This window comes from Antrihabitans auranticaus (genome assembly GCF_016481275.1).
GTDB lineage: Bacteria > Actinomycetota > Actinomycetes > Mycobacteriales > Mycobacteriaceae > Antrihabitans.
The window spans coordinates 1-230,686 of record NZ_JAEMNW010000006.1 but is presented as its reverse complement, the minus strand read 5'-3'; the positions used below and the strand labels follow the sequence as shown (position 1 = coordinate 230,686).

Here is a 230,686-nt window from a genome sequence, read left to right as displayed (position 1 = left end):
TCGTCCTACACATGGCCCAACGCCCCGATGTACCTCTGGAGTGGCTGGACCGACTGCGCGCCATCGTCGAGCGGTTTCCCGATTGCCACGAGGAGACGGCGTGGGTTGGGACCCGCTGGCGGGTCGGCAGTTCGACGGTGGCCCACGTGTTCGGCGGCGAGGATCAGCAGTTCCGGATCATCTTTCGTGCCGAACCCGCGGAGGTACCGGCGTTCGAGAATCTCGGCGCGCCCTACTTCAAGACCGAGTGGGGCAGCACCACCGTGGGCATGATCATCGACGACGAGACGGATTGGGACGAGCTGACCGAGTTGCTGACCGACTCGTACTGCGTCCAGGCCCCGGCCAAGTTGGCCGAGCAGGTCGAACGCCCGGGCGATTCCTAGCTGGACACCTTCTGGCTGGCCAACCAGGTCGCGAGGTTCTGCTCGGCGATCCATGCATCGACGCCGGGAGTGGGCACGAGGGTGTCGTCCTCGATCACCGACCCGAAGTAGCCGGCGGCGTGGTCGGCAACGACGGTCCGCGGATCGCCGTCCGCCTCGAGCACGGTTCGGACCAGGTCGGCGAGACCCACGGCTTCGGGACCCGCGATCTCGACAACGCCCGCCGGACCACCGATTACGGCCTCGACCACACGATCGGCGACGTCGTCCGCCGCGATCGGCTGCAACGTGGCTTCGGTGACCCGCACCTGGCCGTCGCTGGTGGCTTGGTCTGCGATACCACGCAGGAACTCGAAGAACTGGGTCGCCTTGACGATGGTCCATGGCACCGCGCCGTCTTGAATCAATTGCTCCTGAACGAGTTTGGCGGCCATGTAGAAGTTGTCCGGCGCTCGCTCTGCGCCAACGATCGACACCGCGATGTGGTGCGCGACGCCGGCCTCCTGCTCCGCGCGCAGTTGATTGCCCGTCGACGTCGCGAAGAAGTCGATCAGTTCCTGCGGTTCCCAGATCGGTGCATTGCTGACATCGACGACGACGTCGGCGCCGCTGACCGCCTCGGCGAGACCTTCACCCGTTGCCGCGTTCACGCCGGTGCTCGGGGTAGCTACCACGACAGCGTGTCCAGCAGCCTCGAGCCGTTCGCGCACCTTCGTGCCGATCAGTCCCGTTCCGCCGACGATGACGACCTTCATCTCTGCTCCTTAACTCGGACAATTTATATCCGGAACTATACTCGGACATGTAGTATCCACGTCAAGAGGGAAAGGGAAGCGATAGTGCGATTGTCCGACGGAGTCGAGTGGGCGCTCCACTGCTGTGTCGTGCTGCGCATCGCCGACGCGCCGACACCGGCTTCGCGACTAGCGGAGTTCCACGACGTCTCGCCCAGTTATCTGGCCAAGCACCTGCAGGGCCTCTCGCGAGCCGGGATCATCCGGTCGGTCCAAGGGAAAGGCGGCGGCTACGTGCTCGGCCGCCCAGCCGAAGAGATCAGCGTGCTCGACGTGGTCGAGGCCGTGAACGGTGCGGCTCCATCGTTCGTCTGCACCGAGATCCGCCAACGCGGACCGTGCCGCACACCGCCCGAAAAGTGCGTTGCCCCTTGCGGAATCAATGCTGTGATGCTGAGCGCCGACGCAGCATGGCGCAACTCCCTGCGCGGTGTCACCATCAGCGACCTCGCCTCGCGAGCAGACAAAACCGCACCGGGCGACGGCACGGGTCTGCTCGCGCCGGCGCGGAAGTGGCTGGCGGCTAGCTCGTAGCGGCCGCAGCGAAGGGGACCGAACTTACGGACCGAACCGGTCCGCCCGGCCGGCGCCACAACTTCCGCCGTTCGAGAATCGGGAGCACACCCTCGCCGAACCAGTACGCCTCTTCGATGTGCGGATATCCCGACAGGATGAAGTGGCCGATACCGAGCCGCGCGTATTCGGCGATCCGGTCGGCGACCTCCTCGTGAGACCCGACCAACGCGGTGCCCGCTCCGCCGCGGACCAGTCCCACGCCCGCCCAGAGGTTCGGCGCGATGGTCAGGTTGTCTGTCCGTCCACCGTGCAGTTCGAGCATCCGACGCTGCCCTTCGGACTCACTGCGCGCCAGGTTCGCCTGAACTCGCTCGACGGCTGCAGGATCGACCGCCGCGAGTAGCCGATCGGCTTCGGCCCAAGCCTGCTCGGACGTGTCCCGACTGATGACGTGGATCCGCAGTCCGTAGCTCAGCACCCGGCCCCGGTCGACGGCCAAACCGCGAATCCAGTCCAGCTTCTTTGCGACGGCAGCCGGCGGCTCACCCCACGTCAGGTACGTATCGGCATGCGCCGCGGCAACAGTTCCCGCCGGACCCGACGACCCACCGAAGAACACCGGCGGCACCGGATCCGGTTGCCGCTGCAGGGTTGCACCCTGCACGTGCACGTGCTTGCCTTCGAACGTGACCGGACCGTCCGAGGTCCACAGATCACGCACTACCTGCAAGAACTCCCCACATCGCTCGTAGCGCTCCTCCTTGTTCAGGAAGTCGCCGTACGCCTGCTGCTCGTGCGCCTCGCCACCCGTGACCACGTTGAGCAGCAACCTGCCCTGCGATTGCCACTGGAACGTCGACGCCATCTGCGCGGCAAGCGTCGGGCTGATCAGCCCGGGCCGGAAGGCAACCAGAAACTTCAGTTTCTCCGTGGTCTCGACCATCATCGCCGTGGTGAGCCACGCGTCTTCGCACCACGCACCGGTCGGCGTGAGAACCGCCTCGAACCCGTTCGCTTCCGCCGCGGCGCCGATCTGATTGAGGTAGCGAAGTGTCGCAGGCCGGTCGCCCGACATCGACGTGCCATGCCCACCCGCGACGAGATTGCGCGAATCGCCGTACGTCGGGAGGAACCAGTGAAATGCCAAACTCATGCGTCGAGACTCCTAGATAAGTCCGTGCCGGGGCGGTGCTTCGCCGCGCAGCACGGCACGACCGATGTGCTGGTACTTCCAGCGAACCGGATCGTGAAGGGTGTGGGTACGGGCATTGCGCCAATGCCGGTCTAAATCGAGTTCGCTTGCTGCCGAACGTGTTCCGCTCACTTCGAACAGGGCCGACGAGACCTCCAGCGCGCTGCGCTCGCCGACGATCTTGGCAACCGCCACCGCTACGGACGCCTTGGCGGAGGCGCTGTCCGACTGCTCCGCAAACGCGGCATCCACGGCAACGCCGGCCGCCGCCAACGACGCTTCGGCCGTGGCGACCGATACGGCCAATTCCCCGAATCGTTGTACCAGCAACGGATCGTCGGACGCGTTCTCGACACCGGCTTCGAACCAGGGGCGGCTCTTTGTTCGCACGAAGTCGACAGCGTCGTCCAAGGCGCCGCGCGCGATTCCGACATCGATTGCCGTATGCAGCAGCTGCGCGAAGGCACCGTAGGATGTCGGACCCTCGAACGCGGGCGCTCGCGGAACAACCCAATCCGGCTGCACTGCAACATCATCCAGCCGCACGGTTCCGCTACCGGTCAACCGCTGACCGACGCCGTCCCAATCGTCGACGATCCGAACGCCTTCGGAATCGGCCGGGATCCACGCGACGACGTCGACTCCGTCGCGTCGCGCCAAAACCGGAATCCAGTGCGCGAAAAGCGTTCCGGTGCAGTAATACTTGGTTCCGTTCAACCGGTGGTCGGCGGTGAGGACAGTCGTGATATCGGCAATGGTCTTCGTCCCACGTTCGGACTGCGCGTTCGCGAACCGCCTGCCCGCCAGTACCTCCCCGAAGAAGAACCGCTGTTGGTCCGGCGTTCCGGCCAGCTTCAGCAACTGCACGTACACGAAGTGACTTTGGGGAATCTGCGCGATGTTCGGGTCCGCCGTGGCGATCACGCGCAAGACCTCGGCCACCTCCGATGGCGGTGCGTCTGCGCCTCCGAACTCGGCCGGAACGGTAATGGCATAGAGCCCGGCGTCCGACAGCTCGTCGACCTCCGGGCCGGGCAGCAGCCGACCGCGATCACGATCGGCTGCGCCTACCCGAAATTTCTCCGCCAACTCCCCCGCTACGCGGATCGCCGACGTCACGCGAGCAACGGTTCCAGCTCGCGTTCCTGCTGCGCCTCGAGCTCACGAACCAGCGGCAGCACACGCGCGCCGAAGTACTCGATCTCCTCCTGGAAGTGCAGGAAGCCACCGAGGATCAGGTCGACGCCGCGACGGCGATACTCGACGATGCGCTCGGCGATCTGCTCGGGTGTACCGATCAATTGCGTGCGGAAGCCGTCGTTGTATTGGACGAGGTCCTCGAATTTGGAGTCTGCCCACATGCCCTTCTTGTCGTGGGTCGACGCACCGGCCTGCTGGACTGCGCCCCGGAAGCCTTCCACCGCAGGCTTGTTGGCCTTGGCGATGATTTCGCGCAGCGTCTCGCGCGCTTCCTTCTCGGTATCGCGGGCGATGATGAAACCGTTGAGCCCGAACTTCACTTCGCGCTCGTTCTCGCGGGCGACCTCGCGAACGTCGAGCAGCTGCTCGGTGACGCCGTCGAAATCCTTGCCGTTGCTGAAGTACCAGTCCGAGTAGCGGCCGGCATTGCGCCGGGCCGCGGCCGAGTTGCCACCTTGGAACAGCTCCGGGTTGGGGCGCGCAGCGGTGTTGAGCGGCTTCGGCTTCAGGGTGAAGTCGTGAATACGGTAGAAATCGCCGCGGAAGTCGACGTCGTCTTCGGTCCAGATCTTGCGTAGAACCTGCAGGAATTCAGCGCTGCGCCGGTAGCGCTCGTCGTGCTCGAGCCACGGCTCACCGAGGTGTGTGAACTCGTCCTTGAACCAGCCGCTGACCACGTTGACGGCGAAGCGGCCGTTGGACAGATGATCTGCGGTGGCACCGAGCTTCGCGAGTACCGCCGGCTGCCACAAACCGGGATGGACAGCGGCGATGACCTTCAAACGCTCGGTCGCCAGCAGCAGTGCGAGGCTGAAGCTGGTCGACTCGTGCTGAAACTCCGCGCCGTAGCTTGCCTCGTACCTGACCTGACTGAGGGCGTACTCGAAACCGTTGTTCTCGGCGGTCTGCGCGAGCTTCTTGTTGTACTCGTAGTCCCAGCTCGTGCGCTGTTCGATGTCCGACGTGACAAGTCCACCACTGACGTTGGGAACCCAGTAGGCGAACTTGATCTCGTCGGTTATCCGTTCGGTACTCATGGTTAGCGAGTCTCACCAAGTCCGTCTTGCGGAAACACCCATCACTCGAGCGTGAACACAAGGGTTGACAGCAGCACACTGTCATGCGATGACGGACAGGGCCTTTCGCTCGATTCCGAGGTCGAGCTCGGTGAAGTCGCCGATGTAGTCGCCATCGACCTGCACGGCGAAGGGCAGGAGCCCGGTCGACACGATCCGCGCCGACGTGATGTCGCGCAGCTCGTCGACATGCCGGTGACTGCGTGCACCACCCAGCCGATCGACGAGGACTCGGCCCATCAGGAACGGGACATCGACCGGGCTCGCCCGCCGCAGCACGATGACAGCCAAGCTTCCGTCGTCCAGGGCAACGTCTTTGGACAGTTGCACCGGAACGCCTTGGAAGTACGTGAACGGGCTGCTGTTCTGGACGACGGCGGTCACGCCGTCGATCTCCCTTCCACCGGCCATGATCCGGAGGCGGACCTTGTCGCCCATGTACTCGCCGAGGAATCCGGTGATCGCCGCGTAGGTGAAGAAGAAGGGACCGAAGCGCGACTTCAGCTCCGGCCGCGCCTCGACCCGCCGTGCGGTCGTCGCGTCCAGCCCTGCGCCGCAGGCAAATACGAACCTCCGGCCGTTCACCGTTCCCAGATCGATTGGGCGAGGGGCGAAGTCATCGGCGCGGCGGAGGAGGTGCTGCGTCGCGGGTCCGATCTGCCGCGGAATCCCGAGCGTACGACAGATCACGTTCGTCGATCCGCCGGGTAATGCCGACAGCGGAATGCCGAGTCCGACAATCCCGTTCACGATCTCGTTGACGGTGCCGTCGCCGCCCAGTGCGACAACGAGGTCGATACCCGTTGCGGCACGGCCGAGTTCGATCGCGTGACCACGGGCTTCGGTCGTCACGACCTGGACGTCGTAGCCGGCCCGCAGCCTGTGGACGACATCCGCCGTGATCGTGTCGGACACGTTGGTGGCATAGGGGTTGACCACCAACAACAGCCGCTTGCGGTCCGACGCACTCACGGCGTCGAACTTAGCTCACCGCACAGTCGGTTATACGCACTTCACGATCGGGACCGGGTCGTACTTGACGGTACGGGTGTGTCGGTAGACCTCCGCGCCGGTGATGTGGTCGGTGATGATGCGCGTATTGCTCGTCGTGAATCCTGGTGCACCGCGCGATGCCACACAGTCGCCGCCTTCGGGCAGCGTGATCGTGTCTGGCGCAGTGTCCGCGTACCGATCACCGGTCACCGATTGCACGTCGACCGCCTTGGTTCCCCAAATCCGCACCGTCACATCGGAACTGCTTCCGACCGCTTCGATGTAGATGCCGTTCTGAGTGTTGTTACGGAAGGCGAGGTCGATCGCGCCTTCGAACACCGTTGCCTCGCGCGCCTCGGGGTAGCGCGAAATGTAATAGCTGTGTTCGGTGTGGGTGACGTCCTCGAGGCCGGCGAAGTACGTCGCGTTGTAGAGCGTCGTGGCGAACTGGCTGATGCCGCCACCGACCGCCTTGGCAGGTCGGCCGTGGTCGATGATGCCCGACTCGACGTAGCCCTGTTCGATTCCGCGCGGACCGGTGAATCCGTTCAGCGAGAACGTGTCACCCGGTTTCACGATGGCGCCGTTCACGACCTCTGCGACCTTACGGATGTTCACTCCCGAGGCGGGCTCGAATCCACCCGTCGTGTACTCGGCGATGACTTCTCTGATCCCGAGTCCGTTCACAGCCTCGGTCGTGAGCGCGGGCTGCGCCGGCTCGTACACTGCGGCCGCCGTTCGGGCGTTCGGTGCCGACATCAACCCGGGCAAGCCGTCGAGCGTCTTCTGCCACGCCACCATGTCGCCGACGACTGCGGGCGTGACGACCGGGGCACCGCTCGTCACCGAGATCACGGCGTCGCGCGGCCGGACTTCGGTTACCGCCAGTTGCGGCGCGAGCAGCGCGGCCGCCGCGTCGCGGTTGTACTGCGGGGTGAGGCCACCGCTGTCGTTCGGGGTGAAAGTCAGAACCGCACCGACCTGGTCGGGCTTCAAGGTCGCTACCTTGCCGTCACGCCCGGTAAACACGACGTCCGCGGCAACAGCCGGCTCGGCGATCTTGTCGACCGCGTCCTGCACAGCTGCGTCGTCGACTACGACGTCGGTCACGTCGACCGGCAGTTCGATCGGCGTTGCGTCTGCCCAGTCGGCCACCAGCGCCTCCCGGGCCCCGGCGGCATCCAGCGCCTGACCGGCGACCGGCAGTACAGGAATCGGCTGCGCGCCGTCGAATCGCACGCCACCCTCTACCGGTGCCCGGTCGGTGACCGGACGCAGGCCCTCGACCTGGGCAGACAATGCAGCTTCGTCGACAGTGGACGCAATCTGCACGTGTCGATCGGTGAACAGCGACACGATCCTCGTGAACGGATCGAGCGGTTGCGAACCGACACGGTCCAGCGTCTGCGCCCAGTCCACGTCCAGAACGTCGGCCGACACGGTGATATCGCCTGTCACGTCGCCGGCTTCGAAGGCCAGCGGTTTCTCGATGCGCTCACTGATCCGCGCCCGCAGCAGCGCCTCCGCGTCGTCGATGTCCCGACCGCCGAGATCGACCCCGGCGACGACGACCCCACGCGGGACAGCACCCGAGGACGCCACGAGATCGATCACGTAGACGACCGCGAGCAGCGCAAACACGGCGGCACCGAGGAGTCCGTACCGCAGCCACTGCGGATTCGTGGACTCTTTTCTGTGCCGCGACCCCGTCTGCTTGGGCGGAGACCGATGATCGGCGCCGACCTCGGCAGTCGATCCGTCGGGACTTGTCATTGCCTCGAGTCTAGGCCGCGCGCGTGGAACGGGCATTTTCGAAGACCCCCAGGAAATAGTGAGGCCTCGCGCGGCTGCCGGGTCGGGGGTCGGGCAGCAGCGCGAGGCCGACTATGACATCGCTGCACTTCGAAAGGCGTTACACACCTTCCGAAAATAAGTTGACTTAGCGTTCGATGATCGCCGTGACGCCCTGACCACCCGCGGCACAGATGGAGATCAGGCCGCGGCCCGAACCCTTCTCCGCGAGCATCTTCGCGAGCGAAGCCACGATGCGGCCGCCGGTTGCGGCGAACGGGTGACCGGCCGCGAGCGAGGAGCCGTTGACGTTGAGCTTGCTGCGATCGATCGAGCCGAGCGCACCGTCGAGGCCGAGGCGCTCCTTGCAGTACGCGTCGCTTTCCCAAGCCTGCAGGGTGGCGAGCACGACCGACGCGAATGCCTCGTGGATTTCGTAGTAGTCGAAGTCCTGCAAGGTCAGGCCGTTGCGGGCAAGCAGGCGCGGCACCGCGTAGGTCGGCGCCATGAGCAATCCGTCCTTGCCGTGAACGTAGTCGACAGCAGCCGTCTCGGAGTCGACGAGGCGGGCAAGGACGGGCAGGTTGCGCTCCGCGGCCCATTCCTCGGTCGAGAGCAGTGCGGCCGACGCACCGTCGGTCAGCGGGGTGGAGTTGCCTGCCGTCATCGTCGCGTCGCCGAGCTTGACACCGAAGACGGGGTTGAGGGTCGCAAGCTTTTCGACCTTGGAGCCCGGACGCAGGTTGTCGTCGCGGGTCAGGCCGAGGAACGGAGTGATGAGGTCGTCGAAGAAGCCACGGTCATAGGCAGCGGCCATGTTCTGGTGGCTCGCGGCAGCGAGCTCGTCCTGATCTTCGCGGCGGATGCCGAATTCCTTCGAGGTGATCGCAGCGTGCTCACCCATCGACTTACCGGTGCGCGGCTCGCCGTTCTTCGGGATCTCCAGTCCGAGCATGCTCGGCCGGACGTGGCCGAGCAGCTTGACGCGATCACCGGTGGTCTTCGCGCGATTCACCGAGAGCAGGAACTCACGCAGGTCGTCGCTGACGCCGATAGGCGCATCGGAGGTGGTATCGACGCCGCCGCCGACGCCCGCGTCGATTCGGCCTGCGGCGATCGCGTCGCCGACCGCAATGATCGACTGCAGCCCGGTTCCGCACGCCTGGCCCAGGTCGTAGGCGGGCGTGTACGGGCTCAGTGCGCTGCCGAGAACCGACTCACGCATGAGGTTGAAGTCCCGGCTGTGCTTGAGGACCGCACCGCCGACGACCATGCCGAGTCGCTCGCCCTGCAGGTTGAAGCGGCTGACGAGCCCGTCCAGCGTCGCGGTGAACATGTCCTGATTGGACGCTCGGGCGTATGCCTTGTCCGACCGGGCGAACGGAATTCGATTGCCGCCGAGGATGGCGACAGGGCGCAGCTGCTTGCTTGTCACGTGACTACTCCAAGATGTGTTGGGGTCTGCTCGACAACTAACTTACTCCGGAGTAAGTTCAATGTCGACATCGCACCCATAATTGTGCGTACATCACAGGGTTATCCGGCAGAAAAGGTAGGAAAGTGGCAGCAACCAAGGCAGCTCCCGACTTGTACTCGTCGTTCCTCAACAACAAGGTGGGCGCACTCATTGCCAAGCAGGCTGGGCTTCCCCAGCCTGAGAACCTCCGCCGCTACAAGGCCGGCGAACCGCCGCTCGCCGGTCCGGTCCTGATCGGCGGCAGCGGTCGCCTGGTCGAGCCGTTGCGAGAACTGTTGTCCGACTACGACATTGCAGATCCCACGGCCGAGGGCACGAAGTTCGGGGGCCTCGTGTTCGACGCGACCGGCATCGGCAGCATCACCGAACTCGACCAGCTGTACAAGTTCTTCCAGCCCGTCATGCGGCAGCTGGCACCGTCCTCGCGCATCGTCGTCATCGGCACGACGCCCGAGGAGACCGACTCTGTCGACGAGCACATCGCCCAGCGCGCGCTCGAAGGCTTCACCCGCAGCGTTGCCAAGGAACTGCAGCGTGGCGGCACCGGACAGCTCGTCTACGTGTCCCCGAAGGCAAGCACGGGCCTGACCGGTCTGGCATCGACGTTGCGCTTCCTGCTGTCGGCCAAGTCCGCGTTCGTCGACGGCCAGGTCATCCGCGTCGGCGCCGAGGACTCCACAGCGCCCGCGAACTGGGACCGCCCGCTCGAAGGCAAGGTCGCCGTCGTGACCGGTGCCGCGCGCGGTATCGGCGCCACCATCGCCGAGGTTCTGTCCCGCGACGGCGCACACGTCGTGTGCGCTGATATCCCCGCGGCAGGCGAGGCTCTGTCGGCGACCGCGAACAAGGTCGGCGGCACATCGCTCGCGCTCGACGTCACCGCAGCCGATGCGCCCGACGTTCTTGCCAAGCACCTCATCGATCGGCACGGCGGCGCGGACATCATCGTCCACAACGCCGGCATCACACGCGACAAGCTGCTCGCCAACATGGACGACGGCCGCTGGAACGCCGTCATCAACGTCAATCTGCTTGCGCCGCAGCGCATCACCGACACACTTGTCGAGCAGGGTGCACTGAAGGAGGGCGGCCGGGTCATCGACGTCTCCTCTATCGCAGGCATCGCAGGCAACCGCGGCCAGACCAACTACGGCACCTCGAAGGCCGGCGTCATCGGCCTCGTCCAGGCCAGCGCTCCGGTGCTCGCGAAGAAGAAGATCACCACGAACGCAGTCGCGCCCGGCTTCATCGAGACCGCGATGACGGCGGCAATCCCGTTCGCAACCCGCGAGGCCGGCCGTCGCATGAGCTCGCTGCTGCAGGGCGGCCAGACCGTCGACGTCGCAGAGGCCATCGCATACTTCGCGAGCCCCGCCTCGAACGCCGTCACGGGCCAGGTCATCCGCGTGTGCGGTCAAAGCCTCATCGGCGCATAAAGAAGGCGGCAAGCAACATGACGAAAACCGAGAAGCTCACCGAGCAGCCGAAGATCCGCGATCTGTATTTCAAGGCTGCCCTCGGTGCGATTCCGCTGCCCGGCGTCGGCGGTCGGCCGAGCACGCTGCCCGAGCAGACGCTCGAGCTCAAGGGCGTGAAGGTCGACCCCGATCACCTGGCCGCGTACGCGAAGGTCTGCGGCCTGCGGTTCGGTGACTCTCTGCCGCTGACCTACCCGTTCGTGCTGCTGTTCCCGACGGTCATGAAGCTCGTGATCAGCAAGGAGTTCCCGTTCCCGGCAATCGGAGCGGTCCACGCAGAGAACGTGATCGAGCAGTTGCGACCGATTTCGGTCAGCGAGCCGCTCGATTTCCGGGTACACGCGGACAACCTGCGCGAGCACCCCAAAGGCCTGCTTGTCGACATGGTGAGTTCGGTCAGCGTCGGCCGGGAAGAGGTCTGGAAGCAGACGACGACGTTCCTGCGCCAGCAGAAGACGTCGTTGTCGGGTGGCCCGAAGCCGGAACCGAAACCCGAAGAGGCCCCGCCGACTCCGATGAGCACGTTGCGTGTCGATCAGAAGACGATCAACAAGTACGCGGCGGTCTCCGGGGACCGGAACCCGATTCATATTTCAGGTCTGGGCGCCAAGGCATTCGGCTTCCCGACCACGATCGCGCACGGCATGTACACGGCGGCAGCAACGTTGCAGACCGTCGAAGGCCGGATTCCGGATGCCGTGACCTACAGCGTGAAGTTCGGCAAACCGGTGCTCATCCCGTCGACGGTGAACGTCTACGCCGACGAAACCGAGGGTGGCTGGGATTTGTCTCTCAAGCACCCGAAGAAGGGCTACCCGCACCTGACGGCGACACTTCGCTGAAGCCGCTGTGCGCCTGTGCGCGGTTAGGGAGTCCCTGGACTCGCTAACCGCGCACGGGCCTAGTCTTTTTTCTTTCCCGCGAGACCACGCCAGGCGAGGTTCTCGAGCAGTTCGGCGGCCTCGTCGACGAGGATTTCGCCGCCTGCGATCCGGTCGGCAACGGCTTCTCCGGCGCCGATCAGCGCGACGGCCATGATGCCGAAGTTGGTTCCCGGCTCGGGATTCTTGGTACTCGACTCGAGTAGCTTCGCGACCAGTTCGATGAGCTGATTACGGCTGTTCTGCACCTGCGATGCAAAGGCCGCCTGATTGGTCGCCGTGCGGTAGAGAACCATCCACGATTGGCGATTGTTGTCGACGAATTCGAGAAACGAGATGAGTGCTTTCTGCACCTGCTCGCGCGGGGTCAGCTTCGGATCGCCGGCCGGTGCGAGCGACTCGACGAAGCGGGCGCCCTCGCGCTGGATACACGCCGCGAAGAGCTCGTCCTTCGACCCGTAATATAGGTAGAGCATCGGCTTCGAGATAGCGGCTTCGGCAGCGATCGCATCCATCGAAGTATCGTGAAAGCCGTTGCGCGCGAAGACTTCCACCGCAGCGTCGAGCATCTGTTGTTCACGGACTGCGCGCGGCAACCGCTTCGTTCCGCCAGCCATACGCGCGTCCTCCCACATGTCGAGGTTGCTATCTTACTCTACAGTAAGAACGCGCTCCAGCAGCAGGATTTCGACGCCCGACTCAGCAACCCTGGGGTAGCTGCACGCCCTTGTACTTCGCGACGCGGACGACGGATTTGTCGACCTGGTCGAGCGGAAGCCTGTTCGCCTCGACGGCGGACTCGAGCTGTGTCAGGACACTCGGCACGGAATCGGTACTGATCCACAACGCGACGTCCGCACCGGCTTCGAGGGCCTTCTCGACCGCGTCTTCGATGCTGTACTGCGACGTGATCGCTGCCATGCCGCTGAGGTCGTCGGTGAAGATCACGCCGTCGAACGGCGCACCGCCGTAACCACTTCCGGCACGCAGGAACTGCATCGCTTCCGGACTGATGCTGGCAGGTTTGCCGTCGGTCAGTCCCGGTACGACGAGGTGGCCGACCATCACAGCCCCGGTCAGGTCTGCCAGCTTCGCGTACGGCACGAGGTCGCCGGTGAGCTGATCGAGCGGAGGCGTCGTCACCACTCCGGTGTGCGAATCACCCGAAGCCCGACCATGCCCCGGAAAATGCTTGATCACGGCTCCGACCTGGGCGGCTTGCATTGCGCGGATGTACTGCTCGGCGTAGGTGACCACGACTTGCGGGTCGTCCGAATACGAGCGGTCGCCGATCGCGGCGTTGTCGGTACCGACGTCGACGACGGGAGCGAAGTTCACCGTGATCCCGAGACTCTTCAACGTGTTCGCCCTCGCCAGTGCGGCCTCGTAGGACTGCTGCGGGTTGCCTGCAGCGGCGATGTCCTGCGCCGACGGTCCGGGCTGGAGAAGATCCGGGAAACGCGAGACGCGGCCGCCCTCTTCGTCGATGGTGACCATCAGCGGGACATTCGACTTCTCCAGTGCGGCCGCCTTGACCTGCTGCATGTTGGCCGGAACGCTCAGCAACGACTCTTCGGTTCCGCTGCCGATAAAGATTCCGCCGACCTGGTACTGGTCGACGACGTTCAGCGCATCCGCCGTACCCGTCACCCCGACGGTCAGTAGTTGCGCGAGTTTCTGCTCGATCGTCAGCTTGTCGAGAAACGGTTGACATGCCCCGCCCGCGGGCAGTGGCGTCTCGCTGGCCGGCGGAAGCGTAATCGAACTGGAGACCGCCGAACTGGCCGCCGGAGCCGACGTGGACTCTGCTGCGTTATCGGTGCCTGCAGCGCATCCCGTCGCGACGGCTGCACACAGCGCGAGGCCCAGTCCCAATGGTTTCCGCATGCGGCCGACGTTATCGGACCGTGCGGATACCGCACACTCGGTCGCCGTTTGTGCGATCTTATCGAGGGTAAACTGGAAGCCATACGCAGCAACGGGAGCAAACAGTGCCTTGCGACGTAATGCTCATCGCCTACGACGGCTCGGATAACGCCAAGCGCGCTATCGAATACGCCGGCCGCTTCCTTTCCGCGCGCCGAGCAGTCGTGCTGACGGCCTGGGAGCCGATGGTCCGGCAGGCCGCGCGCATGTCAGGTCTGTCCGGAGTCATGCAGCCCGACTGGGTGCCGGACGAAGACCTCGAGGACGTCGCCTTCACCGACGCCAAAGCGACCAACAGCGAAGGCCTGGACCTCGCGCTCGCGGCCGGCATCAACGCCGAGGCGCGTACAGAGGAATGCACGAGCACGATCTGGAACACGATCGTCGACACAGCTGACGACCTGAACGTAGACATCATCGTCGCCGGCACCCGCGGGGCGACCGGGATCCGGGCCCTTCTGCACAGCAGCGTCGCCGACCACGTCCTCAAGCACTGCCACAGGCCAGTACTCCTCGTGCCGCCGGGCAAGAAGCCTGCAGTCGTTCGGCGGTGAATGCGCACGCCGCCGCGTGACCAAAGGCACCCTCTCGCCGCAGCGCGGCCCGACTATCGTCGGAACCACTATGGACGGCTTCTTGCTCGCACGGCCCGACGGTGTGCTCCGCACCCGTGGCGCTCGCGCGCGCTACAGCACTGTGGAGCACGCCGTCGCGGCCCTGCGGTCCGGAACTACGGACCTCGTCGTGGGCGCCCTCCCGTTCGATCCCAGTCGCCCGACCGCTCTGCTGGCCCCGCTCGAATCCCACACCGCGGCCGACCTCGCAATGCCGCTGACCGGCCTGCCCGGCCTCACGCTCGTCACCGAACTGCCTGCCCCGGCCGAACACGTCGAACGAGTTACCAGGCTGATCAAGCTGATTCGTGAGGGCACGCTCGGGAAAGTGGTCGCGGCGCGATCCGTCGTTCTCGCTGCGGAAACCCCGGTCGATCCGGAGCTGCTCGTCGCCCACCTCGTGGGCCTGCACCCGACGGCGAACGGTTTCGCGGTCGACCTCGGCAACTCGACACTCGTCGGCGCGAGTCCCGAACTCCTCGTGCAGCGTCGCGGGCGCACTGTCTCGCTGTCACCGCTCGCCGGCACGTTGCCGCGCCGCAGCGACCCCGCCGCTGACCTCGCGCAGCGACAGGCACTGCTCGACTCGGCCAAGGACCACGCCGAGCACGCGTACGTCGTCGAGTGGATCAGGCAGCAGCTGTCGCCGATCTGCACCGAGCTGACGATCCCCGACGAGCCGATCATCATCAGCACACCCGAGGTCTGGCATCTGGCGACCCCGATCGTGGGGACGCTGAACGACTCGGCGCCGAGCGCACTCGAGATCGCTGCTCTACTGCATCCCACACCCGCGGTCTGCGGCACGCCGACGGACCTCGCCCTGACCACGATCGCCGAGACCGAAGAGGATCGCGGCTTCTACGGCGGTGCTGTCGGTTGGTGCGATGCGAGCGGCGACGGCGAGTGGATCGTCGCAATCCGGTGCGCCGAACTCGACGCCGACCGGACAACATTGCGCGCGTTCGCGGGTGGCGGGATCGTCGCGACCTCGGATGCACAGTCCGAACTCGACGAGACCACCGCGAAACTGCGGACCGTCTTGCGCCCCTTCGGGATGTCGCTGTGAGGGCTGCCTCCCCGGTGTGGGCGGCGGCGAGTGATACCGTGTCCGGAGTTGTCCGCCGAATGACGGGAGTGTGGCTTTGTCCTGGCCCATAGTGATCGGCGCAGTTGTGTTGGCGCTCGTCGGGATTGCTCTCGCTGTTGTCGGCTTCAAGCGTCAGGCATTCGTGCAGAGCGGTGGCGCGGCGGTCGCCGGCGGTCTCCTCGTAGGCATTGCTGCGATCCTTGCGCTCACCCAGATCGTGCAAGACAACGAGCGGCCCGAGCCGACCAAGCAGGATCCGCAATCGTCGCTGCTCGACCGGGTTGAGTACGGCAGTCGCTGACGATCCAGGCCTGAGAACCGAACCACTCGATCGCCGCTGGTTTTTCGCTGCGGCGATCGCGTGCTTTGTTCTGGCTTTTGCCCAGTCGCCCGGCCTGATCGTCGCCGACACCAAATACGACCTCACCCAGAACCCACTCGGCTTCCTCGCCCGCGCTTCACATCTGTGGACGAGCCAGGCACCGTTCGGTCAGGTCCAGAATCAGGCGTACGGATACTTCTTCCCACACGGTGCGTTCTTTTCCGGTGGCCAACTGCTCGGCATTCCGCCGTGGATCACTCAGCGGATCTGGTGGGCGCTGCTGATTCTCGCGGGCTTCTGGGGCATCGTCCGGCTCGCCGAGGTGCTCGGCATCGGCTCCCGTGGTTCCCGGATCGTCGCGGGTATCGCCTTCGCGCTGTCGCCACGGGTCATCACGACCCTGGGCTCGATCTCGTCGGAGACCCTCCCGATGATGCTCGCGCCGTGGGTGCTGCTGCCAGTGGTGCTCGCGCTACGGGGCGACGGCAGTCCCCGGCGGCTCGCGGCACAGTCCGCTGTCGCTGTCGCTTTGATGGGTTCGGTCAACGCAGTCGCGACCGCGGCCGCCTGTCTGGTGGCCGTGCTGTGGTGGGCCGCGCACAAACCCAATCGGTGCTGGCTGACGTTCACCGGGTGGTGGGTCCCGTCGGTTTTCCTCGCGACACTGTGGTGGCTGGTCCCGCTGTTGCTGCTCGGCAGGGTGAGTCCGCCGTTCCTGGACTACATCGAGTCCGCCGGTGTCACGACGCAGTGGACGTCGCTCGCAGAAGTTTTGCGCGGCACCGATAGTTGGAGCGCATTCGTTTCGCCCGAACGCATCGCCGGCGCGGTACTCGTGACCCAACCGGCGGCCGTACTCGCGACCGGCGTCGTCGCGGCGGCCGGCATCGCAGGGCTCGCCATGCGGTCGATGCCTGCGAAGGGCCGCCTGACGCTGATCCTGTTCGTCGGACTGGCGGGGCTCACGGCCGGTTACATCGGCGACCTCGGCTCGCCGTTCGCCGACGGAGTTCGCCACTTCCTCGACTCCTCCGGTGCGCCGCTGCGCAACGTCCACAAGCTCGAACCGCTGATCCGACTGCCGCTCGTGCTCGGTTTGGCGCACCTGCTGGGTCGCGTACCGCTGCCGGCAAGTGTCCCGTTCCGGCGGTCGAGACACGCATTTGCGCACCCGGAGCGAAACCCGCTCGTCGGCTTGACGAGCCTCGTCCTCGTTGCTCTGGTGCTCGCCACGTCGCTGGCATGGACCGGGAAGCTGGCGCCGCGCGGTGTGTACTCCGCGGTGCCCGAATACTGGCACGAAACTGCGGACTGGCTCGAGGCCAACTCCGGTGGCGCACGAGCCCTGATTCTCCCCGGTGCACCCTTCGGCAGCCAGGTGTGGGGGCTGACCCGCGACGAGCCGATACAACCCCTCGCACGCACGCCGTGGGTCTCACGCGATGCGGTCCCGTTGAACCCGCCGGGCGCGATCCGGGCCCTCGATTCGGTGCAACGTCTGATTGCCGACGGCAGTCCATCGGCCGAACTCGCGCCGGCCCTGCTCGCCCAGGGAATCGGTTTCGTGGTCGTCCGCAACGATCTGGACCCCGAGACGTCTCGCTCCACGCGACCGTTGCTCGTGCACCGATCCATCGACGGCTCGCCGGGTTTCGCGAAGGTGGCACAGTTCGGCGAGCCGATCGGTCCGCCGCAGGTCGACGACCTCGTTTCCGACGGGGATCTGCGCCCGGAATATCCCGCGATCGAGATCTTTCGCGTCGGACCTCCTGGATCACCGTCACCGACGGACCCGTACACGGTCGATCTCGCCGACGTCCCCATCGTGCAGGGCGGTCCCGAGTCGCTGCTGCGCCTCGCCCGAACCGACGCTCCCGCGCTGCTCGCCAGCGACGCGACCCGCGCGGGGCTACCGATCCCGGCTGTCACCGTCACGGACTCGCCGATGGACAGGGAGACCGACTTCGGCCAGGTCGACAACCATAGTTCCGCGCTGCGCACGCCCGACGACGCGCGGCGCACGCACAACCTGGTCCCCGACTATCCCGTCTACGGCGCCGACCTCGTGCAGGGCGACTGGACCGGCGCAACGATCAGCACCTCGAGTTCCGCGTCGGACGCCACACAACTCGGCGGCAGCGCACCCGGGAGCGGTCCGGCTGCGGCGGTCGACGGCGATCCGGCGACGAGTTGGGTCAGCAACGGCCTGGAAAGCGCTGTCGGCCAATGGCTTCGACTCGACTTGCACACACCGATCACGAGCGGCGTGCTACGGGTGACGACCAGCCCGGCAGCCGTCGGCGCACCCGTGAAGTGGCTGGAAGTAGAAACTCCTATCGGCACCACCGCTGCGCGTATCGCCGAGCCCGGCGAGCCGCTCAGCATCGCACTGCCACCCGGCCGCACGCCGTGGATCCGAATTCTCGCGCAGCGCACCGACGATGGCTCGCAGGGCAATCAGTTCGGGATCAGCGAACTTTCGCTGGAAGACTACAGCGATCCCGCGACGTCCAAGCCCGTCGAAATCAGGTTTCGGACGGTCCTCCCACCGACCCCGCCGGGCGCGGCGGTCCAGGGCTGGGATCTCGGCCAGGAACTGCCCGGCCGGACCGGTTGCGTCGACGGACCCGAGCGCGTCTACTGCAGCAAAGGGCTGGCTCTCGCGCCCGAGGAGTTCGGCAAGTTTCAACGCACACTGCAGGTTCCAGCTCCCACGACCGTCGCACCGAGCCTGACCCTGAGATCGCGGCAAGGCCCGGCGCTCGAAACGCTGCTGACAGATCCGGCGCTTCCGATTGCTCGCGGGCAAGCCGATATCGGCGATATTCGCGGGTCCGCGTACGCGGCGACGGACGGCGATCCCCGCACGACGTGGACCGCGCCGGAAGACACGGTCCGCAACCCAGCGGGTCCGAAGCCGACGCTGACAATCGAGTTGCCGCGGCCCACACTGGTGACCGGGCTGACGGTGGATCCGAGCCTCGGCGGACTCCCCGCCCAGCCCACGTCCGTCGCGGTGAATCTCGGCGACGGTCCACAGGTTCGCGAGGTCAGCGCCGACAGCCGCACGATCGAACTCCACCCGCGGGTGACCGACCGGATCGAACTGTCGATCGACACCTGGAAATCCGTACTCGACTTGACCGCAATCGGTTTCGCCGTCCTGCAACCACCTGGAATCGCCGAGGTCACCGTGCTGGGGCCGGGGCTGACGCCCGCTTTCCGGGCCGCCGACGACGCCGACCGCCGAGTCGTGATCGACTGCGCCGACGGACCGGTCATCTCGGTCAGCGGGCAGCTCGTTCGAACATCGGTGTCGGCGACCGTCGACCAATTGCGCACCGGCGCACCGCTTTCAGCACAGGTGTGTGGCGACAGCACGTCGGTCGCGCTCGCGCCCGGCGCCCAGGACGTAGTCGTCGACCCGGGCCCGCTGTTCAACGTCGACCGCCTGGGCCTGCAGGCCACGCCCCCACCAGTACCACCCGCGAAAACGCCACTCACGCCTGCAGACTGGACCGAGAACCACCGAACCGTAGACGTCGCATCGGCTGCGGTGGAACGACTCCTGGTCGTGCCACAGAGCAACAACGTGGGCTGGATCGCGACCGGACCCGACGGCACGCAACTGCGTCCGGTCGTCGTCAACGGCTGGCAGCAGGGCTGGATCGTTCCGGCGGGCGAAAGCGGCACCGTCACAATGACTTTCCCCGACGATCGGTGGTACCGCATCGGGATCTTCGGCGGACTGCTGTTGCTCGTTCCACTCGCACTGCTTGCCACGATTCCGGCCAGGCGACGCAACACGGCACCGGCTCCACGACCGTGGCGCAGCCGCATTGCCGCAGGGATCGGGCTGCTCGGGTTGACCTTCGTCATCGCCGGACCCGTCGGCGCCATCGTGACCGCCGCGGTGGCTGCGGGTACCGCATACGTCGCAAGGAAACGCGGATCGATCACGGCGCGGCAAGCGCTCGTCGGGCTTGCCGGCACCGCATGCGCAGTGTCTATCGCAGCGCTCTCCACCGGACCATGGCGATCACCCGATGGCTACGTCGGCCATTCCTGGTGGGTGCAGGCACCGGCATTGCTCGCAGTCATTGCGCTCGGGCTGTCCGCGCTGCCCCGTCGAGCGGACTGACCGCTTCGCTGGCACCCGTGTTCGGTCCGCCGACCGCACGGGCGCTCTCCCAATGTCTGACCGCGCGCCGAACCGGTTCTTCCACGAGTGCATAACTCGCGGACGCGATAGGGATCGACAGCGCGACCGTCACGATCAGCACATAGACGAAACGACCCGAGAACGGGACCACACCGAACACCGGAAACACGATCGACAGCACTGCAACATGCCAGATGAAGATTCCGTACGACCATCGCCCGACGGCCAGCATCGGCGGGCTCTCGAGGAATCGATGCTTACCGCTCCCGAGCACCAGTGGTGCGAGCAATGCGAAGCCCAAAATTCCGCCCAACCCCATCTTGAGGGCGTGCTGCCAAGGCTCGGCGCGAGTCAGCCCCTCGGGTCCGGCGAGATTCGTCGTCGACAGGAAAAACGCAATGGCCGCGATTGCCGCCATCAACCCACGGTTGCTGCACCAGCGGACAACGACCGACTCCGGCCCACACGCCGCAGCCAGCTCGCCGAGCAACATCCCCGCCGCGAACCACGGGAAGTAGCCCGGCAGCCAGTTGTCCGCGTGCACGCCGTCCGGGGTCGCGATGTCGACGAACGACCAGCCAAAGCTGAGCGCAGTGAGCCCGAGCAGTACCGGTATACGCCAGCCGGCACGCGCTCCCCGCAACCACACCAGGGCGAATGCAAACGCCGGAAGTACCAGGTAGAAGGCGACTTCGACGGACAGGCTCCACATCTGGGTCATTCCGTCGGTCAGCGTCAGCGGTACGAACACCTGCACCAGGCCGAGGTTCGCGAGCCAGACACGCAGGCCACCGCCGGCCTGTGGCAGGAGCAGCAGTACGGCGCAGACGACAACCCAGTAGGCGGGCAGGATCCGAGCCGCACGATTGATCAGGTACCGGATCGTCGACGGCGCCGGTGCGAGTCCGCGCGCTGCGGCAGCATGCGAACGCCACAGCAGAAATCCCGACAGCCCGAAGAAGACAGCGACGGCCATGTCGAAGCGGCCCCAGATCCGGCCGAAGACCGGCGTGCCCGTCGCACCGGTCTGAAACGCGACGTGCGTCAGCAGAACGCCGAGCGCGGCAAGACCGCGCATGCCTTCGAGAGCGGGTACGAAACCCAGCACATGCGACCCGGGTCGGGGCGGCGCGATCGTGGCGGTCATCGCCCACAAGTGTGCCCTGACGCGAACCGGTTGCCTGCGCGCTACCCGGGGTAACAATAATGTCGGCATGCACACCGAGCCTCTCGCCCCAGTCCCCGAGACCGGCCACATCTTCGAAACATCGTGGCGCATGGGCACCGCGGATATGGACGACAACTACCACCTGCGGCTCGACTCCACTGCGCGCTACCTGCAGGAAGCCGGCGTCGAGCACCTCGACCACACCGAGATGCACGACGAGCACCCGCACTGGATCGTTCGCCGGACGGTCGTCGATGTGATCCGGCCGATCGAATGGCCCGAGCAGGTCCGCTTGCGTCGCTGGTGCTCCGGGCTGTCACCGCGCTGGTGCAACATGCGGGTCCGGATCGACGGCGCCAAGGGCGGACTGATCGAGACCGAGGGTTTCTGGATCCACATGAACAAGGCGACGATGGGACCGTCGCGGATGTCCGACGACTTCTTCGCGACGATGGCCACGACGGCGACCGATCAGCGACTCCGGTGGCGCTCGTGGTTCAGCGAGCCGCTCGATCCGGACGCCGCCATCCTCGAGTTTCCGCTGCGCCGAACCGATGTCGACCATTTCCAGCACGTCACCAACGCCTCGTACTGGCACGGGATCCATGAGGTTGCCGACCGTTTCGCCGACCTCTTCGCGAAACCACACCGGCTGGTGATCGAGTACGCGAAGCCGATCACCTACGGCGAAAACGTGCAGATTCACACAGTGCGCAGCGGCGACACGGTGCACATCTGGTTCGCGGTGGACGGTGACGTCCGGTCGCACGCGGGTGTGGTGGTGCTGCCCGATCCGCCGCGCGAGGGCACCGAATAGGGCGCTCTGCCAGCCGAATACCCTACAATTCGCGGCGCGGTCGACCGCGCCGCCGCAATGGCCCACGTCAGGGCTGTTACTGTCGGCTGACACGTTTTCGTCCGACCGCGCATACCGGCGTTGCACGCGAGTCCTAAGGAGCTTCAGGATGGCAGAAGGTTCGGATACCCGCAGGCCATGGGCATTTCTGCTGCTGTTCTTCGGTGCGCTTCTCCTCGTCGCAGCTGTGCTGCTGCCGACCTATGCGCTCGGCCAGCTGAAGAAAACCCCGCTCGACCTGCGGATAACGACAATTGCGGAGACTCAGGGCAAAACGGGCACCGTCGCCGATGCGAAGTCGCTGCTGAATACCGCGGCCAAGCTGAAGGTCGACGAGCAGGTCCCGATCATCTCCCAGCGCTTCCTGACCGTCGAAGAGCCGTCGAACGCGGACGAGTTCACCGTGCAGGCCGGCTCCACCCTGCGGCGCACGGATGTCACAGGCAACACGGGCCTGCTCACCGCGAGCGTCGATCTGGTGACCCTCGATCGCAAGACAGGTGAGGCGCTCGCCGAGCCGATCGGCTCGATCCAGACCGATTTCGAGGGACCGTTCGTTCCCGTCGAACACAAGGGTCTGCTGTGGCGCTTCCCGTTCGACACGGAGAAGAAGTCCTACGACTACTTCGATCTGAATACTCGCGAGACGAACCCGATCGACTACATCGAAGAGACCGAGATCAACGGCACCAAGGTCTACAAGTTCCAGCAGACGATCGCGCCGACCAAGATGGCCGATCACGTCCAGTCGCCGGTCAACTCCGTCACGAAGTCGGCAGAGAATTGGGGCGTCGAACCGAATCCGGGTCAAGCACCCGACGCGCCGATCACGATGGACCGGTACTACACGAACATTCGGACGATCTGGGTGGAACCCGAGACCGGCACCGTCATCAAGGGTTCGGAAGAGCCGCATCAGTACTTCGCGCGCGACGCAAACCGCGAACCCGAGAAGTCGCTCCTGAAGGCCGCTCTGACCTACAACGAGGAGACGATCGAGAGCCAGATCGAGCGGGCCAAGGACGGAACAGACCAGCTGTCGCTGATCGGCCGCACCATCCCGATCGTGCTCGGTATCGTCGGCATCCTGCTGTTGATCGCCGGATTGGTGCTCGGTCTGCGCGGCGGCTCAAACACGGTCGGTCGTCGGCGTGCGAACGGCGGACCGTCGGGATACCAACCCGCAGGCGGCGCAGCTCCTGACTACTCCACCGACCGCACCGAAGAGATCCCCCGTCAGAATCTCGACGGCCAGACCGACGTGATCCGCAGGCCGAACCTGGAGAAGTAGTCGCTACTCGTAAGCGACAGGATGCTTGGGCTGGTAGATCAAGATCTGGCCGGCACCAGGCACCTTCAGGTATGCGATCGAACCCCACCGTTCCTCGTCGACCTCGCCGGTGAACTCCGCACCCCGTGACTCGAGATCACTCATGGTGGCCGCGAGGTCGTCGCACATCAGCGCGATCTCGTGGTGCTGGGTGCCTGGTCCAGCGGCGGGATGCAGTGCCAGCTCGCTCGGACCCGTCCGGAAAATGAGCCACCCACCCCCGGCATCGACGTTCGGCCATTGCAGGACGTCCCGAAAGAACTCGCGAGCAGCGTCTGCGTCGTCGGCGTAGATCAGGGTGTGGACGGCGGTAATCATGAGACGACGATAGATCTGGAATTCTCCAGGGCAACAGCGCACGCCACGATTGCCGTCGCCGATGCGCACGCAACGGCGATCCCGATCAGCTGCGCGACCGAATGCCCGAGCGCGAACATCAGCGACACCTCGATGACGAGGCCGGCCCAGGCGATCAGCGCGACCCGTGTGCGATCGCCCGCGATGGCAGACAGCAACGCACACTGGACGATTGCCAGGCATGCACCGTGCAGCGCGAACGCCCACAGCAAACCCTGCACCGGCGAATATTTGTCGCCGACGACGAGCGGGGCGAGCGGGGAGGCGACGAGCACGCCGAGCACCGTCACCGCACCCAGAACGGCCAAGACCGCGAGCGCCGTACGCAGCGCGCGCGCCGAGTGCTCCGGGTGTGCCATGCGCGGATAGAGCACGACACCGACGGCCTGCGGTAGCCAGAAAGCGGCCTTCGTCGCGACCGCACCGAGCGCATACAGGCCGGCGTTGTCTTCGCTCAACACGATTCGGGCAATGAGGAGGTCGAGCGACGAGAGTGCAATGACTGCGAGCTGCACCTGCGACGCCTTCAGCACCGCCGCTACGCCGGCACTCGGCCGCCCTGCGCGCTCGGACCTACCCGCGACCGCGCGCGCTCCCGCAGTCGTCACGGCGATACCGCACGCGCTGGCAACGAGAGCAGCCGCCGTGCCACCGCCGACAGCGAGTACGACGACAGCGGGCGCAACGCGAAAGACACCTGCCGCACCCAGCACGATCGCGAGTTCCCGGAACCGGCCGGCGCCCTGCAGCAGACCTTGCTCGCCGGAAAGCAACACGAGGACCGGCGCGACGATCAGGGCCGCGACCGTCGGCAGCACACCGATATCGAGGATCGCTGCCAACGGCACCACTGCGACCAACGCCAGCGCGGCGACCAGCGCGGCGCAGCGCTGTTGCAGCGCACGCAGTTCGCCGGGCGACGCGCCGCGGACCAGTTCGCGCGCGACCACGGTCTGCAAGGCCAGTGCAGGCACGGCCAATACCAGTTGCGCGGTCAGCAGTGCAGCGAACTCGCTGTAACCAGCGGGACCGAGCCACCGGCTCGCCGGCACATGCAGGACGTAACCGGCGATGTTGGCGACCATCGATCCTGCGGTCACAAGCGTCATTCCCGCGACGACCGACCCGGTTCGGTCGGTCTTGGGACGTGAGGTCACCAACCCATGATGTCAGGACCGTCCGGTCGGGCACGTATCGTGCGGCCATGTCCTGGCGCGTGCGAATCCTGCCTGCGCTCTACAGCATGGTGCTCACGCTCGCGATCCTCGGCCCGCTGCTCGGGCCCGGCTATCTCCTGCTGCGCGATGCAGTCAGCACACCGCGGTCGTACCTGACCGACTCCGCGCTCGGTCTGGGCGACGCTGCCCCGCGGGCCGTTCCGCAGGATGCCTTGCTCGCGGTCGTCTCGACTGTCGTCGACGGCGGACTCGTTGTGAAACTGCTGCTGCTCGTTTCCCTGTGGCTCGCGGGCTGGGGTGCGGCGGAACTGGTGAAGACCCTCCTTCCGCAGTTCGGGACCGGTCCGCAGTTGATTGCGGTCACGGTGACGCTGTGGAATCCGTACGTCGCCGAACGGCTGCTGCAAGGTCATTGGAGTCTGTTCGCGGGTTACGCCGCATTGCCGTGGACCGTGCGCGCGGCCGCAGAGATTCGGTCCGAGGGCAGCCGCCGCGGTTGGTTCGCATTGGCTGTGTGCGTTGCTGCCGCGGGATTGACCCCGACGGGGGCAATCGTCGCGACGCTGACCGCGGTAGTGCTCGTCGGCCGCCGCAATATCCTCGGCGTGCTTGCGATAGCCGCCGTCTCGTCGGCACCGTGGCTGCTGGCGACCGCTTTCTCCGGGGCAGGCGCAGAAGCCGATCCGACGGGTGTTGCCGCGTTCGCGGCGCGGTCGGAGCCCTGGCTCGGCACCTTCGACACCCTCGCGGGGCTCGGCGGAATCTGGAACTCGCAGGCAGTGCCCGGTAGCCGCTCGGGTCCGTTCGCGTTGGTCGGCACCGCGCTGTTGATCGGGTTGGTCGCTTTCGGCGTTCCGCACCTGCTGACGTTGCGGAAGGACAGCATCGTGATCAGGTTGCTGGTGCTCGCTTTCGGAGTCGTCCTCTTCGGCGCTCTCGCCGCGACCGCACCGGGAATCGACGCCGGTGAATGGGCCGCCGTTCACCTGCCAGGCGCCGGGTTACTGCGTGACACACAGAAATTGGTCGCGCTGGCGGTCCCGTTCTACGCGCTTGCTGCGGCGTCGACCTGCCACGCACTGTCCGCGAAGTGGGACGTCCGGATGGTGACGCCGGCACTGGGCTTAGCGCTGATGTTGGCCTTACCGGACCTGATCTGGGGCGTCGGCGGTGCATTGCGTCCGGTTGCGTACCCGGCATCGTGGGTCCGCGTTGCCGCAGAACTACACGAGCCGGGCGACGTTGCCGTGCTGCCTGCGGGCATGTTCCGGATCTTCCCCTACAGCGGCGCTGCGCCGGTCCTCGATCCTGCGCCGCGGATGTTGCCGCGCGACGTCCTGCAGACCGGTCAGCTGGTCGTGGGCGGCGAGGCCGTGTCCGGGGAAGGCACCAGAGCCGCGGAGGTCGAGGCGCTGCTGCTGGCCGGAGCGCCGCCGGACTCTCTTGCCGAACACGGTGTCCGCTGGGTCCTCGTCGAGAAGACGACACCCGGACCGCTCGGCTCGGCCCAACGCACACTCGACGGACTCGTCATGCGCTACTCGGACTCGGAATTGGCGCTCTACGAAGTGCAGGACAACTTCGACGACGAGCTCACACCGCGGGCGCTGCTGATCGCTGCGCACCTCATGTGGGTCGCGGTGTTAGCCGGTGGCGTACTCGGGACTCGTCGCCGGCGTGCGTCGAGCCGACCAGACCTGAAACCCGCTCGCCGCGCGCGGTGGCGGCGAGTACGTCTAACACTCCGGAAGCTGTTTGCTCCCAAGAAAATTCGCGGGCCCGGATGCGGGCCTTCTCGCCGAGCACGATTCGGCTCTCTTCGTCGAGGAGCAACGATTCGACCGCGGCGGACAGTTCGTCGAAGTCGCCGACCAGCAGACCGCTGACGCCGTCGATGATCGAGTCCGTCAACCCGCGGGAACTGCGATAACCGACCGTCGGCACACCGTGCTGGGCGGCTTCGATGACGGCGAGGCCCCAGCCTTCTTTCCGCGAGGGCAGCACGTGCACCCACGCACGGGACAGCAGTTCGTGTTTGCGTTCCTCCGACACGTGTCCGTGGAACGTCACCGAGCGCTCGATCCCGAGCTCGTGCGCGCGTTCGCGCAGCGGTTCCTCCCACCAGCCACCGCCGATGACGTCGAGATGCACCCCGTCGATCGAACGACGCAAGCGCGCAACCGTCGCGAGAGCGTCTTCGATCTGCTTGTGCGGGACGAGGCGGGAGAGCACGACCAGCGAGGGGTGTGCGGTCCGCGTCGCCTGCGATCCCGCGTCAACGCCTGCCGGGAGTGCTCCCGCACCGTTGCGGACGACGGCAATCCGCTCACGCTCGACACCGAGGGCCGCCAGCTCTTCGGCGGACGGCAGCGACACTGTGAGGTACTGATTGCGGCGGTGCGCCCGCGGCGACAATCGCGACTCCACCCACCAGCCGACGCGCCCGACCAGGGCACCGGCCACCGGCCACTGCTCACGGTGACAGTGGTGGACCAGCACGGTCACAGGGGCACCGGCGACGGCGCTCGCGAAGAAGGGGATGCCGTTCTGCGTGTCGATGACGGCGTCGGGCCGCAGACCGCGCATTGGACCGATCCCGAGGCGACCGAGCGCGATCGCCGCCAGCGCACGTGGATAGACGCTGAACCTGCCACCACCGCGGCTGATATCGATGCCGTCGACGTGCTCACGCTTGGGAGCGCCGCCGTAGCGAGCGGTCCGCAGGGTGACCTTGACGCCACTCGCTGCCAGCGCCCGGCCGACCTCCTCGAGGTAGCGCTCGCTGCCGCCACCCTGCGGGTGCCCGGTGTCACGCCAGCAGAGCAGCACAACTTCGCGCACGAGCTACCCTTTCGGCATCAGAGGGGTGTTGCAGAGCTTCTGCCACAGTAACGGTTGCCGTCCCGACGACTGCGTCACGCCGCCGCCCGAGTCCCCGGTTGTGACCACAGCGCTATCGTTGGCACCCGTGTCACGAGCCGCCGCACGCCGACGTCAGGTCGTCGCATCGTTCGCGCGCCGCGCCACCCTGCGGCGTTCACTGCGACTGCTGAGCGACTTCCGGCACGAACAGACCGACCCCGCGCTGTTCTACGGCGCACTCGCACGCGACTCGGCCGAGCTGATCGCCGACCTCTACAGCGGAACCACCGGGCGGACCCTGCTGGGCGCGACCGTCGTGGACGTCGGCGGCGGACCCGGCTACTTCGCTGAAGAATTCGCGGCCGCGGGTGCCCGCTACATTCCCGTCGAGCCCGATCCTTCCGAGATGCACGCCGCGGGGCTCACCGTCCACGGCGCGGTCCGCGGGTCGGGGATGGCGTTGCCGATTCGCACCGGTTCGGTCGATGTGTGCTTCTCGTCGAACGTCGCCGAACATGTCCGCGAGCCGTGGTCGATGGCCGCCGAAATGCTGCGGGTCACCAAGCCCGGCGGGTTGATGGTGCTCTCCTACACGGTGTGGCTCGGCCCGTTCGGCGGTCACGAGACCGGCCCCTGGCATTACCTCGGCGGCGAGCGCGCGGCGCGTCGCTATATCCGCAAGCACGGCCGGGATCCGAAGAACCGTTTCGGCGAATCGCTGTTCGCGGTGCAAGCAGCAGATGGATTGCGCTGGGCCAGAACTGTTTCCGACGCGGAGATTCTTGCGACGTTTCCGCGTTACCACCCGCGCTGGGCATGGTGGGTGGTCCGGATTCCGTGGCTGCGGGAGCTTCTGGTGAGCAATCTGGTGATCGCCGCAACGCCGTCCAGATAAGCCCCTTTTGAAACGTGTTCTAGTTATGTAGCGTGGGGATCGCAACGGTCGAACGCTGCGGAGGGACGCACTCATGACTGATTACGACAAGCTTTTCATCGGCGGGCACTGGACCGCACCGGCCACAGCCGAGCGCCTGGAGGTCTACTCACCGGCGACGGAAGAACGCGTGGGCAGCACGCCGCTCGCCACGCCGGCCGACATCGATGCCGCAGTCGCAGCCGCCCGCCGCGCGTTCGAAGACGGACCGTGGCCGCGGACCACGCCGGCCGAGCGCGCCGCGGTGCTCACCAAAGCAGCCGCCCTCATCGAGGAGCGCGCCGGAACGCTCACGTCGACCCTGACGGCCGAGATGGGCGCGCCGCCCGCAATGGGCGACATGATGCAGAAGACGCCTGCAATCGCGACGCTGAACTACTATGCCGGGCTGGCCGATTCGTTCCCATGGTCGGAGACCCGGCACGGCGTGTTCGGCCAGAGCCTCGTACGCCGGGAGTCGGTCGGCGTCGTGGCTGCCGTGATCGCCTGGAACGTCCCACTCTTCCTTGCGGTCAACAAGATTGCGCCCGCGATCCTCGCCGGCTGCTCTGTGATCTTGAAGCCCGCACCCGAAACACCCTTGGCGACAAATCTTCTCGCCGATATCTTCACCGAGGCAGGACTGCCCGAGGGCGTGCTCTCGATCGTGCCCGGCGGAACCGAGACCGGCGAATATCTGGTCACCCACCCCGGCGTCGACAAGGTCACCTTCACCGGGAGCACCGCTGTCGGTCGCAAGATCGGCGCAGGCGCCGCCCAGCAACTCAAGCGTTGTTCGCTCGAACTCGGCGGGAAGTCCGCTGCAATTCTGTTGGCGGACATGGATGTCCAGTCGACGATGCCGATGCTCATGTTCGCCGGACTGATGAACAGCGGCCAGGCGTGTGTCGCCCAGTCCCGAATCCTTGCACCGCGCAGCAGATACGACGAAATGCTCGAAGCCATGGTCACGTTCGCCGGATACATGCCGGTCGGCGATCCGACGAACCCCGCAATTCAACTCGGACCGCTTATTTCGTCGAAGCAGCGCGACCGCGTCGAGGGCTATATCGAATCCGGTAAAGCCGAGGGTGCGCGACTGGTGCTCGGTGGCGGCCGGCCCGCCGGCCTGGACAAAGGCTGGTTCGTCGAGCCGACAATCTTTGCGGACGTGGACAACTCGATGAAGATCGCGCGGGAGGAGATCTTCGGCCCGGTCCTGTCGGTGATTCCGTACGACTCCGAGGACGAGGCCATCAAGATCGCCAACGACTCCGACTACGGTCTCGCAGGCTCGGTCTGGACGACCGATGTCGACCATGGCATCGAGGTCGCATCGAAGGTGCGCACCGGCACCTACGCGATCAACTGGTATGCCTTCGACCCCGGCTCACCGTTCGGCGGCTACAAGAACTCGGGTATCGGCCGTGAAAGCGGGCCCGAGGGCTTGGACGCCTACTGCGAGCAGAAGTCGATCCTGATGCCACCCGGCTTCACGTCCTAGGGACGCATTCCGCGATACCATTCGGCGTGCTGGTATTCCTCGCCCGCCTCAGCCGCCTCGTCCGGCCGCTGCTCACCGGCTGGGCGCTGCCGCTGACGATCGCGCTGTTCGTGTTCCTGTCGAGCTGGCTTGCGATGTGGCTCGTCGAGCCGGCGGACAATCCGATCACGATGCCGCAGAACTATCCGTGGTACTTCGTTGTCACCGCCGCGACGGTCGGCTACGGGGATATGTACCCGGCCTCTGCCGCGGGACACGTGGTCGGCGCATACGTGATCATCGGCGGCATCGTCGCGCTCACGATGCTCTTCACACATCTGGTCGAGACGATCTCGGCCGCGAAGGGACAGCGAATGCGAGGACTCGCCGACATCGAGATCCAGGGCCACATCGTCCTCATCGGCTACGCCGAGGGGCGCACGGAACGGCTGATTTCCGAGCTCATAGCCGAACCCCACGTTCAGCTGGTCCTCTGCGCCTGGGACAACGTCCACGAACACCCGATGCCGGATTGCGACAGGGTGTACTTCGTTCGTGGCGATCTCACCGACGACGCGGTACTGGCGCGGGCCGGAGTAGCCCGTGCCGCAACGGTTCTCGTCGACGGCCGCGACGACAACGAGTCGCTCGCACTCGCCGTCGCCGTGGCCCATGCCAGCCGCCCGTCGGGCCAGCGGGGCGCAGCAGAGAACCGGGCTCATCTCATCGTCGCGCTGCGAGACATGAATCGGGCGAGCCAGTTTCACTACGTGAGCACGCGCATCCAATGCGTGCAGTGGCACGTTCCGAACCTGCTCGTCGAAGAAGCGCACGACCCGGGCATCAGCCAGGTCTACACCGAGCTGATGACCTCCGGTGGCAGCGGCAACACGTACTCGCTGCGGCTGTCGCGTGACTACAAGGGTTTCGGCGACGTCCAGACCGACCTCGGCCGCAGGTTCTCGGCGACGGCGCTGGGCGTTCGGCGCGGCGGCGATCTCGTCGTCAGTCCGCCGTGGGACGAACCCGTAGCCGCCGGGACAACCGTGTACTACGTCGCGAAGGATCGGCTGGATCCCCGCCAGCTCTGACCGTCAGATTTTGCAGGGACTGTCCGGTCCGCGCAGGTAGGCCTCGACGTCTGCCTTCGTTGGGTTGTCCTTCATGATTCCGACCGCCGGCTCGGCGTTGTTGACCTCGTCCAGGTAGTACCGCGTCTCGCCCTTGCCCTGCTCGAACTCGACGACGCACTGGCCGTTCGCACCGAACTTGACCTCTGCTTCGTAGAGCTTGGTTTTGGAGCTTCGCTTCGCGCGCTTCGTCGACTTCGAGGTCGATTTCGTCTTCACCTCGTGTACCGAAGACACGCTCATGCCGTTGGACTCGAGTTGCTTACGGAAGTCCTTCTCCTGGCTCGAGCAGCCGCTCAGCACCAGCGCGACGCCGACCGTTCCGACCAGCGCCGCGATTGCCTTGTTCCTCATCCGATTCCCATCTTTGTCGAGTCCGATTGTCACGATCACATGTCCAACGGCCGCAAGAATTCCAGGATGCGCCGAACGAACGCTTAACGTTTGCTTATGGCCGACTCCGAACAGGAAAGCACGCTCACCGTCGTATTGGCGTTCGGCGCGAACCTTCTGATCGCGATTGCGAAGACCGTTGCGGCCGTCGTCACCGGGTCGGCGTCCATGGTGGCGGAGGCGTCGCACTCGTGGGCAGACGCCGGCAACGAGGTGCTGCTGCTGATCGCCAATAGACGTGCGTCCGTACCTCCCGACGACGCCCATCCCCTCGGCTACGGCCGCGAGTCCTACGTCTGGTCGATGTTCGCAGCGCTGGGCCTCTTCGCTCTCGGCGCCGGCGTCTCGATTACGCACGGCATCCAGGAACTGTTTCACGCGGAACCGTCATCCGATTTCGCGGTCGCCTACATCGTGCTGGGGATTGCCTTCCTGCTCGAAGCTGTCTCGTTCCAGCAGGCGTATCGCCAATTGCGTTCGGAGGCAGCCGAAATCGACCGGACCGTGCTCGAACACGCTCTACACACATCGGACCCGACGGTCCGCGCGGTGTTCGCCGAAGACGCCGCGGCATTGATCGGCCTCGTCATCGCGTTTCTCGGCGTGCTGCTTCATCAGCTGACGGGTTCACCGGTCCCCGACGCTGTCGGGTCCATAGCGGTCGGCGTGCTGCTCGCCGTCGTCGCGGTTCTTCTCATCGACCGCAACCGCCGCTTTCTCGTCGGCGAACAAGCGTCGCCCCAGTTGCGCTCTGCCGCAATCACAACGCTGCTCGGACTCCCCGACGTCGAACGAGTCACGTTCTTGCGCATGGAATTCCTGGGACCGCGCCAGGTCTACCTCGTCGCCAGTGTCGACCTGGTCGGCGATTTCGCCGAGTCGCACATCGCATACACCCTCCGCGATCTCGCGGCCCGACTCGAGGAACAGGACTACGTCGTCAAAGCGATCCTGAGCCTCTCGACCGCCGAGGAACGCAGCCTCGAGAGCGCTACTTGACGCTGGTCAGGCCTACGGTCGGGAAGAAGAAGCAGGAGTTCTCACCGTTCTGGACGGTCCCGAAGATCGCTGCGAGCACCGTGCCCTTGCCGGTTTCGACCGGTACCGCGCGGACGCCGCCCAACGGGATCGCGGCGGTGAGGAACTGCGCGACAGCCGCTTCTGCGATTGCTTTGGCCTCGACGGGGAGTCCCGCCGGAATCGCCTTGCTCGCGACCTCGGAAATGCTGCCCATCGGCACGAAGCCGCCCTTGAGGGTGTTGATGTTGAACCAGGCAACCTGCATACCGCTCGAATCGGTACCGCCCGGCGCGACACCGGCGGGTACGAACGCGAACATGGTCTCACCTGGTTTCACGGCATTGAAATCCTGCCCGAGGATGTTCACACCGGGCCATGGTCCCGGCACCGTTCCGGCGACGGCAGGAGCAAGACCGAGCGGTGCGCCGCCCTCGCTGCAGAATGGCGCCGCTGTCGGGTAGAAGAACGGGTTCACTCCCAGCGCCCGTAGCGCACCTACCGCGGTCTGATACGCCCCGAGAAGGTCGGCAGGCGAAGCGACGTCGACGGGCGACGAGAGGCCGTCCAAGGGCGACGCAGCTGCGTCGACGGTTCCCAGTCGGATGAGGTCTCTTGCCGCAGCAGTCGCCGCCGGGCGAATTTGCGCGATGAGCCGCGCCGCCGTGATGGCAACCGCGTCCGGAACCGGCGACGCCGCAAGCTTTTCGATCGCGTGAATCAGCGGCGTCGGAACCGTCGGCTCTGCGACTGCGCCACCGGGAAAAGCGACCGCCACTGTTGCAGCGGCGGCGACCGCACAGGTAACGATGCGCAGGCGGCGAGACGTCGGCATGTGGGCTCCTGGGTGACTGAAAGCCAGCAACATTGATCCCACTTCCCCGTGGGACCACTGTTACTGGTGTGAATGTTGTGACGATTGTTAATTACGTCAGGCTGTTCACACAATCACCGGCCAGGTCTTGTTACTGAACCGGAACCGGAGGACTAACTTGCCGCGATGAGCGCACGAACGCGATCGGCCGCCGCCTTGCCGTCAACCCTGCCCGCATCGAAGTACGGGATTCGCTGCGAATCGTCGAACGCACCCAACGGACTGATCGAGTCTTCCGGGACGAGCAGTTCCGCCCCGACACCCTCGGCCTTCAGCCCTGCGAGTTCGCGCTGGACCGCTTCGTCGAACACCATCCCGATCGGATCCTCGCCACCCAACGGCGATATGACGACCACACCGCCCAGCCCCTGACCGGACAACAGGTCAGCGCTGATCGGGGACCACAGTCCGCCGTCGAGGTAGTGCCCGCCGCCGACCTCTACCGGCGGGAACATCCCCGGCACAGCACACGACGAGGCGACAGCACGCGCAAGCGGAACACCGTCGTCCGCCGACCACAGCCTGCGTTCGCCCGACTCGACGCCGATCGACACCATTCGCAGTGCGGGCGCCCAGGTGAGCGCGCCGAGCGCTTCCTCGAACGCACCGACCCACGCGTCCTCGGTCATCGTGAGCGCACCCGCCGCAAGGGCACCGATCGCGGCAGCCTTGGCCGCGGTCATCTGCCCAGCGGACATCCACTCGGTGAACACCTGCAGATTCAGGGCCGAGTTGCCGTCGTTCTTCGGCTTGCCGGCAAGCACGAGCGGCGGGTTACCCGGATCGGCAACCAGCGCCGAGATCTCGTCGATCGTCACACCGCCGAGCAGCAAGCTACCGACGATCGATCCCGCCGACGTGCCGACGACGATATCGGCGGTCGTCAGATCGATATCGGACTCGTGCAGGCCGACGATGACCCCGGCTTCCCACGCCAAGCCGGTGACGCCGCCACCGGCCAGCACAAGTCCCCAGCTCATGAGTGCAGACGTTCTTTCAGAGCCTCGAACTCGTCGCGCACAGCGGTCGGCAACTTGTCACCGATGAATTCGAACCATTCCTCGATGAGCGGTATTTCCTTCTTCCACTCTTCGACATCCACCTTCAGTGCTTCGTCGACGTCCGCAGCGTTGGCGTCGAGACCATCGAGGTCCAGTTGCGCCGCCGACGGGACGGTGCCGATCGGCGTGACCGCACCTTCGGCTGTGCCCTCGATCCGGCCGACGATCCACTCCAGCACGCGAGAGTTCTCGCCGAATCCTGGCCACAGGAAACGACCGTCGGCACCGCGACGGAACCAGTTGACATAGAAGATCTTCGGCAGCTTCTGGGCGTCGGCGTTCTTACCGAGATTGACCCAGTGGCCGATGTAGTCGCCGACGTGGTAGCCCATGAACGGGAGCATGGCCATCGGATCGCGGCGCACCGTGCCGACTTTGCCTTCCGCGGCAGCGGTCTGCTCCGAGCTCATCGTCGCGCCCATGAAGACGCCGTGCTGCCAGTCGAGCGATTCGGTCACGAGGGGAACCGTCGTCTTGCGTCGACCACCGAAGAGGATCGCGGAGATCGGCACACCCTGCGGGTCGTCCCACTCGGGAGCGAGAGTCGGGCACTGTGACATCGGGGTGCAGTAGCGCGAGTTCGGGTGCGCTGCCTTGGTGTCGGACTCCCGCAGAACCCAGTCGTTGCCCTTCCAGTCGATCAGGTGATCGGGCTCGCCCTCGAGGCCCTCCCACCACACGTCGCCGTCGTCGGTGAGCGCAACGTTCGTGTAGACGGTGTTGCCCGCTTCGATGGTCGCCATCGCGTTGGGGTTCGAGCTGTAGTTCGTACCCGGCGCGACGCCGAAGAACCCGAACTCGGGGTTCACCGCGTACAGCTGGCCGTCCTTGCCGAAACGCATCCACGCGATGTCGTCACCGAGGGTCTCGGCACGCCAACCCGGGACGGTCGGCTGGATCATCGCAAGGTTGGTCTTGCCGCACGCACTCGGGAACGCGGCCGCGACGTAGTAGTTCTTGTTCTCCGGCGAGATGAGTTTGAGGATCAGCATGTGCTCCGCGAGCCAGCCCTCGTCGTGGGCCATCGCCGAAGCGATGCGCAGCGAGTAGCACTTCTTGCCCAGCAGCGCATTGCCGCCGTAACCCGACCCGTAGCTCCAGATCTCACGATCTTCGGGGAAGTGCGTGATGTACTTCGTGTCGCTGCACGGCCACGGAACGTCGGCCTGGCCCTCTTCGAGCGGCGCGCCGACCGAGTGCAGCGCCTTCACGAACGGGCGATCTGTACCCAGCTTCTCGAGCGCGGCGGCACCCATGCGCGTCATCACCTTCATGGACACGACGACGTACTCGGAGTCCGTGAGCTCGACGCCCAGCTTCGGGTCTTCGGCACCGAGCGGTCCCATGCAGAACGGGACGACCCACATCGTGCGGCCACGCATGCAACCGCGGTAGAGCGCAGTCATGGTCTCGCGCATCTCGGTGGGATCGACCCAGTTGTTGGTCGGGCCGGCTCCCTCGGGCGTCTTGGAACAGATATAGGTGCGCGACTCGACGCGCGCGACGTCGGAAGGATCGGAGAGCGCCAGGAACGAGTTCGGCTTCTTGTCCGGGTTGAGCTGGCGGAAGGTCCCCGCTTCGATCAGCTGCGCCGTCAGGCGGTCCCACTCTTCCTCGGAACCATCGGCGAAGACCACCCGGTCCGGCTGCGTGAGTTCTGCGACTTCGGCGACCCAGGCCAGAAGCTCAGCGTGCTGAGTCGGAGGCGTGCCGTCTGTGCCGGTGAGACCTGGAATGGTCGCTGAGGTCATCTAACTCTCCTGAGGTGCTGGCCGGACCGGACCCAGCGCCGGCCAGCGCTGACTCCGATTTTCCCCTGTCGTTTGGGGGCTACCCGTTATATCCACAACTGAATAGTTATGTGCGAATTTCGGGGAGCAGGGTTCCTAGCCCTAGAGGTTAACGCCGTTGGCAACCAACGGCGGAATCGGGTCGGACGACAGGCTCTACCGGGTTTTGTGTCAGTCCAGCTTACCGTGATCAGTACGTTCCCAGCGGGCCTCATCTCCGCCGAAGTGACGAAACTCCCAGGCAGAGAAGTCGCCATCGCGGTCGACGATCGTAAGGTGGTCGATCGCGCCGTCGAGGTCGGCATCCGTCGCGACGAGTAACGCGTCGTCGTTGCTCAGCGTCACCGTGTCGAGCACACCGTCACCGTCCAGGTCGTGCTGCGGACTCGCCAACTCGACGGTGCCGAGGTCGCCGAGATCGGCTGCCGCATCGAGGTCAGCGAGCACCGGATCGATGAACTCGTGTGATGCGTTCAATGGTTCTCCTCGGTCATGTCACAGCTCGAAGGTTATGACGCAGCGGCACGCGGAACGGTTCCAGTTTCGCGAGATCTCGTTCGCAGGCCGCAAGTTGACCGGCGTTTCGTCCGCTCGCCTGCCGCAGTTCCGCGTCTAAACGCGCGATCTCCTGATCCACAGCCGCAGTTCGCGCGGCGCTCTCGCGCACGATTCGGTCGGCCAGGTCGCCTTCCGTCGCTACGACAGCTCCCGCGGCCCGCTGCTCGAGCTGCGCCTTCACGTTCACCAGCGTGTCGTTGACCCATTGCCGCATGTGCGCCTTGTCAGCGACATGACCACGCGACCGCGTCAACCACCATGCGGCAAGACCGCCGAGCAGCAGCGTGATCGGCACCGTCGCAATATCGAGCGCCGGAACCAGCGACAGCGGCGCGACGGCCAGCCGACCGAGGCCGACGCCCGCGGAAGCACCGAGGACGACCATCATCCGGTCTTCGAGACCGCGCGTCCGGCGTTGCGGTCCTGCACCGAGGTCGAGCGGCGCCGGGTTGACCCGGATCGGCACTGAAGTACCGAGCACTGTCGTCTGCACCTGGCCGAGTCGTTGTCGACTGCTCGCATCTATCTCAGCGGTGAGTGCGGCAACCGCCTGTTCGAGCCGACCGGGAATCGCGCGCAATTGGTCTTTGCTGGCGGCCTCGACCTCGGACCGGACCGCGTGGTTGACGGCACGGACCCGGCTACCCACATCGTGCAGCAACTCGACCCGCGCAAGCTGGATCTGACTGCGCAACGCGGCGACCGACTCCGCACGACCGCCGTCCCGGCGCGTCACCAGCCGCGTCCGCTCGGCACGCAGCTCTGCCACGTCCGTCGCCGGGCGCAACGACTCGGCCTTCGCCACGATCCTGTTCCGGGCTAGGTCGGCCACCGCAGCTGTGGCGCGCACCCGCTGCGCACGGCGCGCTACGGCGAGGTCGGCGTCGAGAACGGCTCCGATTTCTCGTCTGAGTTCGGCGACACCCGAGTCGTCCTTCCCGACGCGGGCGGACAGCGGCAAGATCCGAATCGCCGCAAACCGTGGCACGCGGGCGGCAATCAGTTGCGTGTTCCTGTCGCGCACTGACCGCCACTCCCGGTGAACGTCGATCTTGTTCAATACGAATAGGACGTCGTTCGCGCCGTGCGCCAGCTCCTCGATGATTCCGAGCAACTCGCGCCCGACCGGGGCGGATGCGTCGAGCACGACGACGACCAATGCCGCTGCCGCAGGCGAGGCGGTGAACGTCACGTCCCCGGCAAGAGCGCGCTCGATCGTCGACTTTCCAGCCTGGGCCTGGCCTACGAGAGCGACACTGCGCTCGGCGGGGCTTTCCGCGAGCACGCGGAGGAGGTCGCTGCCCTCCGGATGCCAGCGCGCGACGACAGCCGCGACGTCGGCTGGGAGCAACGAGTCGCTATGCACTGGCCGCCAGTTTCGACCATGTGCTGACGTACCCGCGATGAATCCGCAGCGCGGCACGCCTACCGGCGCTGCCGATGTCGCCGCGTGCGTATCCACGCCACCACTGTGCGATCTGCTGAGCCTGCTCGGCGGAGGTCGGGACGACAAGGCGATGGTCCGCGATCACAGGCGTGAGGCTGGGACTCGCCCAGGCAGCGACCAGTCCGATCTCAGCAGCGGAGTCGGTGAGCAGGAAGTTCTCGATCTCGGCACGTGCCGGATCCGAACCGGCGCGCGCGGCGAGAAGCTCGAGCGTGTCGAGAAGTGTCGCGCCCCGCAATGCTGCAGCGCGGGTCGTCAAAGCTTCGACTGCAGCCCGTGCCTGCTCCACACCACACACTGCGTTCAAAACCTGTGTCAGCGTTCGTGTGGTGGCAGCGGGATTTCTTTGAACTGTGGAGAACGCAGCCGATATCCCCCAGCGCTCCCAGCGCTGGAGCAGGTCATCGGGGACTGACTGCAGTTCTTCGGTCAGATTTCGAATTTCGACGAGTTCGACCGTCGTCACCGGCTTGTGGGCAAGGCTTGCCGCGATCGTCGCAACCAGCGGCACGGTGGCAATGCCCAGAGCGGCCGCATATTCATTGGCACGGGCCACCGCGCTCGCCCACGAACCATCGACGGCGTCGGCCTTGTTGAGGATCACGATCGCCCGACCAGCCGCAATGCGCGATACCGCCGACCTGTCAGCGGGCTGCAGCGAATCCAGGACATATACGACCGCGTCGCCGTCGAGCGTGGGCTCCGGAATATCGGGGTGGTCGACCGGGTCCGTCTCGACCGACCCCGCGATCGCGAGCGCTGCGGCGACCGTCGAACGTCCGACACCCGACCGACCGGCAATCTGGATGCGCGCGGGGCGGCGAAACTCTTCGACCGCAGCCAGGAGGTCCGCCGCGACCGGCGCCGAACGCGGGACGCGCTCGATCAGCCTGAGGAGCTCGGGATAGTCCGCCACGTGGGGATTCTCGCAGACCTGCAGACTGGGCGACGTCCGGACATCAAACGGGGCTCTGACGTGACAAACCTCAATCTCAACATCAGACTCATGTGTCACACGACGGGGTTATGCGTGACAATGGTCGGGTGAACGAAGCCGATCAGGTCGCCGAGGAGGCGCGTAACCAGGGCTCGCGCCTGTACCCGCGCGTGACGAGCTTCCGGTCCCGCCGGGGCGCGTTGACCGCTGCCCAACAGGAGAGTTGGGACCGGACCTGGCCCACGATCGGTCGCGACGTCGACGACGAGCCGCTCGATGCGGTCGCGTGGTTCGGCAGGGACGCACCGCTCATCATCGAGATCGGTTCCGGAACCGGAACGGCGACCGCGGCGATGGCCACCGCGGAGCCGCACATCAATCTGGTTGCGATCGAGGTCTACCGTCCAGGTTTGGCACAGCTCGTCGGACAGGTCGAGCGCGAGCAGATCCCCAACATCCGCCTGTTGCGAGGCGACGCGGTCGACGTGCTCGAAAGCATGGTTGCCACCGAGTCCTTGACCGGCGTTCGCGTCTTCTTCCCGGACCCGTGGCCCAAGGCACGGCATCACAAACGACGGCTGCTGAAGCCGGAAACCGTCGCTCTCATTGCAGATCGGCTACTACCCGGCGGTGTGTTGCACGTCGCAACCGACCATGCCGACTATGCGGAGTACATTGCGGCAGTCGGCAATGCAGAACCCCAGCTCACAGCGCTCGATTGGGACTCCCCGATGACTCATGAGCGGCCGGTCACGAAGTTCGAGAGCAAGGCTCATCGGGTCGGAAGCGCCGTGACGGAGCTGATATGGGGGAAGATCAGGCTATGAGCATCAGTGAGGCGCCGCCAGATCACGTGCTGGGTGTCGCGGAACTACTCGAGCAAGGCAGCAGCGCCGATCTGCGACGCGTGCTCCTCGTCTGGGATGCCCCGAACCTCGATATGGGGCTCGGCGCGATACTCGGCGGGCGGCCGACGGCTGCCTACCGCCCGCGTTTCGACGCTCTGGGCCGCTGGCTGCTGGGCCGGACGGCCGAACTGTCGGTCGGCGCATCGAACGGCCTCGAACCCGAAGCAACCGTCTTCACCAACATCGCTCCCGGCAGTGCCGATGTGGTGCGCCCCTGGGTCGAGGCCCTGCGCAACGTCGGCTTCGCCGTGTTCGCGAAGCCGAAGATCGACGAAGACAGCGACGTCGATGCCGACATGCTCGCCCACATCGCACTACGTGCGCGCGAAGGCGGCCTCGCCGGGATCATGGTGGCGTCCGCAGACGGCCAGGCGTTCCGCGAGCCGCTCGAGAAGCTGGCCGCCGAAGGCGTCGCCGTTTCGGTGCTCGGATTCCGCGAGCACGCAAGCTGGGCCGTCGCATCGGCCTCGCTCGAGTTCGTCGATCTCGAAGACATCCCCGGGGTCTTCCGGGAACCGCTCCCCCGCGTCAGCCTCGATTCGCTTCCGGACGAGGGCGCGTGGTTGCAGCCGTTCCGTCCGCTGTCCGCATTACTCGTCTCACGCTCGGGCGACGCGGCCCGCCAAGGGGTCTCATAGTGTTCGCCCGTTGGGGAAACATCGTCTACCGCCTCCGCTACACCGTCATCGGTGTGATGGTCGCGGGGCTGCTCGCACTCGGCGTCTACGGACTCGGTCTCGCAGATCATCTGAGCCAGAGCGGTTTCGACGATCCCGGGTCCGACTCGGCGAAAGCCGCACAGCTCAACGACAGGGTCTACGGTCGTGATCACACCGTCGACGTCATCGCGCTGTACACCGCACCAGCGGGCAAAACCGTCGACGATCCGACATTCAAGAAGGAAATTCTCGACAACCTGAACAGTCTGCCGACCGAGTACCCGAACCAGATCGACAAGATCAACGCGGCATACTGGAACTTCTCGGGCGACATTGCCGACCGGTTCGCCGACAAGGATCGACAGCACGCCATCGCGAGCATCGCGATCAAGGGCGACAACGATACCGAGGTCGCGCGCAACTACCGCGAAGTCCGTGACGTCTTCTACATCCCCGGCGTCAACGTCCAACTGTCCGGTCTGCAGCCGGTATTCGGAACGGTCAACGACACGCTCGAAAACGACGTGCACCGCATGGAACTGCTGGCAATTCCAGCGGTCGGCGTGCTGTTGTTCTTCATCTTCGGCGGCGTGATCGCAGCCGCCCTCCCGTTGATCGTCGGCGGCCTCACCGTTGTCGGCGCATGGGGAATCGTCCGGATCATCACCAACTTCACCGAGGTCAACTCCTTCGTCTCCCCCGTGGTCTCGCTGATCGGGCTCGGTTTGGCGATCGACTACGGGCTGTTCATAGTCAGCAGATTCCGAGAAGAGTTAGCCGAAGGCCACGACACCGCCAACGCGGTCCGGCGCGCGGTCATGACTGCCGGCCGAACGGTCGTGTTCTCCGCGACGATGATCGTGGCCAGCCTCGGCGGCCTGCTGCTCTTCCCGCAGGGCTTCCTCAAATCCGTCGCCTACGGCGCGATCGCGACAGTCACTCTCGCCGCGCTCAGCGCGATCACGGTGCTCCCGGCAATTCTCGGCATCCTCGGCCCGCGCGTCGATGCGCTCGGTCTCAAGTTCTTCCGCAAGACCAAGACTGCCGAGGAAGTCGAAAACAGCGTCTGGGGCAGGCTGACGAAGTGGGTCATGAAGCACCCGCTGAAGGTGACGATCCCGATCGTCGTCGGTCTGCTGCTTCTGATCATTCCGGTCAACGCCATTCAATTCGGCGGCATCACCGAGAAGTATCTGCCGCCCGACAACTCGACCCGCCTCGCCCAGGAGGAACTCGATTCGCTGTTCCCAGGCCAGCGGACCGAACCCGTCAAACTGGTCATCCAGGGTGCGAGTTCGAGCCAGGTGCAGACGATCGCGGCCGAGGCCCGCCAGGCACCAAACCTCGTGCAGCCCGCGTTCTCGATGCCGTTCACGGGCATCAAGGAGAACACCTACGTGCTCTCCGCAGGCTTGGTGAATCGCAACGACGCCGCACCCACCGTCGATTTCCTGCGCGACATCGCTGTCCCGGAAGGGGTCTACGTCGGCGTCACCGGCACGCCCGCGATCGAGCAGGACAGCATCAACGCACTCCTCGATCGCATGCCGCTGATGATCATTCTCGTCGTGCTGTCGACGACGTTGCTGATGTTTTTGACGTTCGGTTCGCTGGTGCTGCCGATCAAGGCAGCGCTGATGAGTGCGCTGGGCCTCGGATCGACATTGGGCATCCTGACCTGGATATTCATCGACGGCCACGGGGCAAGTCTGCTCAATTTCACCCCGAGTCCGATCTCGTCGCCGGTCCTGGTGCTGATCATCGCGATCATTTACGGCCTATCCACCGACTACGAGGTCTTCCTGCTGTCGCGAATGGTCGAAGCACGCGCCCGCGGTGCGAGTACGACCGAGGCGGTGCGGGTCGGTACCGCGCACACCGGGCGAATCATCACCGCAGCGGCCCTGATCCTGATCGTGGTCACCGGTGCGTTCGGCTTCTCCGATCTCGTGATGATGCAGTACATCGCCTACGGGATGATCGCCGCATTGATCATCGACGCGACCCTCATCCGCATGTTCCTCGTTCCCGCGACGATGAAATTGCTCGGTGACGACTGCTGGTGGGCACCCGCGTGGATGAAGCGAATTCAGGAACGGCTGGGGCTCGGCGAACCCATTCTCGACGAGGAAAGAATTCCGCACGACGTCCCCGATTTGGTCACCGCCGGTGCTCCTGCCCCAGCGAGGGTGGTGAAACCTGTTGCACAGGTGCGGGTTCCGGAGCCGCTGACCGAGCCGATTCCGAAGGTCTCGCCGGCCCCCAGGGCTCGTAGAGAGCCCCCGCCCCCACTGCCGCCGCTGCCCGCGCCGCCGGTCCAGCCACCGGCCGAAAACGTTGCGCCCCAGCAAAATCGCGATTCGAACCGAATCGAGAGCTGGCTACAGGACCTGAAGGGTCCGGCCAAGTCGGCACCCAAGCCCGATGCCCCTGCCGAAGCAGAGGCACCGGACACCGGCGACGACGCTGACCTGGACGAGGACTCGGGGCGGCATCGGCGCGGTGCGGACCACGTCAGCGTGTTCGACCTGCTGAAGCGGGAGAAGCGTCGCTAGCTGCGGGATCCTCGCGCTGCGCGAACACCTGCGCATACTTCGTTCCGGCGACAAGGAGCAGTAGCCCAACGACGACGAAGGCGGTCACGCGGATCAATCCGTCGAGCGTCGCAAGGTCGAACAGGAACAGCTTTGCGAGCGCCGCGGCAGTGAGCGACAGCCCGCCGCCGAGCGCGAGATGAACCTGAGTTTCGCCCCGAAGACCGCGGAGCAGCAGCGCTGTTGCGGCGATCATCCACAGGATCGTCGCGACGCAGTGTCCCGCCGTGAAACCGTCCCGTCCGGCAACCACAACGCCGGCGGCAACAGTGGCAGCCGTCGTCGCATACAACCCCGCGATGCCGGCAACGACGAGGGCCGGGCCGCTGTCGGCGAGGGAACGCACGGACAGCTTCGCACCCTGCCAAACCAGCAACACCACGAGCGCGACACCGAGCACGCCGCCGACCACCACGGCTGACCCCAGATTGTCCTGGGCAGCAACCGATTCGGCGAGGCTGATCGGCGATGCAACCGCGATGAAGGCAAGTCCGCCGAGAACCGCGAAACCTGCGCCGACCGCGTAACCGACCTTCGACCGTTCTTGGCCGGACACCGCGACGAACGCCGCTGCCACGACAAACGCTGCGATCGGGAAGGTTTCGTCCGATGTACCGTAGAAGCAGGCCTGCAGGAGTGCGAGAACTGCGACGGTCAACGCGGCAATTCTGTTGTGCGCCGGGAGGATTCGAATCACAGCGACGATCAGCATCGTGACGGCGAGCGCGCCCTCGATCAGCACGGCCGCCTGCCGGTCGAACAGCACGCTCGACAACAGTAGTGGCACCGAAGCCACGGCGAGCAGCACGCTCGCGACCACGTCACTCGCGCGCTGTCGGACCGCCACAAGCCCAGTCACCAGCCCCACCACTGCGACGATGATCGCCGACACCAGCAACCAGTTCACCGAGTCGGCATGGTCGTCACGGATTCCGGCGTCGGTGACCGCAGCGATCAGGGCCAGCACAACCGGAACCGTCCGCGCCGCATGCAAACGCGGCCAATCACGCAGCAACTGAACGGGGAAACACGTGATCTGCAAGACCAGCAGGAAAGCGACAAGCGTCAGGGACAACCCGTCCGTGACCACCGGCGCCAGAACCGCGACGCCCACAACGACGAGCAGCGCGAGGGGCTGGGAATCCCACTTCGTGGCCAGTGCGATACCGAACGCGCAGATACCCAGGGCCACAAACATCCCGAGCGGTGGCACTATCCATCCATAGATCGCTACAACCGCGATGACGTCGAGATACGCGCCGGCAATTCCTGTCGCGGCCAAAGCAATTCCGCCGACCTTGCCGCCCGGCCTGTCGTAGACCTTCATCCCGACACCTACCAGCAATGCGGAGAAGACCGCACCCGCAACAACCCGCGCAACGGGCCCGAAGAATCCCGCCTGCGCCGCGAGGACAAGCAGCATCACAACGCCGAGCAAAGTCACACCGGCGCCCGCAAACGCGAGAACCCGGCTGATCACCCCGTCGCGCTGCCACCACGGCTCCCTGACCCGACGCGGGGGCGGGGTCGGAAATGGTGGCTGATAGCGCGGCGGGGGCTGAAATACCGGCTGTTGATAGACGGGCTGTTGATAAACCGGCGGCGCTGCGATTTGCGAGCGCAGAGCTATTTGCGAGCGCAGAGCTCCCAGATCCGCACCGACGCGGCCCATGAGCTGACTGAGTGCGGCGAACTCGTCCGAGAGCCGCTGCACGAGCAGTGGATCCACAGAACTCGAGGGTGAAGTAGACATGCTCCTACGATCCCGGGCGAACCGGTCGCTCGGATGAGTAGCTCTACTCAGTGACCGTGGGGACTTGCCCTCGGTTGTCGACAAATATCACTAGTTACACGCCAGGAAATCGACGAGTATTTGCTCCGTTGGTGTATAGATCTCGATTCCCAACGGATAGGGCTTCGGTAACGGTGGTGCTGTCGACGTGAAGTTGTGCCCGGTCGGGGTGGTGAACGAATACCGGTGCCGGGCGGCAGGTGTCCGATGTTCGGGGCGGCTCGACCATCCGGGAGCCTGTTTGGCGTGATTGCACGCTTCACATAGCCCTGCCCCGTTGTCGACCGCGGTGGCTCCGCCGGCCTCGTGCGGTTCTATGTGGTCGCGGTGGCGGATCGGAGCACCGCACCATGGTGTTCGACAGACCCGGTCGCGAATGTCGATCAAGCGGGCCAACGGTTTCGGGAAGCACCGGGATTTCGATTCCATCGCGGTCAGCGCACCACTTCCCGGGTGGGCGTAAACCCGGCGCAGTTGCACCGTTTCCGGTGAATCCTCTTCGGCTGCTGCGTTCTTGATCCAGTCCCGCGCGATCGCGGCAGGAATGGGTCCGTATCCGACGACGTGGGCGGGTTCGTCGCCATCGCCGAACAATGCGTGATCGGAGATCACCACGTTGACCGCTGTCGGGGCTGAAGTGGCACTGGCCTGTCCGGTCACGCGCTCGACGAGAAGATCGGCCATGATCTGCGCGCGGGACCGCTCGTCCCCGGCGGCGATGACGGTGTCCGCGTCTCGGCGCAGGGCGGCGTAGACCGAGACTCCCTCTTTGACCGGCAGTAGCGCGGACACGTAACTCATGGTGTCCGGCGCCGGCCGCACGCTGACGTGCCGGTCAGCGACTGCTCTTGCGTTGCGCCGCACGACGGCTGCAACGTCGAGTTCGGCTGCGGCTGCTCGTGCCGCGGCGATGATTTTCGCGTCGCCCATGCCCTCGAGTCGCTCAGGGCGCCCACACAGATCCCGGTCGACGCGGGCCCGATCTGCCTTACTCAGGCAGGCAGTTTCGCGGACAAGGAGCATGGCGCGCCATTCATTCAAATGCCCGGATCGCAGCAACGCGAGCGTGTGAGGCATTTCGTGGACCAGGACGTTTGCCAGCCCGAGGAACTGGCTTCCGCGTTTCGGCGATTCGCGCCGCGCCAGACCGATTTCGGCGGCGACGCCGCGGCCGCGTTGAGCGGTGGGGACTCCAGCGGCCGCATGTTCGGCACGTCGGTCGGTGCTCAAATCGGCCGTCAAAACCGCCTGAGCTGCCGCACAGCTCGATTTCAGCTCTACCAACGCGCGGATCAAGTCGATCCGCGTGGCATTTCCCAGTTCCCGACCCAACCTCGCGAACGCGTCTCGGGCAGCTGTGATTGCCGCGCTGGCCTGCGTCGATTCCCCCGACTCGAACATGCGTTCTAGCCTACCTACTTACCCCTGACTCAGCAACCGCTTCCACCCCGACGGGTGTTTCGCCGTGACTGACCCGAAGCGGAGCCGGCCGCGAACGACGATGTGCAGGCTTCCCGGCGGCGCAGTACGGACCTTGTTCTTGATGCTCGCACCGACCAGTTGGACACCGTTGAGATCCACCGTCGACCCGACGGGGACGATCAGGGTGACGCTGCTGCAGAAGTCGTCGAGCTCGATCTCGACAACATTCGATGAGATCACCGCTTCGGTGAAATCCAATGCGACGCTGGACATTCGCGTCGAGACCCGAATTCGCTCGGCGACGTGCCACGGCCCCTTGCGGACGACGCTCGACATCTGGCCACCGATGACATCGACTGCGCCGGAACCTGGTTCGACGTGCACGGGACCTCGTACCGGACTCGGCACACCGGTGTGATCCCCACGGATCCGCATTCCAGGCAGGTCCGCGAGGACGACGTTCAGTTCGCCACGCGTCTTTGCCGACAGCGCTGTGTCCATTCGCTCGGTGAACTCACCGAGTGACAGCATCCCCTGGCCGACCGCTCGTTGCAGCAGTTGGCCCACATGTTCCCGTTCGGCGTCCGAGACGCGCAGGTCCCTTGCATCCACAGCACCCATGATAGGTGCGTTATTCGAGACCCTGCTCGATCGCGTACCGCGTCAGTTCGACACGGTTGGCGAGTTGCAGTTTGCGCAGGGTTGCTTGAACGTGATTTTCGACGGTTCGGTGACTCAGGGCCAATCGAGTCGCAATCTGCTTGGCCGACAACCCTTTTGCGACCATTCGGAGCACTTCGGTCTCACGTTCGGTCAGGGCGGGCACTGCCGGTGCTTGATCGTCGACCGGTGCCGTTGCCATTCGCCGGTACTCGCCGAGGACGAGTCCGGCCAGACCCGGCGTGAAGACCGGCTGCCCAGCGGCTGTAGCCCGGACCGCCTCGATCAGCTCTGCCGCAGACGCGCTCTTCACCAGGTAACCCGACGCACCAGCCTTGATCGCTTCGAGCACGTCCTCTCGCTCGGCGGACGCCGAGAGCACAAGGACGCGACTGTTCGCAGAAACGTCCAGCACACGTGCCGTGGCCTCTGCGCCATTGCCGTCGACAAGCTGCATATCCATCAGGACCACGTCCGGCTGGACCGCCGCCGCCCGGCGCGCGGCCGACTTGACACCGTCCGCGGTCGCCGACACCTCGAACCCGGCGGCCGCCAAGTCCCGCGATACACCGTCGCGCCACATCGGATGGTCGTCGACGACCATCACCGATATCCGAGTCGTGTCCGTCATTTCCCCTCGGCTCCCCTGGGCACCCTGAACTCCCATTCTGTCCCGCCACCGGGCTCGGTGAGAAGCGTCGCGGTTCCCCCCAAGGCCTCGATACGGCCACGGATGGACTTCGCGACCCCCAGCCGTCCCTCCGCCTCGGCGGCGGCAAGCCTGCCGTCCGGAATGCCCGGACCGTCGTCGCGAACGCTCACGATGACTTCCGCACCCAGGTCCTCGACCAGAACAAACGCTCGCGCGCCCACGCCGGTGTGCAACTCCACGTTCGACAGGGCATTCGCGACCGCAGCTGCGATCTCGGTACCGATATGCCTGCCGACCGACACCGGATCACCCGGTGTGGACACCGACACAAGCGGCCGAGCCTGGGTTCGGACCAGTGACCGAAGATCGATCGCTCCGCCACCGGCGTCGGATTCCGCGCCGTCGCCCTGCTCGGAGATCAGGATTCGCAGCGCGTGCTCCTGTTCTGCTGCCTTCTGGGCGAGGTCCGCGGCGGGACCGCCGATTTCGTTGCCACGGCGCGCGACGTAGGCGAGGACCTGCAGAACCCCGTCGTGCACCTCGCGCGCCAACCGTTCCCGTTCCTCGGTCGCCGCTGCCAGTCGGACGGCTCGCTCGAGCTGCGCATGCGCGCGTTTCGCGGTTGTCGACGCGAGGCCGATCGCGAGTCCCGCGGAAACGAGCAGCGGGATCGTCGCATCGCGCCAGATGTCGGAGTTGATTCGCTCCTGAACGCCGAGGCTGACGAGCGCGATCGCGAGTCCGGACAGCACGCCGACCCATGGACCGCACAGAATCGCAGCCGACAGCACGGCATTCGCGCTCCACAGCGTGGTCGGCAGGGTCTGGTTGCTCGTGTACCAGGCTTGATCGGCGACGAGCAGCGTCGACAGCATCAACCCGATGACCACGGCGTGGTCGATCACCACCACGATCCACCGCGGAACCGAACCTCGCGCCAGCGCCAGAGCCGACAGACCCGACCACACCGTCATGATCCCGAAGAGAAACCAGCTGAGCCTCTCGTGCAGGTAGTTGTGTGCGCTCGCCCATTGAAAGCTGAGAGCGTAGGCCAACGTGACCAGCCTGAACGCCTGCGAGGCACGCCAGAGCGGCGTCAGCGGATCAGCACCGACGCCGGTTACGTGACGCCAGCGCTCACCTGTCCGCATCGCGGGAGACGACGTCGTCGGCAGGACCCGGTCTGTCCGGCTCGGCCGTGAACATCGGACCTTCGGTGTCTTCGACCACCTCGACGTCGTCCTGGTCCTCGGCAAGCAACGACCGGACCGCCGTGTTCACCATTGCGACGACCGGTACCGCCAGCAGACCGCCTGTGATCCCGAACAGCACGATGCCTGCCGTGATTGCCAAGACGACTGCGAGCGGATGGATGCGCACCGCCCGGCCCAACAGGAGCGGTTGCAGGACGTGGCCTTCGAGCTGCATGACCGCGACGATGATGCCGAAGGTGATCAACGACGTGATCAGACCCTTCGTCACCAAGGCGATGAACACGGCGACGAATCCGGTCAGAAAGGCACCGATGATCGGGATGAACGCACCGATGAAGACGAGGGAAGCCAGCGGCAGCGCAAGCGGCACACCGAGAATCGCGAGGCCCGCGCCGATTCCGATCGCGTCGACCGCCGCCACGGCAACGGTGGCCCTGACGAACCCGACCAGCGAGCCGAAGGCCTGTACACCCGCGATACGCACTCGGCGCCGGTTTTGCTTCGGCACGATCCGCGTGACGAATTCCCAGATCTGGGCGCCGCTGTAGAGGAAGAAGATCAGGATGAACAGCGCGAGTAACCCGCCGGTGAGCAGCTCACCGATCGCCGTCGCGGTGGCAAGCGCACCGCTGGTCAGGGTGTCCTGATTGTCTTCGATGGCCTTGACGATCGAGTCCGAGCCCTTGGTGATCTGGTCGTCGCTGAAGTGCAGCGGACCCGTCGTCAACCAGTCCCGGACTTCGTTGATGCTCGACGTGAACTTCGACGTCAATTCAGGCAGGCCCTCGATGAACTGCTCGATGACGAACGTCAGGATTCCCGCGAGAACCCCGATGCTGCCGACGATCGCGACGACCACCGCCGCCGAACGCGGTACGCCCTGTCGCTGCATCCAATCGACCATCGGCGACAGCATCGCCGCGCCGAGCAGTGCGATGGCCATTGGAATCATGACCGTCGAGAAGCGCTCCACCAGATAACCGAGCGCAAGGAGCCCAGCGAACAGCACCAGTAGGCGCCACGTCCATTCGGCGCCGACGCGTACCACCGGATGCACCGACTCCGCAGGCTTGTGGCTCATTTTGGCGAGCCTAGTCGCAGTACCAGCGATCATCGGGCGGGGCGAACCATAGGAACGCTAAATTGGACCGGTGTCGGTGCCACTCGAAGCGGTCAAACAGACGATGCATACTCGGTGGCCGCTCTATGTCGCCTCGATGAGCTTGGCAAACGGCTTCGGCGCGCTCCTTGTCTACGCGTTCGTCCGGCATGGACTGCCGGTTCCGCAGTCGTCCGCGGTGATCTCGGACCGCCGTCAGACACTGACTGTCTTCGCCTTCGTAATCGGTGTCGGTGCGTTCTTCAGCTTCGCGTCGTCGGCAATCATGTTGCGGCCGGTGGTGCGATGGCAGTTGCGCGGTGGTCCACCGAGCCGACGCGAGCAGATGGCTGCACTGCATGCACCGTTGCGCCAGGCGATCGTGCATCTGATCCTGTGGTTGTTCGGCGGCGCGGCGTTCGCGACTCTGACCATTTCGACGACCCCCGAGTTGGCGGTCGCGGTCATCCTCACCGTCGCCATGGCGTCGGTGATCGTCTTCGGATTCACCTACATGCTCGGCGAACGGATTCTGCGTCCGGTCGCGGCAAAGGCATTGAGCGAGGGCGGTTTCGACCGGACGCTGACGCCGGGCGTCGGTACCCGGATGGCGATGACCTGGGGGCTCGGCACGCTTGCGCCCGCGATCGGCATCGTGCTTTTGTGCGCGACGCAGATCTCGACGGAAATCGCTTTCCCCGCCAACTCTCTCGCGATCGCGATTCTGCTGCTGACGATCCTGCTCATCGTCCAGGCGTTCGCGTTGTCCATGTTGACCAGCGGTAGCATCTCGGACCCGATCCGCCAGCTGACACAAGCTATCGAGCAGGTGCAGAACGGCGAACCCGACGTCCAGGTCGAGGTGTTCGACGGCTCCGAGATCGGCCGTCTGCAGGTCGGCTTCAACCGCATGATGGAGGAATCCTCCGAACGGCGAGTCCTGCAAGAACTGTTCGGTCAGCACGTCGGCGAGGACGTCGCGCGGCGGGCCCTGCAGTTCGGTACCGAACTCGGTGGTGAAACCCGCTTCGTCGCAGTGCTGTTCGTGGACATGGTCGGGTCCACCGCGACAGCTGCCGAACGGCCGCCGACCGAGGTCGTCAGCTTGCTGAACGAGTTCTTCCGCGTGGTCGTCCAGGTGGTCGACGACCACAACGGCTTCGTCAACAAGTTCATGGGTGACGCCGCGCTCGCGATTTTCGGCGCACCGCTCGATCGGCCGGACGCTCCGACCGCAGCTCTTGCCGCTGCACGCGACATGCGCATCGAGCTTGCGAAGGTTGCCGGGCTCGACATCGGCATCGGTGTGTCGGCCGGTCTCGCGGTCGCCGGAAACATCGGCGCCGCGAACCGTTTCGAATACACGGTGATCGGCGACCCCGTCAACGAAGCATCCCGGCTGACCGAGCTGGCCAAGTTGCAGCCGAGCCGCGTACTCGCGTCGAGCAGTGCGCTGTACTTCGCGGACGAGGACGAGCAGCAGCACTGGGAGTTGGGCGAGGAGGTCCAATTGCGCGGCAGGCGGCGCCGCACGCAACTCGCCTCACCCGTTCTGCCCACGGGCGGGTCCGACTGAACTGACGGGCCGTTCGTTACTCTGGCGATGTGGCACAGCCCGGACACGATCCGCCCGACGCGCCGCCCAGCCGTCGGCGGGGCAAGTTCTGGTGGCTGAAGTGGGTTGCCGCAATTGCTCTGCTCGCCCTGCTCGTCGGTGAAGGCATTTACCTCTGGCCACGCCTGCACGAGTCGTGGCAAACGCTTTCGGAAATTCATTGGGGGTGGCTCGCAGCCTGCGTGCTTGCACAGGCCGTCTCGCTCGGCGGGTTCGGTGCAATGCAGAAGCAGCTGCTGCAGGCGGGCGGGGTCAAAGTGTCCCTGCCCAAGTCCATGGCCGTCATCTACGCGAGTACGGCAATGTCTGTCACCCTGCCCGCGGGGCAGGTCTTTTCGACGGCGTTCACGTATCGGGAGTCGCGCCGCTGGGGGGCCAGCCCGATCGTCGCATCGTGGCAACTCGCCTTTTCCGGCGTGATCGCTGCCGCCGGGCTCGCCCTGCTCGGTGTCGGCGGCGCTGTCCTGGTCGGCGGTTCGGTCAGCCCGTTCACCTTGATCTTGTCGGTCGGCGGCGTCGTCGCCCTCCTGTACGCGGTCCGCTACGCATCGACCCACCCCGATTCGCTCGAATCCGGTGTCGGCTGGATTCTGGCCAAGGTCAACCGAATTCGGAAGCATCCGCGCGACGACGGCATGGTTCGGGTCCGCGAGGTCATCGCGCAACTCGAGTCGGTGAAGCTTGGCTTTTCGGATGCATCGCTGACGTTTCTGTGGGCGGCGATGCACCGTGCGGGTGACGTCGCTTGCCTCGCGTTCGCCTGTTACGCAATAGGTTCCGACCCACGGCTGTCCGGTCTACTTATCACGTTCGCGATCGGAAAGGCCGTCGGCACGATTCCGCTTGCGCCGGGCGGCCTTGTCTTCGTCGATGCGACGCTCATTGCCACGCTGACGTCGACGGCCGGCCTGCCTGCGGCGCAGGCTGTTGCCGCTGCCTTCGTCTACCGCGGCGTCAGTTTCATTCTGGTCGCAATCGTCGGCTGGATCGTCTTCCTCTTCCTGTTCCGGAAGAACCAGCACGAGGACCTAGCCGACGACGTCGAATTCGAACGTCGCGAACAACGTTAGCGTCGACTCGGAACATCCTCCAGCGCAACCGACTTCGCGGAGCCCTGCACCAGCGCGAAGAAGACCGCGGGCACGGCGAACTCGACAACCATCATCACCGCGTAGAACCAGTTGGGCGCGCCGCGGTCGACCCACGAGATGACGCGGGCGGTACCGCCGAGGAACATAGTTCCCGCCAGTAGCCGAATTACGTTGGCAGAGATGGGTTCCTGGCGGGCGGCCAGGATCCACGCGGCGCCGTAGCCTGCGAAGAGCGCGCCGTAGAAGCGTTCCTGGGAGTCGACGGTTGCATCCGCCGGGCCGGCGCCGATGACCGAGTCCACCCCGAACAGGGCGTGATAGACGCCGATTCCGACGCAGATCACTCCGGTCAGGAGAGCGAGAAATCTCAGATATTTGACCATGCCATTCCCCTGTCGAACGAATGCCACTTGATAGATCGTTCTACTATGTTCGAGACTACAATGGTGCAGGTGGCCGAGCAACCCGATACCCGAACTCGTATCGTCGCGTCGACCTGCGAGCTATATCGGCGGCAAGGCATGGCCGGCACCGGACTCAAGCAGATCGCCCAGGCGGCCCGCGCACCCTTCGGGTCCATCTACCACTTCTTCCCCGGCGGAAAAGGCCAGCTCACCGAAGAGGTCATTCGGTCGTGGGGGCTCATGTACGGCGACCTCGTTGCGCAAGTCTTCGACTCCGCGCCAGACCTGCCGACCGCGATCGAATGGGCTTTCGCCGGCGCTGCCGAATCGCTCGCTGTGACCGACTATGTCGACGGCTGCCCCGTCGCCACAGTCGCGCTCGAAGTCGCAAGTACAGATGAAACCCTGCGACTCGCGACCGCCGACGTCTTCACCGATTGGATCGACCTCGGTGTGAAGCGATTCGAATACACGGGGTTGCCGCAGGCGAAGCTGCGCGAATTGGTGATCGGCTTCGTCACGAGCCTGGAAGGCGCATTCGTCCTGTGCCGGGCCATGCGCAGCACCGAACCCCTGCACGCGGCAGGCAAGGTCGTCCTTGCCGCCGCGCATGCCGCGCTCGCGGAAGTCGCCGAAGAAGACTAGCCCGCTCAAAATAGGTCCAGGGAATAAAGCGGACCGCAGTCCGATTGATGTATATTGATCGTTGAAACATCAACTACTTCTCAGGAGCGCGTGAAATGACCACAGCAACCACCACAGGATTGACCGCCGGCACCTGGGCAATCGACGCCTCGCACTCGACCGTCGGCTTCTCCGTACGGCATCTCATGGTCAGCAAGGTCCGCGGCCGCTTCACCGATTTCTCCGGCGCGCTCGTCATCAACGAAGACGGCACCGCTTCGGCAGAGGCCGAGATCCAGGTTGCCTCCGTCACCACCGACAACGAGCAGCGTGACGCACATCTGAAGACGGCCGATTTCTTCCACGCCGAGCAGTTCCCGACCGCCACCTTCAAGTCCACCGGCTTCCGCGTGAACGGCGACAACTTCGAGGTCGACGGCGATTTCACCTTCCACGGCGTCACCAAGTCCGTCACCCTCGACGTCGAGTTCCTCGGCGTGAACCCGGGCATGGGCAACGGACCCGTCGCGGGCTTCGAAGCCAAGACCGTCGTCAACCGCCGCGATTTCGGCCTCACCATCGACATGCCTCTCGCCAACGGTGGCGCCGTCGTCGGCGACAAGATCACGCTGACCCTCGAGATCGAGGTCGCCTACCAGGGCTAACCTCGGTTGCATGAAGAGGAACCTTGCCGCGTTGTCTGTCGACGTCGTTCTCGTCGTCGTGTTTTGCTTGATCGGCAGGCGAAGCCACGCCGAGGCAGGTTCCATCACCGGCCTACTCGAGACCGCCTGGCCATTCCTGGGCGGTCTCGCGGTCGGTTGGGTCGCGACGCGGACGTTTTACAGGGACAAGTTCGACGCTGGAAGTATCTTTCCCACAGGCGTTTTCGTCTGGCTCTCGACCCTGGTGGTCGGCATGTTGTTACGCGTGGTGAGCGGTCAGGGCACCGCGTTCAGTTTCATCATCGTCGCCGGCACCGTCCTTGCAATCTTCCTGCTCGGCTGGCGCGCGATTCGACTCAGAATCGCTAAGCCTGCGGGCGAGCCATCGCCCGCAGGAGCCGCGACGCCATCTTCGCGGCTTGATCTGCGCCGTCGGCGTCCTTGATGAACACCGCGAACGCGAGGTCGCCCTTCGTCGCAATGAACCATTGGTCGTCGCCTGCCGACATCGGAATGCCTGCGACGTCCGGGAACTGACGCAGGCTCTCGGCCTCCGGCCGCGCCACTCCCTCACGCATGAGCACGCGCAACCGGTCGATGACGTCCGGGCGAAGCGGCGCCATCTGCGTCGGCGTCGTTGCCGGTTGACCGACCGTGATCATCGGCATCGCAAGCCCACCGCGTGCGATGGATGCCGCAACGACCGCCATTCCGAACGGCGTTGCCGCCAACTTGCCCGAGCCGCCGAGTTGAGGATTGTTCGCGGTCACTTCCTCTAGTCCCGGGATCGAGTAGTCGACGCCGAGTCCCAACCTGCCGGCCAGATCCAGCGCGTCGTCTGCCTTGACCTCCCCGACAGGCACCCGCTGCTCGAGTGCAGCCGCTTGCTTGAAGGTGTCTATGCCGGAGCCCGCCGGGTACGCATCCGTGAACGCGATCGGGCCTTCGTCGTTTGCGTAGCTGTTCTGCGCGACCGCGAGAATGCCGCCGCTGGACGGTGACAGTGCGACGATCGCCGCAGGCGTGCCGACGCTGACTACCGCGTCTTCGGCGGCGAGCTGCAGGTTTGCATCCAGCGTCGTCTGCACATCGGGTCCGGCCGGCCCCTGGAATCCCGCGAGCTGCGTCGGGGCTTGACCGGGCTGCAGTAATTGCACTGCCCAGCCGGCCGTCGCATCCCGATTCGCTTGCCACACATTACGAACCGCGTCGAGCATCGGCGAGACGATGCGGCGATCGGCAGAGATCAGCTTCTGCTCCTTCTCGACGACCACGCCGGGGATCGGTGTGAGGTCGGGCTCCAGAATCTCGAAGTCGGCGTCACGCAATCTGACGGCAGTAATCGGCTGACCCTGCGCGACGACGAGTTCCTGCATCAAAGTCTGCGACGTGATCAGTGGCGCAACCGATTCGATCGCTTTGGATACGGCAGTGGTGGTCGCGACGGGGTCCGGCATTCTTGCCGGATCGAGCGTGACGGCGTTGATGGCCTGTTCGGTCATCAAATCTTCACCGGCGCTGTTGAGCACTCGCGGCGGTGGTGCGTCGGTCCGGACGAAGTTCACCGTGCGGCCGTGCCCAAGATCCGGAACGACAACAGATGGATCCCACTGGATCCGCCAGCCGACCGCGAGCTTGCGCACGCTGCCCTGAACGTTGTACTCCCACTTGCGCTCTTTGCCGAAGTCCCAGGCGACATCGAGGCTGAAGAAGCCCGACTCGTCGTCGAGGGTGATGAACTGGCTCAGCTTGTAGTCGACATCCTGCGGATGCAGGCCATCGAACATTTGCTGGATGGATGCCGAGGCGGCGTTCGGATACGAGGTCAGGGATGCGGCACCGCCGACGTCTTGGTCGTCGAGCGACTCCGTGAAGTGTTCGACCAGGGCCTCCGCGTCGTCGGCTCTATCGCCGAGCGCGCAGGAACCCAGGACCGCAATCAAGGAGCCGACCACTCCGATTGCAATCGCGCTGCTAACTCGTACACGTCGAGATTCCGGTATCCCCATACGTCACAATCTCCACTCTTGTCACACTAGTAACAAGCACACACTCTGCAAGATGGCATCACATTATTGACACAAACACTTTAAACGCACCCGCCTAACGTGGAACAAGCGCCTGAACGGGACGCAAGAACCTGCCGGCGGCCTCGAGCGCAGGCGCCGACGTGTCCCCGTCGGCAACAAACACCGCGAACGCCACGTCGCCATCGATTCCGATGAACCAGCCATGCGCGGGACCGCCCTCGTGCTCGGCCGTTCCGGTCTTGCCGCGCAGGTCCGGAATGTCGCGCAACACGGTCGCGGTCCCGTCGGTGACCGTCTCGCGCATCATCGTCCGAACCTGGTCGAAGATGGTTGCCGACAAAGGATTTGCGGTTCGGTTGCCAGTTCCCGGCTGCCCCTCGATCAGCATCGGCGGGCGCACACCGCTGTTCGCGATCGAAGCAGCGACGAGGGCCATCCCGTACGGCGACGCGGTCACGTTCCCCTGGCCGATCCCGGACTCCACGCGCTGCGCTGCCGAGTCCGCCTCCGGGACGTTCCCCGTCACCATCGTCAACCCGGGCGTCACGTAATCGATGCCCAAACCGAGCTGAGCGGCGGCGTTCGTGAGCGCATCCGGCGGCAGTTCGGCGGCGAGCTTGCCCATCGTCGTGTTGCACGACCGCGCGAAGGCGACGTGGAGCGGGACCTGCCCGAGATCGAAGTTTTCGTCGTTGGGGATCGTCCGGCCTTCGATGTTTGCCGAAGCCGGGCAGGGCAGCACAGTATCGGGCGTGACTCCACCGGCCTGCAGCGCAGCTGCCGTCGTCACGGTTTTGAACGTGGAGCCCGGCGGGTAGAGGCCGGTCAGGGCGATCGGCCCTTGGCCGTCGGCCTGCGCGTTCTGCGCGACGGCGAGCACCCCGCCGGTCGACGGCTTGATCGCGACGATGGCGGCCGGCGTCTGCACCGGCGCGAGCGCGGCCTCGGCAGCGAGTTGGAAGTCCATGTCGAGCGTGGTCGAGATGTCGGGTGTCGGCTTGGCGTCCTCACCGACCAACCGGGTGGTGCTGCCATCCGGGGCCTGGGACATGACCTCCCAACCCTGCGCCGCCGCGTTCGCCTCCTGCCACTGCTCGGTCACCCCGGCGAACGTCGGCGACGAGAGCGCGCGATCGGTCGTGAGCAACCGCGCCTGCCGGACGAGGGTCACTCCCGGGATCGCGCCCAGCGCGTCCGCGATCGGATTTATATCCTGCTCGCGCAGCGTCACCGCCGTGACCGGCTGACCCTGCGCCGCGTCGACGTCCGCGCGCAACGACTCGGCCGTCACGCCCGGCGCTGGCGCCGCCAACAGGCCGGCTACGGCGGCGAGATCCGCAGTCGAATCGACGTTGACCAGCGTCACCGCCTGCTGAGTGAGCAACTCACGGTTGGCGCGGTCGAGAACTTTCGCAGGCTCCGGGAACGTCGGCACGAAACGGAGATCACCCGTCTTACCGCCCTCGAACGGAGCGAGGACCAACGGATTCCATTCGATCCGCCAACCCTCGTCGGTGTCCGCTGCCTTCGCGTCGGTGCTGTACTTCCAGCCGCGTTCGTTCTCGCCCAGTTTCCACACGACATCGAAGGTGACCGAATCGTCGGCAGTGTCCGCGACGCTGAACTGGACTTCTTTGCCGAGCCCCTCGTACATCTGCGAGAGCGCGGCTCGCGCAGCGCTCGGATCGCTCGTCAGTGCTGCCGCTGCAATCGCGTCGTCGTTGTTCAAGGCATCGGCGAACTTCTGCGCAACAGTCGCCGGTTCGTCGGGTCCGTTGTTTTGCGAACATGCCGTCACAAGCGACACGAGAAGGAGCAGAGCAGCGACCACGGCGAGGAAGGTTGCGCGCACAGAGTCGATGATGCCCCAAACTCGCGTTCCTCAATCTTGACGCGCCCGCCACCAGTCGACCGTTGTCTTGACCGCCGTCTCGAACGGTGTCGGCCGCAGGCCCAGGACCTGCTCACTCCGCGCCGAATCGACGACGAACGGCCGACTGAATTGATATGCCGTCTCGGCGAGTTCCCTGGCGTCGACCGAGAAGATCCCCGTCGCCTTCAGCACCCAGACCGGGATGGCCGACATCTTCGGGGCGGGCACACCACCGGCCGCTGCGTACGCCTCGATGAGCTGGCGCTGAGTCACAGGCGCCGAGGTCGGGGCGTGGTAGAAGCCGTTCCACAGCGCGGGATTTTGCGCTGCGGCGATCATCGCGGCCGCGAGGTCGGGCACGAAGGTGAACGAGTGCGGCTGATCCAGACTGCCGATGACTCGCATCTTTTTGCCAGCCAGCACTGTGGGGACCATGCGTTCACCGGCGTGCGACATCATCACGTGCGGACCGAAGAAGTCCGACGCCGCGACGCTGACGGTATTCGTCTCCGACTCCTCCCGGGCCCGCAACAGTTCGGTGCGCACACCGAGCTTGCCGCGCGTTGCCGAGCGGGGGGTGTCTTCGGTCATCGGGCCGTCGACCTCGCCGTAGCTGTACAGGCTCTCCGGGAAGACGACGACTGCGCCGACCTTTCCCGCAGCCGCCAGCACGGCTTGCTCGGCGCCGGGCAGTTCCGCGCGCCACGCCTTGGCGGTGTACGCAGACCCGTGAATGCAGTGGTAGACGGCCACCGCACCCTCGAAGGCGGCGGCCAGTTCCGCAGGCTTGGACACGTCGACCTTGCGACGTTCGATCAACGGGTGCTCGGGGCCGCTGCCCGATCGCGTCAGCACGCGGACCTGATATCCCGCCGCTGCGAGCTGTTCGGCAACCGTCGTACCTACCTGGCCCGCGCCGTTGACGATGTGAATGGCAGTCATCGTGATCTCCTGTCTCTTTAGTGAGCGGTGCTCTCTCTTTGCATGACAGCTTGCGCCTCCGCGAGCACCTTGTCAAGAGCACTGCTCACTTTTGTTGACGCCGCTCTCCCAGTGTGTGCATGCTGTTCACCATGACCGGAACTCCGCGCGATCGCGCCCGCGCGCAGACGATGGACGACATCCTGCGAATCGGCCGCGAACACCTCGCACAACAAGGCGCGGCCGCCCTCTCACTCCGCGCTGTCGCCCGCGATCTCGGCGTGGTGTCGTCAGCGGTCTACCGGTACGTCCGCAACCGCGACGAATTGCTGACACTTCTGGTCGTCGACGCCTACAACGAACTCGGCGACGAGGTAGACGCGGCCCTCGCGACGATCGCGGACTACGACTACAGAGCACAGTTCCGGACGATCGGCGTTGCGGTCCGTACGTGGGCGCTGCGTGAACCCGCGCGCTACGCCCTACTCTTCGGCAGTCCGGTGCCCGGATATGCCGCCCCGGCCGACCAAACGACGGGCCCTGGCACGCGAGTGATCGTTGCGCTGATCAGCCTGTACGAACGCGCGTACGCCTCCGGCCGGACTGCCGTACCCGATACCGTGCCGGTACCGGCGGCCCTTCGCAAAGACTTCGACGCAATCCGTTCCGAATACGCGCTCACAGCGCCCGACGCCCTGATCGCACGCGGCGTACTCGCGTGGGCGGCGCTGTTCGGCGCCATCAATTTCGACGTCTTCGACCAGTACGGACCGCGGACTTTCACCGACCGAGACGACCTCTTCGCACACCACCTGGACATACTTCTGGAAACCATAGGTTTCGACTGAGCGTCTTGGCGGACAGTACTCAGGTAACGGTGCGATGATGTCAACGTGGCACACGGAGAGGAACCCGACGACCGCACTGCCCGGGGTGAACGCGAGCCCGAAGCTGAGCACGTCGTACGGCCTGGAACCTTACTTGTAGCGTCTACCGAACTCGTGGAGCCGGCGTTCCGCCGGACGGTCATCTACGTCATCGAACACAACGATTCCGGCAGTCTCGGCGTCGTCATCAATCGACCGAGCGACACCGCGATCCACAACGTTCTACCGCAGTGGTCGAACCTCGCCGCGCGGCCCAAAGCACTGTTCGTCGGAGGCCCGGTCAAACGGGACGCCGCGCTGTGTCTCGCGACCCTCCGCGTCGGCGTCGACATCGACGATGTGGCCGGCTTGCGCCGGGTCGACGGCCGCGTCGCCATGGTCGATCTCGACTCCGATCCCGAGCAGATCCGCCCGCTCGTCGAGGGCGTCCGCATCTTCGCCGGTTACTCGGGCTGGACCTTCGGTCAGCTCGAAGGCGAACTCGAACGCAACGACTGGATGGTGCTGTCGGCCCTCGCGACCGACCTCATCGGGCCGCCAAGGGTCGACGTGTGGGCGAACGTGTTGCGTCGCCAACCCCTCCCGTTGGCGATGCTCGCAACACATCCCATCGACGTCGAGCGCAACTAGTCCCTAGTGGGCAAAGTGCTGCTCCTCGGCGTGCCCGATGGTGCCTCGCTCACGCAGTGTGGTGATCACTTCGATGATGGCGTCGGCGAGGTGTCTGCCCAGGTCGGCGCTGAAACCTTCCCGCACAACGATTCTCAGGACTGACACAGCCTCGGCGTCGGCGGGCATCGTGTAGGCAGGCACCTGCCAGCCGCCCGCGCGGAGTTCGTGGGAGACGTCGAACACGGTGAACCCGGGATCGCCTTTGAGTTTCAACGTCACAACGGGGATGGCCGATCCGTCGGTGATGACTTCGATCTCGGGGCAGGTACAGATCCGTTCGGTCATGCGAACTGCGGTGTCCCGCAGGGTTTCCATGATCGTTTTGTAGCCTTCGCGACCGAGGCGCAGGAAGTTGTAATACTGCCCGACGACCTGATTTCCGGGCCGGGAGAAGTTGAGGGTGAAGGTCGGCATGTCGCCGCCGAGGTAGTTGACGCGGAACACCAGATCCTCTGGCAGATCGCTCTTTCCGCGCCAGATGACGAAGCCGATGCCCGGATAGGTGAGCCCGTACTTGTGTCCGCTCACGTTGATGGAGGCAACGCGCGGCACGCGGAAGTCCCACGCCAGGCCGGGATGCAGGAATGGCACGACGAAGCCGCCGCTCGCCGCGTCGACATGCATCGGCACGTCCGGTCCGCCGGATGCGGCGATCTCATCGAGGGTGTCGGCGATTTCCTTGACGGGCTCCAACTCACCCGTATAGGTCGTGCCGAGGATGGCGACAACGCCGATTGTGTTCTCGTCCACTGCTTCCCGAACCTGCTCGGGCGTGATGACGTAACGGTCGGGCGTCATCGGCAGGTACTTGGCCTCGACGTCGAAGTACTTGCAGAATTTCTCCCACACCACCTGAACGTTGCTGCCCATCACCAGGTTCGGCCTCGACGTGTCGCCGGTCTTGCCTTCACGCCAGCGCCATTTGAGTGCGAGGCCGGCGAGCATGACTGCCTCGCTGGAGCCGATCGTCGAGACGCCGGTAGCGGACGAGGAGTCCGTCGGATCGAGCTCGGGAGCGTGGAACAGGTCGGCGACCATGTTGACGCACCGCTCCTCGATGGCCGCCGTCGCCGGGTATTCGTCCTTGTCGATCATGTTCTTGTCGAACGTCTCGGCCATCAACTGTGCCGCTTGCGGTTCCATCCAGGTGGTCACGAAAGTCGCGAGGTTCAGACGCGAGCTGCCATCCAGCATCAACTCGTCGTGGATGTACCGATACGCGATATCCGGGTGCATCTCCGACCTCGGAAGTCGTAATGCGGGAACAGGTTCGGTGTCGAGCCGACCGGTGTAGGCGGGAGCGAGGACGCCGTCGAGGTGCTTATTCCGCTTCATAGCACACCACCGTAGTGTGAAGCTCGTCACAAATGGTGGTTAGCGACAGTTAAATCTTCGACTAGTCGTCTTGCAGCTGTGCACATACCTGATCGAACCGTTCGGCGCCCTGGATCGTGATACATCGGGAGGTGAGGAGTTGCCCGAAGATCAGGCCGAACTGATGCGAGTGCTGTACAGCGAACATGCATCGGCGCTATGGCGGTACACGCTAGGCCTGATCGGCGATCCAGGTCGGGCCGAAGACATCGTGCAAGAGACTCTGCTACGCGCGTGGCAACGCCCGAACGTGCTCGATCAGTCGACGATGTCGGCGCGCGCGTGGCTGTTCACAGTCGCCCGGAACCTCGCCTTCGACGAACACCGCAGTGCGCGCAGTCGTCGCGAATTCGGCATGGACTCACCACCGGAGCAGCAGAGTCCGGACCAGTCCGACCGCGCACTCGACTCGTGGCTGATCGCCGATGCGCTGGCGACGTTGAGTATCGAACATCGCGAGGTCATCGTCGCCGCCTATTACCGCGGGTTGTCGACCCAGCAGATCGCCGCCGAGCTACGAATCCCGGACGGCACCGTCAAGTCGCGGATGCACTACGGCATGCGCGCACTACGCCTCGCGATGCAGGAGATGGGGGTGACGAAATGAGTATCGACCAGGACCCCTACGCCACATGGGATGCGGCCTACGTGCTCGGCGCGCTCACACCGGCCGATCGCCGGGACTACCAGGACCATCTCGCCGCGTGCGAATCGTGCCGCGCCGGCGTTGCCGATCTTGCCGGACTGCCCGGAATGCTCGCACTCGTTCCCGAAGAAGTTGCACTGTCGCTTGTCACCGACGACGGAATTCCCGAGCAGCCCGCCAAGCTCCCGGCGCCACCTCCCGCGCTGCTGCACCGCCTGATCGACGAGACCCGTAGTCGACGTCGTCGTGCCAGGTATCTCGCGATCGGTGCGGGAATCGCTGCGGTCGCCGCGGCGGTCGCGATAGCCGTTCCGGTGACGATTGCCCTACGGCCGGAATCGAGCTCACATCCTGGGGTGAGCGAGGAGGTCGTTGCCGCGCGCTCGATGTCGAGCCTGGAGCCGACGTCGCTTTCCGCGAACTTCGAGCTGATCGCCCTGTCCGACGGCGGAACCCGGGTGGACATGGTCTGCCGCTACGACGCCGGAACAGCGCCTCGCTCCTATACGGGCAGATACGCGATGTATGTGACAGCAGGCGGAGTCGAGACCAAGCTGGCAGAGTGGGAGGCGAAGCCCGGTGACGTCGTCACCCCTACCGCGACCACACGCGAAGCACCGTCCGACATCGAAAGGGTCGACATCCGGTCAGCCGCGACTAACAAGGTGGTTCTCGTCGGATTCGTGTGAGAAAGCGCTGAACCCAGCGCGCCCCGATCTCGTATCACTAGGGGACGGCTTACACACGAAAGGAGCGCCGGATGGCGATCGGTACCGAAAGCTCAGGGCCCGTCCGGGTGGTGGATTACCTGGTCAGGGCCATCGAGGCGCTCGGTATCCACCACGTGTTCGGCGTTGACGGCGCCAACATCGAGGACCTCTACGATGCCATCTTCGACGCCGGTGGACCGGTCCAAGGCGTGGTGGCCAAGCACGAGTTCTCTGCGGCGACGATGGCGGACGGTTACGCGCGTTCGACGAGCGGGCTCGGCGTCGTTGCAGCGACATCTGGCGGCGGTGCGATGAACCTGGTTTCCGGCCTCGCCGAGGCGTTCACGTCCCGCGTACCTGTGCTCGCACTGATCGGCCAGCCTCCCATGGCGCTGGAAGGCAACGGCGCTTTCCAGGACACGAGCGGGCGGGCAGGCTCGATCGATGCGCTGCGTCTGTTCTCGGAGCTCTCGCGCTACTGCGCGCGCGTCGAGCGTGCCGAAGACATCGAATACCACCTCGAACGCGCAGTCCGCGAAGCGTTGCAGGGCGGACCGGGAATTCTGCTGCTGCCCAAGGATATTCAGCAGGAAATGTTCGAACCGAAGGCGCCGTTCGTGCGCCCCACCCTGTACCCGAAGTTGGACATCGCGGCGATCGACGCCGTCCGGGCGCAGATCGGCGCCGCAAGGCTCACCGGAAAGATCGTGATCATCGCGGGCGATCAGGTCGCGCGCGACGACGCGCGACGCCAGCTCCGAATGCTCGTCAACGTCCTCGACGCCACCGTCGGCGTTGCACCGGACGCAAAGGATGTCTACGGCTCAGCCGAACACGGCTTCAGCGGCGTATCCGGCGTCATGGGCAATGTCGAACTGGTCGACGCGGTTCGCCACTCGTCGTTGTGCATCCTGGTCGGCACCCGGATGGCCGTCACGTCGAAAGCCGGACTCGACGCCGCATTCGCGCAAACGCAGGTCGTCAGCATCGGCGCAGAACTACCGTTCGTAGCGGGCATGCACGCCACGAGCGGCGATCTCGCCGGAACACTGGCCGCTCTCGCCGCGGCACTGCACACCCGGACCCATGCCGAGCCACCAGCCTCGGCCCGGCCGACCCGGCTGCGCGTACCGGAAGCCTCAGGACCCGGGCTGCGCTATCGCGACGCCGTCGACGCGATCGCCGCGATGATGCCGGCCGGTTCCGACGTATTCGCCGACGCCGGAAACACCGGCGCCGCAGTCGTTCACCATCTGCCGGTCGACAGCGACGGACGGTTCGTCGTCGCACTCGGGATGGGTGGCATGGGCTACTCCTTCGGCGCGGCGATCGGTTCGGCCTGTGCACGCAACCGCCGGACGTTCGCGATCGCCGGAGACGGCTCCTTCTACATGCACGGCATGGAAATTCATACTGCGATCGAACTGAACCTTCCCGTCACGTTCATCGTATTCAATAACAACGCACACGCCATGTGCGTCACGCGAGAGCAGATCTTCTACCGAAATCGATACAGCTTCAACAGGTTCCGGCCAGCACTGCTCGGCGAGGGAATCGCCGCGATGTTCCCGACGTTGCCGGCGTTCGCCGCCAGAAATATCGGCGAGCTGACAGACGCACTGGCAGGTATCGCCGAAACCGAAGGTCCGCAGTTCATCTCGGTGGACTGCGACCCCGACGAGATCCCGCCCTTCGTTCCATTCCTGAACAGCACGCCCATCGAGGAGACAAACCCGTGACGATAGAACTTCCCGCACTGTGTGACCTGCCAGAGGAGACCATTCCCGGCATCTTGCGGATCGAGAATTCCGACAAGGACGAGACCACGCCGATCCTCGTGGACATGCTGCGTTCGGTGTACCCGCACAACCAGGTCTTCGGCGAATATTGCCCGGTCAACGCCTACATCGCAGCGCCGCCGCGAGAGGTGTACGAGTATCTCGCCGATACGCGCAGCCTCGAGGAGTGGACCTACAGCTTGCGTGGCTTCGAAGAGACGGAAGAGCCCGGCCTGTGGGTCTCCGACGACCGGATCGGCAAGAACACCAAGATCTACACCCGCACGGTCGCCAACCCGGACGCGATGACCGTCGACTACCACTGCGCATGGGACCAGGGCCAGCATCTGTGGATGATCTACCTGATCCGGGTCGTCGACGCGCAGCTCGTCTTCAACAAGCCCGGTTCGGTTGTGCTGTGGACCAATTGCCACCACCCGTTCTACGACAAGAACCCGTACCCGGAGACCGCGCCGAAGGGTCGCCCGGTCTGGGTCGGTGACTTCTGGGACATGTTCTCCGCCGGCCACCAGATCGAGATGGACAACATGAAGGCGATCTGCGAATACCGCGCAGCGAACGGTCTGCCCATCAAACCGAAGTGGATGGACTGACCCTATGGATCCGATCAGCTTGGTCGATGTAGCCAGCTATCTGCCCGAGAACCGCGTTCCCACCGAGTACTTCACTCAGTTCGCGCGCTCGGACCGGATGGCTAAGAACATCATGTTCCGAGCGCCGACGTTCCGGCATCACGTCGCACAGGACGAGACCGCCGTGGACATGGCCGAGCGAGCGATGGCCCCGCTGATCGAACGAAACGGTGCGGACGCGGTCCTGGGGGTGGACATCCTGCTCACCCACACGCAGCTGCCGGACATGCCGGTCATCGGTTGCGGCGCCGACCTCGCCAAGCGCATGGGCATGAATCCGGAGTGGATCCTCGATGTCCACAACGGCGGCTGCGCGTCGTTCGTCTACATGACGAAGATTGCGCAGACGATCATGAGCAGCACGTCGGCGACGTCCGCGCTTATCGTTGCCGTGCAGAACGTCGCAGGTCAGGGCATGACTCAGACCGAGGTTCGCAAACTTGCCCAGGCCGTCGTACCCGGCGACGGCTGCGGCGCAGGTTTGTTGCGAAAGGGCGACGAGGCACCGTTCCTGAGCATCGTCTGCCGCAACTACCCGGAGTTCGCCGGCGACATGACCGGCGAAGTCGATCCACCCCGTAAGTACTGGGAAGCGGGACCCGGCCAATGGCGGGTCTCGTTCACCGAAAGCAAGATCATGAAGGTTTTCGCACGCGGAAACCGCCTGGTCCCCGAGGTTGCGATTGCCGCATGCGATCAGATCGGCGTCAAGTCGAAAGATGTCGACCTCCTGGTGACCAACCAGCCCAACCGACTGTTCCTGCGGAACTGGCGCGAGGCGCTCGAGCTCGAACCCGAGAAGCACTTCGACACGTTCGACGAGTGCGGAAACCTTTTCGGCGCAGGAATTCCCGTGAACCTGGATACAGCGAACAGGGAGGGACGGATCAAAAACGGATCGCTGGTGCTGATGTCGGCCTTCGCCCACGCGGGTGATTTCGCCGGAGCGGCAGCAGTGCGATGGGGAGCGGAGCCCACGACATGACTGCAGAAATGCTCGACCCCACAATTCCATTCGACGCGACCCACACGGCGTTGCCGGGCCGCGGCTTCGAACTGGGACTCAGCGAAAACCCCTTTCCGCCATTGCCTTCGGTGCTGAAAGCGCTGAACAACGTGATGGCGCACGCCAACAGGTACCCGGAATTCCTGCCGGAGCGGCTGCCGCGGGTGATCGCGAACCGTATCGGCGTGATGCCGGACCAGGTGGTCGTCGGCTCCGGCGCAACCGGCGTCGCCATGCAGATCATGCAGGCAGTGATGAAGGCCGGCGAGCGAATCGTGTTCGCAATGCCGAACTTCGACGGCTACCCGATCATGGCCTCCATTGTCGGCGTCCGCGCAACCCCTGTACCGATGGATACCGCCGGACGCCAGGACCTGCGCCGGATGGCACTGACGGTGGACCGCAAGACGAGCGTCATGGTGGTCTGCCGGCCACACAATCCGACCGGAACATTGGTCACCGCAACGGAACTCGAGCAGTTTCTGAATGCGATTCCGCGTCGTGTGGTCGTGATTCTCGACGAGGCCTACGTCGAGTTCGTCAACGACGCGAACGCGATAGACGCTCGTGCATTGGTGGAGCGGCACCCGAACCTGCTTGTGCTGCGGACATTTTCGAAAGCTCATGGACTCGCCGGCCTTCGAATCGGGTATGCGTTCGGGTCTCATGAGCTCGTCGAGCGGGTCCGCCGGTGGCAGCTGCCGTTCGGTGTGAACTCTGCGGCGGTAGCGGCCGTCACTGCGTCCTACGCCGCCGAGCACGAGTTGCAAGACCGCGTCGCGCGGATTACCTCCGAGCGGGAGTATCTGCGTAACGCACTGCTGCGTATGGGTGTTCGCGTCCCGCGTAGCTTTGCGAACTTCCTGTACCTGAAGGGCCCGGACATTGCGCCCAAGCTCACGCGAGCAGGAATCACCGTCAAGGCCTATCCGGATGGCAGCGCACGCATAGCGGTCGGCGACCCGGCGGCGAGCCGGGCTGTGCTGGAGGCACTCTCGCACGCCTGATCCCCAATTCCATACCCCGTCCCCGCGCCTGCTTCGGCAGCGCGAGGCGGTACACACATGCCCGAAGAACCGAAAGCGAGCCACGCATGAACGCCCCCGTAGACGCCGTTTCCCTGATCGACATCGCGAGCTACCTGCCCGAAAACCGCGTCCCAACAGAATATTTCACCCAATACGCGAAGAGCGACCGCATGGCGAAGAACATCATGTTCCGGTCGCCCAGCTTCCGCCATCACGTCGCCGAGGGCGAATCCGCCGTCGACATGGCCGAACGCGCGATGCAGAAGCTGATCGAGCGCAACGGTGCCGACGAAGTCCTGGGCGCCGACATCCTCATCACCCACACCCAGCTGCCCGACCTGCCGGTCATCGGTTGTGGCGCCGACCTCGCCAAGCGCATGGGCATGAGCCCGACGTGGGTCATCGACCTGCACAACAGCGGCTGCGCGTCGTTCGTCTACATGATCGCGCTCGCTCAGAAACTGCTGCAGTCATCCACTGCGCGAACGGCTTTGATCGTTTCGGTGCAGAACAGCGCCGGTCAGATCTTCACCCAGTCCGACGTTCGCAAGCTCGCGCAGGCGACCATCCCCGGCGACGGCTGCGGTGTGGGCCTGCTGCGCAAGTCCGACGACGCACCGGTCCTGGGTGCCGTGTTCCGCAACTACCCGGAATACGCCGGCGACATGACCGGTGAGGTCGAGCCGCAGCGAAAGTACTGGGAGCCCGGCACCGGTCAGCTGCGCATCGCCTTCACCGAAAGCAAGGTCATGAAGGTCTTCGCACGCGGCAACCAGCTCGTGCCCGAAGTCGCCATGGCCGTCTGCGACGAGGTCGGCATCGAGGCGAAGAACGTCGACACCTTTGTGAGCAACCAGCCCAACCGCCTGTTCCTGCGCAACTGGCGCGACGCCCTGGAACTCTCGGACGAGCAGTACCCCAACACCTTCGACGAATGCGGAAACCTGTTCGGCGCAGGCATTCCCGTCACCCTGGACATCGAGAACCAGGCCGGCCGGATCAAGAACGGCTCCCTGGTTCTCATGTCGGCCTTCGCCCACGCCGGTGACTTCGCCGCCGCCGCCGCGGTTCGTTGGGGAGCTGCGCCGAATTAGCCCCCGCGCCGGTCCCAACCCGGCCGGTCCCAACCCGCCGAGTGTGCACTTGCTGTCGCCGTTACTCGACATCCGCGACAGAATCTGCACACTCGGCAGGTTGGGGATAGTCCGGCAGGGTTATCCACAATCGCGAAGATCCATCTGTTCCGGGGCCTTGTCGTCAGCCAATGTGCAGGTATGGGGGAATTCGAGAGACCGTTCGTCGGCAGTGTCGCTGTGGGTACCGGAGCCGTTTCGACTCGCTCACTGCGCTTGGATTTTCGTCGCCTGCACCGCGACGTCTACATCGAGAGGGACGTCGAATTGACCGCGTCGCTGCGCGCCGAGGCCGCGTCGCTATGGGCAGCCGACGACGGAATTCTGGCCGGCACGTCGGCGGCGGCAATTCATGGCACGCAGTGGATCGATCCGGCTGCCCCCGCCGAACTGTTTCGAACGGGTAGTCGCCGCGGAGTCGACGGCGTTCGCATTCACGGCGACTCACTAGCTCCCGACGAGTTCGGCGTCTATTGCGGGATGCTCGCGACGACACCGGCGCGCACGGGCTACGACCTGGGACGTCGGCCACCGCTACCGCGCGCCGTGGCCTCGCTCGACGCGCTGTGTCGCGCTACCGACCTCAAACCCGGGGAGATTTCCACCGTCGCCGACCAGCATCGCGGAGCACGGCACATCGTGTTGCTCCGTAAAGCTCTCGAACTGGTCGACACGGGAGCCGAGTCACCGCAGGAAACGCGCACCAGGCTGATATTGATCGCGGGCGACCTACCGAAGCCGACAACGCAACTGAAGATCCGCGATGAGGTCGGGCGGGTGGTCGCACGCGCCGACCTGGGCTGGGAGCAATGGAAGGTCATCGTCGAGTACGACGGGCACCAGCACTGGACCGACGAGAACCAGCGAGCGTGGGACATCGAGCGGAGCGAAATTCTCGCCCGGCTGGGGTGGACGGTGATCCGTGTCAGTGCTCGTCGGCTGCGCGAAGAACCGTGGTCGATCGTGCGCGCGGCCCGGCAGGCCTTGCGCGCAGCCGGCGCTGACATCTAGCTCGAGAGTGCACATATCGCCCGCTCGACTCGGCCTTTACGACGGCAACTGCACACTCGGCGCGGCTTGGACCCGCTTGGCCCACCGCTGCGCCAGAAAGGCGCAGACGATCAGCTGGACCTGATGAAAGATCATCAGCGGCAGGACGATCAGGCCGACGGACTGCCCGGCGAAGAGGACGGCGGCCATCGGCAGTCCGCTGGCGAGACTCTTCTTGGAGCCGGCGAACACGATCACCACCCGGTCTTCGCGGGCGAAGCCGAGCACGCGGCCGAGCACAGCGGTCAGGCCCAGGATCACCGCGAGAATCGCGCAACAGGTCAGCACCAGCGCGGCGATTCGCCACAGTGCGAGCGTCTGCCAAATACCATCGCGCACACCGGCACTGAATGCGCCGTATACGACGAGAAGGATCGAACCACGATCCACGATCTTCGTCGGCCGCGCGTACTTCGTGACCCAGTCCTTGACCAGCGGGCGCAGCAATTGGCCGAGGACGAACGGCAACAGCAGCTGCGCGACGATGTTGACGACCGACGACGGATCCACCTTCGCCTCGCCTGTCGTGTTCATCAGCAGAATGACAAGCAGCGGCGTCAGGAAGACACCCACGATGTTCGACACTGATGCGCTGACGACGGCGCCTGCGACGTTTCCCTTTGCCATCGACGTGAACACGATCGAGGACTGCACAGTCGAGGGGACGAGGCACATGAACAGGACCCCGGTGTACAACTCGTCGGTCAGGACATGCGGCACCAGGATCCGTGCGGCCAACCCGATCAACGGAAACAGCACGAACGTCGTTGCCAGTACGACCGAGTGCAACCGCCAGTGCTTCAACCCGTCGAGCGCTTCACGCGGTGAGAGCCGAGCCCCGTAGAGGAGGAAGAGCAGGAAGATAGCGACAGTCGTCGCCACGTCGACGACCGTCTCGCCTCGCCCACGCGCGGGCAGCACGCTGGCGAGCACGGCGACCCCGATGATCGACAACACGAAGCTGTCGATCGGGACCTTGGAGAGGAAGCGCACCGATCCAGGCTATTGCGGAGTTGGCGACAGACCCGTCCCCGCGTGGCGGATGTCACCCCAAGAGTTCAGAGCCCCCGCCATGGCCTCGGCCAGGTCGGACGTGATCGTCAGCGACATTCCGCTCGCGGTCGACACCTCGACCGCCGGACCCGTGTTGGTGACGATCCCGTAGCGACGATGCCCGTTGATGCGCAGCCCCCAGCCGCCGAAGTCCTTGAACGGGTTGACGTCGACGACCTTCGCGCCGGTGACCTCCGAGCCGTCGATCGCGATCGACGTGAGCCCGAGATTGCGGACCCGCACACCGGATTCGTCCACCAGGATCTCGAACCGCAACAACCCGAAGATCACCACGAACACCGGAAATGCCGCGAGCAGCGGCCACGCGGAATCGACGAACCAGCACGCCATCCCGGCCGCGCCGAAGATCGCAACGGCCAGCGCGGCCGTCTCGACCTTGTTGAAGCCGACGACGTCGCGGACCGGGTCGGTCGCGCCGCGGGGCAGCCGGGCGGGCGGCGCGCTCTCCGCCGCGGACCGCTCACGGTAGTCGTGCAAGGACGCCGCGCCTACAACGCCGAACACAAGGCCGAAAAGGACTCCGACGGCGATCGTGGGCGTCGGAAAATCGACAGCGGTCTTGCCGTCGAGCTCGATCCACATGATCGAAACATGCAGGGTCACAAGCAGACACACGATTGTTATCGCGACGAGCAGCATCATGCGGCGCATCAGGAGCAACGATTGGGCGAGGGTGGCGACAAACCCGCACCCACCGCCGACGAACACGATCGCCAGCGCGAACACCCACGCGACCGACATCGGTGCCGAGTATCCGTCAGGCTGTGCGCCACTCCAATGGGTGGCAATCTCGGCCGGCAATCGGGACTTCCACGTCGCGGCGAGCAGCAAGCACGCGGCCGCCGCCGCGATCGGAAAGCCGAGCCCGAAGGCGACACCGGCAGGATCGAACAGACGTCGATCGTTCACGAACCCCTCCGCATCCGGAACAACCGCCACGGCAAGCGCGTACGCAGCAGAGGGCGAACCCCGCTCGCCTCCAGGTGCGCGGCGAACCCACGAGCGTCGTCGTAGGTCGACGTCTTCGGCCGGTTCGTCGCCCACGCGCAGAAAAGGTCCTGAAACCGGTCGCCACAGCCCGCACGCAGGAGCGGGTACCGCCGCGCGACCTCCTGAGCCCGTTTCCGCAGTAGCGCCCGCGACGCGAGTTCCAACGCGTGTGGATCGAAGCCGTCCGGCGCAGGCTCGCCGGCGACCAATGCGCGAACCAGGGCTGCCTGCTGCTCGGCGAGACTCGTCACCGCACAACCGATCCGAATCCGGCTGCCCGGGCGATGGCGTCGAGCTCGGCGTGCAATTCCCTCACCGGCGGATAGTTGCCATCCCGCTCGAGCATCATCGGCGCCGCAGCCGCGGACCGCAGTTGCGTCACCAACTCGAGGACGGGCGCAGGAACGGGATCGGTGTGCGTGTCGTGATAGAGCCCTTCGAACTCCGATCCACCGGCGATGTGACAGTATGCAATTCGGTCGAGCGGCATCTTCGCCAGCTCAGCGGCTGGGTCGAGGCCACGATTGCGCGCGTTTGCGTAGATGTTCGCGACGTCGAGCAGTAGGTAGACCCCGGTCCGGTCCGTCAGTTCACGCAGAAACGACGCTTCGGTGAACTCCGCGTCCGGCCAATCGAACAGTGCCGCAATGTTTTCGACCGCGAGTGGAACGGGTAGGCGCTCCTGCGCGAGTTCGATATTGCGGCAAACGACGTCCAGCGCCTCGGCGGTCCGGGGAATCGGCAGCAGGTGACCGGCCTCGATGCCGTCTGCGCGAACGAACGCGATGTGCTCGGAAACCAGCGGCGCACCGAGTGCCTCGGCGCACACAGCGAGGTGTTCGACCCGATCCAGATCCAGCGGCTCCGCACCGCCCAGGGACAACGAAATACCGTGCGGAACAACGGCAACCCCGCGGGTAAGCAATGCAGCGAGATCGTCCGGAACGACACCGTCAACCAGGGACTCCGCAATGACCTCGCAGAATCCGATGTCGAGATCCGCGACGATGTGCGCGATTTCAGGCCGCCAGCCGATACCCAAACCACGGTCGGCGAGCGGGCTGGTCATCCGCCGCACCCTCCACCGCCACCGCCGCAACCCGAACTGCCGCCACCGCAGCTCGAACCGCTACCGCTGTCGCTGCTGGACGAGGACCCGCCGTCGCCACCGCTGACGAACGACGACCACATGCCGCCGCTGTCCGACGACGAGACGCCACTGGCGCCGGCCAGCGCGGGGTCGAGCAGCCATAGCGCAGCGCCGCCGGTTACCGCAGCGGCCAGACCCGGGTGCAGTCGTGGGTTCGACCTGGACCCACTGCTGCGGACCTGCCCCACCGCACTCATGACCTCCACGATGCCGCGCCGCGTCCTGCGGCCCGATCGCGAAACCAGCCAGCCGACCAGCACGAGGACGACGACGATCGCGATCAAGAACCCGACCGACTTGCCGTTCATGATCCCGGCGACGATGCGCGCGATGCCGGCCACCGCGACAATGGCGATCGGTACGGCAGCCATCCGCATTGCCTGCCGATATTCGGGCCCGACCAGCAACCCGCGATCGATCATCGACGTGCGCAGTTGCGCCAGCGGGACCGTCAGCGAAGCGGTCAGCGCGGCGACGCTCTGCGGTCCGGCCGAGGAGATCCGGTCGTGCACCGTGCGGGTGAACGCGTCGATGTGGCGGTCCGCCGAGCCGAGCGGTCTGGTCGCGTGGCCGGTCGAATCGATCAGATCAGCGCTGCGCAGTACTGCGATGGCTGCGACGACGGCGCGCTTCTCGTCGAGAAGCATGCCGATTTCGGGCGCGGTCAGCCCGGCACCCTGCGCATTCGGCCGGGCAAGGCTGCGTGCATAGACCCTGCGCAGCACCAGGCTCGCGACGATCGCGATCACAGCGGTCACCAGGTAACCGCGCAAGAACTGCTTGCTGGGGATTCCCCAGGTATCGGCAGCGATTACAGAATCTGTGACCAGCGCATGAAGACCAGACATGAATATGCCCCTCTAGCTCGGTTCGCAGGCATCCTTGAGCGAACAGCCACCACAAGCCTGGCCACAGCCACCGGCCGGTTCTTTCACGGCAGCGGCACGGGTTGCGATCGAACCGCCGATACCGGCAATAGCGATTGCGGCCACGCCCGTGACCACTACGGCAACGATTCCAGCGACGGTGGAGAACGTCAGAGCCGCGATCCCGCCGATGAAGAGGATGAGCCCGGCACCGATGGTCGTGGGTGCCGCAACCTTGTTCGCCAGCGCGAACGCAGCGTCGTCGCGCAGCGTGTCCTCGGTCCGGATTCCCACCCAGCGGTTCCGCGGCAGCCTGCCGGCCAGCCCAGCGACCCCGACGACGGCAGCGACGACCGCGAGGACGACAAAGAGGGATGCGACAACAAGCACCTCAGCAGAATACCCGGGCTGTGTGGAGTTGCCCCCGCCAGCACGCTTTACCCTGGAACCGACCAATCGAGCGGGAGAATCACCAGTGCAGAACGCCGAAGTACCCGAACACCGTTACAACGCCGAACTGGCGGGACGGATCGAACGGCGCTGGCAGCAGCTCTGGGACGAGCGCGGGACGTTCCATGCGCCCAATCCCGTCGGACCGCTGGCCGGTGACACTCCGGCGAACAAGCTCTTCGTGCAAGACATGTTTCCGTACCCGTCGGGCGCCGGACTGCACGTCGGGCACCCGCTCGGTTACATTGCGACCGACGTCTTCGGACGCTTCCACCGGATGCTCGGCCACAACGTTCTGCACGCGCTGGGTTACGACGCCTTCGGTCTGCCCGCCGAGCAGTACGCGGTGCAAACTGGAACGCACCCCGCGATTACGACCAACGCCAACATCGAGACGATGCAGGCGCAGCTCGACCGCCTCGGCCTCGGCCACGACAAGCGCCGATCGTTCGCGACGACCGATCCCGAGTACTACCGCTGGACGCAGTGGATCTTCCTGCAGATCTACGACGCCTGGTACGACGAGAGCCTCGGCCGTGCCCGCGGGATTCAAGAACTGATTGCCGAGTTCGCATCCGGCGCACGAACAGTTCCCGACGGCCGCTCGTGGGACACGCTGGACGAGGCGCAACGCCGCACGGTGGTCGACTCGTACCGCCTTGTGTACCAGTCCGATTCGCTGGTCAACTGGTGTCCCGGTCTGGGCACCGTCCTCGCCAACGAAGAGGTCACGCCCGACGGTCGCAGCGAGCGCGGGAACTTCCCGGTTTTCCGTAAACACCTGCAGCAGTGGATGATGCGCATCACCGCGTACTCCGACCGGCTCATCGACGACCTCGAGTACCTGGATTGGCCCGAGAAGGTCAAGACGATGCAGCGCAACTGGATCGGGCGTTCGCGCGGTGCGGCTGTCACCTTCGGTGCCGGCGATCACGAGATCGAGGTGTTCACAACCCGTCCCGACACCCTGTTCGGCGCAACCTACGTCGTGCTGTCTCCAGAGCACGACCTGGTCGACGCACTCACCGCCACCGAGTGGCCCGCGGACGTCGATGCGCGCTGGACCAACAGCGGCGCAGCGACTCCGACCGAGGCTGTTGCGGCATATCGACGTTCGATTGCGGCCAAGTCCGATCTCGAACGGCAGGAAAGCAAGGAGAAGACCGGCGTCTTCATCGGTGCGTACGCGGAGAACCCGGTCAACGGGCACAAGCTGCCGATCTTCATCGCCGACTACGTGCTGAGCGGCTACGGCACCGGCGCGATCATGTCGGTTCCCGCGCACGATCAGCGCGACCACGAATTCGCCGAGGCGTTCGGGTTGCCGATCGTCACGGTCGTGAGCGACGACGGAATCCTCCAGAACTCGGACTATCTGGACGGCCTCGACGTCGAGGCAGCGAAGGCGTCAGTCACCGAGCGGCTCGAGGCAAACGGCCACGGGCGCGGCAAGATCCAGTACAAGCTGCGCGACTGGTTGTTCGCTCGGCAACGCTACTGGGGCGAGCCGTTCCCGATCGTCTACGACGAGACCGGTGCCGCCCACGCGCTGCCTGAATCCATGCTGCCGGTGCTACTTCCGGAGGTCGAGGACTATGCGCCGGTGTCGTTCGATCCGAACGACGCCGACTCCGAACCCTCACCGCCGCTGGCCAAAGCGACAGAATGGGTCGAGGTCGAACTGGATCTCGGCGACGGTCCGAAGAAATACCGGCGCGACGCCAACGTCATGCCGAACTGGGCCGGCAGCTCCTGGTACGAACTCCGCTATGCGGACCCGACCAACTCGGAGACGTTCTGCGCCAAGGAAAACGAAGAGTACTGGCTCGGCCCACGCCCGGCCGAGCACGGCCCGAACGATCCCGGGGGCGTCGATCTCTACGTGGGCGGCGTCGAGCATGCCGTTCTGCACCTGCTGTATTCGCGGTTCTGGCACAAGGTGCTGTTCGATCTCGGACACGTAAGTTCGAGTGAGCCGTATCGAAAGCTGTTCAACCAGGGCTACATTCAGGCGTTCGCCTACACCGACGAACGCGGCATGTACGTGCCTGCCGACGAGGTCGTCGAGCGGGACGGCACGTTCTTCTACAACGATCAGGTCGTCTTCCAGGAGTACGGGAAGATGGGCAAGTCCCTGAAGAACGCGGTAGCGCCGGACCAAATCTGCGACGAATACGGTGCGGACACCCTTCGCATGTACGAGATGTCGATGGGACCGCTGGACGCGTCGCGACCGTGGGCAACCAAGGACGTCGTCGGCGCTCATCGCTTCCTGCAGCGGGTATGGCGAATCGTCGTCGACGAAGAAACCGGCGCACTGCGAGTCACAGACGATGCGCCCGCGGATGAGTCGATGCGGTTGCTGCACAAGACGATCGACGGAGTCACCGCCGATTACGCGGCGCTGCGCGACAATACGGCCGGTGCGAAGCTGATCGAGCTGAACAACCATCTGACGAAGCAGTATCCGGCCGGTGCGCCGCGCGCGATCGTCGAACCTCTGGTGCTCATGCTCGGACCGCTCGCCCCGCACATCGCCGAAGAGCTGTGGGAGCGGCTGGGGCATGCGGAATCGCTGGCGCACGGACCGTTCCCGATCGCCGACCCCGCTCTGCTCGTCGAGGAGACGGTCGACTACCCGATCCAGGTCAACGGCAAGGTTCGCAGCCGGATTTCGGTTGCGGCCGATGCCGATTCGGCAACGGTCGAACAGGCCGCGCTCGCCGAGGAGAAGATCGTTGCCCTGCTCGACGGCAAACCGCCGCGCAAGGTGATCGTCATCCCCGGCCGGATGGTGAACGTCGTCGTTTAGCTACGCGGTCCAGTTACGCGCACCGGCGGGACCGCTTGTGCTCGTACATCGCGGCGTCGGCGTGCTCCCAGGCCGAGTCGAGCCCTTCGGTCATGACGTACTGTGCGTAGCCGAACGACGCCTGCACGCCCGCTTCGGACAAAGCCGCGCACAGGCGTTCTGTGAGGATCTCCGCGTCGGCTGCGGTCGCGTTCGGCGCAAGCACCCCGAACTCGTCACCGCCCACTCGTGCGACCACGTCGGAGTCCCGGATGTTTTCGGCGAGTGTCTTCGCAGCTCGGCGTAGGTACTCGTCGCCTGCCGGATGGCCCTTCGCGTCGTTGATCAACTTGAGGTCGTCGAGGTCGATGCAGATCAGCGAGCAACTGTCGCCGAACCGTTCGTATCGCTTGCCCTCCTGCTCGAGCAACTGCTCCCAGCCGCCTCTGTTCAGCAGACCGGTCAGCGGATCGGTCGCGGCTCGCAATTCGGATTGTTCGAGCATGCGCGCGTTCGCGGTGCGTTCCTGATCGGCTTCGAGGACGTTCGACAGCAGCCTCGCGAGCAGCTCGAGCAGCGGCTCCTGTTCTTCCAGACTCGGCTCCTGGCGAGTCGGCGAGAATCCGCAGATCGTTCCGAAGAGCTCGCCGTCGGATGTGACGAGCGGCACACCGATGTAGGCGCCGATCTCGCTGTCGGACGCCGCAGCCAGCTCGGCGTACACCGGTGTAGCCATCACGTCGATCGCAACGCGCGGCCCGTTGCCGACGACCATGTGCTGGCAGAGGCTGTCCGACCAGGCGACCGACGCCCCCGCCGGTATGCCGTATGCCACGTCGTCGACCGAGAGGTACACCTGCCGGCCGTTGACGTACCTGCTCACAACCCAGCAGCCCATCGGAACCGACTGCCGGAGGTACCCCAGAACAGCCTCGCTCGCCCGGTCGAAACGTGGCTCGGGCGGGGTCAGTTGGCTGAAATGGAGGTCCATGACTTAGGCGCAGGCGTTACTGAGCGTCTGGTAGAGATCGGCCTTCTGCTGCAGGTAGTTCTGCATGTCGTCGACTGTCAGACCGGCGACGCTGAGGTCGGAGATCTTCGTCGACATGGCGTTCAGGGCATCGCGCAGCGTGACGTCCTGCGCCTGGTCGGCGAGGTCCCGCAACTCGGTCGCCGACTTCTCGGCGTTCGCCGCCGTGAGCTCGGGGTTGTTCTCGTCCGGTGTGAAGCTCGCGGCCTGCAGGGCGTCGACACACAGGTTCGCCTTGTCGACGGTGTTTGCCGCCTGGGTGAGGGTGTCGCAGCCGCTCAGCAGCACCGCCGCACACGCACAAGCAACGACAACGGAGGCACTCGACCGAACAGAAATACGCATATCGGAAGTTTACCGGGCTGCTCTACTGCGCAACGTTCCAAGTGAACGACGACTCATCGAAGCTGTTGACAACATCCGTTCCCCCGAAACACACTTTGCGAAATGCGTTGCCGTCGTTGTCAGCGAATTGAGAGGCGACACCATGTCGACAGTCTTGGCGCAGAACGGAACCGAAGGCGGGGGTGCCGCCCTGGATCAAGTCTTCATCATGACCGCCGCGTCGGGCGTCGTCGCAGCCGGCCTGCTGTGGATCGCGTATCTGCACCGCACCCGGCGGATCACCTGGCTCGGCCGCCTCGCGGACTTCGCGGGCAGGATCTCCAATCGGCCGGGCTGGGCGGCACTTCCGCTGGCACTGTTCCTGACCACGATTTTGACTGCATTCCTGGGCTTCATCTGGGATGTCAGCCTGCATATAGGAAATGGCCGGGATTCCGGGCCGCTTGCCAACCCCGCGCACTACTTCATCCTGGTCGGCCTGTTCTTTCTCTTCATCGCGGGAATGCTCGCCGTGATTCTGCCGCTCGACGAGAAGCCTGGCCGCGCGTCGATTCGGATCACCCGGACGTGGCACGCACCGGTCGGCGGGGTATTGATTGCCGGAGCCGGACTCTACGCGCTCATCGGTTTCCCGCTCGACGACATCTGGCATCGCATGTTCGGACAAGACGTCACCCTTTGGGGCCCAACGCATTTGATGCTGATCGGCGGTGCCGGTCTGTCTCTGATTGGCGTGCTGCTGCTGGAGTTCGAAGGACGCCAGAACCGGCCCGATCCCACGCGCGAGGACGGTCGCTTCATGTGGCTGGTGCGGGCGTCCGCATTCGGCGGTCTGTTGATCGGACTGTCGGTGTTCCAGATCGAATACGACTTCGGTGTCGAACAGTTCCGGCTCGTCCTGCAACCGCTGCTGCTGACCTTTGCGGCAGCGATCGCGCTCATCGCAGCCCGACTGGCGCTCGGACCGTTCGCCGCCCTCTACGCAGCCGTCTTCGCGATCGTTGTCCGTGGCATCGTCGCAGTGCTGGTGGAGGCGGGACTCGGCGCTCCGCACAACACTTTCGCGCTCTACCTCGGCCCGGCAATCGTCGTCGAACTGCTCGCGTTGCTCCCGCTGATCCGCAAACCCGTCGTGTGGGGTGCAACCGCCGGATTCGCTGTCGCGACCGTCGGGATGTGGCTCGACTCGATGTGGATCGACCGAATGTTCGTCAACGAATGGCCCGCGGGTATGTGGGTAGAAGGCCTGGCGATGGCTGTGCCGGTCGGCATATTCGGCGGCGCCATCGGCGCCCTCCTCGCGTTGGTTCTCGAGAACAAGCCGCTGCCGGCACCTCCGGTCCGCCGGGCGATCGTCGCGGCGGGCGTCATCGTTGCAGCGGCAGCGACTGCGAACGGCCTGATGATCGACGTACCCGAAAATGCCTCCGCAACAGTCGCACTCACCGACGTGCAGGCAACCGACAGCGGACGGATGGTCACCGCGGACGTCCGGCTCGAGCCTGCAGACCTCGTCGGTGACGATCCCGAATGGGTGTCCATTCTGTCGTGGCAGGGCGGCATCGACGAGGTCGGCGACGGCCTGGTGATCGACCACCTCGAGCGCGTCGGCGAAGGTCATTACGTATCCACCGAACCGGTCCCCGTGTACGGCACGTGGAAGACGGTCCTACGCGTCCAGTCGGGCCGCACCTTGACGGCGCTGCCGATCTTCATGCCGCTCGACAGGGGCATCGGTGCAGCCGAAGTGGCGGCACCGGCGACGTTCACGCGTCCGTTCGTCGAGGAAATCAGTGTCCTGCAACGGGAGCGGTCCTTCGACCATCCGGCATGGTTGTTCGGCGCGGCGTGCCTCATCGTGTTGCTCTGCAGCCTGGCTCTCATCGGCGCCCTCTCGTGGGGTGCCGGCCGCATCAACCGGAGCTACCAGCAGCCGAGCACCACCGACCGTGACGTCCGGGAACCCAGCCTGCAGTGAGCCCAGCACCGGACACGTTCATACTCGCCGACCATTCCGTCGTACTCGCAATCCCGGCCTTCGCACCGGCAATCCTCGTGGTCGGCATCGTCGTCTACATTGCCGTGCGAGACCGCCGTGCAGAAGCTCGCGAACGCGAGCACACCGACGGCGCACCCGATACCGAAGACAAGGATGCTTGAATGGCGAACCTCCGACTTGCGTCTGTTGCCGCTGCGATCGCACTGTGCGGATTCACCACCGGCTGTGCAGAATCCGCTGACACCGTCGACCGGACATCGGCGGCCGCCCCGACGACGGTGGGGTCCTCGACAGCGGCAGCCGGCCCTGCCGAATCCGAAGCCGTCGTGATCGACATCAAGATTGCCGACGGCAACGTCAGCCCGCTAAACGCTCGCACGGACGCGGTTGTCGGGCAGCCGATCGTGCTGCGCGTCGACAGTGACGTCGCTGACGAGCTGCATGTGCACTCGAACCCCGATCAAGAGTTCACCGTCGAACCCGTTACCGGCCAAGAGTTCCGATTCACCGTGATGGTCCCCGGCCAAGTCGCCGTCGAACTGCACGAAGCAGACCGGACGGTGACCACGCTGCTCGTGCGGCAGTGACGCTTGCACACGGCCTCGGCGGCTCGACCGACCTGCCGATTCCGTTCTCGTACGCACTCATCGGTGCCGCCTGGGCACTGACGTTCTCGTTCGCGGTACTCGCGCTGGCGTGGCGCAAGCCGCGGCTTTCGGCTGCCGCACCCGGGCTCCCCGTGCCGAAACAGATTGGCGCCGTCCTCGATTCGCCCGCGTTGCGGGTCACGATCGGAACGGTGAGTGTGCTGTTCACGGGAGTTGTTGTCGCGCTTGCGATGTTCGGTTCGTCGACCGCAAGCCGCAATCCGCTCCCCGGTGTGCTGTACGTGTTCGTCTGGGTAGGCGTGATGCTCGCGTCGGTCGTGCTCGGACCCGTCTGGAAAGTGATATCGCCGGTCCGCGCGATCCACCGGTTGCTGTGCCGCGTGCTCGATCGGCAGGTCGATGCCGCTGTCCTGCGGTATCGGCCCGCGTGGGGCTATTGGCCCGGGGTTGCGGGGCTATTTGCGTTCGTGTGGATGGAATTGGCGTCACCCGACCCGGGATCCGTCCGCACGGTTGGGATCTGGTGCGCGTGCTACCTCGTCGTCACTCTCTCCGGACTGTTGCTGTTCGGTACCGACTGGGCCGAGAACGCGGACCCGTTCGAGGTGTACAGCTCGCTGGTCGGTCACCTGTCGCCGTTGGCACGGCTGCCCGACCGGTCCCTGACGCTGCGGTGGCCGCTGAACAATCTTGCCGGCGTTCCGGTCCGGCCCGGCCTCGTCGCACTCGTCGCGACGTTGCTCGGGTCGACCGCGTACGACAGCTTCGCAGCGTTTCCGCAGTGGGCAGACGTGCTGGCGCGCACCACATCCGACGTCGTGGAGACACTGTTGCGAACCGGCGGACTGCTGGGCTTCGTCGCAGGCGTCGGACTGATCTTCTGGCTCGCGGCACGGGCGACGGGCGGGCTGAACCGATCGGAGCGCGCACTCCTGCCAGGACGCCTCGCGCACTCGATCGTCCCGATCGTGGTCGGCTATATCGTCGCCCATTACTTGACGTTCCTCGTCGAGAAGGGCCAGGCGACTCTCGTTCTGTTCGCCGACCCTTTCGACAGAGGCTGGAACCTCGCAGGTCTTGCCGGCCGCGACGTCGACTACATCCTGTCAACGCACCCGACGCTGCTCGTGACGCTCAAGGTGCTCAGCGTGCTGTCCGGCCACATCCTCGGCGTCATCGCAGCGCACGACAGGTCGCTCGCGCTGTTGCCGCCTGCGTACCGGCTGACCGGCCAGTTGGCGCTGCTTTTGACGATGGTGGGCTTTACCTTCGGCGGACTGTATCTCCTGTTCGGCGGCTGAAACTCAGCGTGGGACCGGACGCAAAACGATCTCAGTGGGATGCGCGTCGCGGGGCGTCTCGACGGCGTTGCGAACCACTCGGGCGACCGTCTCCGCCGTCAGGAATTCGCCCGGATCGTATTCCCGCCCTTCGCCTTCGACGATCTCGCGCTGCATATCGGTATCGATCCGGCCTGGGTGCACCGCCGTGACCCGGAGGTCCGGCTCCTCGAGCCGGAGTGCGTCACCGAACGCCCTGAGGGCGAACTTGCTCGCCGCATAGGAGCCCCATCCGGCATTCGCCCGCAGCCCGGCGCCCGAATTGATCAGCACCACATGACCTTTGGCTGCCCGTAAGGCCGGCAGCAGGAGCCGGGTCAGTTCAGCGACCGCAAAGACGTTGGCCTCGAACGTGTCCCGCCATTGCTGCACGGAGGATTCGGCAATGGTTCCGAGAGAAGCGATCCCGGCGTTGTGAACCAAAACGTCCAGGTGCGTGACGGATCCGGTTGCCGCCGCCACCGCGGCGTGGTCGGTGAGGTCGCACGGCCACGCCGTGCCGCTGGTCAACTCTGCAGCGATCGCCGCGACGGAATCGTTCGTACGGCCACCGAGCAACACATCGTGCGTCGGGGCGAGCTCGCGAGCGATTGCGGCGCCGAGGCCCCGGCTGGCTCCGGTAATCAGTGCAGTGGGCATGCGGACCACACTAACCGCGCACTTGCGGCTTGCCGCCTGCACAATAGAGCGATGGCCGACCGTGGATTCACCCCGACGCAGCTGGCAGCGCGCGCGGCGTATCTGCTGCGCGGCAACGACCTGGGCACGATGACCAGCGCGGCACCTCGCCTCTACCCGCATATGTGGAGTTGGGACGCCGCCTTTGTCGCCGTCGGCTTGGCGCCGCTGAGCGTCGAGCGCGCGGTCGTCGAACTCGACACACTGTTGTCCGCGCAGTGGAAGAACGGGATGATTCCGCACATCGTCTTCGCCAACGGCGTCGACGGATACTTTCCCGGACCCGCACGCTGGGAGTGTAAGCAGCTAGCCGCCCATGCGCCGGTCGGGCCGGATACGTCCGGGATCACGCAACCGCCGGTCCACGCGATCGCCGTCCAGCGCATTCTCGACCATTCGCGCCGCCACGGCCGGACAACCCGCGCGGTTGCCGAGGAGTTCCTCGATCGGCGCTGGCCGGACCTCGTCCGGTGGCACCGCTGGCTCGCCCACGCGCGTGACCAACAGGAACACGGCCGGATCACCGTCTACCACGGTTGGGAATCCGGCATGGACAACTCGCCGCGCTGGGATCGCGCCTACAGCAACGTGATTCCCGGTGACCTGCCCGAGTACCAGCGTGCGGACAACCAGATCGTCACCGACTCGTCGCAGCGTCCCTCCAACAACGAATACGACCGTTACCTGTGGCTCGTCGAGCAGATGAAGCGTTCGGGTTACGACGATCTGGCCATGGCGGAGTCGATCAGCTTCGCCGTGGAGGACGTATTCGTCAGTGCCATATTCGCTTTGGCGTGCGAAGTGCTCGCCGATATCGGCGAGGAGCACCGTCAGCCGAATGCAGACGTCCGCGACCTGCGCGAATGGGCCGCACGATTCCGCGCGGGTGTCGCGGCGACAACCGATGAAAGGTCGGGCGCCGCACGCGATTTCGATGTGCGGGCCGATAGATGGATCGCCACCGAAACTCTCGCGATGTTCGCACCGCTCCTCTGCGGTGGACTGGTCCCCGCAACCGAACGGCGGCTGCTGCGCACCTTCGAGGGACCACGGTTCTGCGGACACCCCGACCTGCGGTATGCGCTGCCGCCGTCGACGTCGCCCGTCTCGAAGTTCTTCCGGCCGCGCGAATACTGGCGCGGACCGGTCTGGCCGGTCATGAGCTGGCTCTTCTCGTGGGCCTTCGCCCGCCGGGGCTGGGCGGAGCGGTCGTTCATGCTCAAGGCCGAGGGCCTGCGCCAAGCCAGCGACGGCAGTTTCGCCGAATACTACGAACCGTTCACCGGCGAACCACTCGGCAGCATGCAGCAATCGTGGACCGCCGCATCGGTCCTGGACTGGTTGGGCTAACCCGACGGCTGACGCCGGGCCGGACCGGGCTCCTGGGTCGGCATCGAGTTCGGCGGAACCGGGTACGGCGCGCCGAGATTGAGTACTCCGAGCGCTGCGTTCGGGCCGCATTGCGCGAGCGCCGCAGCGATCCGCTCCTGCGCGGGAAACACCTGCGGACGGGTCGGGTTCGGAGCGCTGCCGAAGTCGAACGTCGAGGCCATGTCACCACAGGTTGCCCGGCGCCACGGCGTCAAGTTGGGCACCTCGACTCCGAACCGCTTCTCCAGCAACCGGAGCTGCGAAGTGTGATCGAAGACGTCGGAGCAGACAAGCCCACCGCGGCTGTACGGCGAGATGACAATGCCAGGCACCCGGAATCCGAGCCCGATCGGACCCGGAATTCCGTCCGCCTCGGCTACCGGACCGAGGGGCACGGTCAGATGCTCACCCGGCGTCCCCGGGGGCGCGGTGGGTGGGTTCACGTGATCGAAGAAGCCGCCGTTCTCGTCGTAACTGATGATGAGGGCGGTTTTCTCCCAGACGGCCGGGTTCGCCGTCAGAATATCGAGAACCTGCATAATTCCGATCGCTCCCGCAGCGGGCGGCAGCGACGGGTGTTCGCAGGTGAAGATCGACGGCACAATCCAGGACACCGACGGCAGGGTGCCCGCGCGGACGTCCGCTTCGAAGTTGAACGGAAAGGTCGGCTCGATCCCCCGCGCGTACAGGCTGGTGCCCGGCGCGTTGAACTGCTTGAAGCAGCCGAGCATGCCGTCCAAGGCGACGCTCGACAATGGACCGACGTCCTTGTTCGCGTACACCTTCCAGCTGACACCGGCGTCCTCGAGGTTCTCCGGCATCGTCCGCCACGTGTATACGTTCTTCGGGATCAGCAGCGGGGTCTCGACCAACGGGCCGCCGTTTCGACCTTCGGGATCGATGTGGGCGCTGATCCAGTACAACCGGTTCGGATCGGTCGGCCCCATCACCGAGCAGAAGTAGTTGTCGAGGACGGTGAACGCATCGGCCAGGTCGTAGTGCACGGGGATATCGGCGCGGGTGTAGTAGCCCATCGTCGCCGGACCGTTTCCCGGGCCCTCGTGCTTCAGATGCACGTTGATCCACTGGTCCATCGCGCCGTTGTTCCACGCCTCGTGCTGCGGTCCCCAACTGTGTGTCGGATCGTTGATGCACTCGCCGTCGAGCGTCGGCCCGCGGTTCGTATCCAGTCGGAACGGCTCCACAAACCCTGTCGGAGTAGGTCCCACGCCTGGTTGGAAACCGTATTGCCGCCAGTGCGGCGACGGGTCGTCGAACCCGCGGACACCTGACAACGTGCCGAAGTAGTGGTCGAACGACCGATTTTCCTGCATCAGGAAAACGAAGTGCTCGATATCGTTCAGCGAGCCGGACCCGTTGGGGTCCATCGCGTATGCCCGGTCGATGATCGGACCCGCCCACGATGCGAACACCGCCGCACTGCTGGCCGCGGCCGCTTTGCCGAGAAACTGGCGACGCGACAGGGCGTCCGAGTTCGAGTGCATTGCAGCAAACTACAGGTTCAGAGCCCGATCCGTCCCCCACCCGATTTCCACACCGAGACGACAGACGGTCGCGGCTGGCTGTCGCCACCATCGGGCCAGTGCGACAGGGGATTGTCGGCGCTCGCGTCGTCCAACTCGCCTGGATGCTGGACGCACACCGTCACCCGGCCTTCCGACACCGTCGGCCCACAGGTCTCGGCGCCGTTCGGAACGGACAGGAACTGCCGCGTCTCCCCGCGGTTGGGACCTTCGAGGACGACCGAGAACAGGCCGTCGTTCGCGTTCAACGCACTTCCGTCGGTCGAGATCCAGAGGTTCCCGTAATCGTCGAACGCAAGGTTGTCGGGGCACGAGATCGGGCTGACCTTGGTCTTGTCGAACCCGCCGAAGTACGTGTCGGCAGCGGCCGGATCACCGCACACCAGCAGCAGCGACCACGTGAACGAGGTTCCTGCGTGGTCGTCGTCGATCTCGAGGACCTGTCCGTTCTTGTTCGCCACCCGCGGATTCGCCTCGTCGACACCCGGTTTGCCGTCTTCACCGCGGGCGTCGTTGTTCGTGAGGGCGACGTAGACTTTGCCCGTCTTCGGGTTCGGTTCGAAGTCCTCGGGGCGGTCCATCTTCGTCGCACCGACCTTGTCACCGGCGAGCCTCGTGAAAACCGCAACCTCGTCGGCGGTCATACCCGCCACCAGTGACTCGCCCCGACCGTCGTCGCCGGTCCGCAGAATCGGAATCCACTCGCCGGTTCCGTCGGAAAGCTTTGCTACGTACAGCGTTCCGGCGTCGAGAATGGTCTGGTTGTACAGCATGCTCGCCTGCCCGGGACCCGGCTGGATCTTCCGCGACGACACGAATTTGTACATGTAGTCGAACTTTTCGTCGTCACCCGTGTACGCGACGACCGTGCCGTCGCCGGTGACGTAAATGGTCGCCGCTTCGTGCTTCACCCGGCCGAGCGCGGTGTGCTTGATCGGAGTGGAAGTCGGGTCCCATGGGTTCACTTCGACGACATAGCCGAATCGGTTTGCCTCGTTCGGTTCCTGCGCGAGATCGAATCGGCGGTCGAACCTCTCCCACTTGCGCTCGCTCGCAGCGCCTTTGAAGCCGTAGCGTTTCAGGCGCGCTTTGGCCGTCTCGTCCGCGACCGCGTCGTAGTTGCCGAAGTAGTTGTTGAAGTTCTCCTCGCCCGAGAGCACTGTCCCCCAGGGTGTCACGCCTCCGGAGCAATTGTTGAACGTGCCGACGACCCGTGTTCCTGACGGGTCCGCCGTCGTCTTCAGGAAGTCGCTGCCTGCGGCAGGACCGGCGACCACGAACTCGCTGTTCGCCGTGATGCGCCGGTTGAACGGGCCGAACTCCGGTGTGAGCCTGCCACTTCCGGTCTCACCCCTGACCTGGACGACCGAAAGCCCGTGCGCGGTGACGCCGACCTGAAACTGCGTCAACGTCGGATTGTCGGCGTCGTAGTTCTTGAACATGAACTCGTCGGTCGTGTACTCGTGGTTCACGACGAGCAAGTAGGTGTTCGGCTGGCCGTCGATCGGCAGCAGGCCCGCGAAGTCGTTGTTGAAACCGAACTGCCGCTCCTGCGCCTGTGGCGTTTGATCGTCGAAATCGAACGCGGGTGCGTCCGGGAAAATTGGATCACCCCAACGGATTACGACGGCCTGCTCATATCCCTCCGGGATCACGACGGCGTCCTCGGTGTTCGGATCGATCGGTGTGAACCTCGTCCCGACGGGAGCGTCGTCGACCTTCCATTCCGACGGTCCGGCGACAGGCTTGCTGTCACAGGCTGCAAGCACGCCACCGGCTCCCACCGCAAGAACCGCGACGGCGCTGCCTTTGAGCATCCCGCGGCGGGTCATGGCCGCAGCAACGATGTCTCCGAAATATTCGCCACTCGACGTGTTCGGCACGGGGTGCGAGCAGGCGTCACCGCACTTGTAGCGACACGTGATGCTCGCCCTTGCGGACCGACCGTCGTGCTTCACGAACAATGCCAAGGGTTTGAGGGCCATTGGCGGAACATAGGAGCCTCAGGCGAGGGCTACGGAACAGCTACATGAACGACGGAAGAACGAGCCAACCCTAAGTCCGCCTCAGGCCAGCCCGACGACAGCCTCGGGCTGGTGCTCGTCGCGCCACTGCACAGCCTCGACGACCCGCTTCAACTTGTATTCCGGTCCGCCTGTGCCGACGGTGAACAATGAGACGCCTGCGTCGACATACTGCTGTGCCTGTTCGACGCCAGGCCAGGACACGGACCGCTGGATGAGCGCCGGATCCCGGCCGACCTCCGCACAGTGGTCGGCGAGGACGGCGGATTTGTGCGCGAGCACGTCCAGATCGGAGAAGCTGTGCCACACCTGCGCGTACTCGGCGACCAGGCGCAACGTCTTCCGCTCGCCACCACCACCGATCAGAATCGGGATCTCCCGCGTCGGCGCAGGATTGAGCACTTTCAGGCGCGCGGAAATGCGGGCCATGTTTTCCTTCAGCAGCCGCAGACGCGACCCGGCCGTGCCGAATTCGTAGCCGTACTGGTCGTAGTCCTTCTCGAACCAGCCACCGCCGATACCGAGGATCAGGCGTCCGCCGCTGATGTGGTCCACGGTCCGGGCCATGTCGGCGAGCAAGTCCGGGTTCCGATAGCCGCCGCCGGTGACCAGCGCACCGATCTCGACGCGTTCGGTCTGCTCGGCAAATGCACCGAGCATCGTCCAGCACTCGAAGTGGGCACCGTCCGAGTCGCCGTAGAGCGGATAGAAGTGGTCCCAGTTGAAGACGATGTCGACACCGGCGTCTTCGCAACGCAACACCGCGTCCCGAATCAGCCCGTAGTCGGGAGCGTGCTGTGGCTGCAGTTGGACACCGATACGAATGGGATGCGCCATCATTCGAGGCTACGCTTCCCGCATGGCGTCAGTGACCTACGACAGCGCAACTCGGCTGTACCCAGGATCTTCCGATCCGGCCGTCGACCAACTCGACCTGCACATCGAGGACGGTGAATTTCTCGTCCTGGTCGGGCCGTCCGGTTGCGGGAAATCGACGTCGCTGCGCATGCTCGCCGGCCTGGAGGATGTCAACGGTGGCCGGATCCTCATCGGCGACAACGATGTGACGCACAAGGAACCCAAAGAGCGCGACATCGCCATGGTGTTCCAGAACTACGCGCTGTACCCGCACATGACTGTCGCCGACAACATGGGTTTCGCGCTGAAGCTCGCAAAGGTCGACAAGGCCGATCTGAAGGCCCGTGTGATCGAGGCGGCGAAGCTGCTCGACCTCGAGAAGTTCCTCGACCGCAAACCCAAGGAACTGTCCGGCGGGCAACGCCAGCGCGTCGCCATGGGCCGCGCGATCGTGCGGCAGCCGCAGGTCTTCCTGATGGACGAACCCCTCAGCAACCTCGACGCCAAGCTACGCGTCCAGACGCGTACTCAGATCGCACAACTGCAGCGCCGGCTGGGCACGACGACCGTGTACGTCACGCACGACCAGGTCGAGGCGATGACCATGGGCGATCGCGTCGCAGTTCTCAAAGACGGTGTCCTGCAGCAATGTGCAACACCCCGCGAGCTCTACTCGCGGCCGACCAACGTGTTCGTGGCCGGCTTCATGGGATCGCCCGGCATGAACCTGTTCACCCTCCCCATCGACAACGGCGCAGTCTCGCTCGGCGGCTGGTCCATTCCAGTCACACGAGAGGTCGCCGACGCTTCGGCCGACGGCACGGTCGTGGTCGGCATCCGGCCCGAACACTTCGACCTCGGTTCCGAGGGGATCGAGATGGAGGTCGACGTCGTCGAAGAGCTGGGTTCCGACGCGTATGTCTACGGTCGGGCGGTCGCGCTCGCGTCCGATGTGCAGATCGTGTCCCGCGCGGACTGGCGCAACCCGCCGGCCAAGGGCGCACGGGTGAGCCTGCGCGCCGACCCGAGCCACATCCATTTCTTCGCCACAGCCGACGGTCGGCGACTGACCTAGCTGTCCGGTCCGTTGACGGGCGGCAGACCGATCGACTCCGCCGCCTTGTCCGCAAACTCCACACCGGCTTCGTCGTAGATGTGGAAGACCTCGTCGACGCCTCGTTCCCGCAGTTGCTCCATCTCTTCGGAGTACTTGACAATGGCTGCGATTCGCCCGCCGAACGACCGGTGGTGGAGCTGCTCGATAGCGAAGATGTTTCCGGAGTGGTCGGGCATGGCGAGCATGACCAATTCGACGGTGTCGGTGAGCAGCAGCTTGTCCCAGAAATCCGGGTCGGTCGCGTCCGCCTCGATGACGTTGTAGCCCTGGCCGGCGAAGCCCGTGACCTTGTCCTCGTCGGAGTCGATGCCGAGCACCGCGATGCCGTAGTCGGCCGAAAGCCTGTCGTACGCACCGTGTCCGACGCGTCCCATACCGAGGACGACAGCGCGGGCGGCGTTCAGATCGATCGGCCTGTCCGCCGGATGTAGCTTGACCGGGTCCTGCGCCGGCAACCGCTTCATCGCACGTTCGTAGAGCTGTGGACTGAATGTGTTGAGCAGCGCGGCAATCACGAAACTCAGCGATACCGAGATCGAGATGACGACGACCCACTGATCTGTCAGCCAGCCTTTTCCGACTGCCTTGTCCGCGACGATGAGGCCGAACTCGGAGAAGTTCGTCAGGCTCAGGGTGGCGAGCAGCGCGGTGCGATAGCGAAGCCGGAATCCCGTCAGGATCAGCATGAAGAACGCGCCCTTGACCGGGAGCAAGATCAACAGGACAACCGCCATACCCAGCGACTGCCACGTCGGCAATTCGGCGAGCCCGATCGACACGAAGAACCCGACGAGAAACAGTTCTTTCATCTCGAACAACGATTTCGAAAGACCTCCGGCCGAAGGATGGGTCGCGAGCAGCATGCCGATGATCAGGGCGCCGAGGTCGCCCTTCAGTCCGACGTGCTCGAAAAGGCCGTAGCCGACCACGAGCGCAAGCACGACGCCGTAGAGAATCTGCATCTCGCCGTGACCGATCCGCGGCAACAACGCCCGCATCAAAGGTGCGGCCGGGATCAGCAGTACCAGCGCAAGCGCCCACGGACTCGGCAGGTCGCCGCTCGACGCCGAGATATAGACCACGGCGAAGATGTCCTGCATGACCAGGATGCCGATCGTGGTACGGCCGAAGAGCGAGCGCGTTTCGCTTCGCTCTTCCAGCGCCTTGACCGCAAACACGGTGCTGGAGAACGACAACGCGAATGCGAGCACGACAACGGTCGTCATTCCCGCCTCGGCAAGCAGGAAGATGCCGGTGAACTTCACAAGGACGAGTAAGCCGATGCTGATGACCGTCGACGCGACAACATGGACGCTCGCTGCAGCCCAGACCTCCTTGCGAAACAGCGTCCGCACGTTCAGCTTCAACCCAATTGTGAAGAGCAGCAACGTCACACCGAGTTCGGCGATCTTCTCCAGCTCCGGTGTCGACTCGTATCCCATGGCGTTGAGGGCGAACCCCGCGCCGAGGAAACCGACGAGCGGCGGCAGCCGCACGAGCATTGCGGCGAGCCCACCGGCGAACGGCACCAAGAAATACGCGATCTGCACGAGCTGTGAGGTTACCTGCGCGTGAGCGGCAGTGACGGGTCAGTTGAAACGGACACCGCAGTCGGCCATCGTCGAGCGCAGCACCAGACCCGCCTCAGGGCCGACTATCTCCGTCACCAACTCGAGGAACCGCGAGACGAAGACCGGACCGTGCGGTGCATTGCCCGACTCGGCAGCTTCGAGATGATGCGCCAGCTCGTGCAGCACCACCAGCTCGCGCAGGGCCCAGGCCGCCTCCATGCGCTTGATCGGCACCGCAATCGTCGATGTCAGCATTTCGTAGTGTGCCGCTGACATCCCCTGCCGTTCCCGGACGTGAACCGGTACCGCGGCCCGTGGCCATTTCGCGCGCACCCAGTTCAACGCGAGCACTCTGTCGACATAGGTCTGCACCGATTCGACCGAGGCGAATTTCCGCTCGATCGGCAAGGTCAGATGTGATCCGAGAAGTTCGAGATTTCTCGTCCCGGATTCGTCGGCTCGTTCGAAGACGCGCCTGACGAGGTGCTCGGCGTCGTACACCTTGGAACGCTGGCTGTCTCGCGCTGCGGTCACGATGGCAATTGCCCGCGAACTCCACCCAACTCGGGCGAGGTTCCCAACCGTGCTGCCCGGCCCGCGCGGTCACCCGCACGCCGAGCCGCTGACGAATGCCCGACCGTTGCTTGCGCGCCGCGCCACGAACCGCGCGCTTGCGAAGTTTGCGAGTAGAAGTCCTTGAGCTCGACCGCTTTGTCGCGCAAGGCAACAGCCGTACTCGACGACTCCGCGGCTGCGACCACCTCGGCCTCCGTCTCCTTCTTCGCGGCGGCGAGTCTTTCGCCGATCCGAATCGCGTAGGCGATCTGGAAGTTGAGCCGGGCCGTGACGCCCGCGATCGGAACTGTTTCGACCCGTTCGATGCGTCGCCGGCCGCGTTGCTCCACCACCAGCCGCTCGACCAGCTCGGAGCGGTATTGTCCCGACTTCAGGTAGGCATCGGACGCTCGGATCATCTGCACGACCAGGCTCGCGTACAGCGCTTCACAGGCATCGATGTCCGCGGCGAACCCGTAGGCATGCACCTGCGCCGACGACCGCGCGATATCGCAGCGGACGTCGTTGGCCACCGCGATGCTGAGAAAGAGCTGGACATACGTCCGCAACCCCTTCTTGCCGGGTTCGCCGATTCGGATGATCCGCTGAATCGGCGTCGCTCGCTTCTCGCGGTTCGCCGCATGCGACCTGGCAACAGCCAGATCGATGGAGGACTGCGTCGCCAGCCGCTGGGCGGCAGCCAGGAATGCCTCTGCTTCGTGCTCGTTGTCGGTGGATTCCGCCTGCCGCAGCAACCCGCCGATCCGAGTCAGCATTTTGTCTGAGCTCACGGGCCCGACCCTAACCGGCGACTCCGACACGTCGCCCGAGCGCCGGTTACCGCACCATCCCGGTTCATTACGTGCCAAAGTATCTTGCGATATGCCTGCGGCCCGGCGCCGAATCCTGGCTTCCAACCAATTGGAGAATCAATGGCCTCTACAACACGAACTCTCCTTCCGAAGGCAGTGGTGGCACTAGCCGTCGCCGCCCTCCTCGCGACATCCGCCTGTTCGAGCGACAGCTCCTCCTCGAGCGATGCCCTCAACGAAAACCTCGACGGCCGCGGCCCGATCACCTTCGTCGAAGGTGCCGACACGACCGGCGCCCTGCAGCTCCTCCGCGACGCCTGGAACGCAAACCACCCCGACGAGCAGGTCAGCCTCGTCGAGCAGTCCGCATCCGCCACCGACCAGAGCACCGATTTCATCGAGAACATGAAAGCCGAGCGCTCGGACTACGACGTTCTTTCACTCGACGTCATTCTCACCAGCGACTTCGCCGCGCACAGCTGGCTGCAGCCGCTCACCGGCCAGTTCGCTGTCGACACGTCGAAGTTGCTGCCCGCCGCCGTCGCGAGCGGCACGTACAACAACACCCTGTACGCGGCACCGAAAGACACCGGCGGCGGATTGCTCTACTACCGCACCGACCTCCTCGCCGGCCCGGCGCCGACCACCTGGTCGGAAATGATGGCCGCGTGCGAAAAGGTCAAGAACACAGACGTCGCCTGCTACGCCGGTCAGTACGCACCGTACGAAGGCTTGACGGTCAACACCGCCGAAGCGATCAACTCGCACGGCGGCACGTTCGTCGGACCTGACGGCGAAACGCCGACCGTCGACAGCCCGGAAGCCCGGGCCGGCCTGCAGACGCTCGTCGATGGATTCACGAGCGGAAACATCCCCGCCGAAGCGATCCAGTTCAAGGAAGACCAGGGCAAGCAGGCGTTCTCGTCCGAAAAGCTGATGTTCCTGCGCACTTGGCCGTCGGTGTACAAGGACTTCTCCGCTGACGGGTCGGCGGTCAAGGACAAGTTCGGAATCGCGCCGCTGCCCGGTGTCGAAGGCGTCGGCACATCGACCATCGGCGGTCACAACGTCGGCATCAGCGCGTTCTCCAAGAACAAGGCCACGGCACTGGACTTCATCAAGTTCATCACCGGCGAAGAGGCCCAGCGCATCCTCGCCGAGGCCGCGATGGCTCCGGTACTGACCTCGTTGTACGACGACCAGGCTCTGATCGCCGAGCAGAAGTACCTGCCCGTTCTGAAGACGAGCCTCGAGAACGCGGTGCCGCGGCCCGTGACCCCGTTCTACACAGCGGTGTCGACGGCGATCTACACCAACGCCTACGCGGCATTGAAGAACGAGAAGTCGGTGGATCAGGCGATCACGGACATGCAGGCGGCCATCGGGTCGGCCGGCCAGTAGTTCACACGCGATCGCGCGCAAGCGGCCACCGCAGTCGGGATCCCGGCTGCGGTGGCCGCCTTCGCACATTGCCCGTAGGGAGAAACTGAATGGACCGAGTGTCGAAACGGCTGCCCGGCAACCTGTCCGCATGGCTGCTGCTTGCACCCGCGCTACTCGCACTGGCAGTCGTCATCGGCTATCCGGTAATTCGCGCATTGGTCATGTCGTTCGAAAAGGATCAGGCGCGCGATCCGGTCACCAAGCTGTTCGTCGAAGGCGGAAACGCCGGGACATCGAACTACACCTACTGGCTGCTTCAGGAATGTCCCTCGCGCACAGGCGAAATGGTGCCCTGCCCCGAGGGCACACTCGGTTCGCAATTCTGGCTCGCGGTGGGTGTGACTCTCTTTTTCACCCTGGTCACCGTGGCACTCGAAATAGTTATCGGCTTCTGGATGGCCGTCGTCATGGGAAAGACGTTTGCCGGCCGGGCACTGTTGCGTGCAGCAGTGCTGATCCCGTGGGCAATTCCGACAGCCGTAACCGCCAAACTGTGGCAGTTCATGTTCGACCCGAACGGAATCATCAACAGCGTCTTCGGGCTGGATATCTTGTGGACGTCGGACGCATGGCCCGCTCGTTTCGCGGTGATCATCGCCGACGTCTGGAAGACGACGCCGTTCATGGCGCTGCTTATTCTCGCCGGCCTGCAGATGATTCCGGCCGACGTCTACGAGGCGGCGCGCGTCGACGGCGCATCCGCACGCCAGCGTTTCCTCCACATCACGCTGCCGCTGGTAAAGCCCGCCCTGGTCGTCGCGATTCTGTTCCGCACCATGGACGCGCTTCGCATGTACGATCTGCCCGCAATTCTGACCAGTAGCAACGACGCGACGCGGACAATCTCGATGCTCGTCGTCCAGCAGATCAGTTTCGGCCCGAACCGCGGATCGGCGCTATCGACGATCACGTTCTTGATGATCGCGATAATCGCGTTCCTATTGGTCAAAGTCTTGGGCGCGAATGTCGTCCGGACACAGGAAGATCAGCGAAAGGCGGGACGGCGATGAGGCGACGGTTCGGCTCGTTACGCATCTATATGGGCGTCGCCATCATCGTGGTGTGGGGCCTTGCGCCGTTCTATTGGATGGCGGTCACCGCATTCCGCGACTCGAGCCACACCTACGACACGACGCCGTGGCCCACACACGTGACGCTGGACAACTTCCGCAACGCGTTCGACACCAGCAAAGGCAACAATTTCGGCCGAGCTTTGGTGAACAGCCTGATAATCGGCGGCACCACGACCGCGATCGCCCTGGTCGTCGGTGTATTCGCCGCCTACGCGCTGGCGCGGTTCGATTTCCGTGGCAAGTACGTGGTTGCCGGAGTCATTCTGAGCGCGTCGATGTTTCCGGTCGTGGCCCTCGTGACTCCTCTTTTTCAATTGTTCACCGACATCAAATGGATCGGCCACTACCAGGCGATGATCATTCCGAACATCTCCTTCGTGCTTCCGATGACCGTTTACATCCTCGCGTCGTTCTTCGCAGAGCTCCCGTGGGAGCTGGAGGAAGCCGCACGCATCGACGGAGCAAATCGGTGGCAGGCGTTTCGGTTGATCATGCTTCCGCTCGCTGCGCCCGCGGTCTTCACGACCGCCATCCTTGCGTTCATCGCCGCCGTCAACGAATTTCTGTTGGCGAGCCTGCTCAAAGGCGAGGGCACCGAACCCGTCACCGTGGCGATTGCCCGGTTCCAAGGCAACGACCGCTTCGCGACGCCCTACGCGGCAATAATGTCGGCTGGGGTAATTGTCTGTATTCCGCTGGTCATCATGGTTCTGGCGTTCCAGCGACGGATTATCTCGGGCCTGACGGCGGGCGGAGTGAAGAGCTGAGCCGCTAACTTCGGGGCTAGGCGATTCCTCGACCTAGAGGTTAGGGTTAGCACTCGTTCCGATTCCCCGGAGGCCATGGACGTGAGTTCTCACCGCGCGGCGACGCTCGAGGAGCGGCCGTTTGCGCCCGATGCGCACGCCACACAGCCGCCGAGCGAATCCGAGGCAACCGCCGACGCGAGCCCGACCAAGCACCGCCGCGGCAGGGGCAAGAAGAAGTCGAAGTGGCGCTATGTACGCCGCACGCTCGCCCTGCTCTTCGTTCTGGCAATCATCGTTCCGGCGTCGATCTTCGCATGGAGCTACCACGACGCGAAGGTCCCACGCCCATCGGACATGGTCCTTCCGCAAGTCGCGACGATCTTCGCCGCCGACGGCACGAGCGTTCTCAGCAAGGTAGTTCCCGCCGAGGGCAACCGAGTCGAAGTTCCGCTTGCCGACGTTCCAACCCATGTTCGTAACGCGATGCTGTCCGCCGAGGACCGCAACTTCTACTCGAATCCAGGCTTTTCTTTCACGGGCTATCTGCGGGCGCTACGCGACAACGTGCAGGGCAAAGAGAGTGCCGGCGGCGGTTCGACGATCACCCAGCAATACGTGAAGAACTCGCTCGTCGGCGACGAGCGCAGCCTGCAGCGCAAATGGCGCGAACTCGTCATCTCTGTGAAGATGGCCCGCGAGTGGAGCAAGGACGAGATCCTTGCCGCGTACTTGAACACCATCTACTACGGCCGGGGCGCGTACGGCATCGCCGCAGCTGCCAAGTCGTACTTCAACAAGCCGGTCTCGGACCTCACCGTGGGCGAGGGCGCGGTCCTTGCTTCCGTGGTCCGCAGCCCGGCGTTGCTCGACCCCGAGACCCACCGCGAGGACCTGGTCGCCCGCTGGCACTACGTCATGGACGGCATGGTCAGCATGGGAACACTTCCTGCAGCCGACGAGGTCGCCGCCCAGTTCCCGGACCCGATCCCGACGAACCAGGTCGGCGACGAGAACGCGGCATTCGGGCCCGAGGGCTTGATCCGCACACAGGTGTTGCGCGAGTTGCAGGAACTCGGTGTCAGCGAGCTCGACCTCAACACCGGCGGCCTGCAGATCACCACCACGATCGATACGAAGATGCAGGAAGCCGCGATCAACTCGGTCAACAGCGTCATGGAGGGCGAGCCCGCCGACCTGCGGACCGCGGTCGTTTCGATCGACCCGCGAACCGGAGCGGTCCGGGCCTACTACGGCGGAACCGATGGCACCGGCTTCGACTTTGCCCAGGCGCCGCTGCAGACCGGATCGGCGTTCAAGGTCTTCGGCCTCGTCGCTGCCTTGAAGGACGACATCCCGTTGTCGGCGATGTACAACAGCGCACCTTTGACGGTCGGCAACGTGTCGATCACGAACGTCGGCGGCGAATCGTGCGGCACGTGCACGATCGCCCAAGCCCTCAAACAATCGCTCAACACAAGCTTCTACCGCCTGACGCGCTCGATGGAAAACGGTCCGCAGAAGATCGCCGACGCCGCGCACGAGGCCGGGATCCCGCTGAACATCCCGGGCGTCGAGGGCACGTCGCTCAGCCAGGACGGCGGCCCGCCCGAGGACGGAATCGTTCTCGGCCAGTACACGGTTCGGCCGATAGATATGGCATCGGCCTACGCGACCCTCGCCGCGTCGGGCACCTATCACGCGCCGCACTTCGTAACCCGGGTCGTAACTGCCGACGGCCGCGTTCTCGTCGACCGGCCAGGCACGCTGAGCGAAGACCGCATCGATCCCGCGGTTGCCGACAACGTCACCCAGGCGATGATGCCGATCGCCTCGTACTCGAAGGGTCACGGCTTGGCCGGCGGTCGTCCGTCCGCATCGAAGACCGGTACCGCTCAGTTCGGCGATACCGGCATGAACAAGGACGCGTGGATGGTCGGCTACACGCCGTCGCTGTCGACCGCGGTGTGGATCGGGACCAAAGAGGGCGAGGCCATCACCAATCTCTACGGCTCGAGCATCTACGGGTCCGGTCTGCCGTCTGACATCTGGAAGAAGACGATGGACGGCGCCCTCGAGGGCACCACGGTCGAGCAATTCCCGTGGCCTGCGCCGATCGGCGGACAGGCGGGCGTGCCGGCTTACAGCGGGGTCGCCCCGACGACGACAGCACCGCCGACGACGACCGAGCCCCCGCCGCCACTGATTCAGTTGCCGCCGACGATCCAGTTACCACCGGGGCTTGTCCCGGTCGAGATTCTCCCGGGGATTACGATTCCGCTGCCGGGTTGATCGATCCGGCGCGAAGGGAGCGAACCCACCCGCATGGCGAGCGAATCGGCGCCAGGACAGGTCACATCCGACTTCCGCCTGCGAATAGTCGACACCCATATGCACCAATGGGACCCGCAGAGCACCCCGCGTGATGTTCTGCTACAGATCAATTCGCTGATCGGCATCCCCCGACTACTGGATGCGACCTTCAGACTCCTGCCGAAATCGGATCGCGAGTCGATCGCAGATCCGGTCTATCTGGCGAATCCCTATCTGGTCGGTGATTACCGTCGCGATATTGCGGGCCTGCCCGTCGAATCGTGTGTGCACATCGAGTCCGGTTGGCGTGGGAAAGGCGAATTCGCCTCCGTCGACGAGACGAAATGGATTGCGAGCCTGCCCTTTCCGCGCGCTGGTTCGGAAGGACGCGGTCCTCGACTCGGCGCGATCATCGGGCACGCGGACCCTCGCACACCCAATTTCGGCGCCGTTCTCGACGCGCATCAGGACGCGTCCGAATTGTTCCGCGGCGTACGGTGCATCGCGGCTCACCACCCGGACCGCGGCGTGCGCTCGTGGACGAACGATCCGCGACTGCTTGTTCAGCCGAGGTTTCTCGACGGCTTCGCACAGCTCGCACAGCGCGACCTGACCTTCGACGCCTGGGTCTACTCCCAAGATCTACCCGACGTCGCCGAACTCGCGCGACGGTACCCCGAAGTCACCATCGTGCTCGATCACGTCGGCACCCCCGCCGGAATCTTCGGCCCCGTCGGTCGCAATACCGGCCGGTCGCTCGCCGAGCGGCGCGGCCTGCTCGACGCCTGGCGTGACGACCTCGCCGCGGTCGCAGCGCGGCAGAACGTCGTAGCAAAGTTGACCGGACTTATGCTTCCCGTTCTCGGTCACGAGTTGCCGTTGCGGGGGCATTCTGTACCGGTGCAGGAATTGGTGGAGCGAGTTGCACCGCTCGTCGATCACACGCTCGACGTGTTCGGCGCGGACCGAACCATGTGGGGCTCGAACACGCCTCTGGAGAAGCCGGTCTCGGACGCTTCCGGGACGGTCGAGACGGTGCTCGAAGCGCTGAAACCGCGCGGCAACGTCGTGGCTGATCAGGTGTTTCGAGCGACTGCGCAGCGGGTATACCGGATCGCCGAAGGCGGCCCACATTGATCCGGAGCGCGCATACGGGCAAGTCAGTAGGGCCGGGGCCGCGTCGGCGGCAAGGCCTCCCGTACGGCATGATGAACGCAGCAACGGGCGAGCAATTCTCTGTGAGGCTGGGGGTCTGTAGGTGAATTTCAGTGTCGTGCAGCGAGGCGAAACGCTGGTCGCAGGCACGGTCCTGCGTAGTCCGGCACTCGCCGTCGAGGGCTCCCGCCGCAAGCGGGTCGAGGAGGTCTGGCAGCGCACGCTCGCTCGCACGCTCCCCGGTTACCCCGCCACGGCCTACGTCGACCACGCACCGGAACTGAACTCGTACCTCACCCACATTGCCGGCTACCGCTGCCACTCCGTCTCCGATGTCGTGCCAGGCGACGTGCTTGCCAGAATTCCGGCGGGCAACTTCGCGCGGTTCGTACGCAATGGCGACAACCTCGGCGACACTATCGCCGCACTTTGGCGGTCGGTGTGGGACGCCGAGGCCGAGGGCGAACTCGTTCGCGCGTACACGGGAGATTTCGAGCGTTATCCGGACGCGAACACTGTCGAAGTATTCGTTGCGCTAGCCGATAAGCAGGCAGTCAAGTGAATTTCGAAATTGTCGAACTCGACGAAAGCATCGTTGCGGGATTGACCATTCCGCTCGGCGGGCGCGAGGTCACTCGCCGTGACTTGGACCTGGTGAACTTCACCTGGGACCGCTACCTCGCGCGTGGCAGACCTGGCCGCAGGGTCGCCGCATACGTCGGGCAGGACGGCCGCAGCGCGGCAGTCCTCGGCTACGAGTGCCGGTCGATCGACGAGGTCGATCCGGGCGACGTGCTCACGGTGATCCCCGCGGGCAAGTACGCAAAGTTCGCCGTTGCAGGTAAGCCGTACGACCTCACCCGGACGGCATGGGGCGAAGTGTTGAAAGCAGAGAACGCGGGGCAGATAACGCGCACGCATGTCGCGGATCTGGAGCGCTTCGTGGACGCCGAAACAGTCGAGGTCTACGTATCGATTTCCGCGCAATAGCGCACCTACAAGAATGCGCGGCTCGCGAGTCTTTCGACTGGCCAGCCGCGCATCTCGAGTCGATGACTACGCCTCGATGATGAAGGCTTCCAGCTCGGTACGAGCCTTGTCGTCCGCCATCTGAATCGGCGGGGACTTCATCAGGTAGGCCGAGGCCGGGTAAACCGGTCCGCCGACGCCGCGATCGAGGGCGATCTTCGCCGCACGCACCGCGTCGATGATGATGCCGGCCGAGTTCGGCGAGTCCCAGACCTCGAGCTTGTACTCCAGGTTGAGCGGAACGTCACCGAAGGCGCGGCCTTCGAGGCGGACGTAGGCCCACTTGCGATCGTCGAGCCAGCCGACGTGATCCGACGGGCCGATGTGCACGTTGCCGGCACCCAACTCGCGGGTGAGGTTCGACGTGACGGCCTGAGTCTTCGAGATCTTCTTCGACTCGAGACGCTCGCGCTCGAGCATGTTCTTGAAGTCCATGTTGCCGCCGACGTTGAGCTGCATCGTGCGGTCGAGCTGCACTCCGCGGTCCTCGAACAGCTTCGCCATCACACGGTGGGTGATGGTGGCGCCAACCTGGCTCTTGATGTCGTCACCGACGATCGGAACGCCGGCATCCTTGAACTTCGCGGCCCAGACCGGGTCGGAGGCGATGAAGACGGGAAGCGCGTTGACGAAGGCCACACCGGCATCGATGCACGCCTGGGCGTAGAACTTGTCGGCCTCTTCCGAACCCACGGGCAGGTAGGAGACGAGAACGTCGACCTTGGCGTCTTTGAGCGCCTTGACCATGTCGACAGGCTCGGCTTCGGACAGCTCGATGGTCTCGGCGTAGTACTTGCCGATGCCGTCGAGAGTCGGGCCACGCTGAACGACGACGTCGCTCGGCGGCACGTCGGAGATCTTGATGGTGTTGTTCTCGCTCGCGAAGATCGCCTCGGAGAGGTCGAAGCCGACCTTCTTGGCGTCCACGTCGAACGCGGCGACGAACTTGACGTCGCGGACGTGGTACTGCCCGAACTTCACGTGCATCAGGCCGGGAACGGTGGCCGTCTCATCGGCATCCTTGTAGTACTGCACGCCCTGGACCAGGGAGGAGGCGCAGTTGCCCACGCCCACAATGGCCACGCGCACCGTGGTGCTGTTTTCACCCATGGTCGGGTTCTCCTTCTTTCGGTAGTGCCGATTTCGATGACTGTTCGGCGGCAATCAGTTCGTTAAGCCAGCGCACTTCGCGCTCGCTGGATTCGAGGCCCAGCTGGTGGAGCTGCCGGGTGTAGCGATCGAGCGAGCTGCTCGCGCGCCCAACGGCCTCACGGAGCCCCTCGCGGCGCTCCTCGACCTGGCGTCGCCTACCTTCGAGAATCCGCATACGCGCCTCGGCGGGTGTGCGGCTGAAGAAGGCGAGATGAACGCCGAAGCCGTCGTCGGTGTAGTTCTGCGGGCCTGTATCTGCGACGAGCTCGGCAAATCTCTTTCTGCCGAGCGGAGTCAACTGATACACACGTCGTGCCCGGCGCTTCAGGGTGCCGTCGGGACCTGCGTCCTCGGCGATCAACCCGTCGGCTTGCATGCGACGAAGTGTGGGGTAGAGCGAGCCGTACGAAAAAGCCCGGAAGGCTCCCAGCAGACCCGTCAATCTCTTCCGCAATTCGTAGCCATGCATGGGCGACTCCAGGAGCAGCCCGAGAATTGCGAGTTCGAGCACGGGCCTCACCTCCTGGAGTCGTCAGAACATAACCGCTTGATGCGATGGCTCACTATATCGCACCGATATAGTTGGGCATAGCTATCTGCGACACATCGAGCGAGATGTCAGCGACCGTGGACAGACAGTATCCGGCCGTCGAAGTCGGCCTGGAGGTACCCGCTCTCGCCGAATTCGTTGTTCACGTGAACCGAAATCGTCGGGACTCCGCGGTTCGGCTGCAGCGACATGTGGGTGACCTTCCCGTCGGGTACGCCGACGGCGAGTGGAGCACCGTTCTGCAGTCCGATGACGGCGTCGACGTTGAGCAGGGAAAGGTCGATGACCTGCGTGTTCGGGTCTCGCGCAGTCAAGGCGCCAGGATCGAAACCACCACGAAACGTATACGCACGGACACGGTTGGGCGCCTCCGCCCGATCGAAGACTATGTACTGGCCGTCGGGGTGCATCGAACCCTCGTCGGCGATCGTGTCGCCGAACCGCTCGCGATACAAGTCGACGAACTCTCGCAACCCGTCCACTGTGTCGACCCTCACGGTCGGCGCGTAGATCGGCGCGACCTCCGTAGGGACCACGGTGGTCGTTGCCGTGGCCGCGGCCGCCTGGGGCTGGTCGTCGGCATCGTCACCGCCGCGGGCAACGAACCAGACGAGTCCCGCGCCGAGTACCAGCGCAACGATCGCCACGAGCCAACCCACAGCTCCTGCGCCCGCGGGCTTCGGGCCTGCGGTCGGGCGCGGTAGATCGACTGGCCGTTGCAAATCGCCCACGAGTGCGTCGAGGTCGCCCAGATACACCGCGGAACGTGCCCGCTCGACTCGTGCGCGATGCTCGTCGAAGGTCAGCTGGCCTTCGGCATAGGCATTGTCCAACGCGGTCGCGATCGTTGCCCGGTCGATGTCCCGCGCGCGGAACCGCGCACCTCTGCCTCTACTCACTGGCTCGGCCTACCGTTCCGGGTCGAATGGATAGACGGACACGAACCGGCCGCTGGGTTCGATGTTGACGTAGCCGGTTTCGCTCAGGTCGTTCTTGCCGTAGACGAGTATCTCCGGACCGTCTTCGGTACTCGTGGCGACGACGTAGACATCGTCGACGCGCTCGAGGTTCACGCTCCGGCCGATGCCCGCAACGATGCCTGCCAGTTTCGGGAGGTCGATCGTCGTGAGATCGAGAGGTGGAACGTTCGGATCGCGCGACGAACCGGAGGTCGTCCGGAAATCACCGTCGTAGTAGTGGCTGACGGTGAGCCGCGGAGCCTGGGGATCGATTGTCTCGACGACTGCATAGTCCTCGTAGATCGTGAGGTCGTCGACGGTCGTCGTGCCGAGGTCGGTGCGGATGACGTCGACCACTTCGGTCAATCCGCGTAACGACAGGTAGCCCCGGGAGCCGAGAGCCTTGTCCGGATCGTCCTCGTCGGCGCCGCCGCTGGTGAAGTTGCCGGCCAGCGCAATCAGGAGAATCAGGAGCAACACGGTTGCGGCGGCCGGCACGAGCAGCCGGAACAGTGTGCGCGACGCACCAGCGCGCGGAGGTGGTGGCGGCAAAGGATCGTCGTTCTGCAGGTCCGTGACAACGGCCCGCAGTTCGGCGACGGTCTTCGCATGCATCGCGGTCGACACCCGCGACTCGTGCTCGGCGCCCGACAATTGACCGTCGGCAAGACCGGCGTCGAGTGTCCTGCAGATGAGAACTCGATCGTTGTCGGTCGCGCGAGTCGAGGCAGAGAACCGGTTCGGCACCTGCACAGAATAAGGTCCGCCGTCCGCGGCTGCGACCCGCCCTGAGTCTCCCCAACCGGCCCCATCGCCAACCAACGCACGTACTCTGGTTCTCGTGCGAATACAGCGGCAGGTCGTGGACTACGCGCTTCAGCGTCGGTCCGTGCTCGCCGAGGTTTACGCGGGCCGAACGGGCGTCTCCGAGGTCTGCGACGCAAGCCCGTACCTGCTTCGAGCGGCGAAATTTCACGGTCGCGGAAGTAGTGTCGTGTGTCCCATTTGCAGAAAAGAGCAGCTGACTCTCGTATCCTGGGTCTTCGGCGACAAGCTTGGGCCGGTCTCCGGATCGGCTCGGACCTCGGAAGAAATAGTCCGCTTGGCCGCCACGCGGGAAGAGTTTTCAGTTCACGTTGTCGAGGTTTGCAGGACCTGCAGCTGGAACCACTTGGTCCAGTCGTACGTCCTCGGCGTAACGCCCGCACCGAAGCGCACAAGGCGCTCACCTGCAGCTGCGGAGCCGAGCCGACGCACCGCAATCGAGTAAGACCACCCGGGCGCGGAGCAGTCTGTTCGCGTATCTGCTCCGTCCGCGCCCTGGGAGACCGATTTCGACCACGGGAGTTTTGCAAGTGACTTTCCCCTACGACGACCAGCCGGACGACAATGCGCCACCGCGCCGCCCGACCGGACCGCAAGGGGGCTCCCGCCCTGTACCGCCGCCAGGTGGGCCCCGGTTCGGTGACGCTCCGACCACACGCATGCCGGCCGCTTCCGATCGCAGTTTCCCGAACCGTCCGGGTCAGCGACCCAACCCGAGCGAAGCGCCGACACAGCAGTTCAGCGCGGACGCGATCCGCAGGGGTCCGGGCGGTCCGGGACCCGGACGTCCTGTGCCACCACCGCCCTCCGGTCGTGGTCCGGGCGGTCCAGGTGGACCGGGTGGTCCTGGCGGATCGGGCCCGGCCGGCCCGCCGCCGCGCAGGCCCGCACAGGGTTCGTCACGCTGGCGAACCTTCCGTCGGGTCCTCTATGGCTTCGTCGCCATCTTCATGGTCATCCCGATGATCGTGTTTCTCATCGCCTACGCGTTGGTGGATGTCCCGCACCCCGGCGACATTTCGACGAACAAAGTCGCCGCAATCAATTACTCGGACGGGTCGCCGCTGAGCAACTTCGTGCCACCGGAAGGCAACCGGGTCGAGGTCAAGCTCGATCAGGTTCCCGAGGGCGTGCGCAACGCTGTGCTTGCCGCTGAGGACCGCGACTTCTACTCGAACCCGGGTTTCTCGGTTTCCGGTTTCGGTCGCGCACTGCGCGACAACCTGCTGGGTCGCGACAGCGCGGGTGGTGGCTCGACGATCACTCAGCAGTATGTGAAGAACGCACTTGTCGGGTCCGAGCGGACGATCACTCGCAAGATGAAGGAACTCGTCATTTCGACGAAGATGTCGCGCGAGTGGAGCAAGGACGAGATTCTCGAGGGCTACCTGAACCTGATCTACTTCGGTCGTGGCACATACGGCATCGCCGCAGCGTCGCAGGCGTATTTCAACAAGCCGGTCGAGGAATTGACCGTCGCCGAGGGCGCGGTCCTCGCCGCGATGATTCAGCGTCCGTCGCAGCTCGATCCCGAGACGAACCCGACCGAGGCGCAGGCGCGCTGGAACTATGTTCTCGACGGCATGGTCGAAAGCGGCACGCTGTCGGCGGCCGACCGCGCAAGCACGCAGTTCCCGGTGCTTGCCCCGCTCGGCTCGACCGGTGACCCGAACCAGGACAAGGGCCCCGAGGGTCTGATCAAGTCGCAGGTTCTCAACGAACTCGCCGAAGCCGGAATCAGCGAGCAGTCGCTCTACACCGATGGCCTCACGGTCACGACGACGATCGACCGCGCCGCGCAGGAATCGGCTGTCGAGTCCGTCAAGACGAACCTCGAAGACCAGCCCGAAGAGCTGCGCGCCGCGGTCGTCTCGGTCGATCCGAAGACCGGCGCGGTCCGTGCCTACTACGGCGGCATGGACGGCCAGGGCCTCGACTACGCAAACGCCGGCCTGCAGACCGGTTCTACGTTCAAGGTGTTCGGGCTTGCCGCGAACCTCGAGCAGGGCATCCCGCTGTCCAAGATGTACGACAGTTCGCCGCTGACGGTCAACGGCATCTCGATCGGCAACGTGGAAGGCGAGTCCTGCGGGACATGCACAATTGCCGAAGCGTTGAAGCGGTCGCTCAATACGAGCTTCTACCGGATGCAGATCCAGATGGAGGACGGTCCCAACAAAATTGCCGACGTCGCACATCGCGCCGGAATCCCTGCCGAAATTCCCGGTGTCGGCAAGACACTGACCGAACCGGACGATGCCGGGCCCAACAACGGAATCGTGCTCGGCCAGTACTACGTTCGTGCGCTCGACATGGCGTCGAGCTACGCGACGCTGGCCGCATCGGGTATCTATCGGGCGCCGCACTTCATTCAGAAGGTCGTGACCGCCGACGGCCGAGTGCTCCTGGACCGCGGCAATCCGGCCGGCGAACGCACGATCGACGAAGCCGTTGCCGACAACGTCTCGTCCGCGATGCGACCTATCGCGGGTTGGTCCAACGGGCACAACCTGGCAGACGGCCGTCCGTCCGCGTCCAAAACCGGTACCGCGCAGCTGCTCGACACCGGTGAAAACAAGGACGCATGGATGATCGGGTACACCCCGTCGCTGTCCACCGCGGTGTGGGTCGGCACAGGGCAGAATCTTCCGCTGCGCAACTCCTACGGCGGCCCGATCTACGGTTCAGGCATTCCGTCGGATATCTGGAAGGAAACGATGGACGGTGCGCTCGACGGCACCGAGGTCGAAAGCTTCCCGGTGCCCGGTGAGATCGCCGGGCAGGCAGGCGTCCCTGATTACACGGCGCCGTACACACCGCCGTCGACGACGGTTGCGCCGTCGACGACGACCGTGCCGCAAATCGTTATCCCGCCGTCGATCGAAATTGCTCCCGGAGTGACGATCCCGCTGCCGCAGATCGGGCCACAGCGAACACCGCAGCAGACGCCCGCCCAACCGACGCCGGCCCAGCCCACGCCGGCTCAGCCGACCCCCGAGGCCGGTAACGGGGCCGGTGGTACAGGCGCGGGTACCGGCAACGGCGGAGCAGGTGCAGGTGCAGGCGCTGGCGGAGCAGGGCCGGGCGCCGGAACAGGCGGCGCCGCAGCGGTTCCGATTCCGGTCCGCTAGCTCGGCGTGCGACAGGTGAAGAGGCGACGGTAGCCTCGACCGGGTGACCGACGAACGCACGTTGATCGGGCCAGCGCCGGTCGCCGGGGACCGTAGATCCGCCGAATGGCGCGATCTTCCGAGCCGAACCGATCCGTTGACGCGCGAGTTGTCGACGGTCATCGGTGGGCCGATCGGCGAGCACGCGTTGGTCGGCCGCACACGGTTCTTCACCCCGATGCGGGCGTTGCTCCTGCTCGCAGTCATCTTCCTGGCGTTCTGCTGGTTCGGTAAGGCTGCCTGCATCCAGCAGGCGAATGTCGGCCCGAACGGTGAACTCGGGCTCGATTGGCGCGGGAGCAGGCAGTACGTGGCGTTGTGCTACTCCGACACAGTCCCGCTGTACGGCGCGGAGAAGCTCAACGAGGGTGCATTCCCGTACAAGAAGGTCCTGCGCGACCCGGACAAGCCGGACGCCGAGGACCGGTACATGGAGTACCCGGTCGTCTCCGGGCTGTATCAGTTCGCTGCGATGAAGATCGCCAAGGCGTGGGACTCTGCGATGTTCCTGCCCGGCGCTTTGCAGGTCGTCATCTATTTCAACGTCATCGCGTTCGGACTGTCGCTGGCCTGGCTCGTAACTGTGTGGGCGACAGCACTTTTAGCCGGCCGTCGGGTCTGGGATGTGGCGTTGGTCGCCTGTTCGCCATTGGTGATCGTCCATGCATTCACGAACTTCGACCCCCTCGCAACGGGATTCGCGGCCGCGGGGCTCCTTGCCTGGGCGCGCAGATATCCGGTCCTTGCCGGAGTGCTGCTCGGAATCGGCGGCGCCGCAAAGCTCTATCCGCTTTTCATCCTGGGACCGTTGCTCATTCTGTGCCTGCGGTCGGGGAGGATGCGGGCGTGGACAGCTGCCTTTGTCGCCGCGGGCGGCACCTGGCTGCTTGTCAATCTGCCTATCGCAGTGAAATACCCGCGCGGCTGGGCCGAGTTCTTCCGGCTAAACACCGACCGGCACGCTGATCCCGATTCGATCTACAACGTCATCACATCTTTCACAGGCTGGGCCGGGTTCGACGGGCCGCTGGATGCCGGCGAGAAACCGGTGATCCTCAATCTGGTTTCGCTGTCGCTCTTCGCCGTCGTGTGCGCGGGAATCGCCTGGATCGCATTGACGGCCCCACGGCGCCCACGGGTCGCTCAACTGTGCTTCTTGATCGTCGCGGCCTTCTTGCTGACGAACAAAGTGTGGAGCCCGCAGTACTCGCTGTGGCTCGTTCCGCTCGCCGTCCTCGCCTTGCCGCATCGGCGAATCCTGTTGGCGTGGATGCTGATCGATGCCGTGCTCTGGGCGCCACGCATGTTCTATTACCTGGGCATCGACAACAAGGGACTGCCCGAGCAGTGGTTCACCGGCACGGTCGTCGTTCGCGATCTCGCGGTGATCGGATTGTGCGCCTTGATTATTCGGCAGATCTACCGCCCGGCGCAGGATCGCGTTCGATACGGCTGGATCGACGATCCCGTCGGCGGGGTACTCGACCAGGCCGACGACAACCCGCCCCGCTGGCTGCCGCAACGACTACGACCACGCTCGAAGGAGTTGATCGCGGTCGGCTGACCACGATCGCTTACCAGTCCGTCAGACGGGTCAACCCGTCCTGCAGCGCCCGCGCAAAGAGTGCAGCCTTTGTCGTCGCAGGTCGACCTACTGCCGCATACTTGGCGCGAATGCGCGAAATGTGGAGATTCTCGAATCCGCCGGGGTAGCGGCGCAGGTCGTCCAGCGACCGCTACCACCGGCGCACGACTGGCTGTTCGGCTAGTTTTCTGCCTTCGCCAGATCCACTTCGTGTGTTTCTTCGGGGTGGCGTCGATTGCGGATAACGCTGGTCACCCAAGCGGCAAGGATCAGTACCACGCCGGTGAGACCGGTGATGATCTCGTTGATGTGCACACCGATCGAGACGAGCAGGATCACCGCAAGCGCGCCGATGGCCCAGTGGGCACCGTGCTCGAGGTAGACGTACTCGCCGAGCGTGCCCTTGCGGACCAGGTAGACCGTGATCGAGCGAACGAACATCGCGCCGATGAAGCCGAGGCCCAAGGCGATGATGATCGGGTCTGCTGTGATCGCGAATGCGCCGATCACACCGTCGAACGAGAAGGACGCATCGAGCACCTCGAGGTACAGGAAGAGGAAGAACCCGGCCTTACCTGTCGCCTTGACGGCGCTGGAAGGACCTGTGTGCCCCTCGGGGTGGAACAGTGAGCCGAGGCCGTCGACCACGATGTAGGTGATCAGGCCGAGTACGCCGGCAACCATGACCGTTGCGCGCTGTTCATCGGTCGCCGCAACCTCGGCCGCGATGACGAGACCGATGGACGCAACCACGACCGACAGCTGATCGAGCTTGCCGATCTTGCCCAGCGGCACTTCGAGCCACGAGAGCCACGTGATCTCACGCTCTTCGAAGATGAAGTTCAGGAACAGCATCAACAGGAACATGCCACCGAAGGCCGCGATCTGCGGGTGGGCATCGGTGATGATCGTTTCGTAACTGGGGTCGCCGTTGGGGAAGAAAGCCGCATCGTCCGGAGGCGGGTTGAGTGCAAGATCGAACGCCCTGACCGGGTCGAGTCCTGCGGTGATCCAGACGATCGCGAGCGGAAACACCAGCCGCATACCGAAGACGGCGATCAAGATACCGATGGTCAGGAAGATCTTCTGCCAGAACTCGCTCATCCGCTGGAGGATGGTGGCGTTGATGACGGCGTTGTCGAACGACAGGGAAACCTCGAGAACGCCCAGGATCGCGCAGAGAATCAGGGCTTCCGGACCGCCGTAGAGGAACGCGACGATCAGCGAAATTATCGTGATGATGACGGACAAGCCGAATATGCGCAGTACCACGGAGCGTGGCCTTTCTGTGAGGTCGATGCAGAGTGGCTACTGCAGCGGAGGTTCAGTCCGCCGCCGCCGAAATCGCGTACGGCGGGGACGCATCCATGCGTCCCCGCCATCGGCGAAGTTGTGCGGTTCTGCTGTTAGACGTTGACGCCGTAGTCGCGAGCGATGCCCGCCAGGCCGGAGGCGTAGCCCTGGCCGATTGCGCGGAACTTCCACTCGGCACCGTTGCGGTAGAGCTCGCCGAACACCATTGCGGTCTCCGTCGAGGCGTCCTCGCTGAGGTCGTAGCGGGCGAGTTCGTTGCCGTTGGCACGGTCGACGACCCGGATGTAAGCGTTACGGACCTGGCCGAACGACTGCGAGCGGCTGTCCGCGTCGTAGATCGAGACCGGGAAGAAGATGTTGGTGATCGTCGGCGGGGCCGCGGCGAGGTCGACGTTGATTACCTCGTCGTCGCCTTCACCTTCGCCGGTGGTGTTGTCACCGGTGTGCTCGATCGCACCGTCCGGCGAACGCAGGTTGTTGAAGAAGACGAAGTGCTGATCCGACAACACTTTCTTGTCTTCGCCGGTGGCGATCGCACTGGCGTCGAGGTCGAAGTCTGCACCAGTGGTCGAGCGGATGTCCCAGCCCAAACCAACCGCGACGGCGGTGAGGTTCGGCGCTGCCTTGGTCAGTGAAACGTTTCCGCCCTTGCTCAAGCTGACGCCCATTTGGGGAGCCCTTTCATTCGCATAGTGGTACGAGCTTTGGCTGGCCGGCACGTCCTATTTGCCGGACCCACCACGACTCTAGTGCGGAGTTGGGAAGTGTGGTCGAATCCCCTGCACACCGATCGAGGAAGCGCTCGCCAAGTAGGATTTTGCCGTGACGAGCCGATGGCCGGGGCGCCTCTTTCGCAGGACCCCCAACCGCGAACCAGACCGTACCGGTCTGGCGGCGATGACAGCGGCGTTTCTGAACATGGACAATCGGCAAAGCGCAGTAGAAACCGCTGTTCAGGCGTCCGAACAACTCTTCCCGGAGCGCCGGATGCGGCAAGCCTGGGAACCGGTCGCCCAGCTGTGCTACGACGCATCGGCCGCGTATTTGGCAACGAGCGAAGAGTTCGAGCGGGACGCTGCCCTGCCTTCGCGAAACACCCAGAACGCTGAAAGCGCCTTCCCCCGCACAATCGCGCAACTCGAACACGCGACGCGCGCTGTCGACCAGTTCTACGGCGCACACAACGCGCATCTCGACAGCGCCGCCGGCACGCTCGCAACTATTCCGTCGATCGCCGCGCAGGCGGTGGCGGCCGCCGACTCGGCCCGCGCAACAGTGGTCGCGAACGGAGCACCCTACGCGGACTACCCCTCGGTGCGGTCGCGATCGACGACACTCGACGATGCAGTCACAGCTCTCGATTCTGCGCTCGCGAGCGGTCAGGTTCGTGCAGTTCGGGACGCTGCAGCGCGGGTTCGCGCCGCGGTGACCGCGCTCGAAGGGGCGGTGGCCGCAGCGCCGTCGCGAGCAAACGATGCGCGGTTGGCCCTGTCTTCGGTGACCACCCGCCTCGACGCCGTCCGTACTCGGGCAGAACGGCTCGCGCCCGCATTTTCGGCGCTGCTCCGCGAGTTCAACGCGGCCAGCTCGGCCGATCTGGCGGGCAACGAGCGCGACAGTGCCCGCAGCATCGAGGCTGCAGAAAGGGACCTCCGAGCTGCGCGAACAGCACTGGATGCGAGCAACCCCGACCTCGCGCTCGAACACACGGCCGCCGTTCGCGCCCACCTCGCGGCCGCGGAGGAGCGCGTCGACGCCGTCACGGATAGACTCGCGTTGCTGAGGGAGGTCCGGACCGACCCGAAGGCGAAAGAGAACGAAGTCAGGTTCACACTGCGGGACGCACAGATGCTCGCGGTCAGTCGGGGCTTGACAGCAGAGTGGGCGTCGGTGCTCGACGCCCAACTGGACCGGATCGACCGGATCTCAGGCGCACTTCACGGCAGGCATCCCGACTATTGGGCCTACGTTACCGGGCTGGATGCCGTCAAGACATTCATTTCGGGTGTCGTCCAACGGATGAAGAAGCAGACAGGTTCGACAGGGGGGCAAACATGAGGACTGGGGGACGATGACCAAACCGAACATGCTGCGGCACTTCCGGCAGTTGGAGCCCGATACGCAAGACGAGCTGTTCTTCCGTGTACCCGAGGCTTTCGACGATCGCGACGACCGCAATCTGCTGGCTGTCGCGCTCGGCGCGACACTGTACGTTCCCGCGACGCGTCCGGATCTCGCCGCCGCGATCGGGCGCCGGGCCAGCGAGGGCGTCTGCTCGATGGTCCTCGACCTCGAGGACGCCATCGCCGACCACGAGGTCGACGAGGCGCTGACCAACGCCGTCAACGTGCTGGACGAATTGGCCGGAACTGACGCCGCGAGCGTGCTGCTCTTCGTCCGGGTGCGCAATCCGGAGGCCATTCGGGAGATCGCGGAGCGACTGACGACCGGCGTGCAGTCGCTCACCGGTTTCGTCATCCCGAAGTTCGACAGCGAAACTGGCGGCAAGTTCCTCGAAGAAGTCGCGTATGCGTCGAACCTGCTGGGCAAGCACATATACGCGATGCCCGTCCTCGAGTCGCCCGAGTTGGTGCATCGCGAGACGCGTGATCAGGAGCTTCGCGACATCGTCGGCGTTCTCGCCGGTCACCGCGACCGAATTCTCGCGGTCCGAATCGGCGCTACCGACATGTGTGGCACGTTCGGCATTCGCCGCGACCGCGATCTGACGATCTACGACGTCCGCGTTGTTGTCGACGTCATCGCCGCGGTCGTCAACTACCTGGGCCGTGCGGACGGCACGGGATTCGTGATCACGGGCCCGGTGTGGGAGTACTTCGCCGATCACGAGCGCATGTTCCGGCCGATGCTGCGCACGACGCCCTTCGCCGAGCACGACGCGGTGCGGTTCCGTGAGCACCTGGTCAGCCGCGACCTCGACGGTCTACTCCGCGAGATCGCGCTCGACCGTGCAAACGGCATCCAGGGTAAGACCGTCATTCACCCGTCGCACGTGTCCGCGGTGCACGCACTGTGTGCCGTTACCCACGAGGAGTACCACGACGCCGTCGACATCCTCGGTTCGACGACCGGTGGCGTGCAGGCCTCCGGCTATCGAAACAAGATGAACGAGAACAAGCCGCATCGCAGCTGGGCGGAGCAGACCCTGTTGCGCGCCAAGGTATTCGGAGTCACCAACAAAGGTGTGACGTTCGTCGATCTGCTGACCGCGCTGGTCGACCGATGACGGAGACCGGCACCGTGCCGTGGGCGACTCGTGAACTCGGATTCGGTGTGGTGCACACGGATTCGTCGAGCAGCTGGACGGTTTCGGAACTCGTCGAACCGGGCTTGCGCCGGAACCCCAAGCGCGCCCACCTGCTGGTCTCGACGGTGCTCGGCAAACACATCCCGACGCCGCCGAGCGCCGTGATAGCGGCCGCGAATCAACTGGGCGGGCTGGTCCTCACAGCGCTGGGTCCCGACGCGGCAGCAGTTGTCGTGCTCGGCTTTGCGGAAACCGCAACGGGCCTCGGTCATTGCGTCGCGACCCGGATCGGTGCGCAGTGCTACATCCACTCGACGCGGCGGCACGTGCCTGGAGTCGAACTCCATGCCGGGTTCGAGGAGGGGCACTCCCACGCGACGAGCCACATGTTGCTGCCGACTGCGCCCGAACTCTTCGGCAACGACCTTCCTCTCGTTCTCGTCGACGACGAAATCTCTACCGGCGCTACGGCAATCGATGCGATTCGTGCGCTACATCAGCACAACCCGCGCCGCCACTACGTCATCGCTGCGCTGGTGGACATGCGGACCGCCGAACATCGCCGGGTAATCGACGCGGCCGCTGCCGAGTTGTCTGCCCAGATCGATTTCGTCAGTCTCGCAACGGGAACGGCAGTTCTTCCGGCAGGATTGGTGGACTCGGTCGCGGCGCTGCCGGATCCCGTTTTGAATCCGGTGTCGAGCGCACAGGGCTCGGTCGATCGAATCGACCTTCCGTGGCCGGCGAGTGTTCCCGACGGCGGCAGGCACGGATTTCTACACAAGGACAACCCCGCCTTCGACAGCGCGATCACCGTCATCGCCGACCTCCTGACCGACCGCATCGGTGCGCCCCGACCCGTGATCGTCGTGGGACACGAAGAGTTGATGTATCTGCCGCTGCGCGTGGCCGAGGCGCTGTCGAACTCCGGGTATCCGGTTCTGTTCCAGACGACTACGCGTTCTCCCGCATATGTTCTCGACGTACCCGGCTATCCGTTGCGCCGCGGTTTCCGCTTCCTCGCACCGGAGGCCGGCGAGGCAGAACCACGTTTCCTCTACAACGCGCAATGGCTCGAGGCTGTGGATGAAGCGCTGATCGTCGTGGTCGTCGATGCACCGGCAGACACAGAGCGACTGACCGCCGCAGGCGGCTTGCTCGACGTCCTCACCCGTGCCGGAGCCGAAGTTCTGCTTGCTGTCGTTCCCGGAGCCGACCCCGCCGCACTTCGCGCGGCGAGAAAGGACTCGCAGTGACGACGCCGTTGACCGGTCCGGAATTTGGATCGTATTCGCCTGCCGAGGTCACCTGGTTGCTGAAGGATCTTTCGCACCTCGACCTAGAAGCTGATATCGCACTGCGCGAGAAGCAGATTCAAGCCGGCACCGCCCACTACGCCGAATCTCTCCCGATCGAGTACCAACCCGACGCGGCGTATCGCGAGCTTTTCGACAAGGTCCTACAGGCCAGCGCGGAACGCCTGGCGCACGCCGTCGGCGTTGTGACCGACCTCGTACTGCGCGAACGTGGTGACGACATAGTCCTCGTGTCCTTGGCGCGTGCCGGCACACCGGTCGGCATCCTGATGCGCCGCTGGGCGCAGGTCGTACACGGTCTGGCGATTCCGCACTATGCGGTATCTATCGTGCGTGACCGCGGCATCGATGCCGCGGCGTTGGATTATCTTGCAAAACATCATGATTCGGAGTCGATCGTCTTCGTGGATGGTTGGACCGGCAAGGGCGCGATCGCCAAAGAGTTGACTGCCGCACTCGACGAATACCGACTCGCCGGTGGTGCGAAGTTCAACGACGATCTAGCTGTCCTTGCCGATCCTGGCTATTGCGTCCGGACGTACGGCACTCGCGACGACTTCCTCATCGCATCGGCGTGTCTCAATTCCACTGTGTCGGGGTTGGTTTCGCGCACCGTTCTGAACGACACGGTGATCGGGCCGGGCGAGTTCCACGGTGCGAAGTTCTACAGCGAACTTGCCGACGACGATGTGTCCAACACTCTCCTCGACACGGTCAGTGCCCGATTCGCCGATGTGCGAGAACAGGTTCCGGCCACTGTCCAGGCAATCCTCGACTCCGACCGCACGCCGACCTGGGCCGGCTGGAAATCAGTCGAGCGCGTACGCGACCAGTACGGAATCTCTACGGTGAACTTCGTCAAACCCGGTGTGGGAGAGACGACTCGGGTGCTCCTGCGCCGGGTGCCGTGGCGAGTTCTCGTTCGCGAGCTGCACTCACCCGAACACGCGCATATACGGATGCTCGCGCAGGCACGCGGAGTCCCGGTCGACGAAGTCCCGGATCTCGCATACTCGTGCATGGGCCTTGTGAAGGACGTTGCCGAATGAACACTCTCATCGCGACCGACCTCGATCGGACGATGATCTATTCGAAGGGCGCGATCAAGGCCGCGCCGACGAATGCTGCGATTCGCTGCGTCGAACTGGACAAGGGCAATGCGGCTTCCCACATGACCGTGGACGCGGCAAACCTGCTGCAGGACTTGGCGTCCAGGGTGCCACTGATCCCCACGACGACGCGCACGATCGCGCAGTACAAGCGCATCCACCTACCCGGTGAGCCCTTTCGATATGCGATAACGAGCAACGGTGGAAATATTCTGGTCGACGGTGCGCCGGACCACGAATGGCGCTCGGCCGTCGTAGATGCCACGAACGCGTCCGGTGCAAGTCTCGACGACGTCAGCCGTGACGTCCACGAGCGAATCAGTTCCGACTGGGTCGACAAGTTTCGGGTCGCCGACGACATGTTCTGCTACCTCGTCGTCAAGTTGGAGGCGCTGCCGCCGACCTTCCTGGCCGAGTGGGGGCAATGGTGTGCCGATCACGGCTGGAGTGCATCTCAGCAGGGCCGCAAGATCTACGCCATGCCGTCCACGATCTGCAAGAGTCGGGCGGTCGCAGAAGTGCGCAAGCGGTTGATAGAGGAAGGCGAACTCGACTCTGCCGCAAGGGTGATCGCGGCCGGTGACGGTGCGCTCGACGCCGAGATGCTCATGGCAGCAGACGCCGCAATCCGGCCACGGCACGGCGAGCTGGAAGCCTTGAACTGGCAGCACCCCACGGTCGCATTGACCGACAAAATGGGCATCGAGGCAGGCGAAGAAATAGTCCGCTGGTTCGCTGCGCAAGCCGCCTGAGTCAGGCGTCCGAGCCACCGCCGACAAATCGCTCGGCTGCATTGCCGGGAACGATCAGTTGACCGAGCTGTCGGGTCACCCGGCCGATCATCGCTGCCTCAGTACCGTTGCTGCCCGCCCATTTGGGAGGTGATGACACTGTTCAGCCGTTGCAGCCCAACGGCACTGAGCCCGTGTAACTGACCCTCGATCGTCCGGACGACAAAGCTGTCGTCGAGGATCTTCTCGCTCGACTGAATCAGAACCGTTCCCGCACCGGTGAAATCGAACTGACGCTCCTCACCGGAGTTGATTCCGAAGCGCGCGGCACCGGCGGCAAGGAAGCTGGTGATCCAGCCCTGGTCGTAATGATGACTCGGCGACGGGCAATCGGCCCAGCCCACGAGTGCCTCCGGATCGACTCGCAGCGGCGGCTCGGCGAACATCACCGGCCCGTTGGAGGACGCCAGAAACTTTCCGGTCCCGATCAATGTCAAGAAGCCGGGGACGATCGACTGATTCAGCGAAAGGCCCGGCTGAAATGCCAGCAGGTTGGCGGCACGGATGGTGAGGTTGCCGTCTTCGAGGTCGTAGGAATTGATGTCGTAACCACGGTCGCCGATGATCAGCTTTCCGAAGCCCTCGGCGACCGCATAGTCACCCATGTACAGAGGCGCGGAAAATTGCTGCGAAACCATGTGTAGAACACCGCCCTGCAAACCGTGCGTCAGCGGACGGAATTCCATTTGTCCGTAGTACGCAATCATTGCGCCTTTGCGGATGAACCACGGCGAGTTCAGATCGATGTTGTACGCATAGCTGTTGTCGGGCAGATTGTCGTCGCCGTTCAGCACTGACGGATTGAGAATCACAGCTTTTCCTCCGAAGCCTGGACGTAGACGATTCCCTGGCCGACGCACTGCAGTTGCATGGCCTCGCCGGCTCCGCGGCCGACCGCGTCACGCCAGCTCATCGCGGTCTTCAATTCGGTCTGAACATTTCCATAGCAGCCGACGAATGCCTGCGGATCGACGACTATCGGAGCTGGGCCACCGACCTGCAATTCGATCAACCCGCCGTGGGCGAGGAGAACCGCACTTCCATGCCCGGAAAGTTGCGTCGTGAACATCCCCTGACCGGTCAGTGCGCCCGACGCCGCACCACGCAGCGCGCCCATCATGCCGCGTCCACCGCCGCCGCCACTTTGACCCACCACAGAAACGACGGAACTCTGCAATCCCGCGGTGTTCGCCAGCAACCGCGAGGCTTCCACGCGAAGGGACGCGCCCATCTGCAGGTCGACGACATGGACCTCGAGACCGGCATATCCGTAGTGGACCTCGCCGTTTCCCTGCGCCATCATCGTGGCCTCGTGCTCGCCCTGCATCATGCGACCGGCCATCCGCGCGATCCCGCCCATGCCACCCATCTGGGCGGCGCCAGGCACCTGATGCGGCGAAAAGCTCACCTGACCGCTGTAGAAAAGCATTGCCCCGGTGCGCGCGACTACCCCGCCGGCCTGGCCGACGTTGACCTTGACGACCTTCGAATTGACCTTCTGGAATGCCATTGTTCCTACCGTTCTGCCGGCTGGATGGAGACGACGCCGACGCCTTCCCAGCGCAATGAGAACGCTTCGCCGCTGCCCTGGCCGATTGCGCTTCGCCATGACACATCGGTGATGAACGATTGCTGCAGTTGGCCTTTGGCGCAGACAAAAGCGTCAGGATCGACGACGAGCGGGTACTGCGGAGACACCTCGAGGTGAATCAGTGGGCCGCCTGCCGAAAGCAACGCAACCTGTCCATGGCCAGTCACCTTCGTCGTGAACAGACCCTGCCCCGACGATGCGCCGCGCAATCCAGCGAAAGTGACGTTCGTTTGCAGGTTGCCGTTCAACGCCAGCAGCTGGCGCGACTCGACCTGCATGATGTCGTTCGGGTTGATCTCGACGACTGAGACGTTCTGCCCGTTGACCGCCAAATAGACGCGACCGTTGCCTGTGCACTCCATTAGCGTCAGGGATTCACCGGTCGCCTTCTGCTTCAAGCCCGCAAGGATGCCCTGGCCACCGCCGAAGCCCGCAGATTTGAACTGAACTTGGCCCTCGTACGCGACCATCGAACCCGAGATCGCCTTGATACTCGTGTTCGAAAGCTGTGCTTCGACAACTCTTTTCGACTTCTCGACCAGGTACCCCATACTCGGCTCTCTACGCGTGAGGTCGACGCCTCTGTTCGGACGCTTCGGGAGACACCGTTCGTGCTCGTCGAAACACTAACCGATGTTGGTATTGCGACGCCCGCGAAGAGTGTTAGCAATTAGCGTGGGGTCGGACTCGGGTCGGTCCTCGGCGGCGGCCCGAAGACGAAGGGCTGGGGCATGTGGGGTTCACAGGTGGCTGCCGCACTGCGACCGGCAGTACCGGCGCGACCACCAGTCGCCAGCCAGCGCGGTTGTTCCGTCGTCCGGCCCGTCGCGTCCGCCTCTGTGGTCCAGTCTATGAACGTGAAGGTCGACATAAATCTCACGCCTTCGAGGTAAGGGTCCTTGTTGACGAGTTGACCGTCGCCATTCAGCACGTATTCGCCAGGGGTGAAGTACAGACACAGGTTTACCTCTACACGGCTGTCCGTCAGCGCGACGGCATCGACCACTCGGTAGGTGTAACCGCCAGTGCTCGGTGGTCCTCGAAGTTCGTCGGGGTACACGTGACGCGATACCCGCCGTGTGGTCCGCCGCTGGTACTCGTCTGCGTCCTGTTGATTCAAGACCGCGTTGGACATGAGCGTCTCGGTTTCCGCAGCGAACTCGGCCGCTGCGCGGATCCTTGGATCGTCGATCTGAACCGCCAACTCCCACGTATCGTGCCGCGGTGGATACCCGGGCAGCACCGAGTCGTTGTCGGTTCGGGTGGTGTATCGCTCGGTCGTCGGCGTTACAGGGGACGGATCATTCGGCTCTTGACGCCCACACGCACCGGTGAATCCGAGAATCAACACCACGGCGACGAACCCGACTGTCCACCGCCGAAATCGCGTCGTCATTGGTTTCCCGTCAGCCAAATCTCGAGCTGCGTCAATTCTTTGGCGACATCGTCACCGACGCCGATCTTGTAGTTCGTCCCGTAATCGGAGGCGAAATCAGCCGCGTCCGACCCGATGAACCTCGTGAAGGTCGCCAACCAGCCCGGATTCGTGCCGGCCGTGAGGCTGACCGGGACCGGCTGCCCGTCCACTCCGATGGGCGTCAGAGACTCGTCTCGATACCCGTTCGCAGCGGCTGCCTGCAACATGTCGTCCAAGATCTGCCGTTCGCCCGCGATTGCTATGAGCTTTGGATCAGGCAATGGCACGCGCTGTGCCTCCGGCTCGTCGCCGATGATCCCGGTGATGATTCCTTCGCGCGCGGCGTCGATGCCCGCCCCTGCGAGAGCTTCCGCGAACGGACCAGCTGGGCCCAGTCGAGTCGAAACGGCCTCCACACCCTGTTCGATCGGCACGGCTGCAACGTCGGCGATTCGATCGGCAATCGTCCGTTTGATGTCGTATGTGTGCTGCGCCGCCTCGTTTGCGTCGGCGATGTCGTGGCCCAGCCGAAAGGTTTGCGCGTTGACCGTGTTCGTTGTGACCCGCTCATCGAGGGTCATGATCTCGCTCTCGTACAGAAAGGCTGTGTTCGGATTCGCGGGGTCTCGGAACGCCTCGTTCAGCACGCTGTTCTTGTACAGCTCGTTCGCAGCGATCACATTGTGCAAGCCAGTCTCGGACTGACTCGCCAAGAAGATCAAGCGATCACCGTCGTCGCGGCTGAACGCCACAGTCCCGTCGAAGGCGTCCACTGTCTGCGCCAGATCCGGGCGAATAATCGATCCGAGATTGTTCGAGACAACTTTGCTCAGCGTGTCCGCAAGCTCGGGATTCGAGTGGAAGGAGTTCGCGAATTGCTCGAAGGAACCTGCGCCTTCGGGGAGCTTCTGGTCGTCGTACCGCGCGCCGTCTTCTATCGTCGGGACAAAGATGTCGGGCAGTGCTTTCAGTGCGGTGCGCGCGTATTCGCCTTCGCGGCCGTGCTCGCCGGCGCCCTCCGCAGTCCAGCCGAATATCTTGGCTGCCGAACGCCCGTCGTCGTCCCAATCGTGACCGAATACGACGTTCGCAAAGTTGTCGCGCGCCTTCACTCCGACGGGTTCGGCACCACTGAGCAGAATCGAGCTGGCCTCGTGGTTTCGTGACCCGACCTCCAGGTAATTCCGCAGCGACGCGTCCAAATCCCTGTACTCGTATTGATTCCGCAAGTAATCCAACTGGGTCAGCGAGGCGACCTGCCGGTCCAGGTTCAGTGCCAGATCCCGGCCAGGCGTGTAAAAGAATGCGCCGGGGTCGTTCAGCAGCTTTCCGAGTTCGATTGACTCATCGATCGACGACCGCGCGTACCGATCGGCGTCTGCATCGGAACCGTTCTTGTCCGCACCCCAATATCTGTTTCCGACAAGGACTTGCAGGTCTCTCGGAAGTTTGTCGAACCCACCGGTTTGGTTGGACGGCGTCCGAACATCTTCGTTCGACAAGGTCAGAAGGCCGGCCGCGGCAGCAGCAACCGTTGTGCGAGCGTCGTTGCCATCGTTGTTCGCAGGATTGTCGGCGAGGGCGAGGATTCCGTCCTTGCCGGCGGCGTCGAAGAACGATCGAAGGTAGCTCATCTGATGATCGGTGACGATCACCTGTTCGCCGCGTGCGATTGCGTCCAACTGATCGCGCGACAGATCGAGCGATTTGAGCCTTGCCTCAGCGGCCTCGCTCAGTAGACCGTCACGCGCGTCCTCGCCGTCCGATCGCCCCGAATCTGCGTTGACTCCCAGAATGGGTTTGCCGTCGCGACCGATACCGGCGGCGTCGATCGCGTCCAGCATCGCTGCAGCGGACTCGTCTTCGATCGTGTCGCCGCGCACCATCAGCGTGTTCGCGGCTTCGACAAGTTCGCGCTCGTGCGCCCGCCGCGCGTCGTTGACCGCGGTCTGATGCCCGCCGTCGTCGGACGGCGAAGCCGGATATCCCCACAGATTCGCGATCGAACCGTCATCACCGATTGCGAATCCGTCTGCCCCCGCAGCATTTTCGAGCGCCACGAGATCGCTTTTCAGCGCAACTACATCATCCTTCGTCGCCTCGACAGCTTTCCGGACCGCGGCGAGCATTTCCATGTGCGACCCGACATCGCGCTGGACTTTCTCGATCGCCCCGCGTGCGGCGTCACCGGTTTCGCCGTCCCACATCTCGAGCTTGCCCCGGTCTGCGAGCTCGCCCTCGAGCGTCAGTGCCGTGCTGTTCTGCGTATTCAATCTGCTGACAACGTCGCTCAGCGCATCCGGATCCCAGCGCCGAATCTCACCGATGGATACCATCCGATTCCCCCTCCGAAAGGCTCGGTGTGACTAGATGTCGAGCAGCGGTGAAGGTTTCGAACCAGCGGTCGCAGGCTGATCGATCGGGCGCCCGGCGGTCGAAAGCGCCTGGACGAACACGGCTTGCGCCGCCGAATAGGTATCGGCGCTGTTGGAGATCGACTGACTCGCACTCAGCACCGCAGTCCGCATGGCATCTGCGTCACCGGCAATTCTGGCGAGCACCGCCGAATACGCAGCGGTCCCCGTTCGCATCCAGGCGTTCTCGATCTCGTGCAGCTTCGCCTGCCCAATCTGCATCGCCGCGTGCGCCGTATCGATCGAGGTCGACAGACCCGCGGCCGCGACGTGCAGGCTCGCAATATCAACATTCAGCCACCTTGCGGTGGCGGACGGCTCCCCAGCCATGATTCCCCCGGTTTCGTCGTTGACCGACTCGGCCGAAAGTACCGGAGGCCTGGTCATCGGTCAAAACACCCAGTTCGGACAGCAACCCTGTCGCCGTCGTCGCGTTGCTCTCGTACAGTGGCGGAGAAAGTACAAATCGGATCTCGTCAGCTTCCAGCTCGCCTCCGCGATGCGGCCCGCCAACATACTTAAAGGACCAGCACCTTGTCTGCAGCGCTCGCCAAGGGTCAGAACGGCCCGCTCGCCGTCAACGATGTCGTTATTTCTGTTCAACTCGGCGCTCCGGCAGACCTGTCGGCGCTGCTCGTGAAGCCGGACGGCAAAGTTCGTTCGGACGCTGATTTCGTATTCTTCAACCAGCCGACCGGTCCGGGCGTGCGCCTGCAGCCCGGTGCCGCCGGTCAACCCGCATCGCTGGCGGTTTCGCTCGGCCAGATACCCGCGGATATCGACCAGGTTCGTGCAGTCATCACGCTGGATGACGCCAACAGCAACTTCGGGCGGTCCGCGGCACCGATCGCGCGGATTGCCGACGCGTCGGGAAATCAGTTGTTCGAGTACAGGATCGACGGGCTGAGCAGCGAATCCATCGTTATCGCCATGGAGATCTACCGCCGCCAGGGCGCCTGGAAGGTCCGCGCGGTCGGCCAGGGCTACGCGGGCGGATTCGCGGCACTGGTCACCGATCACGGTGTGTCCGTCGACGACGCCCCTGCAGCACCCCCGGCTGCCCCACCTGCGCCACCGGCCTACGCTCCGCCGCCTCAGCAGTCCTACCCGCCTGCGCCGCCCGCCTACACGCCGCCGCCGGCGCCCACGGCTTACGCACCACCACCGCCCCCGCCGAACTACCCGCCGCCACCGAACTACCCGCCGGCACAGCCGGCGCCGCAGTATCAGCAACCGGCCGCTTATGCGCCGCCGCCGGCGGGTCCGCCGCCCGGGCAGGGCGGCGAGGTCAGCTTGTCGAAGAACCGCCCGGTCAGCCTGACCAAGGGGCAGAAGGTCACGCTCAAGAAAGACGGCGGCGTCGCGCTCACAGTGCTTCGCATGGGCCTCGGCTGGGATCCGGTCAAGACGCGGGGCATGTTCGGAAACCGCACGCCCGACATCGATCTCGACGCATCGGCGGTCTTGTGCGCGGATACCGGAATCGTCGATGTCGCCTACTACGGTCAGCTGACCTCAAAGGACGGCTCGATTCGGCACCAGGGTGACAACCTCACCGGTGAAGGTGAGGGCGACGACGAGGTCATCAACGTCGACCTCACGCGGATCCCGCCGCACGTTTCGACGATCATTTTCCTCGTCACGTCCTACAAGGGACACACGTTCGAGCAGGTGTCGAATGCCTTCTGCCGCTTGGTAGACGGGACGACGAATGCCGAGCTGGCCCGGTACACCCTGCAGGGCGGTATGCCGTTCACAGCGATGGTCATGGCGAAGGTCTACCGCGCCGGCGGCGAGTGGAAACTGCAGGCAATCGGTGAAGGTATGCAGGCCAAGCACCCAGGCGAGGCAGCACCACAGCTCGGCCGATTCCTGCAGGCGTAGGTAGCAATGGCGTTGCAGATGGTGCCGGGTCAGAACGCGCCGCTTTCGGCCCGGACACTGCATTTCGCGGCGACCAGCAACACGGCACTCGACGTGTCGGCGTTGCTGGTCGACGTGAACTTGCAGGCAGTCTCGTCGGACGAGTTCGTGTTCTACAACAAGCCCCGAACATCCGGCGTCGCGCTGCAATCCGGCGGATTGACGATCGAACTGGGCGAGATCCGAGCCGACGCGAGTGCCGTGTTGTGCCTCGTCAGCGTCGATCCGGCAACGGCAGCGGGTAAGTCGTTCACGGGCTTGTCGGCATCGTTGGCGGACGCGCACGGCACCACCGTCGCGGCATTCGACATCCCGTTGCGCGGCGGCGAAGCCGCGGTCATCTGCTTCGAGCTCTACCGCAAAGGTGACAGCTGGAAGGTGCGCGCCGTCGGCCAGGGGTACGCAGGTGGTCTGGCGCAACTGATCACAACGCACGGAGTCGTGGTCGACGACCAGCCCGTCGTGGTGACCGCGTCCGCACCGCCGGTGAACCTCGCCATGCCCGCGCCCGCGCCCGCCGGCGTGCCCCTCGATCGCGCTCGGGCGTACGAGCGGATGTGGATGATCTTCGAGGACGCGGCGCGTTCTGCTTCCGCCTACATTTCGGCGAGCGACTACGCGGCGAAGCGCCTAGACCTGGACCTGACGGACGCCATCGCCGACCCGACGATGCGAAACTCGCCGGCGGCCACCCAGGCGCGGGATGTCGCGCACAAGCGCCACGACGACGTGGTCGCAGCGGCAAAGGTCAGCTACGACGCCGATTCCGAGCAACTCATTCGCGAACTCCATTCCATCGATCCGGACCTGCCACGGTCGCTCGCGTCCTGGGATTCGCCGGTGTGGCAGTTCGGCGCGGCCCAACCGGATCCAAGTGACGGAATTCGCCTCGGTGAACTGTCCGCAGCCGAGCGCGGGGCGCTGCGCATACCCTTCTGCGTAAGGCTTCCGCTTCTGCGGCCGTTGTGGCTGGACACCGAAACCTCCAGTGCCGCAGCACCGGTAGTGGCGTCGCTCGTTGCGCGGATCATTTCTGCCACAGCGCCGACTCCGACGCTGGAAGTCGTCGACCTCACCGCCGCACTGGATTTGCTGACGACACCGCTGACACGCTTGCTCGGCGGCCCCGTCGTGCGCAACCACTCGGATATCTCCACGCGCCTGGAGTCGATCACCAACTCGCTGGAACTCGCAGAGCTCGCGGTGCGCAACGGCATGCCCGAATTGGCGCCACCGGATCGAGTGGTCGTGCTGTCCGACTTCCCGCACGGCTATCAGAGCGAAGACGTCGCCCGGATCATCGACCTCGCGGCGGTCGCACAGTCGACGGGACTGTCGTTGATTCTCGTCGGTTCGGACGAATCACGTTCCGGTGACCAGCAATTGGCCGCACTCGCTCGGCACTGTCAACACTTTCCGGTAGGCGGCACAATGCGAATGCTGGATCCGTGGACGCAGAACGAATGGGAATTCACGCCGGATTCCGTCCCCGTGGATGCGGATCGACTCGCTCGCGTGATGAGTTTGCTCGACAGCCTCTGAGCCCGACATGTCGGTGGCGCCAGCTACTGTCTTCCAACGAACGCGCATCGCTGGGGGGAGGCGTCGATGAAGTTCGACTTTGTGAACGGCTTTCCGGTCATCGGCGCCGCGGTGCTGCTCGCGCTGTACCTCGGCGTCGCGGTTGGCGCACGATTGCGGCCGCACAGATTTCGGAGCGAGCCGGGTCTGGAATCGATACCGCTGGTTGTTCGTGGGCTGTCGAAATCGATCGGCGGCACATGCGTGGTCGCTGACGTGTCCTTCGACGTACGACGGGGTCGCATCGTCGGCCTGCTCGGACCGAACGGCGCCGGCAAGACGACGATCCTGCGGATGCTCGTCGGGCTGGCCGAACCCGACACGGGCTCTGCATTCGCATTCGGCTATCGCATCGAGGCAGGTGTTCCGGTGCTCTCACGGATCGGCGTGTGCATCGAATCTCCTGGACTCATGCCACATCTGAGTGGCTGGGACAACTTGCGGAGCCTGTGGTCGGTGACCGGCCGACCGTTCGCCGAGTCCGCGATCGACGACGTCGCCCGCCTATCCGGCCTCGGTACTGCGTTGCAGCGCAAAGTATCCGAGTATAGCCTCGGCATGCGGCATCGGCTCGCGCTTGCGCAAGCGATGCTCGGCTTGCCCGAGCTCTTGATCTTGGACGAACCCGCCCACGGCCTCGACCCCACACAGATCAGATTCCTGCGAACCATGCTGCGCGAATATGCCGCGAGCGGGCGAACGGTACTGATCTCCAGTCATCATCTCGAGGAAGTCGAGCTGACGTGTTCGGACGTCATCCTTGTCCGCAGCGGATCGGTGGTCCTGGCCGGAGCGGTCGACGAATTATCCACTCGTACAACCAGTCTCTTGATCTCCGTGGACAGGCCCGACGAAGCCGAGGCGCTGTACGCGGGCGTTGCCGGCGTCACGTGCCGAGCCGACGGCGCGACACTGCACCTCGACGTCATGAGCACCGACCTCGCCGACGCACTTCGTCCGCTTGTGGAGGCGGGCATTGCGGTGCGGTCGGTGCAGTCACGCAGCCGTCTCGAAGATGTCTATTTCGCGGCGGTGGAGAATGGCTGAACCAGCCGCACGACGAGTCGAAGTCGGCGCCGGTGGCGGTGCCGCCGCCTACCGGCGCACACGCGCCCTCTCGATCTCCGTCGAGGTCCGGCGCCAGTTCTCGCGCCGCGGTATTCAGTTGATGCTCGTGGCGATGGCGGTGCTGCCGTGCCTGCTTGCGGGCGCAGTCAGCGCGGGAAAGAGCGGCGTCGCCGTCAACGCGCAATTGCTATCCGACATGGCGACAAGCAGCGCCGCGAACTTCGCAGTGTTCGCGATAGTGGCGGGCAGCCAGTTCGGCCTTGTGCTGATGGTCGCCTACGTCATGGGCGAGGCGGTCGCCCGCGATTCACAGTGGCTCTACCTACGCGTGCTGCTCACCGTTCCCGTTCCACGCGGCCAACTCTTGCGACGAAAGTTCATCGCGTGCGGAATCGTCTGTATCAGTGGGCTTCTCGTGTTCGCGACGGTCAGCGTTGTCATCGGTCTGGTGTTCTACGGACACGGACCTCTGACGCCGGTAAGTGGCGCGCAAGTCGAGACGTCCGGGCTCGCGTGGCGCTTGGCGGCGATTCTCGTCTACATAGGTGTCTACCTGATGTGGATCGGCGCCCTCGCGATCTTTCTATCGGTGCTGGCCAGGGACAACCCCGTCGCCGCCGTGGGTGGGACGGTCGTGGTCACGCTGTGTTCTCACCTGTTCGGCGGGTTGCCCACGCTGCAGGGCTTGCGGGCGATCCTGCCGACCCGAAACTACGACGCGTGGTTGATGCTGACACGTACAGACGTCGATTGGTTCGGGATGCGGTGGGGCCTGTTCCTCTCACTGTTCTACACCGGCGTTTTCTTCCTTCTCGCATACGTCCGGTTCACCACTAAGGACATCGCAAAATGACCACCCTACGATCGAGCCACCTACCAGGTGCGCGACTGCCGCTCCGAGACAACACGAAGGTTGAATGGGCATGAACGAGGTCGACCCGCCAGCTGGTCCGCAGCCGTATCAGGTTGGCCCCACTTTCGGATCCATCGATTACGGACCGCAAGCTCAGCATCCCGACACCAACTACCTCTATCCGCAGGGCGGTCTCGTACCGCAGCGCCGCACTAGCAAGAAGTGGTGGTTCGCCGGGATCGCAGCGGTCGTAGTGGTGGTTCTCGTCATCGGCGGGGTCCTTGTGTGGCAGTTGCGGTCCAGTTCCGATGGGGCGTCGTCACCGGAGAATGCCGCTCTGGATGCGCTGGCCGCAGTGGAGTCACGCGATCCGCTGGCGTTCACCGAGACGATCGCTGCCGGCGAACTCGACGGCCTCTCCGATGTCCTGACGTCGACGAGCGACAAAGCCGAAGAGACCGGGTTCCAGGACGGCGGCGGCGTAAGCGGGCTGCTGCAAGGACTTTCGGTCGCCACCGATGATGTTCACACCGAGGTCGAAGAGATTCGCGACGACCTCGCCAAGGTCACCTTCACAAGCGGCTCTGCGACGGTCGCTGTGGATCCTGACGAAGTCAACGTCGGCTTCCGTGATCTCATTTCCAAAGATGCAACGGCCGAGGAAGAGACGATCGACATCTCGGACCTGACCGGTGAAACCGAGAACGGCGATCCCATCGCCCCGTTCGTTATGACTGTAAAGATCGACGGCCGTTGGTATCTCAGTCCGCTATACACGGCCGGCGAGTACGCCACGGTTGCACTCGACGAGCGCCGGATCGACGATCCCGATGTGGACACGCAGGAGTACGGCACTCCCGAGGAGGCAGCAGAAGGCTTCCTGCGCGCTGTCGCCGACACCGTCGAGCGTCGCGACGTCAGCGACCTGTCCGGTGCCATGTCCTCGCATATCGGCCGCGCAATCGCGACTTACCAACCGCTGTTCGACCGGCTGCTCGACGCCAACGAGCTCGACGACGACGTTTCCATCGACATCGATCGAGCCGAATTCACCTCCGAGACATCGGGTTCCAGCGCGAAGGTGGTCGCTGACAATCTCGACATGACGGTCACCACGAACGGCGACAGCTACAAAGTCGAGGTCAGCGGCGACTGTGTCGATACGACCGGTCCAGACGGCGAACGCGAACACAACTGCGGCGATGACGAGGGGATCGGAGTCCTCGGCTTCTTTTTCAGCCTCGGCCGCGAAGGCGGTGGTGTGCCCGAGGGCATCTCGGCAACCCGTGACGGGTCGGGCTGGCACATCGATCCCGTCGCAACGCTGGTCACCGGCGCGTTCGACAGCCTCGACGGCCTGACAACGGACCAACTGTTGTTCCTCATCGGCGTCGAAGGTGGTGGCATCGAGGTGTACTCACGCGCCGAGGCGGAAGGAACCTTGGAGGTCGGCGCCAGCAAGTCGGTCACGCTGTCGTCGCCACTGGACACGAGCGAGCGACACGCATATGGGGTCGCCGTCCTCGACATGGACGTCGAACGGGGCAAGACGGTACGTATCGAGGTGAACACTGATGACTACGCGCAGGTCGATCTCGTCGGTGCGTCGGGCCGACTCGATCGCGATTACGACTACGAGGGCGACAACAGGACCTACGAGTTCCAACCCGATGAAACCGAGACCGTGAAGGTTGTGGTCACCGGATACGACGACGAACGGGTCACGCTGAAAGTCCGCTAGCGTTAAGTATGAAAGCGCAAGCCCGCGACCATCTTCGGGAAGTCGCGGGCAAACGCCTCATCGTCCGGATTCCGTGTTTGCCCGAGAAATGACACGAACCACTCCTCGTCACCGACTTTGCAGGTCGCGAAGAGCGCGAACTGATACGTGGTGCCGACGACCGAGAAAGTTCCGGAATTGGCGATCCCCGAGAACCCGCACATCGTGATTTGCCGGTAGCCGAGCCGTTTCCACCCTGCCAGACTCTCGGAAGCGGTCTTTGCGGCCGCTAGTTGGGCACCCGGCGCCAGAGATGCTTTGGAAACGTCCAGGTGGACGACGCTTTGGTCGTTTATCACGCTCACGGTCCGGGCGCCTGCGAGGTCCGCGTCGGTGTTGATCTCCCATCCTGGCAATGCCGGAAAGTCGACCCGCAGCGCGCTCGCTTCGGCTGGGGCAGTGAACTTTTCGCCAGAGACCGGATCCGCTGCGCAGTCCGCGGCCGTCGCAGGCGGCTGCGCGGAGCTTGCAGCGTGCACAGTCGGACTCACGGTCGGCTCGGCGACCTCCTTCGCCACGTCCCCCGAGCACGAGGCCGAAAACCCCACGCCTACAAGCACTACGAACACACCGAGCTGTCTCTTCATGCCCCACTCCGAATTCAACCTGTTCGGACAAAGTTTCCGGAATCCGCACTCACTTCTTCGACTACGTTATCTTGTTTCACCGCAACAGGATCCGGTGCCCGCGGCGCTCGAAGTGGCGCGCGCACGAACACGAAGAAGAAGTACACGAGGAGTGCGGACCGACCCCACACACCGAACTCCACGACTCTTGCCAGAGTGTTGTACGGGCCGTCGGTGCTGATCGCGTCGTAGAAACGAAAGACGCCGACTCCGATTGCGGCATCCGCGACGAGATAGGCCGCGATCGCACGCCACGGCACCCGCACGAGGACCAGGAACGGGATCAGCCACAGCGTGTATTGCGGCGAAAAGACCTTGTGGAACAGCAGAAAGCCGCACAGCATCGCACCGCTCACACCCACCCACGGGTATGTGCCGGTGCTGCCCAACCGCCGCCAACCGAGCCAGATCGCCAGGGCGAACGAGCCCAGCACCAGCGCAGGCGACAACACGTCGACCAGAGCGTTATACGTCGGATTGGTGTCGAACCCGCCGACGAACAACTTGCGCAGTCCCCAGAACCAGATCGAGTTCGTCGTGATGTCGGCTTCCCGGTGCTGCTGGAACGTGAACGACGCCCGCCAACCATCGAATCCGGCAATGGCGAAGGGCAGATTGATCGCGACGACGGTTGCGAGTGCAGCCGCGCCGGTCACGACCGCGCCACGAACGTCGAAACGGCCCTTCGCACCTGGCGGGAGTTCCCGTCCACCGACCCCACCGGTGAGGACGTACGCCATCAAGGCGACGACGAACGCCGCGGGGTAAAGCTTCAGGCACGTGCCGAACCCCAGCAACACTGCTGCACAGAAGGCGCGCGATCGCAGCGGTCCGAGTCCAGTCGCATTCACGACGTAGACGGCAGCTACCGCCGACGCCACGACGGGCAGCTCCCAGTTGTGAAAGCCGTACAGAACGAGCGGGGGACCGATTGCCCACAGATAGGCCGCACGCCCGGACATTCGGCCCAGCATCAAACCGACTGCCAGCCCGAAGGGCGCCATGATCAACGCGGAGGCCAGTAAGAACTGCGCGTCGTTGTGCGCGGGCAGCCCCCCGAGCCACATCAGGACTCCCGTGAGCACCGGGTACTCGACGGTTCCGCCGGTCAACGTGCCGCCGTCGGTGATACCACCGTTTATGTACGGGAAGTCGTGCTGGCCGAGTCCGCGTTCGACCCAGAGGAACTGGATGTCCGAATAGCACACGTCATGGTCTTTCACCTGGTCGAATACCAGGCTGCGCCCGTAATCGTCGAAGGGTTCGCCCGCACAACGCGCCTTGTTCGCATACGCGAGACATAGGACGATGCCGCACAGGAAAACGACGAGAACGACCGTTGTCGTCCTGGCAAAGGTGGCGGACCGCACCCTTCCCACCCTAAGCGGGAAGTCGGCGCCAGTCGGCCTCACCGGCCGATGGCGCGCAATTTCGCTGGTCAGGGGGCACTCGTGTACCCTGCAAAGGTTGCTGACGCAACGACCCTCCTGTCACGGATCGTCCGTGGCCGTTCACAGTCCATAGGAGGTGATGAGGTCTTATGCGTCATTACGAATTGATGGTCATTCTCGATCCGAACTTGGACGAGCGCACCGTCGCCCCATCGCTCGATACCTTTCTCAACGTTGTTCGCCAGGATGGCGGCAAGGTCGACAAGGTCGATGTCTGGGGCAAGCGCCGTCTTGCATACGAGATCCTGAAGCACACCGAAGGCATCTATGCCGTCATCGATATCAGTGCAGAGCCTGCCACGGTCAGCGAGCTCGACCGCCAGCTCGGCCTGAACGAGTCGGTACTGCGCACAAAGGTCCTCCGTCAGGGCAAGTGATTTCTGACTGCGCCGCATAGCCGTCGGTGGCAACGCCTAGGCTCTAGCGCAACAGACTTTCACGCACTTTGACTGCACCCTTTGCAGGAGGAACCACATGGCAGGCGACACCGTCATCACCGTCATCGGAAACCTGACGGCAGATCCCGAACTTCGATTCACACCGGCCGGCGCGGCCGTGGCGAACTTTACTGTCGCCTCGACGCCCCGGGCCTTCGATCGTCAGACCAACGAATGGAAAGACGGCGAAGCGCTGTTCTTGCGCTGCAACATTTGGCGTGAGGCTGCGGAGAACGTTGCAGAGAGTTTGACCCGCGGTTCACGAGTAATCGTGAGCGGCCGGCTCAAGCAGCGTTCGTACGAAACGCGGGAAGGCGAGAAGCGAACTGTCATGGAGCTGGAGGTCGACGAGATCGGCCCATCGCTTCGCTACGCAACCGCGAAGGTCAATAAGGCCAATCGTGGTGGCGGCGGCGGGGGCGGCGGCTTCGGTTCTTCCGGTGGCGGTGGCGGCTTTGCCGCTTCCGGCAGCGGTGGTGGACGTCCCAATCAGCAGCCATCCGGCGGAGACGACCCGTGGGGCAGCGCCCCGCAAGCGTCGGGCTCCTTCGGCGGCGGCCGTGTAGACGACGAACCACCGTTCTGATTACTCACGATCGAACGAGATACACGAAGTTACGGAGAATGACCCATGCCTAAGCCGCCCGCGCGCGACAAGGTACTGAAGAAGAAGGCGTGCACCTTCTGCAAGGAAAAGAAGCTGCACGACGGCAAGACCGGCATCGACTACAAGGACGTGCCGCTGCTGCGCAAGTACGTTTCCGATCGCGGCAAGATCCGCGCTCGTCGTGTCACCGGAAACTGCGTCCAGCACCAGCGGGACATCGCAATCGCCGTGAAGAACTCACGCGAGGTTGCCCTGCTGCCGTACGTCTCGACAGCACGGTAGGAAGGAAAGCGATCATGAAGCTGATTCTTACTGCTGACATCGACAAACTCGGTGCGCCCGGCGATACCGTCGAGGTCAAGGACGGATACGGACGCAACTTCCTGCTCCCGCGTGGTCTGGCAATCCAGGCCACCCGCGGTGCGGAGAAGCAGGTCGAAGGCATTCGCCGGGCCCAGGAGGCTCGTCGAGTTCGCGGAGTCGAGCACGCCAACGAGCTGAAGCAGGCCATCGAAGGCCTCGAGTCGGTCACCCTGACGGCAAAGACCGCCGGCGGTTCCGGAAAGCTCTTCGGCTCGGTCACCGCTGCCGACGTTGCAGGTGCGATCAAGGCCGCAGGCGGCCCGATCGTCGACAAGCGCAGCATCGAACTCCCGAAGGCTCACATCAAGGCCACGGGCAGCCATGCCCTCGTCGTGAACCTGCACCCGGACGTCGTTGCCAAGTTCCAACTGGACGTCGTCGGCGCATAGCCCACGTCTCCAGGTAGGCCCCGGGAACCTCGGTTCCCGGGGCCTTTCTGCGCCGTATAGCCGATTTGCGAAACGTTCGCTCAGCGTTCGCAAAAATTGGTTGGCGCGATTCTTCCCGCCCGCCGCGCAAGCCCCAGCAACTTGGGGCACCGGCAACAAAGTTTCGGTTGTGTGGCGAAGGTCATATTGAAGTTAATGAGTTGTTTACCCAACACGCCCGAAACATGCACTTCGAAGACACGCCGTAACTAATTTTGTGCACAGGGTTTAGGACGCAAAAACGTAGCGTTAGCAGGCGTTATGTAAGTGTGATCCGCGTTTATCCTCAGGTTGTCCCCAAGCGGTGCACAAAGTTGTCCAAGAGATTCCACATTCCCTCCACAACTGTGTCCACAGGTTCATTTGTACCGATCTGAAAACGTCCTTAGGGTCTTCTCAGCATCGCGAAATTCCCTCTGCCAAGGTTGCCAGAGCTGAGATGTCGGTGCGTCGGGGTAGAACTAGCGTTCGAGCAGGATCGCCGAGTAACTCGGCGCAGATGTGTGTGTTGACAGCGTCTCGGTAACAGCGCTTACCGGTGCCGGTGTTTCTCCGACAGAGAGGTGGACGGTCGCATGGCGGTAGTCGACGATCGGGGTCACGCAGACTACTCAGGACCGCTCGAGCCACCGACGGGAGAAGATTTCGGTCGACAGCCACCGCAGGACATGGCGGCCGAGCAATCCGTGCTCGGCGGCATGCTGCTGAGCAAAGACGCGATTGCCGACGTCATCGAGCAGCTTCGTCCCGGCGACTTCTACCGCCCGGCACACCAGAACGTCTACGACGCGATTCTGGATCTCTACGCCCGGGGCGAGCCTGCCGACCCTGTGACCGTCTCCGCCGAACTCGACCGTAAAGGCGAACTTCGCCGCATCGGCGGGCCGCCGTATCTGATCACCTTGACACAGACCGTCCCCACGGCCGCGAACGCCGGTTTCTACGCTCAGATCGTCTCTGAGAAGGCGATTCTGCGCCGGCTGGTCGAAGCCGGCACACGCATCGTTCAGTACGGCTACGCGGGCGCTGACGGCCAGGACGTCGCCGAGGTGGTCGACCGCTCACAGGCCGAGCTCTACGAGGTCACCGAGCGGCGCACGAGCGAAGACTTCGTGGTTCTCGAAGAATTGCTGCAGCCGACGATGGACGAGATCGACTCGATCGCGAGTCGCGGTGGCATCTCGCTCGGCGTACCGACGGGCTTCGCCGAACTCGACGAGCTGACCAACGGCCTGCACCCCGGCCAGATGATCATCGTCGCCGCGCGCCCCGGTGTCGGTAAGGCGCTCGCCCTCGACACACCACTCGCGACGCCGTGTGGTTGGACGACCATGGGAGCGGTCGCTGTTGGTGACGAGCTGCTCGATGGTCGCGGACGGCCGACGAAGGTCGTCGCCGCAACCGAGATCATGGTCGATCGCCCCTGTTACGAGGTCCAGTTCTCCGACGGCACGGTGCTGATCGCCGACGAAGAGCATCAATGGCTCACAGCAACTTTCGCCAACGACGCGGTTCGCACAACAGGCGAAATCGGTGCCACGCTCGCCGAAGATCACTCGGTCGCCAATACCGAACCGCTGCATCTGCGCTCGCGAAACTACCTCGTCGGTCCGTACACCCTCGGTGCTTGGCTCGCCGGCACCAGAGACGACTGCGCCAAGATAGAGACCGAAGAATCCGGCATCATCGCCCGTGTAGAAGCCGACGGCATGCTCAGCACCGGACTCCTTCGTGCAATCGGCGTCTTCGGCGACAAGCACATCCCGACCGAGTATCTGCGCGGCTCCGAGGGCCAGCGCCGCGAACTGCTCGCAGGCCTGCTCGATGCAGACGGCGTCATTTGCCCTGATGGGTCCGTCGAGTTCACGTCCGCGCACGAGGGTCTCGCCAGTGGCGTTTCGGAGCTCATCGTGAGCCTCGGCTACAGCTGCACCACGGACGCCACCCCGTCCGGAGTGCGACTCACCCTCACGACCGATGCAGACCTGTTCCGGCTGCACCGAAAGGCCATGCTGCACAAAGAACTCTGCGCGAGTAACCCGTGGGCCGAGGTTGCGTCGCGCTACATCGTCGACGTCCGCAGGATTTCGAGCGTTCCCGTGCGTTGCGTCGAGGTCGACAACCAGGACCACCTGTATCTCGCCGGGCGCGCGATGGTGCCGACGCACAACTCGACGCTCGGCATGGACTTCATGCGTTCCTGCTCGGTCAAGCACGGTCTCGCCAGTGTCATCTTCTCCCTGGAAATGAGCCGGACCGAGATCGTGATGCGCCTGCTCTCCGCGGAAGCGAAGATCAAGCTCGGCGACATGCGTGCAGGTCGCATGAGCGACGACGACTGGACCCGTCTCGCCCGGCGGATGAGCGAGATCAGCGAAGCACCGCTGTTCGTCGACGATTCGCCGAACCTGACAATGATGGAAATTCGCGCGAAGGCGCGACGCCTCAAACAGCGTCACGACCTGAAACTCATTGTGGTGGATTACCTTCAGCTGATGACGTCGGGCAAGAAGACGGAGTCGCGTCAGCAAGAAGTTTCCGAGTTCTCGCGAAGCCTGAAGCTGATGGCGAAGGAACTGGAAGTCCCCGTCGTCGCGATCAGTCAGCTGAACCGTGGTCCCGAGCAACGCACCGACAAGAAGCCGATGGTGTCCGACCTTCGCGAATCGGGCTCGCTCGAGCAGGACGCCGACATGGTCATCCTGTTGCACCGTCCCGACGCCTTCGAACGCGACGATCCCCGCGGTGGTGAGGCGGACCTCATCGTCGGCAAGCACCGCAACGGTCCAACCGCCACCATTACCGTTGCGCACCAACTACATCTGAGCCGGTTCGTCGATATGGCGCGGGGTTAGGCGAGTGCCGCTCGCGGCAAATGTTGGGACAGGGGCGCACATTGTTGGGATGTTGGGACAACAACCTGGGCTTTTGCAAAATCTTGGGACGGCGCCCACATTGCTAGCGATTTGGTCGACGGAACGTCACGTGACACACATTGGACGTTGGCGCCTGCCAACTGATGACTGGCTAAATTGAGATTTGGTTTGCGGGAAGGCCGGACATACCGCGATCGGCCGCACCGCACCCCATGATATCGACGCATTCCTACTCCGCCGACACCTCAACGTGGTGGAGTATGGGCGATCTCATCCTGAAGTTGTGACGCCCGCTGTAGCTCTTCGACGAGTCTGATGCGAATATCGCGCGGCATCACGCGCGGCGAGGTGGCACGATGCGCCATCCTCGGTATTCAACAACGCGGGGGATCAAACGCGGCCCGGTCGCAGCGCTTCGATGATTGGGATTGTCAGCCCCTTACTCGACCGAAAGTACGCACGCTACGACCAGGCTCTGTGCACTCGGATACACCAAGTCGACGAGCCGCGGTCGCTGCCGCGGGCTGGCACCGACGCACGGTTCCTGCCGACCAGCGACAGACGTTTCACCAGACGGCAGGCGCCAGAAAATCTCTGAGCCGCTGAAATCAGCAATTGCCCCCACCTTTCGCCTATGGCCAATCGGCGTAGCTGTTAACAACCGTCGCGAAAGTGTGGTTAACACGGTTACCCTTGCCATCAAGACTCCCGTCGGTTACATTTACCGCAACCCAAGAACAGAGGAGCACGCCATGGTCGCTAGGTCAGCCGAAGCACTCGCACTGCTCGCCCACGCGGCCCCCGCGCGTGCGCTCGCAAAAGTTCCGACTCTCGCCCCCGCGCAACTCCGGTGCCGAGCAGTTCACTTCATAGATATCGAGAACCTTTGCGGCACATCCTCAATCCGGATCTGCGAAGCCAAACTTGCGATGCGTGACTACCACGCCGCCGTCTGCATCGCGGCCGGCGATCACGTCATCATCGGAACCTCGCACCACAACGCGATCGCCGCCGGCAACGCCTGGCCAGGCGCTCGCCTGCTCACCCCGCGTTCCGGAGTCAACGGCGCCGACATCGCCATTCACGACGCAATCCACTCCGAGCGCATCCCGGAACGATTCGACCTGGTCTACATCGGCTCTGGCGATGGCGGGTTCGACACGGATCTGGCGTACCTGGCCGCCTCGGGCACCACAACGCATCTGGTTGCGCGTCAAAACAGCATTGCGGCGTGCCTACGACTTGCTGCACACCGCGTCACCACGCTCCCAGCCGCGTCGACTGCGTAGGGAGCGCCATGACCACGCCTCTAGTTCGGGCTGCCGACATCGCCGCAATGGCGAACGTAAGCCGTGCGGCCGTCACACAGTGGCGTAAGCGCCACAAAGACTTCCCTAGGCCCAAGGAAGACGTCGACTCCGACAGTCCACTATTCGACCGAGTCGAGGTCGAAGAATGGCTCGCCGCCCGTGGCCGGACACCGAATAGTCGTGCGTCGAACACCGCGGAGGGGATTGCGCACAAGCTCACTGATTATCTCCGAGGCTTTGTTGAACCCCAGCTGTACATCGAAATCGTCGGTGCGGGACTGGTTTTCGAGTACATCACCCGGGCACTAGCTGACGGACATGGACTCGACCGAGTTACCTCACAGGACTCCGACCGATACGACCAGCTTCACGCAAACCGGCCTGACACACTCGCCGGACTTCGCGGCGGGGAAATGGCCGAATGGCTCCAGCGCCTATTGACAACGTCCGACGTGTTCTCGGAGGCCTTGAGTCCACTTGATGTCAGCCGGCCTGAGGTGTCGAGCTTGCTGAAGACCCTTGCCGCTGAGACGAACTCGCTACCATTGACCGATTTCATCTCGGTCAACGACACACTTATCATCAACACACGCAGCGGCTCCATCATCGACCCGGCGCCTTTGACCACGCTGATAACCGCACTCGTGGGCCTACACGAGGGCACAGTGCTCGACCCGGCGATCGGTGCTGGTTCAACTCTGTTGGCCCTCGGACGAAACACGAGACTGACCCTTGTCGGCGTCGACGTCGACACCAGTGTCCTCGCTATTGCGCGACGACGAGCAATTCTGACGAACCAATCGGTTGACCTTAGGTTGGGAAACTCCCTAGGCACCGACCCCGCAGCGGGGGTTCTTGCCGACGCTGTCGTTGTGAATCCGCCGTGGGGGCTGCGAGACTTCGGGCCAGACGTCGACTTCCACAACCCCCGATGGATTTTCGGGCGACCCGCCTTGCGCTCCGAAAGCGTCTGGCTTCAACAAGCGGTCGAGCACCTGGCCGATGACGGGCGCGCATTCGTGGTCACTACTCGCAGCGAATTGTTCCGATCTGGTCAAGCAGAAGCAACTCGTCAAGAACTCATCCGACGTGGAGCCGTCGAAGCGATCATCGGGCTTCCCCCGGGACTATTCGAACCGTTCGCCCAAATCCAAACAGCACTATGGGTTCTCGCCCGCCCCGGGCACGGCGTCGACCCTGACCGACTCCTCCTCATTGATATCGCCGCAACATCCGACAGGACGATCAACGACGGTCTGGAATATGCGGCCCAGCAGTATCGCTCATGGCGGACCCAACATCTAATAAAAGACACAACGCATGCGGTGCTCGTTCCGGTACGTGAGCTCTTGGAACTCGGAACTGACCTAACACCGAATACGTGGCTCTCGCGAAGAGATGCGCCTAGCGCTCAAGAGTTGGTCGATCGGATCGCAAAGGCGCACTTAGCGGTCGAGTCGATGACAGCTCCGTCGGTCGAGCCGCTACCCGAGTTCACAGCAACCTCGGCAGTGCGAAGGGAGAAGCTCACGGCACTGCCGGGAGTCACCATTCATCGAGGTACCTTCCGCCGTTCCACCAATGTCAGGGCGAGTGCCGGCATCCCGCTACTGACCGGTCAACTCCTTCACCACTACGGGACGAGCGGTGAAATCCAGGCATCCGAGTTCATCGACCCGAACACCGCCGATGCCCCGATAACGCGCCCTGGGGACATCGTCATCTTCTCCGTGTCGCGAGTTCCAGCACACAAAATTGACCTCGAAGGATGGGCAGTACCTCCAAGCGCCTATCTCGTTCGTGTCGAACCCGACTCGCCATTCGACATCGACTACCTCGTTGCATGCATTAACGCCAACGCGCGGCAACAATCATCCCAACTCAGAGGCGAGCTGCGAGTCGTTCCCTCCAGACTCCAAATCCCCGTAATTCCCCTCGCCGATCAACACCTGATAGGGCGAACAATCCGCGATCTCGAAGCCGTCGCCTCCGCGACCCAGCATCGCCTCGAGCGACTACGCGGGCTCATCGACCTCATCGCGATCGCCAGCGGCGCCGGCTCGCTGGGCACCTCGCCATAGCACTCACGCCGTCGTCAACATCTGCAGAACCCTTAGCGCACAACTCGGCACACGACATGACCACAAACTTGCAAAGGAATACCTTCACAATGGGCAAATTCACCACCCTGTACAGCAACCTCTCCGCGGATAATTACCTGCGGGGCAAGCAGTTCGAGCGCATCTGCAAGTGGTACTTGGAGAACGACCCGTACTACCGAGACACCGTTCGTAAGGTCTGGCTCTGGGATGATTGGGAGCACAGGTGGGGCGCAGACGCCGGTATCGACCTCGTCGTCGAAGACCGCGACGGACAGCTATGGGCTGTGCAGGCGAAGGCCTACGACCCGGACCGCGCCGTCACGAAGAAGGACGTGGACAAATTCCTCTCGGAATCGTCGAGGAAGTGGTTCAGCTACCGGCTACTCATCGCCACGACGGACCGGCTGCACTCGGTTGCCCAGCACACAATCGACGCCCAGGAGAAAAAAGTCGGGTTCCTCGGCCTAGCGGATCTGCTCACCGCTGACCTCGATTGGCCGGAGTCCCCGGACCGACTGCACCCCATTGAGCGACCGAACCCTGCCACGCCCCACGACTACCAGGACGAAGCGATCGGCAAAGTCGTGGAGGGGTTCCAATGCGCCGACCGTGGCCAACTCATCATGGCCTGCGGTACAGGAAAGACCCTCACTTCGCTGTTCATCAACGAGCAGCTGGATGCACAGCGAACCTTGGTCCTGCTGCCTTCACTGTCGCTGCTGAAGCAGACGATGGCGGTCTGGAGGGCGAACATCAAGGAACCGTTCGACTCTCTTCCGGTCTGCTCCGACGAGACGGTCTCCCAGGACGACACGGCGATCGCCCACGTCAGCGAGTTGTGTGTCCCGGTCACCACCGACCCTGCCGAAATTGCCGCCTTTCTGCGACGGCGCGGACCCCGCGTGGTGTTCTCCACCTACCAGTCCTCCCCACAGATTGCGCGAGCCTACGCTCTGGGACGGGTTCCGCAGTTCGACTTGGCAATCGCCGACGAGAGTCACCGGGTCGCCGGAGACGAATCGACCATCTTTGCAACCATTCTCGATGCTGGCGCCATCAAGGCGCGGCGGCGATTGTTCATGACGGCGACGCCGCGCTACTACACCGGACGGGTGGTCGACGCAGCGCGGGGATCTGATATGGAAGTCGCGTCCATGGACGACCCCGCTAAGTTCGGGGAGGTGTTCCACCGTCTGAGTTTCGGTGAAGCCATCCGCCGGGGACTGCTTACCGACTACCAGGTAGCCATCGTCGGTGTTGACGATGCGACCTACCGCGATTGGGCGACGAGGGGTGTCCTGGTGCGGCGAGACGATAAGCCCACCGACGCTCGAACTCTGGCCAGCCAGATCGGGTTGGCGAAGGCGATGCGGAAGTACGACCTTCACCGGGTCATCAGCTTCCATTCCCGTGTTCAGCGCGCTAGAAAATTCGCCTCCGATATGCCCGATGTCCTCAAATGGATGCCAGCTCAGCAGCGCCCATCGGGACCGCTTTGGACCGGGTTCGCTTCCGGAGAGATGTCTGCTGGCGAGCGCCATGTCCTGCTCCAGCGGCTGCGCCAGCTCGACGATGGCGAGCGCGGTCTGCTGACCAATGCCCGGTGTCTCAGTGAGGGCGTCGATGTTCCGACTCTCGACGGCGTGGCATTCATTGACCCTCGCGGTTCTGAGGTGGACATCGTTCAGGCTGTCGGGCGGGCAATCCGGTTGACTGAGAACAAGACCTTCGGAACCATCGTCATTCCGGTGTTCATCGACACCGAGACGGACCCCGACACCGCTCTCAACGACTCGTCCTTCAAGGCGGTATGGCGCGTGATCAAAGCCCTCCGCGCCCACGACGAGGAGCTCGCGGAGCAGATAGACACCTTCCGCCAGGAACTCGGACGCAAGGGCGGGCGCACACGGATTCCGGACAAGATTCACCTAGACGTAGCGCGCTCTGTCGGCAAGGCGTTCACCGACGCCTTCGACGTGCGCCTGGTCGAAAAGACCAGTGCCCGTTGGGATTTCTGGTATGGGCTCCTTGAGCGGTACGCCGACAACAACGGCACGGCACGGGTGGCCGTCGATTGCGTCATGGACGGATACTCGCTCGGACAGTGGGCAAGTGTGCACCGCAGCCTGTACGCGAACAACACGCTGAGCAGCGACCGGCGTGGCAAGCTGGAGAGTCTGCCCGGCTGGACCTGGGATGTCCTGGCTGACCAGTGGAGTACGTGGACGGGTCTCATGCACGAGTTCGTCGCCGAGCATGGTCATGCCAATGTGCCTTTCCCGTACGTGGTCGGCGAGTACAACCTCCGGAGCTGGCTCGCCACGCAGCGTGGTTTGTACAAGCGCGGAGAGTTGCCTGAGGAGCGGGTCCGAGAGCTCGAGGCACTGCCGGGCTGGGTGTGGGACGTCCCGGAGGACAACTGGTCCCGGCACTACAACGGGCTAAAGAAGTTCGCGGAACGAGAGGGGCACGCCCGCGCCCCGCAACGGTACGTCGAGGACGGTTTGAAACTCGGGCAGTGGGTGACAGTACAGCGCACCCACCGCGACGAGATGTCGCCGGAGCGGAAGGCTCTACTGGAAGCTCTGCCGGGATGGTCGTGGGATCCAACGACCGACGGCTGGGAACGCGGTTACGGATTTTTGAGGGCTTTCGTCAAACGGGAAGGTCACGCCCGCGTCCCAACCAAACATTTGGAAGGCGGATTTCGGCTAGGTCAGTGGGTGAACGATCAACGGGTCAAGCTAGGCAAACTGCCCGACAGTCAACGTGAACGGCTCCAGTCGCTTCCAGGCTGGGTTTGGGATGCCCGTTCTGACATGTGGCATCAAAAATTTGCTCTCCTCCGGCAGTTCCAGGCGCGAGAAGGGCATGCCCTAGTGCCGCAGGGATACAAGGAAGACGGAGTCAATTTAGGGAGCTGGGTTCGAGAGCAACGCGGCAACCGCGCAGACATGAGCTCCGAGCGCCGGGCATTAATGGAGTCTGTTCCCGGATGGTCATGGGACCCGCACACTGAGTCGTGGGAACGCGGATATGCGGCGCTTGCGGCATTCGCCGAGCATCGGGGGCATGCAAGAGTCGCCGGAGACTTCCTGGTCGGTGGGATCAACCTCGGCGGTTGGGTGGGAGAGCAACGCGCCAGCCGCTCAACGATGACGGCGGAACGGCGGCAGCGTCTAGAGGCCCTGCCCGGATGGAGCTGGAACGCGGTAGAAGACTCATGGATGCGGCACCTTGACTTGCTGCGCTCGTACGCCGCAAGGGAAGGTCACACAAATGTCCCAGTGGATTACATCGAGGACGATCTCAAAGTCGGGCAGTGGTCCAGGCTCCGACGACGTGAGCATAAGAAGCTCAGTGCGGAGAGGCAGGCACTCCTTGAGGCGATTCCCGGCTGGTTCTGGGGGCGTAAAGCTGATTACGTCTGGAATCAGAAATTCGAGATTCTCAAACGGTTCGTCGAACGTGAGGGGCATGCCCGAGTGCCTGCTGGGTACGTCGAGGACGGAATCAAACTCGGAGGTTGGGTCCGAGAGCAGCGGGCCGAGATGAATAACCTATCGGCGGCCCGGAGAACAAGTTTGGAGGCGTTGCCTGGCTGGAGCTGGGGAGGCGTTCGATGATTCCTGGTTTGAGGAGTACGACGATATGCGAGCCTGACTGACCTGTTCCACGCGGTTTCGAACGGAATCTGTTTGGGGAGCCCCAACGACGCACCCGATTTGCCGTTGCGTCCTCGACACTGACAGTCAGCCTTCCGCCGTCGACTCCTAGTGACGCCAGATCTTTCGCAAGTTCTTCATAGCTTGCCTTGCTTTGCGGACACATCCATTTTCAGCTCCGCCCATTGCAACTCGTCCAGAATGCCGAACTGTGCTGTTAGCACAATGTGTTCCCAACCGTTCCGCAAGAGACGGGGCGACTGCGGGCCGAGCTACAACGACGCTGTCATTGCGCGACCATCTTCGAACCGGGACACTGAACGGCACGTGGCACATAGCCTGTCGCGTTCAGCTGACAACAGCCGATCACAGGAACACACCTGAGCTCTTAGGTAGCCCAACAAGGTCACGCGAGTTTGAGGGCTCACAACTGTCAGGTCAGGCTTCTGCTCGGATAGTGGTCCGAATGCCTACCTGCCCTTCCGCGATACGAATTATGCCGCAGTCGGCTGCACAATCCCTTCTGAGGCGTGGAACAGACGCCGCGGCATCATCCGCTCATACTCGCTGCGGCGGCGGGCGACGAGCAGTCTGCTTCTTTTGTCGACACCAACAAGCGCCGCGTCTACCGACCGCTCACATCGAGTGCAGACAGGCGCGAGCACTCGTTGTCCGACGCCTCTTGTGACCGAACGATGAATCCCGTCGGCAGTTGATACGGGCGATCGTGGTCCCCTTTGAACGAAAGCCAATGAAAATCACTCATAATCAGTACCTCGTCACTGACAAGCACTGGTTCGTCAATCTCTTCGAACTGCGACAGCCTGAATAGATCACGATGCTTCCTGCCGATCTCGTGTAGGGAATGTATCGCCGACGCATCCGATTTTCTGGTGTCCCTATCCTTCCCATAACCGATGTGGACCGAGACGCCAGATTGCATTAGTCTCCCTAGCCGATCCACGAACATGCCGTCGACAGTCGCGCTTCGAATTACGGGAGAGAAAATAACAAGGCGGCGCCGCGTCTTTTCAAGGGAACCAACCAGTAATTCGCGATACTCAAATCGATCAACAGGTCGCGATTGAAAATTCGACAAAGCCAACTCGGCTTGCTCAGCAGACTCAATCCATCCGGAATCTACTTGTCTCCCTTCGAACTGCGCGACACGCGTGCGAACTACAGCCGATCGCAGGACCTCAACTTTACTGAGTGAAGTTGTTGCGAACGAACTAGAGGGCCGCCTAACCCGGTCAGCCGCAAATTCTTGATTCATCGTTATCCCTACCGCCTCCGCACCGCCCAACTTATTCAATTCAAGTTCGTGCTGACCACTCAGTTCACCATCAATGCAGATCGCTGTTTGAACCTCTTTGCCGTTCTCGTCCGCGAAGGCAATTAATGCAACTGGCAAAAAGAGTCTCGCCTTGACGACAACCTTCTTCACGCTAATAATTTCGATTCGAGGTTTTTCTTCGTCGCGGTCGTCGAGCAAGTTGTTCAACGCCACCGACGTAACGTCGTCGACCGACACGTCTCCCGGCCTTCCTAAGAGTTTGCGGACCCCTCGACTCCGGACCTCGTCCTTACCAATCAAGGCGCTTCGCCGAAAAGCAGTCGCGCACCAGCCTAACCGGTCGAAGGCATAACCGAGCGACAGACTCCGCGGCGAAACTGACGCCAAATCTGACGCAGTGCTTTGCCCTTGCGGCGTGAGCGCAAGCTTCCAATTACCGCCGACTGTCAGTCGTCGGCTTACTAAGTCGCGTCCCATCTGCTCCGCGATGGTCCTTTGAATTATCGCGACCTTGAGACCCAAAAGCTGGGCAATCTCCACGTCGGAATCGAGGCCTTCATTTATCGAGCGGAGGACGAACTCGTCCAACAGCGGTAACCGTTTACGTTCCTGAGCGAGCACATCGACCGCAATCCAACTAACAGGGACCGCTGCGTCCTCGACTGAAATGAGCGTTAGCCCTGGTCGCTCAGACCTATATTTCTCGGCAAGCAGGATCGCCGGGTCAAATGCGCTATGCATCACGTACCTCGCAATCCTCTGCCTTCTGTCTCATATAGAGCGCAACATCTCGCAACGCGCCTGGTTGCCCAACGCAAAACTCTAAATCACCAATTAGCGTCAGTCCGTAGCGCGCGCGAGATAGCGCGACATTAATGCGGCGCCAATACTGTTGCCTCAAGAAACCCAGCTCACCCTTGACGTTACTTCTAGTAATGGAGAAGACAGTGAGATCCGCTTCTCGTCCTTGAACTGCGTCAACACTCTGTACCGTGACATCCAAATGCGTCAGGTCGACATAGGATAGATGCCGTTCCAGTTCTTCCATTTGTAAGAGATAAGGTGCAATAAGCAGAACGGAGAGACGGCGATCTCGCGGATTTACAAGCCCTTTTTCGATAGCTCGATCAATTGTTGTCAAACGCTGCATGCACAGTTTCGATTCGGTCCTGTTCAAATGGCTTGTAACACCAGGGGAACTAGCCCCTTCGAAGCGATCGCGCCCCAATCCGGACGTGCTGATCCAGAGAACCGGCTTTCCGAGCCGATCAATTCCAGGCACTGAGTCCTTCTTCGGAGACACGAGCGCACCATCATAGAAGGTCGTCGAGATAAGATCACCAATTGGTCTAATCATCCGATACTGTTCACGTAGCAAATGTCGAACAGAAGTGCTTGTCTTCTCAACGAAGCGCTCGAACAGAGTTTCCTTGACAAATTCTTCATCGAGACTATATCGACCCATGATTGTTCTGTTGCGCAATAGTTCTTCGTCGAGCGGTGGGAGTTGGCAAACATCGCCTACTAACACCCATTTCTTGGCGCGTGCCAAGGGTACGAGCGCTTCGGTGGCGGTTGCCTTGGATGCCTCGTCGAGTATGCAGAGATCAAATTCGAGATCCTTGACCGCGCGGTGGCCCAAGAATCCCACGCACGTTCCGGCGAGGACGCTACCCGTGTCTAAGAATGCGTTCACGAGATTTTGGTCGGTCGCGACTCTTTGCAACCACTCCCCCTGCAGAGCGACCAAGGCAAGTAACCGCTTTGAGTAATCTCCGGTTCCTAGGAGAAGTTCAACCGCGATCTGTGCACCTTCACGATCAATGTCCTCGTTGATTGGTAGATCATCGCCGGCGTACTGTATTGCCTCGACCAGTAACTCACGCGATTGAGATCTGAGCAACTCTAGTCGATCCTGCATTTCCTCTCGATCGCGAAGCTGCTCAAGGCCATTCACAGTTTCGGACCGCAAGGTGTCAGGATCTAGGCCCCGGCGCTGCCTCGCTTCGATGTGCTGAAGGTCGCCGAGAACAACCGCCAGTTTCTGCAATGCGAGCGCCGCCCGTAGATGGCGGAGCGGCATGCCTTGTTCCACGGCGAGGCTCGCAATCCTAGCCTCTGCCTTTTGCTCCACACCCTTGGCCCATTCAGCCATCTGACGATCGAGAATCAGATGTTGTACGGAGGCCGCAACTTTAGGATCTTCTGGCTTGCTTAGACGAATAATGTTCTTGAGACCGGCAGATACGAGCCTCTCTAACGCATTATCCACCGCGACATGGGTCTGGCTTACGATCAATATCTTAGCTTCAGGGTTTTCAATAATTGTCTGCGCAACCAACTCGGTGATGAAGCTAGTCTTGCCCGTTCCGGGCGGGCCTTCAATTACCAAGAAGTCGCTTGTGCCTAATGCTGCCGCCACCGCATTTCGCTTACTCTCGTCCAGATCGGAACGCACCCACTCTTTGGGGTATTTCAACACCGGGATTCGCACACTCGACGGATCCGATACGAATGTGCGCAAATCCGGTCGGGGAATAGATCCGTCTCTGATACTGGCTACAGCATCTACCTGTCGTTCGTGTGCTCGTTGTGTGGGTCCGAGGAACGGTGTTAGCTCACCGTTTTTCGGAATCGTCTTTGGTATTCGCCCGAACCTCAGTGTTAGCGATTCGCCCTTCTGCGCCACGACCTCGCCGCGACCGAACGACCGTCCCCGCCCGATTCTGATTTCCCACTCCTGCCCCAGGCAATCAAGGTTCAGGGGCTCGGATAACGAAAAAGTGACGTCGCTTCGTAAAATCGAGATAGAGCCAAACTGAATTGGCTTGCGGTCGCCGCGCTCCAGTTCCTCGCGCGCGTAGAGTAGATCTAGATATCGGTCCAGCAGGACTGTCGAGGACTTGGAATCTTCCTCTTGGTCGCTCAGATGAGTGGAATTATCGTAGTGCCCCTCGAGCGCCGCGACTAACATTTTAGCTCCAGCCTCAGCCTTTGTCTTTCCTGGATTACTGAAGGATATTGTCAGCAAATGCTCGACCGCGCATGTGCTATTTCGTCGACTGTCAAATAGCTCATAGGTGGCTGCACTGGTCACTCTAAAGGCATTGATCCGCCGGTCATGCTTAGCAATGTAGCGGCGTGTAGCACCCCATAGATAAACCGTTTCGCGATCCAGCTTCGCGCTTGCGGCGTCGAACCGGTACTCGGCTCTACATTGCGTTACGAGGTCCCTCGATGCTGCTACTTTTGCGTCTTCGTCGCCAGAACTGATCTCACTGGCTGCGCGCCTGCTGAGATCCAGCCAAAGCGTTGCATCAGCCTGGAGTCGCCTCGCCCGGCGTTTTGCCTGAATCTCTTCGAGCTGCTGCAAAAAGACAGCGCCGTTGCTAGGACGCAACGAGGCTTCGCTGTTAACGCATGCTTCCAGGAGCGACCGTACGGCAGGTGGCACCTTAATCTCGGAAATCCGTGGATCGATTTCCGGATAGTCCAGTAGCGGCTCGGACGACATAGCTTCAATAAAAACTACCGCCATAGCCCAAACATCGCGCGTGTACTCGTATCCCACACAAGCGTCGGGGGGCGAGTACGGTCTCGTGTGCCACCCGAACATCGTCTGCCCGAGGGTCTCGACCTTATCCCGAAGCTTCGCGACGCCAAAATCTGCCAGCATTGGATTTCCGGCATCGTCGACGAGCACGTTAAGCGGTTTTATGTCGCGGTGAATGACTTCCTTTAGATGCGCGTGTGCCAATCCTGCCAGCAGAGGAATCGCGTATCGTTCCGAGAAATCATCCCAGTCGGCCCAATCTGGTGATTTCAGAAGCGTGTGCATGTCGCGCTCGACCCAATCCAGCACCAAGTAGAACTGTCCGCGCTCCTCGTGCCAACCCGCGTCAATAAACCTGACGATGTTCGGGTGGTCGAGTCGTGTGAGAGACTGGGTCTCGCGTTCAAATAACATTCTCGTTGTTGGGTCATCACGGTGACCTTTGATGAACTTAATAGCTACCTTGGCCCCGTTATTTTCGATATCGACAGCGCGCACGACTTGACCACCCGCACCCTCGCGCTCGGCGGACTTCAGCAGGGCGAAACGGTTGTCTACTATTTCACTCACAAACTCTCCCACTGCGGAACGCCGTCGCGAAGAAACGCTACCCAATCAAGAACCGCCCAGATTCTGAATCCGACGTGTTTGCTGCGCCGCGCGTGCTTCTCACTCAAGGAATCTTGTCTGCTCGGCGGTGCCGAGCGGAGCTTGCGGCCCAGAATCGGCGCCTGTTTGACGAAGCTGCCTACACAATGTGTTGTACGCCCAGGCCCTCCATTGATCTGCCCCAGCGAATGCACCTGCACGAACACTCCTGTCGTGGTCTCCGACTTGGACCTAGTCTCGCAGAGATTGAGTGAGCTTAGGTCGCGCATGCGTATCGACTGCGTTGCCGGGTCGACGCCAACGACATGGTGCCGGAGGTGATCCTCTCGTGGACTTCGCGTGTGCGATTCAGCTACTCACTTTTCACCCTGCCATGATCGGCGCAGCATTCATGCGTCGCATCGCACCTGCCGCAGGACGTGACACTGATTTGCGATTCCCAAAACGGTAATTATTTCCGAACCTACCTTCGCGGCTTGTCGATCAAAGCTGCTGCTGCACTTGACGGGTTACCCGTCCGCGAACTACGGACTTCAGTTGATGCGGCTGTAGAGGGCATGGGAGCGGATTGCATCCGTCCGCCCTGCTGACAATTCGACTTTTCACCACCGTCGTCTGCCTGCCCGACAACAGCCCGTGAGGAAGGATCGCAAGGACCGAGCCGCCGGACGTCAAGTTTTGACAGACCTGTAGCTGTTCGGGTGCAGCGAGAGACCACACAGATGCCGACTGGCACCTTGGGCCTCGCGTCGAGAGCATCGGGGGCATCGGGTCCAAGCTTTAAGACTTGCCGGACCGCCGCTCGTGGCCAGCAGAAGGAGTGCCCCTATTGTGAGCCCAGAAGGCAGGGCGTCTTCAGTACTGGGGGCTGTAACGACGGCTCACAAAGGGCAGTTGACGGTCGTCTGCGCCGCACCTCAATTTCGGTCGGAACATGCATCGCGGTCAGCGGCGTCCTGCGTTACGTATGCCTAGCGGGTGGCAGACAAGTTACCATCGATGGCGCCGACATATACCGATAGCATCCGCGCCCTGGCGAGCGCGCAAGGACGATAGCGGGGACAACGTGTCTACGACACCAAAATGGGTGCTCCCGCGCCACTTGCGCGTTTCTGACATCGATGCGTGGCTGACCACCGTGCTGGAGGCCGGCCGGGGCGATCTGCACCTGGGCCAGCACGGCACAGCCGCCGATCCAATGGGCGCCGCGCACCTACAAGCGGCGTTATGTTTGCTCGCTAGGAAGGGCATCGAGTGCTCTTTATCAGTACCCGAAAACACCCTTGCGGGTGAGCGCGCCGGTGCGGCGTTCTCCGTCGCCGACACACCCAAGCAGATCACACCGGCCGAAAGCGTTTTGGCGACCACCCTGGAAGGTTTAATTCTCGGCCAGTTGTGCCAGCTGCAACCCACCGCGCACCTCGACTCAGAGACGCTACGCAAGTGGCAGCGGAACTCATTAAAGGGCAACTCCTACCATTACGGCCACGGCCGCAATCGAGCCATCGCGATTCCTACCATCGGTGATCGACGTGAACACAACACAGCGATCAGCAGTCGGGTCCGCAACGTCGAGGCGAGCATCGCCCGACTCGTACGTGGGGTGAATTCGGATCCCGCACCGTGGGCGAAGTGGTGGTTCGACCTCGTCTTTAGCTTTGTCTTCGAGGCGATGGAGAATACCTTCGATCACGGTCGATACGATCTAAATCGGAACCCAATACCCTCGCTCAGGATCCTTGACCTCGCCAGACACAACCTCACCGAAGTGCAGCCCCGCGTCGTCGCCGACTCCAGTTCTGGTCAGCAGACGGTCCTCGACGACTACCTGGACAGATTACAACGCCACTACGCGATCCAGCGGCGCAAGTTGAACGTCTCCAAACTCGTGGAGATCACCGTCGCCGACGGCGGGCTTGGCATGGTCGGAACTATGGCGCGGGGCTTGGCGCCGTACGAAGAAATCGAAACAACAGCCGAGTTGGAGTTTCTCGCCACCGCGTTGTTACCCCGCGGTACTAGTAAGTCTGCTGGTGAGATAGGCGTCGGGCATGGTGTACGCAAGATGCTGCGGGCATGCCATGGCCTACGCGGCATGTTCGTTTTGAGAACCGGACGCTTTGAGTTGTCGCGCACGTTCCTCGATGAGCGAGGTCGGCCGGGTCAGTTCGATTTCTTGGACGGCAGGGACGCTGCGTTCGACGTAGACCAGCATGTTTCTCAACGTCAGATGGTCGCCGGCACCACGTGGACGATCATCTTTCCAATGGATGATGCGCTGATAGGCCGCGCAGAGGGAGAAGGCACAGGACAGGAGTTGGCGCTTGCGGGTTCACGTCGTTAACCTCGCCAGAAGCGACGAAGCACCCGAGAGCATCCGCACCCCCACGCCGCCGGGCATTCGCGAACTCGGCCAGGTGCTGTTCGCCACCCAGCCACAGAATATGGCGCCCTTTGCAATCGACAACGTGCTGCAGGTCGCATCCCCGAAGTGGTCGCTGATCAACGACATCACCGTACTTCGAACACATGACGTGAGCGGGCACATTCCTGAAGACGTTCTCACTGACGTCGCCGAACGAACCGAACGCAGCCCGCTGTACGTGTTGTCCACCGATTCTCTTGGACCCCGACTGCAGTACATCTCGGGCGAGGTCGTGAACGGCTTGGACATCGACAAGTTTCTGGCGGCCCTTCGCGAGGCCGACATCAACGCCCTCCTGCGCCGGCCCGGCGCTAACTTGCCGCCGTTCAGGACCCTCCACTATAAGGGCCCGGGTGGCCACCACTACCGATCCTTCGCTCGGCCCGGCTTCGCGATGCGCACCACAGACGACTTTGACAGGGTCGCTTTCTGGCTGGTGCCCCACCTACACGGCAAATCGCGCGTTGTCGTCGATCACTGGTCCATGCTCGGTCTGGCGCATCGGGCGGCGGCATACGCCGCGCGCTTCGGCGAACCCCAACATCCTGTCACCATCGAATCGCTGACCGAATACGCTGAGGGATCGGAATCACTGACCGCGCGCCTGTGGCGGGCATTTCCGTCCCCAAGCGACAGCGGCGTCGTCGTGCTGCTCTCGGTCAGCAGCACTGGCAGTTCGGCGCAACGAATTGCCGCAGTGCTGAACGACATCGGGCAATGGCGAGCCAAGGTCGTCGCGATCGCACAGGCGCCAACTGATCCCATGCCAACCGACATCGCATTTCTAGCTCCACTAGACGACACACACCGAAGGCTGCCTACTCCTTGCCCGGAATGTGCCAAACACCCGGTGAACTTCGCAGTGCCGATCGAGCAGGGGTCCTACCTTCTCCGCCTTAGTGCGCTCACCAAGAAGACCGCGATCACCGTCAATGTCAGCAAAGACGCTAAAGCCGTAGTTAGCCGCTACGGTGGTCATGGCGTGTTCGGGGCCCATCGAACCCATGATGACGGCCGCCATCACGCGTTCTTCATCGACGTGGCCAACATGATTGCCAACTCCGGCTTCGAAGCCCCGCTTGAAGCCACACTCGACGAACTGTGCGCGGCGCTCGATGAATCGCCAGTTCTGTTGCTACATCCCGGACTGACTGCCGCTGCTGCTTTCGCCGACATGGTTAAGGCGCGACTGACCGCCCGGGGCATCGAGGTTAGCGCTGTGGTGCAAGGCGACGAAAGGTGCTTATGGGGAAACCCATCTGCGAAGCTGCTAGTCGCAGCGCCACGAGTGATCTTCATCGACGACGCCGTTATCACGGGGACCCGCATTCAAGCATTCCGTAAAGCACTGACGCGGCTGCGGCGCGACCATGGTGTCGACGGACGAGTCGATCTGTGGGCATTGGTCGCGGTGGCGCGCCCCCGCAGCGACAGCGCCCTGCGCGGCATCAGGGATATCGTCCACCACACGGGAACCCACAAACGGTTCTTCCAAGTCGAACAGCTGCTCCTGCCGAATTGGCTGCAAAGCAATTGCAGCTGGTGCCGTGAGATCGAGATGATCGACCAATTACCCAGTGAACTACAGGATTACGACATCATCGCCGCTCGGCGCAACACTTTGCAAGACGAGGACCAAGACCACTTAATGTTCTGCTGGCCTACAGCGGACCTTGCAGCACAGTGGGATCTTCCGTCCACGCGGCCGGCTTGGGAAGACGTCGCGGCGCAATTCGGCGGGCGCCATGCTAATCGGTGGGAACTGAACCGTGAAAGCATCTTCGGCGACATCCAAGGCGTAGACCTGCTCGTGTGCATCGCTTCCTGTATACAGCGCCTGCGCACGTCGTCTCCCGAGGAGGACGACGCTGAATGCGATCTGGACGAGCGGTTCAGATCCCCTGTCTCGAAGATCCTGGACCCACACCTATACCTACTAGGGCGGTTCTACGAACCGGTGATCCTTGCCGCGATCATGCGTGCGGCAAACCCGCACGACATCTCGCCTCCGGAAGGAGACCCTGCCCTCGATGAAGGTCTTCAATCCCAAATTGGTTGGCTGACTTCAAGTTCGGAGATGCTAGGCGAGTTGCTTACGCAAGTCGGGCTCGGGGTGATCCCGAATATACCCAAATTGGCCGAATTCCAGTTCCAGAATACCTACGAGCAGCGCATCGCGGCCTGGTTGTGCACGCGGCACGCACAGCCAGAATGAGCCTAGCGGGTGAACCGTCACCGACGACCGGAGTTGGGCCGAATTTCCTGGGCTTTCAGCCCAAAACCCGCGTCCGGCTGCAGCACGTGCCCGGCGCTGCCGACGTGTCGACGCGCAAGTGATCAAGTGCACAATTTCCAATACGGGGCAACGCAATGGCGGCGTTTCGACTAGAGATCAACCCGAGCAACTGAGTCCGCCCGCGAATTCCCTACGGCCAGTTTCCGATACTGCTGTCAGTACCGCCGGACCGTGAACGACAAGTGCAAGTTGACAGGTGCGTCACATCCAAGCTCGACAAGCGTATTCCTTGGGCGACGCCGGTGGCGTGGCGCATTTGCCGGTTGAGGTTCGACACTGCGGTTGTGTGTCGGGTCGGCGACAGTCGGCGTCGGGGGTACCTATTCAAACGTAAATGGCGATCGGCATTACAATCAGAGAACGTCCAGCAATCTTTGCGGAGAGACTAGCGTCGAAGTATTCCCCGGTATATCCATTGCCGATGTCAGCGCCACCGGCGCGCTGTCGGGTTTTGTCGACCACGCCGCGGAGTGTCTGATCGAGGAAGTCGACGTCAAATCTGTGTAGTAACTTGTTGCGCCCAAGCACAGGCCGATCCACCTCGACTTCTGAGATGACCTTCGCAAGTACAGTGAACTTCCCATCGAGCAGTCGGTCGGAGTCCTGCGTGGTGAAATACTCCACCTCGCAGACAGTGATGGCAGTGAAACCGTCTGCGCCACCATAGACTTCGGCGTAGAACTCTTTCGTCCGATCGCCACGAAAATCGGCCCGCACCGCTGCGGTAACCGCAGACGCCAGCTCGGCGCGATCCGATGCTTCCAACTCAGTGACTGCTCGGAGTTTTACTATTTCGGCGTGGTCGATGTTGGCCGACAGGCTTCTGAGTTCCTCCGTGCCAGAACGTCGGGTGATGTAACGAGTTAGGGCAGAGGTTAGCTCGGGCGTCGCGACGTCCAAAATTGCGTTCACCTCGTTCGCACGAAAAGAAGCGGAAAACTCGACGATGTAACCGATTCGCGCGCTGTCCGCATCAGCGGCGGATGCGAGCTGGTGAACCCTGCCGTTGCGGAGCGCGGCTCGCACCCGATCTAGATAGAATGCCTGCGAATACACGAACTTCTTCCGGTCCGCAGTCGCGTTTTCGTCTGAACGGGCTTGGTCGCCGATGTAGTCAGCGGATGCCGACAAGTCTGTTTTTCCTACGAACGGTGCAGTGACCGACGCGCCACCTTTGGCGCCACCCGACTTCTTCGATCCCTTCGTCTCGGAATGCTTCGTCTGAACATCGATCTCGGCAGACTCGAGCAGTCCGATCTGATAGATCTCTTGCAACATTCCCGAAACGAAATCGGCGTTCTGGTAAACAATCACGGTTGGAAGCGATGCCCCGCTACGCTTAATTTCCCTACTCATACTTTCCTCCCATAAGCGGCAGATGCAAAATGTGCAATATCGCAGGTTCAACAAGCGGCGGATTGAGCCGCCGATTGCGAACTGTACGGGCCAACTCTGACAACGATTTAACTTTGGTAGGGTCCTCTTCCCCTAACTCTGGAACGAAGGCGTTCAATTCAGCAGGAATGGAAGGTGGTGAATCGCGCGCCGCCAAACACTGCGGGACCTCCACGGCACCGCGTACGACTAACCCGCCCCTGACGACTCTACGATGCCGAGTCGTACGCGCAGCCGCGGAGTTGGTTGATCCCAACCGAACGGTTGGGATCCCCGACAGCCAAGTGCCCCACGGCGCTTGAGTACTAGGGTCTAGGACAGGCTAGCCTAATACTGGGTCGTCTCATTCGCTGATCGCGGAGCCGTCCCAAACTGCACATCTCCGCAGGCGATCGTCTCAACTTTCGACGCGAGCGGCAGCGAGTCTCACATATAAATGGTTCCACCTATTGCGGTGTCTGCGCACTCAATCGAGTGGCGAATCGTGTAACAGAGTGCAGACCACGACCGGGATGTCGCGAGTCGTTCGTTGCTGGTAGTCGCCATAGCCGCTGTATGCCGCGACGATCTGCGGCCACAGCTGGGCCTTCTCTTCCGCATTCGCGGTTCGGGCGTGAATCTTTCGTCGCACACCGTTGATCACCAGTTCGGCGTCGGGGCGCGCCTGAAGATTGCGGTACCAGTCGGGATTGCGATCGTCGCCACCCTTCGATGCGACGAGCACGACGCGATCCGAGTCGTGCACGGGCGTGGTCAAGTAGCAGGATCTGGGTTGCCCGGATTTGTGTCCGACCGTGTGCAGTTCGACGACCGGCATGCCGAACGGCTTCGCCAGCAATCTGTTTCCGCTCACGGTCAGTACCACGCGATGAGCGAGATTCATCAATTTGGCGCCGTGGTCTTTCACGGTGTCGCTGTTCATAGTGTGTCTCCTAGTCGGGATTGCTGTTGTGCCACAGGAGGAGGACCTTTCCGACCGAGTCGGCCGAGTCCAGCAGTTCGTGCCCGTGGGCGGCGTGTTCGATCGGAAGCCGCGCCGAAATAACTGGTCGTACTTGTCCTCTCGCCACGAGGGGCCACTCGTGCTCTCGGACTGCGGCGACTATTTCGGCCTTCGATCCGGGCCCGGTCAGCGGACGGTTGCGCACGTTCGTACCGATTACGCGGGCACGCTTGGCGATCAGCATTGCGATGTTCAGCTCGCCGACGAGGCCACCCTGCATACCGATGATGACCAGTCGGCCGCCGGGCGCGAGTACGGATACGTTGGCGGGCAAGTACTTTGCAGCCATGATGTCGAGGACGACGTCGACGCTGTCGGCGAGCTCGGCCGCGAAGTCCTGCTCGCGGTAGTTGATCACGATGTCGGCTCCGAGCTCGCGGCTACGTTGCGCTTTGAACTCCGAGCCGACCGTGACCGCGACTCGCGCACCGAGCGTCTTGGCGACCTGGATTGCGTGGGTGCCGATTCCGCTGCCACCGCCATGAATGAGCACTGTTTCGCCAGGGCGAAGGCCCGCTTCGACGACGAGGTTGGACCACACCGTCGCCGCCACCTCGGGCAGCGCTGCGGCGTCCACGATCGAAACTCCGTCCGGCACCGGCAGTAGCTGGGTCGCGGGGACAACCGCGTACTCGGCATACCCGCCGCCGGCGATGAGCGCGCAGACAGAGTCGCCTGGCGACCAGCCCGTCACCTGGGAGCCGACCGCCTCGATCGTGCCGGAAACTTCCATGCCGAGGACGTCGGTGATCCCGGCTGGTGGCGGGTAAAGACCACGACGTTGCATCAGGTCGGCGCGGTTGACTCCGGCGGCGGCCACCCGAACAAGGACGTCGTCGGGACCAGGTGTGGGAGTGGGAACCTCTGCGATTACAAGGTTCTGCGTGCCGTCTTCGACCACTATGGCGCGCATTTGCGTAGCTATTTCAATGTTCATGTTGTGTATGGCGTCAGCGTGCGCCGATTCCTTTCAGCAGTCGCTGGGAGCCCGCCAGCACGGATGCCCACGTCTTGTAAGACACGCCGGCCGGCGGAGTGAATCCTTGGATGCGTTGCTGGGCAACGGTTTGTGCTTCGGTGTACTTCAAGATTCCGTCGGCCCCGTGCCTGCGGCCGAGTCCGGAGTCACCCATGCCACCCATCGGTGCGTCGACGCTCCCCCAAGCTGCGGCGAACGCCTCGTTGACGTTGACGGTTCCCGACTGCAGACGCGCCGCGACCGCGCGACCTTTGGCACCGTCGCGGGTCCAGACGCTGGCGTTGAGACCGTACGGTGTTGCGTTGGCTCGCGCGACGGCGTCGTCGACGTCGCCGAACGGGTAGATCGCGACGACCGGACCGAAGGTCTCGTGCTCGAACAAGGTCATGTCCGGCGTGACGTCGGCAAGGATGGTCGGTTCGTAGAACAGCGGGCCCAGATCGGGTCGTGCCGTGCCCCCGGCGAGGACTGTCGCACCCTTGGCAACCGCGTCGTCCACGTGTGCGGTCACGGTCTCGAGTTGGGACTGGTTGGTCAGACACCCGACGTCGATGCTGTAGTCGTATGCGGCACCGATCTGGAGTTTCTTTGTGCGAGCGGCGAACTCGGCAACGAACTCGTCGTAGATCCGGTCGGCGACGTACATCCGCTCGATCGAGACGCAGAGTTGTCCGGTCGAGGGGAAGCATGCGGTGATCGCGCCGGTGGCCGCGCGGTCGATGTCGGCGTCGTCGAGAACGAGCATGGCGTTCTTGCCGCCGAGTTCGAGCGACGCACCGATGAGACGTTCCCCGGCATCGCGGGCGATCTGCCGTCCGCTGGCGGTGGATCCCGTGAACATCATGTAGTTCGCGTTGTCCATCAGCGCGCCACCGATGGAACTGCCGCGACCGACCACCATTTGCCAGATGTCGGGCGGTAGCCCGGCCTGCCGCATGAGATCGAGCGCCCACAATGCTGTGAGTGCTGTCTGCGTGTCGGGCTTCTGGACGACGGCGTTACCCGCCATCAGCGCGGGAATCGCGTCACCGGCGGCCATGCTCAGTGGGTAGTTCCAGGGCGAAATTATCGCGACCACGCCCTTGGGGTGGTGCAGTTCGGTGGTATGGGTCAGCAGCGGTATCGCGCCGCGACGCCGCTTGGGCGCCAGGATTTTTGCCGCGCTCCGGGCGTAGTAGCGCGAGTTGATCGCGATGTCGGTGATCTCGAGAAACGCGTCGCGTCGGGTCTTGCCGCTCTCGGCTTGCATCAGATCCAGCGCCTCGTCCCGGCGATCGAGCACGAGGTCGTGGAACCGCAGCATGATCCGCTTGCGCTCCCGCAGTGGCGTTGCAGCCCAGGCGGTCTGGGCTCGGCGCGCTCGGGTGAACGCCGCCTCGACATCGTCGGGGGTCGAGATCGGCAGATCCGCGAGCGGTGCGCCGGTGTAGGGCGCGTCGGTGGTTCTCGTGGCGGCATCCGGCGCCGCAGCGACCAGGGCCGTCAGCCGCGAGATGAACGCGGGAGTCAGCGATGCGGGATGAGCTGCCGCAGGCAGCATGGTCTGAACGGTGGACATGGCAAAGTACTCCGAAAATCGGCCGGGGTCCGGCAGCGCGGGGTGACCTGGGCTGCCGATCGCTTGCGGGTCTAGCTCGGGACAGAGGTGGGGAAGGGCATATGCAACGCCAACTGTCCTTCGGTGACGACGTCGAGTTGCAGGGTCCGGAGCGGCTTCAGCGACCGCAGGTCTTCGGACATTCGGCCGCTGCCGAGTTGCAGGTCGACCTTGCGCGGGAACAGGCTGGTGCCGCTGGCGAGCGCATTGGTTTGGCTCAGCGTCTCCTGCCACTTCCCGTCGACCGTGGTGTAGGACGTGAGTGACGAGACCCGTTGCCCACTCGAATATGACGACTGTGCCGGAGTCGCGACCGACAGCGCCACGTCGGTATCACCGGCGTCGTTTGCCACCCTGGCTGTGGTCCGGTCGGCGTCGATGTCGACATCGAGTTCGGTAACCCACTTAGGAAAGCCGTACCCGTCATGTCCGCGGACCTGAGCGATTTCGGTATTGACCGGCAAAGACAGCACATAGGAATGCAAGTGAGCGTTCTTCAGCGCCGATACGAGATCGATGAGTCCGAAGCCGCCGTGCCGAGCTGGTCGTACCGCGATACCGATGGCCGCCTCGGTGTAGAAGTCGATGTCGCACACGTCGTACCGGAAGAACATCGCCGACACCAGACCCAATCCTGGCGCGACCTCGAGCGGTGCCAACTCCCTCGGTAGGCGATCACGAATCGCGCGGGTCGGGGCCAGCATCACAAGCCGAGCCGTCGAGATGGCGTAGTAGAAGTTCGGCGTCAACGTCGGTCCGATCGGCGATTCGACCCTCGTCTTGGACAGCCCCCGAAAGAAGTCCACCCCGCTGACACGCGGGTCGCGCTCGACGACGTCCAGATCGGTGTTCATCCGAAACCGGTCGTACAGACCGCCTTTCGGCACGGCGACAGTACGGCTGCCCAGTTCGACCTCGACGGTTTCCTGTCCTGCGGTGGCGGCGGTGGATGAAGGTGGCATCTGACTGGTTCCCTCGGTTGAATGTTTGCAGTGCTTACACAACTGAGGCTAGATGCTTATGTAAGCGGTGTCAACACTCGCCATCGCCGGCTCGCGCCTACAGCTCGGCGACGACCTTTTTCGCTGTCGCTTTGGCCGATTGCGGGTTCTGGCCGGTCACGAGGCGCCCGTCGACGACAACGTGCGGAGTGAAGGGAATCAGGCCCTTTTCGTACAGAGCACCGCGCTTCTTCATTTCCTCCTCGGCGTTGTAGGGCACCAGCTTGTCGACCCGCGCCACGACCTCCTCCTGCCAAGCGAAGCCCGTCACCTTGCGCCCGGCAACCAGAAGCGAGCCGTCGGAGAGCGTCGTATTGAGCAGGCCACAGTAGCCGTGGCACACCGACGACACGATGCCGCCGCGTTCCCAGATCTCCCGCGTAATCCGCTGCAGGCCTTCACTATCGGGGAAGTCCCACATCACGGCGTGGCCGCCGGTGAAGTAGATCGCATCGAACTCGCCCGAATCGATGTCCGATGGCGCGGCCGTATTCGCCAGCAACTCCATGCGCGCATCGTCGGCACGCCACGCTTTCGCGGTCTTGTCGTAATTGGGGAACTTCAGCGAGCGAGGCTCGAGCGGGGACAATCCTCCCTTCGGACTGACGATCCGCTGCTCGTAGCCCTCCTTCTCGAAGACGTGGAACGCGTGGGTCAGCTCCGACAGCCACAGCCCGGTCGGCTCGGTCGGATCGTCGTAATGGGCGACGTTGGTGACGACGTGCAGAATTCGCTTGGTCATGGGAAAGCGTCCTCGCTTCTGAAGTAGGCGGCCACGCCAGACTAGGACGCAATGTAAGCGGCGTCAACACTAGCCCGGCGAGGCGGCAGGCTTCACCTGGCGAGGACCGCAGCGACGACAGTACGGACCCGGTCCGCCACCTCGCCGTCGGAAGACGCGTCCAACTTGCCGTCCAGATGCAAGAACGCCAAACCGTGCACCAGCCCCCACATTGCCGTCGCCATCGCGTCAGGATCCGACGACGGTACGGCTGACTTGACGATGGTGTGGAGGTAATCGTGAATCATGGCGACCGCGGCCACCCGGTCCGGACTGTCCTTGTCGCACTGCTCGGTGAACATGGCACGAAACAGCCCCGGCCGGTCCAGCGCAAAGCGCACGTAGGCAATTGCAATGTCGGCCACGTCGTCAACCGTGCTGGGCGTCGGGTTCGCGGCCATCAGGCTGGCACCCAGTTCGCGGTAGCCCACCGCGGCAACCGCCGACAGCAGTGCGCCGCGATCGGGAAAATGGCGGTAGGGCGCGGCCGTCGATACGCCGGCACGCCGCGCTGCAGCACGAAGAGACAGTGCGGAAGCGCCGCCCTCTTCGAGAAGTTCGACCGCAGCGTTCACCAGGGCTGTGGCGAGATCGCCGTGATGGTACGAGGCCTTCGAGGACATGGGGTTCAACCTAACATGCAGTGTTTACGCCGCTTACTTTACATCGCGACTGGTCACACCCAAAGGGAGCGAAGGCAAAGTGCGATCGGTGACGCGGATTGACTATCACTGTCCGATTTCTCGCACAACCTCCGCGGGCACACCGAGGGCGAGGGTCGACGGGGGTACATCGCGGCTGACAACGGCGCCTGCTCCTATCACCGCACCTTCCCCTATGGTTACGCCCTGCAGGACCGTTGCCGCCGCACCGATCCACACGTTTCGCTCGATTCTTATGGGGGCGGCGGTGATTCCTGAGCGGCGCGACTGCGGGTCCACTGGATGGCCGGACGTGATCAGATTTACCCGGGGCCCGATCATCACGTCGTCACCGATGTCGATTCCGCCGATGTCGCTGAGGTGGCACCCCTGGTTGATGAAGACATTGCGGCCGATCCGGATGTTGATCCCGTGGTCGGAATACACAGGCGGTATGAGCCTGAAGGACTCGTCGGCGGCCCGACCCGTCAGCTCGGCCCACGCTGCCCGAATCGCATCCTGATCGTCGTAGGGCAGCACGTTGAGCCGCTCGGTCAGGCGGATCGCCCGGTCGACTCTTTCGCGGAACCCCGGGCCCCGATGCGCGCCGGTCACGGGTTCTCCTCATGGTCGCGGGTCCGTTGTATTCGACGCAGACGCTACCGCCGAGGTCTGCACAGTGGGGCAGGATGGACGTGTGTCCACACTGGTCTTCCTCCATGCCCACCCGGACGACGAGAGTTCTCTGACCTCGGGGTCGATGGCCCGAGCCGTCAAGGAAGGCCATCGGGTCGTCGTCGTGTACGCCACAAACGGTGATCACGGCGAGGTGCCCGAAGATCTTGCGCCGGGTGAGACGCTCCTCGATCGCCGCCGCAAGGAGGCCGAGGCGTCAGCTGCGGCAACTGGCACCCAGCGGGTCGCGTGGCTTGGCTACGCCGATTCCGGAATGACCGGCTGGGAACAGAACAGCGACCCCGCCTCCTTCCACCAGGCGGACCTCGACGAAGCCGCATTGCGACTCGTGCGGATTCTCGACGACGAGAACGCCGACATCGCGGTCGGGTACGACTGGCACGGCGGCTACGGCCACCCCGACCACATCAAGGTGCACCACGTCGTGCATCGAGCAGCCGACCTCGCCGCCCGACGGCCACGCGTTCTCGAGACAACCATGAATCGCGACCGCCTGCAGGTTTGGCACGAACTCGCTCTGGCAGCGGGCGAAGAGGTCGATTTCGACCCCAACGGGCCGATGGACGACGGTAACCCGATCGGTACACCGGAGGCCGAGATTCATTGGCAGGTAGATGTTTCCGATTTCATCGCGCAGCGGCGCGCAGCGATGCAGGCGCACGCCAGCCAGGTCACCGATATCGGCATGTTCATGGCGATGCCGCCCGAAATGTTCGCTGTGGCGTTCGGTACCGAGTTCTATATCGAGCCCGGCCTGGCGCCGGGACTTCGGGAGGGCTGGTTCCTGGACGGCTGACAGGCCACCTGTGTGACCTGCGGCGCAACCGTTGCCGACGCCCAACCTGACGCGAGCTGGTTCCTCATAACGTATTGACAACATCGCGACGGCGGGCATAGTTGACGTGCCGCTACGCGTCGATGCGGCATGAGGAGCACTGATGCTTCGTCCGCTTAGTGTGTGTGCCCGAGGGATCGCAGCGTGCTGTGGCACCGTCCTCCTTGTTCTGGCGGGAGGCTCGACAGCTGTCGGTGAGCCACCGCCTCCGCCGGTTGCGGATACACCGACGACAGCGGCGCAGATAGACCCGCTGTACATGCTGTTCAACGCGTTGATGCTGCTGGAGGGATACCAGCGGGACTTCACGCCCGCGGCCCTGCAGTTCTGGGCCGAACACGTGCTGAGCCTGCCCGGCCGCGCGGGCGAAAGCATTCAGAACATGATCGACCCCGCGCAGTATCAAGGACCAGAGGGCCAACTGCGGCTTCGCGACAGCGTGCAGAAGCTGATCGACGACCTCACCCACCTCAATCCCACCCTGCTCGGCGCATCGTTTGTGCCGGGCAACCCTGACTACATGCCGAACTGGAGCAACAACGGCCGTTTCGGCACGGCGGCCGACAGCGCACTCGACAGCGACTCGCTGGACGTCTCAGCGGCCGGCAACGTGGGCCTCACCGCCAAGTTCCGCTACCCGTGCACAGCGGCCGATGGGCGGGTGACGTTCGAAACCCGGAGCGGCGCTTGCGTTCCCGGCGATGCACCCGGTGCCGACTTCAAACTGGGCGAGGCCCGGAAGATCCAGATCGTCAACTCTCGCGGGATGCGTCTCGCAGCGACCCTCTGGTTGCCCGAGGCTGCTCTGGAACCCGGCACCACGCAGAAATTCCCGATGACCGTCTTCACTAACGGTGTCGGCTCGATCCAGTCGTCGTACTACCTGTACACAATGTCGGCAGTGCGCCGCGGCTACATCGGCCTCACGTACGACGAAGCGGGTCAGGGCGGCAGCGATGGAACAGCGCTGGACCTCGTCGTCCCCTACAACGTGCCGCACTGCTTCGCGTCCGGTCCGTGCCGTGACATCGACGACGTGATGCATTGGGTGGTTGGCGACGACGTCCTCCCGTCGGTAGATCTGTACAGCGAACTTCCCGACGGATCGAGCATCAACAGTCTCTGGAATACGTTGCGCTTTCCGCGGATCGGCGAGCGGTACAACCCCGCGTACGCGCCGGCAGGTACGAACCTCCGGAATCCCGTTCTCGACCTGGTCGACGTCGACCGCATCGGCGTGTGGGGCCATTCCATGGGATCGGTCGCGACCAGCCACTATCTGTGGGACGTCGGCCGAGGTCAGGGCTTGGACGGACGCCCGCTACCGAAACCTGCAGCGGCAGTGCTCATGTCGGGGCTCGAGCCCACCAACGGCGCTGTGCCGACGCAGGTGATCACCGCCGATCTCGACATCCCCGGCATGACGAGCGGCGGCGTCTTCCCCATCAACGACATCTATGACCCGACCGACGGTCCGCTGGGCAGTAAGTCCTGGTACGACTGGGTGCGCGACCACGGAACCGGCAATGCTCCGATGCAGTTCCTGACGCTGCGAGGCGCGAGCCACTTCGACATGCAGAACCTCGATTTCATCTACCCGGAAACCCTCGAGGGTCGGAAGACGTCGTCGGATTACGCCGTCGACTGGTTCGATTGCAATATCCAGCACGATGTTTCGGCGTGCGTCCGTGTCACAACGCCCACATCGGGTTTGTCCGAATCGGTCGCTGCCGAATACTCGCCCGACGGACCCGCCGGGCCGAGCTACTGCATGAACATCCCGACTCGGCAAAGCCTCGGAACAGCCATCTTCGGACCGATCAGGGGTGCGCTGAACTTTCTGTACAACGAACCGCAGCCGCAGCCGTGTATAGCCGGCCAGCCGCTACCGCTACCTGCCGCTGTCCGCTGAATCCCGAAAGGGTCTTTTGTCATCTTCTCGACGAAGATCACGCGACTCGCCCATGTGGGGACTAGCCTCGTTCCTGTCTGTTCGCGTCTCGGCCCCACGCTGAAAGGCGGTAGTGATCTGCAGCTGGGAGTTGTAGTGGGGGGCGACGACTTCGAGGTCTGAGTACGTGGACCTAGGAGGAAGCGGGCTGTGTCATGAGGTTGGGCAAGACCGTCGCAATGACTGCGATGGTGGTTGGGGCTATGGGGATCGCATCCGGAACGGCGTATGCGAATCCGGGAGCCAGCGCTCCCGACGTGATCAATTTCGAAACGTCCATCGTCGATCGCACGATCGTCACAACGATCGATGCTGGTGCGTTCCAGGTTAGGCCGGACGGCAAAACCATCGACCTTCTCGATCCGGCCGGCAACAGCGTGGTCAACTTGCCGCTGTCGTTTTCCGTTGCGGGCCTACCGTTCCCGTACCTGCACGATGTGAGCAATGGCGGTCAGACCCTTTCGCTGACGCCCGATATCGGACCGATCGACGCACGGATGCTAGCGCAGCCCGTTGCCTCGCTGCTCGAAAATCAGCGCTCGCAGGACGCGTTCGTGACGGAATTCGACGAAGCCACAGCGATAGGCACAGTTATCGGTACCGCGCTCGGACTCGTCGCGGGCTGCATCATCGGCATCCCGCTCGTGGTGACGCTCATCGGCTGGCTCGGCGCCTGCGCGACGGGTGCATGGCTGGGTGGCATGCTCGGCATGGTGATCGCCGGTGGTCCGACGATCGTCGTCGCGGGGATGGATGTCATCCAGACCTATCTGGCGCCGCCGGGCACGACGAAATGGAACTATCCGAACCCGTAATTACGACGAATTTCCCGCGTGGTCGTAGTCCACGCGTCGCACGTCGTCGTCGCAGCGCACGAGTATCGAGGCCACTGTCGGGCGGCCAGGCGGCAGTATTCGAATCCGCACCGCGCCACTGGTTGTCGTTCGCAACGCATCGCCGACGGCGGCCCGAATGACCTCGCGAACTTGCTCTTCGACGCCGTCCATGCCGTGGTCGTCGATCAAGTCGACGTCGACGCCCCGAATTCGCGCGGCCCGTACGAGGTCGGTGATAGCCGGATCGATCAGCGCCGGGGCACGCAGCCGGTCTCGCAAATGCGCTTCCAGGAGTTCGCACGAGAGTTCCTCATCGGCCGTCAACGGCGTTTCCTCGGCGACCCGTTCCAGCAGCGGGCGCGCCAGCTGGGCGAGGACGTTCAGCTGCTGGTCCCGTTCTTCCAACGTTGCGGCGGCCACGACCTCGTCGGCAACCTGGCGTGCAGCTCTGCGCCGCAGTCCGAACGCGACAAGAGAGCCGATTGCGGCGGCGGGGATCAGGAGCCAGAGACCGGTCGGCACGAGTGCCACGGTCATTTCTTCTTGCGCCAGAGGCCCCGGGGAGTCGGGGCGACACCGGTCGCTATGGCATGCCGGACCAGGTCGGCTTTGGTCGGCGCCGGGTGACCGGCCTCGGCATACTTCTGGCGAATCCTGGATAGATACAGGTTCACCGTGTCCGCCGCCAGACCGGTTTGCGAGGCGACGCGGGCAGCGGATTCACCCATCGCGTAGAGGCTCAGCACCTGTTGCTGGCGGGGGCTGAGCTTGACGACGAAAGTGTCGTCGAGATCGATAGCGGCGGCCCAGTCCATGGTTGTCACCTGCTGGCCTTGCGCCGCGGCGCGTATCGCGGTGACAAGTTCCTCCGCACGGGCAGATTTTCGGACGACGCCGAGTACGGCGGCCTGCGCCGCCGACTGCACCAGATAAGGCTCCTCAGCGGATGTCACGACGAGCGCTTCGAGGCCCGCGGCGCGCAGTTGTTCGACGTTGGACTTCGGCGTCGACCCGTCAGCAAGCCGGAGGTCGAGCACAACAAGATCGAGATCGCTTGTGATGGCGAGCAACTCGGCGACAGTCGCACCGTTGGCGACGAGCACCAGATCGTCGGTCTCGGCGAGAATCGCTTTGACTCCGTACACCTGGCTCTCGTGGTCTTCGACGATCCCGATCCGAAGTACGCCCGAGGGTCGGTGGGATCGTTCCATCACCAACTGTGTCACCTCATTCCCCACGACTGCACCCTGCCCGCCGATCAAGTCTCCCCCAACTGCCCGCCTGCTGCTGTCGATCGGTGGAATGACGTTCGCGATCGATCCGGCAGAGTTCCAGGGCTCGATCGAGTCGTTGCAGCGCATACCTTGCCGCGGCGATGCGAACCTCTCCGCCGGCCTGCCTGGCGCTGCGCAATGCGGCCGACACATCGTCGTGCGCGTCTTTGACGATCGGGCTGAGCCGTTGCATCGCAAATCCTTAACCACGAGAGCCATCCCCTGAGTCGGCGGTCACCGTATTTCCGTACTCCTCATGAGACCGGATCGCAGGCCGCGCCGCTAGATCGAGAACCTGTGACCCCAGTTCTGGGATCACACAATTCGGATCGCGCAATTCGGATCTCGCGGCGCCCGCCACAGCGGAATAGCGTTCTCGACGTCGGAGATCAGTCGGGGTTCGACATCGGTTCTGGCACAACCCAAAGCGAGGACAACAATGCACAACGCATCCGCACCACTTTCACCGACCCGACCTGACCCCAAACTGAGCGCCCGTGAAGTTCAGGTCATGCTGCGCTGGATCACGTGCGACTCGAAGTCGGCCGCATGCTCCGATCTGTTCATCACGATGGGGACGGTGAATACGCACCTGACCCGTATCCGCGAGAAGTACCAAGCCGTCGGACGCCCTGCTCCGACCAAGGCCGCGCTCGTCGCCCGGGCGCTGCAGGACGGGCTGATCAGGCTCGAGGAGCTGTGACGGTTTTGGCACCCATCGGAATGCACGCGGTCAATGCGATCGCTGCCAACGCGGCGACGATCGAAATGCCGAAGGCGGTGTGGAAGGCGTCCCGCGTTGGCAGTTGGTGTCCACCGAGCGACATCGTCATGTGCGCGAGCACCACGCTCATGACTGCGGCGGATGTCGATGTGCCGATCGAGCGCATAAGTGCGTTGAGGCCGTTCGCGGCAGCGGTTTCGCTGAGCGGCACACCACCCATGATCAACGCAGGCATCGCAGCATAGGCAATACCGATACCGCCGGCGATGATCATCGATGCGGCCATGACTTCCCAGCGGTTGTTCATCATCAAGAATGCGCTGACGTATCCGGTGGCGATTACGCCGCAACCGACCATCAAGGTCACCTTCGGTCCCCGAGCCGCCGTCAGTCGTGCGGACACGGGCGAGAGCAGCATCATCATCAGCCCGCCGGGTGCGAGGACGAGTCCCGCGGCCACCATCGACTGGCCGAGCCCGTAGCCAGTTGCTGTCGGTGCCTGCAGCAGCTGCGGCATCACGAGCGACATGCCGTACATCGCGAAACCGACGGCAATGGACGCGAGGTTGGTGAGCAGCACGCGCGGCCGGGCCGACACGGCTAGGTCGACCAACGGCGACCGAGTGCGTAGCTCCCAGGCACCCCACACGAGCAGTACGACGATGGCCGTAGCGAACAAGCCCAGGATCGACGCGCTGGACCAACCCCAGGTGCTGCCCTTGCTGATCGCGAGCAGTAGCGAGGTCAACGCGATCGACAGGCCGATTGCGCCGAGAAAGTCGAAGCGACCGGGAGTGCGTACCGGCGATTCGGGGACCAGCACGAATACGACCGCGGCGAGGACCGCACCGAGCGCGGCCGAGATCCAGAAGAGCACGTGCCAGTCGGCGTTCTGCGCGATCACCGCAGCGAACGGCAGGCCGATCGCTCCGCCCACGCCGAGCGTGGCGCTCATCATCGCGATCGCCGAACCTACCTTCTCGGCCGGCAATTCGTCGCGCAGGATGCTGATTCCGAGGGGGATCGCGCCGACTGCGAGGCCTTGCAGGGCGCGGCCGACGATCATCGGCACGAGCGACGAAAAGGATGCGCACACAAGCGAACCCAGGATCAGCATCCCGAGGCTTGCGAGCAGAATCCGCCGTTTACCGAACATGTCACCGAGGCGGCCGCTGATCGGGGTCGCAACCGCGCCGGCGAGCAGGGTCGCCGTGATGACCCAGGACGCATCGGCCGGCGTCGTGCTCAAGAAGAGCGGCAGCGACGGGACGATCGGGATGACCAACGTCTGCATGAGCGAGACGACGATTCCGCAGCCGGCCAGGACAGCGACGAGCACGGCGGCGGGACGGGGTGCGGTCGCCGGCGTATCGGGCAGCGCATCGGTATCGACAGAAGTCACGATGTGTAGGATACACATCATGTGCATGATGCATAATGGCGGGTGATGAAGTCGACAGAAAGCCTCGCGCCCAGCACCAAACAGCTGACGGGACTCGAGTACGAGCTGGCCCTGCTATCACGGCACTACCTGTCCGCGCTCGCACACCGCGGCGGGCAGAAACTCGACCGGTCCGCCTATCTCATCCTGGTCCGGCTGGGCGAACACGATGCCCTCAGCTTGAAGGAGCTGTCCGAAGCGTTTCGGCTCGACGTGTCGACCCTCAATCGCCAGGTCGCCGCGATGCGCCGCACCGGACTGGTCGAGCGCGTCCCCGATCCCGAGGGCGGTGTCGCGCGCAAGATTCGCGCAACCGAGCAGGGCCGCCGGATGGTTCGTGCCGATCGCGACACGGGGCGAGAGAACGTCGGCAAAGTGGTCGCGGACTGGTCCGAAACCGAGGTCGCACAACTGCACGCGATGATCGCGAAGTTCAATCAGTCGATCGAGTCGCTCGAAGACAATCCCTGGCCGAGGCAGGACTGACTGTCCCGTCAGCGCGGAGCGATGCGGACCTCGTGACGGCCGCCGAGATCGATCTCGATGACGGCCTGGCCGTCCACCGATGCTGTGAGGCTGTGACTGCGTGCCCCTGTGACCACGTACTCACGTTGGGGGACAAGCCGATCGATGCGCAACGTGGTACGCCGGGGGCCGTTCCCAGGCCGGAGGACGAGGTCGAGACCGGTACCGTCGCTGACGGCGCGCGCCACAAGTACGTCGGGATACGCGGCTTCGGCCAGCACCGGCCCCTTCCGCCACTCGTCGGGTACGCCATAGGTCACGAGGTCACGTAGGCCGCTCGCACGGTTGAATCGGCTTTGTAATGCGTACAGGTTGCCGAGTCCGGACAATGCCGCGTAACGACGGACACCGTCACGCGTAACAGCGTCGCCACTTTCTTCAAGTCCCGCGGTTGCTGCGAAAGCTGTTTTCTCGTCGCCCATTTCACGTGCTGCCATCGCAATCATCGCTTGGCCGTATGCGTCGTTGCCGAGACGGTAGTTCCCAGGATCGAGCCGACTCGTCACACGTGGCGGAAACGTGACCCGGTCGCCCTCCTGCCGCATTTCTTGATCGCGCACGATCCACCACGTCCGCTGCGCAAGGTCCGGCAGTCCGGCATGCAACCAGAAGGCGGTCGTGAGCTGGATCGCCGGACCCGCCCACAGATTCCACGAGAGACCGAGGCGCTCGCACCGAACTCCGACGATACGACCGTCGGGTCGGAGAAACTCTGTTTCATAGGCGTGGTGCAGACGATCGAGGACGTCGGTCGCGAACGTCGTTCCGTGAAGCCGATCATGGGTGATCAGAGTGTTGAGGCCGAAGGTATTGCAGACCGTGTAGGTCCAATTCGGCTCGCATGGAAAGAGCGTGTAATCCGAGCCGAGCATGTTTCGGTGTATGGATTGGGCGAGCGAGGTGAAGTTGTTCGGATAGACCCGGTCTTCGTTCCACCGGAAGGTAAGTGCGCCGTCCGCCGAGAACCGGTCGTCGTTGAGCGTCTCGTACATCCCGATCTGCAACCCGAAAAAGCCTGTGAGCATGATGTTTTCGCGTTCGATGGGATCCGGGTTCCAGCGCAGGTTGCCCCACAGGTTCTCGATTGCCCAATAGCCCCAGACCCGCTTGTCGAGCATCTTGTGGATCGTATTGCGTTGCGCCTCTGCGAGATACCCGGTGAATGCCGGAGTGCGGGTGTACTGCGCGGTCGAGAGCGCATAGCCCAGCGAATTGAGCTGATACCGAAGTGCGGCCTCGCGGAACTGATCGATCTTGGTGAACCCGTCGAACCGATCGATCGGCTGCAAGGCGAGGTCGAGCGCGTATCGCAGCGATGCGAGATCTTCCTCCGACGACTCACGGACCTCCGGCGTGGTGGGCGGACCGGTGACGGTGAAAATCTGCTGCGCCAGACCGTGGTTTATATGGCGTCCGCGCTGTACCTGACGGCGAAACCTGACCTCCTGCACAACCGAACCAACCGCGATCGCCACGAGGGGTAGGGCCAACGCGACGACTGCCCCCACCACGGACATTTCGGCGGTGCCTACGGCGAGCGGCAGGACCGCCAACCCGAGCCACACCAGCGGCGGCAGGATCACCGGTCCCGCAGCCCACCAGATGAAGACGGCGACAACGAATACTGCCACGCCGCCGAGCGCGAGTGCCCAATGCGCCGAAACCATAAGGCCGCCTGCAGGTACCGCGATTCCGACCGCGACCGCGGTCAGACCTTCTGGCGCGCCGGCCGAGACCGTCCAGAATCCGACGATCCACAGGACCCCCCAAACAGCGAGTGCACGCAGCATCCGCCGTCGAGATTCACGGCCGGTGCGCTTCGGGTCGGCGGGCAGCGACAGGATCAGCCGCCGCGTGCCCTGTTCCCGAAACAACGTCGATGCACTGGTCATTCGACACTCCGTTCTAGTGCGTGGTGTTCTTTGACGAGTTCTGGCGCGCTACGAACCGCCGGCGGCGGAAAGTCGATCGCGATTTCGGTCGGGCGTCGCGTCGCGTACCGAAATCCCCGCCGGATGAGTGCGATCAGATACGCAACGGCAATGCAGCAGCCCATCGCCTCACGCCCCGCTCAACATCCACAGCATCCCGACGCCCATACCAAGGTGCGGGATCGTGGCGCCGGCGCTACCGGGAACTCGGTTGCCGACCGAGAGCAGAATCGCCGTCACAACCACGTCGGCGAGCACAACTGCTCCGAGCGTGAAGGCCACCGGGCCACCGATTCTTCCGGCCAGCATCATGTGGGTTGCGACGACCATGATCAGAGCCGAGATCACATGCACAACTTGCGGTGTCCGGAAATTTCGCGCCATTTCGACGATCAGCACCGCGGCGATCGCACCTGTGACGGCCAGCCACCATTGCCCCAGCGCCATTGCGGTATCGGATGCCATGCCGAGCATCGCGCCGTTCATCAGCAGGTGCGCGACGTCGGAATAGGTCGATCCCTCATTTGCGAACAGTCGGACCAGGCTTATCAGCACACAGACAACAAGTGCTGCGATCAGCAGGGAAGCGGCCGCCGATCCGGCCTGGTCATGTACGTGCATGTCGACCCGATACCTCGTGGCTACCTGACAGAGTGTCAGCTTGACTGACATAGTGTCAGCATCGCTGACGGTTCGTCAAGAGTCGAGGTAGGCTCCGCCTATGCCTGACACAACAGAACGGGCACTGGTGGGTGATCGCAGGCCACCCAGTCGGGGCGACCAGCAGCGTGCGCTGATCATCGCCTCGGTCGTCGAATTGCTCGAAACTGTGCCGATCGCAAACCTTTCGGTGCTGCAGATCGCCAAACATGCCGGCGTCACCCGCCCGGCGTTCTACTTCTACTTCGATTCGAAGTACACGGTCGTCGCCGCGGCCTTGCAGCAGGTGTGGACGGCCATCGAGGCCGGAACCACCGGTCTCGATTCGTTCGATTTCCAGGAACCCCCCGCCGCCTTCAGCGAGCGGATGATCGGAAACGTCATCGAGGTGTGGCGACAGAACGCTGCTCTGCTCGATGCGTGCATGCAGTCCGCAGACCCGCAACTCAGTGGAATGTGGGCAGACTTCGTCAGCAATCTCAGCGCCCGCATAGCCGCATTCACCGAACGAGTGCGCAACACCGGGGCCATCCAGCCGATCGTCGACGATGTTCCCGCACTGATCGACACATTGGTCGGGATGATGATTTCGATCCTGCGCAACGACATCCGTCGCAGTCGACCCGAACTCGACACGCGACTACTGGCAGCCGCTCGGGCGATCTGGCTCGCGTCGGTGTGGGGAGAGCCGGAATGAACGGCGATTCCCCGATCCGCTGGACACACGTCTTCATCGATGTGCCGGAACCGGCTGCAGCGCTGACTTTTTGGTCCGCTGTGACGTCCTGGCGGGTCGGCACGCCCTGGCAAGGCCTGCCGGAGTTCATCAGTTTGATACCGGCACAGGGTGATTCGTACGTTCACGTGCAGCGCATTGCCGGACCACCACGTGTACATTTCGATCTCGCAGTCGACGACATCGATACCGAGTGCGCGCGTCTCGCCGAACTGGGCGCGAGCGTGGGCGAACGTCACGAACACTGGCAGACAATGGCTTCTCCGGGCGGACTTCCGTTCTGCCTGTGCAGGTTTCGGGGCGAACAGCTTCCGGCTCCGATCGAGTGGGCGGGCGGTCATCGCAGCCGTATCAAGCAAGTGTGCATCGACGTTCCCGCGGCACTGATCGACGTCGAGTGGCGGTTCTGGCAGCAGACCACACAGTGGCGGCCGCGGGCATCGACGACACCCGAGTTCAGCCATTTGATTCCGCCGAATCGGCAGTCGTTGCAGATCCTCGTTCAGCGGTTGGGAGACGACGACGCCGGTTCGAGTACGCGTGCGCACCTCGACCTCGGCACCGACAACGTCGCGGCCGAAACCGAACGGATGAGAGCACTCGGTGCCCCCGTCGTCGACGACACGCACTCCTTCACTGTGTTTCGCGATCCGGTTGGACTGGCGTTCTGTGCAACCCCGCAGTCGCCGCACTAGCGCCTGCACTTTGGAAAAGTGCACAGATCACGCGCGCTGGCATGAACGATTGCCCAATGACATGGCGCCGCGGTACTGGCAGCGTGACTGAACATGAACACCGCTGTTCGACGGGCGCGCATGCGCGTAGCCGCGCTATCCGTGTCGATATGTTTGGCGCCGGTGCTCGGCATGGGCACTGCTGCTGCCGACCCCACCTTTCCGCCGGTGTTCCCGCCAGACCAGAATCAGCTTCCGCAGTTGCCCACGGAGCCGCAGCTGTACGACCTCCTGCCGATCCTGCCGCCGGACACCGACCCTTGGTACAACGACCCGCCAAATATGGCAGCGCTGCAGCCGGGTGACATCGTGCGAACCCGCGAGGTCCAGACTCGGCTGCTCGGTATCCCGGTTCCCGTCTACACGAAGCAGATCCTGTTCCGCACCAACGACGTACACGACAATCCGATCGTCACCGCCACCTCGGTGATCATTCCCGGCATTCCGTGGCAGGGCAGTCCGCGTCCGGTGCTCTCCTTTCAGGAGGCGATCGATGCCAGCGATTCGTCGTGCAATCCGTCGCATACGCTGCAGGTCGGAACCATGAAGGAAGCCGCGCTGATGCAGTTCTGGCTGGCGGAGGGATTCGCGATAAACGTCCCCGACTTCGACGGTAAGTTCAACACTTTCAACACCTACGACGAGGGCAAGATGGTCCTCGACAGTCTTCGCGCCATGAAGAACGACACGTCGCTGCACCTCACCGATTCCGGAATCGCGCTCTACGGCTATTCGGGCGGCGGTTCCGCGTCGCTGCGTGCCGCTGAGTTACGCCAGTCCTATGCGCCTGACGTCGCGCTCCTCGGCACCAGCATCGGCGGCACTCCCGGCAACCTCGTCGAGATCGCGCGATATGCGACCACGCCGCAACCAGGACTGACGGGCACCAGCAGCTTCACGATGTGGCTCGGCCTCGCGTCGTTTGCCAAGGAATACCCGGACGCCTTCCGCGTCGACGAATTATTGACGCCCGAAGGCCAGCAGATCGTCGCCGACCTGCAGAGTCGCTGCGTCTATACCGCGGCTCTGACCGGCGCCTATCGCCCGATGAGCGAGTACTTCCTACCAGGCAAGTCACTGGAGAATTCACCGCAGATCATGCAGATTCTCGAGGACAACAGCCTCGGCAAACACATTCCCGATACGCCGATCCTGTGGTGGCACGGCGTGTGGGACGAGCTGATTCCACCGTCTACGGTCCTCCCGACTGTGGACGCCTACTGGGCGCAGGGCGCTGATCTGCGTTTCTACACGGTGCCGCTGCCCGAGCACGGCGTCAACGCGGTCACCGGATGGCCGCCTGCTGTCGCGTGGACGAGTGCGGTTCTGCGCGGTCTCCCACCGGGCCCGAAGTTCAAGGCGGCCTTCGAACCGCTACCCCCGGGCTTTCCCGGTAGCTAAGACGGGTTGAATCGCGAGTAGTCGCGCAGCGCCCAACGCCAGGGCACAGCGCCGTCGACCTGCCATACCTGTTCCACATCGAAGTCGACCATGCGTTGTGCCCCAGGCACATTCGCTGCACGATCGGGTTCCCAGTCGACATATGCCCGGCCCGTGAGATGCAGCGCGGAGCCATTGCCCCAGTCGACGAAGAGCAACCCGCAGTGCGGATCCAGTTCGAGGTTTCCGAGGGTCATGTACATCAGATTGCCGGAATAGTCCGGCCACGAGAGACGCCGCTCTCCTTCGACAGAGACGAATCCTGGGTTACCGCCCCGATGGGATACGTCGGCTCCGGCACCGTCGGCGTGCGTTGCGATGAAGAACGTATCCGCTGCTGCGATCAGTTCGCGTTGCACGCTCGTAAGGGCAGGGCCGTGGTGCGCCTGCCTCGTGCCATGCAATTCCACAGCGGGCTCGCGGATTTGAATGTACTTGGGACAGTTCGCATATACCTGCTCGGTGCGCACGATCAACCGATCGTCCGAGCGGTGCGCGAGGCCGTTGATTCGCATCCGCCGCCGTGTGGCAAGGTCGATCGCAATCATCCCGATGTCGTGTTCGCTGTCGAACAGCCCGGCGAGCGGATCGGTCTCGGCGGGCAGTCGATCTATGGCCACCGTGCGGTCGTCGATGGCAGTCACGAAACCCGCCGGTCCGGCAAGCAAGCTCGCCCACATGGACCCGTCGCGCGCGGCGGCGCCCAGCACGACCATCGTTTGCTGCGCGAGAAAGTCCGCCGCGACGGGCGGGATCTCGCCGTCCATCCGAGCGGAACCCCATGGCGAGATGCGCACGCCCGTGCGCGCTTGAACGGCCAGTTCGCCGGGATGCTCCATCAGAAGAAGCCGCAGGTCGGTGCGCCTGCTGTGGGGGCGGACGCAACGTCTGCACCCACGGGCGCATAGATCTCGAGACGGACCCCGTCCGGGTCGCTGAAGAAGATGCCACCTGACGACGCACCTTCGCCGTGCGGGACGACGCCGTCGTGAAACAGCTTTGCGCCCAGGTCGCGCACGATTGCCTCGGCGCGGCGGACCGCATCGATGTCGGAGACCTGAAACGCCAAGTGATGCAGGCCGGGCCGGCCGGTCTCGAACGTGCCGGAGCTTTGCTGCCACAACGTCACCATCAGGGTGCCCCCAAGTCCGAGGAACGCGAACCGCCGGTCACCTTCGGCGTGTTCACCGAGCACGTCGAACCCGAATACTTTGCGGTAGAAGGCAGTCGAGCGGGCGAGGTCGGTGACATTGAGTCCGACATGACCAGGTTCGAAGGCGTTCATCTGCTCTCGTTTCTAACGATTCCAATGGGGCGATCCATTAGAAACGTAGCGCGGCGATCTAATGCTGTCAATGGCGAGTTACCATTAGAACCATGGCTGAGTACTTGGGCGGGGCTCCACTGCTGGGCGAACCCTTGCCCATCGAACTGGCCAACACGACCTACGCCGTGCGCGGCCGGCCACAGGACGGTCTCGAGACCTGCGAGCATCTGGAAACCTGGCTACTCGAGAAGCACCTCGACGCAGACGGCATCACCACAGGAGATCTGACCGCCGCTCGGGAACTTCGAACGACGATCAGGGCCATTTCGACAGCAATCGTCAACGGCGGCAAACCAAGTAGCGACGCCGTCGGCGCCCTCAACGGATTCGTCGCCGCCACCCCGCGATGGCGCGAGCTTCATGAACTCCGCGCAGTCTCGCGCACCAACGCCCGCCCTACCGTGGCTTCGCTCGCCGAGATCGCAGCCGCGGCTGTGGAACTGTTCGGTGGACCGATGCGCGACCAACTGCGGGCCTGCGGCGGACCGGGGTGCGTGCTCTTTTTCGTCAAAGACCGGCCGCGCAGAGAGTGGTGCTCGGACGGCTGCGGAAATCGAGCCCGCGCTGCGCGCCACTACGCCAAGATCCGCGACGTCACAGACTAAGAACCGACGGTGGACCCTCCATCAGCAGCCGAACGTGCCCCTAGTCACCCCGGGGTGAGGGAACGAACGATCGAAGCAGCAGGTGCGATATCAGTGATGCGTGCGACCGTCTCGCCGGCGTACAGCGGCGCAGTCTCGAGGATACGGCCGTTCATCGATCCGGTCGGGGGGACGGGCGCGAAGAATGGCAACGCCACTAGTTGGTGCCGGGATGTCCACTGCTGCAATGCTTCCGGCACCCTTGCAAGGGCAGGCGCGGTCAACCGATTGATCCCGCGTACAACGGCAGGACCGCGCTGGTCGTGTCGCAGCCAGCGTTCGGTCGCGCCGTTTCGGAGGACGCGATGCGCGCCCGGCCAACCGACTCCGAAAAGTTCCGTCAGAACCGTCTCACTGCCGTTTGCCAGGCGGACCTTGTACTCCGGAGCCGCTCCACTCTCATCCGACATGACGAAACGGGTCCCGGCAACCACCGCGGCAGCACCGGCCGCCAACGCACCTTCGACGTCGTTTGCGTCGGCAATTCCACCCGCCAGCAAGATCGGATATCCGGCAGGCAGCGCAGCGCGCGTCTGTTCGAGCAGTTCCAGTGCCGGCACCGTTCCCCGCACATGCCCGCCCGCCTCGACGCCCTGCACGATCACCGCGTCCGCGCCGGCGTCGAAGGCTGCACGCGATTCGGCAACGGTGCCCACCTGATGGATCCAGACCCCTGTCGAAAATCGTTGCGGCCGACCCCAGAACGTCACGACTACGTCCGCCTGTGCCGCAACCTTCCAGTGCGCCGCACGCGCGAACGGCAAAAGTAAATTCATGGCGATCGGTTTGTCGGTAGCTTGCCTGACCTCGGCCAGCCAGGCGGCCATCCTCGAAGGACCCGCCGTCCCCAAGGTGCCGAGACCACCTGCCGCGGAGACCGCCGTCGCGAGCGCCGATCCGGCTATGCCCCCGCCCATGCCTGCCTGGACAATGGGCAGCTCGAGCCCTATCCGCTCCAGGAACTCGTGCATCGCCACAATATAGTTGCGTTTACCTACTTCAGCGCCACAAGCTCGTGCAACGTTGTCCCGCTTCGTGTTTCACTGCCTTGTTCGGTAGTGATAGTGAGCTCGAACGCGGAATTGAACCTGAAGTAACCGGGATGCCCGATCAACTTGTATGCGACGGGCTTGAGCAGGGAACTGCGAAGCACCGGAACATCGTCGACAAAATCGTGTGCGTGAATGACGTCCTGCACCGTGAGCCGAAGGTCGACCACCCCCTCGACCTGCAGCCGGATCCACGTCGGATAGCTGCGGTTGGCCGTGGCGTCGTATACGCTCGGCCCTTCCGAGAATTCGACTTCGCCTGTGCTGAGCACGATTTCGCCGCCGCGCGCCAACATGAGCGGCCGGATTTCGTGTGCGCCGAACCGTTGCTGCGTCAGTACGGTCGCGTAGAGCAACGAGTAGTCATCCACATAGAGCCGTCCCCAGTGCCACCGATCGATGACCCGCTTCATGTCGCCGACGCCCCAGTTGTGGTCGGCGTAACCACGTCCGCTGCCGTCGAAGGTCCGATCACCGATTCGTACGGTGCCCGTCACCCGCGCTCGCGGCGCGCCGACCGCCCAACCGAAGGAATCCTTCGCGCCGAAGTGAGTCTCGCCCTTTCCTGGCATCCAGCTCGGTGTCTCGTTCTCGAACCGCAGATCGAAGACGAGGTCGTCCTCTGCGAGATGCACGTGATGAACCGGAAGGTCACCGGATAGCTCTGCGTAAGCACGGTTTTCGCCGATTCGCACATCGCATTGCTCGGTTGAGAACGACGCGGCCGAGCGCGAGTACTTCTTGCTGACCTGACGCCTCGTGCCGTCGGGCGAATAGACGATCAGCTCTACCCAGGGACGGGAGATGGGCGGATCCTCCGGTCGGCGCTTCACGAGAAAGCCGATCACGACGTGCCCGGAGTCGAGGTGTGCATCGAAGTACCAGTGCTCGAATGCACTCAGCTTGGTGGACGGGTGCAGCGCGTTGTCGTAGGGCGCAACCGTAGTGATTTCGCCGTCTCGACGCCCGGGCCCGTTCCATGCTTCGACGATGTTCGGTGCGGTCATTTCGTTCTCCGTTCTGCTGGTTCTCAGCGTCGCAATGCGCCACTGGCATCGAATGCGGCTTTGCGACCGCTCATCTGGGCTTCGTACCAGTTCTCGCGGTGCCAGAGCATGACCTTCTCGTGCACTCTGGCGAATGCCGGCACGAAGCGGCGCGTCAGTTCGGTCGCGGTGATCACGGGAAACCTGGCGAGTGGAATGAGCACCCACGGAAAGGCTTTGGGCATCGTGTAGTTCCGGCGCGTTCCCGGCGCCATGAACATTGCCGAATAGACCGAGTTGATCCGGAAGTTGTAGGCCTCACGCAGTCGAACGAGACCACGATGGCCATCCCTCGGTGCGAAAGCGGCAGGGTAGGACTCGATGAGTTCGGCGCCGTGCACACCGGCGTCGTAGGAACGCGAGGCCGCGGTCATCGCGAGCAACCGCGCCGAGTCGGCGATCGTCTCCGGATACCAGGTCACCCGCACACCCAGTAGGTGACCCATGTACTTCTGGAAATGCAGCAGCGCCCTGATTTCCGATGGTGTCGTGTGATATCCGAGTGACCACAGGGCAAGACCCGGCGTGACGCTTCCAGCGAGCAACGTCAGCAGCATGTAGCCCTGACTGATCGGCAATCCCCACTTCTCCGTGTCCCACTCAGGGTGGTTTGCGACCCGTGACCGCACCGACACATGCATCACGCGCACCTTCAACGCGGTCGCGCGACCCTTCGAGCCGGGCGTCAGAAGCGCACCAGGCTCGGATACGTCCATCCAGAACCGGCATGTTTCGAGGAAGCGGCGCAGCGCGTTGTCACCGGCATAGCCACCGGCCAGCGACAGCGGAGTTGCGACTGCAGCCTCGGTGTAGATCTCCAGCGTCTCGGCACCTGCGAAGCTGAAAAGCATTGTGCCCCATCGTCGCCAGATTGCAGCACCCTGTTCGACCAGTTCGGGCTGGACCCAGTCCGGCACGGTTTCGAACTCGTCGAACAACTCGCTCATCGCAGCCGGAACGTCGTCGAGACTGTCGATTCCGTTCGCAAGCGCGGTATCGAGCATCTTGCGCCCGGCCTTGGGGCCGATGTCGCCATGCAAGACGTCTGCGACAAAGCGCTCGGCGACGGGATCGCCGGCAAAGAGGTCGCTGCAGAAGTCGGTCGCCTGCTTCTCGGTCGGGAACAGTTCGCCTCCCGTCAAGCGACGCACCACTCTCTGCAAGCGCTGCACCCGTGACGTTTCCAGCGAGTCCCAATAGCGAAATGCAGTCGGGCAGGTGTTGGCAGCCATCGTGCCCCTTCCAATCTATTTCAAGTGACCATACTTGATAGTACGGATATTCGGTACTCTTGAGTATGGTTGGTTCTCATGAGACGATGCCCGGGATGTCCAGGAAAGCCACGTCCCAGAAGACGGCGAAGTCGCGCCTCACAGTCGACGACTGGATTGCCGGCGCGCTGGCTCTGCTGCGCCGCGAGGGCGTAGGCGCAATTCGCATCCCTCGACTGTGTGAAGAACTCGGCGTCACGAAAGGCAGCTTCTACTGGCACTTCGACGATGTCGACCAGCTGCTCGAAGCCATTACCGACTACTGGTGCGGAACACAGAACGACGCAGTTCGCGGACTGTCCGAACTCGAATCACTGAGCGTGGCGGAACGGCTCGAAGTCATGGGCACACGGCTGACGAGCGAATCCGCGTGGACGGTGGAGTCCACGGTCAGAGACTGGGCGCGAACCAACGAGCGAGTAGCCAAAGCTGTGCGCGAGCTCGACCTGCGGATCTTCGAGGTGATTCAGAAGTCGTTGCTGGAGCTGGACCTGACGCCCGAGCAGGCACGCACCCGGGCGGGCGTGCTCGTCTTTGCTGGAATCGGATTCGTGCACGGCCACGACAGTCTCCCGACGCCGTCGGCTGCCGACATGCGCGAGTTGTTCAGCGTCCTGATGCGAAAGTAGCGCAGCCGGTCAGATACCGAAGCCCTTGGCCGGGGTGGTGCGAACGTTGATGAGGGTGGGCCCGTTGCGGTCGGCGATGCTCGACCGCAACAGTTCGTTCAGATGGTCGGTGTCGGTGACATCGTGCGCCTCGACGCCGTACCCGCGGGCGATGGTCACGATGTCGAGCCCGGGTAGATCGAGGCCGGGGACGCCCGGAGTCTGTTCGATCATGCCGAACTGTTTGAGAACGCCGTATTCGGCATTCGACGCCACGACGATCGTCACGGGGATCTTGTAGTGCACCGCGGTCCACAGCGCCGTGATGGCGTACTGGATCGACCCGTCACCCATCAACGCCACGACCGGCCGGTCCGGTGCGGCGAGTTGCGCGCCGACCGCCGCAGGCAGCCCGAACCCGAGTCCGCCGCCCGCGGCAGAGACGTGGGAGAAAGGTTTCTCAGCGCGGATGCAGGTGGCGATCGTGCCCTCGTTGCTGCCCGCCTCCGACACCCAGAGCGTGTCGGACGGCGCAGCCTTCCCAACCGTCGACCACAGCGCCTCCGGACTCAACGGCACGGCCGACGCCGTAACCTCGCCGACCGCAGCCCTGGCCGGTGGCGCGGGACGCTGCGTCTTCGCAACCAAACCGAGCAATGCCTCTGCCGCACAACGGATATCGGCGACAATTGCCTCCCCGATAGGCGCGCGTGCAGCTTCGTCAGGATCGTTCGTGATGTGGACGAGCGACGTGCCGGGCGGCAGGTACGGGCCCGGAATTTGGGGGTAGTAGCGAAATGCCGGTGCCCCCAGGACGACGACCAGGTCGCGCCCTGACAGAGTCGCCGCAACCCAGCCGCGCCCGGGCGGCAGCATTCCCTGATACAGCGGGTGATTCTCCGGAAATCCGGTGAGACCGGTCAGCGGCGCGCTCCAGACAACCGCGTTGAGGCGTTCTGCCAACGCGATCACCGCGTCCCACGCGCCGTAGCGTTCGACGTCACCACCGACGACAAGTGCGGGCGCCGACGCGGCATCGAGTCGCGCGGCGAGGTCCGCAGCGATCGCACCGCCGAATCCGCCTGCGTGCGTGATCTTTCGGTCGCGGACAATCGCAATGTCGGCCACCTGCGTTTCGTCGAGTTCGACGTCGAGGTCGTCCATCGGCATCGACACGAACACCGGGCCCATCGGCGGCGTCGTGGCGAGATGGATTGCGCGCGCGAGAACGGCCGGCACCTCGCTCGCAATTGCCGGTTCGGCAGACCACTTCACGAAGGGCTTGGGCACGATCGTCGCGTCGAAGTTGGTCAGCAGGCAGTACTGGTTCTGCATGTTGCGCCGCTGGTTACCCGCCGTGACGATGAGCGGCGTCTTGTTCACGAACGCGTTGTACAGCGCCCCCTGCGCATTGCCGACGCCGGGCGCGGTGTGCAGGTTGACCAGCGCGGGCTTGCCGGTGATCTGCGCGTACGCGTCTGCCATGCCTACCGGGATCATCTCCTGCAGACCGAGGATGTACCGAAAATCGGCCGGAAAGTCCACCAGCAGGCTGAGCTCGGACGAGCCAGGATTGCCGAACCACGTTGTGAGACCGTGGGTTCGAAGCAAATCAAGCGTTGCGTCGCGAACAGTCGTCATGCCAGTTCTCCTTCACGACAGTTGAACCTTCGAGGAATACGATCCCCTCTGGTCGGCTTTCTGCGGGTGAGAACGAGCAAGAACGAGATCAACTCACTCCGGAAGCTCTCATCGCGGCGACCACGACGTCGGCTACGCCTTGCATCCCTTCGAGAGTCGGGTGATAGGGCACGAGAGTCTGGCCCGCGACCAACGGCTCGAACCAGCGAATCCCTGGTGCCGCGCACATGTCGTGGCCGGTCGATCGGGCACGGGTGTCGATGTAGACAGCGTCGTGCGCTACTGCCTCGCGCGACACGACGTCGTTCAGTGCGTCGAATTTCGACTGGATATAGGCGGCGTCTCGTGGCGTGAGCCCGATCAGATCAGCACAACTGGTGTCTCGGACGTAGAGCGGCCAACCGTCGACGAAGACCGTCGCGTTCGGGGCGAGTTGGTGGATCTGCCGCAATGCGGTCGCGTAGGCCGGTCCCACCGCGGCAATATCGTTGCCCCACAGTGGGTCCTGACTGTCCGAACACGCGCGCCCGGCCAACGAACCGACATGGCAGGCAAGGATATTGCGTGTGAACTGCGCGTCGTTCGCCCCGATGTGCAGCGTGACAACCTTCGTGTTCGGGCCGAGACCATCGAACTGCGGTGCCACGCCCGGGCTCTGCGAAGTCGTGAGGTGCGGTATCCGCGCGGAGCTGCAGGTTCGGTCATCGAGTTGTAAACCCAGTTCCCGCGCAACCAGTTTCGGCGTATTCGTCGTCGACTGCGCACACAGCAGGGGTGCATCGACATCGAAGTTCTGGATTCCGGTGGTAGCAGCGCCGGAGTCGCCGAGAGCGACATACTCGGCGCCGCCGGGAGCGCCAGTGGCAACCCCGGGAACCAGAGCAGCAAGCAACAACGACCCGAGTACCGGCAACATCTTTCGTGTTCGCACTCGGAAGAGCCTACGACCGAATCCAGGCCGGCCCTAGTGGACCGGCCTGGATGTCGGATCGAACAGATCAGGCGATGTCGAACCGATCGAGGTTCATGACCTTGTCCCATGCCGCGACGAAGTCCTGAACGAACTTCTCCTTGGCATCGTCGGACGCGTAAACCTCGGCAACTGCCCGCAATTCGGAGTTCGAACCGAACACGAGGTCAGCCCGAGTGCCGGTCCACTTGACCGCACCCGCGGAGTCGCGGCTCTCGAACGTCTCCGCCGGCTCGGAAACCGGCTTCCACTCCGTGTTCAGGTCGAGCAGGTTCACGAAGAAGTCGTTCGTCAACGACTCCGGCGCATCCGTGAGCACGCCCAGCTTCGACTGCTGGAAGTTGGCGCCCAGCACGCGCAGACCGCCGACGAGGACAGTCATCTCCGGAGCACTCAGCGTAAGCAGGTTCGCCCGGTCGACCAACAGGAACTCGGCCGGCAACCGGTTGCCCTTGCCCGCGTAGTTACGGAAACCGTCTGCAGCAGGCTCGAGCGCGGAGAAGGACTCCACGTCGGTCTGCTCCTGGGTGGCATCCGTACGTCCCGGTGTGAACGGAACCTGGACCTCCACGCCGCCGTTCTTGGCGGCCTTTTCGACAGCCGCAACGCCGCCGAGGACGACGAGGTCCGCGAACGACACCTTCTTGGTTCCGGTCTGCGCGGAGTTGAAGGTCTGCTGGATTCCCTCGAGGGTGCGCACAACCTGAGCGAGGTCGTCAGGGTTGTTGACCTCCCACCCGCTCTGCGGCTGCAGGCGGATGCGGCCACCGTTTGCACCGCCACGCTTGTCGCTGCCACGGAACGACGATGCCGCCGCCCACGCGGTCGAAACCAATTGCGAGACAGTCAATCCTGACGAGAGGATCTGGCTCTTGAGAGCCTCGACGTCGGCAGCGTCGACCAGGTCATGGTCGACCGCGGGGACCGGGTCCTGCCACAGCAACTCTTCCTGCGGAACTTCCGGTCCGAGGTAGCGCGCGATGGGTCCCATGTCGCGGTGCGTCAACTTGAACCAGGCCCGCGCAAAGGCATCCGCGAACTCGGCCGGATTCTCGAGGAATCGTCGCGAGATGGGCTCGTAGATCGGGTCGAAGCGCAGCGAGAGGTCGGTCGTGAGCATCGTCGGATGCGTCTTCGTCGAACCGAACGCATTCGGCACGCTGTCGGCTGCGGCGCCGTCCTTCGGCTTCCACTGGTTGGCACCGGCCGGGCTCTTGAACAGTTCCCACTCGTGGCCGAACAGGATCTCGAAGAAGCTGTTGTCCCACGCGGTGGGCGTGTTGGTCCAGATGCCTTCGAGACCGCTGGTGACTGCGTCGGCACCCACACCGGTGTTGAACGAGTTCTTCCAGCCGAGCCCCTGCTCCTCGATCGGAGCACCCTCCGGCTCGGGACCGACGTACTGATCCGGATCTGCCGCGCCGTGCGTCTTACCGAAGGTGTGCCCACCAGCGATCAGGGCAACGGTCTCCTCGTCGTTCATCGCCATCCGGCGGAACGTCTCGCGGATGTCGACAGCGGCGGCCAACGGGTCCGGATTTCCGTTCGGGCCTTCGGGATTCACGTAGATGAGGCCCATCTGGACCGCGCCGAGCGGCTTCTCCAGCTCGCGGTTTCCGGTGTAGCGCTCATCGCCGAGCCACGTGGTCTCGGGACCCCAGTAGACGTCCTCGTCGGGCTCCCACACGTCCGCGCGACCACCGGCGAAGCCGAAGGTCTCGAAGCCCATCGTTTCGAGCGCAACGTTGCCGGTGAGCACCATGAGGTCGGCCCACGAAAGCTTCTGGCCGTACTTCTTCTTGACGGGCCACAGAATGCGGCGCGCCTTGTCGAGGTTGCCGTTGTCCGGCCAGCTGTTGAGCGGCGCAAAGCGCTGCTGGCCCGCACCCGCACCGCCGCGGCCGTCACTGATGCGGTAGGTGCCCGCACTGTGCCATGCCATCCGGATCATGAGCGGGCCGTAGTGCCCGAAGTCGGCCGGCCAGAAGTCCTGCGACGTCGTCAGCACTTCCGCGATGTCTTGCTTCACGGCGGCGAGGTCGAGAGTCTTGAACTGCTCGGCGTAGTTGAATCCGCCGCCCATCGGGTCGGCGACGGCGGGGTTCTTGCGGAGAATCTTCAGGTTGAGCTGGTCGGGCCACCAGCCTCGGTTTCCGCCGCCCTGAGTCGGGTGCGGGGCGCGTGCGGCCGTTACGGGGCAACGGCTTTCGCTCTCCTCGTTCATCTCTCCAACAACGGCGTCAGGACTGTCAGACACGGGAATCCTTCCGGGATCACAGGAACTAATTTTCGGGCTGAGAACTATTGGGGGCTGAGCTGTTCGTTCGGTGTAGTGGTGCAATCGGGACACAGGCCCCAATAAATGACCTCGGCCTCGTCGATCGCGAAGCCATGGTCATGCGAGGCGGTCAAGCAAGGCGTGGTGCCGACAGCGCAATCGACATCGGCGATCGCGCCGCACGATCGGCACACGACATGGTGATGGTTGTCCCCGACGCGCGATTCGTACCGGGCCGCCGAACCCGACGGCTGAATCCGCCGCACCAGCCCGACGGCCGTCAGCGCGCGCAGCACGTCGTACACCGCCTGATGCGAAACATCGCCGAGATCGTCACGGACGAAGCCGATGATCTCGTCCGTGTCGGCGTGCGGGTGACTGTGCACGGCACTCAACACAGACACCCGGGGACGAGTCACGCGCAGCGAGACTTCGCGCAACATCTGCGGGTAGTCCAAGGGCGTGGCCACGTCCGGAAGTCTGCCCCCTTTTCTTGAAAGAGTCAAGAAAAGGATCTAGGTCGCGCACGCTCAGGAAGCCGCTGCACCCTCACAACTGAGGTCGCGGCGCGAACTCTTCCCAATGCACGGCCGATTCGAGCGGGCGGCGTGGTCGCCATCCGAATCGCTCCAGATCGGGTGTCGCCGCAAACTCCGCTACCGGGCCGACGCAGAGCCATGCGATCGGGCGCACCGCCGCAGGAATGCGTAGCAGATCGACGAGAAACGGCTCGTCATAGAAGGACACCCAGCCGACACCGATGCCTTCGGCCACCGCAGCCAGCCACAGGTTCTGGATCGCTAGAACAGCGGAGAACACACCCGTATCTGCGATGGTTCGCTGACCGAGCACGTGCGGTCCACCGCGGTCGGAGCTGTACGTCACGACGACGCCGGTCCCGCTCTCGACCACGCCGTCGATCTTGATCGGGTCGAATGTTGCGGCGCGGTCGGCTGGCAGTGAATCGGCGAAGAGCCGGCGCTGCTCGGCAACATGAGCAGCGAATTTCGCCAACTTTCCCGCATCGCGCACGACGACGAAGTCCCATGGCTGCGTGTTGCCGACGCTCGGCGCCCGATGCGCTGCGTCGAGCAACCGCAGCAGCACGTCGTCGGTGATCGTCGAGCCGGTGAACTCCGCCCGCACATCCCGGCGCATTCGGATGGCGTCGTACACCGTCATGTCATCGGGCATGCGACAAACCTAGACGGACCGAAATCAGGCCTCGAGGAAGTCCTCGATCAGCGGCCAGGTCGCCGTGCGCGCCTCAGGTCCGGCAACCATGCCGAGGTGACTGCCCCCGACCTCTTCGTAACGCGCCTCCACGGCACCGGTCAGAACGTCGACACCGGCAGCGACCGCCGCGGCGGGTGCCAGAATGTCGGAACGGCTGCCGATCAGCAGCACGCGGCAGGTCAGCTTCGAGAGCTCGATGACGCAATTGCGGCGCAGGTTGACCGTGCCCTTGGCCAGTTCGTTGCGCTGGATGAATTGCCGGTAGGACTGGCGATACAGACGACCCGGGTAACCCGGCATCTCGCCGATGAATCGATCGATCGATTCCATCCGCGCGAGCGCCTCGGTGTTTGCGAGATTGCGCGCGATGAAGACTGGACGCGTGATCTCACGCGAGAAAGCCTGCACCCGGAAACCTGCGCGAACAGCCTGCTTCGGGATGCCGCCGAACCACTTCGTCGGCTCGGTGACTTCCCGGCCGCCGGTGTATCGCGCGATGGCACGCGGCAGTGCGACGCCGGGGTTCTTGCGCTGATCGAACGGCGTACCGATCGCGGTGACCGAAGCTATCGGCAGGTCAGCGTGTGCGGCGGCGGTCAGAATGCTGATCGTCCCACCGAACGACCAGCCGATCAGATCGACCGGAGCGCCGCCGTGCTCGGCAGAAACCCGGCGAACGGCCGCGGGAATTATGTCGTGGGTCCACTCTTCGAAACCGAGGTTGCGGTCCTCGTACCCGATCTCGCCGTAGTCGATGACATAGGCCTGCTTACCGATGTCGAGCAGGTACTCCGCCAGGCTCTGACCGGGTCGCAAGTCGTAGCAAGAAATAGTCACCGCGAGAGGCGGCACCAGCAGAACCGGGTTTCCGGTCGCCGGCGTCGACCGGTCGTATCGACTCAGATGCCGATGCGGTTCGTCGTAGATGGTCGTCGACGGCGTCGGAACGCGCTGTTCGATACCGTCACCGAACGACAATGCCCACGCATTACGCAAGGCGACCGGCAGGTCCGCCACGATCGTCCCGCTCACGATTTCTCCTTGTCGACGATGACACAAGCGTTACCCAGGATCCCGTGTCCCAGGTAAATCCTGCAAGGAAGAGTGACGTATCCCCTAGTTGGGGAGGCAGCGCCGAGCGGGCACCCGATACCGTTGCGGTCTGCGCGAGAAAGGGCTGACGGAATTGACAGGGCCAGGGATGGACGGATCGGACGCCGATTTCGCCCACACAGACAGAGCCGGAAACATGCGGCGCGAGAAGGCAATCACGCTGGCTCGCTATGTCTGGGAACGCGGTATCGATGCCGTGGAACTGCAGACTCTGAGCGATGAGCAGCGTCGCAAACTCGCCCGTGCCGCCGGTGTCAACCCGCCGAGCACGTCCGAAACCTGGAACGAGGTCGCCGGACTCCTGGACCGCAAGGACGCGTGGGCGGCAGCCAATCCCGATCATCCGTCGGCGACTCCGCAGCTGGTCGACGAGAAGATCATGTGGATCAAACCACCGATCACACCGTGGACCTGAGTCGCCAGTAGCCGCCGAGCAGCACGTCGAGAACGGAGCCGTTGCTGTCCAGGACGACAAGGTCCGCGCGGCGGCCCACGCGCAGAGCGCCCACATCGGCTAGCCCCAATGCACGGGCGGGGGTCGTCGATGTCATGTCGACGGCCGCGACCAGCGCCGAGTCCGATGCGATGCCGCCCCGCATACGCAGCGCGGTGCGGAACAGTTCGTCCATCGTCGCGGTACTGCCTGCGACGGTCGATGTCCCGCGGACACGGGCGACCTGCTGTTCGACTTCGACCTCAAGCGTTCCCAGCCGGTAGAACCCGTCTGTCATTCCGGCGGCGGACATGGCATCCGTGATCAGCGAAACCCGTTCGGGTCCAGCAACTTCCATGACTTGACGGACGAGCGCCGGGTGCACGTGCACGCCGTCGGCAACGACTTCGACGGTCACCCGCGGATCCTCGAGCAACGCGAGCGCGGGTCCGGGCTCGCGGTGATGCAGCGGCCGCATCGCGTTGAAGATGTGCGTGCCGACGGTCGCACCGGCTGCCAGCGCCCGAGTCGTCTGCTCGTAGGTTGCGTCGGTGTGCCCGATTGCGACGACCACACCGCCGTCCACGAGGCGGCGAACGGCCTCCACGCCACCCTCCAGTTCCGGTGCGAGCGTGACCATTCGGATCGCCCCGTTGCCCGCGGCCAGGACGGCGGCGATTTCACCAGGATCGGGATCTCGCAACTGTGTTGCATCGTGCGCGCCGCACCGGGCGGAGCTCAACCACGGACCCTCCAGATGAATTCCCGCGAGCGTGCCGTTGCCGACCTGTTCGGACAGCACCCGAACCGTGCCGAGCAACTCGCTGGGGGAAGCGGTGACCAGGCTGGCGACCGTGGTCGTGGTGCCGTGCCGAAGGTGGAACGCGGCGGCGCGCGAGACCTCGGCCTCGACACCGTCGGTATAGGACGCGCCACCGCCGCCGTGCACATGCATGTCGACGAAGCCGGGGACGACGACGGCATCGGGAAATTCTGCGTCGACAGGTCGCGGTGGGGCACCGGCACCGCATGCGACGACCCGGCCGGCTGCGAACTCCAACCAGCCCGGTCGGCAGACCCGGCCGTCGAGCACCATCGTGCCGGCGCTGATCAGGGTCATAGCGTTTCCGTCACCTTGTACAGACCCCGTGGCTTGTCCGGATTCTCACCGCGTGCAATCGCCAGGTGCATCGCCAACTGTTGCAGCGGAAGGATTTCCAGCAGTGGCGACAGCGCATCCGGCACACCGCCCGGGAGTGCTATACCGCCCGCGAGGTTTTCCAACAGCGCCGCCGATCCAACCCCGAACACGTCGGCGTTTCGCTCGGCCAACCGCGAGAGCACCGGCGCCATCGCCTGACCGCCGGCACCCTCGGGAACGATCGCCAGGACGGGCACCTGCGGGTCGACGGTTGCGAGTGGTCCGTGCAGGAGGTCGGCACCTGAAAATGCCTGGGCCGAAAGGTAGGACGTCTCCATCAACTTCAGCGCGGCCTCACGTGCGGTGGGATAGGAGTACCCGCGCCCGGTCGTGATCAGTCGCTGCGCGAAGCGGTAGCGCTGGGCAACGCCGTGAACGAGGTCGTCGGATTCCAGCACCCGGGCACCCAGGTCGGGCAGAGCGGCAGCCTCGGCCCCGTCGCCGCCACGAACCCGCTCGAGCAACAGGTAGAGCGCGAGCAACTCTGCGGTGTAGGACTTCGTCGCCGCCACCGATCGCTCGGCCCCGGCGAGGACGTCGACGTGAATGTCGGCGGCAGCAGCCAGCGGCGACTCTGCGTTGTTCGTGATGGAAAGGGTCAGTGCGCCTTGCTGTCTCGCGACCTCGACCGACCGCACCAGATCGGGCGAGCCGCCGGATTGGCTCACGGCGATATAGAGAACGTCGCGAAGGTCGGGCCTGGCGCCATAGACGGTCATCGTCGAAGGCGAAACGAGCCCAGCGGGCAAGCCATGGTTGATCTCGACGAGGTACTTCGCATACAGCGCGGCGTGGTCGCTTGTGCCGCGAGCAACGAACAGCACGAAACGTGGTGCACGGTCGACGATTTGCGCGGACGCGGCAGCAATTGCGGCGGCCCCGTCGGTCAGCAGCCTGCGCCACACTTCTGGTTGTTCGGCGATCTCGGCGGCCATGAGCCGGCCGGGGAGGTCGAGTGTTGTTGTCATCGAAGGTCTCCTAGGTTGGGTTCGGAGCGAGCTAACGTCACTGCTCCGCGAACGGGGTCGATGTCGAGGACGCGAACATCGTCGAGGCCACGTCGGTCGAGATGGTTGCGAACGGCGTTCTGCAGCAACGGCTGGTGCACCGCGAGCCCGCCGGCAAGTACGGTCGGTCCGGGAAGATCGAGCTTCTCCGAGACCGCGACAGCGAGGTCGGCCAGTGCGGTTGCGGCAGCCTCGACGATTTCGGAGCTGGCCCGATCACCGGCTTCGGCGAGTTCGAAAACCATCCGTGCGCGCCCTGCCCAGTAGCGGCGCTCTGGGTGTGCGTAGAAGTGGTCGAGAAGTTCATCGGGACAACGCAATTCGCATTCGGCCACCAGTTGACGGCCGAGTCGGTCGGCCTGCGAGCCGGTGTCGACGCGACGTAGTGTCCGGCGCACAGCTTCGCGTGCGACCCAGTATCCACTGCCTTCGTCGCCGAGTGCGTAGCCCCAACCGCCCGCTCGCGCGTGCCGTCCGGCGCGGCGTCCCCATGCCACCGATCCTGTTCCGGCGATCAGTGCGATACCGTCCTCGACGCCTGCCGCAGCAAGTATCAATTCGCTGTCGTGGACGACGCGGATGCGGGCACCTGGCAGTCGAGAGGCCAGTAGTTCGCGCAGGCGAGCCGCACCGGCTGGGGAGTCAACCCCGGCGGCGCCTGCGCACACGGACTGAATGTCTTTGTTGCCCAATTGCTCCAGGATGATGTCGAGCTGCCGACCTGCTTCGGCCGGTCCGACGGAGGTGACGTTCGCACTGCCGGCGAGGGCCTCGGCGACAACCACACCGTTCTCCGAACGAGCAGCGTGGGTCTTGGATCCGCCGATATCGAGACCGAGGACGGTGGTCACGCCCGGTCACCGGCCAGCACGTCGTCGGAGTCGTTCGGCCATGTGCCGTTGTTCTCCCAGAAGTGCCGGATGTCTTCGAGTTGCCTGCCCTTCGTCTCCGGTGCGAAGCGGTAGACGAAGACCATGCTGAGGAGCGCGAGGATCCCGAACACCGCGAATGTGCCTGCGCCGCCGAGGGAGTTGAGCATCGTGAGGAAGAACGCTGCAACGATTGCGTTGGCGACGAGGTCTGAGGTGAGCATCGCGCTCGAACCCATCGAACGCAGCCGCGACGGGAAACTCTCGCCGGCGTATACCCACACCAGGGCGCCGAATCCGAAGGTGAAGCCGACGGTGAAGAGCAGTACGCCGAAGAAGCCGAGCGCGGTGAGCGCGCCGCCGAAGTCGGATCCGACCACGAATACTCCGATCAGCAGAATGTTTGCCGCAACCATCATGCCGATTCCGCCGAGCAGAATGGGCCTGCGGCCGACTCGGTCGACCATCACGAGCGAGACGAACACGGCGATGAGGGCGGCGACCTGCACAAGCGCCGGTAGCACGAGGAGGGAGAAGTTGCCTTCGAAGCCCATCGCCTCGAACAGTCGCGGGCTGTAGTAGACGATTGCGTTGATGCCGGTGATCTGAATGAAGAAGCCGAGTCCGACGACAAAGATGGTGGCGCGTAAGTAGGGACGGCGCAGCATTTCCCGGATCACCCCGCCGGACTCATCTGTAAGCGCACGCTTGATTTCGGCCAGTTCCGCGTCGACGTCAGCGGACGGCTCGACTTGCAACAACGTCCGACGGGCCTCTGCGACACGGCCTTTGAGCATGTACCACCGCGCGGTGTCCGGCATGCGTAGCAGCAGGACCATCGTCACTACGGCGGGAACTGCTGCCAACCCGAGCATCCACCGCCAACTCTGCGTTTCGGCCAGGAAGTACGCGCCGAGGTACCCAATGATGATGCCGACGACGGTCGCCACCTGGTATGCGACAAGCAGGGAACCACGCACTTTCGCCGGCGCCGACTCGGCAACGAAGACCGGAACCACCACAACCGAAACGCCGATTGTCAGGCCGAGCAGGAGGCGTGCCACCAGGAGCATCGGTACCGATACCGATAGCGCACTGAGCAGGGCGAATGCCGCATAGGCCGCAGCGACAAGGACCATCGACTTCTTGCGCCCGATCGCGTTTGCGAGCCAGCCGCCGCCGATCGCACCAGCTATTTCGCCGATGACGACTGCAGTGGTGACCAGTTCCTGCTGGCGGGTGCTGAGGTCGAACTCGTTGGTGATGAAGAGCAACGCGCCGGCGATGTTCGACATGTCGTAGCCGTAGATGACGCCGACGCTGGCGGCGGTTATCGCGACGAGAAGTCCCACTCTGGAGGACTCTCGCAAGTCGCGGATGGTGCCCATTCTGCTTCCTCTCACTGGGCTAAATTGGTATATACCAATGTGATGAGGTACACATTGGCATATACCAATTTGGCCGTCAAGGGGTAAGTTGACTTCATGATCGAGGCAGTTGCGAGCGTCGCGAGCGCGAGTGCGGGTTCCCCGCGCTATTTCCAGGTGAAACTGGCACTGAAGGAACTGATCGGCAACCTGGATGCCGGAGCGTCGCTGCCGCCGGAGCGACCGCTCGCCGAGCAACTCGGCACCTCCCGGACAACCCTGCGCAAGGCACTCGCCGAACTCGCCGGCGAGGGGGTGCTTCGCCGCACACAGGGCAGCGGCAACTTCGTCGCACCACCGAAGATCGTGCACGTTCGCCAGCTCACGTCACTCACCGACGACCTCGGTGCCGAAGGGCTGCAAGCAAGTTCACGCATTCTCGAGCTCGAGCGGATCCGCGCGGACGCAGACGTCGCGGGTCACCTGGAGATCGCGCCGGGGGAGCGCATCCATCGACTGTCGCGCCTGAGGTTTGTCGACGGCGAACCGCTCGCGATCGAGATCGCCCACCTGCCCGGGCGGCTGGCCGGCTTCGAAGCCCGCCTGACAGAACGCGGTTCGCTGTACGCAACACTGCGCGAGTGCTACGGCCGCCAGGTCGCGACAGTCGAGGACACCGTCGAAACAGCGCTCACGACACCGGCCGAGGCGGACCTCCTCGGAGTCGGCACCGGGCAACCCCTGCTGCTTTTCCATAGGACGGCACGAGACCCGTCCGGGCAGATCATCGAATGGACGCGATCGGTCTACCGTGGCGACCGGTTCCGGTTCGTCGCGCGAGCCTAATCGTCCTCGGCCGCGGCCTTCGAATGCGCGCGCCACGATTTGACGGCCCTGCGCACACCCTCCACCCCGGCTATCGCGGTGACACACCAAATGACAAGTGCGGCAACGCCGAGTGGCGATGCAGGATCGTCGACAACCGAACCGAGCGCGGTATAGACGAAGGCACGCGGCGCCGATCCGATCAACGCGCCCAAAGCCATCTGCCACAGCGGCACACCGATCGCCCCGAACGCGTACGACGCCGCGGCGTCGGAGATACCCGGAATCAGCCGCTGGCCCGCGACCGCCCAGAGGCCGCGCCTTTCGAGCTGATAATCGAGCCAGGACATGCGCCGTGGGCCGATCAACGCCCGAGCGCTTTCCAGCCCGCCACGCCGACCGAGGCGGTTGGCGATCAGTGCCGTGCCGACCGTCGAACTCAGGGTCACCACGGTTCCGAGAACCGGCCCGAAGAGGAGACCACTTGTCGCGGCGAGAATCGGCCCCGGCACGAACACCGCAGCAAGCACGGCGGAGACGACGACGAACGCAACCGGTGCCAGCGGGCCGGCCGCTTCGACCGTTCGGCGGAGCCCGTCGACGTCGACGAGATCGGTCGTCGCACCGATAACGAACAGCGCGGTCAAGAACAAGCCGAAAAGAGCGAGACGCACCAGATGCCGACGATTGGACGGAGCCGGGGCGGGAGTCTCTTCGGCGTTCGTCATGTCGCGACAATCGTCGCCGAGCGGGGCGGTTGCCGCAAACCGACTGGGTGTTGCGCTAGGTCGAGAGCAGGACATGTGTAGAACACATGTTCGACTCGGGGGGGATCGTGCAGGCAGTCGCCGCTGTCGCATACCAGCTAGCGAGTCTGGATCGAAGCGTGGACGACAGGACCCGCATCGATCTGATCAGAGCTCTGGAGGAGCTGAAATCCTCTTGTGCCGCAGCGCAAGTGAAGGCGACCGCCGATCTGGATGCGTCCCGCAGAGCGGCTCATGCGGCCGCCGGCGTGCCTCCGCCACAGCGGGGGCGGGGCGTCGGCGCTGAGGTCGCGTTGGCGCGACGGACGTCTCCGTACTGGGGAGGGCGCCACCTCGGACTCGCCAAAGCGCTGGTGCACGAGATGCCGAGCACGCTGGCACTCCTGGAATCGGGGGTGCTCAGCGAATGGCGCGCGACGCTCCTGGTTCGAGAGACTGCCTGCCTGAGCCGCGCCGATAGGGCGGTGGCAGACCGGGAGCTGTGCGCCGACCCGGACCGGCTATACGGGCTCGGAGACAAAGCGTTGATTGCGTTGGTGCGCAGCGTGGTTGCGCGCATAGATGTCGAAGCGGTGGTCCGCCGAAACAGCAATGCCGTCACGGATCGGCGTGTCAGCGTTCGGCCGGCCCCTGACACGATGAGCAACCTCAGCGCGCTGCTACCGGTCCGTGATGGCGTCGCCGTATATGCGACGCTGCGTCGCGACGCCGACAGCGTCATCGCCCACGGCGACAAGCGGACGCGGTCCCAGATCATGGCCGACCTACTCGTCCGGCGCGTCACGGGTCTGGATTCGCCGAAGGCGGCGCCGATCACCGTCAACCTCGTCGTGTCGGATCAGTCGTTGTTGGCGGGCGGCACGGAACCTGCGCACATCCCGGGATTCGGGCCGATTCCCGCAGCAGTCGCGCGCGACTGGATAGCCACGGCATCCGATCCGGAGTCGGAGGAAGCCCTGTTGATGCGTCGGATCTACGCGAACCCTGCGACAGGCGCGATGACCGCAACGGAATCCACCGCGCGTCGCTTTCCGGCCGGCTTGGCCCGGTGGTTCGAGATTCGCGACCGCACCTGCCGGACGCCGTACTGCGGAGCGCCGATCAGGCACAACGACCACATCGAACCCCACGAGAACGGTAGAGCGACAACCGCCGAAAACGGCGCCGGACTGTGCGAGGCGTGCAATCACGCCAAACAAGCGCCCGGCTGGACCAGTCGACGGGTCGACAGTGCACGAGGAGGCCTGCATCGGTACGTGTTCACGACCCCGACAGGGCACCGCTACCGATCCACGGCACCACCGTTGCCGAGGCCCCTTCCGGTGCGGATCGACTACTATCGGCCGGTCGAAAAAATACTCGTCGACTTCAACGCAGCGGCCTGAGCGGTGCGAATCCACTCCGGCAGCAACGCCGGCGGACTCTCGGGGTCCATCAACTCGTTCTCGGCAAGGACGTTGTCTTCCCCCTCGACATCGTCGGGCTCGAAGGGCACCAACGTCCGGCCGGGCTGCTCGCGCAGCACCTCGATAGCGCCGATCACCGAACTTTCGGCAGCGTGGATCGCTTCTGCGAGTTCGGATTCGGTGACACCCAGGTGCTCACAGAGCAGATCGTCGCGGATGGCGGTTACGCCGGGCACACCTTCGACCGCGAGGTCACACTCGGTGTCGAAACCCATCGAACGATTGTTGAGATTGGAGGAACCGATCCGAAACAGTCGGTCGTCCATCACGAGGACCTTCGCGTGTACGTAGATCGGCGATCCCGCAGCAGTCACCGGATAGTAGGCACGGAACCGGCCGTGCTTGTCCGCCTCCCACAGCAGGTGCAGCAATCGGTGCCGTGCACCGTCCATGGCTTTCTGCTCGAGCCAGCCCTCGGCGTGGCGAGGAAGAACGAGCACGATCTCTGGACACTCGGGGTCTTGGAGTCGTTGCGCGATCGCATCGGCAAGAGTCCGTGCGGCGAGGTACTGACTCTCGATGTAGAGCGTGTCCCGCGCCGACAGAATGGCGGCCAGGTACAGCGCTTCGATCTCGCGGACCTCTTCATGCGCCGCGAATTCAGGCCGGGTCCTCGCGATTCCGACATCGACGCCGCGCAGTGTCGGCTCCAGAAAGTCCGGCCACACATGGGCATCGCCCGCGTCGATCGGCGCCAACTCTTCGCCTGAAGCAGTGAACCATCGATCGCGGGCGAGTTCGCCGAGCGCTCCCGCGACCGCGCCGTCGACTGCGACGGTCGCGTCATGCCAGGGGCCGTGCTGCGCGCCACCGGGGTCGGTCCGTCGCTCGTCGACCTCCCTGTGCTCGCGGGAGTCCCAGCGCTCGACCGTCATGTCGATACCACCGCAGAACGCGAAAGCGTCGTCGATCACGACGATCTTCTGGTGATGTGCCGAGCCGACCGGATGTGCCGAATCCGCGCGAAGGTGCAGGCGCTTGTCGGTGATCCAATTGAGCAGGAATATCGGCGGCATACCGCGCCCGATGCCGGTGAAGACACCGATGTCCCACTTGAGCAAATAGATGTCGAGCTCTGGCTGCCGGTCGATGAGCCACGACAGAAAGTCGCCGAGTCGGTTAGGGCCCTCGAGGGTGGCCTCGTTGGGCTCCAGTTCGATTCGAGTGTCGAAATCCCAGCCGATCAACATGATTCGACTACGGGCTTGGAGCATCGCTGCTTTCGCCGCACGGAAGTAGTCGGCGGCATCGACGATGTAGGCAAGTCGCTCGGCTCGTTCCAAGCGCCAGCAGGTTTCCCCCGGCGTGAGAATCGATGTTGCCGGCCCGGAGAGCGCATCCACGTCGTAAGGCTAGAGCACACGGCCCATTGCGTGAGCGCGCATGAACCTCCAAGATGCATCCATGGGAATGATCACGACCGCGGACGGCACGGAGATCTTCTACAAGGACTGGGGTAGCGGTCAGCCGATCGTGTTCAGTCACGGCTGGCCGTTGTCGGCCGACGACTGGGATGCCCAGCTGTTGTTCTTCCTTCAGCACGGTTACCGGGTCATCGCCCACGACCGGCGCGGGCACGGCAGATCGTCGCAGACCGGCGACGGCCACGACATGGATCACTATGCCGACGACCTCGCCGCTCTGGTCGAGCATCTCGATCTGCACGACGCAATTCACGTCGGGCATTCCACGGGCGGTGGCGAGGTCGTCCACTATTTGGCGCGGCACGGCGAGGGCCGCGCCGCCAAGGCTGCGTTGCTGTGCGCCGTTCCGCCGCTGATGGTGCAGACCGACGCCAATCCGGGCGGGCTACCCAAATCGGTGTTCGACGATCTGCAGGCACAGTTGGCGGCGAACCGGTCGAAGTTCTACCGCGACCTACCGGCGGGACCGTTCTACGGCTTCAACCGGCCAGGCGTCGAAGCACAGGAGGCCGTCATCCAGAACTGGTGGCGCCAGGGCATGATGGGCGGCGCGAAGGCCCATTACGACGGCATCGTCGCCTTCTCGCAGACCGATTTCACCGAGGACCTGAAGAAGATCACCGTGCCTGTGCTCGTGATGCACAGCGAAGACGATCAGATCGTTCCCTACGCGGACTCCGGTCCACTCTCGGCCGACCTCTTGCAGAACGGAACCTTGAAGACCTACAAGGACTTTCCGCACGGCATGCCGACCACCCAGGCCGAGACGATCAACGCCGATCTCCTGGCTTTTCTGCAAAGCTGACGGCGCCGCTATGTCGCAGGGCAATTGCTCGGTTCGGGCGTGACACCACGCAACACGGCGGTGACCCACAGCGTCGCAGGCACATAGCCGAAGACCTCGCCGCTGATGTGCTCGCTGACCGGGACGGGATAGAACCGCACGTCGACGCCCATTGCGCAGTACTTCTGCAGCGTCGTTTCGTAGGCGGCTTCGAAGGGCAGAAGTTGGTCGGTCGTCGAGTGGAAGGTGAACAGCGGGATATCCGGTCGATTCTGCGGTTGCCCGAAGCTCAGGTTTTCCAGAAGGCTTCGGATCTCGGGGGAGCGCAGAAAGTCCGGATCTCGGAGATACCCGGACATTGGCCGGAACGCGCCGGTAGCGGCGCCGGTGTAAAGACAGCGGTCGTTCATGTCGTTGGCGAGAGCTACTCCCTCGGGGGTGAGGAACTCGTCGTAGTGGCCGAATACCTCCGGATACTCCCGGCTGAGTGAGACGACAGCGAGCCAGAGGGTGAAGTTGGCTTGCCCCGCTGCGTGGGAGGCACCGAACTCGGCGATACCCACTTTGTCGCCTGGAATTCCGCCGAACGCGGCCCCGACGATGTTCAGTTCGGGCGCGTAGTTGTGGTGCTGCTCGGCAGCGAATCCGGTGCCACTTGCCCCGCCCGAGTAACCCAGGAGTGCGACAGGGGAGTTTGCGAGTCCGAGTGCCGGATCACGCTGCGCGGCGCGGATTCCGTCGAGCACCATGTGTCCCTCCCCGGTGGAGAGGTAGGCGTTGGTCTTTCCGTTGAAGTCGGGTATTGCTACTGCGTAGCCCTGAACGAGGAACGATTGCACAGCCGAGGATTCTTTGAATGTCCCTGCGCGCAGCGTGTACGACGGATTGCAGACTTGCGCGAGACCGTCGATAGCCTCCTGGTACGAAACGAGTGGGCGTGGTCCGCCGGCCCACGGAATTCCGGGCGTGAGCACCGTCGTGGCAGTGACTATGGGCTGGTCGTGTGAATTGGTGCTGCGATAGAGGATTTGGCGAGTGGCGACGGGCCAGGGCAGGCCGAACATGTAGTGCTGGACATCGCGGCTCCGGACGATATCGCCATTCGCCATCGAGTCGAGATTCTCTGGGTCGGTGTACCACGGGTCGTCGGCCGGGGTGGGGAGCGGAAAGAACGGATATACGTCCGATTCGCTTGGTAACTCCGGTAATTGATTCTGATCGCCCGGCATAGGTGGCAACGGATCTGCATCCGCCGTTGCTGCTCCTACCCCGGCACACATTGCTGTTGCAACGAGTATCCGGGCGAAGTTATTGCGGATAAAACTCACGATCAGGTCCTTTGAGAAGTGGGCTAGCGCCCGACAGGTGCGTAGAACAACGAGGCCAAGCTATTTCCGACGACGCTGACGAGCTTGTCGACGCTCCCGGCTGGGCGATCTGGGTCAGCACATCATTTGTTGTGCAACCCTTTTCGGCTGGGACACCTGACAACCGGTCCTGGATCCACAACAAAGCGCTCGGGGCACCGGCGACCGCGGCGACGATGTGCTCACTGAGGTGGTCGCGCGTGAAGTGAACCGACGCTTCGGGATCGGCACAGTACCTGTCGACGAGAGTGTTAACCGGTCCGGGAGGCACGATTTCGTCTAACACGGACTGGTAGATGTAGATCGGTATCGCGGGAACCGAGTGCCCGAGATTCAATTCGTCCAATACGGCTTGGAGTTCGGGAGCAGCGAGCGGATCGGGATTGTCGAACAGGCCGAGAATATTCACGAACGGGAATGTCATCGGCTGGAACCCGTTGCACTGGCCCGTTTTCAGTGTCCGCAAACCTTGCCCTAGCGGGTTCAGATGCTTGTCGAGATAGTCTGCGACAACTGGGTACTCATGCGATACGCCGAACAGCGCGGCCAGGATGAACCCCCCGAGTACCGAGGTTCCGTTGTTGTAGTTCACAACGTCGCGAATGTTGGTGACCAGCCCGCCAGTCACCGAACCGACCAGATTGAGTTCGGGCGCATAACTCGGCGCGAGTTCGGCCGCGTGCGCGGTCGGAATTGCACCACCCGAGTATCCCCACATCGCAGTTCTCGTTGCTGCGCCGGACAAGCGAGCTTGCGGCAACGCCTCCGACGCGCGGATGCCGTCCAAAACGATGCGCGCACCGAGTGGTCCCGCGCCGTAGCCGGAATGCGGGCCCTCATGGTCGGGAACAACGACCGCGTTTCCGGCTTGCAACAGTCCTTGGACTTCGATGAATTCCGCCTGGTGGATCGAGTTCAGCGGATTCGGCAGAGAGGCTTGTTGGAGTGCGTACGACGCGGAGCAGTTGAACGACAACGAGTCCTCGCCGAATTGGAACGACACCAATCCTTGTGGCGTGGTATCTCGTGGCTTCATCAGCGTCGCGACTGCGGGGATTGCCTCGCCGCGCGTATTCGTCGACCGATAGGAGAGTTGCCACGCGTCGACGTTGAGCGGGAACACCCAGAGGTTGGCAACGTTGACTTCACGCGCCGCGAGAATCTGTCCGGGTTCTGCCGCATCGACAACTGCCTGTTCGGGGTTGTAGAAGGCGGGATCAAGGTAGGGCGGAGCGGGCGGGACCGGAAATGGCAACACCGGCGCCACAATCACGGGTGAGCCCGCGTCCCCTGAGGGCTCAGCAGAGGTGCCCGACATCGGCACGATCTGCATGCAGAGAACTGTCGATATGACGAGAAGTGGGCCGCGAAGGGATCTTGGCGACAGCTGGCACATCGACACTTCTGCTCCTTTGCAGGTTGGTAATTAAGAAAGGAATCGATCGCTCTCTATCTGTACGATACTGCATTAAGCGGACTGGGATGTCAATTTCTCGTGGCGCGACATAATGGGTCGATGACGCCAGTGCGGCCGGTTTCGCGGCGAACACAACAAGAGCGCCGGGACGCGACCGTCGACAGGCTGACCGAGGCAGCTATCGAAACGATCCTCGAGGTCGGGTACTACCGCACGACAGTCAAGGAGATCTGCACGCGAGCGGGACTCTCGGTCGGGGCGATGTTCCGCCAGTTCGATTCGCGTCTTGCACTGATGGCGAAGGTCGCCAACGATGTAACCGACCGCATCCTCGATTCCTACGCCGAGGCTGCCGAAGCACTGGCAACGCGGCCCGACCCGCGCCGGTCTGCGCTCGAATTTCTCGCGTACTCGTCCTCGGCACCACTGACCGACGTCTGGCGGGAACTGATGATGGCGGCGCGAACCGACGTCGAGTTGCGAGACATGGTTGCGCCTTCCCTGCCGAAGCTCTACGAGGGCGTATTCGAACTGACGGACGGACTAGGACTGCTTGCCGACATTCCCGAGCGTTCGCGGCGCGTCACGTTGTTCTCGATGATGCATATGTTTTCGGGCGCAACCCTGACGCGGCCGCTCTACCCACTGCCCGATATCGATGAACAGCGCATAACCCTTGCGGCGCACTACATGTCACACACGCCGGCTCTGTGATTCGCGGCGCTCCGGCAAGGTGAATCCGCGCTCATGTGCCAGTCAGGGGGAGGTGCTACGCAGTGGGGGTGGCCCGTGAATAACCGCACGGATCAAATTCTCACCGGCACCGTCGGCGACGAACAGCAGTTCGTCGCCATCCTCGAGCACGTCGTCGGGCTGGGGCAGGATCACGGCGTTGCCACGAAGCACCGTGATCAAAGCCGTGTTCTCGGGCAGAGCAACCTCGCCGACCGTCTTGCCGACGAGCGGGCTACCTACCGGCAGGGTCAGCTTCGCGAGATTGGCTTTGCCCTGACGCAACCCGCGTAGGCGCACGAGGTGCCCGACGTCGATGGCGCCCTCGACGCCCGCAACCATGGCAAGCGGCGTCGACACCGCGACATCGACTCCCCACGCCTCGGTGAAGAGCCATTCGTTTCGGGTTTCGTTGACTCGTGCCACGACCCGCTGCACACCGAACTCGGTCTTGGCGAGCAACGCTGCCGCGAGGTTCGATTTGTCGTCGCCGGTCGCGGCGATCATCACGTCGCAGAGTTCCATCCCGCAGTCTTCGAGCGCGGCCAACTCACACGCGTCGGCGAGCAACCAGTCGGCGGCGGGCACCGTGTGCGGTTCGTAGCGGCGAGGTTCGTGTTCGATCAGCAGGACCTTGTGCCCGGCGTCGAGCAGTTCTTGCGCGACCGAACGGCCGACTGCTCCCGCCCCGGCGATACCGATTCGCATTGCTCCGCTCCTCAACCGCACCCTCCCGGTGCACGAAGTCATCATGACGCATCGACAGCGCCACCGACCTTCGGAGCCGCACCGCGCACCCGGTGATTTGTACTGATTTACTGGCGGGGCCACACCTTGACCAAACGGGGGCGAAAATGTCGTTGCAGCAGCTCTACCTGGCGTTGCTCGCCGGTGGACTTGTGCTGCTGGCCAGCATTGTTGCCACTCGGCTCGCAAGCCGGGCGGGCTTGCCCAGTCTGCTGCTGTTCCTGGGTGTCGGCGTCCTGCTCGGCGAGGACGGTCTGGGTCTGGAATTCGACGACGTGCAACTCGCGCGGGACATCGGCACCGCGGCGCTCGCCGTCATTCTCGTCGAGGGTGGTCTCGCAACGCGGTTCGGCGATATCCGCAAGGTGATTCCGCACGCCAGCGTCCTCGCCACGCTCGGAGTCGGCGTCAGCATGCTTGTCGCTGCGGCGGGCGCACACTTTCTGCTCGGCTTCGACTGGCAACTCGCGCTGCTGCTCGGCGCGATCGTCTCCTCCACGGACGCCGCCGCGGTGTTTTCGGTCCTGCGAGTCCTGCCGCTGCCGAGACGCGTAGCCGGCATGCTCGAAGCCGAATCAGGGTTCAACGACGCCCCCGCCGTGATCCTCGTTCTCATTTTCAGCGCTACGCCACTGGCGTTCTCACCGGTCCACGCCGCGTACGAGTTGATCTACGAGTTGGCGATCGGAGCCGCCATCGGGCTGGCGGGCGGCTTCCTCGGTGCGACCGCCCTGCGCCGCATCGCTCTGCCCGCATCGGGTCTGTATCCGCTCGCCACGTTCGGGCTCGGCATGGTGGCGTTTGCGGCAGCCGGCAGCGCCCACGCCAGCGGGTTCCTTGCGGCGTACCTCGCAGCAGTCGTGCTCGCGAACTCCGGTTTGCCGCACCGCGCGGCGACACGTTCGTTCGCGGAGGGGCTCGGGTGGCTCGCGCAGATCGGTCTGTTCGTTCTGCTCGGTCTGCTTGTCACGCCGAGCGAACTGGTCGACGATCTGATTCCGGCGGTCGTCATCGGAACCGTACTGCTGTTGCTCGGCCGCCCACTGTCGGTGGTGATTTCACTCGCGGGCTTTCAGGTGCCATGGCAGGAGCAGGTCTTCCTGTCGTGGGCCGGGCTGCGTGGTGCGGTGCCGATCGTGCTGGCTACTTTCCCGATCGTCGAGGGCGTGGCCGACAGCGGCCGCCTACTCAACATCGTGTTCATTCTGGTGGTGGTCTTCACCCTTGTTCAGGGACCGAGCCTGCAGCCGATAGCGCATCGGATGGGCCTGATCCGGCGCGATACCGCGAGAGAAATTCAGGTGGAGTCCGCACCGCTCGACGTCCTGGAAGCCGAGCTGCTGACGATGCGGGTGCTGCCGATGTCTCGGCTGCACGACGTCTCCGTCCTCGAACTCCGGTTACCCGACCCCAGTGTCATCACCTTGATCATCCGGGAGGGCCACACGTTCGTCCCGCAACCCGACACTCGGATCGAGGTCGGCGACGAACTGCTGATCGTCACCACCACCAAGACCCGAGAGGTCGCCGAGCGTCGTCTGCGTGCGGTGAGTCGACGCGGCAAACTCGCGCACTGGTTCGACGAATACGGCGAACCGGACTGACTCGGATGTCCTTTCCGAGTCTCCCCGTTCGTTCCATTGTCGAGGGCAAGATATGCCCTGATACGACGAAGGAGTGTTCCGATGCCGCAGTACCTCGCTTTGACCTACACCGCGGACGTCAACTGGTGGGCGCCCGAGCATGCGAGCGAACTAGCTGAGTTCCGCCAGTTCGCCGTGGACAACAACGAGCGCATCCAGGCAAGTGCGCTACTGCACCCGACCGCGACGGCGACGGTTGTTCGCGTGGAAGGCGCCAGGGGCGGAAGCGTCGTGACGACCGACGGACCGTACGCCGAGACGAAGGAGGCCTTGACCGGCTATTACCTCATCGAAGCCGACGACCTCGAACAGGCGGTTCGGATCGCTGCCGAGATTCCCGCGGCGTGGGATGGTGGTGCCGTCGAGGTGCGCCCGGTCATCGTGGCGAGGTAACTACACCGTGTCCGGGAGCTATGTGTCCGGAAGCTATGTGTCCGGAAGCGACGCCGTTGCTGCGACGATCCGGGTCGAGGGCGCGCGCATCCTCGCCACCTTGATCCGGACGGTCGGCGACGTTCAACTCGCAGAAGATGCGGTCCAGGAGGCGACGCTGGCGGCGTTGAATTCCTGGCCCGTATCCGGCGTGCCGCCCGAGCCGCGCGCGTGGCTGACCGTCACTGCTCGACGCAAGGCGATCGACATCCTCCGGCGCGAGCACGCTCGCCCAACCAAGGAGCAGGACGGATTCCGGATGATCGAATTATCGAGGTCCGATCTGCCGTCGGACGACGTCGTTCACGACGACCAGCTACGCCTGATCTTCACCTGTTGCCATCCTGCCCTCGCACCGGCGACGCGAATCGCTCTTGCCTTACGAACGCTCTGCGGGCTTTCCCCGGCGCAGATCGCCGCCGTCCTGCTGACGACGGAGGCAGCGACAACCAAGCGACTGACGCGGGCTCGACAGAAGATTGCGGCGGCGCACATCCCGTACCGGGTGCCGGCCGAGGACGAGTTGGCGGATCGCCTACCCGCGGTGTGCGGCGTGCTGCACGCTCTGTACACCGCTGGGCACGCGCCGATCGAGGGCACATCCAGCGTCGACGTCGACGTGTGCACCGAAGCGATACGGCTCGCCGAACTACTGCACGCACTGCTACCCCGAGAGTCGATGCCCAAGGCTGTGCTCGCGCTGCTGCAGCTCACCGAAGCCCGCAGGCCTGCACGACTCGACGAAGACGGCGACATCGTCACGCTCGAGCAGCAGAATCGCGCCCTCTGGGACATCGACCGGATCGACAAAGGCATTGCGCTACTGAATGATTCGCTTCGGCAATCCGAGGGCCAGGCAGATCCCTACCAACTCCAGGCTGCGATCGCCGCCGAACACGCCCGCGCGCCGAGCTATGCCGCGACGAACTGGTCCGAGGTCTTGCGGCTCTACGACTTCCTCCTATCGATTGCGCCGAGCAATGCCGCAGCCCTGGCTCGGGTCGTAGCTGCCGCCGAAGCCGACAGTCCCGCAACAGGACTCGTCCTCCTTGCCGACCTCCCGCCAGACCCGCGCTGGCACGCGGTCCGCGCCGAACTGCTTGCCCGCGAAGGCCGGTACGCCGAGGCTGCCGACGAGCTGAGCCGGTCCCTCGAGGGCCCGGCGACCGTGCCCGAGCAACGCTTTCGAGAACGTCGCCGAAGTCTGTTCTCGGATTTGGCAATACAAGTCTCCGATTGCCCCTAGCCCGCAATCGTGTTAGACCGGTAGCGAGTCCGAACGAGGGGGCAACTATGGACGACTCACCCACGGCAGCGGTGCCCGACTCACTGCGATACGACGACGGCCAGTATGTGCCGGAGCGGGGATGGCTCGGCGACAACCAGACCCTCCGGAGTAGGCGCATCGCAGCCCGGTTCTTGCGCGCGGTGCACAAGCCGTGGTTCGTCGTTCGGATACCGGTCAACGTCGGCGCCCTCACCACCACGGGCCGCAAATCCGGCAAGCCGCGGAGCACGTACGTCAAGGCCGTCCGATCGGGGAACAAGGCCTACCTTGTCTCGATCCCCGGCCAACATGCGTTGTGGCTCAAGAACATTCGTGCAAACCCGACGGTGACGCTACGGTTGCGCGGTGGCACGTACACGGGCGTGGTGCGTGATCCGGCGGACGAGGCCGAACGCACTGCTGCTCGCGCCGAATTCTGCGACGCGGTGCACCCGTTCGACTACGCCGAGAACATCTTTCACCGGCGCGGTAGGCCGACGCGCGCCAAGATCGTGGAGCTGCACCACGCCTGGTTCGAAGGTGGCACGCCGCTCGTCGTCGAACTCGGCGCACGAGTGCGCCGGAACTGGCGGGGGCTCTGAGACCCCGAGCGATGTTCAGTCGATCCGTTCCCGCCGCTGACGCAACCCCTCGATGATCAGTGGGTCGCTGCTGAGGTCACGGTACAGCGAGACGCATAGTCCGATCATCACGATCGTGAACGGCGCCGCTGCGATGATCGTCATTCGCTGCAGTCCGTTGAGGGCGTCGGAGCCGCCCGTCCACAACAGCAGGGCGGCGATACCGCCCGTCAGCAGACCCCAGAAGACGACTGCCCACCTCGTCGGGTCGAGGGTGCCTCGCTGCGAAAGCGTGCCCATGACCATCGATGCGGCATCTGCACCGGACACGAAGAAGATCGCCACCAGCAGCATGACGAGGAACGACGCGACACCGGCAAGCGGGAGGCCTTCGAGCATCCCGAACAGTTGCGATTCCGGCGTGCCCCGTCCCGCGAGGTCGGTGCCCTCGCGCTGCTGACCGATAGCGGCGCCGCCGAAGATCGAGAACCACAGCAGGCTGACCACACTCGGGACGAGGATGACGCCGATGACGAACTGCCGAATAGTGCGACCGCGGCTGATGCGCGCCAGGAACATTCCGACGAACGGTGTCCACGAGATCCACCAGGCCCAGTAGAAGATCGTCCAGGACGACAGCCATTCGGCCGTCGCGGTATCACCGGCGGCCGCGGTGCGGGCCGACATGCCGACTATGTCGGAGGCGTAGTCACCGAGTGCCGTGGGAATCAGGTTGAGGATCAGCACCGTCGGGCCACATACGAACACGAAGACGGCGAGGATCAACGCCAGCACCATGTTGATGTTCGACAGCCACTGAATACCCTTTGCGACACCCGAGACGGCAGAGGCGACGAACGCCAACGTGAGGATTGCGACGACGGCGACGAGCAACAAGGTCCCCGCTGCATCCATCCAGCCGAGAACCTCGACTCCGGAGCCGATCTGCAGCGCTCCGAGGCCGAGGGAAGCGGCAGTGCCGAACATCGTGGCGAAGATGGCCAGAATGTCGATGACCTTGCCGATCGGACCTTCGGTTCGCTTCTTCCCGAGTAGCGGAATGAACGCCGAACTGATCAGCTGCTTGCGATCCATCCGGTAGGTGCCGTAGGCGATCGCCAGACCGACGACCGCGTAGATCGACCACGGGTGCAGGCTCCAGTGGAACATCGTCGTCGCCATCGCAGTTCCGATTCCGGGTTCGGATCCGGGTGGCGGCGTCACGAAATGCGTCAGAGGCTCGGTGACGCCGTAGAACATCAGCCCGATTCCCATGCCGGCGCTGAACATCATCGCTATCCAGCTGACGGTGTTGAACTCGGGCTTCTCGCCGTCTTTTCCGAGCGGAATCTTTCCGAACCTGCTGACGGCCAACCACACCGCGAACAGCACGAATCCGGATGCCGCGACGACGAACAGCCAGCCGAGATTCACGACAAGCCAGTTCAGAATCGTGGACGACACGCTGTCGAGATTGTCAGCCCACGCCAGTCCCCAGACGAGAATTGCCGCGGCTATGACAGCCGTGACGATAAAGACCACAAGGTCGGTCCGCACGGAACTTCGCGCAGGATCGGACTCACCTTTCGCGGTCGAATCAGGTCGGGACAGATCCTCGTTGATCGCCATAGGTCAAACGTCCTTTGCCAGGCTCGCAATTGCAAGACCTCAGCGAGGACAATTCGGTACTAATCCACTACCGCGATCGCATCGATCTCGACGAGCATCTCCTCGCGCGGCAGCCCCGTGAAGACGGTCGTGCGACTCGGCAGCACATCACCGACGGTGTTGGCTCGCACAAATTCGCCGTAGGCGTCGTTCATCGCGGCGAAATCGTCGCGCGTTGTCAAGTAGACGCGCAGCATCACCACGTCGTCGAAGGTCGCACCACTCGCGTCGATGATTGCCTTGACGTTCTGCAGAGTCCGGAGCGTCTGGGCAGCAACGTCTCCCGGATACAGGTACTCGTTGGTTGCCGGGTCGACGGGGCCCTGGCCCGACACCTGCACGAAAGGGCCCTTGCGAACGCCCTGCGAGAAGGTGTGCGCCGGTGCCGGTGCGTCGGTTGTCCGTACCGCGATTTTCTGGGTCATTACGAGCCTTTCGTTCGACGTAGTTGCGGACTCCAGCCGAGTTCGGCCGATATTGCGTCTGCCGCCGCGCGGACTTGCGGCAGCGTCGCGAGAACTTGATCGTGGTCGAGCAGCATGTCGGGCACAGACATCGATACTGCGGCGACAACCGCGCCCGTTCCGTTCCGAATGGGCACACCGATGCAGTTCACGAAGCTCTCGTGCTCTTCGTGGTCCTCCGCATAGCCCTGCGATGCAACCAGTTCGAGCTCTTCGATGTACTTGTCAGGTGTCGTGATCGTGCGTTCGGTGAAGCGCGGGTACGTGATTCGTTCGGCGATCTCACGCCATTCGGCGCGGGGACGCGACGATACGAGGACCTTTCCGACAGCGGTGCAATGCAGTGGCGCGGGCCGTCCGACGCGCGAATACATCCGGACGCTTTGAATCGCATCGAACTTGTCGATGTAGATCGCGTCGCCTGCTTCGTACGTGGCCAGGTGAATCGTCTGACCGGTGCTCGAGTTGAGCGCGCTCAGGTGCGGTCTGGCGAGGGTCCGGATGTCGCGCTGTTCGAGAGCATGATTGGCGAGTTCGAAGAAGCGTGAACCGAGTTGGTAGCGATGCTCCTCGTCGTGGCTGACGAAACGCTCTGACTCCATTGTCCGCAGCAATCGCAATACGGTCGATTTGTGCACGTCGAGCTGTGTAGCCAACTGATCCAGAGACTTGGAGTCGTCGCCGAGGGACGTAAGGATCGTCAGCGCGCGCAGCAAACTTTGACTCATAGCGCAACATTCTCGGACAGGACATATTCCATACGCGCCCAGGTTGCCGAATCGACCGATGCGAGCGCCTCCAGACGACTTAGCGCGGGCAACTCTGCGATGTCACCGTGCCCGGTCAAAGCTGCTGCGGCACAGAGATGCCCGAATCGCAGGCGCTCCTCGTGGCCGCGCCCGTGTAGCAGTCCGGCAAGGAAGCCGCCCGCGAAGGCGTCACCCGCGCCGATCCGCTCGACCACTTCGAGGCGAAGTGCGGGTACGTCCACACGCTCACTGCGCCGGAAGCCGGTCACCGTGTGCGCGTCGTTCTTGACGACGAGATGTTCGGGCTCGGGGAACAGCTTTCGCAGCTCTGACGGGTCCTCGGTGCCGAACACAGCGCTGGCCTCGTCGGCACCCATCAGGACCACATCGCTGCCGCGCACGTGGCGGGCCAGGACTTCCGCAGCGTCCCGCCCTGTCCACAACGCGGGCCTGTAGTTCAGGTCGAAGCTGACGAGCGCGCCGCCGCGCCGCCTGGCCAGCAGTGCCTCGGTGAGTGCGGTCGCAGATTCCGACAATGCGGGTGTGATGCCGGTGAAGTGCACGAGATCGGACCGGTCCAAGACATCTGCGGCCTGCAGAAGGTCGGCGGGAGAGAACGCACTTGCCGCGGATCCGCTGCGGAAGTACAGCATTCGACTTTCGCCAAGGCGCAGGTCGGCCGGACCGCCCGAGCCACCGCCGCGCTCCTTCACATACACGGCGGTCGGCCGGGTGGAATCGGTGACAACGGCCGAGACGTCGATCCCGCGCTCCGCCAAATGCCGGACGAGGTAGCGGCCGAAGCCATCGGCGCCGACCCGGGATATCCACGCACAGTCGATGCCCAGTTGCGCGAGGACGGTCGCCACATTCGCCTCCGCGCCCCCTGCCGACCGCTCGAACGTCGACGAGTCCTCGAGCGGACCGGGCTGCGCGACGAGCACTGCCAATCCCTCACCGATGGTGGCGACCCTCGTCACATCAATCTCCTTCGACCCCTTGCGGCTGCGCGCTATCCATTGCAGAATAGCCAGTGCGTACAAAATACGCAACATGCGTTGCATCATATGCAACGCAGAAAGGATCACCGTGACAATCGACGCCGACGCCGTCGCTGCACTCGCCGACCGTGTTCTCGGACCACAACACAAAGGCCTGCCGCCAGAAGCCTGGGGTAGGACGGCGCGCGATTTCCTTCGCGACGTACCCACTTTCGACCGGTTGGTGACGCCGGCCCTCACGCTGGACAGCAGTGCGATCGACTCCAACATCGCGACAATGGCCGACTGGGCCAAGGCCGCCGGGGTGCAGCTCGCACCGCACGGAAAGACGACGATGGCACCGCAGCTGTGGGCAAAGCAGCTCGCCGCCGGAGCGTGGGGGATCACGCTGGCGACCGCGTGGCAGGTGCAGTTGGCACGATCCTTCGGGGTCGGCCGCATCATGCTTGCGAACGCACTCGTCGACCCCATCGGTTTGCATTGGGTTGCAGGTGAATTGGACCGCGACCCCGCGTTCGAGTTCGTCAGCTGGGTCGACAGCGTCGAGACAGTTGCGGTGATGGAGGATCAGCTGCGGCCGACCTCCGGACCACGAATCAAGGTGATCGTCGAACTCGGCGGGCCCCACGGCAGGACCGGCGCTCGGACGGTCGCCGCGGCGTTGGAAGTGGCAGCCGCGGTCGCCGCCTCGTCGCGATTGTCGCTTGCGGGAGTCGGCGGATACGAGGGCGCGCTGAGTCATGACCGCTCGACCGAAGGCCTGGCGAATGTCCGGACCTATTTGGATCAGATTGCGTTGTTGCACAACGAACTTGCCGCTTCCGGGCGGTATCCGGGACAGGCGATCGTCACTGCCGGCGGCAGCGCCTACCAAGACCTCGTCGTCGAACGGCTGGCCGACCTTGCCGACGATGCCACATCGGTTGTCTTGCGCTCCGGCGCGTACATCATTCACGACGACGGCTTCTACGCCGGCATCTCACCGATGATTCCCGACCGTTCGGACCATCCGCTGCGGTCAGCCATGCACGGCTGGGCGCGCGTCGTTTCCCGGCCCGAACCCGAGCTGGCACTGCTCGACGCGGGCAAGCGCGACTTACCCTACGACGAGGGATTGCCGGTGCCGCAACGTATTGCGGGCATCGGCTCGAACGCTGACGCCAAGGTGACTGCTCTCAACGATCAGCATGCCTTTCTCCGAATGGCGAGCGCGCCACCGGTCGGGACCGTCGTTCGGCTCGGCCTCTCCCACCCTTGCACGGCATTCGACAAGTGGCGGCTAATTCCAGTCGTCGACGACGCCGACGCCGAGCACCCGCGCATCGTCGATCTCATCCACACCTTCTTCTAGAACGAAAAACTATGACTGACTTACTTATTCGCGACGTCGATGTCATCGACGGAACTGGCGCTCCGCGGTATCGCGCAGACGTGCTCGTCGACGGCGGGAAGATCAGCGACATCGCCGCAACCGGCCTGCCGGCCAACGCTGACAAGATCATCGACACGGCGCCCGGTACCGTACTCGCGCCCGGCTTCATCGACATGCACGCACACTCGGACCTGCGACTGCTCACCGATCCCGGCCATTTCGCAAAGATCAGCCAGGGCGTGACTACCGAGGTACTCGGCCAGGACGGCATTGCGTACGCACCGATCGACGACCGCACACTCGATATCGTCCGCCGCCAGATCGCTGGCTGGAACGGCAATCCCGCCGACCTCGACTTCTCCTGGCGCAGCGTTGCCGGCTACCTCGACAGGCTCGATCAGGGCATAACGCCGAACGCCGCGTATCTCGTTCCACAGGGCACGCTGCGCCTCCTCGCGGTCGGCGCGGACAAGCGACCGGCCACTCCCAGCGAGATCCGCCGCATGCAAGACCTGTTGGCCCAAGGCCTCTCCGAAGGCGCCGTCGGCATGTCGAGTGGCCTCACCTACACGCCCGGAATGTATGCGGACACAGGTGAACTCGCGGCCTTGTGCGAGGTCGTCGCTGAGTTCGGCGGTTTCTATGCCCCGCACACCCGCTCCTACGGTGCCGGTGCGCTGGAGGCCTACGCCGAGATGATCGAACTGGCGCGCAGCACAGGATGTGCGCTGCACCTGACGCACGCGACCATGAACTTCGGCGTCAATCGTGGCCGCGCACCGGAATTCCTGTCCATGATCGACGCAGCCCTCGCCGAGGGCTGCGACATCACTCTCGACACCTACCCCTACCTGCCAGGCGCCACCACGCTCTCCGCGCTGCTGCCCAGTTGGGCGATGTCCGGAGGTCCGGACGCCGCTCTGGAGCGCTTCGAGGATCCGGCTATGCGCGAGCGAATCACGAGGGACGTCAACGTAAACGGGTCCGACGGCTGCCATGGCGTTACCGTCGAGTGGGAGACGATCCAGCTGAGCGGCGTCGCAAACCCGGAACTCGACCGGTACGTCGGCAAGACCATCGTCGAAATCAGCGCCGAGCGCGGACTGTCCCCGGTGGACGTGTTCTTCGACCTCCTGCGCCGAGACAAGCTCGCGACAACGATCCTGCAGCACGTCGGGCACGAGGAGAATGTGCGCGCGATCATGGTGCATCCCAAGCACATGGGCGGCAGCGATGCGATTCTCGTCGGCGAACGACCGCACCCCCGGGCGTGGGGCACCTTTCCGCGCTACCTCGGTCACTACGTACGCGATGTCGGACTGCTCAGCCTCGAGGAGTGCGTCAACCACCTGACCGGTCGGCCGGCGGAACGTCTCCGGCTGCGGGATCGCGGGCGTATCGAAATCGGTTATGCCGCCGACCTCGTGCTCTTCGATCCCGCGACCGTCACCGACACCGCGACGTTCGAAAGTCCTAAACAGCAGGCGCGAGGTATCGGCCACGTCATTGTGAACGGCGTGTGCGCGATCGAAAATGGCTCGGCTACAGGCGCTCTCGCAGGTCGCGCGCTGCGGCTGGACGCCGATGCGAAGGAGACTCGATGACTACCGCAATGCAGGTAATCCTGGCGGACCGCGTGCTCGCGGTCGTTCGTGCGCCGGTCGTGCCGGACCCATTGGCGCTCGCCGATGCCTTGGCAGCGTCGGGAATCAGGGCGCTCGAACTGACCTTCACGACGCCGGGCGTCCTCGACTGTCTGCGCGCCGCTGCCGCATCGTCGACCGCCGTAGTCGGCCTCGGCACGGTCGTCACCGGCCATCAGGCCCGTGCGGCTATCGACAGCGGCGCCCAGTTCCTCGTCACTCCCGGCGTGCGCGCCGAAGTTGCGGCAGTCGCGAATCAGCGCGGAATCCCCGTGGTGATGGGCGCTTTCACCCCCACCGAGGTACTTGCCGCGCTCGACCTCGGTGCTGCGGCAGTCAAGATCTTTCCGGCCCGCACACTCGGTCCCGGCTACTTCAAGGATCTCCTCGGACCGTTTCCCGGTGTGTCGCTGATCCCCTCCGGCGGAGTCAACGCAGGCAATGCCGCCGAGTTTCTCGCGCAGGGTGCCGTCGCGGTCACGGCCGGCACCGACGTCGTTCCGCCCGCTTCGGTCGCGGCCGGCGAGTGGGCCGAAATTTCCTCGCGTGCAGTCTCGTTCGTTCGATCCATGTCCGGAAAGGTCTATTCATGAGCTCCACCATCGACTGGCTTCGCACCTCCACGCCTGGGCTGTTGGTGCTCTGCGGCCTCGCGATTGCGATCCTGCTCTTCACGATCATCAAGATCAAACTGGAACCCTTCATCGCTCTGCTGATCACTGGGCTTGCCCTGGCTCTTGCTGCGGGGCTTCCGGTTTCGCAGATCGTCGGGACCGCGATCAAGAGCAACGAATCCCTCTTGGAAGTCGGCTTCGGCAGCATCCTCGGGCATATCGCCGTGATCATCGGACTCGGGACGGTGCTGGGTGCGATCCTCGAAAAGTCCGGCGGTGCAGACGTATTGACGACGAAGCTGCTCGGCGTGTTCGGGGAGCGTGGCGCACCGGTCGCGATGGGACTGCTGGGGCTGATCTTCGGAATCCCCGTCTTCTTCGACATCGGCATCTTCGTTCTCGCACCGCTCGTGTACGTGGCGGCCAAACGCGGCGGCAAGTCGCTCGTCCTCTACGCGATGCCGATGCTTGCCGGCCTGTCCATGACGCATGCCTTCCTGCCGCCACATCCCGGACCCGTCGCGCTGGGTGGCCTGCTGGAAGTCAGCCTCGGGTGGTTGATCTTCATGGGATTCATCTGCGGCATTCCAGGATTCATCGCGGCAGGCATCGTCTGGGGCAGCTACATCGGCAAGCGCGTCATCGTGGAGGTGCCGAAGGAATTCCTGATCGAAGCCGACTCGGACGACGACGCCACGGGTGGCGGCGGCACCGGCGTAAAGACGGCGCCCGTCGCGCAAGCGACAGCGGCTCCGCCCTCGGTCGGACTCATCGGTGCGATCATCGCGATTCCCCTGGTCCTGATACTGGGCGCGACGTTCGGCACCCAGCTGCTCGACGAAGGCTCGCGCCTGCTTCAGGTGCTCACGTTCTTCGGGACACCCGCGGTCGCGCTGCTCATCGCCGTGCTGGTGGCGTTCTACGTTCTCGGCGTCCGGCGCGGCTCCAGCGTGCAAGACCTCAGCACCCTCACCGGTGAGTCATTGCGTCCGGTCGGCATGCTGTTGCTCGTCGTCGGTGCGGGCGCATTCTTCGGCAAGGTGATCTCGGCAACCGGAATAGGAACGGCCCTCGCGGACACCATGTCCGCCGCAGGACTGCCCGTCATCGTGCTGGCCTACATCATCAGTTGCGGACTGCGCATCGCACAGGGGTCGGCGACTGTTGCCATCGTCACCACCGGCGGCATCGTCGCACCGTTGGTCGCGGAGCATCAGTATTCGCAGATGGCCGTCGCGCTGATCGCGATGGCGATTGCCGCGGGGTCGATCATTCTCAGCCACGTCAACGACGGCGGATTCTGGATCATCTCGAAATTCTTCAACCTCACCGTGAAGCAGACCCTGCAAACCTGGACAGTGCTCGAGACGATCCTTTCGGTCGTGAGCTTCTCGGTAGCCGCGATTCTGTTCGCGATCTTCGCCTAGTCGCTCCCGATTAGAAACGACTCGAATCCTCCGCTAGCGTCGTGGGGTGGCAAAACACACTCTTTCGGTGGTCATTCCGGCATTCAACGAAGAGGATTACATCGGACCGTGCCTGGAAGCACTGGTCAGCCAGGTCGACGAGCTTCACGAAATCATCGTCGTCGACAATAACTCGACCGATTCCACCGCAGCGATCGTGCGTGAATTCGCGAAAGAACAGCCAAAGATTCAGCTGCTGAGCGAGCCAGAGCCCGGCGTTGCATTTGCGCGCAACCGTGGTTTCGATGCAGCAACAGGCGATATTCTCGGTCGCCTCGACTCCGATTCGCGCGCGTACCCGAACTGGGCGAGCGTCGTCCTCGGCTTCTTCGAACGCGATGACGTCGACCACGTGGGCGGCATCAGCGGACTCAACAACTCCTACGACTCACCCTTCCGAAAAATGAAGGGCTGGTGGGTGGCGCGGCAGGTTCGGCTCGGCGCGATGGGCGGCGATCGCGAGATCCGCAACCTGCACGGTGCGAACATGGCGATTCGACGCTCGGTATGGGAGCAGGTGCGCGACGACGTCAGCACCCGTAAAGACATCCACGAAGACGTCGACCTCGCGCTCTGCATCAATGCCGAGGGACCCAAGATCCTGCAGCTCACGGATATGCGGGTCGACATTTCGCCGCGCCGGGCGCTGACTCCGCCCAGGGACTTCACCGCATACATCGACTCCGGGACGAAGACGTTCACGCTCCATGGGGCGATGACGCCGCAGATCGAGAAGGCCCTGCGCTATCACAAGTACTTCCATGTTCTGCTGTATGTCTTGCATCGGCCCTACGACCCGAAACGCGGCAAGTTCTCGGTCGCGCACGCAATTCGCCGCTCGCGAGTTCGAAAGCTTCCGGTGACAGCGGACAATATCTGACAACCAAAGAATGTGACCGCGGCCATAGGATCTGCTATTTATGGCCTTGGTCTCTCCTCGGCAATTCTCTAGCAATCACGTTTATCCGGAGATAAGTTCGTTCCAGACGGAGTTCAAATACTTCGAGTTTGTTTAGGGACGAGACTATGCTCCGTGTAGAAACGCAGCAACATCGCACATGGCGCGATCGAAAGAAGTATCTGTGGGTGCTGGGGCTAATCGTCCCGGCATGCGCGTTGCTGCCATCCACGCTGGTCGCGCTCACCGGTCAAACTATCTTGTGGTGGATCGGGCCGATGCTCATTTTCGGCGCCATACCGCTGATCGACGGAATCGTCGGCGACGACGGTGAAAACCCGCCCGACGAGGTGTACGAGGAACTCTCCAACGTCCGCTTCTACCGCTGGTGCACCTACGCGTTCCTTCCCATGCAGATCGTCGCCATGACCGTTGCGTGCTGGCTGTGGTCTTTCGGCACACTCGACATGGTCGACAAACTCGGCCTTGCGGTCACCATCGGCCTCGTCAACGGGATCGGAATAAACGCGGCGCACGAACTCGGTCACCGCCGCGAGAAGCATGAGCGCTGGTTGTCGAAGGCGGCGCTCGCCCCGACCCTGTACGGCCATTTCTTCGTCGAGCACAACCGTGGCCATCACGCGAACGTCGCAACACCCAACGATCCCGCAAGCTCACGGCTCGGCGAATCGGTGTGGCAGTTCATTCCGCGCAGCGTCGCCGGCGGGTTCAGGTCCGCGTGGCGCCTCGAGCGGACCCGCCTGCTCAAGACCGGCCGCAGTCCGTGGTCCACCGACAACCACATCCTGCAGGCGTGGCTGTTCAGCGCGGTCTTGTTCGGCTCGCTGCTACTCGTCTTCGGCTGGGCGGCCGCACCCTGGCTGCTGCTGCAGGCATGCATCGCATTCGGATTGCTCGAGCTGGTCAACTACGTCGAGCACTACGGGCTCCTGCGCGGGCGCCTCGCAAACGGCCGCTTCGAACGATGCCTGCCCCGCCACAGCTGGAACAGCGATCGCCTCGTGACAAACATATTTCTGTTCCACCTCCAGCGGCACAGCGACCACCACGCCAACCCGGGCCGGCGCTACCAGACCTTGCGCAGCAACGACGAGGCACCGCAATTGCCCTACGGCTACGCGACGATGGTCCTGCTCGCTTTGGTACCGCCCCTGTGGCGCGCGGTGATGGACAAACGAGTTCTCGCCCACTACGGCGGCGACATCACCAAGGCGAACGTCGTAGCCAAACTGAAGTAGCCACGCAACATCCATTGAAATGTTGCAACGTCTAGTTGTATGTTGCATGGGTGAGTGACGTACACCACAGCCAGCCGGGATCTGCCGTAGCGGTGGGCGCCGCGCGCCGAATCTTCGTTTCCGGCGAGCGCATCGATATGCAGAAGCTCGCCGCCGAACTCGGTGTCGATCGCACGACCCTTTTCCGCTGGGTCGGCAACAGAGACGAACTGCTCGCGACCGTGCTCTGGTCCCTCGGCGCACCGACCTACCAGCGGGCAATCGATGCGACCGATTCAGTCGGTCCAGCTCGCGTCGCCGACGCCACCGGCAAGTTCGTCTCCGACCTGATCGCCGCACCCTACTTCCGTGCTTTCCTTCGCCGCGAACCCGAACGCGGGCTACGGATCCTCACGACCAAAGCCAGTCGCGTACAACACGAAATCGTCGGTGCAACAGAACGCCTCCTGCAACAGGAGATCGATCGCGGCAACCTGCGGCACGCCCTCTCGGCGCACGACCTCGCGTACCTGATCGCACGAATCTCCGAGTCGTTCATCTACGCCGACCTCATCACCGGCGAACGACCGGACGCAAACAAAGCGGCGATTGCTGTCGCCGCACTACTCGGCGACCCGCAATACACTCCGAAAGGTGTTCTCCCATGACTGAAGCCCGTGTTCATGGCACGTTCGACGACCGCTTTGCCGGAGTGGGGGCCGCGCTCGACGAGCAGCTCGCGGCGGGCGAAGAGCTCGGCGCGTCGATCGTCGTCGACATCGACGGCCAGACCGTCGTCGATATCTGGGGCGGCCACTGCGACAGCGACCGGACGACGGAGTGGACGAGCGACACGATCACCAACGTGTGGTCCACGACGAAGACGATCACGAACCTCGCGGCTCTGATGCTGGTCGATCGCGGCGAGTTGGATGTCTTTGCGCCCGTGGCGGATTACTGGCCCCAGTTCGCGGCGAACGGCAAGGAGGGCGTCGAGGTCCGCCACCTGATGTCACACACGTCCGGCGTGTCGGGGTGGGAACAGCCGTTCACGGTCGAGGACCTCTTCGACTGGCAGAAGTCTACGGAACTACTTGCAGCGCAGTCACTCTGGTGGGAGCCCGGCAAGGCATCGGGCTATCACGCGCAGAACATGGGCCATCTGGTCGGTGAAGTGATCCGGCGGGTAACCGGCAAGCACCTGAAGGAGTTCGTCGCCACCGAAATTGCCGGGCCGCTCGGTGCCGACTTCCAGATCGGCGCTCGCGAGGCGGACTGGCCACGGATCGCCGATGTCGTTCCGCCACCACCACTTCCGATAGATCTCAGTGTCCTGCCCGAAGACAATCTCATGCGAAAGACGCTGGGCTCGCCGCCGCTGGAAGCGACAGTTGCAAACACCGCGCCGTGGCGCAACGCAGACATGGGCGCTTTCAACGGGCACGGTAATGCGCGATCGGTCGCACGCATCATGTCGGCGATCTCGCTCGGCGGAGCGGTCGACGGCGTCCGGTTGCTCACACCGAAGACCATCGACCTGATTTTCGAGGAGCAATCGAACGGTGCCGACCTCGTTCTCGGCATACCGCTGCGCTTCGGAATCGGTTACGGGCTACCACAACTCGATACTGTGCCCTACATCCCCGACGACCGGATCTGCTTCTGGGGCGGCTGGGGCGGGTCGATGATCATCATGGATCTCGACCGCCGCATGACCGTGTCGTACATGATGAACAAAATGGGACCGGGCTTGGTCGGTTCGCCGCGCAGCGAGGCATACCTGCGGGCCGTGTACGAGGCCGTTGGCTGAAGCCCCTAGCGGGCAATGAGATTCGTCGCGCCATCGAGGCGGTCCAGCGCTGCGCGGCGACCCGCGACCAGCAGGAGCAGAGCCGAGATCGGCCCCTCGACGAGTTCGCCCTCGCCGACGGACCAGTCCGCATCGGTGGCCGAGAGGCGCAGCCCGCGCAGCTTGCGCTTCGCCCAGAACGGCCAGCCCATCGTCCAGACGCGTGTCGCCGCGAGGCACGCGGCGTCGGTCGGCATCGGCCGGTCACGCCCGGTCGGTATCGCGATATCCTGGCCGTGAACGAGGATGTCGCACACCATATCCCGGTAGTCGGTGAATACCGGAACCGGCAGTCGGCGGCCGCCGGCGTGGTCGCGCAACCGATCCACCAGCTCGTCCGGCGCACTTTCTGCAAGCCGGATCGCGGTGTCGCGCCCCACGTGGTGCGGGTTGAAGCCCGCACGCACCCCCGCCGCGAACATCGACGAGAGCTTGGGCGCATTCGCGCCGATCACAAGATGCGCGACGACATCCCGGACCCGCCACTCCGCGCACAGCGACGGCCGCTCCCATTCGTCCTCGGTCAGCGTGTCGAGCATGTCCGCGAGGCTGAGCCGCTGACTGCGAACAACCTGCCAACCCGTTTCGCTATCCATGTCGCCACCGCCCTCGACTTTGGTAAAGTGTCTTTGACTATTTAATCAAGGTACTTTGATCAAATCAAGGGGTGCCGGTGGCCGAAAACATTGACCCGAACGTGGCGCTGTTGATGTTCATTCCGTACCGCGCGATGGAAAACCGAGTCGTTGCGGCGCTCGACGAGGCCGGCTTCGGCGGCATGACCGTCGCGCAGCGGCGGCTTTTCCAGCGCATCGGACACAAGGGAACCCGCCTGACCGATCTTGCCGAACAGGCACAGGTGACCAAGCAGGCCGCCGGGTTTCTCGTCGACCAACTCGAGCGCGATGGGTTCGTCGAACGAGCGCCGGATCCGGCGGACGGTCGGGCGCGACTGGTCTGCTACTCCGAACGCGGTACCAAGCTCGTCGAATTGGCAACGGCCGCAGGCACAGAGGTCGAGCAGGAGTGGACCGAATACTTGGGTGAGCGCGATATGGCGCAGCTTCGTCGCTTACTGACGAAGCTGCGCGAGATCACCGATCCTTACCAGTGACGTCTAAGCCGTGTGGTGCACTTCCTGCAGTCCGTAGACCGGCGTCGGGATGCCCTCGTACCGCGCCTTGAGTTGCAGTGCGAGATACAGCGAATAGTGCCGGGACTGGTGCAGATTGCCGCCGTGGAACCACAGGCCTTCCTGCTGGGTCGGCTTCCACATGTTGCGCTGCTCGCCCTCCCATGGTCCGGGATCCTTGGTGGTGTCGGAGCCCAGGCCCCAGCACTTGCCGACCTTGTCCGCAATTTCCTGGCCCATCAGGTCCGCGGCCCAGCCGTTCATGGAGCCGTATCCGGTCGCGTAGACGACGAGGTCGGCTTCGAGTTCCGTTCCGTCGTCGAGGATCACGCTGTTCTCGGTAAGTTCGCGAACCTGGCCGTGCGCAAGCTTGATGTCACCGTTGGCGACGAGCTCCGCGGCGCCGACGTCGATGTAGTAGCCGGACCCGCGCCGCAGGTACTTCATGAAGAGACCCGAACCGTCGTCACCCCAATCATGCTGGAAGCCGGCCTTTTCCAGACGGTCGTAGAAGTCGGCGTCGCGTTCCTTGATTGCCTGATACACCGGAATCTGGAACTCGTGCATGATCCGGTACGGAAGCGACGCGAACGTCAGATCTGCCTTTTGCGTCGTCATTCCTGCTGCGAGCGCACGCTCGGAGTACAGGTCCCCCAGCCCGAGGTCCATCAAAGAATCCGACTTCACGATGTGCGTCGACGACCGCTGCACCATTGTCACGTCGGCGCCGACCTCCCACAACGCGCCACAGATGTCGTGCGCAGAGTTGTTCGCACCGATGACGACGGCCTTCTTGCCGGCGTAGCGGTCCGGTCCGGGGTGGTGGCTCGAGTGATGCTGGTCGCCCCGGAATTTGTCCATGCCGGGAAACGACGGCACATTCGGCTTACCCGACATTCCGGTAGCAAGCACGAGTTGCTTCGGGCGCAGCGTCAGTTCCTCGCCGGCGCGGTCGACGACGACCGACCACTCCTTGGCGGCTTCGTCGTAGGTCGCCGACTTGCAGGTCGTCTTGCTCCAGTACGGAACCTCCATGACCTTCGTGTACATCTCCAGCCAGTCGCCGATCTTGTCCTTCGGGGCGAACACGGGCCAGTTCTCGGGGAACTGCATGTAGGGCAGGTGGTCATACCAGACCGGATCGTGCAGGCAGAGCGATTTGTACCGGCCGCGCCACTGGTCACCCGGTCGATCGTGCCTGTCGAGGACCAGCGCCGGAATTCCGAGCTGCCGCATCCGGGCGCCGAGGGCGATTCCGCCCTGCCCACCGCCGACGATCACGACGAACGGCTGCCGGGTGTACCCGAGTTCGGCTTCTTCGTTGGCCCGCTGCTCGGACCACGTGACGCGATTCTTGTCGGCGCCGTGCTTGACGCCGCGCGGCCGCCGCCGCCCCTTGCCTTCCTCGTGCCCCTTCAGTTCCTGCATCGCGGTGAGCAGCGTCCAGGCGCCTTCGTCCTTGAGCCTGAGATGCCCTGTTCCGCGGCCGACCGCCGTCTCGAACTCGATCCACGCCGACGTCACGCCGTCGGCCTCCGTCGGTTCCTCGGACGCCCGGAAGCCGGACGGTGCAGCCTGTTCGAGCTGGGCCCGCAACATGTCCGCCACACCCGCAGGCCCTTCGACAGTCTTGATGTTCCAGGTGAATGCCGTGAGATCGCGCCAGAAGCTGTCCGTTGCGAACATGCTCGCCGCCTTGTCGACGTCACGCGCCGCGAGAGCTGCCTCGAATTCCGCCAGCCACCTGGCTACCCGCACTGCCGGCGCGTGAACCTGTCCGTTCGTCGAAACCGGCTCGATCGTCTGCGTCATCGCAACTCCTTGTCGTCTCCGTAACCCGTGTGACACAGAGCACACACCCGACGCGCCAGGACACGACAGGGTTGCAACGGATTGCACGGAGGCGCACCCTCGTGTGGTGAGTGGATTCAGCGCGATTCGGCCGGGCACCGATCTGCCCCGCTACGCGCGCGACCTGCTCCGCATGCACGATGCAGTCATCGGTGGGGGCCGTTCGCAGCTCGCGCCGCGCGACGTCGTCGCTCGTTCCTGGACCCGCGTGCTGCGGGCTGGGCTCGATCCAGACGCGTCGAACCTGCGCGATCCACTGCCGCTCGAGGAGGTCGAGCGGCGGCGGCGCGCTTCACCGCTGCAGGGCGTCATCGAGGATTTACGGCAGGTCATCACGGCGGTCGCCGACGCGTCCGCACTCCTCTTGGTCGTCACCGACAGCGACGGCATAATTCTGTGGCGCGACGGGTCGGCGCGGGTCCGGCATCACGCGGACGGGCTGGGCTTCACCGAAGGTGCCGAGTGGACCGAATCTCGTGTCGGCACAAACGCTATCGGCACAGCACTTGCGGAAGCGGCTCCAGTGCAACTCTTTTCAGCCGAGCACTTCGAACAGGCACAGCATCCCTGGTACTGCACCGCATCACCGATCCACGATCCTCGCACGGGTGACCTCCTCGGAATCGTCGACGTCAGCGGTCCGGCACTTACGCTGCACCCGACCATCACCGCGCTCGTGGAAACTGGTGTGCGCCTTGCAGAATCGCAGTTGTGGCGGCGCCACGAGCAACGCTTGGAGCGGTTGCGAACAGTCGCCGCACCGCTGCTCGCGTCAACCTCCGGTCCCGTGCTGCTCGTCGACGACAACGGCTGGGTCGCACACGCATCCGGGATATCGACCGACCGAATTGCAGTCCCGCGCAACGCGAAGACGCTGACCGTACCGCGTCTCGGACTGTGCATCCCAGAACAGATCGGCGACGGGTGGCTTGTGCGCCCCGCGGGCAAGGACACCCGGTTGCGAATGACGTTGGATCTGTCCGGTCCGCCAACGATCGAAGTGTCAGGCGCCGACAACGATTGGCGCAGCGCGCTGACGTCGCGGCATTCGGAGATCCTGCAACTCTTGCACAGGCACGGCAGAACCGGATTGACCGCGGCCGAACTGAGCAACGCCGTGTACGGCGATGCCGAACATATCGTCACCGTTCGCGCCGAGGTGTCGCGATTGCGCCGGGTCCTCGGAGCGGTGGTCGAGACGAAGCCGTACCGACTTTCCGATTCTGTGGAACTGCAGATCACGGGTCGCGTTTAAAAGCTCGAACGGGTGGGTACGCCTGCTTCGCTGTAGCGATGGCGTTGTCTCCTGCGCGGAAACGGACCTTCGCTCCTAATGCCGAAGACAGGAGAATTCCGTGTCGCAGCCAACGAGCAAGACCCACAGTCCAAACGACGTGCCGCCCAGCGTTCTCCGCAGAGCAATCGGTGCGTCGGCAATCGGGAATGCAGTCGAATGGTTCGACTACGGCGTTTACGCATATTGACGACGCACATCGCAGCATCACTATTCCCCGAAGACAGCAACGGCGTCCTGTACACGCTGGTCGGCTTCGCGCTCTCGTTCCTGATCCGTCCCATCGGCGGCCTCTTCTGGGGTCCGCTCGGCGACAGGATCGGCCGTAAACGCGTTCTCGCGATGACGATCATCCTGATGGCGTCGTCGACTCTGTTCATCGGTTTGATCCCGAGCTACGAATCGATCGGGATCTGGGCGCCGATCCTCCTGTACGCCTCACGAATCGTCCAAGGCTTCTCCGCCGGCGGCGAATACGGCGGCGCAGCGACGTTCATGGCGGAATACGCGCCCGACAACAAGCGCGGCTTCTACGGCAGCTTCCTCGAAGTCGGAACCTTGTCGGGCTTCGTACTCGGCAACTCGATCGCGTTGCTGCTCGTGAACGTCCTCGACGAGCACGCAATGGAAACCTGGGGCTGGCGCCTGCCGTTCTATGTCGCCGCGCCACTCGGCCTGATCGGTATGTACCTGCGAAACCGCATGGAAGACACGCCCATCTTCCGTGAACTCGAAGAAAAGCAAGCGACAGAAGACGAAGTCACCGGAGTCTTCAAAGACCTGCTGACGAAGTATCTGCGTTGCGTACTCATCCTTTTCGGCCTTGTCATCGCGCTCAACGTCGTCAATTACACGCTGCTGAGTTACATGCCGACCTACCTGCAGACCACACTGGACATGGAGGAGTCCGACGCATTGCTGGTCCCGCTGTTCGGTCAGATAGCGATGCTCGTGACCCTCCCGTTCTTCGGCCGACTGTCCGACCGAATCGGCAGACGTCCGATGTGGTTGTTCTCGTGCGCCGCACTGGTGGTTGCCGTCATCCCGATGTACATGCTGATCGGCACCAACCTCGCCGGAGCGATCATCGGTTTCGCGGTGCTTGGCCTGCTTTACGCGCCGCAGCTCGCGACTATTTCGGCAACCTTCCCGGCGATGTTCCCCACGATCGTCCGCTTCGCGGGCGTCGCCATCGGCTACAACGTCGCGACCTCGCTGTTCGGCGGAACCGCATCGGCGATCAACGAATCCCTCATCGGCGCAACCGGGAACAATCTCATCCCCGCGTTCTACATGCTCGGCGCATGCCTGATCGGCATTGTCTCGGCGTACTTCCTCATCGAGACGAAGGGCATGTCTCTACGCGGCACCGAGGTTCCGGGCACCCCGGAAGCCATCGAAGAACAGAAGCAACTGGTGGCGCAGGGGTAGTCGGCGGGTGCCGAGCGACCGCCTGGTCGGCAAAGCCCGCACACCCCGGCCCGCCGAGCAGGCTGATTTCGCGACACCCACTTGGCCGATATCCCCACAACCGCCTGGTCGGCAAAGCCGCACGTCCCGGCCCGCCGAGCAGGCTGATCCCGCGACCCCCACCCGGCGGATACCCCCACAACCGCCTGGTCGGCAACCCGCACACCCCCACCCGCCGAACAGGCAGCCCCCGAGACGCCCACTCGCCCGACACCCCCACAACCACCTGGTCGGCAAAGCCTCCCGCTCCACCAATTGTTTCCCGTGGAACCGAACACATCCGACCAGCGGGTCCGTAGCCTTGGAGTCCGTTCGGTCACCAGGATGAAGGGGAGGGCCCGGTCCCAATGGTTGGTCTTGTCGGCGTTGCGGTCTTGGTGATTCTCGCGGGCATCACCGAACTGTTTCGCATCTCCAACTTCGTTTTCCACTACTGGTACATCGTGATCCCGATCTTGGTGATCGTGTGGTTTTGGTTGCTGGCATACGAATTCGGGCCGCGACCGTCACCGGAGCTACGCCAGCGGATGCACGTGCTCAGGCGATGGATTCCTTTCACCGTCAAGAAGCGGCTGCGCCCGCACTGGGCACGGATCACCAACCGCGCCTGAAAAGCACCACCCGTCAGGACGCAGTTTCCTTGTCCATCGGATCGAGTTCGGCGAGTCGATGCGCCGATTCGAGCATCACCGCGTGGACGAACGCCTGCGGCAGATTGCCCCGCATCTGCCGTTGGTCGACGTCGTATTCCTCGGTGAACAATCCCGGCGGTCCACAGGCCGCCCGATTCCGCTCGAACAGGCGCAGGGCTTCGACGTCGTTACCCTGCTGATGGGTTGCCCAAGCCATGACGTAACCGCAGAGCAGAAACGCGCCTTCGGCATCCGAGAGCGGACGCGGATCTTGCCGAAACCGGTAGACGTAGCCGTCGGCACAGAGTTCGGCGCGGACCGCGTCGAGCGTGGCCCGCGTGCGCGGATCGTCCGCCGCGACCGCACCGCGAACCAGCGGAATCAGCAACGCCGCGTCGACGCGCGGATCCCCCGGCGCGCGCTGCCACCGCCCGGTCGGATGCAGACAGTCCGCTGACGTCTCGGCAACGATCCGATCGGCCATGCTGTTCCACACCGCAGCTTGCGGCGCGGGCGCAACGGCACCGACCGCGCGCAGGCCGGCCGCACAGTTGAGTCGGGAGTGCGCCCAGCGGTCGTTCTGAATCTCCCAGATTCCGGCATCCTTTTCTTGCCAACGCTTTTCGATCGCAGACACCGTTGCCTCGACCGCGTGCCAGTGCACGGTGTCAAGGCGGTCCAGTCGCGCGCCCGCGGCAAACAGCAACAGCGCGTCGCCGAAAGTGTCGAGCTGGAATTGGTTGTTCACCCAGTTGCCGGTCTTGGGCCGGCCACCCGGATACCCCGGTAGGTCGAGACGACGTTCGCTGGGCACGGCCGAACCATCCGTGGTGTACGCGGGCCGCAGGTCAGGCCCGTCCGTCAGTACCCTCTCGGAAACAAATCGGATCGCCTCGTCGAGAAGGGGAGTGGCTTCCGCCGTCCCCGCTGCCAGACCGGCATAACACTGGTCGCGAATCCACGAGTACCGGTAATCGTAATTTCGATCTCGCCGGGCACGCTCGGGCAACGACATCGTCGGCGCAGCGACCATGCCCCCGTTACTGCTCGTCAAGCCCCGCATCACCGCATAGGAGTGCTGCGAGTCGCGATCCGCGAGCGTCCCGTTGATCAGCGGCACCTCCTTCTTCCACGAGTGTTCCGTCGCCTCCCACGCCGCCACCGCTGACACCGGCTCCCGCGGAAGCGTTTTGTCCGACAGCTCCAGTACGAGATCGTGATGGTCGTTTTCCCGCACATCGATGACGGCGTGGAGCACGCCGTCGGAATCGATATCTGCGTTGTCGGCACCTGAAAGGCGCAGCCGCAGATCCCCGGAACGCATCGTCCAGATGCCGTCCTTCTTCTTGAGCCTGGTCATGCTGAAGCGACCGAAACCGGCGCGGACGTCGAGTTCTACGTCGACGCGACCGGCGCCGTGCAGCGGAAGCACTCTGCGCAGCAGAACCGCTCTATCGGGGTCACCTGGAAAGGCAAGAGCCTCACGGCATTCGATGATCGACGAGTCTTCGGTAACCCAGCGGTTGTGCCAGATCAGCGAGCGATCTTCGTACCAGCCGCCCCAGACGAACCGGCTCGCCGTAGGTTTGACCACGTACATACCGGTGCCACCGATCAGCGTCGAGAACACGGCCTCCGAATGCCATCGTGGCACGCACATCCAGGAAATGTTTCCGGTTGGACCGACGAGCGCGCCGCGCTCACCGTCGGCCAACAGGGCGTAGTCGCGCAGCACGTGTGGGTGCAGCACACGTTTGGGAACTTGGTCCACCATCGCGAATCCTCTCGACGGGGCATGCCCACGATCAGGTCGGTCCCGACTCACGGCCCCTTTCGACAAGTGGTTTCCCCACATTCGCCGCCAATACGCGTACGGCGGGAAATGAGTTCTTTCGCCGTCGACTCGCGCCCCAATCGCATCCGTTGTGCACACGGTGGAATAAGTTGACTGAAGCTGCACGGGAGGGTCAGTTCACTCGATCGAAAGACTGTTGCGAAGATGCGCGTTGATGGGCGGGAGATTCCGGTTGTCGGTAGCCTGCTGCAACCGCTCATCCGTCGCACCAACGACATAGTCCGAGTTGCGCTTGCGACGGCGTTCGTCGGCATCGTCATGGCCGGGTCGCTGATCACGCGAAATCAATGGCATTCGCTGGAACGGTCGGTATCCGACATCGTCGGTGTGCTCAGTCCCGACCAAGCGAAGCTTGTTTATCTCGTATACGGAATTCTGATACTCGCATTGCCGTTTTTCGTTCTCATCGGGTTGATTTTCAGCCGGCAGTGGAAGCTGCTCGCGGGGTTTGCCGTGGCCGCGCTTATTTCGGGACTTACTCTCTCGATCATCGTCACTGGGCAACTGACGCCGGAATGGCATATCGAAGTCCATGATCGGCTCGATTCGTTCATCTCACAGTTTCTCGACGATTCCCGTTGGATTGCGATTCTCGCTGCGGTCCTGACAGTGTCCGGCCCATGGTTGCCGCTGCGGTGGCGACGCACCTGGTGGATATTGCTGCTCGCTTTCGTCCCGATTCACCTCGTAGTCAGCAAAGTGATTCCCGCGCGTACCGTGCTCGGACTGTCGGTCGGCTGGCTCATCGGCACTCTGCTCGTCTTGCTCGTGGGCACACCGGCACTCGAGGTGCCTCTCGACCGCGCCGTTCGCGTCCTCGCAAAACTCGGATACACGGTGACGGGAATTCGCGTCCTGCGACCCGCTGGCCCCGGACCGCTGTTACTGGCGGCGAAATGCGACGAACCGAATACCGAAGTCATCGTCGAGCTCTACGGTCAGAATCAGCGCAGCGGTGGCGCGCTCCGCCAGTTCTGGCGGTGGTTCTGGCATCGCCGCAGCGAGCTAGCGCCACTGCATGCGTCGATGCGGCGAGCTGTGGAACACCGCGCGCTCATGGCGATCGCGATCGACGACATCGGGCTCGCGAGCACGAAGACGCTTGCCCTGTCGACCCTCGATCGCGGCTGGGAGATGTACGCGCACAGCACACCTCGCGGTGCTCCGATCGACCCGAATCCTGATCCCGCATTCGCGTTCAGCGTCTGGTCGTCGTTGCGGAAGCTGCACGCAAATCGCATCTCGCACGGCGGCTTACGCCGCAACGAAATCCGGATCGACGACGGCATAGCGCTGTTCGGCGAATTCACCTTCGCCGAATTCGGCGCCTCAGATTCGCAATTCCAGTCAGATATAGCGCAGCTGCTGGTGACCACGTCTGCGATGTTCGGCGAAGAGCACGCGGTTCGAACTGCGATCGACGTCCTCGGCAAGGACGCAGTGCTGACGGCGTCCCGACGACTGACGCGGTCTGCGATGCCGTTGCAGGTTCGCAAGTCGATTCCCAACGGAAACAGCGTCATGAAGGCGGCGCGCGAAGAGGTCCGCAAGCAGACGGACACCAAAGAGATTCAGCCCGAACAGGTCACACGCTTCAGCCGGAACCAGATCGTTCAGCTGGTCCTGCTGATCGGGCTCGTCTACGTCGCGTATCCGTTCATCAGCGCTGTGCCGACGTTCTTCACCGAGGTTCTCACGGCGAACTGGTGGTGGGCGCTACTCGGTCTCGGCGTCTCGGTGCTGAAGTATGTCGGTGCGGCAGTGTCGTTGTGGGCGTGCGCATCTGGGTTGGTCAAGTTTTACAACCTGGCAATCATGCAGGTGGCCAACACATTTGCCGCGACGACGACACCCGCCGGCGTCGGCGGGCTTGCGCTGAGTGTGCGATTCCTGCAAAAGGGCGGCCTCGGCACTGTTCGCGCGACCGCCGCAGTGGCCCTGCAACAGTCGGTTCAGGTCATCACCCACGTGAGCCTGCTCATCTTCTTCAGCGTCGCCGCGGGAACGACGACCGACCTGTCGCATTTCGTCCCGAGCGCAACCGTGCTGTACCTCATCGCGGGCGTCGCACTCGGCCTGATCGGCACGTTCATGTTCGTACCGATCTTGCGGCGCTGGCTGAACAACGCCATCCGGCCTCAGGTCACGGAGGTGTTCGGGGAACTCGGCGAACTGATCCGCGACCCGAAACGTTTCTCGCTGATCTTCCTCGGCTGCATTGCGACGACTCTCGGTGCGGCACTGGCATTGTGGGCCAGCATCGAGTCGTTCGGTGGAGGCGCGTCGTTCATCACCGTAACGGTGGTCACGATGATCGGCGGCACGCTCGCGTCTGCTGCACCTACACCCGGCGGTGTCGGCGCTGTCGAGGCCGCACTGATCGGCGGTCTCGCCGCGTTCGGGCTGCCGGCAAGTATCGCGGTGCCGTCCGTCCTCATGTATCGCGTGCTGACGTGCTGGTTGCCGGTCTTCATCGGGTGGCCGACGCTGCGCTGGATGACCTCGCGCGACATGATCTGAGGCCGGTCCCATCGCAAGCGCGTTCCATGGCAGAGGTTTCCGTCGCACTCCGACTCGGGAGTCGCACCGACTTGGGTTCAGGGAGTGATTGCAACACTGGAATTTCTCAGGAGTGTTGCGTGCATCTTTCACGGTTGCGGTCGGTTGTCGATCGGTACTGGTCGTTGGTCGGCGACGGCGTGCCGACGTCGACGGCGGGTGTTGCTGTCGGCGTGTCGGATAG

203 protein-coding genes and 2 pseudogenes are annotated in these 230,686 nt (G+C 63.9%); 102 read left to right on the top strand and 103 right to left on the bottom strand.

The window, feature by feature from the left end:
• Positions 1-11 precede the first annotated feature (11 nt).
• Positions 12-386: an MmcQ/YjbR family DNA-binding protein gene (locus JGU72_RS23945; protein ID WP_199686600.1), complete on the top strand. Its 375-nt coding sequence runs from the start codon at positions 12-14 to the stop codon at positions 384-386.
• Here the strand turns inward: JGU72_RS23945 and JGU72_RS23940 are convergent.
• The gene (locus JGU72_RS23940) at positions 383-1,141 is read right to left on the bottom strand and encodes an SDR family oxidoreductase (protein ID WP_199686599.1); all 759 of its coding nucleotides are present in this window, start codon (positions 1,139-1,141) and stop codon (positions 383-385) included. The genes JGU72_RS23945 and JGU72_RS23940 overlap by 4 nt on opposite strands.
• 84 nt (positions 1,142-1,225) lie before the next feature.
• On the opposite strand from JGU72_RS23940, the gene JGU72_RS23935 reads away from it, so the two are divergent.
• Positions 1,226-1,714 (top strand): RrF2 family transcriptional regulator, encoded by a 489-nt coding sequence (locus JGU72_RS23935; protein ID WP_199686598.1) that lies wholly within the window; start codon positions 1,226-1,228, stop codon positions 1,712-1,714.
• Here the strand turns inward: JGU72_RS23935 and JGU72_RS23930 are convergent.
• From JGU72_RS23930 to JGU72_RS23905, 6 genes are all read right to left on the bottom strand, one after another.
• Positions 1,704-2,849, bottom strand: a complete 1,146-nt coding sequence (locus JGU72_RS23930; RefSeq protein WP_199686597.1) for an LLM class flavin-dependent oxidoreductase — start codon at positions 2,847-2,849, stop codon at positions 1,704-1,706. The two genes, JGU72_RS23935 and JGU72_RS23930, sit on opposite strands and share 11 nt — an antisense overlap.
• A 12-nt stretch (positions 2,850-2,861) precedes the next feature.
• On the bottom strand, positions 2,862-4,007 hold the full coding sequence (locus JGU72_RS23925) for an SfnB family sulfur acquisition oxidoreductase (RefSeq protein WP_199686596.1): 1,146 nt from the start codon (positions 4,005-4,007) through the stop codon (positions 2,862-2,864).
• Positions 4,004-5,125: a dimethylsulfone monooxygenase SfnG gene (gene sfnG / locus JGU72_RS23920; RefSeq protein WP_199686595.1), complete on the bottom strand. Its 1,122-nt coding sequence runs from the start codon at positions 5,123-5,125 to the stop codon at positions 4,004-4,006. The genes JGU72_RS23925 and sfnG overlap by 4 nt, the downstream gene beginning before the upstream one ends.
• Before the next feature lie 81 nt (positions 5,126-5,206).
• A complete protein-coding gene (locus JGU72_RS23915; protein WP_199686594.1) occupies positions 5,207-6,136 on the bottom strand; it encodes a diacylglycerol/lipid kinase family protein in 930 nt (309 codons plus the stop codon).
• A 30-nt stretch (positions 6,137-6,166) separates the two neighbouring features.
• Positions 6,167-7,930, bottom strand: coding sequence for a VanW family protein (locus JGU72_RS23910; protein ID WP_233532908.1), 1,764 nt, complete (start codon positions 7,928-7,930; stop codon positions 6,167-6,169).
• Positions 7,931-8,096: 166 nt separating this feature from the next.
• Entirely contained in the window at positions 8,097-9,383 is a 1,287-nt protein-coding gene (locus JGU72_RS23905) for an acetyl-CoA C-acetyltransferase (protein ID WP_199686593.1), read from the bottom strand.
• 125 nt (positions 9,384-9,508) lie between these two features.
• Here JGU72_RS23905 and JGU72_RS23900 point away from each other — a divergent pair, with 125 nt between their 5' ends.
• On the top strand, positions 9,509-10,861 hold the full coding sequence (locus JGU72_RS23900) for a 3-oxoacyl-ACP reductase (RefSeq protein ID WP_199686592.1): 1,353 nt from the start codon (positions 9,509-9,511) through the stop codon (positions 10,859-10,861).
• Between the two features lie 17 nt (positions 10,862-10,878).
• On the top strand, positions 10,879-11,745 hold the full coding sequence (locus JGU72_RS23895; protein WP_199686591.1) for a MaoC/PaaZ C-terminal domain-containing protein: 867 nt from the start codon (positions 10,879-10,881) through the stop codon (positions 11,743-11,745).
• 59 nt (positions 11,746-11,804) lie between these two features.
• On the opposite strand, the gene JGU72_RS23890 is transcribed toward JGU72_RS23895, so the two are convergent.
• Both JGU72_RS23890 and JGU72_RS23885 read right to left on the bottom strand, forming a co-directional pair.
• Positions 11,805-12,401: a TetR/AcrR family transcriptional regulator gene (locus tag JGU72_RS23890; protein WP_199686590.1), complete on the bottom strand. Its 597-nt coding sequence runs from the start codon at positions 12,399-12,401 to the stop codon at positions 11,805-11,807.
• 82 nt (positions 12,402-12,483) lie between these two features.
• On the bottom strand, positions 12,484-13,671 hold the full coding sequence (locus JGU72_RS23885; RefSeq protein ID WP_199686589.1) for a glycoside hydrolase family 3 N-terminal domain-containing protein: 1,188 nt from the start codon (positions 13,669-13,671) through the stop codon (positions 12,484-12,486).
• Between the two features lie 104 nt (positions 13,672-13,775).
• Here JGU72_RS23885 and JGU72_RS23880 point away from each other — a divergent pair, with 104 nt between their 5' ends.
• From JGU72_RS23880 to JGU72_RS23865, 4 genes are all read left to right on the top strand, one after another.
• The gene (locus tag JGU72_RS23880; protein WP_199686588.1) at positions 13,776-14,264 is read left to right on the top strand and encodes a universal stress protein; all 489 of its coding nucleotides are present in this window, start codon (positions 13,776-13,778) and stop codon (positions 14,262-14,264) included.
• Positions 14,265-14,334: 70 nt separating this feature from the next.
• Positions 14,335-15,393, top strand: a complete 1,059-nt coding sequence (locus tag JGU72_RS23875) for an isochorismate synthase (RefSeq protein ID WP_199686660.1) — start codon at positions 14,335-14,337, stop codon at positions 15,391-15,393.
• A 76-nt stretch (positions 15,394-15,469) separates the two neighbouring features.
• On the top strand, positions 15,470-15,715 hold the full coding sequence (locus tag JGU72_RS31460) for a DUF2613 domain-containing protein (RefSeq protein ID WP_374101151.1): 246 nt from the start codon (positions 15,470-15,472) through the stop codon (positions 15,713-15,715).
• Positions 15,696-19,877 (top strand): alpha-(1->3)-arabinofuranosyltransferase, encoded by a 4,182-nt coding sequence (locus JGU72_RS23865; protein WP_233532907.1) that lies wholly within the window; start codon positions 15,696-15,698, stop codon positions 19,875-19,877. Before JGU72_RS31460 ends, JGU72_RS23865 begins: the two co-directional genes overlap by 20 nt.
• On the opposite strand, the gene JGU72_RS23860 is transcribed toward JGU72_RS23865, so the two are convergent.
• Positions 19,834-21,045 (bottom strand): acyltransferase family protein, encoded by a 1,212-nt coding sequence (locus JGU72_RS23860; protein ID WP_199686587.1) that lies wholly within the window; start codon positions 21,043-21,045, stop codon positions 19,834-19,836. The genes JGU72_RS23865 and JGU72_RS23860 overlap by 44 nt on opposite strands.
• A 67-nt stretch (positions 21,046-21,112) precedes the next feature.
• Here JGU72_RS23860 and JGU72_RS23855 point away from each other — a divergent pair, with 67 nt between their 5' ends.
• Together JGU72_RS23855 and JGU72_RS23850 are read left to right on the top strand one after the other, a co-directional pair.
• Positions 21,113-21,883 carry an acyl-[acyl-carrier-protein] thioesterase gene (locus JGU72_RS23855; protein ID WP_199686586.1) on the top strand — a complete coding sequence of 257 codons (771 nt, stop codon included), beginning with the start codon at positions 21,113-21,115 and terminating at the stop codon, positions 21,881-21,883.
• 148 nt (positions 21,884-22,031) lie between these two features.
• Positions 22,032-23,213, top strand: a complete 1,182-nt coding sequence (locus JGU72_RS23850) for a cell envelope lipid trafficking protein PgfA (protein ID WP_199686585.1) — start codon at positions 22,032-22,034, stop codon at positions 23,211-23,213.
• Positions 23,214-23,216: 3 nt separating this feature from the next.
• Here JGU72_RS23850 and JGU72_RS23845 read toward each other — a convergent pair whose 3' ends face one another.
• Both JGU72_RS23845 and JGU72_RS23840 read right to left on the bottom strand, forming a co-directional pair.
• Complete coding sequence (locus JGU72_RS23845; protein WP_199686584.1) at positions 23,217-23,570, bottom strand: VOC family protein; 354 nt, start codon at positions 23,568-23,570, stop codon at positions 23,217-23,219.
• Complete coding sequence (locus JGU72_RS23840; protein WP_374101150.1) at positions 23,567-24,766, bottom strand: lipopolysaccharide biosynthesis protein; 1,200 nt, start codon at positions 24,764-24,766, stop codon at positions 23,567-23,569. The genes JGU72_RS23845 and JGU72_RS23840 overlap by 4 nt, the downstream gene beginning before the upstream one ends.
• A gap of 47 nt (positions 24,767-24,813) precedes the next feature.
• Between JGU72_RS23840 and JGU72_RS23835 the strand changes: the two are divergent.
• Positions 24,814-26,466 (top strand): annotated as a pseudogene (locus tag JGU72_RS23835) (hypothetical protein); the annotation flags it as partial.
• Here JGU72_RS23835 and JGU72_RS23830 read toward each other — a convergent pair.
• A complete protein-coding gene (locus JGU72_RS23830; RefSeq protein WP_199686583.1) occupies positions 26,414-27,628 on the bottom strand; it encodes a glycosyltransferase family 4 protein in 1,215 nt (404 codons plus the stop codon). The pseudogene JGU72_RS23835 and the gene JGU72_RS23830 sit on opposite strands and share 53 nt — an antisense overlap.
• Positions 27,629-27,755: 127 nt before the next feature.
• Between JGU72_RS23830 and JGU72_RS23825 the strand changes: the two genes are divergently transcribed.
• The 3 genes from JGU72_RS23825 (at position 27,756) to JGU72_RS23815 (ending at position 31,136) form a co-directional block, all read left to right on the top strand.
• The gene (locus JGU72_RS23825; RefSeq protein ID WP_199686582.1) at positions 27,756-28,544 is read left to right on the top strand and encodes a class I SAM-dependent methyltransferase; all 789 of its coding nucleotides are present in this window, start codon (positions 27,756-27,758) and stop codon (positions 28,542-28,544) included.
• 73 nt (positions 28,545-28,617) lie between these two features.
• Positions 28,618-30,066, top strand: coding sequence for an aldehyde dehydrogenase (locus JGU72_RS23820; protein WP_199686581.1), 1,449 nt, complete (start codon positions 28,618-28,620; stop codon positions 30,064-30,066).
• A 26-nt stretch (positions 30,067-30,092) separates the two neighbouring features.
• On the top strand, positions 30,093-31,136 hold the full coding sequence (locus JGU72_RS23815) for an ion channel (RefSeq protein ID WP_199686580.1): 1,044 nt from the start codon (positions 30,093-30,095) through the stop codon (positions 31,134-31,136).
• A 3-nt stretch (positions 31,137-31,139) separates the two neighbouring features.
• Here JGU72_RS23815 and JGU72_RS23810 read toward each other — a convergent pair whose 3' ends face one another.
• Positions 31,140-31,529 (bottom strand): hypothetical protein, encoded by a 390-nt coding sequence (locus tag JGU72_RS23810; protein ID WP_199686579.1) that lies wholly within the window; start codon positions 31,527-31,529, stop codon positions 31,140-31,142.
• 96 nt (positions 31,530-31,625) lie between these two features.
• On the opposite strand from JGU72_RS23810, the gene JGU72_RS23805 reads away from it, so the two are divergent.
• Entirely contained in the window at positions 31,626-32,567 is a 942-nt protein-coding gene (locus tag JGU72_RS23805; RefSeq protein WP_199686578.1) for a cation diffusion facilitator family transporter, read from the top strand.
• On the opposite strand, the gene JGU72_RS23800 is transcribed toward JGU72_RS23805, so the two are convergent.
• The 6 genes from JGU72_RS23800 to JGU72_RS23775 form a co-directional block, all read right to left on the bottom strand.
• Entirely contained in the window at positions 32,560-33,420 is an 861-nt protein-coding gene (locus JGU72_RS23800; RefSeq protein ID WP_199686577.1) for a hypothetical protein, read from the bottom strand. The two genes, JGU72_RS23805 and JGU72_RS23800, sit on opposite strands and share 8 nt — an antisense overlap.
• A gap of 152 nt (positions 33,421-33,572) precedes the next feature.
• Complete coding sequence (locus tag JGU72_RS23795) at positions 33,573-34,439, bottom strand: patatin-like phospholipase family protein (protein WP_199686576.1); 867 nt, start codon at positions 34,437-34,439, stop codon at positions 33,573-33,575.
• Positions 34,436-36,271 (bottom strand): phosphoenolpyruvate carboxykinase (GTP), encoded by a 1,836-nt coding sequence (locus JGU72_RS23790; RefSeq protein WP_199686575.1) that lies wholly within the window; start codon positions 36,269-36,271, stop codon positions 34,436-34,438. Before JGU72_RS23790 ends, JGU72_RS23795 begins: the two co-directional genes overlap by 4 nt.
• Before the next feature lie 210 nt (positions 36,272-36,481).
• Positions 36,482-36,787 carry a DUF6802 family protein gene (locus tag JGU72_RS23785; protein ID WP_199686574.1) on the bottom strand — a complete coding sequence of 102 codons (306 nt, stop codon included), beginning with the start codon at positions 36,785-36,787 and terminating at the stop codon, positions 36,482-36,484.
• Between the two features lie 13 nt (positions 36,788-36,800).
• Positions 36,801-38,234 (bottom strand): SMC family protein, encoded by a 1,434-nt coding sequence (locus JGU72_RS23780; protein WP_199686573.1) that lies wholly within the window; start codon positions 38,232-38,234, stop codon positions 36,801-36,803.
• Positions 38,227-39,231, bottom strand: coding sequence for a hypothetical protein (locus JGU72_RS23775; protein ID WP_199686572.1), 1,005 nt, complete (start codon positions 39,229-39,231; stop codon positions 38,227-38,229). The genes JGU72_RS23780 and JGU72_RS23775 overlap by 8 nt, the downstream gene beginning before the upstream one ends.
• Before the next feature lie 110 nt (positions 39,232-39,341).
• On the opposite strand from JGU72_RS23775, the gene trmB reads away from it, so the two are divergent.
• Genes trmB through JGU72_RS23760 form a run of 3 tightly spaced genes read left to right on the top strand, consistent with a single transcriptional unit; the run spans position 39,342 to position 43,374 of the window.
• On the top strand, positions 39,342-40,079 hold the full coding sequence (gene trmB / locus JGU72_RS23770) for a tRNA (guanosine(46)-N7)-methyltransferase TrmB (RefSeq protein WP_199686571.1): 738 nt from the start codon (positions 39,342-39,344) through the stop codon (positions 40,077-40,079).
• A complete protein-coding gene (locus JGU72_RS23765; RefSeq protein ID WP_199686570.1) occupies positions 40,076-40,798 on the top strand; it encodes an NYN domain-containing protein in 723 nt (240 codons plus the stop codon). The genes trmB and JGU72_RS23765 overlap by 4 nt, the downstream gene beginning before the upstream one ends.
• Positions 40,798-43,374, top strand: a complete 2,577-nt coding sequence (locus JGU72_RS23760) for an MMPL family transporter (protein WP_199686569.1) — start codon at positions 40,798-40,800, stop codon at positions 43,372-43,374. The genes JGU72_RS23765 and JGU72_RS23760 overlap by 1 nt, the downstream gene beginning before the upstream one ends.
• On the opposite strand, the gene JGU72_RS23755 is transcribed toward JGU72_RS23760, so the two are convergent.
• The 6 genes from JGU72_RS23755 to JGU72_RS23730 all read right to left on the bottom strand — a co-directional run bounded on the left by JGU72_RS23755 (position 43,334) and on the right by JGU72_RS23730 (position 50,234).
• Positions 43,334-45,166, bottom strand: coding sequence for a DUF2339 domain-containing protein (locus tag JGU72_RS23755; RefSeq protein ID WP_199686568.1), 1,833 nt, complete (start codon positions 45,164-45,166; stop codon positions 43,334-43,336). The genes JGU72_RS23760 and JGU72_RS23755 overlap by 41 nt on opposite strands.
• A 90-nt stretch (positions 45,167-45,256) precedes the next feature.
• Complete coding sequence (locus tag JGU72_RS23750; RefSeq protein WP_199686567.1) at positions 45,257-46,606, bottom strand: HNH endonuclease; 1,350 nt, start codon at positions 46,604-46,606, stop codon at positions 45,257-45,259.
• Between the two features lie 18 nt (positions 46,607-46,624).
• Positions 46,625-47,239, bottom strand: coding sequence for a DUF1707 SHOCT-like domain-containing protein (locus tag JGU72_RS23745; protein WP_199686566.1), 615 nt, complete (start codon positions 47,237-47,239; stop codon positions 46,625-46,627).
• 19 nt (positions 47,240-47,258) lie between these two features.
• Positions 47,259-47,918: a response regulator gene (locus JGU72_RS23740; protein WP_199686565.1), complete on the bottom strand. Its 660-nt coding sequence runs from the start codon at positions 47,916-47,918 to the stop codon at positions 47,259-47,261.
• Positions 47,915-49,090 (bottom strand): MacS family sensor histidine kinase, encoded by a 1,176-nt coding sequence (gene macS / locus JGU72_RS23735; RefSeq protein ID WP_199686564.1) that lies wholly within the window; start codon positions 49,088-49,090, stop codon positions 47,915-47,917. The genes JGU72_RS23740 and macS overlap by 4 nt, the downstream gene beginning before the upstream one ends.
• On the bottom strand, positions 49,077-50,234 hold the full coding sequence (locus JGU72_RS23730; protein WP_199686563.1) for an AI-2E family transporter: 1,158 nt from the start codon (positions 50,232-50,234) through the stop codon (positions 49,077-49,079). Before JGU72_RS23730 ends, macS begins: the two co-directional genes overlap by 14 nt.
• Before the next feature lie 103 nt (positions 50,235-50,337).
• Between JGU72_RS23730 and JGU72_RS23725 the strand changes: the two genes are divergently transcribed.
• The gene (locus JGU72_RS23725) at positions 50,338-51,828 is read left to right on the top strand and encodes an adenylate/guanylate cyclase domain-containing protein (protein ID WP_233532943.1); all 1,491 of its coding nucleotides are present in this window, start codon (positions 50,338-50,340) and stop codon (positions 51,826-51,828) included.
• Positions 51,829-51,857: 29 nt separating this feature from the next.
• Positions 51,858-52,937, top strand: coding sequence for a lysylphosphatidylglycerol synthase transmembrane domain-containing protein (locus JGU72_RS23720; protein ID WP_199686562.1), 1,080 nt, complete (start codon positions 51,858-51,860; stop codon positions 52,935-52,937).
• Here JGU72_RS23720 and JGU72_RS23715 read toward each other — a convergent pair.
• Positions 52,934-53,341, bottom strand: coding sequence for a DUF4345 domain-containing protein (locus tag JGU72_RS23715; RefSeq protein ID WP_199686561.1), 408 nt, complete (start codon positions 53,339-53,341; stop codon positions 52,934-52,936). The two genes, JGU72_RS23720 and JGU72_RS23715, sit on opposite strands and share 4 nt — an antisense overlap.
• Positions 53,342-53,386: 45 nt before the next feature.
• Between JGU72_RS23715 and JGU72_RS23710 the strand changes: the two genes are divergently transcribed.
• From JGU72_RS23710 to JGU72_RS23700, 3 genes are all read left to right on the top strand, one after another.
• Positions 53,387-54,007 (top strand): TetR/AcrR family transcriptional regulator, encoded by a 621-nt coding sequence (locus JGU72_RS23710; protein WP_233532905.1) that lies wholly within the window; start codon positions 53,387-53,389, stop codon positions 54,005-54,007.
• A 95-nt stretch (positions 54,008-54,102) separates the two neighbouring features.
• Entirely contained in the window at positions 54,103-54,651 is a 549-nt protein-coding gene (locus JGU72_RS23705; protein ID WP_199686560.1) for a YceI family protein, read from the top strand.
• 10 nt (positions 54,652-54,661) lie between these two features.
• Positions 54,662-55,096 carry a DUF3054 domain-containing protein gene (locus tag JGU72_RS23700; protein ID WP_199686559.1) on the top strand — a complete coding sequence of 145 codons (435 nt, stop codon included), beginning with the start codon at positions 54,662-54,664 and terminating at the stop codon, positions 55,094-55,096.
• Here JGU72_RS23700 and JGU72_RS23695 read toward each other — a convergent pair.
• The 3 genes from JGU72_RS23695 to JGU72_RS23685 all read right to left on the bottom strand — a co-directional run bounded on the left by JGU72_RS23695 (position 55,017) and on the right by JGU72_RS23685 (position 59,496).
• Entirely contained in the window at positions 55,017-56,594 is a 1,578-nt protein-coding gene (locus JGU72_RS23695) for an NTF2-like N-terminal transpeptidase domain-containing protein (protein WP_307828580.1), read from the bottom strand. The genes JGU72_RS23700 and JGU72_RS23695 overlap by 80 nt on opposite strands.
• A 160-nt stretch (positions 56,595-56,754) precedes the next feature.
• Positions 56,755-58,533, bottom strand: coding sequence for a penicillin-binding transpeptidase domain-containing protein (locus tag JGU72_RS23690; RefSeq protein WP_307828579.1), 1,779 nt, complete (start codon positions 58,531-58,533; stop codon positions 56,755-56,757).
• Positions 58,534-58,563: 30 nt separating this feature from the next.
• Positions 58,564-59,496, bottom strand: a complete 933-nt coding sequence (locus JGU72_RS23685; RefSeq protein ID WP_199686557.1) for an NAD-dependent epimerase/dehydratase family protein — start codon at positions 59,494-59,496, stop codon at positions 58,564-58,566.
• A 131-nt stretch (positions 59,497-59,627) separates the two neighbouring features.
• Between JGU72_RS23685 and JGU72_RS23680 the strand changes: the two genes are divergently transcribed.
• A complete protein-coding gene (locus JGU72_RS23680) occupies positions 59,628-60,323 on the top strand; it encodes a TetR/AcrR family transcriptional regulator (protein ID WP_199686556.1) in 696 nt (231 codons plus the stop codon).
• Positions 60,324-60,368: 45 nt separating this feature from the next.
• Positions 60,369-60,992, top strand: coding sequence for a YqgE/AlgH family protein (locus JGU72_RS23675; RefSeq protein WP_199686555.1), 624 nt, complete (start codon positions 60,369-60,371; stop codon positions 60,990-60,992).
• A 3-nt stretch (positions 60,993-60,995) separates the two neighbouring features.
• On the opposite strand, the gene JGU72_RS23670 is transcribed toward JGU72_RS23675, so the two are convergent.
• Positions 60,996-62,369 carry a glutamate decarboxylase gene (locus JGU72_RS23670; RefSeq protein ID WP_199686554.1) on the bottom strand — a complete coding sequence of 458 codons (1,374 nt, stop codon included), beginning with the start codon at positions 62,367-62,369 and terminating at the stop codon, positions 60,996-60,998.
• A gap of 139 nt (positions 62,370-62,508) precedes the next feature.
• Between JGU72_RS23670 and JGU72_RS23665 the strand changes: the two genes are divergently transcribed.
• The 8 genes from JGU72_RS23665 (at position 62,509) to JGU72_RS23630 (ending at position 70,373) form a co-directional block, all read left to right on the top strand.
• Complete coding sequence (locus JGU72_RS23665) at positions 62,509-63,015, top strand: sigma-70 family RNA polymerase sigma factor (RefSeq protein ID WP_199686553.1); 507 nt, start codon at positions 62,509-62,511, stop codon at positions 63,013-63,015.
• The gene (locus JGU72_RS23660; RefSeq protein WP_199686552.1) at positions 63,012-63,743 is read left to right on the top strand and encodes an anti-sigma factor family protein; all 732 of its coding nucleotides are present in this window, start codon (positions 63,012-63,014) and stop codon (positions 63,741-63,743) included. The genes JGU72_RS23665 and JGU72_RS23660 overlap by 4 nt, the downstream gene beginning before the upstream one ends.
• 71 nt (positions 63,744-63,814) lie before the next feature.
• Positions 63,815-65,503, top strand: a complete 1,689-nt coding sequence (locus tag JGU72_RS23655; RefSeq protein WP_199686551.1) for a thiamine pyrophosphate-binding protein — start codon at positions 63,815-63,817, stop codon at positions 65,501-65,503.
• Positions 65,500-66,156, top strand: a complete 657-nt coding sequence (locus JGU72_RS23650; RefSeq protein WP_199686550.1) for an SRPBCC family protein — start codon at positions 65,500-65,502, stop codon at positions 66,154-66,156. Before JGU72_RS23655 ends, JGU72_RS23650 begins: the two co-directional genes overlap by 4 nt.
• Positions 66,157-66,160: 4 nt before the next feature.
• The gene (locus tag JGU72_RS23645) at positions 66,161-67,180 is read left to right on the top strand and encodes a 3-oxoacyl-ACP synthase III family protein (RefSeq protein ID WP_199686549.1); all 1,020 of its coding nucleotides are present in this window, start codon (positions 66,161-66,163) and stop codon (positions 67,178-67,180) included.
• Complete coding sequence (locus tag JGU72_RS23640) at positions 67,177-68,208, top strand: aminotransferase class I/II-fold pyridoxal phosphate-dependent enzyme (protein WP_199686548.1); 1,032 nt, start codon at positions 67,177-67,179, stop codon at positions 68,206-68,208. Before JGU72_RS23645 ends, JGU72_RS23640 begins: the two co-directional genes overlap by 4 nt.
• Before the next feature lie 86 nt (positions 68,209-68,294).
• Positions 68,295-69,323, top strand: coding sequence for a 3-oxoacyl-ACP synthase III family protein (locus tag JGU72_RS23635; RefSeq protein ID WP_199686547.1), 1,029 nt, complete (start codon positions 68,295-68,297; stop codon positions 69,321-69,323).
• 180 nt (positions 69,324-69,503) lie between these two features.
• Positions 69,504-70,373 (top strand): DUF559 domain-containing protein, encoded by an 870-nt coding sequence (locus tag JGU72_RS23630; RefSeq protein ID WP_199686546.1) that lies wholly within the window; start codon positions 69,504-69,506, stop codon positions 70,371-70,373.
• Between the two features lie 36 nt (positions 70,374-70,409).
• Here JGU72_RS23630 and JGU72_RS23625 read toward each other — a convergent pair whose 3' ends face one another.
• The 6 genes from JGU72_RS23625 to JGU72_RS23600 are packed head-to-tail and all read right to left on the bottom strand — an operon-like array spanning position 70,410 to position 74,882.
• Positions 70,410-71,405, bottom strand: a complete 996-nt coding sequence (locus JGU72_RS23625; RefSeq protein WP_199686545.1) for a bile acid:sodium symporter family protein — start codon at positions 71,403-71,405, stop codon at positions 70,410-70,412.
• Between the two features lie 9 nt (positions 71,406-71,414).
• Complete coding sequence (locus tag JGU72_RS23620; RefSeq protein WP_199686544.1) at positions 71,415-72,395, bottom strand: DUF1648 domain-containing protein; 981 nt, start codon at positions 72,393-72,395, stop codon at positions 71,415-71,417.
• Positions 72,392-72,727 carry a hypothetical protein gene (locus JGU72_RS23615; RefSeq protein ID WP_307828578.1) on the bottom strand — a complete coding sequence of 112 codons (336 nt, stop codon included), beginning with the start codon at positions 72,725-72,727 and terminating at the stop codon, positions 72,392-72,394. The genes JGU72_RS23620 and JGU72_RS23615 overlap by 4 nt, the downstream gene beginning before the upstream one ends.
• On the bottom strand, positions 72,724-73,545 hold the full coding sequence (locus JGU72_RS23610) for an MbnB/TglH/ChrH family RiPP precursor modification enzyme (RefSeq protein ID WP_199686543.1): 822 nt from the start codon (positions 73,543-73,545) through the stop codon (positions 72,724-72,726). The genes JGU72_RS23615 and JGU72_RS23610 overlap by 4 nt, the downstream gene beginning before the upstream one ends.
• Positions 73,542-74,474, bottom strand: coding sequence for a TIGR04222 domain-containing membrane protein (locus tag JGU72_RS23605; protein WP_199686542.1), 933 nt, complete (start codon positions 74,472-74,474; stop codon positions 73,542-73,544). The genes JGU72_RS23610 and JGU72_RS23605 overlap by 4 nt, the downstream gene beginning before the upstream one ends.
• A gap of 12 nt (positions 74,475-74,486) precedes the next feature.
• Positions 74,487-74,882 (bottom strand): SdpI family protein, encoded by a 396-nt coding sequence (locus JGU72_RS23600; protein ID WP_199686541.1) that lies wholly within the window; start codon positions 74,880-74,882, stop codon positions 74,487-74,489.
• A gap of 85 nt (positions 74,883-74,967) precedes the next feature.
• Between JGU72_RS23600 and leuS the strand changes: the two genes are divergently transcribed.
• Complete coding sequence (gene leuS / locus JGU72_RS23595; RefSeq protein WP_199686540.1) at positions 74,968-77,754, top strand: leucine--tRNA ligase; 2,787 nt, start codon at positions 74,968-74,970, stop codon at positions 77,752-77,754.
• A gap of 13 nt (positions 77,755-77,767) precedes the next feature.
• Here leuS and JGU72_RS23590 read toward each other — a convergent pair whose 3' ends face one another.
• Positions 77,768-78,724 (bottom strand): sensor domain-containing diguanylate cyclase, encoded by a 957-nt coding sequence (locus JGU72_RS23590; protein WP_199686539.1) that lies wholly within the window; start codon positions 78,722-78,724, stop codon positions 77,768-77,770.
• 3 nt (positions 78,725-78,727) lie between these two features.
• Positions 78,728-79,108 carry a hypothetical protein gene (locus tag JGU72_RS23585; protein WP_199686538.1) on the bottom strand — a complete coding sequence of 127 codons (381 nt, stop codon included), beginning with the start codon at positions 79,106-79,108 and terminating at the stop codon, positions 78,728-78,730.
• A gap of 142 nt (positions 79,109-79,250) precedes the next feature.
• On the opposite strand from JGU72_RS23585, the gene JGU72_RS23580 reads away from it, so the two are divergent.
• Genes JGU72_RS23580 through JGU72_RS23565 form a run of 4 tightly spaced genes read left to right on the top strand, consistent with a single transcriptional unit; the run spans position 79,251 to position 83,016 of the window.
• Positions 79,251-81,086, top strand: a complete 1,836-nt coding sequence (locus tag JGU72_RS23580; RefSeq protein WP_199686537.1) for a hypothetical protein — start codon at positions 79,251-79,253, stop codon at positions 81,084-81,086.
• Complete coding sequence (locus JGU72_RS23575; protein WP_199686536.1) at positions 81,083-81,268, top strand: hypothetical protein; 186 nt, start codon at positions 81,083-81,085, stop codon at positions 81,266-81,268. The genes JGU72_RS23580 and JGU72_RS23575 overlap by 4 nt, the downstream gene beginning before the upstream one ends.
• Entirely contained in the window at positions 81,269-81,694 is a 426-nt protein-coding gene (locus JGU72_RS23570) for a hypothetical protein (protein WP_199686535.1), read from the top strand. It begins immediately after the preceding gene.
• Complete coding sequence (locus JGU72_RS23565; protein ID WP_199686534.1) at positions 81,691-83,016, top strand: hypothetical protein; 1,326 nt, start codon at positions 81,691-81,693, stop codon at positions 83,014-83,016. Before JGU72_RS23570 ends, JGU72_RS23565 begins: the two co-directional genes overlap by 4 nt.
• 3 nt (positions 83,017-83,019) lie before the next feature.
• On the opposite strand, the gene JGU72_RS23560 is transcribed toward JGU72_RS23565, so the two are convergent.
• Positions 83,020-83,694, bottom strand: coding sequence for an SDR family oxidoreductase (locus JGU72_RS23560; protein WP_199686533.1), 675 nt, complete (start codon positions 83,692-83,694; stop codon positions 83,020-83,022).
• A 51-nt stretch (positions 83,695-83,745) separates the two neighbouring features.
• Between JGU72_RS23560 and ggh the strand changes: the two genes are divergently transcribed.
• Positions 83,746-85,083, top strand: a complete 1,338-nt coding sequence (gene ggh / locus JGU72_RS23555) for a glucosylglycerate hydrolase (RefSeq protein ID WP_199686532.1) — start codon at positions 83,746-83,748, stop codon at positions 85,081-85,083.
• On the opposite strand, the gene JGU72_RS23550 is transcribed toward ggh, so the two are convergent.
• The 3 genes from JGU72_RS23550 to JGU72_RS23540 form a co-directional block, all read right to left on the bottom strand.
• Positions 85,080-86,609 (bottom strand): phospholipase C, encoded by a 1,530-nt coding sequence (locus JGU72_RS23550; RefSeq protein WP_199686531.1) that lies wholly within the window; start codon positions 86,607-86,609, stop codon positions 85,080-85,082. The two genes, ggh and JGU72_RS23550, sit on opposite strands and share 4 nt — an antisense overlap.
• Before the next feature lie 17 nt (positions 86,610-86,626).
• Positions 86,627-88,633: a PhoX family protein gene (locus JGU72_RS23545; protein ID WP_199686530.1), complete on the bottom strand. Its 2,007-nt coding sequence runs from the start codon at positions 88,631-88,633 to the stop codon at positions 86,627-86,629.
• Between the two features lie 81 nt (positions 88,634-88,714).
• Positions 88,715-89,509, bottom strand: a complete 795-nt coding sequence (locus JGU72_RS23540; RefSeq protein ID WP_199686529.1) for an LLM class F420-dependent oxidoreductase — start codon at positions 89,507-89,509, stop codon at positions 88,715-88,717.
• Between the two features lie 22 nt (positions 89,510-89,531).
• Between JGU72_RS23540 and JGU72_RS23535 the strand changes: the two genes are divergently transcribed.
• Complete coding sequence (locus JGU72_RS23535; protein WP_199686528.1) at positions 89,532-90,605, top strand: ABC transporter ATP-binding protein; 1,074 nt, start codon at positions 89,532-89,534, stop codon at positions 90,603-90,605.
• Here the strand turns inward: JGU72_RS23535 and JGU72_RS23530 are convergent.
• Genes JGU72_RS23530 through JGU72_RS23520 form a run of 3 tightly spaced genes read right to left on the bottom strand, consistent with a single transcriptional unit; the run spans position 90,602 to position 93,564 of the window.
• The gene (locus JGU72_RS23530; protein ID WP_199686527.1) at positions 90,602-92,197 is read right to left on the bottom strand and encodes a cation:proton antiporter family protein; all 1,596 of its coding nucleotides are present in this window, start codon (positions 92,195-92,197) and stop codon (positions 90,602-90,604) included. The genes JGU72_RS23535 and JGU72_RS23530 overlap by 4 nt on opposite strands.
• Before the next feature lie 39 nt (positions 92,198-92,236).
• Positions 92,237-92,752 (bottom strand): TIGR04338 family metallohydrolase, encoded by a 516-nt coding sequence (locus tag JGU72_RS23525; RefSeq protein ID WP_199686526.1) that lies wholly within the window; start codon positions 92,750-92,752, stop codon positions 92,237-92,239.
• Entirely contained in the window at positions 92,749-93,564 is an 816-nt protein-coding gene (locus tag JGU72_RS23520; RefSeq protein ID WP_199686525.1) for a DUF2786 domain-containing protein, read from the bottom strand. Before JGU72_RS23520 ends, JGU72_RS23525 begins: the two co-directional genes overlap by 4 nt.
• Positions 93,565-93,705: 141 nt before the next feature.
• Between JGU72_RS23520 and JGU72_RS23515 the strand changes: the two genes are divergently transcribed.
• From JGU72_RS23515 to JGU72_RS23485, 7 genes are all read left to right on the top strand, one after another.
• Complete coding sequence (locus tag JGU72_RS23515) at positions 93,706-94,986, top strand: ABC transporter substrate-binding protein (RefSeq protein ID WP_199686524.1); 1,281 nt, start codon at positions 93,706-93,708, stop codon at positions 94,984-94,986.
• 89 nt (positions 94,987-95,075) lie between these two features.
• Positions 95,076-96,038 (top strand): carbohydrate ABC transporter permease, encoded by a 963-nt coding sequence (locus JGU72_RS23510; protein WP_199686523.1) that lies wholly within the window; start codon positions 95,076-95,078, stop codon positions 96,036-96,038.
• Positions 96,035-96,868, top strand: a complete 834-nt coding sequence (locus JGU72_RS23505) for a carbohydrate ABC transporter permease (RefSeq protein ID WP_199686522.1) — start codon at positions 96,035-96,037, stop codon at positions 96,866-96,868. Before JGU72_RS23510 ends, JGU72_RS23505 begins: the two co-directional genes overlap by 4 nt.
• Before the next feature lie 75 nt (positions 96,869-96,943).
• Positions 96,944-99,139, top strand: coding sequence for a transglycosylase domain-containing protein (locus tag JGU72_RS23500; RefSeq protein ID WP_199686521.1), 2,196 nt, complete (start codon positions 96,944-96,946; stop codon positions 99,137-99,139).
• 33 nt (positions 99,140-99,172) lie between these two features.
• Positions 99,173-100,297 (top strand): amidohydrolase family protein, encoded by a 1,125-nt coding sequence (locus JGU72_RS23495; RefSeq protein WP_199686520.1) that lies wholly within the window; start codon positions 99,173-99,175, stop codon positions 100,295-100,297.
• Between the two features lie 121 nt (positions 100,298-100,418).
• Entirely contained in the window at positions 100,419-100,877 is a 459-nt protein-coding gene (locus JGU72_RS23490; protein WP_199686519.1) for a GyrI-like domain-containing protein, read from the top strand.
• Positions 100,874-101,305 (top strand): GyrI-like domain-containing protein, encoded by a 432-nt coding sequence (locus JGU72_RS23485; RefSeq protein ID WP_199686518.1) that lies wholly within the window; start codon positions 100,874-100,876, stop codon positions 101,303-101,305. The genes JGU72_RS23490 and JGU72_RS23485 overlap by 4 nt, the downstream gene beginning before the upstream one ends.
• Before the next feature lie 66 nt (positions 101,306-101,371).
• Here JGU72_RS23485 and JGU72_RS23480 read toward each other — a convergent pair whose 3' ends face one another.
• The 4 genes from JGU72_RS23480 to JGU72_RS23465 form a co-directional block, all read right to left on the bottom strand.
• A complete protein-coding gene (locus JGU72_RS23480; RefSeq protein WP_199686517.1) occupies positions 101,372-102,454 on the bottom strand; it encodes an inositol-3-phosphate synthase in 1,083 nt (360 codons plus the stop codon).
• Entirely contained in the window at positions 102,447-103,007 is a 561-nt protein-coding gene (locus JGU72_RS23475; RefSeq protein ID WP_199686516.1) for a PadR family transcriptional regulator, read from the bottom strand. The genes JGU72_RS23480 and JGU72_RS23475 overlap by 8 nt, the downstream gene beginning before the upstream one ends.
• A 107-nt stretch (positions 103,008-103,114) precedes the next feature.
• Positions 103,115-103,945: a DUF1707 SHOCT-like domain-containing protein gene (locus JGU72_RS23470; protein WP_199686515.1), complete on the bottom strand. Its 831-nt coding sequence runs from the start codon at positions 103,943-103,945 to the stop codon at positions 103,115-103,117.
• Positions 103,946-103,954: 9 nt separating this feature from the next.
• Positions 103,955-104,752, bottom strand: coding sequence for a DUF1707 SHOCT-like domain-containing protein (locus JGU72_RS23465; protein WP_199686514.1), 798 nt, complete (start codon positions 104,750-104,752; stop codon positions 103,955-103,957).
• 94 nt (positions 104,753-104,846) lie between these two features.
• Between JGU72_RS23465 and JGU72_RS23460 the strand changes: the two genes are divergently transcribed.
• From JGU72_RS23460 to JGU72_RS23450, 3 genes are all read left to right on the top strand, one after another.
• The gene (locus JGU72_RS23460; RefSeq protein ID WP_199686513.1) at positions 104,847-105,275 is read left to right on the top strand and encodes a DUF5318 domain-containing protein; all 429 of its coding nucleotides are present in this window, start codon (positions 104,847-104,849) and stop codon (positions 105,273-105,275) included.
• Positions 105,276-105,582: 307 nt separating this feature from the next.
• Positions 105,583-107,961 (top strand): transglycosylase domain-containing protein, encoded by a 2,379-nt coding sequence (locus tag JGU72_RS23455; protein WP_374101152.1) that lies wholly within the window; start codon positions 105,583-105,585, stop codon positions 107,959-107,961.
• A 43-nt stretch (positions 107,962-108,004) separates the two neighbouring features.
• Complete coding sequence (locus tag JGU72_RS23450; RefSeq protein ID WP_307828576.1) at positions 108,005-109,564, top strand: glycosyltransferase family 87 protein; 1,560 nt, start codon at positions 108,005-108,007, stop codon at positions 109,562-109,564.
• Between the two features lie 201 nt (positions 109,565-109,765).
• On the opposite strand, the gene JGU72_RS23445 is transcribed toward JGU72_RS23450, so the two are convergent.
• Both JGU72_RS23445 and JGU72_RS23440 read right to left on the bottom strand, forming a co-directional pair.
• Positions 109,766-110,857 (bottom strand): DUF475 domain-containing protein, encoded by a 1,092-nt coding sequence (locus JGU72_RS23445; RefSeq protein WP_199686511.1) that lies wholly within the window; start codon positions 110,855-110,857, stop codon positions 109,766-109,768.
• A gap of 134 nt (positions 110,858-110,991) precedes the next feature.
• Positions 110,992-111,567, bottom strand: a complete 576-nt coding sequence (locus tag JGU72_RS23440) for a TerD family protein (RefSeq protein ID WP_199686510.1) — start codon at positions 111,565-111,567, stop codon at positions 110,992-110,994.
• Between the two features lie 154 nt (positions 111,568-111,721).
• Here JGU72_RS23440 and JGU72_RS23435 point away from each other — a divergent pair, with 154 nt between their 5' ends.
• From JGU72_RS23435 to JGU72_RS23415, 5 genes are read left to right on the top strand one after another with little or no spacing between them, the layout of a single operon-like run.
• Positions 111,722-112,957: a hypothetical protein gene (locus tag JGU72_RS23435; protein ID WP_307828575.1), complete on the top strand. Its 1,236-nt coding sequence runs from the start codon at positions 111,722-111,724 to the stop codon at positions 112,955-112,957.
• Positions 112,958-112,970: 13 nt separating this feature from the next.
• Complete coding sequence (locus JGU72_RS23430; protein WP_199686509.1) at positions 112,971-114,146, top strand: HpcH/HpaI aldolase/citrate lyase family protein; 1,176 nt, start codon at positions 112,971-112,973, stop codon at positions 114,144-114,146.
• Positions 114,143-115,423 (top strand): phosphoribosyltransferase family protein, encoded by a 1,281-nt coding sequence (locus tag JGU72_RS23425; protein ID WP_199686508.1) that lies wholly within the window; start codon positions 114,143-114,145, stop codon positions 115,421-115,423. Before JGU72_RS23430 ends, JGU72_RS23425 begins: the two co-directional genes overlap by 4 nt.
• Positions 115,420-116,532 (top strand): cysteine protease StiP family protein, encoded by a 1,113-nt coding sequence (locus JGU72_RS23420; RefSeq protein WP_199686507.1) that lies wholly within the window; start codon positions 115,420-115,422, stop codon positions 116,530-116,532. The genes JGU72_RS23425 and JGU72_RS23420 overlap by 4 nt, the downstream gene beginning before the upstream one ends.
• Positions 116,529-117,344: an HAD family hydrolase gene (locus tag JGU72_RS23415; RefSeq protein WP_199686506.1), complete on the top strand. Its 816-nt coding sequence runs from the start codon at positions 116,529-116,531 to the stop codon at positions 117,342-117,344. The genes JGU72_RS23420 and JGU72_RS23415 overlap by 4 nt, the downstream gene beginning before the upstream one ends.
• 98 nt (positions 117,345-117,442) lie before the next feature.
• Here the strand turns inward: JGU72_RS23415 and JGU72_RS23410 are convergent, their stop codons facing one another.
• The 6 genes from JGU72_RS23410 to JGU72_RS23385 all read right to left on the bottom strand — a co-directional run bounded on the left by JGU72_RS23410 (position 117,443) and on the right by JGU72_RS23385 (position 123,192).
• Entirely contained in the window at positions 117,443-118,195 is a 753-nt protein-coding gene (locus JGU72_RS23410) for an AIM24 family protein (protein WP_199686505.1), read from the bottom strand.
• Positions 118,192-118,893, bottom strand: a complete 702-nt coding sequence (locus JGU72_RS23405; protein WP_199686504.1) for an AIM24 family protein — start codon at positions 118,891-118,893, stop codon at positions 118,192-118,194. Before JGU72_RS23405 ends, JGU72_RS23410 begins: the two co-directional genes overlap by 4 nt.
• 5 nt (positions 118,894-118,898) lie before the next feature.
• On the bottom strand, positions 118,899-119,525 hold the full coding sequence (locus JGU72_RS23400; protein WP_199686503.1) for an AIM24 family protein: 627 nt from the start codon (positions 119,523-119,525) through the stop codon (positions 118,899-118,901).
• 119 nt (positions 119,526-119,644) lie between these two features.
• Positions 119,645-120,370 carry a hypothetical protein gene (locus tag JGU72_RS23395; RefSeq protein WP_199686502.1) on the bottom strand — a complete coding sequence of 242 codons (726 nt, stop codon included), beginning with the start codon at positions 120,368-120,370 and terminating at the stop codon, positions 119,645-119,647.
• Positions 120,367-122,727, bottom strand: a complete 2,361-nt coding sequence (locus tag JGU72_RS23390; RefSeq protein WP_199686501.1) for a TPR repeat domain-containing protein — start codon at positions 122,725-122,727, stop codon at positions 120,367-120,369. The genes JGU72_RS23395 and JGU72_RS23390 overlap by 4 nt, the downstream gene beginning before the upstream one ends.
• A 30-nt stretch (positions 122,728-122,757) precedes the next feature.
• Positions 122,758-123,192, bottom strand: a complete 435-nt coding sequence (locus tag JGU72_RS23385; protein ID WP_199686500.1) for a hypothetical protein — start codon at positions 123,190-123,192, stop codon at positions 122,758-122,760.
• Positions 123,193-123,339: 147 nt separating this feature from the next.
• Between JGU72_RS23385 and JGU72_RS23380 the strand changes: the two genes are divergently transcribed.
• The 5 genes from JGU72_RS23380 (at position 123,340) to JGU72_RS23360 (ending at position 129,971) form a co-directional block, all read left to right on the top strand.
• Positions 123,340-124,689 carry a TerD family protein gene (locus tag JGU72_RS23380; protein WP_199686499.1) on the top strand — a complete coding sequence of 450 codons (1,350 nt, stop codon included), beginning with the start codon at positions 123,340-123,342 and terminating at the stop codon, positions 124,687-124,689.
• A 6-nt stretch (positions 124,690-124,695) separates the two neighbouring features.
• Positions 124,696-126,270, top strand: a complete 1,575-nt coding sequence (locus JGU72_RS23375; RefSeq protein ID WP_199686498.1) for a TerD family protein — start codon at positions 124,696-124,698, stop codon at positions 126,268-126,270.
• A gap of 66 nt (positions 126,271-126,336) precedes the next feature.
• Positions 126,337-127,356, top strand: a complete 1,020-nt coding sequence (locus JGU72_RS23370; RefSeq protein WP_199686497.1) for an ABC transporter ATP-binding protein — start codon at positions 126,337-126,339, stop codon at positions 127,354-127,356.
• Entirely contained in the window at positions 127,349-128,230 is an 882-nt protein-coding gene (locus JGU72_RS23365) for an ABC transporter permease (RefSeq protein WP_199686496.1), read from the top strand. Before JGU72_RS23370 ends, JGU72_RS23365 begins: the two co-directional genes overlap by 8 nt.
• Positions 128,231-128,300: 70 nt before the next feature.
• Entirely contained in the window at positions 128,301-129,971 is a 1,671-nt protein-coding gene (locus JGU72_RS23360; protein WP_199686495.1) for a hypothetical protein, read from the top strand.
• Between the two features lie 2 nt (positions 129,972-129,973).
• On the opposite strand, the gene JGU72_RS23355 is transcribed toward JGU72_RS23360, so the two are convergent.
• Entirely contained in the window at positions 129,974-130,597 is a 624-nt protein-coding gene (locus tag JGU72_RS23355; RefSeq protein WP_199686494.1) for a hypothetical protein, read from the bottom strand.
• Between the two features lie 14 nt (positions 130,598-130,611).
• Positions 130,612-132,006, bottom strand: a complete 1,395-nt coding sequence (locus JGU72_RS23350; protein ID WP_199686493.1) for a glycosyltransferase family 87 protein — start codon at positions 132,004-132,006, stop codon at positions 130,612-130,614.
• Between the two features lie 170 nt (positions 132,007-132,176).
• Here JGU72_RS23350 and rpsF point away from each other — a divergent pair, with 170 nt between their 5' ends.
• The 8 genes from rpsF to JGU72_RS23310 all read left to right on the top strand — a co-directional run bounded on the left by rpsF (position 132,177) and on the right by JGU72_RS23310 (position 143,836).
• Entirely contained in the window at positions 132,177-132,464 is a 288-nt protein-coding gene (gene rpsF, locus JGU72_RS23345) for a 30S ribosomal protein S6 (RefSeq protein WP_199686492.1), read from the top strand.
• A 97-nt stretch (positions 132,465-132,561) separates the two neighbouring features.
• Complete coding sequence (locus JGU72_RS23340) at positions 132,562-133,110, top strand: single-stranded DNA-binding protein (protein WP_199686491.1); 549 nt, start codon at positions 132,562-132,564, stop codon at positions 133,108-133,110.
• A gap of 45 nt (positions 133,111-133,155) precedes the next feature.
• A complete protein-coding gene (gene rpsR, locus JGU72_RS23335) occupies positions 133,156-133,413 on the top strand; it encodes a 30S ribosomal protein S18 (protein WP_199686490.1) in 258 nt (85 codons plus the stop codon).
• Between the two features lie 14 nt (positions 133,414-133,427).
• Positions 133,428-133,883, top strand: a complete 456-nt coding sequence (gene rplI / locus JGU72_RS23330; protein ID WP_199686489.1) for a 50S ribosomal protein L9 — start codon at positions 133,428-133,430, stop codon at positions 133,881-133,883.
• 614 nt (positions 133,884-134,497) lie between these two features.
• On the top strand, positions 134,498-136,777 hold the full coding sequence (dnaB, locus tag JGU72_RS23325; RefSeq protein ID WP_199686488.1) for a replicative DNA helicase: 2,280 nt from the start codon (positions 134,498-134,500) through the stop codon (positions 136,775-136,777).
• 773 nt (positions 136,778-137,550) lie between these two features.
• A complete protein-coding gene (locus JGU72_RS23320) occupies positions 137,551-138,087 on the top strand; it encodes a hypothetical protein (RefSeq protein WP_199686487.1) in 537 nt (178 codons plus the stop codon).
• 8 nt (positions 138,088-138,095) lie between these two features.
• Positions 138,096-140,189 carry an N-6 DNA methylase gene (locus JGU72_RS23315; RefSeq protein ID WP_199686486.1) on the top strand — a complete coding sequence of 698 codons (2,094 nt, stop codon included), beginning with the start codon at positions 138,096-138,098 and terminating at the stop codon, positions 140,187-140,189.
• Positions 140,190-140,278: 89 nt separating this feature from the next.
• The gene (locus JGU72_RS23310; RefSeq protein WP_199686485.1) at positions 140,279-143,836 is read left to right on the top strand and encodes a DEAD/DEAH box helicase; all 3,558 of its coding nucleotides are present in this window, start codon (positions 140,279-140,281) and stop codon (positions 143,834-143,836) included.
• Between the two features lie 664 nt (positions 143,837-144,500).
• Here JGU72_RS23310 and JGU72_RS23305 read toward each other — a convergent pair.
• Both JGU72_RS23305 and JGU72_RS23300 read right to left on the bottom strand, forming a co-directional pair.
• Complete coding sequence (locus JGU72_RS23305) at positions 144,501-145,916, bottom strand: phospholipase D-like domain-containing protein (RefSeq protein ID WP_199686484.1); 1,416 nt, start codon at positions 145,914-145,916, stop codon at positions 144,501-144,503.
• Positions 145,906-149,295: a serine/threonine-protein kinase gene (locus JGU72_RS23300; protein WP_199686483.1), complete on the bottom strand. Its 3,390-nt coding sequence runs from the start codon at positions 149,293-149,295 to the stop codon at positions 145,906-145,908. The genes JGU72_RS23305 and JGU72_RS23300 overlap by 11 nt, the downstream gene beginning before the upstream one ends.
• A 1,105-nt stretch (positions 149,296-150,400) precedes the next feature.
• Here JGU72_RS23300 and JGU72_RS23295 point away from each other — a divergent pair.
• Together JGU72_RS23295 and JGU72_RS23290 are read left to right on the top strand one after the other, a co-directional pair.
• Positions 150,401-151,678 carry a hypothetical protein gene (locus tag JGU72_RS23295; protein WP_199686482.1) on the top strand — a complete coding sequence of 426 codons (1,278 nt, stop codon included), beginning with the start codon at positions 150,401-150,403 and terminating at the stop codon, positions 151,676-151,678.
• Positions 151,659-153,974 carry a hypothetical protein gene (locus JGU72_RS23290; RefSeq protein WP_199686481.1) on the top strand — a complete coding sequence of 772 codons (2,316 nt, stop codon included), beginning with the start codon at positions 151,659-151,661 and terminating at the stop codon, positions 153,972-153,974. Before JGU72_RS23295 ends, JGU72_RS23290 begins: the two co-directional genes overlap by 20 nt.
• Positions 153,975-154,379: 405 nt before the next feature.
• On the opposite strand, the gene JGU72_RS23285 is transcribed toward JGU72_RS23290, so the two are convergent.
• From JGU72_RS23285 to JGU72_RS23250, 8 genes are all read right to left on the bottom strand, one after another.
• Positions 154,380-155,411 (bottom strand): DUF6414 family protein, encoded by a 1,032-nt coding sequence (locus JGU72_RS23285; protein ID WP_199686480.1) that lies wholly within the window; start codon positions 155,409-155,411, stop codon positions 154,380-154,382.
• 505 nt (positions 155,412-155,916) lie between these two features.
• Positions 155,917-156,372 carry a nitroreductase family deazaflavin-dependent oxidoreductase gene (locus JGU72_RS23280; protein WP_199686479.1) on the bottom strand — a complete coding sequence of 152 codons (456 nt, stop codon included), beginning with the start codon at positions 156,370-156,372 and terminating at the stop codon, positions 155,917-155,919.
• Positions 156,373-156,382: 10 nt separating this feature from the next.
• The gene (locus tag JGU72_RS23275; RefSeq protein ID WP_199686478.1) at positions 156,383-157,366 is read right to left on the bottom strand and encodes an NAD(P)H-quinone oxidoreductase; all 984 of its coding nucleotides are present in this window, start codon (positions 157,364-157,366) and stop codon (positions 156,383-156,385) included.
• A gap of 37 nt (positions 157,367-157,403) precedes the next feature.
• On the bottom strand, positions 157,404-158,990 hold the full coding sequence (locus tag JGU72_RS23270) for a succinic semialdehyde dehydrogenase (protein ID WP_199686477.1): 1,587 nt from the start codon (positions 158,988-158,990) through the stop codon (positions 157,404-157,406).
• 71 nt (positions 158,991-159,061) lie between these two features.
• The gene (locus JGU72_RS23265) at positions 159,062-159,991 is read right to left on the bottom strand and encodes an acetoacetate decarboxylase family protein (protein WP_199686476.1); all 930 of its coding nucleotides are present in this window, start codon (positions 159,989-159,991) and stop codon (positions 159,062-159,064) included.
• Positions 159,992-160,088: 97 nt separating this feature from the next.
• Positions 160,089-160,772, bottom strand: coding sequence for a type 1 glutamine amidotransferase domain-containing protein (locus tag JGU72_RS23260; RefSeq protein WP_199686475.1), 684 nt, complete (start codon positions 160,770-160,772; stop codon positions 160,089-160,091).
• A gap of 92 nt (positions 160,773-160,864) precedes the next feature.
• On the bottom strand, positions 160,865-161,434 hold the full coding sequence (locus tag JGU72_RS23255) for a TetR/AcrR family transcriptional regulator (protein WP_199686474.1): 570 nt from the start codon (positions 161,432-161,434) through the stop codon (positions 160,865-160,867).
• A gap of 105 nt (positions 161,435-161,539) precedes the next feature.
• Positions 161,540-162,067: a DapH/DapD/GlmU-related protein gene (locus tag JGU72_RS23250; protein WP_199686473.1), complete on the bottom strand. Its 528-nt coding sequence runs from the start codon at positions 162,065-162,067 to the stop codon at positions 161,540-161,542.
• A gap of 82 nt (positions 162,068-162,149) precedes the next feature.
• Here JGU72_RS23250 and JGU72_RS23245 point away from each other — a divergent pair, with 82 nt between their 5' ends.
• From JGU72_RS23245 to JGU72_RS23235, 3 genes are all read left to right on the top strand, one after another.
• Positions 162,150-162,944 (top strand): PIG-L family deacetylase, encoded by a 795-nt coding sequence (locus JGU72_RS23245; protein WP_199686472.1) that lies wholly within the window; start codon positions 162,150-162,152, stop codon positions 162,942-162,944.
• Positions 162,945-163,086: 142 nt separating this feature from the next.
• A complete protein-coding gene (locus JGU72_RS23240) occupies positions 163,087-164,895 on the top strand; it encodes an alpha/beta hydrolase family protein (RefSeq protein ID WP_199686471.1) in 1,809 nt (602 codons plus the stop codon).
• Between the two features lie 194 nt (positions 164,896-165,089).
• A complete protein-coding gene (locus JGU72_RS23235; protein ID WP_199686470.1) occupies positions 165,090-165,749 on the top strand; it encodes an ammonium transporter in 660 nt (219 codons plus the stop codon).
• Here the strand turns inward: JGU72_RS23235 and JGU72_RS23230 are convergent, their stop codons facing one another.
• Genes JGU72_RS23230 through JGU72_RS23220 form a run of 3 tightly spaced genes read right to left on the bottom strand, consistent with a single transcriptional unit; the run spans position 165,750 to position 167,237 of the window.
• Positions 165,750-166,307 carry a hypothetical protein gene (locus tag JGU72_RS23230; RefSeq protein WP_199686469.1) on the bottom strand — a complete coding sequence of 186 codons (558 nt, stop codon included), beginning with the start codon at positions 166,305-166,307 and terminating at the stop codon, positions 165,750-165,752.
• The gene (locus JGU72_RS23225; protein ID WP_199686651.1) at positions 166,304-166,981 is read right to left on the bottom strand and encodes a LuxR C-terminal-related transcriptional regulator; all 678 of its coding nucleotides are present in this window, start codon (positions 166,979-166,981) and stop codon (positions 166,304-166,306) included. The genes JGU72_RS23230 and JGU72_RS23225 overlap by 4 nt, the downstream gene beginning before the upstream one ends.
• 16 nt (positions 166,982-166,997) lie before the next feature.
• A complete protein-coding gene (locus JGU72_RS23220; protein WP_199686468.1) occupies positions 166,998-167,237 on the bottom strand; it encodes a hypothetical protein in 240 nt (79 codons plus the stop codon).
• Positions 167,238-167,483: 246 nt separating this feature from the next.
• On the opposite strand from JGU72_RS23220, the gene JGU72_RS23215 reads away from it, so the two are divergent.
• A complete protein-coding gene (locus JGU72_RS23215) occupies positions 167,484-167,747 on the top strand; it encodes a LuxR C-terminal-related transcriptional regulator (protein WP_199686467.1) in 264 nt (87 codons plus the stop codon).
• On the opposite strand, the gene JGU72_RS23210 is transcribed toward JGU72_RS23215, so the two are convergent.
• Entirely contained in the window at positions 167,728-169,188 is a 1,461-nt protein-coding gene (locus JGU72_RS23210) for an MFS transporter (RefSeq protein ID WP_199686466.1), read from the bottom strand. The genes JGU72_RS23215 and JGU72_RS23210 overlap by 20 nt on opposite strands.
• A gap of 27 nt (positions 169,189-169,215) precedes the next feature.
• Between JGU72_RS23210 and JGU72_RS23205 the strand changes: the two genes are divergently transcribed.
• Entirely contained in the window at positions 169,216-169,695 is a 480-nt protein-coding gene (locus tag JGU72_RS23205) for a MarR family winged helix-turn-helix transcriptional regulator (RefSeq protein ID WP_199686465.1), read from the top strand.
• Between the two features lie 8 nt (positions 169,696-169,703).
• Here the strand turns inward: JGU72_RS23205 and JGU72_RS23200 are convergent, their stop codons facing one another.
• Both JGU72_RS23200 and JGU72_RS23195 read right to left on the bottom strand, forming a co-directional pair.
• A complete protein-coding gene (locus JGU72_RS23200) occupies positions 169,704-171,626 on the bottom strand; it encodes a linalool dehydratase/isomerase domain-containing protein (RefSeq protein ID WP_199686464.1) in 1,923 nt (640 codons plus the stop codon).
• 168 nt (positions 171,627-171,794) lie between these two features.
• Positions 171,795-172,337, bottom strand: a complete 543-nt coding sequence (locus JGU72_RS23195; RefSeq protein WP_199686463.1) for a hypothetical protein — start codon at positions 172,335-172,337, stop codon at positions 171,795-171,797.
• Between the two features lie 49 nt (positions 172,338-172,386).
• Between JGU72_RS23195 and JGU72_RS23190 the strand changes: the two genes are divergently transcribed.
• From JGU72_RS23190 to JGU72_RS23180, 3 genes are all read left to right on the top strand, one after another.
• Positions 172,387-173,022 (top strand): TetR/AcrR family transcriptional regulator, encoded by a 636-nt coding sequence (locus JGU72_RS23190; protein WP_199686462.1) that lies wholly within the window; start codon positions 172,387-172,389, stop codon positions 173,020-173,022.
• Positions 173,019-173,756, top strand: coding sequence for a VOC family protein (locus JGU72_RS23185; protein WP_199686461.1), 738 nt, complete (start codon positions 173,019-173,021; stop codon positions 173,754-173,756). The genes JGU72_RS23190 and JGU72_RS23185 overlap by 4 nt, the downstream gene beginning before the upstream one ends.
• A 93-nt stretch (positions 173,757-173,849) precedes the next feature.
• Complete coding sequence (locus JGU72_RS23180) at positions 173,850-175,196, top strand: lipase family protein (protein WP_374101149.1); 1,347 nt, start codon at positions 173,850-173,852, stop codon at positions 175,194-175,196.
• Here the strand turns inward: JGU72_RS23180 and JGU72_RS23175 are convergent.
• Positions 175,193-176,074 carry a pyridoxamine 5'-phosphate oxidase family protein gene (locus JGU72_RS23175; protein ID WP_199686460.1) on the bottom strand — a complete coding sequence of 294 codons (882 nt, stop codon included), beginning with the start codon at positions 176,072-176,074 and terminating at the stop codon, positions 175,193-175,195. The genes JGU72_RS23180 and JGU72_RS23175 overlap by 4 nt on opposite strands.
• Positions 176,074-176,520: a VOC family protein gene (locus JGU72_RS23170; protein WP_199686459.1), complete on the bottom strand. Its 447-nt coding sequence runs from the start codon at positions 176,518-176,520 to the stop codon at positions 176,074-176,076. Before JGU72_RS23170 ends, JGU72_RS23175 begins: the two co-directional genes overlap by 1 nt.
• A 92-nt stretch (positions 176,521-176,612) precedes the next feature.
• Between JGU72_RS23170 and JGU72_RS23165 the strand changes: the two genes are divergently transcribed.
• Positions 176,613-177,167 carry a CGNR zinc finger domain-containing protein gene (locus JGU72_RS23165; RefSeq protein WP_199686458.1) on the top strand — a complete coding sequence of 185 codons (555 nt, stop codon included), beginning with the start codon at positions 176,613-176,615 and terminating at the stop codon, positions 177,165-177,167.
• 44 nt (positions 177,168-177,211) lie between these two features.
• Here the strand turns inward: JGU72_RS23165 and JGU72_RS23160 are convergent, their stop codons facing one another.
• Genes JGU72_RS23160 through JGU72_RS23150 form a run of 3 tightly spaced genes read right to left on the bottom strand, consistent with a single transcriptional unit; the run spans position 177,212 to position 180,533 of the window.
• Positions 177,212-178,177, bottom strand: a complete 966-nt coding sequence (locus JGU72_RS23160; protein ID WP_199686457.1) for an NAD(P)H-dependent flavin oxidoreductase — start codon at positions 178,175-178,177, stop codon at positions 177,212-177,214.
• A gap of 23 nt (positions 178,178-178,200) precedes the next feature.
• A complete protein-coding gene (locus JGU72_RS23155) occupies positions 178,201-179,262 on the bottom strand; it encodes a lipocalin-like domain-containing protein (protein WP_199686456.1) in 1,062 nt (353 codons plus the stop codon).
• Positions 179,263-179,285: 23 nt separating this feature from the next.
• Positions 179,286-180,533, bottom strand: coding sequence for an oxygenase MpaB family protein (locus JGU72_RS23150; protein WP_199686455.1), 1,248 nt, complete (start codon positions 180,531-180,533; stop codon positions 179,286-179,288).
• Between the two features lie 95 nt (positions 180,534-180,628).
• Here JGU72_RS23150 and JGU72_RS23145 point away from each other — a divergent pair, with 95 nt between their 5' ends.
• Positions 180,629-181,201: a TetR/AcrR family transcriptional regulator gene (locus JGU72_RS23145; protein WP_233532902.1), complete on the top strand. Its 573-nt coding sequence runs from the start codon at positions 180,629-180,631 to the stop codon at positions 181,199-181,201.
• Positions 181,202-181,210: 9 nt separating this feature from the next.
• On the opposite strand, the gene mdlC is transcribed toward JGU72_RS23145, so the two are convergent.
• The 6 genes from mdlC to JGU72_RS23115 form a co-directional block, all read right to left on the bottom strand.
• Positions 181,211-182,821, bottom strand: a complete 1,611-nt coding sequence (gene mdlC / locus JGU72_RS23140) for a benzoylformate decarboxylase (protein WP_199686453.1) — start codon at positions 182,819-182,821, stop codon at positions 181,211-181,213.
• A gap of 88 nt (positions 182,822-182,909) precedes the next feature.
• Entirely contained in the window at positions 182,910-183,752 is an 843-nt protein-coding gene (locus JGU72_RS23135; protein WP_307828574.1) for an SGNH/GDSL hydrolase family protein, read from the bottom strand.
• Between the two features lie 67 nt (positions 183,753-183,819).
• Positions 183,820-186,015 (bottom strand): catalase/peroxidase HPI, encoded by a 2,196-nt coding sequence (gene katG / locus JGU72_RS23130; RefSeq protein ID WP_199686648.1) that lies wholly within the window; start codon positions 186,013-186,015, stop codon positions 183,820-183,822.
• A 77-nt stretch (positions 186,016-186,092) separates the two neighbouring features.
• Complete coding sequence (locus JGU72_RS23125; protein WP_199686647.1) at positions 186,093-186,512, bottom strand: Fur family transcriptional regulator; 420 nt, start codon at positions 186,510-186,512, stop codon at positions 186,093-186,095.
• Between the two features lie 106 nt (positions 186,513-186,618).
• Positions 186,619-187,251, bottom strand: a complete 633-nt coding sequence (gene bluB / locus JGU72_RS23120) for a 5,6-dimethylbenzimidazole synthase (protein WP_199686646.1) — start codon at positions 187,249-187,251, stop codon at positions 186,619-186,621.
• Between the two features lie 36 nt (positions 187,252-187,287).
• On the bottom strand, positions 187,288-188,337 hold the full coding sequence (locus JGU72_RS23115) for an alpha/beta fold hydrolase (protein WP_307828572.1): 1,050 nt from the start codon (positions 188,335-188,337) through the stop codon (positions 187,288-187,290).
• Positions 188,338-188,506: 169 nt separating this feature from the next.
• Here JGU72_RS23115 and JGU72_RS23110 point away from each other — a divergent pair, with 169 nt between their 5' ends.
• Positions 188,507-188,833 carry a hypothetical protein gene (locus JGU72_RS23110; RefSeq protein ID WP_199686452.1) on the top strand — a complete coding sequence of 109 codons (327 nt, stop codon included), beginning with the start codon at positions 188,507-188,509 and terminating at the stop codon, positions 188,831-188,833.
• Here JGU72_RS23110 and nagA read toward each other — a convergent pair.
• Genes nagA through JGU72_RS23090 form a run of 4 tightly spaced genes read right to left on the bottom strand, consistent with a single transcriptional unit; the run spans position 188,817 to position 193,298 of the window.
• Positions 188,817-189,971 (bottom strand): N-acetylglucosamine-6-phosphate deacetylase, encoded by a 1,155-nt coding sequence (gene nagA, locus JGU72_RS23105; protein ID WP_199686451.1) that lies wholly within the window; start codon positions 189,969-189,971, stop codon positions 188,817-188,819. The two genes, JGU72_RS23110 and nagA, sit on opposite strands and share 17 nt — an antisense overlap.
• Positions 189,968-190,987 (bottom strand): SIS domain-containing protein, encoded by a 1,020-nt coding sequence (locus JGU72_RS23100; protein ID WP_199686644.1) that lies wholly within the window; start codon positions 190,985-190,987, stop codon positions 189,968-189,970. Before JGU72_RS23100 ends, nagA begins: the two co-directional genes overlap by 4 nt.
• Before the next feature lie 29 nt (positions 190,988-191,016).
• Entirely contained in the window at positions 191,017-191,910 is an 894-nt protein-coding gene (locus JGU72_RS23095; protein ID WP_199686450.1) for an N-acetylglucosamine kinase, read from the bottom strand.
• The gene (locus tag JGU72_RS23090; RefSeq protein WP_463315448.1) at positions 191,907-193,298 is read right to left on the bottom strand and encodes a sugar porter family MFS transporter; all 1,392 of its coding nucleotides are present in this window, start codon (positions 193,296-193,298) and stop codon (positions 191,907-191,909) included. The genes JGU72_RS23095 and JGU72_RS23090 overlap by 4 nt, the downstream gene beginning before the upstream one ends.
• A 114-nt stretch (positions 193,299-193,412) precedes the next feature.
• On the opposite strand from JGU72_RS23090, the gene JGU72_RS23085 reads away from it, so the two are divergent.
• Complete coding sequence (locus tag JGU72_RS23085; RefSeq protein WP_199686448.1) at positions 193,413-194,141, top strand: GntR family transcriptional regulator; 729 nt, start codon at positions 193,413-193,415, stop codon at positions 194,139-194,141.
• Here JGU72_RS23085 and JGU72_RS23080 read toward each other — a convergent pair.
• Complete coding sequence (locus JGU72_RS23080) at positions 194,138-194,848, bottom strand: TVP38/TMEM64 family protein (protein WP_199686447.1); 711 nt, start codon at positions 194,846-194,848, stop codon at positions 194,138-194,140. The two genes, JGU72_RS23085 and JGU72_RS23080, sit on opposite strands and share 4 nt — an antisense overlap.
• 86 nt (positions 194,849-194,934) lie before the next feature.
• On the opposite strand from JGU72_RS23080, the gene JGU72_RS23075 reads away from it, so the two are divergent.
• The gene (locus JGU72_RS23075) at positions 194,935-196,272 is read left to right on the top strand and encodes an HNH endonuclease (protein WP_199686446.1); all 1,338 of its coding nucleotides are present in this window, start codon (positions 194,935-194,937) and stop codon (positions 196,270-196,272) included.
• Here the strand turns inward: JGU72_RS23075 and JGU72_RS23070 are convergent.
• Entirely contained in the window at positions 196,224-197,567 is a 1,344-nt protein-coding gene (locus JGU72_RS23070) for a phospholipase D-like domain-containing protein (protein ID WP_233532914.1), read from the bottom strand. The two genes, JGU72_RS23075 and JGU72_RS23070, sit on opposite strands and share 49 nt — an antisense overlap.
• Positions 197,568-197,757: 190 nt before the next feature.
• On the opposite strand from JGU72_RS23070, the gene JGU72_RS23065 reads away from it, so the two are divergent.
• Positions 197,758-198,582: an alpha/beta fold hydrolase gene (locus tag JGU72_RS23065; RefSeq protein WP_199686444.1), complete on the top strand. Its 825-nt coding sequence runs from the start codon at positions 197,758-197,760 to the stop codon at positions 198,580-198,582.
• A gap of 8 nt (positions 198,583-198,590) precedes the next feature.
• On the opposite strand, the gene JGU72_RS23060 is transcribed toward JGU72_RS23065, so the two are convergent.
• Together JGU72_RS23060 and JGU72_RS23055 are read right to left on the bottom strand one after the other, a co-directional pair.
• Entirely contained in the window at positions 198,591-199,889 is a 1,299-nt protein-coding gene (locus JGU72_RS23060; RefSeq protein ID WP_307828571.1) for a lipase family protein, read from the bottom strand.
• Positions 199,870-201,261 (bottom strand): lipase family protein, encoded by a 1,392-nt coding sequence (locus JGU72_RS23055; RefSeq protein WP_233532901.1) that lies wholly within the window; start codon positions 201,259-201,261, stop codon positions 199,870-199,872. Before JGU72_RS23055 ends, JGU72_RS23060 begins: the two co-directional genes overlap by 20 nt.
• A 183-nt stretch (positions 201,262-201,444) precedes the next feature.
• On the opposite strand from JGU72_RS23055, the gene JGU72_RS23050 reads away from it, so the two are divergent.
• A complete protein-coding gene (locus JGU72_RS23050) occupies positions 201,445-202,059 on the top strand; it encodes a TetR/AcrR family transcriptional regulator (RefSeq protein ID WP_199686443.1) in 615 nt (204 codons plus the stop codon).
• 42 nt (positions 202,060-202,101) lie between these two features.
• Here the strand turns inward: JGU72_RS23050 and JGU72_RS23045 are convergent, their stop codons facing one another.
• On the bottom strand, positions 202,102-202,785 hold the full coding sequence (locus tag JGU72_RS23045) for a potassium channel family protein (RefSeq protein WP_199686442.1): 684 nt from the start codon (positions 202,783-202,785) through the stop codon (positions 202,102-202,104).
• Positions 202,786-202,931: 146 nt separating this feature from the next.
• On the opposite strand from JGU72_RS23045, the gene JGU72_RS23040 reads away from it, so the two are divergent.
• The 4 genes from JGU72_RS23040 to JGU72_RS23025 all read left to right on the top strand — a co-directional run bounded on the left by JGU72_RS23040 (position 202,932) and on the right by JGU72_RS23025 (position 206,768).
• Positions 202,932-204,428 (top strand): potassium/proton antiporter, encoded by a 1,497-nt coding sequence (locus JGU72_RS23040; protein ID WP_199686441.1) that lies wholly within the window; start codon positions 202,932-202,934, stop codon positions 204,426-204,428.
• Between the two features lie 81 nt (positions 204,429-204,509).
• Positions 204,510-204,860 (top strand): YciI family protein, encoded by a 351-nt coding sequence (locus JGU72_RS23035; RefSeq protein WP_199686440.1) that lies wholly within the window; start codon positions 204,510-204,512, stop codon positions 204,858-204,860.
• 7 nt (positions 204,861-204,867) lie between these two features.
• Positions 204,868-206,145 (top strand): RNA polymerase sigma factor, encoded by a 1,278-nt coding sequence (locus tag JGU72_RS23030; protein ID WP_199686439.1) that lies wholly within the window; start codon positions 204,868-204,870, stop codon positions 206,143-206,145.
• Between the two features lie 47 nt (positions 206,146-206,192).
• Entirely contained in the window at positions 206,193-206,768 is a 576-nt protein-coding gene (locus tag JGU72_RS23025; protein ID WP_199686438.1) for a nitroreductase family deazaflavin-dependent oxidoreductase, read from the top strand.
• A gap of 15 nt (positions 206,769-206,783) precedes the next feature.
• Here the strand turns inward: JGU72_RS23025 and JGU72_RS23020 are convergent, their stop codons facing one another.
• From JGU72_RS23020 to JGU72_RS23005, 4 genes are read right to left on the bottom strand one after another with little or no spacing between them, the layout of a single operon-like run.
• Entirely contained in the window at positions 206,784-208,376 is a 1,593-nt protein-coding gene (locus tag JGU72_RS23020) for a BCCT family transporter (protein ID WP_199686437.1), read from the bottom strand.
• A 59-nt stretch (positions 208,377-208,435) separates the two neighbouring features.
• The gene (locus JGU72_RS23015; protein ID WP_199686436.1) at positions 208,436-208,840 is read right to left on the bottom strand and encodes a RidA family protein; all 405 of its coding nucleotides are present in this window, start codon (positions 208,838-208,840) and stop codon (positions 208,436-208,438) included.
• The gene (locus tag JGU72_RS23010) at positions 208,840-209,607 is read right to left on the bottom strand and encodes an IclR family transcriptional regulator (protein ID WP_199686435.1); all 768 of its coding nucleotides are present in this window, start codon (positions 209,605-209,607) and stop codon (positions 208,840-208,842) included. The genes JGU72_RS23015 and JGU72_RS23010 overlap by 1 nt, the downstream gene beginning before the upstream one ends.
• Positions 209,604-210,608, bottom strand: a complete 1,005-nt coding sequence (locus tag JGU72_RS23005) for a sugar kinase (RefSeq protein WP_307828570.1) — start codon at positions 210,606-210,608, stop codon at positions 209,604-209,606. The genes JGU72_RS23010 and JGU72_RS23005 overlap by 4 nt, the downstream gene beginning before the upstream one ends.
• Before the next feature lie 73 nt (positions 210,609-210,681).
• Between JGU72_RS23005 and JGU72_RS23000 the strand changes: the two genes are divergently transcribed.
• From JGU72_RS23000 to JGU72_RS22965, 8 genes are all read left to right on the top strand, one after another.
• Entirely contained in the window at positions 210,682-211,980 is a 1,299-nt protein-coding gene (locus tag JGU72_RS23000) for a type III PLP-dependent enzyme domain-containing protein (RefSeq protein WP_199686433.1), read from the top strand.
• 11 nt (positions 211,981-211,991) lie between these two features.
• Positions 211,992-213,605 carry an N-acyl-D-amino-acid deacylase family protein gene (locus tag JGU72_RS22995; protein WP_199686432.1) on the top strand — a complete coding sequence of 538 codons (1,614 nt, stop codon included), beginning with the start codon at positions 211,992-211,994 and terminating at the stop codon, positions 213,603-213,605.
• The gene (locus tag JGU72_RS22990) at positions 213,602-214,237 is read left to right on the top strand and encodes a bifunctional 4-hydroxy-2-oxoglutarate aldolase/2-dehydro-3-deoxy-phosphogluconate aldolase (protein ID WP_199686431.1); all 636 of its coding nucleotides are present in this window, start codon (positions 213,602-213,604) and stop codon (positions 214,235-214,237) included. The genes JGU72_RS22995 and JGU72_RS22990 overlap by 4 nt, the downstream gene beginning before the upstream one ends.
• Complete coding sequence (locus tag JGU72_RS22985) at positions 214,234-215,685, top strand: GntP family permease (RefSeq protein ID WP_199686430.1); 1,452 nt, start codon at positions 214,234-214,236, stop codon at positions 215,683-215,685. The genes JGU72_RS22990 and JGU72_RS22985 overlap by 4 nt, the downstream gene beginning before the upstream one ends.
• Before the next feature lie 46 nt (positions 215,686-215,731).
• Entirely contained in the window at positions 215,732-216,604 is an 873-nt protein-coding gene (locus tag JGU72_RS22980) for a glycosyltransferase family 2 protein (protein WP_199686429.1), read from the top strand.
• Between the two features lie 146 nt (positions 216,605-216,750).
• Positions 216,751-217,881, top strand: a complete 1,131-nt coding sequence (locus tag JGU72_RS22975; protein ID WP_199686428.1) for an alkane 1-monooxygenase — start codon at positions 216,751-216,753, stop codon at positions 217,879-217,881.
• A gap of 50 nt (positions 217,882-217,931) precedes the next feature.
• Entirely contained in the window at positions 217,932-218,528 is a 597-nt protein-coding gene (locus tag JGU72_RS22970) for a QsdR family transcriptional regulator (RefSeq protein WP_307828569.1), read from the top strand.
• On the top strand, positions 218,525-219,670 hold the full coding sequence (locus tag JGU72_RS22965; RefSeq protein WP_199686427.1) for a serine hydrolase domain-containing protein: 1,146 nt from the start codon (positions 218,525-218,527) through the stop codon (positions 219,668-219,670). Before JGU72_RS22970 ends, JGU72_RS22965 begins: the two co-directional genes overlap by 4 nt.
• A gap of 5 nt (positions 219,671-219,675) precedes the next feature.
• Here the strand turns inward: JGU72_RS22965 and JGU72_RS22960 are convergent, their stop codons facing one another.
• Positions 219,676-220,305: a maleylpyruvate isomerase family mycothiol-dependent enzyme gene (locus JGU72_RS22960; RefSeq protein WP_199686426.1), complete on the bottom strand. Its 630-nt coding sequence runs from the start codon at positions 220,303-220,305 to the stop codon at positions 219,676-219,678.
• A 113-nt stretch (positions 220,306-220,418) separates the two neighbouring features.
• Here JGU72_RS22960 and JGU72_RS22955 point away from each other — a divergent pair, with 113 nt between their 5' ends.
• Positions 220,419-220,823: a MarR family winged helix-turn-helix transcriptional regulator gene (locus tag JGU72_RS22955; RefSeq protein WP_199686641.1), complete on the top strand. Its 405-nt coding sequence runs from the start codon at positions 220,419-220,421 to the stop codon at positions 220,821-220,823.
• A 3-nt stretch (positions 220,824-220,826) separates the two neighbouring features.
• Here JGU72_RS22955 and JGU72_RS22950 read toward each other — a convergent pair whose 3' ends face one another.
• Positions 220,827-222,653: a flavin-containing monooxygenase gene (locus JGU72_RS22950; protein WP_199686425.1), complete on the bottom strand. Its 1,827-nt coding sequence runs from the start codon at positions 222,651-222,653 to the stop codon at positions 220,827-220,829.
• Positions 222,654-222,759: 106 nt separating this feature from the next.
• Between JGU72_RS22950 and JGU72_RS22945 the strand changes: the two genes are divergently transcribed.
• The 3 genes and pseudogenes from JGU72_RS22945 (at position 222,760) to JGU72_RS22935 (ending at position 226,067) form a co-directional block, all read left to right on the top strand.
• Positions 222,760-223,947 (top strand): helix-turn-helix domain-containing protein, encoded by a 1,188-nt coding sequence (locus JGU72_RS22945; RefSeq protein WP_199686424.1) that lies wholly within the window; start codon positions 222,760-222,762, stop codon positions 223,945-223,947.
• Positions 223,948-224,047: 100 nt separating this feature from the next.
• Positions 224,048-225,417: pseudogene (locus tag JGU72_RS22940) on the top strand (MFS transporter).
• A gap of 386 nt (positions 225,418-225,803) precedes the next feature.
• Positions 225,804-226,067 carry a hypothetical protein gene (locus JGU72_RS22935; protein WP_199686423.1) on the top strand — a complete coding sequence of 88 codons (264 nt, stop codon included), beginning with the start codon at positions 225,804-225,806 and terminating at the stop codon, positions 226,065-226,067.
• A 13-nt stretch (positions 226,068-226,080) separates the two neighbouring features.
• On the opposite strand, the gene JGU72_RS22930 is transcribed toward JGU72_RS22935, so the two are convergent.
• The gene (locus tag JGU72_RS22930) at positions 226,081-227,862 is read right to left on the bottom strand and encodes a glycoside hydrolase family 15 protein (RefSeq protein WP_199686422.1); all 1,782 of its coding nucleotides are present in this window, start codon (positions 227,860-227,862) and stop codon (positions 226,081-226,083) included.
• 225 nt (positions 227,863-228,087) lie between these two features.
• On the opposite strand from JGU72_RS22930, the gene JGU72_RS22925 reads away from it, so the two are divergent.
• Positions 228,088-230,463, top strand: coding sequence for a lysylphosphatidylglycerol synthase transmembrane domain-containing protein (locus tag JGU72_RS22925; protein ID WP_199686421.1), 2,376 nt, complete (start codon positions 228,088-228,090; stop codon positions 230,461-230,463).
• The last annotated feature ends 223 nt before the right edge of the window (positions 230,464-230,686 follow it).

Coding starts and splice junctions, on each gene's coding strand:
- JGU72_RS23945 (WP_199686600.1), top strand. CDS start 12: ATGGCCCAACGCCCCGATGTACCTCTGGAGTGGCTGGACCGACTGCGC.
- JGU72_RS23940 (WP_199686599.1), bottom strand. CDS start 1,141: ATGAAGGTCGTCATCGTCGGCGGAACGGGACTGATCGGCACGAAGGTG.
- JGU72_RS23930 (WP_199686597.1), bottom strand. CDS start 2,849: ATGAGTTTGGCATTTCACTGGTTCCTCCCGACGTACGGCGATTCGCGC.
- sfnG (WP_199686595.1), bottom strand. CDS start 5,125: ATGAGTACCGAACGGATAACCGACGAGATCAAGTTCGCCTACTGGGTT.
- JGU72_RS23910 (WP_233532908.1), bottom strand. CDS start 7,930: ATGACAAGTCCCGACGGATCGACTGCCGAGGTCGGCGCCGATCATCGG.
- JGU72_RS23895 (WP_199686591.1), top strand. CDS start 10,879: ATGACGAAAACCGAGAAGCTCACCGAGCAGCCGAAGATCCGCGATCTG.
- JGU72_RS23890 (WP_199686590.1), bottom strand. CDS start 12,401: ATGGCTGGCGGAACGAAGCGGTTGCCGCGCGCAGTCCGTGAACAACAG.
- JGU72_RS23885 (WP_199686589.1), bottom strand. CDS start 13,671: ATGCGGAAACCATTGGGACTGGGCCTCGCGCTGTGTGCAGCCGTCGCG.
- JGU72_RS23875 (WP_199686660.1), top strand. CDS start 14,335: ATGGACGGCTTCTTGCTCGCACGGCCCGACGGTGTGCTCCGCACCCGT.
- JGU72_RS23860 (WP_199686587.1), bottom strand. CDS start 21,045: ATGACCGCCACGATCGCGCCGCCCCGACCCGGGTCGCATGTGCTGGGT.
- JGU72_RS23855 (WP_199686586.1), top strand. CDS start 21,113: ATGCACACCGAGCCTCTCGCCCCAGTCCCCGAGACCGGCCACATCTTC.
- JGU72_RS23850 (WP_199686585.1), top strand. CDS start 22,032: ATGGCAGAAGGTTCGGATACCCGCAGGCCATGGGCATTTCTGCTGCTG.
- JGU72_RS23845 (WP_199686584.1), bottom strand. CDS start 23,570: ATGATTACCGCCGTCCACACCCTGATCTACGCCGACGACGCAGACGCT.
- JGU72_RS23820 (WP_199686581.1), top strand. CDS start 28,618: ATGACTGATTACGACAAGCTTTTCATCGGCGGGCACTGGACCGCACCG.
- JGU72_RS23810 (WP_199686579.1), bottom strand. CDS start 31,529: ATGAGGAACAAGGCAATCGCGGCGCTGGTCGGAACGGTCGGCGTCGCG.
- JGU72_RS23805 (WP_199686578.1), top strand. CDS start 31,626: ATGGCCGACTCCGAACAGGAAAGCACGCTCACCGTCGTATTGGCGTTC.
- JGU72_RS23800 (WP_199686577.1), bottom strand. CDS start 33,420: ATGCCGACGTCTCGCCGCCTGCGCATCGTTACCTGTGCGGTCGCCGCC.
- JGU72_RS23795 (WP_199686576.1), bottom strand. CDS start 34,439: ATGAGCTGGGGACTTGTGCTGGCCGGTGGCGGCGTCACCGGCTTGGCG.
- JGU72_RS23790 (WP_199686575.1), bottom strand. CDS start 36,271: ATGACCTCAGCGACCATTCCAGGTCTCACCGGCACAGACGGCACGCCT.
- trmB (WP_199686571.1), top strand. CDS start 39,342: ATGCGTGACAATGGTCGGGTGAACGAAGCCGATCAGGTCGCCGAGGAG.
- JGU72_RS23765 (WP_199686570.1), top strand. CDS start 40,076: ATGAGCATCAGTGAGGCGCCGCCAGATCACGTGCTGGGTGTCGCGGAA.
- JGU72_RS23755 (WP_199686568.1), bottom strand. CDS start 45,166: ATGTCTACTTCACCCTCGAGTTCTGTGGATCCACTGCTCGTGCAGCGG.
- JGU72_RS23750 (WP_199686567.1), bottom strand. CDS start 46,606: ATGTTCGAGTCGGGGGAATCGACGCAGGCCAGCGCGGCAATCACAGCT.
- JGU72_RS23740 (WP_199686565.1), bottom strand. CDS start 47,918: ATGACGGACACGACTCGGATATCGGTGATGGTCGTCGACGACCATCCG.
- macS (WP_199686564.1), bottom strand. CDS start 49,090: ATGCGGACAGGTGAGCGCTGGCGTCACGTAACCGGCGTCGGTGCTGAT.
- JGU72_RS23730 (WP_199686563.1), bottom strand. CDS start 50,234: ATGAGCCACAAGCCTGCGGAGTCGGTGCATCCGGTGGTACGCGTCGGC.
- JGU72_RS23725 (WP_233532943.1), top strand. CDS start 50,338: ATGCATACTCGGTGGCCGCTCTATGTCGCCTCGATGAGCTTGGCAAAC.
- JGU72_RS23715 (WP_199686561.1), bottom strand. CDS start 53,341: ATGGTCAAATATCTGAGATTTCTCGCTCTCCTGACCGGAGTGATCTGC.
- JGU72_RS23710 (WP_233532905.1), top strand. CDS start 53,387: ATGTTCGAGACTACAATGGTGCAGGTGGCCGAGCAACCCGATACCCGA.
- JGU72_RS23705 (WP_199686560.1), top strand. CDS start 54,103: ATGACCACAGCAACCACCACAGGATTGACCGCCGGCACCTGGGCAATC.
- JGU72_RS23700 (WP_199686559.1), top strand. CDS start 54,662: ATGAAGAGGAACCTTGCCGCGTTGTCTGTCGACGTCGTTCTCGTCGTC.
- JGU72_RS23685 (WP_199686557.1), bottom strand. CDS start 59,496: ATGACTGCCATTCACATCGTCAACGGCGCGGGCCAGGTAGGTACGACG.
- JGU72_RS23680 (WP_199686556.1), top strand. CDS start 59,628: ATGACCGGAACTCCGCGCGATCGCGCCCGCGCGCAGACGATGGACGAC.
- JGU72_RS23670 (WP_199686554.1), bottom strand. CDS start 62,369: ATGAAGCGGAATAAGCACCTCGACGGCGTCCTCGCTCCCGCCTACACC.
- JGU72_RS23660 (WP_199686552.1), top strand. CDS start 63,012: ATGAGTATCGACCAGGACCCCTACGCCACATGGGATGCGGCCTACGTG.
- JGU72_RS23655 (WP_199686551.1), top strand. CDS start 63,815: ATGGCGATCGGTACCGAAAGCTCAGGGCCCGTCCGGGTGGTGGATTAC.
- JGU72_RS23645 (WP_199686549.1), top strand. CDS start 66,161: ATGGATCCGATCAGCTTGGTCGATGTAGCCAGCTATCTGCCCGAGAAC.
- JGU72_RS23640 (WP_199686548.1), top strand. CDS start 67,177: ATGACTGCAGAAATGCTCGACCCCACAATTCCATTCGACGCGACCCAC.
- JGU72_RS23635 (WP_199686547.1), top strand. CDS start 68,295: ATGAACGCCCCCGTAGACGCCGTTTCCCTGATCGACATCGCGAGCTAC.
- JGU72_RS23630 (WP_199686546.1), top strand. CDS start 69,504: ATGGGGGAATTCGAGAGACCGTTCGTCGGCAGTGTCGCTGTGGGTACC.
- JGU72_RS23610 (WP_199686543.1), bottom strand. CDS start 73,545: ATGACCAGCCCGCTCGCCGACCGTGGTTTGGGTATCGGCTGGCGGCCT.
- JGU72_RS23605 (WP_199686542.1), bottom strand. CDS start 74,474: ATGTCTGGTCTTCATGCGCTGGTCACAGATTCTGTAATCGCTGCCGAT.
- JGU72_RS23590 (WP_199686539.1), bottom strand. CDS start 78,724: ATGGACCTCCATTTCAGCCAACTGACCCCGCCCGAGCCACGTTTCGAC.
- JGU72_RS23585 (WP_199686538.1), bottom strand. CDS start 79,108: ATGCGTATTTCTGTTCGGTCGAGTGCCTCCGTTGTCGTTGCTTGTGCG.
- JGU72_RS23580 (WP_199686537.1), top strand. CDS start 79,251: ATGTCGACAGTCTTGGCGCAGAACGGAACCGAAGGCGGGGGTGCCGCC.
- JGU72_RS23570 (WP_199686535.1), top strand. CDS start 81,269: ATGGCGAACCTCCGACTTGCGTCTGTTGCCGCTGCGATCGCACTGTGC.
- JGU72_RS23560 (WP_199686533.1), bottom strand. CDS start 83,694: ATGCCCACTGCACTGATTACCGGAGCCAGCCGGGGCCTCGGCGCCGCA.
- ggh (WP_199686532.1), top strand. CDS start 83,746: ATGGCCGACCGTGGATTCACCCCGACGCAGCTGGCAGCGCGCGCGGCG.
- JGU72_RS23550 (WP_199686531.1), bottom strand. CDS start 86,609: ATGCACTCGAACTCGGACGCCCTGTCGCGTCGCCAGTTTCTCGGCAAA.
- JGU72_RS23545 (WP_199686530.1), bottom strand. CDS start 88,633: ATGGCCCTCAAACCCTTGGCATTGTTCGTGAAGCACGACGGTCGGTCC.
- JGU72_RS23540 (WP_199686529.1), bottom strand. CDS start 89,509: ATGGCGCATCCCATTCGTATCGGTGTCCAACTGCAGCCACAGCACGCT.
- JGU72_RS23535 (WP_199686528.1), top strand. CDS start 89,532: ATGGCGTCAGTGACCTACGACAGCGCAACTCGGCTGTACCCAGGATCT.
- JGU72_RS23515 (WP_199686524.1), top strand. CDS start 93,706: ATGGCCTCTACAACACGAACTCTCCTTCCGAAGGCAGTGGTGGCACTA.
- JGU72_RS23510 (WP_199686523.1), top strand. CDS start 95,076: ATGGACCGAGTGTCGAAACGGCTGCCCGGCAACCTGTCCGCATGGCTG.
- JGU72_RS23505 (WP_199686522.1), top strand. CDS start 96,035: ATGAGGCGACGGTTCGGCTCGTTACGCATCTATATGGGCGTCGCCATC.
- JGU72_RS23500 (WP_199686521.1), top strand. CDS start 96,944: ATGGACGTGAGTTCTCACCGCGCGGCGACGCTCGAGGAGCGGCCGTTT.
- JGU72_RS23495 (WP_199686520.1), top strand. CDS start 99,173: ATGGCGAGCGAATCGGCGCCAGGACAGGTCACATCCGACTTCCGCCTG.
- JGU72_RS23480 (WP_199686517.1), bottom strand. CDS start 102,454: ATGGGTGAAAACAGCACCACGGTGCGCGTGGCCATTGTGGGCGTGGGC.
- JGU72_RS23440 (WP_199686510.1), bottom strand. CDS start 111,567: ATGGGCGTCAGCTTGAGCAAGGGCGGAAACGTTTCACTGACCAAGGCA.
- JGU72_RS23430 (WP_199686509.1), top strand. CDS start 112,971: ATGACCAAACCGAACATGCTGCGGCACTTCCGGCAGTTGGAGCCCGAT.
- JGU72_RS23425 (WP_199686508.1), top strand. CDS start 114,143: ATGACGGAGACCGGCACCGTGCCGTGGGCGACTCGTGAACTCGGATTC.
- JGU72_RS23415 (WP_199686506.1), top strand. CDS start 116,529: ATGAACACTCTCATCGCGACCGACCTCGATCGGACGATGATCTATTCG.
- JGU72_RS23405 (WP_199686504.1), bottom strand. CDS start 118,893: ATGGCATTCCAGAAGGTCAATTCGAAGGTCGTCAAGGTCAACGTCGGC.
- JGU72_RS23400 (WP_199686503.1), bottom strand. CDS start 119,525: ATGGGGTACCTGGTCGAGAAGTCGAAAAGAGTTGTCGAAGCACAGCTT.
- JGU72_RS23395 (WP_199686502.1), bottom strand. CDS start 120,370: ATGACGACGCGATTTCGGCGGTGGACAGTCGGGTTCGTCGCCGTGGTG.
- JGU72_RS23390 (WP_199686501.1), bottom strand. CDS start 122,727: ATGGTATCCATCGGTGAGATTCGGCGCTGGGATCCGGATGCGCTGAGC.
- JGU72_RS23385 (WP_199686500.1), bottom strand. CDS start 123,192: ATGACCAGGCCTCCGGTACTTTCGGCCGAGTCGGTCAACGACGAAACC.
- JGU72_RS23375 (WP_199686498.1), top strand. CDS start 124,696: ATGGCGTTGCAGATGGTGCCGGGTCAGAACGCGCCGCTTTCGGCCCGG.
- JGU72_RS23370 (WP_199686497.1), top strand. CDS start 126,337: ATGAAGTTCGACTTTGTGAACGGCTTTCCGGTCATCGGCGCCGCGGTG.
- JGU72_RS23365 (WP_199686496.1), top strand. CDS start 127,349: ATGGCTGAACCAGCCGCACGACGAGTCGAAGTCGGCGCCGGTGGCGGT.
- JGU72_RS23360 (WP_199686495.1), top strand. CDS start 128,301: ATGAACGAGGTCGACCCGCCAGCTGGTCCGCAGCCGTATCAGGTTGGC.
- JGU72_RS23355 (WP_199686494.1), bottom strand. CDS start 130,597: ATGAAGAGACAGCTCGGTGTGTTCGTAGTGCTTGTAGGCGTGGGGTTT.
- rpsF (WP_199686492.1), top strand. CDS start 132,177: ATGCGTCATTACGAATTGATGGTCATTCTCGATCCGAACTTGGACGAG.
- JGU72_RS23340 (WP_199686491.1), top strand. CDS start 132,562: ATGGCAGGCGACACCGTCATCACCGTCATCGGAAACCTGACGGCAGAT.
- rpsR (WP_199686490.1), top strand. CDS start 133,156: ATGCCTAAGCCGCCCGCGCGCGACAAGGTACTGAAGAAGAAGGCGTGC.
- rplI (WP_199686489.1), top strand. CDS start 133,428: ATGAAGCTGATTCTTACTGCTGACATCGACAAACTCGGTGCGCCCGGC.
- dnaB (WP_199686488.1), top strand. CDS start 134,498: ATGGCGGTAGTCGACGATCGGGGTCACGCAGACTACTCAGGACCGCTC.
- JGU72_RS23320 (WP_199686487.1), top strand. CDS start 137,551: ATGGTCGCTAGGTCAGCCGAAGCACTCGCACTGCTCGCCCACGCGGCC.
- JGU72_RS23315 (WP_199686486.1), top strand. CDS start 138,096: ATGACCACGCCTCTAGTTCGGGCTGCCGACATCGCCGCAATGGCGAAC.
- JGU72_RS23310 (WP_199686485.1), top strand. CDS start 140,279: ATGGGCAAATTCACCACCCTGTACAGCAACCTCTCCGCGGATAATTAC.
- JGU72_RS23285 (WP_199686480.1), bottom strand. CDS start 155,411: ATGAGTAGGGAAATTAAGCGTAGCGGGGCATCGCTTCCAACCGTGATT.
- JGU72_RS23280 (WP_199686479.1), bottom strand. CDS start 156,372: ATGAACAGCGACACCGTGAAAGACCACGGCGCCAAATTGATGAATCTC.
- JGU72_RS23275 (WP_199686478.1), bottom strand. CDS start 157,366: ATGCGCGCCATAGTGGTCGAAGACGGCACGCAGAACCTTGTAATCGCA.
- JGU72_RS23270 (WP_199686477.1), bottom strand. CDS start 158,990: ATGTCCACCGTTCAGACCATGCTGCCTGCGGCAGCTCATCCCGCATCG.
- JGU72_RS23265 (WP_199686476.1), bottom strand. CDS start 159,991: ATGCCACCTTCATCCACCGCCGCCACCGCAGGACAGGAAACCGTCGAG.
- JGU72_RS23260 (WP_199686475.1), bottom strand. CDS start 160,772: ATGACCAAGCGAATTCTGCACGTCGTCACCAACGTCGCCCATTACGAC.
- JGU72_RS23255 (WP_199686474.1), bottom strand. CDS start 161,434: ATGTCCTCGAAGGCCTCGTACCATCACGGCGATCTCGCCACAGCCCTG.
- JGU72_RS23240 (WP_199686471.1), top strand. CDS start 163,087: ATGCTTCGTCCGCTTAGTGTGTGTGCCCGAGGGATCGCAGCGTGCTGT.
- JGU72_RS23235 (WP_199686470.1), top strand. CDS start 165,090: ATGAGGTTGGGCAAGACCGTCGCAATGACTGCGATGGTGGTTGGGGCT.
- JGU72_RS23230 (WP_199686469.1), bottom strand. CDS start 166,307: ATGACCGTGGCACTCGTGCCGACCGGTCTCTGGCTCCTGATCCCCGCC.
- JGU72_RS23225 (WP_199686651.1), bottom strand. CDS start 166,981: ATGGAACGATCCCACCGACCCTCGGGCGTACTTCGGATCGGGATCGTC.
- JGU72_RS23220 (WP_199686468.1), bottom strand. CDS start 167,237: ATGCAACGGCTCAGCCCGATCGTCAAAGACGCGCACGACGATGTGTCG.
- JGU72_RS23215 (WP_199686467.1), top strand. CDS start 167,484: ATGCACAACGCATCCGCACCACTTTCACCGACCCGACCTGACCCCAAA.
- JGU72_RS23210 (WP_199686466.1), bottom strand. CDS start 169,188: ATGTGTATCCTACACATCGTGACTTCTGTCGATACCGATGCGCTGCCC.
- JGU72_RS23205 (WP_199686465.1), top strand. CDS start 169,216: ATGAAGTCGACAGAAAGCCTCGCGCCCAGCACCAAACAGCTGACGGGA.
- JGU72_RS23200 (WP_199686464.1), bottom strand. CDS start 171,626: ATGACCAGTGCATCGACGTTGTTTCGGGAACAGGGCACGCGGCGGCTG.
- JGU72_RS23195 (WP_199686463.1), bottom strand. CDS start 172,337: ATGTCAGTCAAGCTGACACTCTGTCAGGTAGCCACGAGGTATCGGGTC.
- JGU72_RS23190 (WP_199686462.1), top strand. CDS start 172,387: ATGCCTGACACAACAGAACGGGCACTGGTGGGTGATCGCAGGCCACCC.
- JGU72_RS23185 (WP_199686461.1), top strand. CDS start 173,019: ATGAACGGCGATTCCCCGATCCGCTGGACACACGTCTTCATCGATGTG.
- JGU72_RS23180 (WP_374101149.1), top strand. CDS start 173,850: ATGAACACCGCTGTTCGACGGGCGCGCATGCGCGTAGCCGCGCTATCC.
- JGU72_RS23175 (WP_199686460.1), bottom strand. CDS start 176,074: ATGGAGCATCCCGGCGAACTGGCCGTTCAAGCGCGCACGGGCGTGCGC.
- JGU72_RS23170 (WP_199686459.1), bottom strand. CDS start 176,520: ATGAACGCCTTCGAACCTGGTCATGTCGGACTCAATGTCACCGACCTC.
- JGU72_RS23165 (WP_199686458.1), top strand. CDS start 176,613: ATGGCTGAGTACTTGGGCGGGGCTCCACTGCTGGGCGAACCCTTGCCC.
- JGU72_RS23160 (WP_199686457.1), bottom strand. CDS start 178,177: ATGCACGAGTTCCTGGAGCGGATAGGGCTCGAGCTGCCCATTGTCCAG.
- JGU72_RS23155 (WP_199686456.1), bottom strand. CDS start 179,262: ATGACCGCACCGAACATCGTCGAAGCATGGAACGGGCCCGGGCGTCGA.
- JGU72_RS23150 (WP_199686455.1), bottom strand. CDS start 180,533: ATGGCTGCCAACACCTGCCCGACTGCATTTCGCTATTGGGACTCGCTG.
- JGU72_RS23145 (WP_233532902.1), top strand. CDS start 180,629: ATGTCCAGGAAAGCCACGTCCCAGAAGACGGCGAAGTCGCGCCTCACA.
- mdlC (WP_199686453.1), bottom strand. CDS start 182,821: ATGACGACTGTTCGCGACGCAACGCTTGATTTGCTTCGAACCCACGGT.
- katG (WP_199686648.1), bottom strand. CDS start 186,015: ATGAACGAGGAGAGCGAAAGCCGTTGCCCCGTAACGGCCGCACGCGCC.
- JGU72_RS23125 (WP_199686647.1), bottom strand. CDS start 186,512: ATGTTGCGCGAAGTCTCGCTGCGCGTGACTCGTCCCCGGGTGTCTGTG.
- bluB (WP_199686646.1), bottom strand. CDS start 187,251: ATGACGGTGTACGACGCCATCCGAATGCGCCGGGATGTGCGGGCGGAG.
- JGU72_RS23110 (WP_199686452.1), top strand. CDS start 188,507: ATGGACGGATCGGACGCCGATTTCGCCCACACAGACAGAGCCGGAAAC.
- nagA (WP_199686451.1), bottom strand. CDS start 189,971: ATGACCCTGATCAGCGCCGGCACGATGGTGCTCGACGGCCGGGTCTGC.
- JGU72_RS23100 (WP_199686644.1), bottom strand. CDS start 190,987: ATGGCCGCCGAGATCGCCGAACAACCAGAAGTGTGGCGCAGGCTGCTG.
- JGU72_RS23085 (WP_199686448.1), top strand. CDS start 193,413: ATGATCGAGGCAGTTGCGAGCGTCGCGAGCGCGAGTGCGGGTTCCCCG.
- JGU72_RS23080 (WP_199686447.1), bottom strand. CDS start 194,848: ATGACGAACGCCGAAGAGACTCCCGCCCCGGCTCCGTCCAATCGTCGG.
- JGU72_RS23075 (WP_199686446.1), top strand. CDS start 194,935: ATGTTCGACTCGGGGGGGATCGTGCAGGCAGTCGCCGCTGTCGCATAC.
- JGU72_RS23070 (WP_233532914.1), bottom strand. CDS start 197,567: ATGCTCCAAGCCCGTAGTCGAATCATGTTGATCGGCTGGGATTTCGAC.
- JGU72_RS23065 (WP_199686444.1), top strand. CDS start 197,758: ATGGGAATGATCACGACCGCGGACGGCACGGAGATCTTCTACAAGGAC.
- JGU72_RS23055 (WP_233532901.1), bottom strand. CDS start 201,261: ATGCAGATCGTGCCGATGTCGGGCACCTCTGCTGAGCCCTCAGGGGAC.
- JGU72_RS23050 (WP_199686443.1), top strand. CDS start 201,445: ATGACGCCAGTGCGGCCGGTTTCGCGGCGAACACAACAAGAGCGCCGG.
- JGU72_RS23045 (WP_199686442.1), bottom strand. CDS start 202,785: ATGCGAATCGGTATCGCCGGGGCGGGAGCAGTCGGCCGTTCGGTCGCG.
- JGU72_RS23040 (WP_199686441.1), top strand. CDS start 202,932: ATGTCGTTGCAGCAGCTCTACCTGGCGTTGCTCGCCGGTGGACTTGTG.
- JGU72_RS23035 (WP_199686440.1), top strand. CDS start 204,510: ATGCCGCAGTACCTCGCTTTGACCTACACCGCGGACGTCAACTGGTGG.
- JGU72_RS23025 (WP_199686438.1), top strand. CDS start 206,193: ATGGACGACTCACCCACGGCAGCGGTGCCCGACTCACTGCGATACGAC.
- JGU72_RS23020 (WP_199686437.1), bottom strand. CDS start 208,376: ATGGCGATCAACGAGGATCTGTCCCGACCTGATTCGACCGCGAAAGGT.
- JGU72_RS23015 (WP_199686436.1), bottom strand. CDS start 208,840: ATGACCCAGAAAATCGCGGTACGGACAACCGACGCACCGGCACCGGCG.
- JGU72_RS23010 (WP_199686435.1), bottom strand. CDS start 209,607: ATGAGTCAAAGTTTGCTGCGCGCGCTGACGATCCTTACGTCCCTCGGC.
- JGU72_RS23000 (WP_199686433.1), top strand. CDS start 210,682: ATGCGTTGCATCATATGCAACGCAGAAAGGATCACCGTGACAATCGAC.
- JGU72_RS22995 (WP_199686432.1), top strand. CDS start 211,992: ATGACTGACTTACTTATTCGCGACGTCGATGTCATCGACGGAACTGGC.
- JGU72_RS22990 (WP_199686431.1), top strand. CDS start 213,602: ATGACTACCGCAATGCAGGTAATCCTGGCGGACCGCGTGCTCGCGGTC.
- JGU72_RS22985 (WP_199686430.1), top strand. CDS start 214,234: ATGAGCTCCACCATCGACTGGCTTCGCACCTCCACGCCTGGGCTGTTG.
- JGU72_RS22975 (WP_199686428.1), top strand. CDS start 216,751: ATGCTCCGTGTAGAAACGCAGCAACATCGCACATGGCGCGATCGAAAG.
- JGU72_RS22965 (WP_199686427.1), top strand. CDS start 218,525: ATGACTGAAGCCCGTGTTCATGGCACGTTCGACGACCGCTTTGCCGGA.
- JGU72_RS22960 (WP_199686426.1), bottom strand. CDS start 220,305: ATGGATAGCGAAACGGGTTGGCAGGTTGTTCGCAGTCAGCGGCTCAGC.
- JGU72_RS22955 (WP_199686641.1), top strand. CDS start 220,419: ATGTTCATTCCGTACCGCGCGATGGAAAACCGAGTCGTTGCGGCGCTC.
- JGU72_RS22950 (WP_199686425.1), bottom strand. CDS start 222,653: ATGACGCAGACGATCGAGCCGGTTTCGACGAACGGACAGGTTCACGCG.
- JGU72_RS22935 (WP_199686423.1), top strand. CDS start 225,804: ATGGTTGGTCTTGTCGGCGTTGCGGTCTTGGTGATTCTCGCGGGCATC.
- JGU72_RS22930 (WP_199686422.1), bottom strand. CDS start 227,862: ATGGTGGACCAAGTTCCCAAACGTGTGCTGCACCCACACGTGCTGCGC.
- JGU72_RS22925 (WP_199686421.1), top strand. CDS start 228,088: ATGCGCGTTGATGGGCGGGAGATTCCGGTTGTCGGTAGCCTGCTGCAA.